Source organism: Pseudomonas saliphila, assembly GCF_008638345.1.
In the GTDB taxonomy this organism is placed as follows: domain Bacteria; phylum Pseudomonadota; class Gammaproteobacteria; order Pseudomonadales; family Pseudomonadaceae; genus Halopseudomonas; species Halopseudomonas saliphila.
The window spans coordinates 1-230,686 of sequence record NZ_VTVA01000004.1 but is presented as its reverse complement, the minus strand read 5'-3'; the positions used below and the strand labels follow the sequence as shown (position 1 = coordinate 230,686).

199 protein-coding genes, 4 tRNA genes, 5 pseudogenes and 2 riboswitches (1 of these 210 cut by a window edge) are annotated in these 230,686 nt (G+C 59.0%); of the genes and pseudogenes, 128 read left to right on the top strand and 80 right to left on the bottom strand.

Annotated features, from left to right (window positions below; genetic code table 11):
* The 3 genes from purF to FHK95_RS06590 all read left to right on the top strand — a co-directional run.
* On the top strand, positions 1–942 hold the 3' portion of the coding sequence (purF, locus tag FHK95_RS06600) for an amidophosphoribosyltransferase (protein ID WP_150303797.1). It extends 570 nt beyond the left edge of the window; only the last 942 of its 1,512 coding nucleotides appear in the window; its start codon lies off the left edge, out of view; it ends in the stop codon at positions 940–942.
* 7 nt (positions 943–949) lie between these two features.
* Positions 950–2,161 (top strand): O-succinylhomoserine sulfhydrylase, encoded by a 1,212-nt coding sequence (locus tag FHK95_RS06595; protein WP_150303796.1) that lies wholly within the window; start codon positions 950–952, stop codon positions 2,159–2,161.
* A gap of 172 nt (positions 2,162–2,333) precedes the next feature.
* The gene (locus FHK95_RS06590; protein WP_150303795.1) at positions 2,334–2,624 is read left to right on the top strand and encodes a ComEA family DNA-binding protein; all 291 of its coding nucleotides are present in this window, start codon (positions 2,334–2,336) and stop codon (positions 2,622–2,624) included.
* Between the two features lie 69 nt (positions 2,625–2,693).
* Here FHK95_RS06590 and FHK95_RS20435 read toward each other — a convergent pair whose 3' ends face one another.
* Together FHK95_RS20435 and FHK95_RS20430 are read right to left on the bottom strand one after the other, a co-directional pair.
* Entirely contained in the window at positions 2,694–3,422 is a 729-nt protein-coding gene (locus FHK95_RS20435) for a methyl-accepting chemotaxis protein (RefSeq protein ID WP_408003591.1), read from the bottom strand.
* A gap of 135 nt (positions 3,423–3,557) precedes the next feature.
* Positions 3,558–3,725 (bottom strand): annotated as a pseudogene (locus FHK95_RS20430) (HAMP domain-containing protein); the annotation flags it as partial.
* A gap of 662 nt (positions 3,726–4,387) precedes the next feature.
* Between FHK95_RS20430 and rnd the strand changes: the two are divergent.
* Positions 4,388–5,512, top strand: a complete 1,125-nt coding sequence (gene rnd / locus FHK95_RS06580) for a ribonuclease D (protein ID WP_178114736.1) — start codon at positions 4,388–4,390, stop codon at positions 5,510–5,512.
* A gap of 2 nt (positions 5,513–5,514) precedes the next feature.
* Positions 5,515–5,808, top strand: coding sequence for a YcgL domain-containing protein (locus FHK95_RS06575; RefSeq protein ID WP_150303793.1), 294 nt, complete (start codon positions 5,515–5,517; stop codon positions 5,806–5,808).
* Positions 5,809–5,828: 20 nt separating this feature from the next.
* Here the strand turns inward: FHK95_RS06575 and FHK95_RS06570 are convergent, their stop codons facing one another.
* Together FHK95_RS06570 and FHK95_RS20025 are read right to left on the bottom strand one after the other, a co-directional pair.
* Complete coding sequence (locus FHK95_RS06570) at positions 5,829–7,052, bottom strand: pyridoxal-dependent decarboxylase, exosortase A system-associated (RefSeq protein ID WP_150303792.1); 1,224 nt, start codon at positions 7,050–7,052, stop codon at positions 5,829–5,831.
* 38 nt (positions 7,053–7,090) lie between these two features.
* Positions 7,091–7,255, bottom strand: a complete 165-nt coding sequence (locus FHK95_RS20025; protein WP_178114729.1) for a hypothetical protein — start codon at positions 7,253–7,255, stop codon at positions 7,091–7,093.
* A 76-nt stretch (positions 7,256–7,331) separates the two neighbouring features.
* Here FHK95_RS20025 and zigA point away from each other — a divergent pair, with 76 nt between their 5' ends.
* Both zigA and FHK95_RS06560 read left to right on the top strand, forming a co-directional pair.
* Positions 7,332–8,543 (top strand): zinc metallochaperone GTPase ZigA, encoded by a 1,212-nt coding sequence (gene zigA / locus FHK95_RS06565; RefSeq protein ID WP_150303791.1) that lies wholly within the window; start codon positions 7,332–7,334, stop codon positions 8,541–8,543.
* Positions 8,540–9,187: a DUF1826 domain-containing protein gene (locus tag FHK95_RS06560; protein ID WP_150303790.1), complete on the top strand. Its 648-nt coding sequence runs from the start codon at positions 8,540–8,542 to the stop codon at positions 9,185–9,187. Before zigA ends, FHK95_RS06560 begins: the two co-directional genes overlap by 4 nt.
* 168 nt (positions 9,188–9,355) lie before the next feature.
* On the opposite strand, the gene FHK95_RS06555 is transcribed toward FHK95_RS06560, so the two are convergent.
* The 3 genes from FHK95_RS06555 to FHK95_RS06545 form a co-directional block, all read right to left on the bottom strand.
* The gene (locus FHK95_RS06555; RefSeq protein WP_150303789.1) at positions 9,356–9,586 is read right to left on the bottom strand and encodes a DUF3820 family protein; all 231 of its coding nucleotides are present in this window, start codon (positions 9,584–9,586) and stop codon (positions 9,356–9,358) included.
* Positions 9,587–9,624: 38 nt separating this feature from the next.
* Entirely contained in the window at positions 9,625–11,178 is a 1,554-nt protein-coding gene (locus FHK95_RS06550) for an acyl-CoA ligase (AMP-forming), exosortase A system-associated (RefSeq protein WP_150303788.1), read from the bottom strand.
* A 63-nt stretch (positions 11,179–11,241) separates the two neighbouring features.
* Positions 11,242–11,643 (bottom strand): NINE protein, encoded by a 402-nt coding sequence (locus FHK95_RS06545; protein WP_150303787.1) that lies wholly within the window; start codon positions 11,641–11,643, stop codon positions 11,242–11,244.
* Between the two features lie 109 nt (positions 11,644–11,752).
* Here FHK95_RS06545 and FHK95_RS06540 point away from each other — a divergent pair, with 109 nt between their 5' ends.
* The 4 genes from FHK95_RS06540 to FHK95_RS06525 all read left to right on the top strand — a co-directional run bounded on the left by FHK95_RS06540 (position 11,753) and on the right by FHK95_RS06525 (position 15,719).
* Complete coding sequence (locus FHK95_RS06540; RefSeq protein WP_178114728.1) at positions 11,753–13,111, top strand: YcjX family protein; 1,359 nt, start codon at positions 11,753–11,755, stop codon at positions 13,109–13,111.
* A complete protein-coding gene (locus FHK95_RS06535; RefSeq protein WP_150303785.1) occupies positions 13,108–14,151 on the top strand; it encodes a TIGR01620 family protein in 1,044 nt (347 codons plus the stop codon). Before FHK95_RS06540 ends, FHK95_RS06535 begins: the two co-directional genes overlap by 4 nt.
* Positions 14,135–14,833, top strand: a complete 699-nt coding sequence (locus FHK95_RS06530) for a hypothetical protein (RefSeq protein ID WP_150303784.1) — start codon at positions 14,135–14,137, stop codon at positions 14,831–14,833. Before FHK95_RS06535 ends, FHK95_RS06530 begins: the two co-directional genes overlap by 17 nt.
* 94 nt (positions 14,834–14,927) lie before the next feature.
* Positions 14,928–15,719: an acyl-CoA thioesterase gene (locus FHK95_RS06525; protein WP_150303783.1), complete on the top strand. Its 792-nt coding sequence runs from the start codon at positions 14,928–14,930 to the stop codon at positions 15,717–15,719.
* 21 nt (positions 15,720–15,740) lie between these two features.
* Here the strand turns inward: FHK95_RS06525 and cmoB are convergent, their stop codons facing one another.
* Both cmoB and cmoA read right to left on the bottom strand, forming a co-directional pair.
* On the bottom strand, positions 15,741–16,712 hold the full coding sequence (gene cmoB / locus FHK95_RS06520; protein WP_150303782.1) for a tRNA 5-methoxyuridine(34)/uridine 5-oxyacetic acid(34) synthase CmoB: 972 nt from the start codon (positions 16,710–16,712) through the stop codon (positions 15,741–15,743).
* Positions 16,709–17,449: a carboxy-S-adenosyl-L-methionine synthase CmoA gene (gene cmoA / locus FHK95_RS06515; RefSeq protein ID WP_150303781.1), complete on the bottom strand. Its 741-nt coding sequence runs from the start codon at positions 17,447–17,449 to the stop codon at positions 16,709–16,711. Before cmoA ends, cmoB begins: the two co-directional genes overlap by 4 nt.
* A 398-nt stretch (positions 17,450–17,847) precedes the next feature.
* Here cmoA and FHK95_RS06510 point away from each other — a divergent pair, with 398 nt between their 5' ends.
* Positions 17,848–19,947, top strand: a complete 2,100-nt coding sequence (locus FHK95_RS06510; protein WP_150303780.1) for a type IV pilus assembly protein FimV — start codon at positions 17,848–17,850, stop codon at positions 19,945–19,947.
* A 65-nt stretch (positions 19,948–20,012) separates the two neighbouring features.
* On the opposite strand, the gene lon is transcribed toward FHK95_RS06510, so the two are convergent.
* Positions 20,013–22,430 carry an endopeptidase La gene (gene lon, locus FHK95_RS06505; protein ID WP_150303779.1) on the bottom strand — a complete coding sequence of 806 codons (2,418 nt, stop codon included), beginning with the start codon at positions 22,428–22,430 and terminating at the stop codon, positions 20,013–20,015.
* Positions 22,431–22,755: 325 nt separating this feature from the next.
* Here lon and putP point away from each other — a divergent pair, with 325 nt between their 5' ends.
* Positions 22,756–24,231: a sodium/proline symporter PutP gene (putP, locus tag FHK95_RS06500; protein ID WP_150303778.1), complete on the top strand. Its 1,476-nt coding sequence runs from the start codon at positions 22,756–22,758 to the stop codon at positions 24,229–24,231.
* Between the two features lie 121 nt (positions 24,232–24,352).
* On the opposite strand, the gene FHK95_RS06495 is transcribed toward putP, so the two are convergent.
* Positions 24,353–26,362 (bottom strand): S9 family peptidase, encoded by a 2,010-nt coding sequence (locus FHK95_RS06495; protein ID WP_150303777.1) that lies wholly within the window; start codon positions 26,360–26,362, stop codon positions 24,353–24,355.
* Between the two features lie 69 nt (positions 26,363–26,431).
* Between FHK95_RS06495 and FHK95_RS06490 the strand changes: the two genes are divergently transcribed.
* The gene (locus FHK95_RS06490; protein ID WP_150303776.1) at positions 26,432–26,806 is read left to right on the top strand and encodes an MFS transporter; all 375 of its coding nucleotides are present in this window, start codon (positions 26,432–26,434) and stop codon (positions 26,804–26,806) included.
* Between the two features lie 43 nt (positions 26,807–26,849).
* Here the strand turns inward: FHK95_RS06490 and FHK95_RS06485 are convergent, their stop codons facing one another.
* The 4 genes from FHK95_RS06485 to cysK all read right to left on the bottom strand — a co-directional run bounded on the left by FHK95_RS06485 (position 26,850) and on the right by cysK (position 30,984).
* Positions 26,850–27,431: a TetR/AcrR family transcriptional regulator gene (locus FHK95_RS06485; RefSeq protein WP_150303775.1), complete on the bottom strand. Its 582-nt coding sequence runs from the start codon at positions 27,429–27,431 to the stop codon at positions 26,850–26,852.
* A gap of 237 nt (positions 27,432–27,668) precedes the next feature.
* A complete protein-coding gene (locus FHK95_RS06480) occupies positions 27,669–27,875 on the bottom strand; it encodes a cold-shock protein (RefSeq protein ID WP_036989629.1) in 207 nt (68 codons plus the stop codon).
* 319 nt (positions 27,876–28,194) lie between these two features.
* Positions 28,195–29,934 carry a bifunctional isocitrate dehydrogenase kinase/phosphatase gene (aceK, locus tag FHK95_RS06475; protein WP_150303774.1) on the bottom strand — a complete coding sequence of 580 codons (1,740 nt, stop codon included), beginning with the start codon at positions 29,932–29,934 and terminating at the stop codon, positions 28,195–28,197.
* A gap of 75 nt (positions 29,935–30,009) precedes the next feature.
* On the bottom strand, positions 30,010–30,984 hold the full coding sequence (gene cysK, locus FHK95_RS06470) for a cysteine synthase A (protein WP_150303773.1): 975 nt from the start codon (positions 30,982–30,984) through the stop codon (positions 30,010–30,012).
* 97 nt (positions 30,985–31,081) lie between these two features.
* On the opposite strand from cysK, the gene FHK95_RS06465 reads away from it, so the two are divergent.
* From FHK95_RS06465 to FHK95_RS06455, 3 genes are all read left to right on the top strand, one after another.
* The gene (locus tag FHK95_RS06465; protein ID WP_150303772.1) at positions 31,082–32,164 is read left to right on the top strand and encodes an AsmA family protein; all 1,083 of its coding nucleotides are present in this window, start codon (positions 31,082–31,084) and stop codon (positions 32,162–32,164) included.
* Between the two features lie 148 nt (positions 32,165–32,312).
* On the top strand, positions 32,313–33,158 hold the full coding sequence (locus FHK95_RS06460; protein WP_150303771.1) for an AAA family ATPase: 846 nt from the start codon (positions 32,313–32,315) through the stop codon (positions 33,156–33,158).
* Positions 33,159–33,306: 148 nt separating this feature from the next.
* Positions 33,307–34,485, top strand: coding sequence for a vWA domain-containing protein (locus FHK95_RS06455; RefSeq protein WP_150303770.1), 1,179 nt, complete (start codon positions 33,307–33,309; stop codon positions 34,483–34,485).
* 58 nt (positions 34,486–34,543) lie between these two features.
* On the opposite strand, the gene FHK95_RS06450 is transcribed toward FHK95_RS06455, so the two are convergent.
* From FHK95_RS06450 to FHK95_RS06410, 8 genes are all read right to left on the bottom strand, one after another.
* A complete protein-coding gene (locus FHK95_RS06450) occupies positions 34,544–35,227 on the bottom strand; it encodes a Fe2+-dependent dioxygenase (protein WP_150303769.1) in 684 nt (227 codons plus the stop codon).
* A complete protein-coding gene (locus tag FHK95_RS06445; RefSeq protein WP_150303768.1) occupies positions 35,227–36,333 on the bottom strand; it encodes an alpha-hydroxy acid oxidase in 1,107 nt (368 codons plus the stop codon). The genes FHK95_RS06450 and FHK95_RS06445 overlap by 1 nt, the downstream gene beginning before the upstream one ends.
* 84 nt (positions 36,334–36,417) lie before the next feature.
* A complete protein-coding gene (locus FHK95_RS06440; RefSeq protein ID WP_150303767.1) occupies positions 36,418–38,712 on the bottom strand; it encodes a TonB-dependent receptor in 2,295 nt (764 codons plus the stop codon).
* Between the two features lie 24 nt (positions 38,713–38,736).
* Entirely contained in the window at positions 38,737–39,594 is an 858-nt protein-coding gene (locus tag FHK95_RS20020) for a TonB family protein (RefSeq protein WP_178114727.1), read from the bottom strand.
* Positions 39,591–40,010 (bottom strand): ExbD/TolR family protein, encoded by a 420-nt coding sequence (locus FHK95_RS06425; protein WP_150303764.1) that lies wholly within the window; start codon positions 40,008–40,010, stop codon positions 39,591–39,593. The genes FHK95_RS20020 and FHK95_RS06425 overlap by 4 nt, the downstream gene beginning before the upstream one ends.
* Positions 40,011–40,014: 4 nt before the next feature.
* On the bottom strand, positions 40,015–40,431 hold the full coding sequence (locus FHK95_RS06420; RefSeq protein ID WP_150303763.1) for an ExbD/TolR family protein: 417 nt from the start codon (positions 40,429–40,431) through the stop codon (positions 40,015–40,017).
* The gene (locus FHK95_RS06415) at positions 40,431–41,099 is read right to left on the bottom strand and encodes a MotA/TolQ/ExbB proton channel family protein (protein ID WP_150303762.1); all 669 of its coding nucleotides are present in this window, start codon (positions 41,097–41,099) and stop codon (positions 40,431–40,433) included. The genes FHK95_RS06420 and FHK95_RS06415 overlap by 1 nt, the downstream gene beginning before the upstream one ends.
* A 117-nt stretch (positions 41,100–41,216) precedes the next feature.
* On the bottom strand, positions 41,217–41,690 hold the full coding sequence (locus tag FHK95_RS06410; protein WP_150303761.1) for a MaoC family dehydratase: 474 nt from the start codon (positions 41,688–41,690) through the stop codon (positions 41,217–41,219).
* Positions 41,691–41,955: 265 nt separating this feature from the next.
* On the opposite strand from FHK95_RS06410, the gene FHK95_RS06405 reads away from it, so the two are divergent.
* From FHK95_RS06405 to FHK95_RS06375, 7 genes are all read left to right on the top strand, one after another.
* On the top strand, positions 41,956–43,641 hold the full coding sequence (locus tag FHK95_RS06405) for a long-chain-fatty-acid--CoA ligase (RefSeq protein ID WP_150303760.1): 1,686 nt from the start codon (positions 41,956–41,958) through the stop codon (positions 43,639–43,641).
* Positions 43,642–43,979: 338 nt separating this feature from the next.
* A complete protein-coding gene (fadD1, locus tag FHK95_RS06400; RefSeq protein WP_150303759.1) occupies positions 43,980–45,668 on the top strand; it encodes a long-chain-fatty-acid--CoA ligase FadD1 in 1,689 nt (562 codons plus the stop codon).
* A 92-nt stretch (positions 45,669–45,760) separates the two neighbouring features.
* Complete coding sequence (hrpA, locus tag FHK95_RS06395; protein ID WP_150303758.1) at positions 45,761–49,654, top strand: ATP-dependent RNA helicase HrpA; 3,894 nt, start codon at positions 45,761–45,763, stop codon at positions 49,652–49,654.
* A gap of 31 nt (positions 49,655–49,685) precedes the next feature.
* Positions 49,686–50,642 carry an alpha/beta fold hydrolase gene (locus FHK95_RS06390; protein ID WP_150303757.1) on the top strand — a complete coding sequence of 319 codons (957 nt, stop codon included), beginning with the start codon at positions 49,686–49,688 and terminating at the stop codon, positions 50,640–50,642.
* A gap of 12 nt (positions 50,643–50,654) precedes the next feature.
* Complete coding sequence (locus FHK95_RS06385) at positions 50,655–51,776, top strand: beta-ketoacyl-ACP synthase III (protein WP_150303756.1); 1,122 nt, start codon at positions 50,655–50,657, stop codon at positions 51,774–51,776.
* A gap of 290 nt (positions 51,777–52,066) precedes the next feature.
* Positions 52,067–53,122 (top strand): porin, encoded by a 1,056-nt coding sequence (locus FHK95_RS06380; protein WP_178114726.1) that lies wholly within the window; start codon positions 52,067–52,069, stop codon positions 53,120–53,122.
* 104 nt (positions 53,123–53,226) lie between these two features.
* Positions 53,227–54,351: a GNAT family N-acetyltransferase gene (locus FHK95_RS06375; protein ID WP_150303754.1), complete on the top strand. Its 1,125-nt coding sequence runs from the start codon at positions 53,227–53,229 to the stop codon at positions 54,349–54,351.
* Between the two features lie 18 nt (positions 54,352–54,369).
* Here the strand turns inward: FHK95_RS06375 and FHK95_RS06370 are convergent, their stop codons facing one another.
* Together FHK95_RS06370 and FHK95_RS06365 are read right to left on the bottom strand one after the other, a co-directional pair.
* The gene (locus tag FHK95_RS06370; protein WP_150303753.1) at positions 54,370–54,936 is read right to left on the bottom strand and encodes a peptidylprolyl isomerase; all 567 of its coding nucleotides are present in this window, start codon (positions 54,934–54,936) and stop codon (positions 54,370–54,372) included.
* A gap of 76 nt (positions 54,937–55,012) precedes the next feature.
* Positions 55,013–55,903: a LysR family transcriptional regulator gene (locus FHK95_RS06365; protein ID WP_150303752.1), complete on the bottom strand. Its 891-nt coding sequence runs from the start codon at positions 55,901–55,903 to the stop codon at positions 55,013–55,015.
* A 53-nt stretch (positions 55,904–55,956) separates the two neighbouring features.
* Between FHK95_RS06365 and FHK95_RS06360 the strand changes: the two genes are divergently transcribed.
* Positions 55,957–56,289 (top strand): 3-phosphoglycerate kinase, encoded by a 333-nt coding sequence (locus FHK95_RS06360; protein ID WP_150303751.1) that lies wholly within the window; start codon positions 55,957–55,959, stop codon positions 56,287–56,289.
* A gap of 90 nt (positions 56,290–56,379) precedes the next feature.
* Here FHK95_RS06360 and FHK95_RS06355 read toward each other — a convergent pair.
* Both FHK95_RS06355 and FHK95_RS06350 read right to left on the bottom strand, forming a co-directional pair.
* Positions 56,380–56,455 (bottom strand) — tRNA-Asn (locus FHK95_RS06355).
* A gap of 81 nt (positions 56,456–56,536) precedes the next feature.
* Positions 56,537–57,742: an amino acid aminotransferase gene (locus FHK95_RS06350; protein WP_150303750.1), complete on the bottom strand. Its 1,206-nt coding sequence runs from the start codon at positions 57,740–57,742 to the stop codon at positions 56,537–56,539.
* 202 nt (positions 57,743–57,944) lie between these two features.
* Here FHK95_RS06350 and uvrB point away from each other — a divergent pair, with 202 nt between their 5' ends.
* From uvrB to FHK95_RS06290, 12 genes are all read left to right on the top strand, one after another.
* A complete protein-coding gene (uvrB, locus tag FHK95_RS06345; protein WP_150303749.1) occupies positions 57,945–59,966 on the top strand; it encodes an excinuclease ABC subunit UvrB in 2,022 nt (673 codons plus the stop codon).
* Between the two features lie 193 nt (positions 59,967–60,159).
* Positions 60,160–60,236, top strand: a tRNA-Val gene (locus tag FHK95_RS06340).
* A 205-nt stretch (positions 60,237–60,441) separates the two neighbouring features.
* Positions 60,442–60,792, top strand: coding sequence for a hypothetical protein (locus FHK95_RS06335; protein WP_150303748.1), 351 nt, complete (start codon positions 60,442–60,444; stop codon positions 60,790–60,792).
* Between the two features lie 428 nt (positions 60,793–61,220).
* Entirely contained in the window at positions 61,221–63,164 is a 1,944-nt protein-coding gene (gene thrS, locus FHK95_RS06330; RefSeq protein WP_150303747.1) for a threonine--tRNA ligase, read from the top strand.
* Positions 63,161–63,694 (top strand): translation initiation factor IF-3, encoded by a 534-nt coding sequence (gene infC / locus FHK95_RS06325; protein ID WP_150303746.1) that lies wholly within the window; start codon positions 63,161–63,163, stop codon positions 63,692–63,694. Before thrS ends, infC begins: the two co-directional genes overlap by 4 nt.
* A 63-nt stretch (positions 63,695–63,757) precedes the next feature.
* Positions 63,758–63,958 carry a 50S ribosomal protein L35 gene (rpmI, locus tag FHK95_RS06320; protein ID WP_178100983.1) on the top strand — a complete coding sequence of 67 codons (201 nt, stop codon included), beginning with the start codon at positions 63,758–63,760 and terminating at the stop codon, positions 63,956–63,958.
* Positions 63,959–63,981: 23 nt separating this feature from the next.
* Positions 63,982–64,338, top strand: a complete 357-nt coding sequence (gene rplT / locus FHK95_RS06315) for a 50S ribosomal protein L20 (protein ID WP_036992253.1) — start codon at positions 63,982–63,984, stop codon at positions 64,336–64,338.
* 104 nt (positions 64,339–64,442) lie between these two features.
* Positions 64,443–65,447, top strand: coding sequence for a phenylalanine--tRNA ligase subunit alpha (pheS, locus tag FHK95_RS06310; protein WP_150303745.1), 1,005 nt, complete (start codon positions 64,443–64,445; stop codon positions 65,445–65,447).
* A 38-nt stretch (positions 65,448–65,485) separates the two neighbouring features.
* On the top strand, positions 65,486–67,867 hold the full coding sequence (gene pheT / locus FHK95_RS06305) for a phenylalanine--tRNA ligase subunit beta (protein WP_150303744.1): 2,382 nt from the start codon (positions 65,486–65,488) through the stop codon (positions 67,865–67,867).
* 3 nt (positions 67,868–67,870) lie between these two features.
* Positions 67,871–68,173, top strand: a complete 303-nt coding sequence (ihfA, locus tag FHK95_RS06300; protein WP_150303743.1) for an integration host factor subunit alpha — start codon at positions 67,871–67,873, stop codon at positions 68,171–68,173.
* Entirely contained in the window at positions 68,154–68,513 is a 360-nt protein-coding gene (locus tag FHK95_RS06295) for a MerR family transcriptional regulator (protein WP_150303742.1), read from the top strand. The genes ihfA and FHK95_RS06295 overlap by 20 nt, the downstream gene beginning before the upstream one ends.
* 94 nt (positions 68,514–68,607) lie before the next feature.
* Positions 68,608–68,684, top strand: a tRNA-Pro gene (locus FHK95_RS06290).
* Between the two features lie 86 nt (positions 68,685–68,770).
* Here the strand turns inward: FHK95_RS06290 and FHK95_RS06285 are convergent.
* The 4 genes and pseudogenes from FHK95_RS06285 to FHK95_RS06270 all read right to left on the bottom strand — a co-directional run bounded on the left by FHK95_RS06285 (position 68,771) and on the right by FHK95_RS06270 (position 72,797).
* A pseudogene (locus tag FHK95_RS06285) lies at positions 68,771–69,462 on the bottom strand (SDR family NAD(P)-dependent oxidoreductase).
* A gap of 286 nt (positions 69,463–69,748) precedes the next feature.
* The gene (locus tag FHK95_RS06280; RefSeq protein ID WP_178114725.1) at positions 69,749–70,609 is read right to left on the bottom strand and encodes a lipopolysaccharide biosynthesis protein; all 861 of its coding nucleotides are present in this window, start codon (positions 70,607–70,609) and stop codon (positions 69,749–69,751) included.
* Complete coding sequence (locus tag FHK95_RS06275; RefSeq protein ID WP_150303740.1) at positions 70,522–71,016, bottom strand: hypothetical protein; 495 nt, start codon at positions 71,014–71,016, stop codon at positions 70,522–70,524. The genes FHK95_RS06280 and FHK95_RS06275 overlap by 88 nt, the downstream gene beginning before the upstream one ends.
* Positions 71,017–71,357: 341 nt before the next feature.
* On the bottom strand, positions 71,358–72,797 hold the full coding sequence (locus FHK95_RS06270) for a sodium:solute symporter family transporter (RefSeq protein ID WP_150303739.1): 1,440 nt from the start codon (positions 72,795–72,797) through the stop codon (positions 71,358–71,360).
* Positions 72,798–72,877: 80 nt separating this feature from the next.
* A riboswitch (TPP riboswitch) is annotated at positions 72,878–72,986 on the bottom strand.
* 90 nt (positions 72,987–73,076) lie between these two features.
* Positions 73,077–73,173, top strand: a riboswitch (TPP riboswitch).
* 47 nt (positions 73,174–73,220) lie between these two features.
* Between FHK95_RS06270 and FHK95_RS06265 the strand changes: the two genes are divergently transcribed.
* The 5 genes from FHK95_RS06265 to FHK95_RS06245 all read left to right on the top strand — a co-directional run bounded on the left by FHK95_RS06265 (position 73,221) and on the right by FHK95_RS06245 (position 78,684).
* Positions 73,221–73,994: a 3-oxoacyl-ACP reductase gene (locus FHK95_RS06265; protein WP_150303738.1), complete on the top strand. Its 774-nt coding sequence runs from the start codon at positions 73,221–73,223 to the stop codon at positions 73,992–73,994.
* Positions 73,994–75,310 carry an LLM class flavin-dependent oxidoreductase gene (locus FHK95_RS06260; protein WP_235906726.1) on the top strand — a complete coding sequence of 439 codons (1,317 nt, stop codon included), beginning with the start codon at positions 73,994–73,996 and terminating at the stop codon, positions 75,308–75,310. The genes FHK95_RS06265 and FHK95_RS06260 overlap by 1 nt, the downstream gene beginning before the upstream one ends.
* Before the next feature lie 325 nt (positions 75,311–75,635).
* Entirely contained in the window at positions 75,636–76,280 is a 645-nt protein-coding gene (locus FHK95_RS06255; protein WP_150303737.1) for an EthD domain-containing protein, read from the top strand.
* A gap of 47 nt (positions 76,281–76,327) precedes the next feature.
* Positions 76,328–77,854 (top strand): amidase, encoded by a 1,527-nt coding sequence (locus FHK95_RS06250; protein ID WP_150303736.1) that lies wholly within the window; start codon positions 76,328–76,330, stop codon positions 77,852–77,854.
* Positions 77,855–77,916: 62 nt separating this feature from the next.
* On the top strand, positions 77,917–78,684 hold the full coding sequence (locus tag FHK95_RS06245; protein ID WP_150303735.1) for an SDR family oxidoreductase: 768 nt from the start codon (positions 77,917–77,919) through the stop codon (positions 78,682–78,684).
* A gap of 83 nt (positions 78,685–78,767) precedes the next feature.
* Here FHK95_RS06245 and FHK95_RS06240 read toward each other — a convergent pair whose 3' ends face one another.
* The 6 genes from FHK95_RS06240 to FHK95_RS06215 are packed head-to-tail and all read right to left on the bottom strand — an operon-like array spanning position 78,768 to position 84,651.
* Positions 78,768–80,090 carry a spinster family MFS transporter gene (locus tag FHK95_RS06240; protein WP_150303734.1) on the bottom strand — a complete coding sequence of 441 codons (1,323 nt, stop codon included), beginning with the start codon at positions 80,088–80,090 and terminating at the stop codon, positions 78,768–78,770.
* Positions 80,091–80,093: 3 nt separating this feature from the next.
* Positions 80,094–81,125 (bottom strand): 4-hydroxy-2-oxovalerate aldolase, encoded by a 1,032-nt coding sequence (dmpG, locus tag FHK95_RS06235; RefSeq protein WP_150303733.1) that lies wholly within the window; start codon positions 81,123–81,125, stop codon positions 80,094–80,096.
* A gap of 10 nt (positions 81,126–81,135) precedes the next feature.
* Positions 81,136–82,032 (bottom strand): acetaldehyde dehydrogenase (acetylating), encoded by an 897-nt coding sequence (locus tag FHK95_RS06230; RefSeq protein WP_150303732.1) that lies wholly within the window; start codon positions 82,030–82,032, stop codon positions 81,136–81,138.
* A gap of 19 nt (positions 82,033–82,051) precedes the next feature.
* Positions 82,052–82,843 carry a fumarylacetoacetate hydrolase family protein gene (locus FHK95_RS06225; protein WP_150303731.1) on the bottom strand — a complete coding sequence of 264 codons (792 nt, stop codon included), beginning with the start codon at positions 82,841–82,843 and terminating at the stop codon, positions 82,052–82,054.
* Between the two features lie 13 nt (positions 82,844–82,856).
* Positions 82,857–83,630: a glucose 1-dehydrogenase gene (locus FHK95_RS06220; RefSeq protein ID WP_150303730.1), complete on the bottom strand. Its 774-nt coding sequence runs from the start codon at positions 83,628–83,630 to the stop codon at positions 82,857–82,859.
* Between the two features lie 25 nt (positions 83,631–83,655).
* Positions 83,656–84,651 carry a flavin reductase gene (locus FHK95_RS06215; protein ID WP_150303729.1) on the bottom strand — a complete coding sequence of 332 codons (996 nt, stop codon included), beginning with the start codon at positions 84,649–84,651 and terminating at the stop codon, positions 83,656–83,658.
* Positions 84,652–84,862: 211 nt separating this feature from the next.
* On the opposite strand from FHK95_RS06215, the pseudogene FHK95_RS06210 reads away from it, so the two are divergent.
* The 9 genes and pseudogenes from FHK95_RS06210 to FHK95_RS06170 all read left to right on the top strand — a co-directional run.
* Positions 84,863–86,323: pseudogene (locus FHK95_RS06210) on the top strand (coniferyl aldehyde dehydrogenase); the annotation flags it as partial.
* Positions 86,324–86,451: 128 nt separating this feature from the next.
* Positions 86,452–88,116: a methyl-accepting chemotaxis protein gene (locus FHK95_RS06205; protein WP_150303727.1), complete on the top strand. Its 1,665-nt coding sequence runs from the start codon at positions 86,452–86,454 to the stop codon at positions 88,114–88,116.
* Positions 88,117–88,319: 203 nt separating this feature from the next.
* Positions 88,320–89,510 (top strand): acyl-CoA dehydrogenase family protein, encoded by a 1,191-nt coding sequence (locus FHK95_RS06200; RefSeq protein ID WP_150303726.1) that lies wholly within the window; start codon positions 88,320–88,322, stop codon positions 89,508–89,510.
* 55 nt (positions 89,511–89,565) lie between these two features.
* Positions 89,566–91,281: an FAD-binding protein gene (locus FHK95_RS06195; RefSeq protein WP_150303725.1), complete on the top strand. Its 1,716-nt coding sequence runs from the start codon at positions 89,566–89,568 to the stop codon at positions 91,279–91,281.
* 14 nt (positions 91,282–91,295) lie between these two features.
* On the top strand, positions 91,296–92,057 hold the full coding sequence (locus FHK95_RS06190) for a glucose 1-dehydrogenase (RefSeq protein ID WP_150303724.1): 762 nt from the start codon (positions 91,296–91,298) through the stop codon (positions 92,055–92,057).
* 2 nt (positions 92,058–92,059) lie between these two features.
* Positions 92,060–93,094 (top strand): ferredoxin--NADP reductase, encoded by a 1,035-nt coding sequence (locus FHK95_RS06185; protein ID WP_150303723.1) that lies wholly within the window; start codon positions 92,060–92,062, stop codon positions 93,092–93,094.
* 19 nt (positions 93,095–93,113) lie between these two features.
* Positions 93,114–94,712, top strand: a complete 1,599-nt coding sequence (locus FHK95_RS06180; protein WP_150303722.1) for a FadD3 family acyl-CoA ligase — start codon at positions 93,114–93,116, stop codon at positions 94,710–94,712.
* A 103-nt stretch (positions 94,713–94,815) separates the two neighbouring features.
* Positions 94,816–96,492 carry a DUF1302 domain-containing protein gene (locus tag FHK95_RS06175; protein WP_328592925.1) on the top strand — a complete coding sequence of 559 codons (1,677 nt, stop codon included), beginning with the start codon at positions 94,816–94,818 and terminating at the stop codon, positions 96,490–96,492.
* 59 nt (positions 96,493–96,551) lie between these two features.
* On the top strand, positions 96,552–97,883 hold the full coding sequence (locus tag FHK95_RS06170) for a DUF1329 domain-containing protein (RefSeq protein ID WP_235906729.1): 1,332 nt from the start codon (positions 96,552–96,554) through the stop codon (positions 97,881–97,883).
* A 99-nt stretch (positions 97,884–97,982) separates the two neighbouring features.
* Here FHK95_RS06170 and FHK95_RS06165 read toward each other — a convergent pair whose 3' ends face one another.
* Positions 97,983–98,768 carry an enoyl-CoA hydratase gene (locus FHK95_RS06165; protein WP_150303720.1) on the bottom strand — a complete coding sequence of 262 codons (786 nt, stop codon included), beginning with the start codon at positions 98,766–98,768 and terminating at the stop codon, positions 97,983–97,985.
* 139 nt (positions 98,769–98,907) lie between these two features.
* Between FHK95_RS06165 and FHK95_RS06160 the strand changes: the two genes are divergently transcribed.
* The 15 genes from FHK95_RS06160 to FHK95_RS06090 all read left to right on the top strand — a co-directional run bounded on the left by FHK95_RS06160 (position 98,908) and on the right by FHK95_RS06090 (position 115,936).
* Complete coding sequence (locus FHK95_RS06160; protein ID WP_150303719.1) at positions 98,908–99,693, top strand: SDR family oxidoreductase; 786 nt, start codon at positions 98,908–98,910, stop codon at positions 99,691–99,693.
* 55 nt (positions 99,694–99,748) lie between these two features.
* Positions 99,749–100,732 (top strand): bifunctional MaoC family dehydratase N-terminal/OB-fold nucleic acid binding domain-containing protein, encoded by a 984-nt coding sequence (locus FHK95_RS06155; protein WP_178114724.1) that lies wholly within the window; start codon positions 99,749–99,751, stop codon positions 100,730–100,732.
* A gap of 9 nt (positions 100,733–100,741) precedes the next feature.
* The gene (locus tag FHK95_RS06150) at positions 100,742–101,878 is read left to right on the top strand and encodes an acyl-CoA dehydrogenase family protein (protein WP_150303718.1); all 1,137 of its coding nucleotides are present in this window, start codon (positions 100,742–100,744) and stop codon (positions 101,876–101,878) included.
* The gene (locus tag FHK95_RS06145; protein WP_150303717.1) at positions 101,847–102,269 is read left to right on the top strand and encodes a MaoC family dehydratase; all 423 of its coding nucleotides are present in this window, start codon (positions 101,847–101,849) and stop codon (positions 102,267–102,269) included. Before FHK95_RS06150 ends, FHK95_RS06145 begins: the two co-directional genes overlap by 32 nt.
* 14 nt (positions 102,270–102,283) lie before the next feature.
* Positions 102,284–103,462: a lipid-transfer protein gene (locus tag FHK95_RS06140; RefSeq protein ID WP_150303716.1), complete on the top strand. Its 1,179-nt coding sequence runs from the start codon at positions 102,284–102,286 to the stop codon at positions 103,460–103,462.
* A gap of 10 nt (positions 103,463–103,472) precedes the next feature.
* Positions 103,473–104,639, top strand: coding sequence for an acyl-CoA dehydrogenase family protein (locus FHK95_RS06135; protein ID WP_150303715.1), 1,167 nt, complete (start codon positions 103,473–103,475; stop codon positions 104,637–104,639).
* 487 nt (positions 104,640–105,126) lie between these two features.
* Positions 105,127–106,008, top strand: coding sequence for an SDR family NAD(P)-dependent oxidoreductase (locus tag FHK95_RS06130; protein ID WP_150303714.1), 882 nt, complete (start codon positions 105,127–105,129; stop codon positions 106,006–106,008).
* Positions 106,009–106,020: 12 nt separating this feature from the next.
* The gene (locus FHK95_RS06125; protein WP_235906725.1) at positions 106,021–106,500 is read left to right on the top strand and encodes a nuclear transport factor 2 family protein; all 480 of its coding nucleotides are present in this window, start codon (positions 106,021–106,023) and stop codon (positions 106,498–106,500) included.
* Positions 106,493–107,734, top strand: coding sequence for an NADH:flavin oxidoreductase (locus tag FHK95_RS06120; protein ID WP_150303713.1), 1,242 nt, complete (start codon positions 106,493–106,495; stop codon positions 107,732–107,734). The genes FHK95_RS06125 and FHK95_RS06120 overlap by 8 nt, the downstream gene beginning before the upstream one ends.
* Positions 107,735–107,781: 47 nt before the next feature.
* Positions 107,782–109,263, top strand: coding sequence for an FAD-dependent oxidoreductase (locus FHK95_RS06115; protein ID WP_150303712.1), 1,482 nt, complete (start codon positions 107,782–107,784; stop codon positions 109,261–109,263).
* Between the two features lie 208 nt (positions 109,264–109,471).
* Positions 109,472–110,662 (top strand): acyl-CoA dehydrogenase family protein, encoded by a 1,191-nt coding sequence (locus tag FHK95_RS06110; protein ID WP_150303711.1) that lies wholly within the window; start codon positions 109,472–109,474, stop codon positions 110,660–110,662.
* A 10-nt stretch (positions 110,663–110,672) separates the two neighbouring features.
* Positions 110,673–111,803, top strand: coding sequence for an acyl-CoA dehydrogenase family protein (locus tag FHK95_RS06105; protein ID WP_150303710.1), 1,131 nt, complete (start codon positions 110,673–110,675; stop codon positions 111,801–111,803).
* Positions 111,804–111,832: 29 nt separating this feature from the next.
* Complete coding sequence (locus FHK95_RS06100) at positions 111,833–113,554, top strand: class I adenylate-forming enzyme family protein (protein WP_150303709.1); 1,722 nt, start codon at positions 111,833–111,835, stop codon at positions 113,552–113,554.
* Positions 113,547–114,338, top strand: a complete 792-nt coding sequence (locus FHK95_RS06095) for an SDR family NAD(P)-dependent oxidoreductase (protein ID WP_150303913.1) — start codon at positions 113,547–113,549, stop codon at positions 114,336–114,338. The genes FHK95_RS06100 and FHK95_RS06095 overlap by 8 nt, the downstream gene beginning before the upstream one ends.
* Before the next feature lie 44 nt (positions 114,339–114,382).
* A complete protein-coding gene (locus FHK95_RS06090; protein WP_150303708.1) occupies positions 114,383–115,936 on the top strand; it encodes an MFS transporter in 1,554 nt (517 codons plus the stop codon).
* A gap of 356 nt (positions 115,937–116,292) precedes the next feature.
* Here FHK95_RS06090 and FHK95_RS06085 read toward each other — a convergent pair whose 3' ends face one another.
* The 3 genes from FHK95_RS06085 to FHK95_RS06075 are packed head-to-tail and all read right to left on the bottom strand — an operon-like array spanning position 116,293 to position 120,650.
* On the bottom strand, positions 116,293–118,416 hold the full coding sequence (locus FHK95_RS06085) for an oxidoreductase (RefSeq protein WP_150303707.1): 2,124 nt from the start codon (positions 118,414–118,416) through the stop codon (positions 116,293–116,295).
* Positions 118,417–118,470: 54 nt separating this feature from the next.
* Positions 118,471–119,310, bottom strand: coding sequence for an alpha/beta fold hydrolase (locus FHK95_RS06080; RefSeq protein ID WP_150303706.1), 840 nt, complete (start codon positions 119,308–119,310; stop codon positions 118,471–118,473).
* Positions 119,311–119,327: 17 nt separating this feature from the next.
* Positions 119,328–120,650 carry a spinster family MFS transporter gene (locus tag FHK95_RS06075; RefSeq protein ID WP_150303705.1) on the bottom strand — a complete coding sequence of 441 codons (1,323 nt, stop codon included), beginning with the start codon at positions 120,648–120,650 and terminating at the stop codon, positions 119,328–119,330.
* A gap of 235 nt (positions 120,651–120,885) precedes the next feature.
* On the opposite strand from FHK95_RS06075, the gene FHK95_RS06070 reads away from it, so the two are divergent.
* From FHK95_RS06070 to FHK95_RS06035, 8 genes are all read left to right on the top strand, one after another.
* Positions 120,886–121,620, top strand: coding sequence for an SDR family NAD(P)-dependent oxidoreductase (locus FHK95_RS06070; protein ID WP_150303704.1), 735 nt, complete (start codon positions 120,886–120,888; stop codon positions 121,618–121,620).
* Positions 121,621–121,632: 12 nt separating this feature from the next.
* On the top strand, positions 121,633–122,406 hold the full coding sequence (locus tag FHK95_RS06065; RefSeq protein ID WP_150303703.1) for an SDR family NAD(P)-dependent oxidoreductase: 774 nt from the start codon (positions 121,633–121,635) through the stop codon (positions 122,404–122,406).
* Between the two features lie 49 nt (positions 122,407–122,455).
* The gene (locus FHK95_RS06060) at positions 122,456–123,085 is read left to right on the top strand and encodes a nuclear transport factor 2 family protein (RefSeq protein WP_150303702.1); all 630 of its coding nucleotides are present in this window, start codon (positions 122,456–122,458) and stop codon (positions 123,083–123,085) included.
* Between the two features lie 9 nt (positions 123,086–123,094).
* A complete protein-coding gene (locus tag FHK95_RS06055) occupies positions 123,095–124,180 on the top strand; it encodes an alkene reductase (RefSeq protein WP_150303701.1) in 1,086 nt (361 codons plus the stop codon).
* 50 nt (positions 124,181–124,230) lie between these two features.
* Positions 124,231–126,042, top strand: coding sequence for a long-chain-acyl-CoA synthetase (locus FHK95_RS06050; RefSeq protein WP_235906724.1), 1,812 nt, complete (start codon positions 124,231–124,233; stop codon positions 126,040–126,042).
* A complete protein-coding gene (locus FHK95_RS06045; protein ID WP_150303699.1) occupies positions 126,039–127,130 on the top strand; it encodes an MBL fold metallo-hydrolase in 1,092 nt (363 codons plus the stop codon). Before FHK95_RS06050 ends, FHK95_RS06045 begins: the two co-directional genes overlap by 4 nt.
* A 42-nt stretch (positions 127,131–127,172) precedes the next feature.
* On the top strand, positions 127,173–128,786 hold the full coding sequence (locus tag FHK95_RS06040; RefSeq protein ID WP_150303698.1) for a DUF1302 domain-containing protein: 1,614 nt from the start codon (positions 127,173–127,175) through the stop codon (positions 128,784–128,786).
* 121 nt (positions 128,787–128,907) lie between these two features.
* Positions 128,908–130,284, top strand: a complete 1,377-nt coding sequence (locus FHK95_RS06035) for a DUF1329 domain-containing protein (RefSeq protein WP_150303697.1) — start codon at positions 128,908–128,910, stop codon at positions 130,282–130,284.
* A gap of 130 nt (positions 130,285–130,414) precedes the next feature.
* Here the strand turns inward: FHK95_RS06035 and FHK95_RS06030 are convergent, their stop codons facing one another.
* From FHK95_RS06030 to FHK95_RS06020, 3 genes are all read right to left on the bottom strand, one after another.
* A complete protein-coding gene (locus FHK95_RS06030; RefSeq protein WP_150303696.1) occupies positions 130,415–131,359 on the bottom strand; it encodes a 2-hydroxyacid dehydrogenase in 945 nt (314 codons plus the stop codon).
* A gap of 80 nt (positions 131,360–131,439) precedes the next feature.
* Positions 131,440–132,210, bottom strand: a complete 771-nt coding sequence (locus tag FHK95_RS06025; RefSeq protein ID WP_150303695.1) for a class II aldolase/adducin family protein — start codon at positions 132,208–132,210, stop codon at positions 131,440–131,442.
* Positions 132,211–132,262: 52 nt separating this feature from the next.
* Positions 132,263–133,102 carry a TauD/TfdA dioxygenase family protein gene (locus FHK95_RS06020; RefSeq protein WP_150303694.1) on the bottom strand — a complete coding sequence of 280 codons (840 nt, stop codon included), beginning with the start codon at positions 133,100–133,102 and terminating at the stop codon, positions 132,263–132,265.
* Between the two features lie 209 nt (positions 133,103–133,311).
* On the opposite strand from FHK95_RS06020, the gene FHK95_RS06015 reads away from it, so the two are divergent.
* The gene (locus FHK95_RS06015) at positions 133,312–133,992 is read left to right on the top strand and encodes a TetR/AcrR family transcriptional regulator (protein WP_150303693.1); all 681 of its coding nucleotides are present in this window, start codon (positions 133,312–133,314) and stop codon (positions 133,990–133,992) included.
* A gap of 224 nt (positions 133,993–134,216) precedes the next feature.
* Here FHK95_RS06015 and FHK95_RS06010 read toward each other — a convergent pair whose 3' ends face one another.
* From FHK95_RS06010 to FHK95_RS05945, 14 genes are all read right to left on the bottom strand, one after another.
* Positions 134,217–135,260 carry a TIGR03617 family F420-dependent LLM class oxidoreductase gene (locus tag FHK95_RS06010; RefSeq protein WP_150303692.1) on the bottom strand — a complete coding sequence of 348 codons (1,044 nt, stop codon included), beginning with the start codon at positions 135,258–135,260 and terminating at the stop codon, positions 134,217–134,219.
* Between the two features lie 15 nt (positions 135,261–135,275).
* On the bottom strand, positions 135,276–136,142 hold the full coding sequence (locus FHK95_RS06005) for an SDR family NAD(P)-dependent oxidoreductase (RefSeq protein ID WP_150303691.1): 867 nt from the start codon (positions 136,140–136,142) through the stop codon (positions 135,276–135,278).
* A gap of 8 nt (positions 136,143–136,150) precedes the next feature.
* Positions 136,151–137,557 carry a DUF1214 domain-containing protein gene (locus tag FHK95_RS06000; protein ID WP_150303690.1) on the bottom strand — a complete coding sequence of 469 codons (1,407 nt, stop codon included), beginning with the start codon at positions 137,555–137,557 and terminating at the stop codon, positions 136,151–136,153.
* Positions 137,550–138,725, bottom strand: coding sequence for a sulfotransferase family protein (locus tag FHK95_RS05995; RefSeq protein WP_150303689.1), 1,176 nt, complete (start codon positions 138,723–138,725; stop codon positions 137,550–137,552). Before FHK95_RS05995 ends, FHK95_RS06000 begins: the two co-directional genes overlap by 8 nt.
* Positions 138,726–138,734: 9 nt before the next feature.
* Positions 138,735–139,403 carry a TetR/AcrR family transcriptional regulator gene (locus FHK95_RS05990; RefSeq protein ID WP_150303688.1) on the bottom strand — a complete coding sequence of 223 codons (669 nt, stop codon included), beginning with the start codon at positions 139,401–139,403 and terminating at the stop codon, positions 138,735–138,737.
* A gap of 71 nt (positions 139,404–139,474) precedes the next feature.
* The gene (gene cysQ / locus FHK95_RS05985) at positions 139,475–140,269 is read right to left on the bottom strand and encodes a 3'(2'),5'-bisphosphate nucleotidase CysQ (protein WP_150303687.1); all 795 of its coding nucleotides are present in this window, start codon (positions 140,267–140,269) and stop codon (positions 139,475–139,477) included.
* Positions 140,270–140,320: 51 nt separating this feature from the next.
* A complete protein-coding gene (gene cysN / locus FHK95_RS05980) occupies positions 140,321–142,228 on the bottom strand; it encodes a sulfate adenylyltransferase subunit CysN (RefSeq protein WP_150303686.1) in 1,908 nt (635 codons plus the stop codon).
* Entirely contained in the window at positions 142,228–143,127 is a 900-nt protein-coding gene (gene cysD, locus FHK95_RS05975) for a sulfate adenylyltransferase subunit CysD (RefSeq protein ID WP_150303685.1), read from the bottom strand. Before cysD ends, cysN begins: the two co-directional genes overlap by 1 nt.
* Positions 143,128–143,130: 3 nt before the next feature.
* Positions 143,131–145,596, bottom strand: coding sequence for a 5-amino-6-(D-ribitylamino)uracil--L-tyrosine 4-hydroxyphenyl transferase CofH (cofH, locus tag FHK95_RS05970; protein ID WP_150303684.1), 2,466 nt, complete (start codon positions 145,594–145,596; stop codon positions 143,131–143,133).
* On the bottom strand, positions 145,589–146,218 hold the full coding sequence (cofC, locus tag FHK95_RS05965) for a 2-phospho-L-lactate guanylyltransferase (protein WP_178114723.1): 630 nt from the start codon (positions 146,216–146,218) through the stop codon (positions 145,589–145,591). The genes cofH and cofC overlap by 8 nt, the downstream gene beginning before the upstream one ends.
* Positions 146,219–146,462: 244 nt before the next feature.
* Positions 146,463–147,407, bottom strand: coding sequence for a 2-phospho-L-lactate transferase (gene cofD / locus FHK95_RS05960; protein ID WP_150303682.1), 945 nt, complete (start codon positions 147,405–147,407; stop codon positions 146,463–146,465).
* Complete coding sequence (gene cofE, locus FHK95_RS05955; RefSeq protein ID WP_150303681.1) at positions 147,404–148,171, bottom strand: coenzyme F420-0:L-glutamate ligase; 768 nt, start codon at positions 148,169–148,171, stop codon at positions 147,404–147,406. Before cofE ends, cofD begins: the two co-directional genes overlap by 4 nt.
* Before the next feature lie 10 nt (positions 148,172–148,181).
* On the bottom strand, positions 148,182–148,862 hold the full coding sequence (npdG, locus tag FHK95_RS05950; RefSeq protein WP_150303680.1) for an NADPH-dependent F420 reductase: 681 nt from the start codon (positions 148,860–148,862) through the stop codon (positions 148,182–148,184).
* An 85-nt stretch (positions 148,863–148,947) separates the two neighbouring features.
* A complete protein-coding gene (locus tag FHK95_RS05945) occupies positions 148,948–151,020 on the bottom strand; it encodes a PQQ-dependent dehydrogenase, methanol/ethanol family (RefSeq protein ID WP_150303679.1) in 2,073 nt (690 codons plus the stop codon).
* Positions 151,021–151,225: 205 nt separating this feature from the next.
* Between FHK95_RS05945 and FHK95_RS05940 the strand changes: the two genes are divergently transcribed.
* The 24 genes from FHK95_RS05940 (at position 151,226) to FHK95_RS05825 (ending at position 178,002) form a co-directional block, all read left to right on the top strand.
* Positions 151,226–152,437, top strand: a complete 1,212-nt coding sequence (locus tag FHK95_RS05940; RefSeq protein ID WP_150303678.1) for a thiolase family protein — start codon at positions 151,226–151,228, stop codon at positions 152,435–152,437.
* A gap of 2 nt (positions 152,438–152,439) precedes the next feature.
* The gene (locus FHK95_RS05935) at positions 152,440–153,381 is read left to right on the top strand and encodes a bifunctional OB-fold nucleic acid binding domain-containing protein/MaoC family dehydratase (protein WP_150303677.1); all 942 of its coding nucleotides are present in this window, start codon (positions 152,440–152,442) and stop codon (positions 153,379–153,381) included.
* A 210-nt stretch (positions 153,382–153,591) separates the two neighbouring features.
* Positions 153,592–154,488, top strand: a complete 897-nt coding sequence (locus tag FHK95_RS05930) for a VOC family protein (protein WP_150303676.1) — start codon at positions 153,592–153,594, stop codon at positions 154,486–154,488.
* Complete coding sequence (locus FHK95_RS05925) at positions 154,485–155,360, top strand: CoA transferase subunit A (RefSeq protein WP_150303675.1); 876 nt, start codon at positions 154,485–154,487, stop codon at positions 155,358–155,360. The genes FHK95_RS05930 and FHK95_RS05925 overlap by 4 nt, the downstream gene beginning before the upstream one ends.
* Before the next feature lie 11 nt (positions 155,361–155,371).
* Positions 155,372–156,181, top strand: a complete 810-nt coding sequence (locus tag FHK95_RS05920) for a CoA-transferase subunit beta (RefSeq protein WP_150303674.1) — start codon at positions 155,372–155,374, stop codon at positions 156,179–156,181.
* A complete protein-coding gene (locus FHK95_RS05915) occupies positions 156,178–157,092 on the top strand; it encodes an enoyl-CoA hydratase (RefSeq protein ID WP_150303673.1) in 915 nt (304 codons plus the stop codon). Before FHK95_RS05920 ends, FHK95_RS05915 begins: the two co-directional genes overlap by 4 nt.
* The gene (locus FHK95_RS05910) at positions 157,089–158,201 is read left to right on the top strand and encodes an NAD(P)H-dependent flavin oxidoreductase (RefSeq protein WP_150303672.1); all 1,113 of its coding nucleotides are present in this window, start codon (positions 157,089–157,091) and stop codon (positions 158,199–158,201) included. Before FHK95_RS05915 ends, FHK95_RS05910 begins: the two co-directional genes overlap by 4 nt.
* On the top strand, positions 158,198–158,950 hold the full coding sequence (locus FHK95_RS05905; protein ID WP_150303671.1) for an enoyl-CoA hydratase family protein: 753 nt from the start codon (positions 158,198–158,200) through the stop codon (positions 158,948–158,950). The genes FHK95_RS05910 and FHK95_RS05905 overlap by 4 nt, the downstream gene beginning before the upstream one ends.
* Positions 158,951–158,960: 10 nt before the next feature.
* On the top strand, positions 158,961–160,127 hold the full coding sequence (locus tag FHK95_RS05900; RefSeq protein WP_150303670.1) for an acyl-CoA dehydrogenase family protein: 1,167 nt from the start codon (positions 158,961–158,963) through the stop codon (positions 160,125–160,127).
* A gap of 11 nt (positions 160,128–160,138) precedes the next feature.
* Positions 160,139–161,197 (top strand): acyl-CoA dehydrogenase family protein, encoded by a 1,059-nt coding sequence (locus FHK95_RS05895; RefSeq protein ID WP_150303669.1) that lies wholly within the window; start codon positions 160,139–160,141, stop codon positions 161,195–161,197.
* A 2-nt stretch (positions 161,198–161,199) separates the two neighbouring features.
* Positions 161,200–162,351: an acetyl-CoA C-acetyltransferase gene (locus FHK95_RS05890; protein WP_150303668.1), complete on the top strand. Its 1,152-nt coding sequence runs from the start codon at positions 161,200–161,202 to the stop codon at positions 162,349–162,351.
* Between the two features lie 65 nt (positions 162,352–162,416).
* Complete coding sequence (locus tag FHK95_RS05885) at positions 162,417–163,301, top strand: SDR family oxidoreductase (protein WP_150303667.1); 885 nt, start codon at positions 162,417–162,419, stop codon at positions 163,299–163,301.
* A gap of 15 nt (positions 163,302–163,316) precedes the next feature.
* Complete coding sequence (locus tag FHK95_RS05880; protein WP_150303666.1) at positions 163,317–164,498, top strand: acyl-CoA dehydrogenase family protein; 1,182 nt, start codon at positions 163,317–163,319, stop codon at positions 164,496–164,498.
* Positions 164,499–164,508: 10 nt separating this feature from the next.
* Positions 164,509–165,693 carry an acyl-CoA dehydrogenase family protein gene (locus FHK95_RS05875; protein ID WP_150303665.1) on the top strand — a complete coding sequence of 395 codons (1,185 nt, stop codon included), beginning with the start codon at positions 164,509–164,511 and terminating at the stop codon, positions 165,691–165,693.
* Between the two features lie 2 nt (positions 165,694–165,695).
* The gene (locus FHK95_RS05870) at positions 165,696–166,490 is read left to right on the top strand and encodes an SDR family oxidoreductase (protein WP_150303664.1); all 795 of its coding nucleotides are present in this window, start codon (positions 165,696–165,698) and stop codon (positions 166,488–166,490) included.
* A 421-nt stretch (positions 166,491–166,911) separates the two neighbouring features.
* Positions 166,912–167,382 (top strand): MaoC family dehydratase, encoded by a 471-nt coding sequence (locus FHK95_RS05865; protein WP_150303663.1) that lies wholly within the window; start codon positions 166,912–166,914, stop codon positions 167,380–167,382.
* Between the two features lie 11 nt (positions 167,383–167,393).
* Entirely contained in the window at positions 167,394–168,596 is a 1,203-nt protein-coding gene (locus tag FHK95_RS05860; protein ID WP_150303662.1) for an acetyl-CoA C-acyltransferase, read from the top strand.
* Positions 168,597–168,794: 198 nt separating this feature from the next.
* A complete protein-coding gene (locus FHK95_RS05855) occupies positions 168,795–169,766 on the top strand; it encodes a WD40/YVTN/BNR-like repeat-containing protein (protein ID WP_150303661.1) in 972 nt (323 codons plus the stop codon).
* Positions 169,767–169,775: 9 nt separating this feature from the next.
* Positions 169,776–172,181 (top strand): efflux RND transporter permease subunit, encoded by a 2,406-nt coding sequence (locus FHK95_RS05850; protein WP_150303660.1) that lies wholly within the window; start codon positions 169,776–169,778, stop codon positions 172,179–172,181.
* Between the two features lie 14 nt (positions 172,182–172,195).
* Entirely contained in the window at positions 172,196–173,383 is a 1,188-nt protein-coding gene (locus FHK95_RS05845) for a helix-turn-helix transcriptional regulator (RefSeq protein ID WP_178114722.1), read from the top strand.
* Between the two features lie 147 nt (positions 173,384–173,530).
* Positions 173,531–174,778, top strand: a complete 1,248-nt coding sequence (locus FHK95_RS05840; protein WP_150303658.1) for a helix-turn-helix transcriptional regulator — start codon at positions 173,531–173,533, stop codon at positions 174,776–174,778.
* 93 nt (positions 174,779–174,871) lie between these two features.
* On the top strand, positions 174,872–175,711 hold the full coding sequence (locus FHK95_RS05835) for an SDR family NAD(P)-dependent oxidoreductase (RefSeq protein WP_150303657.1): 840 nt from the start codon (positions 174,872–174,874) through the stop codon (positions 175,709–175,711).
* 115 nt (positions 175,712–175,826) lie between these two features.
* Entirely contained in the window at positions 175,827–176,864 is a 1,038-nt protein-coding gene (locus tag FHK95_RS05830; protein WP_178114721.1) for a Rieske 2Fe-2S domain-containing protein, read from the top strand.
* Between the two features lie 271 nt (positions 176,865–177,135).
* Positions 177,136–178,002: a cache domain-containing protein gene (locus FHK95_RS05825; protein ID WP_150303656.1), complete on the top strand. Its 867-nt coding sequence runs from the start codon at positions 177,136–177,138 to the stop codon at positions 178,000–178,002.
* A 42-nt stretch (positions 178,003–178,044) separates the two neighbouring features.
* On the opposite strand, the gene FHK95_RS05820 is transcribed toward FHK95_RS05825, so the two are convergent.
* The 4 genes from FHK95_RS05820 to FHK95_RS05805 all read right to left on the bottom strand — a co-directional run bounded on the left by FHK95_RS05820 (position 178,045) and on the right by FHK95_RS05805 (position 181,969).
* A complete protein-coding gene (locus tag FHK95_RS05820) occupies positions 178,045–178,806 on the bottom strand; it encodes a sulfite exporter TauE/SafE family protein (RefSeq protein ID WP_150303655.1) in 762 nt (253 codons plus the stop codon).
* Between the two features lie 40 nt (positions 178,807–178,846).
* A complete protein-coding gene (locus FHK95_RS05815; protein ID WP_150303654.1) occupies positions 178,847–179,539 on the bottom strand; it encodes a FadR/GntR family transcriptional regulator in 693 nt (230 codons plus the stop codon).
* 403 nt (positions 179,540–179,942) lie between these two features.
* A complete protein-coding gene (locus tag FHK95_RS05810; RefSeq protein WP_150303653.1) occupies positions 179,943–181,301 on the bottom strand; it encodes a heavy metal sensor histidine kinase in 1,359 nt (452 codons plus the stop codon).
* Entirely contained in the window at positions 181,298–181,969 is a 672-nt protein-coding gene (locus tag FHK95_RS05805; RefSeq protein WP_150303652.1) for a heavy metal response regulator transcription factor, read from the bottom strand. The genes FHK95_RS05810 and FHK95_RS05805 overlap by 4 nt, the downstream gene beginning before the upstream one ends.
* Positions 181,970–182,133: 164 nt before the next feature.
* Between FHK95_RS05805 and FHK95_RS05800 the strand changes: the two genes are divergently transcribed.
* The 4 genes from FHK95_RS05800 (at position 182,134) to FHK95_RS05785 (ending at position 184,304) form a co-directional block, all read left to right on the top strand.
* Positions 182,134–182,631, top strand: coding sequence for a GlcG/HbpS family heme-binding protein (locus FHK95_RS05800; protein WP_150303651.1), 498 nt, complete (start codon positions 182,134–182,136; stop codon positions 182,629–182,631).
* 14 nt (positions 182,632–182,645) lie between these two features.
* On the top strand, positions 182,646–183,056 hold the full coding sequence (gene uraH / locus FHK95_RS05795) for a hydroxyisourate hydrolase (protein ID WP_150303650.1): 411 nt from the start codon (positions 182,646–182,648) through the stop codon (positions 183,054–183,056).
* Between the two features lie 159 nt (positions 183,057–183,215).
* Complete coding sequence (locus FHK95_RS05790) at positions 183,216–183,761, top strand: chalcone isomerase family protein (protein ID WP_150303649.1); 546 nt, start codon at positions 183,216–183,218, stop codon at positions 183,759–183,761.
* Between the two features lie 18 nt (positions 183,762–183,779).
* Complete coding sequence (locus tag FHK95_RS05785) at positions 183,780–184,304, top strand: DUF3833 domain-containing protein (RefSeq protein WP_150303648.1); 525 nt, start codon at positions 183,780–183,782, stop codon at positions 184,302–184,304.
* On the opposite strand, the gene FHK95_RS05780 is transcribed toward FHK95_RS05785, so the two are convergent.
* Genes FHK95_RS05780 through FHK95_RS05740 form a run of 9 tightly spaced genes read right to left on the bottom strand, consistent with a single transcriptional unit; the run spans position 184,276 to position 192,586 of the window.
* Positions 184,276–184,809, bottom strand: coding sequence for a DUF2878 domain-containing protein (locus FHK95_RS05780; RefSeq protein ID WP_150303647.1), 534 nt, complete (start codon positions 184,807–184,809; stop codon positions 184,276–184,278). The two genes, FHK95_RS05785 and FHK95_RS05780, sit on opposite strands and share 29 nt — an antisense overlap.
* Positions 184,806–186,074 (bottom strand): SAM-dependent methyltransferase, encoded by a 1,269-nt coding sequence (locus tag FHK95_RS05775; protein ID WP_150303646.1) that lies wholly within the window; start codon positions 186,072–186,074, stop codon positions 184,806–184,808. Before FHK95_RS05775 ends, FHK95_RS05780 begins: the two co-directional genes overlap by 4 nt.
* Positions 186,061–186,852: a DUF1365 domain-containing protein gene (locus FHK95_RS05770; RefSeq protein ID WP_150303645.1), complete on the bottom strand. Its 792-nt coding sequence runs from the start codon at positions 186,850–186,852 to the stop codon at positions 186,061–186,063. The genes FHK95_RS05775 and FHK95_RS05770 overlap by 14 nt, the downstream gene beginning before the upstream one ends.
* Positions 186,849–188,096 (bottom strand): NAD(P)/FAD-dependent oxidoreductase, encoded by a 1,248-nt coding sequence (locus FHK95_RS05765; protein WP_150303644.1) that lies wholly within the window; start codon positions 188,094–188,096, stop codon positions 186,849–186,851. Before FHK95_RS05765 ends, FHK95_RS05770 begins: the two co-directional genes overlap by 4 nt.
* The gene (locus FHK95_RS05760; RefSeq protein ID WP_150303643.1) at positions 188,093–188,854 is read right to left on the bottom strand and encodes an SDR family NAD(P)-dependent oxidoreductase; all 762 of its coding nucleotides are present in this window, start codon (positions 188,852–188,854) and stop codon (positions 188,093–188,095) included. The genes FHK95_RS05765 and FHK95_RS05760 overlap by 4 nt, the downstream gene beginning before the upstream one ends.
* A complete protein-coding gene (locus tag FHK95_RS05755; RefSeq protein WP_150303642.1) occupies positions 188,851–189,273 on the bottom strand; it encodes a nuclear transport factor 2 family protein in 423 nt (140 codons plus the stop codon). Before FHK95_RS05755 ends, FHK95_RS05760 begins: the two co-directional genes overlap by 4 nt.
* Positions 189,266–190,705: a deoxyribodipyrimidine photo-lyase gene (phrB, locus tag FHK95_RS05750; protein ID WP_150303641.1), complete on the bottom strand. Its 1,440-nt coding sequence runs from the start codon at positions 190,703–190,705 to the stop codon at positions 189,266–189,268. The genes FHK95_RS05755 and phrB overlap by 8 nt, the downstream gene beginning before the upstream one ends.
* Before the next feature lie 10 nt (positions 190,706–190,715).
* On the bottom strand, positions 190,716–191,627 hold the full coding sequence (locus tag FHK95_RS05745; protein WP_150303640.1) for a MerR family transcriptional regulator: 912 nt from the start codon (positions 191,625–191,627) through the stop codon (positions 190,716–190,718).
* Entirely contained in the window at positions 191,627–192,586 is a 960-nt protein-coding gene (locus FHK95_RS05740) for a YbgA family protein (protein WP_150303639.1), read from the bottom strand. The genes FHK95_RS05745 and FHK95_RS05740 overlap by 1 nt, the downstream gene beginning before the upstream one ends.
* A 168-nt stretch (positions 192,587–192,754) precedes the next feature.
* On the opposite strand from FHK95_RS05740, the gene FHK95_RS05735 reads away from it, so the two are divergent.
* Positions 192,755–193,513: an EAL domain-containing protein gene (locus FHK95_RS05735; RefSeq protein WP_206668544.1), complete on the top strand. Its 759-nt coding sequence runs from the start codon at positions 192,755–192,757 to the stop codon at positions 193,511–193,513.
* Positions 193,514–193,532: 19 nt separating this feature from the next.
* Here the strand turns inward: FHK95_RS05735 and FHK95_RS20425 are convergent.
* The 3 genes and pseudogenes from FHK95_RS20425 to FHK95_RS05725 all read right to left on the bottom strand — a co-directional run.
* A pseudogene (locus tag FHK95_RS20425) lies at positions 193,533–193,976 on the bottom strand (methyl-accepting chemotaxis protein); the annotation flags it as partial.
* A 105-nt stretch (positions 193,977–194,081) separates the two neighbouring features.
* Positions 194,082–194,765: pseudogene (locus FHK95_RS20420) on the bottom strand (PAS domain-containing protein); the annotation flags it as partial.
* 440 nt (positions 194,766–195,205) lie between these two features.
* Complete coding sequence (locus FHK95_RS05725; protein ID WP_150303637.1) at positions 195,206–195,658, bottom strand: PAS domain-containing protein; 453 nt, start codon at positions 195,656–195,658, stop codon at positions 195,206–195,208.
* A 222-nt stretch (positions 195,659–195,880) separates the two neighbouring features.
* Between FHK95_RS05725 and FHK95_RS05720 the strand changes: the two genes are divergently transcribed.
* The gene (locus FHK95_RS05720; protein ID WP_150303636.1) at positions 195,881–196,873 is read left to right on the top strand and encodes a MerR family transcriptional regulator; all 993 of its coding nucleotides are present in this window, start codon (positions 195,881–195,883) and stop codon (positions 196,871–196,873) included.
* A gap of 141 nt (positions 196,874–197,014) precedes the next feature.
* On the opposite strand, the gene FHK95_RS05715 is transcribed toward FHK95_RS05720, so the two are convergent.
* A complete protein-coding gene (locus FHK95_RS05715; protein ID WP_178114720.1) occupies positions 197,015–197,683 on the bottom strand; it encodes a S24 family peptidase in 669 nt (222 codons plus the stop codon).
* A gap of 266 nt (positions 197,684–197,949) precedes the next feature.
* Here FHK95_RS05715 and FHK95_RS05710 point away from each other — a divergent pair, with 266 nt between their 5' ends.
* The 18 genes from FHK95_RS05710 (at position 197,950) to fdhE (ending at position 216,742) form a co-directional block, all read left to right on the top strand.
* Positions 197,950–198,903, top strand: coding sequence for a cation diffusion facilitator family transporter (locus FHK95_RS05710; protein WP_150303634.1), 954 nt, complete (start codon positions 197,950–197,952; stop codon positions 198,901–198,903).
* A gap of 94 nt (positions 198,904–198,997) precedes the next feature.
* Positions 198,998–199,399 carry an antitoxin Xre-like helix-turn-helix domain-containing protein gene (locus tag FHK95_RS05705; protein WP_150303633.1) on the top strand — a complete coding sequence of 134 codons (402 nt, stop codon included), beginning with the start codon at positions 198,998–199,000 and terminating at the stop codon, positions 199,397–199,399.
* Complete coding sequence (locus tag FHK95_RS05700) at positions 199,393–200,094, top strand: RES family NAD+ phosphorylase (RefSeq protein ID WP_235906723.1); 702 nt, start codon at positions 199,393–199,395, stop codon at positions 200,092–200,094. The genes FHK95_RS05705 and FHK95_RS05700 overlap by 7 nt, the downstream gene beginning before the upstream one ends.
* A 63-nt stretch (positions 200,095–200,157) precedes the next feature.
* Positions 200,158–201,423, top strand: a complete 1,266-nt coding sequence (locus tag FHK95_RS05695) for a cation:proton antiporter domain-containing protein (RefSeq protein ID WP_150303632.1) — start codon at positions 200,158–200,160, stop codon at positions 201,421–201,423.
* Between the two features lie 45 nt (positions 201,424–201,468).
* Positions 201,469–202,257, top strand: coding sequence for an exodeoxyribonuclease III (gene xth, locus FHK95_RS05690; RefSeq protein WP_150303631.1), 789 nt, complete (start codon positions 201,469–201,471; stop codon positions 202,255–202,257).
* A gap of 254 nt (positions 202,258–202,511) precedes the next feature.
* On the top strand, positions 202,512–204,050 hold the full coding sequence (locus FHK95_RS05685; protein WP_150303630.1) for an MBOAT family O-acyltransferase: 1,539 nt from the start codon (positions 202,512–202,514) through the stop codon (positions 204,048–204,050).
* Between the two features lie 25 nt (positions 204,051–204,075).
* The gene (locus tag FHK95_RS05680; RefSeq protein WP_150303629.1) at positions 204,076–206,001 is read left to right on the top strand and encodes an HAD-IIIC family phosphatase; all 1,926 of its coding nucleotides are present in this window, start codon (positions 204,076–204,078) and stop codon (positions 205,999–206,001) included.
* A complete protein-coding gene (locus FHK95_RS05675; protein ID WP_150303628.1) occupies positions 205,998–206,243 on the top strand; it encodes an acyl carrier protein in 246 nt (81 codons plus the stop codon). The genes FHK95_RS05680 and FHK95_RS05675 overlap by 4 nt, the downstream gene beginning before the upstream one ends.
* A gap of 7 nt (positions 206,244–206,250) precedes the next feature.
* Entirely contained in the window at positions 206,251–207,222 is a 972-nt protein-coding gene (locus FHK95_RS05670; RefSeq protein ID WP_150303627.1) for a hypothetical protein, read from the top strand.
* 89 nt (positions 207,223–207,311) lie between these two features.
* Complete coding sequence (locus tag FHK95_RS05665; protein ID WP_150303626.1) at positions 207,312–207,773, top strand: HPF/RaiA family ribosome-associated protein; 462 nt, start codon at positions 207,312–207,314, stop codon at positions 207,771–207,773.
* 93 nt (positions 207,774–207,866) lie between these two features.
* The gene (locus FHK95_RS05660; RefSeq protein ID WP_150303625.1) at positions 207,867–208,298 is read left to right on the top strand and encodes a DUF1810 domain-containing protein; all 432 of its coding nucleotides are present in this window, start codon (positions 207,867–207,869) and stop codon (positions 208,296–208,298) included.
* 90 nt (positions 208,299–208,388) lie between these two features.
* Positions 208,389–208,904, top strand: a complete 516-nt coding sequence (locus FHK95_RS05655; protein ID WP_150303624.1) for a hypothetical protein — start codon at positions 208,389–208,391, stop codon at positions 208,902–208,904.
* Positions 208,905–208,943: 39 nt separating this feature from the next.
* Positions 208,944–210,884 (top strand): selenocysteine-specific translation elongation factor, encoded by a 1,941-nt coding sequence (gene selB, locus FHK95_RS05650; RefSeq protein WP_150303623.1) that lies wholly within the window; start codon positions 208,944–208,946, stop codon positions 210,882–210,884.
* A 9-nt stretch (positions 210,885–210,893) separates the two neighbouring features.
* A tRNA-Sec gene (locus tag FHK95_RS05645) sits at positions 210,894–210,989 on the top strand.
* A gap of 115 nt (positions 210,990–211,104) precedes the next feature.
* A complete protein-coding gene (gene fdnG, locus FHK95_RS05640; RefSeq protein ID WP_178114735.1) occupies positions 211,105–214,167 on the top strand; it encodes a formate dehydrogenase-N subunit alpha in 3,063 nt (1,020 codons plus the stop codon).
* A gap of 12 nt (positions 214,168–214,179) precedes the next feature.
* Positions 214,180–215,115, top strand: a complete 936-nt coding sequence (gene fdxH / locus FHK95_RS05635) for a formate dehydrogenase subunit beta (RefSeq protein ID WP_150303621.1) — start codon at positions 214,180–214,182, stop codon at positions 215,113–215,115.
* Positions 215,112–215,816, top strand: a complete 705-nt coding sequence (locus FHK95_RS05630) for a formate dehydrogenase subunit gamma (RefSeq protein ID WP_150303620.1) — start codon at positions 215,112–215,114, stop codon at positions 215,814–215,816. The genes fdxH and FHK95_RS05630 overlap by 4 nt, the downstream gene beginning before the upstream one ends.
* Before the next feature lie 35 nt (positions 215,817–215,851).
* On the top strand, positions 215,852–216,742 hold the full coding sequence (gene fdhE / locus FHK95_RS05625) for a formate dehydrogenase accessory protein FdhE (protein WP_150303909.1): 891 nt from the start codon (positions 215,852–215,854) through the stop codon (positions 216,740–216,742).
* Positions 216,743–216,770: 28 nt separating this feature from the next.
* Here fdhE and FHK95_RS05620 read toward each other — a convergent pair whose 3' ends face one another.
* The 3 genes from FHK95_RS05620 to FHK95_RS05610 are packed head-to-tail and all read right to left on the bottom strand — an operon-like array spanning position 216,771 to position 222,578.
* Entirely contained in the window at positions 216,771–218,234 is a 1,464-nt protein-coding gene (locus FHK95_RS05620; RefSeq protein WP_150303619.1) for an efflux transporter outer membrane subunit, read from the bottom strand.
* Positions 218,227–221,406, bottom strand: a complete 3,180-nt coding sequence (locus tag FHK95_RS05615; protein WP_150303618.1) for a multidrug efflux RND transporter permease subunit — start codon at positions 221,404–221,406, stop codon at positions 218,227–218,229. The genes FHK95_RS05620 and FHK95_RS05615 overlap by 8 nt, the downstream gene beginning before the upstream one ends.
* The gene (locus FHK95_RS05610) at positions 221,403–222,578 is read right to left on the bottom strand and encodes an efflux RND transporter periplasmic adaptor subunit (protein WP_150303617.1); all 1,176 of its coding nucleotides are present in this window, start codon (positions 222,576–222,578) and stop codon (positions 221,403–221,405) included. Before FHK95_RS05610 ends, FHK95_RS05615 begins: the two co-directional genes overlap by 4 nt.
* Positions 222,579–222,777: 199 nt before the next feature.
* Between FHK95_RS05610 and FHK95_RS05605 the strand changes: the two genes are divergently transcribed.
* Entirely contained in the window at positions 222,778–223,857 is a 1,080-nt protein-coding gene (locus FHK95_RS05605; RefSeq protein ID WP_235906722.1) for an Lnb N-terminal periplasmic domain-containing protein, read from the top strand.
* A gap of 21 nt (positions 223,858–223,878) precedes the next feature.
* Here FHK95_RS05605 and FHK95_RS05600 read toward each other — a convergent pair whose 3' ends face one another.
* Entirely contained in the window at positions 223,879–224,934 is a 1,056-nt protein-coding gene (locus tag FHK95_RS05600; protein ID WP_150303616.1) for an AI-2E family transporter, read from the bottom strand.
* A 192-nt stretch (positions 224,935–225,126) separates the two neighbouring features.
* Here FHK95_RS05600 and FHK95_RS05595 point away from each other — a divergent pair, with 192 nt between their 5' ends.
* The 3 genes from FHK95_RS05595 to FHK95_RS05585 all read left to right on the top strand — a co-directional run bounded on the left by FHK95_RS05595 (position 225,127) and on the right by FHK95_RS05585 (position 228,819).
* Entirely contained in the window at positions 225,127–225,570 is a 444-nt protein-coding gene (locus FHK95_RS05595) for a nucleoside deaminase (RefSeq protein ID WP_150303615.1), read from the top strand.
* A 159-nt stretch (positions 225,571–225,729) separates the two neighbouring features.
* The gene (gene katE / locus FHK95_RS05590) at positions 225,730–227,862 is read left to right on the top strand and encodes a catalase HPII (protein ID WP_150303614.1); all 2,133 of its coding nucleotides are present in this window, start codon (positions 225,730–225,732) and stop codon (positions 227,860–227,862) included.
* Between the two features lie 231 nt (positions 227,863–228,093).
* Positions 228,094–228,819 (top strand): glutamine amidotransferase-related protein, encoded by a 726-nt coding sequence (locus FHK95_RS05585; protein ID WP_150303613.1) that lies wholly within the window; start codon positions 228,094–228,096, stop codon positions 228,817–228,819.
* A gap of 4 nt (positions 228,820–228,823) precedes the next feature.
* Here the strand turns inward: FHK95_RS05585 and FHK95_RS05580 are convergent, their stop codons facing one another.
* Complete coding sequence (locus FHK95_RS05580; protein ID WP_178114719.1) at positions 228,824–230,008, bottom strand: hypothetical protein; 1,185 nt, start codon at positions 230,006–230,008, stop codon at positions 228,824–228,826.
* A gap of 73 nt (positions 230,009–230,081) precedes the next feature.
* Between FHK95_RS05580 and arfB the strand changes: the two genes are divergently transcribed.
* A complete protein-coding gene (gene arfB, locus FHK95_RS05575) occupies positions 230,082–230,492 on the top strand; it encodes an alternative ribosome rescue aminoacyl-tRNA hydrolase ArfB (RefSeq protein WP_150303907.1) in 411 nt (136 codons plus the stop codon).
* Positions 230,493–230,686: the final 194 nt, after the last annotated feature.

Below are 230,686 nucleotides of genomic sequence, written 5' to 3'. Positions count from 1 at the left end.
GTGTTCGGCAAACGCGAAACGGAAAACGGCGTGGAGTATATGATCGCCTCGGAAAGTGTTTCGCTTGATGTGCTGGGTTTCGAGCTGATTCGCGATCTGGCGCCGGGGGAGGCGGTCTATATCACCGAGAAGGGTGAGCTGTTTACCCGCCACTGCGCCGACAATGCACAGTATTCGCCGTGCATCTTCGAGCACGTCTATCTGGCGCGGCCGGACTCGATGATTGACGGCATTCTGGTCTACAAGGCTCGCCTGCGTATGGGTGAAAAGCTTGCCGAGAAAATCCTGCGCGAGCGGCCTGAACACGGCATCGACGTGGTGATCCCGATCCCTGACACCAGCCGCACCTCTGCTGTGGAGCTGGCTAACCATCTGGGCGTCAAGTTTCGTGAAGGTTTTGTCAAGAATCGCTATATCGGCCGGACGTTCATCATGCCCGGGCAAGCAGCACGGAAGAAGTCGGTTCGCCAGAAGCTCAATGCAATTGAACTGGAATTCCGCGGCAAGAACGTGATGCTGGTAGACGACTCCATCGTCCGCGGTACTACCTGCAAGCAGATCATCCAGATGGCCCGTGAAGCCGGTGCCAAGAATGTATATTTCTGCTCGGCGGCCCCTGCGGTGCGATTCCCGAACGTCTACGGTATCGATATGCCGAGCGTCCATGAACTGATTGCGCATGACCGCACGACCGAAGAGGTCTGTGAGTTGATCGGTGCCGATTGGTTGGTGTACCAGGATCTTGAAGATCTGGTGGACGCCGTACGCGAGGGCAACCCGGACCTTGGACGCTTCGACTGTTCCGTGTTCGATGGTGAGTATGTCACCGGCGATGTGAATGAAGCGTATCTCGGCAAGATCGAACAGGCGCGTAATGACGCCGCGTTGGCTGGTGGCGAGAGCCACAACGAAATGATCGACCTGCATAAGCATAACGGCTGAGACTGACATGACAACTGAATGGGAACCAGGCCGGCTGGACAGTGATCTGGCCGATGCCGGCTTCGATACGCTGGCAGTGCGAGCGGGCCAGCGCCGCGGCCCGGAGGCGGAACACGGCGAACCCCTGTTCCTGACCTCAAGCTACGTATTTCGCAGTGCCGCGGACGCGGCAGCGTGCTTCGCCGGCGACGCGCCAGGTAACGTCTACTCGCGCTATATGAACCCGACGGTACGTACCTTCGAAGAGCGCATCGCCGCGCTCGAAGGCGCAGAACAGGCCGTTGCCACTGCCTCGGGCATGGCAGCGATCCTGGCTACGGTCATGAGCCTCTGTTCGGCCGGCGACCATATTCTGGTCTCGCGTAGCGTATTCGGTGCCACCGTCAGCCTGTTCGACAAGTACTTCAAGCGCTTCGGGGTCGAGGTTGATTACGTAGGCCTCGCTGATCTGAACGGCTGGCGTGCAGCGTGCAAGCCGAATACCAGAATGTTCTTTGTCGAATCTCCGTCCAATCCATTGGCCGAGCTGGTCGATATCCGTGGCCTGGCTGCGGTCGCGGACGAGCAGGGCGCCTGGCTGGTCGTGGATAATTGTTTCTGCACCCCAGCGCTGCAGAAGCCGCTGGAGCTGGGCGCACATATCGTGGTGCACTCGGCAACCAAATATATCGATGGGCAGGGGCGTTGCCTAGGCGGCGTGGTTGCCGGACGCAGCGAACAAATGAAGGAAGTTGTCGGGTTCCTGCGCACTGCTGGCCCAACCCTTAGTCCGTTCAACGCCTGGGTGTTTCTCAAGGGGCTCGAGACGCTTCGCTTGCGCATGAGGGAACATTGCGCCAATGCTCAGATCCTCGCCGAATGGCTTGAGCAACAACCGGCTATCGCGCGGGTGTACTACGCCGGGCTGCCATCCCATCCGCAGCACGAGCTGGCCAGATCGCAGCAGAGTGGCTTTGGTGCGGTAGTGGGTTTCGAGCTCGACGGCGGTCGCGACGCGGCCTGGCGTTTCATCGATGCCACACGGATGCTGTCGATAACCGCCAACCTGGGAGACAGCAAGACCACGATCACCCATCCTGCCAGTACGACCCACGGCCGCCTGGCGCCTGAAGTGCGCCTGGCGGCCGGGATCAACGAAGGTCTGATCCGTCTGGCGGTGGGGCTGGAAGATGTAGAAGACTTGCGCGCGGATCTGCAGCGCGGGTTGTCTGCAATCTAGACGTACCGCACAGTAGCAGCGGAGGCTTTGGCTAACGGATCACAAACGGCGTGATCCGTTTTGCTTCATGGGGGTTGGTTATTCTACGTTTGGGATGCCGCAGGGATAGTCGGCCAGCTCGCTGGTGCTTTGCCCGGCAGTGCGGCGCACACTCAAATCAAGGAAGAATCCTATGAAAGCTATATATCTTGCTGTACTGCTTGTCCTGTCGTCCTGGTTCGCACTCCCGGTTGTTGCACAAACATCTGCAGCCCCGGCCTCCGTTATTTCGGTGAACATCAATAGCGCCAGCGCTGCAGAAATTGCCGAAACGCTACAGGGCGTCGGTGCCGCCAAGGCGGACGCCATCGTGGCTTACCGCGAGGCCAATGGCAGTTTCGCTTCCGTTGAATCCCTGTCCGATGTATCAGGCATTGGCGCGGCGACTGTCGAAAAGAACCGTGCCCGCATCGCCCTGCAGTAAGCGTTAACCTTTCTGTATCGGAAGTGGACGTCATTGCACCCCGCTTGGCAATGATGTCCACTTCCAGTCTCAGGTTTTGAGTCTACTTACCGAGTCCGTCAACTGATGCGCCAGGGCGGCCAGTTGTTCGCTGGTTGTGGCGCTCTGTCGAGTCTGGTCCACGGTCTGTTCGGTAACATCCCGTATCTGGATAACGCTCTGGGTGATCGCCTCAGCCGCCTGACTTTGCTGTTCGACTGCCGAGGCAATTTCGGAGTTACCTGCACGAATTGCACTGACCGCGGCGGTGATTTCGCCCAGTGAGACCCCTGCCTTTTCTACCTGTTCGACTGATTCGTGGGTCAGTTTTGCGCTGGCCTGCATGTCCTGCACAGCGTCGCCAGTTCCGCGTTGCAGCCCCTCGATCATCCGTTGTATTTCGTTAGTGGAGGCCTGAACCCGCTGGGCCAGCGCTCTCACCTCGTCGGCGACGACCGCGAAGCCGCGCCCGGACTCACCTGCGCGAGCAGCTTCGATGGCGGCGTTCAGTGCCAGCAGATTGGTCTGTTCTGCGATCTCACCGATGACCCTGACTACGCCGCTGATTTCCTTGCTGTGGCCTTCGAGTTTCTGCATGTGTTGAGTGCAGCGTTCGATGCTGGTGGCCAAGCCGGTAATGGTCTGACTGACCTGCATGACCTGATCGCGGCCCTCCAGAGCGAGCACGTCGGCACGGTGGGAGCGTTCGCTGGATCGCGCTGTGTTGCCGGCTATATCCTGTACCGTGGCGCCCATCTCATTGACCGCCGCGGCAACCATATCGGTTTCGCCTTGTTGTGCAGTCATGCCATCGCGCACCCGCACCATCAGGCCCGCCAGCTCGCTCGCGCCTCGATCCAGTTGTTCTGCGGCCTGACGAACCGAGCCAACCACCTCTTGCTGTGCACTCTGCATGGCGTTGAAGGCGCTGGCTATGGAGCCCACTTCATCACGGGTGTCTGCCCTGGCACGCAGCCGCAGATCACCGGTTTCCTGCACGGCCAGCATTACATCCCGTACCGCGATGATGTGTCGGGTGATGAACAGGATCAGCACCTGCGAGACCAGCAGGACGCCGAGCATCAACAAAAACACGCTCGGCGCGTAGGTTGGAATCCTGGCTATCAGCAACGAGAAAAAGTCCTGACGCTGCACGCCGAGGAGGCGCTGCTGTCCGTTTACACGCATGCTCCACAACCCGAACAAATTCTCGCTTGCAGGCGGCTTCAGGTCCGCTCGCGCGACCCACAGGGCCTGGCCCCCGGGGCCGGATGTAAGTTGACCACCCGTTACTGGCGGGGTGAGCCAGGTCAGGCCGGGTACGCTCTGATGCTCCGGCAGGCTGCTGATCAACGAGGCGGCCAGGGCTTTGCGCTCGCTGTGCAAGGTGTTTTGCTCGGCGTACAGGGCGACTAATACCAGTAGCAGCAGACTGACGAAGCTAACGCCGTTCACTGCCCAGAACTTATATTTCAAAGGTACATGCTTGAAAGAAACCATGCTGAATCCGTTGCCAGGGGGTATTGCTCTAGGATCTGTTGCCGTTTCCCCGCGGGCTGCATTGAAGAAAAGGCTTCAGACTCTGGTATCGGCCCCAATGCGGCGTTCTTGATAGCAAATGCAAAACTTTTAGCGTCCGTGGGTGCGGTGCGGCTCGGGGTGGATCAGGTATACTCGCGTCTGGTTTGGGTCTGTTGACGTTTCGTCGCGGCTCGCCGCGAAACGAGGAAAACATGATGGAAGTGATCCAGGCGAAAACAGTATTTATCGACCGCAATGACGTGCTCGCACAGTGGTGCGAACAATGGCTCAAGCTACCCTATGTGGCTGTTGATACCGAGTTTGTGCGGACCGAGACGTTCTATCCGATAGCCGGTTTGATCCAGATCGGCGATGGCGAGCACGCGTATCTGATCGATCCATTGGCCATCACTGATTGGGCACCGCTGGTCGACCTGCTGGCTGCACCCGGCGTGATCAAGGTGTTTCATTCCTGCAGTGAAGATCTGGAAGTCTTTCATCACCTGTGCGGGGTGGTACCGCAGCCGCTATTCGATACCCAACTTGCCGCCGCGTATCTGGGCATGGACTTTTCCATGGGCTATTCCCGGCTGGTGAAGGCGCTGCTGGACCTCGATCTGGCCAAGGATGAAACGCGCTCGGACTGGTTGCAGCGGCCTCTTAGCCCGACGCAGTTGCAATACGCAGCCGACGACGCGCTGCATCTGGCACAGATCTATGAGCTCATGGCGCCACGCATCGAGGCGGCGGGCCTGACCTCCTGGTTGCTGAGCGATACCGCTGATCAGGGCAGCCATGTTGGCGTACTGCAGGACCCCGAGTATGCGTACCAGAACATCAAGCAAGCCTGGCGCTTGAAGCCGGCCGAGCTGGCGATACTCAAGATGCTGGCGGAGTGGCGCGAGCGCGAAGCGAGACAGCGAGATCAGGCGCGTAACCGCATTCTCCGTGAGTCGGCCATGGTTCCGATTGCGCAACGCCAGCCCGATTCGCTGCAGGCTCTGTCACGGATCGAGGATATGCATCCGCGCTCGGTGCGCCATGACGGGGAGATGGTGTTGGAGCTTATTCGGCAGGGCCAGTCGGTTCCTGAACCAGAATGGCCGCAACGGTTGCCTGAGCCCTTACCGCCGGATGCCAACCGGCTGTTGAAGTCCTTGCGCAGGGTAGGGCAACAGCATGCCGCCAAGTTGAATATCGCGCCTGAAGTGATGCTGCGCAAAAAAGTGTTGGAGGCCATAGTACGCACAGGGTATCCAGCAGGACCTTACAGTCTGCCCAATGAATTGAATGGCTGGCGGCGCGAATTGATGGGCGCCGAGTTATTGGACGTGGTTAATGCGGGTTAAGTATGCAAATTGAAGTGTCGATCTACCGTAGCAAGCGCAAACCTGGCATGTATCTGTACGTGCCGAAGGAAACCGACTTGGCAGAACTGCCTGGGCATCTGTCGGTTGTTTTTGGCGTACCCGAGCACGCCATGGATCTGATCCTGACCGAGGAGCGCAAGCTGGCACGGGAGGATGTACGCAAGGTCATGGCTAATTTGCAGACGCAGGGGTATCACCTGCAGATGCCGCCTGAGGCGGAGGACTATCTGATCCATCTGCCGGATGAGTTGTTGTACCGGAACGATCCGATCTAGCTGGCCAGAACCTCGCTAGCTCAGACCAGTAACTCCACCACTGCAGGATGCCCCAGGAAGGATGCAGGACTGGCGCTGGCACCGTAGGCACCCGATTGCAGCACTACCAGCCAGTCGCCCGGCGCGGCTTCGGGCAGGCTGATCTTGTCCGCCAGGATATCCAGTGGCGTGCAGAGCGGACCCTGAGCCGTCACCGTCTCGGTCGGTGGCAGGTCGGCCTTGTTACCGATAAGCACCGGATAGTTCTTGCGCAGTATCTGCCCGAAATTCCCCGAATTGGCGAGATGATGGTGCAACCCGCCATCACACATCAGATAGGTTTGGCCGCGACTTTCCTTGCGCTCAATCACGCGGCACACGTAGTAGCCGGCTTCGCCTACCAGATAACGTCCCAGCTCCATGATCAGGCGGGTCTCGCCAAGCCACTGCGCGTTGGCATCGATAAGCCCCTGTAGGTGGCTGCCTACGGCTGGCAGGTCAAGCGGTTGCTCACCCGGAAAATAGGGGATGCCCAGTCCTCCGCCCAGATTGATCAACTCAAAAGGCTTACCCCAGACCTCGCTGAGGCGCTTGGCCAGGGCAAAGGTCTGCAGTTGAGCTTCTTCGATTGCCGCCTGACGAAGGTTCTGAGAGCCACTGAAGATGTGCAGGCCGCAAAGCTGTAACGGACCGGCGCGCAGGCTGTCCAGCAGAGCGGGTATCTGTTCCGCATCAATCCCGAACGGCTTTGCCCCGCCGCCCATCTTCATGCCGGAGGACTTGAGCTCGAAGTCGGGATTCACCCGCAGGGCGATGCGTGGCTGCAGTCCGAGTTGTTCCGCGAGCCGCCGGATGCGCGTCAGCTCACCGGTTGATTCAACGTTGAGCATGATGCCGCTGACGATCGCCGCGGCCAGTTCATGGTCACCCTTGGCCGGCCCGGCGAAGCTGATCTCCTGGGGGTTCATCCCGGTATCCAGAGCCGTCCGCAGCTCACCTATCGAGGCGACATCCAGCCCGTCGACTTCGCCAGCCATCAATTGCACCACCGCCGGCATGGGGTTGGCCTTGATCGCGTAATGCAGTTCTACACGGTCGGGCAGGGCGCTGCGCAGCTCAGTCACCCGGCGCTGGATCAGTGCGCGGTCATAGGCATAGAACGGCGTCTGGCCGGCACGCAAGGTCAGTTGGTGTAGCGTCTGGCCATTGATCAGCAGCTGGCTGGCGTGGATATGTAGATTGTCGAAAGCGGCGTGGGTTGTCATGGCTGTCCCGGTTGAATAGCGGAAAGGATCTTTGAGCCTCAGCGGTTACGCTTCAGCGTCATCAAGCGCTCCTTCTCGGAGCCAGATTGTATTGCCAGGGTAGAGCGCTTGACCAGCTCGGCGATGCCTTCTTCGGGATCTGGCCAACGGACGGAGAAAGCATGCCCGGCAATATTCAGGCTGCCTGTGAATTGCGCCAGCATAATGAAAGGCGGTCCTATTATTCCCATGATCATATTGTTATGTTATAACAAGTAACTCGTACATGGAGACTATTTGATGAATGCTCACAATACCCCGCTGCCCGTTACAGTTCTTTCGGGGTTTCTTGGCGCCGGCAAAAGCACCTTGCTCAACCAGATTCTGAAGAATCGCGAGAATCTGCGTGTGGCCGTAATCGTTAACGATATGAGCGAAATCAACATCGATGGCGGCGAAGTCCAGCGCGATGTCAGTCTGAATCGGGCGGAAGAGCGCCTTGTGGAAATGAGTAACGGATGCATCTGCTGCACCCTACGCGAGGATCTACTGGAGGAAGTGGCGAAGCTTGCGGGCGAGGGCAGATTTGACTACCTGCTGATAGAGTCGACCGGGATTTCCGAGCCCATGCCTGTGGCCGAAACGTTCACCTTTCGCGATGAAGATGGGCGTAGCCTCTCTGATCTGGCGCGCCTGGACACGATGGTCACAGTGGTGGACGGGCTGAACTTTCTGCAGGACTTTCACGCCGCGGACGCCCTGGCCAGCCGTGGCGAGACCTTAGGTGAAGACGATCAACGTTCCATCACCGATCTGCTGATCGAGCAGGTAGAGTTCGCGGACGTGCTGTTGGTCAGCAAGACCGATCTTATCTCGAGCGACCATCGTGAGGAATTACTGGCCATCCTGCGCAGCCTTAATCCTGAAGCGGACATTGTGCCTGCCGTGATGGGGCAGGTGCCGCTTGACCGGATACTTGATACTCGGCGTTTCAACTTCGAGAAGGCAGCTCAGGCTCCTGGCTGGCTCAAGGAAATGCGCGGCGAGCATGTGCCTGAAACCGAGGAGTACGGCATTGCATCCACCAGCTATCTGGCGCGCAGGCCATTTCATCCGGCGCGCTTCTTTGCCTTTCTCAATCAGCCCTGGACCAATGGCCGGCTGCTGCGCTCAAAGGGGTATTTCTGGCTGGCGTCACGCCCCGAGGAGGCTGGCAACTGGTCTCAGGCTGGTGGCTTGATGCGCTACGGCCAGGCCGGCCATTGGTGGACCGCAGTGCCGGAAGCACAATGGCCACAGGATGAAGAGAGCCGCAACGCCATTATGGAAAAGTGGGATCCGCAGGTTGGCGACTGCCGACAGGAGCTTGTCTTCATTGGGCAGAATATCGATTTCGAGCAGCTGAACGCAGACCTGGATGCCTGTCTGCTGACAGCGGTTGAACTGGAAAGCGGCCCCGCAGCCTGGATTGCCCTGGCTGACCCCTTCCAGCAGTGCACGGAGGTCGCATGATGCTGGCTTATGAACACATGGATGCTCCATGCCAGGTTCTGAGTGCCCAGGCAGATAGCCTGCCGTCCATTCTCGAGCCGACTGTCAATCTTGCGGTATGGCAGCGTGAGTTGCCGTCTCCGCTGCAGAGCTTTATCAGCACGATGCTCGCTGCAGGCACCCATGTTTCCCAGTCCGTGACGCTTGAGCCACGGGAAAACGGACCGCAACATCTGTCCGGTCTGTTGCCAGAGTGTGCAGCCATGCCTGGGTATGACGATTTTATCGATGACCTGACGTTGCTCTTCGAGATGTTTGTGTGCCTTTTCGAGGTGCGACGGGCCGGAATCAGGCTGCGCAGCCTTGACGCTGCCATGTGTCCGCGCTGGCACGTCGATCAGGTGCCAGTGCGTTTGATCACGACGTACTCGGGACCAGGCTCACAGTGGCTGGGTGAAGGCCGGATGCCTCGCGATGCGATCGGCTCACCACGGTCTGATGACTGGTCCGCAGTACAACCGTCGGGCACGCTCAAGGCAGGGGACGTGGCATTATTCAAGGGCGAACGCTGGCACGGCAATGAGGGCAGGGGCATCGTTCACCGCTCGCCGGTACCGGGCCAGGGCGAGCGAAGGATGGTGGTTACGCTGGATTGGTTGCGCTAGCCCGGCAGGCTCAGAATCTGTTGACCAGATCAGCGGGCTGATTGGTCAATGGTTTCGGCAAGCTTCAATCGTGCTTTCGAAAGGTAACTGACGAGCCGCGTATCGGCGGCAGCGCCAGAAACACACGACTGAATCGCTTCGACGGCTACAGTGCCGTGTATACAGCGCTCAAGGTCGGGTGCGGCGAGCGTCGCTACGTAGCGGATCGAGTAAATAGGAGAGCCCGTTGTGGTCAATCTCTTGCATCAGCTCCAGCAGCCGGCCGATCTCTCCAGAGGGAAAACCTTCGCGGGCAAACCAGTTCAGATAATGGCCGGGCAGATCCGCAATCAGTCGCCCCTTGTACTTGCCAAAGGGCATCTCGCGGGTCAGGAGTAGCTGCAGGTCTTCCGGTTTCATTCAACTACCTTAAATCGTCAGGGCGCGTTGATCGTAGCTCAGGCGTTATCGAACAGTCGCGCATAGCGTTGGCGCAGCAGACTTCGATCGTACTTGCCGTTGGCATTGCGCGGAATGCTCTCGCACCAGATCCACGCCTGAGGTTGCATATAGTTGGGTAGACGGGATTTGAGCCAGGCCTGCAGTTGCGCTTCATTGGCCCGGTTACCACGCAGTATGGCAATGGGCGCCTGCCCCAGGGTGACGTGTTCTGCTCCGGTAATCACCGCTTCATCCAGCAGCCCGCTTTCCAGTAGCGTCTGTTCGATCTCGTCGGGACTGATCCGATAGCCCGAGCACTTGATCTGCTCATCCCGGCGACCGACGAAGAACATGAAGCCGTCAGCATCGCGGTAAACCCGGTCGCCGGACCAGACCGCGAGCTCTACGCTCGGCTGTTCCTGTGGCTGGCAGGGCGCGGGACGGAAACGTTCGGCGGTACGTGATGGATCATTCCAGTAGCCCATACCAACCAGTGCGCCGCGATGGACCAGCTCGCCTTCTTCACCGCTCTCACACAGGCTGCCGTCTTCACGCACGACCAGTACTTCCGCATTGGGAATGGCAACGCCGATGGAGCCGGGCTTGTCATCGATTTGTTGCGGCGGCAGCCAGGTCGATCTGAACGCCTCAGTCAGCCCGTACATGAGGTAGGGCAGCGCCTGCGGTTGCGCGGCGCGCAGGGCTTGCAAGGTGGCTGCGGGCAGGCGTCCGCCTGAGTTGGTGAAATAGCGAAGGCAGCGTGCCTCATTCGGCCATTCCAGCTCGGCCAGCTGTTGCCAGAGTGGCGGAACACCGGCCAGACCGGTTATCCGATAACGAGCCACGGCCTTGATGACGTCGCGCGGCAGCAAATAATCAAGCAGGACGACGCTGCCGCCGCAGAGAAAGGCCGTGGTCAGCTGCGACAAGCCGTAATCGAACGATAGCGGCAATACGGCCAGCAAACGGTCTTCGGCGGTATTGCCGAGGTACTCGGCAACGCTCTGCGCGCCTACCAGCAGATTGCGCTGGCTGAGCATGACGCCCTTGGGCTGACCGGTACTGCCCGAGGTGTAGAGCAGCGCGGCCATATCGCAGTCGAGCGCCTTGCTCGGCTGCGGTGGGGCAACTGGAAGCTCAGCCCAGACGATAGTTCGAATCGGTAGCTCGGCAGTTTTGTCGACCAGAATCACCCCGGCAAGCCCAGCACAACCATCCAGTATGTCTGTCAGTTGGCTTGCCCGCTGCGCGCTGGTGACCAGCCAGCGAACACCTGCGTCTCGCAGAATGTGGCCGACCTGAAGGGCTTTCAGCTGGGGATTGACCGGAACAAATACCGCGTCCGCACGATTACTGCCGAACAGCGCGATGACGGTTTCGGGCTGTTTCGGAAGGTAGACCGCGATGCGCTCGTTACGCTGCACGCCGAGCGCCTGCAGGCTGCCAGCGAACGCCTCTACCTGAGTCCACAACTGCGCGTAATCAAGGGTCTGGTCACGCCACATGAGCGCGGGCGCACCTGCGGTACGACTGCAACTGTGCTCTATGAGCTGATAAAGACGCGTAAGCATGGTTCTGCCCGGTTGAAAAACGGCAGCCAGTTTACCTGATTCGCGCCACATTCAGTGCTCGCCTTACCACGAGCGCTGAATGTTCTTCTCGGAAATCTGCTCGTTCAGCGTCCAGTAGTCGTACAGCACGCCGAGCAGAAACAGGCCCCCGGTGAAGAAATAGATTATGGCGGTGATCCACTTGCCCAGATACAGACGGTGTGCGCCAAAAATACCCAGGAAGGTGAGCAGCACCCAACTGAGGTTGAAGTTGACAGGGCCGCTGCGAAAGCGCCGGTCGGCCTTTTCATCCATGGAGGGAATCAGAAACAGGTCGACAATCCAGCCGATGAAAAACAGACCCAGCGTGAAAAACCAGAGCGTGCCGGTCAAAGGCTTACCATAGTAAAACCGGTGAGCGCCCATGAACCCGAAGATCCACAACAGGTAACCGATGGTTTTGCTGTGGGTGTCAGAATATGCCATTAGTGCTACCTCAATTCCTTTTAGTTGTTATGCAATACTTAACAAGCTTTTGAATACGCGGTACAACCGAGTGCGTGCGCTCACCATAAATGATTACTGGAGCAGGTGCATGGTAGTACGGAAAAAAAACGGCCTGATACAGCAGGCGCGGGAGCAGGCCGGCCGTCTTACTACTCAGCGCCTGCGGGTCGGGGTGACCGGTCTGAGCGCGGCCGGTAAGACTACCTTCATTACCAGTCTGATCAATCAGCTGGAAAATCATCAGCGCGGTCTGCTGGCCCGTCGCGCGCCCTTCGACCGTCTGGAGTCGGTGCGCTGGCAGCGCGATTCGGTGGAACAGCCGTTTCCCTATCTCGAGGCCCTGCGCGCATTGTCTCTGGATCCGGCCGCCTGGCCGGAATCCACCCGGGATCTATCCCGTGTCATTGTCGATCTGCGCTTTCGCTCCCGTGGTTTTCTGAAGAAGCTGCAAGGCCCGCGTTCACTGCGCCTGGAGATTCTGGATTATCCCGGCGAGTGGCTGCTGGATCTGCCATTGCTGCGCCTGAGTTATGGCCAATGGTGTGAACAGATGCGCCGTTGGCTGGATGCCGAGCCGCGCCGCAGTCTGGCAGGCCCGTTGCGTGACGAGCTGATGGCTCTGCCGGCGGACCAGCCGCACGCCCCGGAACAACTGGCAAAACTGACCGAGGAATGGACGCTGTTTCTGCGACGCTGCCGCAGCGAAGCGGGCCTGGCACGCAATCAGCCAGGCCGGTTCTTGCTGCCGGGCAGTGGCGTCGCGCCGGAGATGCTGCGCTTCGTACCGCTGCTATCGGCCAATCAGCACAGCAGTGGTGGCAAAGGTAGCTGGTGGGCCGAGTGCGAGGCGCGCTTCAACTATTATCGCGATTACATCGTCAAAGGCTTCTATGACGAACACTTCAGCCGTCTCGATCGGCAGATCCTGCTGGTCGATATGCTTGCGCCGATGGACGCCGGTCAGCCGGCGTTGACCGACCTGAAAGCGGGTCTTGAGTCGGTACTGGAAAGTTTCCGCTACGGCCGTAACAGCTTTTTCGAGCGGCTGTTCAAGCCGCGCATCAACCAACTGGCGGTCTGCGCGACCAAGGTGGATCAAGTGGTGCCCGGGCAGCAGCGCGCGGTGCAGCAATGCCTGGAGGATCTGGTTACCGACAGTCTGTCTGAGGTCAGGCATGGCGGCGTCAAGGTACGCGGCTTCCCCCTGGCGGCGATCCGTTCGACGCGCCAGGAGGGTGATGCATTGGTCGCTGGGCTGGTCGGCAAAACCGGCTGGGTGCGCTATCAGCCTGGCAGCATTCCAGAGCATCTGCCGCTTGATCTCAAGGTCGACGGACCTGAACTGCTCAGACTGCGACCGCCGCCTGGCCTGCACCGTAACGAACCCTTTCCGCATTACCGTATGGATGACCTGATCGGTTGGTTGATCGATGGGAGCCAGGTATGAGTCAGGACGAGATGCGGCGTGAGAAAACCCGAATTCTTGAGAGCTGGGAGCAACCCGCCACCGAGGCAGAGCTCAAACGCACCAGGATTATTGGCGAGGCTACGCTGACGCCACGCGAGCAGGAGATCGCCGAAGAGCTGCCGTTACCCGGCACGATCAACGCCCCCCCCTTAACACCGTGGCCACGCCGATTGTGGCGCACGGCCGTTGCCGTGGCGCTCGGCGGTGCCGTATACGAATGGTCAACCTGGACCCTGGCAGCCTGGCAATGGCATCCGGTTGCCGGTGGCCTGCTGGGCGCGCTAGGCGTGGGGATTGCCGGCACAGGCCTGATGGCCTGGCGTGACCTGCGCCGTCAGCGCGGGCGGCTCACCGAACTGGAACAGCTGCGTCTGGAAATGCAGGCGGCGCTGGCCGACCCGCGGGAACGCCTGGCCGTCGACTGGCTCGATCGACTGCAGCAGCTCTATGCCAATACCCCGCTAGCGGCGCGGATGCGCATCGCCTGCGCCGATCTGGATGGCTCACACGGCGCCGATGAAGTCAGCCGCCGGCTGAATCTGTTGTTCTATCAGCCGCTGGATGTGCAGGCCCGGCAAATGGTCCGCCGGGGCGCCATCGGCACCGGCATGCTGGTCGCGACCAGTCCCTGGGTTGCAGTGGACCTGATGTTGGTAGTCTGGCGCAACCTGCGCATGATGCAGCGGGTGGCCGTCTGTTTCGGCTTGCCGATGGGCCAGCTCGGGCGCTGGCGTCTGGCGCGTCACGTGCTGCGCAATATTGCCCTGGCTGGCGGGACCGAAATGGCGATCGGCGCACTGAGTGACAGCCTGCTGTCCGGAATAATGGAAAAACTCGCGGCCCGCATTGGCCAGGGGATTGGTGTCGGCCTATACAGCGCGCGGCTGGGTCATTTCACCCTGGATTTGTGCAGGGCGGTGCCGCTGCCGGACCGCGAGATGCTGGCGGAGGATAACCGCGGCGTCATCAATGGCATTCGTGAACGATTAGGTAAGGTCAAGGATGAACACACCTCATAAATCACGGTCGCGCTGGTTGATGGAGCGCTGGCTGGCGAAACGTCGACACACCCTGGTGAAACGCTGGGAGGCGCTACAGCACCAGTTGTTACCTGCCGAATGGCCCGCTCGTTGCGCCCGGATGATGGCGATTCCTGATGCGGAAGTGTCCTCCTGGAAGCCCCGGCCGGGTTCCAGCAGTGCCGAGCTCGGGTTGCTGGTTCAAGGGCTGCCGGTTCATCAGCGCCGCTGGCTGGCCAGCCTGCTGGATGCACCCAGTGCCGGTGCCAATACGCTGATAGAGGCGATTGAGCGGCTGCAGCTGGATTGGCGGGTGCGGCTTGATCCGCTGCATAGTCACCGCGAATACGCCGCGCAGCTAGTCGTGTTGGCCCGGCAGCTGGATCTGCAGCCTGTTGCGGAATCGGCCTATCTGGAAAACGAACAGAAGATCTACCCGGCGATCGATGTGTTGTTGTTCGAATCCTTACCCCTCAGGCTGCGCACGGTCATGCTTGAGCGTTACGCGCCTGGCTCCGGTCAATATGTGGGCTGGTGGCAGAATCAATTGCTGGCACGGGCCGGGGAGCCCGGATTTGAATTGGAGGGTCTGGGCGAGCATGATTGGCCGGACGTCCCCGCAGCCTGGCTGGCCCTCGGTTGGTTATGCGGCCTGCGGTTGATTTCAGACGTTGAACGATAAGGCCCCATTCCGCGCATGGATGATGGCTGGGGCGCCTTTCCTGGCCTGGCATGATCCCCTAACATACTGAAAATATTCACGAAGAGAGACACCAATGACTTTCGCTGATTTGCTCGCTGCGCTGGCTGAATCTCCAGACGACACGGTTACCGTTCCTGCCAGCTGGGCGCAGGGCAGGGCTGGCTATGGCGGCTTGATCGCCGCGTTGGTATTCGAAGGCATGCGCGCCAAAGCAAGCGGCCGGCCGGTTCGTTCGCTGGCGATTACCTTTGTTGGCCCGGTTGCGCCGGGGGAGCCCATGCAAGTCGAGAGTGAGGTGCTGCGCGAGGGTAAGGCAGTGACGCAGATGCTTGGCAGGGCAATGCAGAATGGGCAGACCATGTGCATCATTCAGGGCAGCTTCGGCGCATCCCGTGAGTCGGTGGTCGACGTCGCCGCGGAAGACGCGCCGCAGGCAAATGCTCCGCAGGATTGCAAGGAGCTGCCTTTCGTCAAGGGCATCAGCCCCGATTTCATTCAGCATTTCTCGGTGCGTTGGCTCTTCGGCGACCTGCCATTTACCAACAGCCGCAAGCGCGAAATGGGCGGCTGGATGGGCTTCAGCCAGGACGAGGGCGATATCCACGAAGGGCATATTCTGGGATTGATGGATGTGTGGCCACCAGCCGTGCTGCCGCATCTGGCGCAGCGCGCTCCGGCCAGTACGCTGACCTGGACCATCGAGTTCATGCAGCCACAACCGCAGGTGGGCAATACCGAATCACTGCTGTACCGCGCCGAAATCGAGCGCGCCCGCGATGGCTACGGCCATACCGCCGCCAAGGCCTGGAACGAACGCGGCGAGCTGGTCGCCATCAGTCGCCAGACCGTCACGGTGTTCGGCTAAGCCGTTTTCATCAAACAGGGATCAGGGCAGCTCGGCGATCAGCGTGGCACGCAGTGGCGCCGGGTGACCTTCGCAGGTCAAAGCTGGGTTCTCAGGGTCGAGGAAGTCCGGGAGCGACTGGAAACGCATCCAGTCGGTAGTGCGCTGTTCTTCAGTGCTGGTGCGGTTGAGGTCCACGCAGCGGATGTTGATGAACCCCGCGCGACTCAGCATTCGCTCGAGCATGGCCACTGACGGCAGGAACCACACGTTACGCATCTGAGCGTAGCGGTCCTGCGGCATCAGGCAGGTGTCCTCGTCGCCTTCGATCACCAGTGTTTCCAGCACCAGTTCGCCACCCCGTGCCAGGCATGCCTTGAGCTGCAGCAGATGATCGATCGGCGAGCGCCGGTGGTAGAACACACCCATCGAAAACACGGTGTCGAAACCGCCGGTGGGTTCAGGCAGGTCCTCCAGCGTCAGCGGCAATAGCCAGACCGGCGCATCCGGCAGGTAGCGACTCACCGCTTCAAACTGGGTCATGAACAGCAGATTCGGGTCCACCCCTATGACCTGTTGCGCACCGGCCTGCCACATCCGCCACATGTAATAGCCGTTGCCGCAGCCGACATCGAGCACCCGCTTGCCTTCCAGCGAAAGGTGCGGGGCGACGCGCTGCCATTTCCAGTCCGAATGCCACTCGGTATCGATATGGATGCCGAACAGGTCGAAGGGCCCCTTGCGCCAGGGGTGCAGTCCGCGCAGCGCCTGCTCGAGGCGTGCCTGGTCGTCCTCTGTCAGCTCGCCGACGCGACCAACGGTGACGCTATCTTGCAGATCAACGCTTGGCTGCTGGACCGTGGGTAACAGCTCCAGGCAGGCTTGCCAGCGGGGCAGGTCGCCGTGTTTGCGCGCCGTTTCCATGCGCTGTTCGAGTGCCGCTGGCAAGGGATCCAGCCAGTGCTCAAGCGGTGTGCCTTCAAGACTTTGATACAGCGGGGTGTAGTCAATCATTTGTGAGCGATCATCGAGCCGAAGTTAAGACACTGAAACCAGCTATGAGCGTGCTTGAAGCCGGCCTGATGCAGCCGTGCCAGGTGGGTCTCAAGGGTGTCGGGCAGCATCACGTTCTCAATGGCCGAGCGTTTCTGCGCAATTTCCAGCTCGCTGTAGCCGTTGGCGCGCTTGAAGGTGTAGTGCAAGGACTCGAGACTGCGCTGGGTGTCTTCATCGGCAAAGCGTAACTTTTCCGAGAGGATGAGAATCCCGCCGGGTAGCAAGGCCTCCTGGATACGCGTGAGCAGACCCAGACGCTGCTCCGGATTGATGAACTGCAGAGTGAAGTTCAACACCACCACTGAGCAGGGCTCCAGCGCAAGATTCAGAATATCGGCGTGGACGACGTCGATAGGCGTCAGTTCCTCGACCATCGAATCCTGCGCGGTGAGATACTCCTGGCACCGCTCAGCCATCGCTTCGGCATTGTCCACCGCACGAATATGGCAGCCCTCAGCCCGCACATGCCTGCGCATCGACTGGCTGGCGGCACCCAGGGAGCAGCCGAGGTCATAAATCAGGCTGCCCGGCTGGGCATATTGACCGGCGATCAGGCCGATGCTTTCTACGATGGTTGGATAACCGGGTACAGAGCGCTTGATCATGTCGGGGAAAACCTTGGCCACGTCATGATCAAACACGAAATCAGCCACCCGGCTCAGCGGGGCAGCGAATAGTTTGTCTACTTCCGTCATTGTCAGGTCCGGATCGTCTGGAGGACGGGATTTTACCGTAAAACGGCTTCGCGGAGGGCGTCGTCAGTCGATCGCACGCCCCGGCGGTGCTGGAGACGCTTGCCGATGCTTCTCGCAGCTGCCGCGGCCAACTGCTGCGCGGACGTGAGCGCACCAAGGCGGTCCAGGGGAGAAAACGAAGACAAATACGCTATGTCATGAAAATGACCATTACGGTTATGATAGGCGCCGGGAACCATTTTTTGACGACGGGGTCATGGGGCCGCTCGTTTCCGATTGAAGTGATATCATAATGATATTAAATGCAGCCATAACTTTCTCGTTGGCATGAGAAGGTTTTCAGGAAGGCGTCGACAGCGTCGCATAACGTCTGCCGTTCATATAACAGAGGAAAGGGTATGGCAGTAAAGCGCCAGTTGGTGGTCGGCGTCGCCTCGGTGGCGGCTCTTTATGCAGGTTTGAGCAATGCCCTGGGGCTGGGGGAGGTTGAACTCCAATCTGCCCTGAATCAGCCCTTGAACGCGGTGATTCAATTGCAAGGCAGCGCGGGGGTTTCTCCTGACGATATCCGGGTATCCCTGGCTGGTGCGGATGCCTTCGCAAATGCCGGGATGGAACGGCCTTTTTTCCTGTCCGACTTGCGCTTCGTGCCTGTCGTGCAGGGAGGTCAGTTGCATGTTCGTATTGAGTCCAGCAAGCCAGTACTTGAACCCTATCTGAATTTCCTGGTTGAGCTGCGCCAGCCCAACGGGCGCGTGCTGCGAGAATATACGCTGCTGCTTGACCCTCCGATGTATGACGCCGATGCAGGCTCGCCAAGCCAGACGCCTGCGCGCGCGTCGACACCTGCTCTGGCCCGGCGTACAGCAAACACTTCATCCACTACAAGCAATCGGCCGACAACGGCTGAGCGACAACCGCAGCTGCCGGATATCAGTGCTCAGTCTAATGCTGACACCTACAACACAGTGGCGGGTGACACCTTGTGGGATATAGCAGCCAAGACGCGGCCGGCCGATTCGGTGTCCATCCGCGACAATATGCTTGCCATTCGGGCGCTTAATCCCCAAGCCTTCATTGGCGGTGATATTGGCCGCCTGCGCAGCGATGCGCGATTAGCACTGCCCACCGCAGAGCAGTTGGGCGTAGAAGCGCCTGAGACAGCCGTTTCAGCGGCATCGAATGCGCCGGATACACCAGCGCAGGCCGTGCGCCCTGGTCAGGCGGCACCGGAGCGTGTAGCGCAAGCCAGCGACTTGGCGGCGACTTCAGCATCAGAAAGCGGGGCACGTTCAGCCACCCCTGGGGGCGATAACAATGCTCGTCTGCGCATCGAAGAAACGACGCCAGACACCGCCAGCGCAGACAATCAGCTGTTGCTCCAACGGCTGCAGTCGCTGGAGGCGCGGTTCAATGTGCTGCTGAACGAGTTGGATGACCGTGACCGTCAGATTGCCAATCTGCAGGCGGAGCTTGAGGTATTGCGCGCAGCTCAGGCTGCCGAGGCGCCGGGAACACAGGACACCACCGCGCCGGTGGGTACTGTAGGCGAGAACCTCGAGACAACCGGCGCAGCCTCCGCAACCGGCAGCGACGATCCGGAATCCGGTGCGATAGCCGCCGAGGTCACGCTGCCCGAGCCGCAGGCCAGTAATGAAACGCTGTTGTCGCGCTGGTGGCCTGCGCTATTGGGCTTGCTTGCGGCACTGCTCGCGGCCCTGTTATGGAAACGTAGGCACGATGAACAAGCGTCCGATACGACCACAGTGGATGGCCATGAACTCACGGTGCCTGAAGCTGCTGCTGCCACGCTTGCAGCCGAAGCCGCGGTTCAGACCACCATGGTGCGTGAAGCAGTTGCCCCACGTAATACGCGTCCGGTGGATCAGCTGGATGGCGTCGAGCTGTACATTACCTATGGCCGCTTCGCTGAGGCGCGGGTGATGTTGGAGCGTGCGATAGAGGAAAATCCCAAGCGTCTGGATCTGCGCTATCAACAACTGCGGGTTCTGGCTGAACTGGGTGACGTTCGCAAATTCACCGAGCAGGAACAGACAATATTGGCTCTGGGCGGCGATTCATCGCGCATCGGCGAAATAAAGTCGCGTTATCCGCAGGTACTATCCGCGCGTAACGATCAGGTGGAGCAGGTCGACGATATTGAGCCTCTGCTGGATGAGGATCTGGAGGCGATATCTGCGCATGAAGAGTCATCTGAATGGGCTGAGTCCGCCATCAAGGATGAGAGCAGTGAACTGAATCTGAATGACTTCACCCTGGATCCGGATTGGGATCTGATTGAAGGATTGACGCCAGCTCCCGCCGGCTATCGCGATTCAGAGGATCGGGACGCGGTAGACAGCGAAGCGGCTGATGCCGCTGAGGACGAAATGCTGCGCGACGGTCTACGGCAACTCCCTGAGGTGGAAGAGCTGGAACATGACGATAACCTGTTCCCCGACAAACCGGACGCTCGAAAGCTGCCGTACAAAGGCTAATCAACCTATAGACAGAGCGCCGGTTCAGTAGACCCTGAAACTGGCGCACTATCTTTTTCCGACTCTCAGTTGAACAGCCGCTTGGCCACGTCACGGAAATGGCTGGCGAAGTGGATCGTCATTCCTTTGGTCAGGTAATCGGGCAACTCGTCGAAGTCGCCCCGATTGGCCTCTGGAAGAATCAGCTCGAAAATCGATTGCCTACGCGCCGCAATAACCTTTTCCCGGATGCCTCCCACAGGCAGGACCTGACCAGTGAGCGTAATTTCACCGGTCATCGCTATGCCTTCCCGGGGTGCTTCATCCCGGGAGAGGGAGAGCAGGGCGCTGGCAATGGTGACACCGGCACTCGGCCCATCCTTCGGCGTCGCGCCTTCAGGGACGTGCAGGTGAACAAAGGCTTCGTCAAAGAACGTCTTGTCTCCCTTGTACAGTCCTAGATTGGCGCAGACGTAGCTATAGGCAATTTCCGCCGACTCCTTCATTACATCACCGAGCTTGCCGGTCAGCTTGAATCCGCGATTGAGCGTGTGGATACGTGTAGCCTCCACTGGCAGGGTCGCGCCGCCCATCGAAGTCCACGCCAGGCCCGTAATGATGCCGACTCCCTTCAGCGTCTTTTCGGTCCGGAAGGCTGGCGTGCCGAGCAGCGCCTTGAGGTCTGTCGGCTTGATGGTGACCTTGCGATCAGGCTCTTCCAGCAAGCGCATGACTGATTTGCGGATGATCTTGGCCAGCTGTTTTTCCAGATTGCGGACACCGGCTTCCCGTGCATAGCCCTCGATAATCTCGCGTAGCGCCTTATCGGTGATGCGCAGCTGACTCTTGCGGAGACCGGCACGCTGGAGCTGGCGCGGCCAGAGGTGATGCTTGGCAATTGCCAGTTTTTCCTCAGAAATATAGCCCGACAGGCGGATGACATCCATTCGGTCCAGTAGCGGTCCCGGAATGCTGTCCAGGGTATTGGCAGTGCAGACAAAAAGCACCTTGGACAAATCCAGGCGCATATCCAGGTAGTGATCCAGAAACTGGCTGTTCTGCTCCGGATCCAGCGTTTCCAGCAGCGCCGAGGCCGGGTCGCCCTGATGGCTGCTGCCGAGCTTGTCGATCTCGTCGAGCATGATCACCGGGTTCATTACCCCGACATCCTTGAACGCCTGGACGAATTTACCGGGCATCGCGCCTATATAGGTGCGGCGATGGCCCTTGATTTCGGCCTCGTCACGCATGCCGCCGACGCTGAACCGGTAAAACGGCCGCCCAAGACTTTCCGCAATGGAATGCCCGATGCTGGTTTTTCCCACGCCGGGTGGGCCAACCAGCAGGATGATCGACCCCGAGACCGATCCCTTGAACGCACCCACAGCCAGAAACTCGAGTATCCGCTGCTTGACGTCTTCCAGCCCGTCATGATCCCGGTCGAGTACCTTGCGCGCATGCTTGATGTCCAGTTTGTCGGCATGCGTGACACCCCAGGGAATGGAGGTGGCCCAGTCCAGATAATTACGTGTCACGCCGTATTCCGGCGAGCCGGTTTCGAGGATAGACAGCTTGTGCAGCTCTTCCTCGATCTTCTTGCTGGCTGACTCGGGGAGCGTTTTGTCGGCCAAGCGCTCGCGGAACTGTTCGATATCCGCGGTGCGGTCGTCCTTTGATAAGCCGAGTTCGCGCTGAATGACCTTGAGTTGCTCCTTGAGGAAGAACTTGCGCTGATGCTCACTGATGGTGCGGTTGACCTCAGCGCTGATCTCACCCTGGAGCCGCGCGACGTCGATCTCCTTCTTGAGCATGACCAGCACTTTTTCCATGCGCCGCAGGATAGGAATAGTATTCAACGCATCCTGCAGCTCCTCGGCCCGCGCAGAGGTCAGGGCAGCAGCGAAGTCAGCCAATGGCGACGGCTGGTTGGGGCTGAAACGATTCAGGTAGTTTTTCAACTCTTCGCTATACAGTGGATTCAGCGGCAGCAGTTCCTTGATCGCATTGATCAAGGCCATGGCATAGGCGCGTACCTCATCACGCTCATCCGTAGGCGATTCGGGGTATTCCACTTCAACCAGGTAAGGCGGCTTGTGGCTCAGCCAATTGGTAATGCGAACCCGCGTCAAACCCTGTGCAATAAACTGGATCTTGCCATCTTCCTTGACTGCATGATGGATTTTGACCGCACAACCTATGTCTGGCAGGTGAGTAGGATCCAGGTGACCGCTATCGTCCACGGGCGAGTCGACATAGAAAAGCCCGAGCGCATGGTGAGGGGTATTGGCGACCCGCTCGATGGTCTCTGACCAGGGCGTTTCGTTGATCACCACCGGCATGACCTGAGCAGGAAAGAACGGTCGGTTATGAATGGGTAGCAGATAGATTTTATCCGGGAGGCGCTGGTTGGGTATCACCAGGCCTGTGCCCGGCTCGAAACCCTGTTGGTGCTCCTGTTCGTCCCCTTCGACCAAATCCGCTTTCGTTGAAGACTGATCAGCCATTTAAAATTCCTGTCTGTGTGTACGTACCATTGTGAGTCACTCTTATTGAGATGGTGCCTGTCTGGGGGTATTTCAATGGCTGCACGTGAAGTGGAAGAAACAAGCTCAAGTGTCAAGATCGACTCGTCGGATGCCTGACTTTGGTCTACCGTGAGTGCAGGCTGTGGTAGCGCGATGCGGGCCAGTCATGGCCCTTTCTGGGAGCCGCTATGGCAATATTGCAACCTGACAGCTGGACTGAATAGAAACAGGCTCGATGTTCAGGGCCAATTGGGGCAAGCATGAGAACCGGACTCGATGCCCTTATACCAAGGAGCAAAGCACCATGACTGGAAACGCAGGGATTCTGACGGCCACCTTCGCCGTCTATATCGCAATCATGCTTGGCATCGGCTTTGTTGCCTACAAGCGAACCAGCAATCTTTCCGACTACATTCTCGGTGGCCGAACAATCGGGCCGGGCACTGCTGCGTTGTCGGCAGGGGCGTCGGATATGAGCGGCTGGTTGCTGCTCGGGTTACCCGGGTATGCCTTTGTCGCGGGGTATGAAGCGACCTGGATCGCCGCTGGGCTGTTGACCGGAACCTATCTGAACTGGCTGATCGTGGCGCGCCGCTTGCGGGTCTATTCCCACGCGGTGAACGATTCGCTGACGCTGCCGGCGTACTTCGAATTTCGCTTCGAAGATAAATCCCGGCTGCTACGGGTTATCTCGGCGGTGTTCATTCTGCTGTTTTTTCTGTTCTATACCAGCTCCGGTCTGGTGGCAGCGGGCAAGCTGTTTGAAAGCACCTTCGGCCTGAGCTACGAGTTGGCAGTTGTGGTCGGGACTGTGATCATCGTCTCCTACACCTTCTTTGGCGGGTTCCTCGCCGTGTCCTGGACCGATGTGATTCAGGGCCTGCTGATGGCGGCTGCGTTGGTCGTGGTGCCAGTGATGACCTTGAATACCATGGGTGGCTGGGGCGAGGCCCGCGGTGCCATGGAAGCCGCCAATCCCGAACTGCTATCCTTTTTCACTGACGTCGACGGCGAAGCGCTTGGCTTTGTCGCCATCATTTCGCTGCTCGGGTGGGGCCTTGGGTATTTCGGTCAGCCGCATATTCTGGCGCGATTCAAGGCTGTGGGGGACGATGCAGCATTGCCTACAGCGCGCCGGATTGCGGTGCTCTGGAGCGCCGTGTGTCTGTTCGCTGCGCTGATGACGGGCTGGGTAGGCATCGGCTATTTCGGCGAGGCGGGGCTGGATGATGCGGAAACGGTGTTCCTGGCTCTGATTCAGGCGCTGATGCATCCGCTGGTAGGGGGCATTCTGTTAGCCGCCGTGTTGGCGGCCATCATGTCGACCGCCGACTCCCAGTTGCTGGTGTCATCGTCGGCGTTGGCTGAGGATTTCTACAAGGCGCTGTTCCGCCGTGACGCCACCCAAAGCGAACTGGTTTGGGTAGGCCGCTTTGCGGTAGTGGGCATCGCCATCCTGGCGTTGATCTTCGCCTTCAATCCCGAGAGCACGGTACTGGGTCTAGTGTCCTACGCCTGGGCAGGCTTCGGTGCTGCATTTGGTCCGGCGGTCATCCTCTCTCTGTTCTGGCGGCGGATGAACCGCAACGGCGCGCTGGCCGGCATCATCGTCGGCGGCATCACCGTCGTGGTCTACAAGCAGATCGATACCATCGGGCTGTATGAAATCATCCCTGGCTTCATTCTGGCGACGCTCGCCATCGTGATCGCCACGCTACTGACTGCTGAACCCTCCGCAACCATCAAGGAAACCTTCGACGACGTAGCCAATCGCTACTGATCCGGAAACCAAAGGGCCGGGCTGCGCATGCAGTCCGGCCCTTTCTTGTGGCTTGCGCCGCGATCAATCCCGCATTCTTGGCGCTGAATGCCAAGCTAACTGACCAAGTACCGAAGCCTCTTCAGCTCGCGATGACAGCAAGCAGAAAGCTGTATTCCTCCGTTAGTTCACGCATGGCCTGATAGCGTCCGCTGGCGCCGCCGTGCCCTGCACTCATCTGCGTGCGCAACAACAAGGGGTGGTGATCGGTCTTGTGGTAGCGCAACTTGGCAACCCACTTGGCGGCCTCCCAATACTGAACGCGCATGTCGTGATAACCCGCGGTGACAAAGATGGCGGGATAGGCCTGTGCGCGCACCTGCTCATAGGGCGCGTAGCCCTTGATGCGTTCAGCCACCTGGGCCTCCGCCGGGTTGCCCCACTCCTCGTACTCGCCGATGGTCAAGGGGAGGGCGGGATTGTTCATGGTATTCCAGACATCGACAAAGGGGACGTCAGCCACTGCCGCCGCAAACAACTCGGGCCGCTGGTTGATGACATTGCCTATCAGGAGCCCGCCAGCGCTGCCGCCGGCGACCACCAGCCGTTGGCTATCGGTATACCCGGTCTCGATCAGATGTTCGGCGCACGCAATAAAATCCTTGAAGGTGTTTTCCTTGTGCTCAAGCTTGCCGGCCTGATACCAGGCCTCGCCCATATCCGCTCCGCCGCGAACATGGGCAATGGCGAACACCCAGCCGCGATCCAGCAACGAAAGCCGGGCGTGGGAGAACCAGGGGTCCATGCTGGCACCGTAGGAGCCATATCCGTACAGGTAACAGGGCGCAAGTGTATTGAGGTTGCCTGGTCGGCCGACCAGGCTGATCGGTATGCGGGTGCCGTCCGGCGCCGTGGCCCATTCACGTCTGACACTGTAGTCGTCTGCAGAAAACGGGCCTTCTACCGGCGTCTGTTTGAGCACATGCTGCTCTCCGGAGGCAAGCTCAAGGGAACGCACCTCTGCCGGGCGGTTGAGCGATTCGTAACGCAGTCTTATTCGCTCGCTGGAATATTCTTCACCCCCCTGTATGTGCAGACTGTAGACGGCATCCGGCATCTGTACGGTATAGGCGGCAGCGGCTTGCGGTCGAACTTCGAGGATGATCAATCCCTGGTCGCGGTAATGCAGCACCAGGCCGTGCTGTTGAACATCAAAGTCCTCCAGCGTGCGGTTTGGGTCGGTGTCCACCATCAGCTCCCACTGTTCGCGGCGGGGAGCCGTCGCATCGCAACGATAGAGGCAGAAGTTCTCGCCCTGCGCGTTGCTGCGGATGATCAGGCCCTGGGGGCCGTGGTCTGCCTGATATTCATGCCCGTCACTGCGTTCGGCGAGCAATGCCCACTGTCCATCGGGCTCATCGGCGGATAACACCCGGACTTCGCTGGTGTTCTTACTATCACATGCCAGCAGCAGCCACTGTTCTGAGCTACTGCGATAGGCATGCACATAGAAGCGCTGGTCAGCTTCATGGAATATCTGCTGTGGTGGTTGCCCCGGGCGCAACCGCCACAGGGTAGATGGACGCGACGTCTCGTCCATGCTGATGGCGAACAAGGTTGCGCTGTCGTTGGCCCAAGTCAGGCTTCCGTCGGACTGCTCCAGATCCAGTTCGGTTATTTCACCGCTGGTAAGGTTCTTCAGATAGAGCTGATAGGTCTCGTTGCCCTGACGGTCGAGGCTGTAGGCAAGCCAGTGCTGATCGGGACTGATGGTAAAGCCGCCAAGGTGCAGAAAGTCGTCTCCGGCCAGCATATTCAGATCAAGCAATAGCTGCTGGGTCGCCGGATTGGTTTCCAGGCTGCCGTCATCTGGCCGTGGGCAGCGATAGAATCGCGGATACTCCGCACCCGCTTCGGTGCGCTGATAATACAACCAGGGCCCCTTGACGCCGGGCAGCGAAAGGTCCGTCTCGCGAACGCGACCGCGAATCTCCTCGAAAATCTGCTCCCGGCGATCCTGATTCTCCGTCAGCCATGTTTCGGTATGACGGTTTTCCTCTTCCAGATAGGCGAGTACCTCGGGAGCGTCACGCTGCTCCAGCCAGGCATAGGGATCGATTGCATTCTCTTCTCGGCGGGCAACGGGTGGCATCAGTCTGGGACCTCGGATGGTAAAAACGATATTATAGCTGTTCGCACACTCACACCGGTTTCCCCATCCATGTTCAACGAATCCGAATACCAGACTGTCTGGATGATTTACCTTGTCGCAGCGGCCTGTGCCTGGCTGGTCTGGTGGCAAATAACCCGCTGGATCTCATGGTGGTTCGTGCGCGAGCCGCTCCTGGTGATAGCTGCGGTGCTGTTATTCGTCCCCTCGCGAGTCGACCCGGCAGAGCCGTGGCTGGCGCCAGCCTTCTTCATCTGGGTGCTGGATACACTGTTTGATACAGGCGATAACGTGGGGAGGATGCTGGGCAACCTTAGCCTGGCGCTGACCATTGCGGCTGTTGCCTACCTAGGCTTGGTCTTGCTACGAGCCGGGTGGCGGCATTGGCGTGGCCGGAGCACCGAGGCGGGTCCGGCTGGCCGCTAACGAATCATCAAAGCAGCGAGAGTACGCTGCTTTGTGGTGAGTTCTATTCGCCGCTTTTCTGTTCGTACATGGTTCGTGCCAGGAGCATGATCTGTTCCTGAAAATCGGTCCGCTGACTATCGGTCATGGGGCAGATGCCAATCTGCTCGAACAATCGATAGCCGCGGACGGAGAAGAACAGGATGCTGGCCTGAGCCAGCCCTAATGGGGATTTTTCCAGGATATCGAACAGGCCCTGGATATCATCAGACGTCGTCCGCAATAGCGCTGGGTTACTCGCGGCAGCCGCAAAAATCGCGGAATCCAGGTTCTTCTCTTCGGTCGATTCGCTCAGGTTGCTGAGCAGCAGGGCCTTCAGCTCGCGCATGGGTTCATCCGGGAGCACACTCTCATAGGCGCCCCAGCGTACCCGGAAACGTTCCAGGCGGTGCTCGATCATCGCGGACAACAGTGCTTCGCGATCGGGAAATTCCGCGCGTAAGGTTGCTTCATCAACGCCGGTGCGTTCGCTCAGACTGTCGAAAGTAAGCTGGGATGCGCCCAGCTCGCTGACGATCGCTTCGGCGGCGCGGAACAGGCTCAACCGAAGCGAGTCATTAGTCTTTTTTTCATTGCTACTGTCCACTGCGAAAACCTCTTCCGGACAATGGGTGGCGAGCGCTAAATGCTGCTGATGGAATCTTGGCGCCCTCGGATCATTGGGCCATAGGGTACGACTTACCGGCTGGGCAGGCGAGTTTTTTTTAGATCGGTATGGGAAGGGGGCAGAGAGATGTACTGGCAAGCGGGTAAAGCGAGAGGATTGCAAAATTCAGGCGAAAAAAAACCCGGCCGAGGCCGGGTTTTCAGTCAGATATCGGAATTAACCGATGATCTGAATGTTCGCTGCTTGCTTGCCTTTAGGACCAGTAGTGATGTCGAAAGACACCTTCTGGTTCTCGGCGAGGGATTTGAAGCCCTGAACCTTGATTTCGGAGAAGTGGGCGAACAGATCATCACCACCGCCGTCTGGAGTAATGAAGCCAAAGCCTTTAGTGTCGTTGAACCACTTAACTGTACCAGTTGCCATTTCGGATAATTCCTATCTAATTAAAAATACTTGAGAACACTCATGTGAGCAGACTCAATGGTAGCGCGGGGATCGAAGATTACGAGAATGACAAACTTACGTACATAAAGTGCGCTTGTAGCCTACTACTCTATCTTTAAAACCTACGCGCTCACTTTGCGCCTTAAAGCAGATCAAGTCAAGCAATGCTTGTACTGCCGCGTTCAGGCACTCAATGAACGAAATTCAGTATACGACACTTTCAGAAAATAACATCCCTTTCGTCGGTTTATTAATTAATGTCCGATAGGAGGGTCTATTGGCGCGTCCGAGCGAGCGGCTAGCTGACGTTCCCAGCCCCTTCCGCTGTCTCGATGCCCGGCCGCTTGTAGGGGTACACGTCGATTATCTGGCCTGCGCGAATCTTTTCCTGCAGCGTCTTCCAGTAATCGGCGTCGTACAGATCCCCGTGCATGCTCGCGAACAGCTTGCGGTGGTTGATGTCGGCGAACAGAAAGACCGGGAACTCCTCAGGGAATACGTCGTTAGGGCCCACCGAGTACCAGGGCTCCGAGGCCATCTCCTGCTCCGGATACATGGCCTCCGGAATGTGCCGGAAATTCACCTCGGTAAGATAGCTGATCTCATCGTAGTCGTAGAACACCACACGGCCGTGCCGGGTGACGCCGAAATTCTTCAACAGCATGTCGCCTGGAAAGATGTTGGCGGCTGCCAGCTGCTTGATCGATTTCCCGTAATCCATTAGCACTTCCCGGGTCTGGGTCTCGCTAGCCGTCTCCAGATAGATATTCAACGGAATCATGCGCCGCTCGGTCCAGCAATGCCGAATGAGGATGACGTCGCCTTCTTCTATTACCGTCTGGGCCGCCACCTCAAGCAGTTCTGCCAGGCATTCCGGATCGAACCGATCCCGCGGGAAGCGAAAGTCCGAGAATTCCTGGGTATCCGCCATGCGCCCCACGCGGTCATGGCGTTTGACCAGTCGGTACTTCTCGATGACTGTCGCTCGGTCAATATTCTTCGAAGGCGCGAAGCGGTCCTTGATGATCTTGAATACGGTATTGAAGCCGGGGAGGGTGAATACGCTCATCACCATGCCGCGCACACCCGGCGCCATGACGAAGCGGTCTTCCTTGCGCGCCAGGTGTTCAATCAGCGAACGATAAAATTCGGATTTGCCCTGTTTATAGAAGCCGATCGCGGTATACAGCTCGGCAATGTGCTTGCCCGGGATCAATCGCTTGATGAAGCTGATCATTTCGCAGGGCACGGGAGCATTGACCATGAAATACGAGCGGGTGAAGGAGAAGATGATCGACACCTCCGCTTCGTCGGTAATCAGGGTGTCGACGCTGATGCCCTCGTGCTCACGGTGAACCAATGGCAGCACAAAAGGCCACTGCTCTTCCTGGCTGAGCAGTCGGCCGACCAGGTACGCGCCCTTGTTGCGGTAGAACACGTCCTGGATGATTTCGACGGTCAGCCCGCGGTCCAGTTGTGCCCAGTCCGGCAGACCCTGTTTCAGGTAGGCGACGATTTTGGCGCAATCGCTGTCCAGGTCGTGCCAGGGCGTATCGAAGCTGTACTCTTCAAGGATGTGTCGCGCCAGATCTTCCAGCGAGCCTTCCGAGATGAATCCTCTGGTCAGTGGTATACGTGACGGTGGGCGGGTCTTCGGACGGGTCGTGTGAACGAACATGGTGCGGTCACTGATCAGCTCGTGGCGATGGAAGCGGCAGAAGATGGAGTTGTACCAGGTCTCTGCCAGCTCGCCATCGAGCCGGGGGTCGATCAGCTTGATGTATGCATTGCGGATGTGCGGCCAGTTGCCGACGTCCATGATGTCAGTCAGCTCGAACTGCCCGTTCAGGCTACGCGCTGTCTCCTTGACGCATTCCTCATACATATTGATGCGCGCCGTTGAAGCATCCTGAATATCAACCCAGCGCGCCTGTTCGAAACGGCTACGCGCGCCGCGGGTGATTTCCTGGAAGCGGGCTCGGTAGACATCGAACCCGACAAGAATGTGCTGAGCAATACGTGTGTGATTCAACGGCATGTTTGGCAAGTCGCCTGTGAGGTAATGAATGGGCGGCGGGCAAAGCATCCCGCCGGTAGCGAACTGCTCGCCGAATTACTGCACCAGCTCCTGCTCGCTGAACATGTCTTCGAAGAGCATGCTGGACAGGTAGCGCTCACCGGAGTCGGGCAGGATAACGACTATCATCTTGCCCTGCATTTCAGGGAGTTGCGCCATTCGAACCGCAGTGGCCATGGCGGCACCGCAAGATATACCGCAGAGAATGCCTTCCTCGCGCATCAGCCGCAGGGCCATGCTCTTGGATTCCTCGTCGGTCACCAGCTCGACGCGATCGACCATGCTCATATCGAGGTTCTTGGGAACGAAACCGGCTCCAATACCCTGAATCTTGTGCGGACTGGGCTTTACCTCTTCACCAGCCAGCGTCTGGCTGATAACGGGCGATGTCGCTGGCTCCACTGCGACGGACATGATGGGTTTGCCGCACTGGTTCTTTATATAGCGCGATATGCCGGTTAATGTCCCGCCTGTGCCCACCCCTGAAACCAATACGTCTATCGAGCCACCGGTGTCTTTCCAGATTTCCGGGCCGGTGGTTTTTTCATGAATATCGGGGTTGGCCGGGTTCTCGAACTGTTGCAGTAATAGGTGGTGTTCAGGGTCGGACGCGGCGATTTCCTGCGCTTTCTGGATGGCGCCTTTCATGCCCTGGGCTGGCTCAGTCAGTACCAGCTCCGCGCCGAGTGCCTTGAGCACCTTGCGCCGTTCCAGACTCATCGACGCCGGCATGGTCAGGATGAGTTTGTAGCCCCGAGCAGCCGCCACGTAGGCCAGTGCGATACCGGTATTACCAGAGGTAGGCTCGACGATGGTCATTCCCGGCTTCAGGCGACCGCTGCCCTCGGCATCCCAGACCATGCTTGCACCAATCCGGCATTTGACAGAATACGCGGGGTTGCGCCCCTCGATTTTCGCCAGGATATCGACGCCCTTGGGGCCGAGGCGGTTAATTCTGATCAGCGGCGTATTGCCGATAGATTGCGAATTGTCAGCATAAATATGGCTCATGGAATGATCCTCTTGTTAGAACCTGTGCCCTGATGATAAGGCGCTTCGATCAAGCTGGATTCGCTGAACCGACACCCCACCGGGAGGTCAGTTAAGTATGAAAAAGTCTTTAAGCATCCTGCTCATCGTGCTCGTGATTATAGCGCTTTCGCTAGTGGCGCTGCGCGTGGCGTTGCCCGACATTGTTCGCGATACGCTGAACGACAAGATGGCCAACATGGGTGAAGACTACCGAGGAGAAGTCGAGGATGTCGAGCTGGCTATCTGGCGCGGCGCGGCAACGCTGCAAAATGTGAGCGTGCACAAGATCCAGGATAACGAGCAAGTGCCGTTCTTTAAGGTGCCGCAAGCAGATCTGTCCCTACGCTGGGCGCCGCTGATCAAGGAGCAGATACTGGCGATCAGTATTCACCTGATCGAGCCTGAGCTTAATTTCGTCGATGGTCCCGAGGGCCAGGATCAGTACGGCGACGAAGTCGATTGGCGCGATACCGTCAAGGAGTTGCTGCAGGTCGAGATTGACGAGTTCCATTACGACAATGGTCGTGTGCATTTCCGCAATTTCACATCGGATCCGCCGGTCAACGTCTACGCTACCAATGTCAATGTCATGGTTTATAACCTGACCAATGCCGAAGACAAAGATGGCTCGAGAGACGCCCGCCTCGAAGGCACGGCTGACTTTCTTGATCACGCACCGCTCGAAGCTCAGGCAAACTTTGATCCATTGCTGCGCTTTGAAAATTTCGATGCGCGCATGCGGCTGGAAGGACTTGATCTGACCCGGCTGAACGATTTCGCAGCGGCCTACGGCAATTTCGACTTCGAGGCTGGCAATGGCGAAGTTTTGATGGAAATAGAAGCCGAGGAGAGCCAGTTGAGCGGCTACATCAAGCCACTGATGCGTGATGTGGAGATATTCGATTTCGAGCAGGATGTAGCCAACGAAGATAAAGGCTTCTTCCGCGGGATCTGGGAGGCCCTGGTTCACGGCGGCGAAGAAATCCTGTCCAACCCCTCAGCGGACCAGTTCGCCACCCGTATTGAGCTGCAGGGGTCGCTGGATGATCCTGACGTCAGTGCACTCCAGGCCTTCTTCGCTATTCTGCAAAACGCCTTCGTCGAAGCCTTTTCTCCCCAATTCGAGCGCGCCCTGGGCACGGAGGAAGGCGAGTCCTGATCGCTGTCTTATACTGACTGATGACAGTCATTCAGGCGGCGAATGTGTGGCCTTCGTTTACACCCGATCGACCTCCAAGCTATAGTTTCGCCCTTGTTTATCCCTGTATCGCCTGGTTCAGCCGGGCTTTCGTCCGAGGAATTCCCCGATGAAGTTCGAAGGCACTCAGTCTTATGTCGCCACTGACGACCTGAAGCTGGCGGTTAACGCTGCCATTACCCTGGAACGCCCACTGCTGATCAAGGGTGAGCCCGGCACCGGCAAGACCATGCTGGCAGAGGAGTTGGCCGAGTCTCTGGGCGCCAAGTTGATCACCTGGCACATCAAGTCGACTACCAAGGCGCACCAGGGCCTGTATGAATATGATGCGGTCAGCCGCCTGCGCGATTCCCAGCTGGGCGTCGACAAGGTGCATGACGTTCGCAACTATATAAAGAAGGGTAAGTTGTGGGAGGCGTTCGAATCCGAAGAGCGCGCTATCCTGCTGATCGACGAGATCGACAAGGCGGATATCGAGTTCCCGAATGATCTGCTGCAGGAACTCGACAAGATGGAGTTCTATGTCTACGAGACGAACGAAACCATCAAAGCTGACAAACGCCCAATCATTATCATCACCTCGAATAACGAAAAAGAACTGCCGGACGCCTTCCTGCGTCGGTGCTTTTTCCATTACATCGCCTTCCCTGATCGCGACACCATGCAGAAGATCGTCGACGTGCATTACCCGGAGATCAAGAAAGAGCTGGTATCCGAGGCGATGGACATCTTTTTCGATGTGCGCAAGGTCCCCGGGTTGAAGAAAAAACCGTCAACCTCTGAACTGGTCGACTGGCTCAAGCTGCTCATGGCCGATCAGATTCCCGAAGCCGTGCTGCGCGACCGTGATCCGACCAAGGCAATTCCGCCGCTATATGGCGCTTTGATCAAGAACGAGCAGGACGTACAGCTGCTGGAACGCCTGGCATTCATGACACGTCGGCAGAATCGCTGATATGGCGTAAGCCAGGGCTCCGGAAGATCGGCGCAACCCAGCACGGGGTGCGCCCTAGCCGGGGCAGTGTTGTTACAGACGGGGGATTCCAGGTTCGCCCAGCGCGCCTCGAATAGTCCGTCTACCCGAAGATCAAGGGGGGTGCCTGATGTTACTGGGCCTGTTCAACGAAATGCGTGCAGCCAAGGTGCCGGTATCGGTGCGCGAGCTGCTGGATCTGATCAATGCGCTGAAACACCATGTGGTTTTCGCCGACATGGACGAGTTTTATTATCTTGCGCGCACGGTCATGGTCAAGGACGAACGCCATTTCGATAAATTCGATCGGGCGTTCGGTTCCTATTTCAAGGGGCTGGAAAGTCTCGATCAGCTGCTTGAGGCGCTGATTCCCGAGGATTGGCTGCGCAAGGAGTTCGAGCGCATGCTGACCGACGAAGAAAGAGAGAACATCAAGTCGCTTGGTGGTCTGGATAAGTTGATCGAGGAGTTCAAGAAGCGCCTCGAGGAACAGAAGGAACGTCACGCCGGCGGCAATAAATGGATCGGCACCGGTGGCACCAGCCCCTTCGGCTCGGGTGGCTATAACCCGGAAGGCATCCGCGTCGGTGATGCGGGCAAGCGTCAGGGCAAGGCCGCCAAGGTCTGGGACAAGCGCGAATACAAGAACCTCGACGATCAGGTAGAGCTCGGTACGCGGAACATGAAAATCGCGCTGCGCCGGCTGCGCAAGTTTGCCCGGCAGGGCGCGGCCGATGAGCTGGATATCGACGGAACCATCGATCACACCGCCCGCGACGGTGGTCTGCTGAATATTCAGATGCGGCCCGAACGGCGTAACGCTGTGAAGCTATTGCTGTTGTTTGATATCGGCGGCTCCATGGATGCGCACATCAAGGTGTGTGAGGAGCTGTTCTCCGCCTGCCGCACCGAGTTCAAGCACCTCGAGTATTACTACTTTCATAATTGCGTGTATGAGTCGGTGTGGAAAAACAACCTACGCCGGACAGCCGAACGTACATCCACGCAGGATTTGCTGAACAAGTATGGCGCGGACTACAAGGTGATATTCGTCGGTGACGCTGCGATGGCGCCTTATGAAATTACCCAACCAGGCGGCAGCGTCGAGCACTGGAACGAGGAGGCCGGCCACGTTTGGATTCAGCGTTTCACCGAGAAGTACAAGAAGCTTATCTGGATCAACCCCTATCCGAAGGATGCCTGGGACTACACCACCTCAACGCGCATTGTCCGGGATCTCATTGAAGACCGCATGTATCCGTTGACGCTGGAAGGCCTGGAAGAGGGGATGAAGTTCCTGGCCAAATAGCCGGGACAAACTGGCCGGCTCGTCAAGCACCCGCTGCGCTCCAGCGGGTGCCAACGGGCTAGACCTCAGCCCAGCGACGTAACAGGTTATGGTAGACCCCGGTCAGCTGCAGGATGTCCGGGTCAGCCTTCGGCTGGCGCGGCGTCAGCGCCTGAATCGACTGGTCCAGATCAAACAGCAGCGTGCGCTTACCTTCGTCCCGTACCATGCTCTGAATCCAGAAAAACGCGCACACCCGAGTCCCACGGGTAACCGGCTCTACGCGATGCAGGCTGGAAGAGGGATACAACACCAGATCGCCGGCCGCCAGCTTGACCTGCTGCGCGCCAAAGGCCGTCTCGATCGTCAGTTCGCCACCCTCGTATTGCTCCGGCTCACAGAGAAACAGCGTCGCCGACAGATCGCTGCGCAAGGTACCGTGGTTACCTGGCAAGGGCATCACCGCGCCGTCAACGTGGGCACCATAGTGGCCGCCATTACTGTAGCTATTGAACTTCGGCGGATAGATCTTTTCCGGCAAGGCAGCCGAAATAAACAGTGGATGACTGCCCAGCCGGCGCAGGATGTGATTGCCAAGCTCTACCGCTACGGAAGCGTTTTCGTCGATCTGCTGGTTCTGCTTCACCCCGGCGGCAAGGCTGCCCGCCGTTTTCAGTCCATTCTGCCAGTCGGTCTGATCCAGATGCTGACGGAACTGTCGTACTTCATCCTTGTTCAGCACGTTGTCGATGACTATCAGCATCAGCTGTCTCCTGTCAGGCAGCGAGTGGTTATGTCGTCCAGTGTTGGCGTACCGGCGAGCGCCATGCACAGCTCCAACTCATCACGCAGCAGTTTCAGCATATGCGCTACGCCCAGCGCGCCGGCCACTGCCAGGGCGTAACCCTGCAGCCGCCCGATCAGTACCGCATCCGCGCCACAGGCCAATGCCTTGAATATGTCCGTTCCGCTGCGAATGCCGCCGTCCAGCAGCAATGGGTAATCGGCGCCGAGCGCTGCGCGTATTGCGGGGAGGCAGTGCAGGCTGGCGGGCGCGCCATCGAGGGACCGGCCACCGTGGTTGGAGACGATCTGGCCGGCAACGCCCATGGCTTTCAGGCGCAGGGCATCATCCGGATGGCTGACGCCTTTAACGATAATGGGCAGGCGAGTCTGGGTCAGTAACCAGTCCACATCGATCCAGCCCGGTGCTTCGGACATCATGCCGTGCAGCAGAATGCTTTGGCCTGGCTTGAGAGCGACTTGCTGAAGCGGCTCGCAATTGACCAGGTTCGCAGGCGCTAACGCCGGCGGCAGGCGAAAGCCGGCGAGTTGAGCGCGGCGGCTCAACGGCTGAACCGGTGCGTCTAGCGTTAAAACAATTGCCTGGTAACCGGCGCTCTCGGCGCGGTGCAGCAGCCGCAAGGTGTCATCGCGCCGAGGCTGACAATACAGCTGGAACCATTTGGGGCCAGAGGTCGCGGCAGCGACTTCTTCCATGGCCAATGAACTGAGGGTGCTGGCGACCAGGCAGGTAACGGTGGCCTCGGCTGCCCGAGCCACTGCGCGTTCGCCATCGGTGTGCAGTAAACGCTGATGACCAAGCGGCGCCAGAAGCGCCGGGTGCTCGAGAGGGGTGCCGCACAATGTCCGACGTGTGCTGGCCTGGCGGAAGTCATTCAGCAGCCGCGGGAGAATCTGCAGTGAAGCAAACGCCTCACGATTGGCCCGCAATGTCTGCTCGGTGCCGCTGCCGCCGGCAAGCCAGGCCAGCGTCGGTGCAGCAATATAATCGGCCGCGCGAGTTTCATAATCCGCGGCAGAGAGAATGTCGGCTGGAATCTGCTCCAGCGGGGGGTGAATTGTCATCTTGAATCCTGACGTGCCTGAGTACGGGCGGGGCCCAGGGCGAACCCCGGTGAGGATATCACCGGCGTCCGCCTGCGGTACGAATCAGAATTCGTAGGCCAGGGTCAGCCGCGCGTTGCGACGGTCGCCAATATAGGCGAACGAACCGCTACGGTAGGAAGCGAGATAGTAGTCCTCGTTGGTGACGTTGTTCACGTTCAAGCGTGCCGACAGGTTCTTGTTGAACTGGTAGTTGGCGAATGCATCGTAAACGGTGTAGGCGGGCACATGACGGTCGCCGGCGGCGGCGTCAGGTTGGCCGGCAAAGACCTCGCTGCGGTAGGTGCTTGCCGCGCCCACTGCCAGTTCCGGTGTCAGCTGATAGCGCATCTGCACGTAGAGGCTCTTGTCGGCGAACTGTGCCAGCGTTCCCCCTTCGTTTTCCTCGTTGACGCTATCAACAATCTCGGCATTCATCACCGCCGCGCCGACCACTGTGCTCAGCTTGTCGGTGATGTTACCGGCTGCGCTGACTTCGAATCCGTGCACGCGGTTCTTGCCCGTGTTCAGGGTGCCGGTGGTTTCATAATCGGCGCCTTCCATGACGTCATCCTTGGTGATGTGGAACGCTGCAGCGGTCAGCAACAGCTTCTCATTCATCAGATTCCACTTGGTGCCGAGTTCGTAGTTGACCGACTTCTCCGGCTTGCTTTCACCGATCAGGTCGGCGCTGCCACACAGGCCGCCATAACCGCAGTTGCCGCCAACATCCGACTCGCCGCCGTTGATTTCAGCAGAGGTGCTGTAGGTGGCGTAGACATTGCCATGCTGGTTGATCTTATAGGTCAGGCCAAGGTGCCCGTTCCACAAGGTATCGGAGTAATCGTACTTGGTTGTCACGCCATCGCGGCCGGTAACCTTATTGGTGTAATCGAAGCGGTCGGCGCGGATGCCGGCGGCCAGGATCCACTTATCGGTCAGGTCGATGGTGTCCATCAGGGACAGGGAGAGGGTGTCGATGGAGTAGTCGGAGGTTTTGCTGTCCTTCGCGTAGCTGCGCTGGAACAGCTCGTCGATGTCGGCCACTTCGTTGCCGGCTGGATCGATGATGCAGTAACCCGGCGATGAACCCCCGCGGCCGGGCAGCACACAGTTGGGCGCGCCGTTGTTGGAAATGTCATAACGACCGTTCGCTACGTCGTGCTTGCTGTACTCGGTACTGAACACAAACTGGTTACGCTTGCCGCCCAGTTCGGTATCGAAATACAGGTTGGTGATGTTGGCGAAGTAGTCGACTTCCTGCCAGCCGTTATGCGTGCTCAGGCCGATGGTCGGCGTGCCGGTGACCAGATCGGTGTTGCCGCGTGCTCCGGTAACGATATATCCGTTCTCCGTGGTGCCGTAGCGCATGGCATTTTCCAGGCGCAGGTTATCGGTGAAATCGTAGCCGACGCGGAAGGTGATGGTTTCCACGTCCGACTCGAGAAAGTCGTTCTTCTGCGCGTACACCGGGATGTCATCGTTGGGTTCGTTGTCGGCGTCCAGATAGGAGCCCAGGTCAGGTTTGTCCTTGGCATCCAGGTAATAATAGTCAGCCTTGAAATCGAGTCTGTCAGTTGCCTGCCAGGCGCCGGCGAGGGCAATACCGTTACGCTCTCTGTCGGCGGGTTCGCGATCGGGGACGTCTTCGTAGGTATGCAGCAGATTCAGGCGCACGGCGACGTCATCACTGATGGCCAGGTTGCTGTCGAGCGTGGCGCGGCGATGATTATCCGTACCCACACCGCCTTGAAGCGTGTTGAAGCTGTATTCGGAGCTGGCCTGCTTGGTCACACCGTTAATCGCCCCGCCGGTTGAGCCACGGCCTGCGAAGGTAGAGCTTGGCCCTTTGGTAATTTCGACCTGTTCCAGCGCAAAGCTTTCACGGGTGGTCATGCCCGGATCGCGCAAACCGTCGACAAACACATCGCTGCGCGCCTCATGGCCACGAATGACGTAGCGGTCACCGAAGGCGTTGCCGTTCTCGCCCGTGCCCAGGGTAATACCAGGCTGCGCTGCGAGAATTTCCTTGAGATCGTCCTTGCCCGAATCCTGAATCTGCGTCTGGGTGAGGACGGTGATGGTCTGGGGCGTTTCAGCCAGTGGCTTGACCTTGCGCTTGTCCCCGGAATATTTCGCTTTGTAGGGTGCGCCGGGCTCGGCATAGGGGTTGGTGTCGAGAGTGCGCTCTTCAATCTGCAGCGTGTCCAGCTCGAAGGTTTCTTCTTGCTGCGCGAAGGCCGCTGGGCTGCACAAAGCGGCAGAAATGCTGAGCGCCAGTGCGCTGGGCGCGCCAAAAGCAGGCCTGGCGGTATGGCGCAGGCTCATGGGTCGCAAGGTTTTTACATTATTCGCAGACATTCTCATTTCAGTCCTTGTTGGCGTCTATCGGGTGATAAGTGAGTACTCAACGGGAACAGCCAGGGAGATCCGCTCACGGCCCATCGAGTCCGGGATGGGCGGTAACGGATTAGCCTTGGCCAGCATGTCGAGCGCAGCCTGATCCAGCTCGGGATTGCCGGAGCTTTTCTTGATGGATGCGCTCAGAACCTGTCCGTCACGGTCGATGGAAAACTGCAGGACGACGGTGCCCTGGATCTTTTCCTTCTTCAGGTGCGGTGGGTATTCCTTGTGTCGATTCAACCAACCCATCAGCTCGGCGAAGTAGCTCTTGGCATCGCCCTTGCTGCCACCTGCCTGGCGAGTCGACTCGCGACCTGTTGCGCGGGTGGAAGCGGCGGCGCTGGTCTTACGTGGCTTGGTTTGTTGTTGCGGCGCGGGCGCTGAGGATTCATCGCGCTCGGGACGATCCGCTGTGGGCGTGGTTTTTTGCGGCTCGCTCCGGGCGACCTTGATGTCCGCCGCTTTCGGCTCGTGTTTGCTAACCGATTTGACCACAGGCTTGGGCTGCGGCTTTTCGACTGGCTTGGGCTTGGGCTTGGGCTTGGGCTCGGGTTCTGGCTTGGGTTTCGGTTCTGGTTCTGGTTCTGGTTTGGGTTTGGGCTCAGGCTCGGGTTGCGGATCGGCAACCGGCTCAGGCGCTACCACCGGTTCTGGTGCGCTTTGTTCCGCGACATCGGCGTAGCTGCCGGCCATGCCCAGTCCTATCTCCAATCCGAACTCGCCATCGTCCTCGGCCGAGCTAACGTTCTCCATCGGACGGCTGGCCAGGGCGAGGGCGAGACCGACATGCAATATCAGGGCAACGGTGAAGGCGCTGATCCATATGCGTGACGGGATCATTCGGCCTCCGTATACAAGGTGTGCAGCGTGATGGTGTTGACGCCCAGATCGCGGAGCTGGGTGAATACTGTGTCCAGGTCAGCTGCGGTGGCGTCACGGTCCGCGCGCAGCGCTACGCGTATGTCGGTCTCCTCGGCTGCCAGTGAGGTGATGCGCTGGGCAAGCGCGGCGGCATCCACCGGTTGACCATCAAGCGTTAATGCACCGGCCGAATTCATCGCCAATTCGACTTTTGCGGGTTCCAGCGCAAGGCGGCTGGCCGAGCTTGGCGGGCTGATGGCGGGGTCCTGCTGCTGGGCAATCTGCCCGCCGACCATAAAGAAAATGAGCAGCAAGAAGACGATATTGATCAGCGGGATGAGGCTGTCATCAGCGGTGCGGGACCCATGCCTTGGCAATAATGAAGGATTGAACATGAGGTTAACGTGCTCCCTGCTCGTTAACCGCTGGCTGGACCACGCCGCCCATGGTGACTGCTATTCCCAGCTGCTTGAGCTCTTCGAGACGGCTGACGATCACCTGCACCCGTGCATCGGCTTCGGGTATCAGAATCAGCGGCCGAGCGTCAGCGAAGGCGTTAACCGGGACGCTTTGTGCAGCGTCTATTTCAACGGAGCCATCAGCCAGCCGCAGTGAACCATCGCTGCGCAGAATGAGGCCCTGGGGTTCAACGTCTACCGGGTTATCGCTGGCCACCGGCGAGTGAAAATCGACGGCTTTCCACTGACTGAACGTCGAGGTCAGCATGAAGAACATCAGCAGGATGAAGACCACGTCGATCAGCGCAGTGAGGCTGATTTTGCTTGCCTTGCGGCTATACAGTGCGGCCGGCTGCATCAGGCGAGCTTCAACCGGGATTTGGCATCCACCTGGGCGGTGCTCCGGGCGGCTTGAAGGCTGAGCAAATGCTCGAGATCGTTCTGGATCAGTCCGGCCTGAAATTCGACCCGGCGCTCAAGCCAGCTATGCGCCAGTGAGACCGGAATGGCCACGGCAAGACCCACGGCGGTGGTGAGCAGTGCCACCCAGATGCCGCCGGACAACACGGCTGGGTTGACCTGGGTGCCAGCCGCTTCCATCGCTTGAAAGGCTTCGATCATGCCCAGTACGGTGCCCAGCAAACCCAGCAATGGGGCCAGCGTGGCAATAACTTCGAGAATACGCAGATAGCGGGCCAGCCCCGATATGGCTTGCCGCGCCTGGCGCATGACTTCCTTATACAGCGCCTCGCCTTGGAGTCTGCCGCTGTCGATCAGTTGCAGAGTCTGGGCAATCAAGTATGGACGGGGAGCGCGTCGACCTTTTACCAGCACCAGCGCCTGAGAATGGTCGCCATTGGCGACGTGCGCGATCGCTTGCTCTGCGACCGCATCCCCGCCATCGCGCATTGTCCAGAACTGGGCGATCTTGACCAGCGCTACGGTCAAGGCGATGACCGAGAATAACGCCAGAATCCAGACGACCGGGCCGCCAAGTGAGAGTATGTCCAGAACCGAAGCGAGCATGTGCATTAACCCTAATCCCAATGAGAAGGATTCGCATTCTACTTAATGGGTAGGGTTCTGCAACAAATTTTTACTTTTGGCACTCCGTCCAGGGTACGGGGTGCCAAACGCGACACACTAAGGGGCGATGGAGACTGCCGGCAGAGCAGGGCGTGGCAAACTGACCTTCTCGGTTGGCGCCATGACCGTGGCGACACCCTCCACGACTTTTTTGCCGTCCTGATTGAATACAGGCGTAGCAATGCGTACCCGGTTTTTGGGCAGTTTCTCGAGGATTTCGAGTTCAATACGAATTTCGTCACCCAGGCGCACCGGGCGAAGGAAACTCAACTCCTGGCCTATATAGATGGTGCCCGGGCCAGGGAGCTCGCAGGCGATGGTCGCGGATATGAATGCACCCGCTAACATGCCGTGGGCGATGCGGCCTTTAAAGGGAGTAGCCGCCGCGAAATCCTCATCAAGGTGCACGGGGTTCACGTCGCCGGATACCTCGGCAAACAGGATCAGATCACGTTCCGTGACGGTGTGAGTGATGCTGGCTGTATCGCCAACCTTGAGTTCGTCATATGGGCGGTTTTCGAGCAGGGGCATAAAGGAGCTCCGGATTTTGGGTGGTGGACGAATATTGCCGCGGTACAGCGACGGCGGAATAAAGCTGATTCTAGCGCAGTTGCAACTTGTAACATCAGTTCTCAAAAACCTTGGCGAGACCCGGTTACAGATGCCATATTCATGTCACTGATGACGCGTTTCTGTATTTTGCATCAGCCATGGTTACTGGTAGCTTGCTGGGCACAGTTGCGCCCGCTCAGTCGTTGTAGGCCGCGAATCAAACAATCGGGAGAGGACAAAAATAATGGATGCAGCATTTTGGGACGACAAACGGCCCGCCGGCGTTCCTAACGACATAGATCTGAGTCAGTACAGTTCAATAATCGATGTCTTCGAGCGATCCTGCAGCAAGTATGCTGAGCGACCCGCTTTCACTTGCATGGGCACTACGCTGACCTATGGTGAGCTGGAGAAACAGGCAGGTGCCTTTGCCAGCTATCTGCAACATCACACCGACCTGCAACCCGGTGACCGGATTGCTATTCAGATGCCCAACGTCTTGCAGTTTCCGGTCGCCGTATTCGGCGCGATCCGCGCTGGCCTTATTGTGGTCAATACCAACCCGCTGTATACCGCCCGGGAAATGCGTCACCAATTCACCGATTCGGGCGCCAAGGCACTGGTGTATATGAACGTGTTTGGCCATCTGGTTGAACAGGTGTTGCCTGACACTGAAATAAAACATCTCTTTGAAGCGCGCATGGGTGACATGCTGCCTACGCTCAAGGGCGCTCTGACCAACCTTGCAGTCAAGCATGTGCGCAAACTGGTGCCCGAATACAATCTCCCTGGCGCAATCTCCTTCAAGACCGCGCTTGCCCGGAGCAAAGGCAATTCGCCTCGCCAGGTGAGCAAGACGCTCGAGGATATTGCGGTACTTCAGTACACCGGCGGCACTACCGGTCCGTCGAAGGGTGCAATGCTGACGCACAGTAATCTGGTCGCGAACATGTTGCAGGTTTACGCCAACATGCAGCAGCTCGACAAGAATGGTCAGAAGATCATGAGCGACGAGGGGGAGGTCATCATTGCGCCTCTGCCGCTGTACCACATCTTTGCTTTTACGGTGAATCTGATGTGCATGATGGTGGCCGGTCACCACAATATTCTCATCACCAATCCGCGGGATATTCCAGGCTTTGTTCAGGAACTGAAGAAGTGGAAGTTCTCCTCCATGGTCGGCTTGAACACGCTATTTGTGGCGTTGATGGATCATCCGGAGTTTGACCAGATCGATTTCTCCAACCTGAAGGGGACCACCTCCGGCGGTACCGCGCTGGTCAAGGCCACCGCCGAGCGCTGGGAAAAGAAGACCGGCAAGGGCATTGGTGAGGGCTATGGCCTGACTGAAGGCTCGCCAGTGGTTTGCTCCAGCCCCAGTGACGGTTTGCAGCGTCTGGGTTATGTCGGGTTGCCGGTTCCTGGTACCGCATTGAAGACCATTGACGATGACGGCAATGAGACCGCTATCGGCGAGCGTGGCGAACTGTGCGTAAAAGGTCCGCAGGTGATGCTGGGGTATTGGCAGCGGCCAGATGCCACTGAAGAAGCCATAGATCAGGATGGCTGGCTGAAAACCGGTGACATAGCCGTCATTGAGAATGACGGTTTCGTTTGTATCGTGGATCGCAAGAAGGATCTGGTCATCGTGTCGGGCTTCAATGTGTACCCCAACGAAATCGAAGATGTGGTCGCTGCTCACCCCAAGGTGGCGAATGCAGCAGTGATAGGCGTGCCGGACGAGAAGTCCGGCGAAGCGGTCAAACTCTTCGTGGTGCCCAACTCGCCCGACCTGACCGTTGAGGAGCTCAAGTCCTACTGCAAGGAGAACTTCACAGGTTACAAGGTACCTCGGCATTACGAGCTGCGAGATTCTCTGCCCATGACACCCGTCGGTAAGATTCTGCGTCGCGAACTGCGCGATAAGTAACCAGGCCTGCAGTGCTGTGCCCATCGTTCGTCGCTGGCGATGGGCACAGCTTTTTCTGACTTCCCGGTCAGTTTGCGCCATGCACTGGCGTTGAGCGCCTGGCCGCTAACCTACCGATGATGTCTCTCCCCGAGACCTCTCTGCGTCTCCCTTCACAGCGCTGCATGCGTCTTTCCGCGTTGCTAGTCGCGCTATGGAAAAACTGCTAATCTTCGGCCACTTTTCGACTCGAATAGAGCAATCGTTCATATTTGCTGCGAAAGTCACATTTATTGCGGAAACCCAAAAAAGCGAATCGGCGGTAGCATGACCGGTCGAGCTAAGGAGCGGGGCAACTAATGCACGAAAATTTCTGGAAGGACAAGTATCCGGCTGGCATCGTTACGGAAATCGATCCTGACCAATACCCCAGTGTGCTGGCTGTATTAAAAGAATCCTGCGAACGCTTCGGCGACAAGCCCGCGTTCAGCAACCTGGGCAAGACCATCACCTACAGTGAGCTGTATCAATTGTCCGGTGAGTTCGCTGCGTACCTGCAGGCGCACTCCGGGCTGCAGCCAGGTGACCGCATTGCCGTCCAGCTTCCCAACGTGCTGCAGTACCCCATTGTGGTGTTCGGTGCCATGCGTGCCGGTTACATCGTTGTGAACACCAATCCGCTGTATACCACCACTGAAATGGAACACCAGTTCAATGACTCCGGCGCCAAGGCGTTGGTCTGTCTGGCGAATATGGCCCATCTCGCGCAGGAAGTGGTGCCGAAAACCGGCGTGAAGCACGTTGTGGTCACCGAAGTAGCTGACATGTTGCCGATGTTCAAACGGCTGCTGATCAATGCCGTCGTCAAGCATGTGAAGAAGATGGTTCCGGACTTCTCTATCCCCGGCTCCACCTCCTTCGTCAAGGCCATGGCCGCCGGCAAGAATGCGAGCCTTACTGAAGCCAGCCCCAAGGCCGATGACACTGCGGTACTGCAATATACCGGTGGCACCACTGGCGTGGCCAAGGGCGCGATGCTTACGCACCGCAACCTGGTCGCCAACATGCTGCAATGCAAGGCGGTGATGCCGGACAATCTGCGGGACGGCGAAGAAGTGTTCATTTGCCCGCTGCCGCTGTATCACATCTACGCGTTTACCTTTCACTGCATGTCCGTGATGGTCACCGGTAATCACAACATTCTGATTACCAATCCCCGGGATATCCCGGCATTCGTCAAGGAAATCTCCAAGGTCAAGTTCAGCGGCTTTGTGGGTCTGAATACGCTGTTCGCCGCGCTGTGCAACGACGATGCGTTCCGCCAGCTGGATTTCAGCGGCATGAAACTGACCCTGTCAGGCGGGATGGCGTTGCAGAAGGCGACAGCCGAGCGCTGGGAGAAGGTCACTGGTTGCAAGGTCTGCGAAGGTTATGGCATGACCGAGACCAGTCCGGTGGTATCGGTAAACCCCGCCAGTGCCGTGCAACTCGGCACCATCGGTCTGCCGGTACCCTCGACCCTGTGCAAGGTCATCGACGATGAAGGCAATGAGCTGGCTATCGGCGAGCGCGGCGAGCTTTGCGTCAAGGGTCCACAGGTCATGAAAGGCTACTGGAAGCGCAAGGAAGCGACTGAAGAAATGCTCAGCGCTGACGGCTGGCTGCAGACCGGCGATATTGCGGTCATCCAGGAAGACGGCTACATGCGCATTGTCGATCGCAAGAAGGACATGATCGTCGTCTCCGGCTTCAATGTGTATCCCAACGAGCTGGAAGACGTGATGGCTGCGATTCCTGGCGTTGTACAGTGCGCCGCCATCGGTATCCCGGATGAAAAGTCCGGCGAAGCGATCAAGGTGTTCCTGGTCAAGGCGCCCGGAAGCGAATTGACCGCCGACCAGGTCAAGACCTACATGCGCGAGAAGCTGACGGCGTACAAGGTGCCTCGCCAGATTGAATTCCGCGATGAGCTGCCCACCACCAACGTAGGCAAGATCCTGCGCCGCGAACTGCGCGACGAGGAATTGAAGAAGCTCGGCGCGAAATAGCACTCCCGCACGGTTCTTTGCGACAATGAGCCCCGCCCGGTAGCCCGGTCGGGGCTTTTGCTTTTTCCGCCATCTGAAACAGACAGGAACGAATGACCGATTTCCATGCGTTAGCCACCAATCTCGATCAGGCCATGTCCGTTGATGGGCACCGCTTGCTGCGACAGCTGCAGGCGCTGGGCAAACACCCTGAGCCAGCGCGGCTTGAGCAATGGCGTGCGCGGTTTGAGCAATCCCGTGCCCGGGTCGAGTCCCGCAAAGCCAGCATTCCGCCGATGCGCTACGACGATGAGCTGCCCATCGCAGCGAAGCGCGCGCAGATCACCGAGGCCATCGCCAATAACCAGGTGGTGGTGATTGCCGGCGAAACCGGCTCGGGCAAGACCACCCAGATTCCCAAGATTTGTCTCGAGCTTGGACGCGGCACGCATGGCCTGATCGGGCACACCCAGCCACGCCGGCTGGCGGCACGCACGGTGGGTAGCCGGGTTGCGGACGAGGTGGGCACAACGCTTGGCGAGCTGGTGGGGTTTCAGGTGCGGTTCACCGATCAGAGCAATGAACGCACGCTGATCAAGCTGATGACTGACGGCATCCTGTTGGCCGAAACCCAGCACGACCGCTTTTTGAACAAGTACGACACGCTGATCATCGACGAAGCCCACGAACGCAGCCTGAATATCGATTTCCTACTGGGCTACCTGAAAACCATTCTGCCCAAGCGCCCTGATCTGAAGGTCATCATTACCTCGGCAACAATCGATCTCGAGCGGTTCTCGGAACACTTCGACGGTGCGCCCATTATCGAGGTGTCCGGCAGAACGCACCCAGTGGATCTGTGGTATCGCCCTTTGGCGTCGGAAAACGACGAAGAGGGCAACCAGATCGAGGAAGACCTGAGCATTGACCAGGGCATCCTCGCCGCGCTGCAGGAACTGGAAGCCCACGAGCGGGCTAATCGCTTGCCGCCCGGCGATGCGCTGGTATTTCTGACCGGCGAACGTGAAATCCGTGATACCGCAGAATATCTGCGCAAAGCCAATCTCCGACACACCGAGATTCTGCCGCTGTATGCACGGCTGTCAGTCTCCGAGCAGCAGAAAATCTTTGCCTCGCATGCCGGACGACGGGTTGTCTTGGCCACCAATGTGGCGGAAACCTCACTCACCGTGCCGGGCATACTCTATGTCATCGATCCCGGCGAAGCGCGCATCAGCCGCTACAGTCCGCGCTCCAAGGTGCAGCGCCTGCCGGTCGAAGCCGTTTCCCAGGCCAGCGCCAACCAGCGCAAAGGGCGTTGCGGGCGGGTGGCGCCGGGCATTTGTGTGCGCCTGTACTCCGAGCAGGATTTCGACAGCCGGCCGGCCTTCACCGACCCCGAAATTCTGCGGACCAATCTGGCCGCCGTCATCCTGCAGATGCTGCACCTGCGCCTGGGACGTATCGAGGACTTTCCGTTTATCGAGCCGCCGGACGGGCGCGCCATCAGTGATGGCTTTAACCTGTTGCTGGAGCTCGGTGCCGTGGACAAGGCCGGCGCGATCAGCGACCTCGGCCGCCAGCTTGCGCGGTTGCCAGTCGATCCGCGCATCGGCCGGATGCTGATCGAGGCGAACACCAATGGCAGCCTGGATGAAGTATTGATTATCGCCAGCGCCCTGGCGGTGCAGGACCCGCGTGAGCGTCCGCTCGAGCGGCAGCAGGCCGCCGATCAGGCGCACAGCCAATGGAAGGATGAAAGCTCGGACTTCGCTGCCTTCATCAATCTATGGCGCGGTTTTGAGTCGCAGCGCCAGGATCTCACTCAGAGCCAGCTGCGCAGCTGGTGCCGGCGCAATTTTCTGAATTATCTGCGCATGCGTGAATGGCGCGAAACGCACCGCCAGATACTCCTGACCTGCCGTGAGCTGAATCTGTCAGTGAACAAAGAGCCGGCAGCTGACGATGCGGTGCACAAGGCGCTGCTCGCCGGCCTGCTCAGCCAGCTGGGCAACCGGACCGAGGAGGGCGATTACGTCGGCGCGCGGCAGCGACGCTTCATGCTGCATCCATCATCGGCCCTGGCGAAGAAACGGCCGGCGTGGGTCATGGTGGCCGAGTTGACCGAGACGCGCAGGCTCTATGGGCGGCTCGCCGCCAAGATCGATCCGCTGTGGGTCGAGCCACTGGCAGGGCATCTGATCAAGACCAGCCACAGCGAGCCGCACTGGGAGAAGAAGCGTGGGCAGGTCGTCGCCTTCGAGCAGGTGACGCTCTACGGATTAATTATCGTGCCTAAACGCAAGGTGCACTTCGGCCCGATAGATCCGGTCGCATCGCGAGAAATCTTTATCCGGCAGGCCCTGGTGGCCGGCGAGTGGCATGGCCGCTCGGCATTCAACAAGGCCAATCAGGCTCTGCTCGAGGAACTGGAAGCGCTTGAAGCCAAGGCACGCAAGCGTGACATCCTGGTGGATGACGAAACCCTGTACCGTTATTTCGATGCGCGGATTCCGGAAAAAATCTACCAATTGGCGAGTTTCGAGCGTTGGCTGAAAAAGGGAAGCCAGGCCGATCCGACGCTCTTGCATATGACTCGCGAGGAGCTGCTGCAGCGGGACGCCAATGAGGTCAGTGTCGAGCAATATCCGGACACCTGGCGCTGGGAACGCGTCGCGCTGCCGCTGACTTATCACTTCGAACCGGGGCATCCGGAGGATGGCGTCACCCTGCGTGTGCCCGCCGCACTGCTCCGGCAGTTGCCCGAGCATCGGCTGGACTGGCTGGTACCAGGCCTGATTTACGACAAATGCCTCGCGCTGGTCCGGGGGTTGCCAAAGCCGTTGCGCAAGAACTTTGTGCCGGTTCCGGACTTTGTGCGCGCCGCCCTTGAGCGTATGCCCTTTGGTCAGGGCAAGCTGACCGAGGTACTCGGCCGTGAGCTCAGCCGCATGACCGGCGCGCGCCTGCCGGAAGATGTCTGGGATGATATTCAGGTGGAAGACCACCTGCTGATGAGGCTGGAGGTTGTGGACGCCGACGGCACGCCGATCGCAACTGGACGCGATTTCAACGCCCTGTGTCGTCAGCTGTCAGGCCAGACCGTGGCGGCGACGGCGCATAGCCAGACCGCGCCACAGCCCACCAGTGCGGGTACGCCGGGTGAATACGCCTTACCGCAGACGGTTAACCGCAAGCAGGCGGGGATCGCCGTGACCTTCTGGCCCGCCTGGGTAGAGGAGGGCGACGAGGTTGTCGAACAGCTCTTTGATATCGAAGGCCAAGCCGAACAGGCCCACAGACGCGGCGTGCAGCGGCTACTGCTGCAGCGATTGCCCGAACAGGTCAAATTCCTCCGCCAGAAAGTCCCGGCATTAAAGGAAGCGGCCATTTATTTTCGCGAGCTGGGTAGTCAGCAGCAGCTGACTGACGACGTATTGCTGGCGGCCATCGATCGTGTATTTCTACCTGCGGAGCACCCGTTGCCACGCGATGCGCAGACACTGCAACGCGCGCTGGAACAGGGTCGGGGTGATTTTGTACCGGCCGCAGAAAAGCTCGCTGCGCAGGTGCTGGACATTCTCAAGATATGGCACCGTATCCAAAAGCGGCTCAAGGGCAAGATCGATCTGTCCTGGGCGCTGGCGCTGAATGACATCCGCGAGCAGCTGGGCGGTCTCATCTTCAAGGGCTTTGTGCGGGAAGTGCCGGCTGAGTGGCTGGACCAATACCCGCGATATCTCAGCGCGCTTGAGCAGCGACTGGACAAATTGTCGGGGCAGGTGCAGCGTGACCGTGTGTGGACCGATGAAATCCAGCAGCTGGTGCAGCAGCATCGCGCCAGGGCGGAGAAATACCGTCAGGAAGGCCGCTGGGACGACCGTCTGGTCACCTGGCGCTGGCTGCTGGAGGAATATCGGGTATCGTTGTTTGCGCAGCAACTCGGTACCCGCGTGCCGGTTTCGGTCAAGCGGCTGAACAAGCTGTGGCAGGAGATTCCCGCTTGATACGGCGCAGTTCAGATACAAGGATCAATCTGTGACGCAATTGCTCATCACCTCTGAATTTGTTTCTCCCTCGCCGGAGGTCCGGCTGCACGTTCAACACGTGCGCACCGGCGCCGGTGGTCCGGCAATCCTGATGGTCCACGGACTGGCAGAAGATAAACATATCTATCATCAGAATTCCGGCGGTGGGCTCGCGGTGTTTCTCGCAGAAGCGGGATTTGACGTCTACGTCGGTGAGCTTCGTGGCTACGGAAAGAGCAGGCCAGAGCTCAAGCCAGGTATGGAAATAAGCCAGCATCAGATCATTACCGAGGACTTGCCGGCTTTCTTCGATCTGATTCAGCGCAACCACCCGGACGAGCCTTTTTTCGCAGTGGGCCATGGCTGGGGCAGTGTATTGCTGAACAGCGCCTTGATTCGTCGCCCGGATGTACTGGGCAGAGTAGCCGGTCTGGTACATCTTGCCGCCAGCCGCGCACGGCTTGAGGGGCTGCGTCCAAAAAGCCTGCTGTCCGAGTTGCTGTGGCGTTATGCCGCGCCAATGCTTGGTCGCAGCAAGGGCGTTATCCCGGCACGCTCGCTGGGCATCGGCTCGGCCGATCTTTCCCGCACGCTGCATGCAGAACATCTGCAATGGGCCTGGGGCGGCGAATGGCGTGATCAGCAGGACGCTTTCGATTATGCTCTGGCACTGAGAACGCTGGCCTGGCCCGCAGGACTGTATCTGGCGGGCAATGAAGACCATTACCTGGGGCATTTTGCCGACGTCAAGGCGTTTGCCTGTGAGATGGGCGAACATGACGCCCAGATCATACGGCTGAAGAAAGGCACCGGTTGTTCCCGGGATTACGGCCACAATGACCTGCTGACGCATCCACAAGCTGAAGTGGACCATTTCCCGCTGGTGCTGTCCTGGCTTGAACAGCACAGCCCTGAACCATCGTCGCTGCCTCGTGATATAACGATGCGCGACGCCAACACTAATTAACGAGGACCGACCGTGCAAAGAGTCGTGATAAGCGGAACAGGTTTGTACACCCCACCGAACAGCATCAGTAACCAGGAGCTGGTCGAGAGTTTCAATGCCTTTGTAGCGAAGTTCAATGAAGAGAACGCCGATGCAATCAGCCGGGGTGAGGTCGAAGCGCTTTCGCCTTCCAGCACCGAGTTCATCGAGAAGGCCTCCGGCATCAAGAGCCGTTATGTGATGAACAAGAGCGGCATCCTGGACGTGGACCGCATGAAGCCGGATATCCCTGAGCGCAGCAATGACGAATGGTCGATTCTGTGTGAGATGTCGGTCAAGGCGGCGACCCAAGCATTGGAACGCGCGGGTCGTACCGCAGCAGATATCGACGGCGTCATTGTTGCCTGTTCCAACCTGCAACGTGCCTATCCGGCGATCGCCGTGGAAGTTCAGGAAGCACTGGGCATCGAGGGCTTTGGTTTTGACATGAACGTAGCCTGCTCCTCGGCCACCTTCGGTATCCAGACTGCAGCCAACTCGGTGCAATTGGGTCAGGCGCGGGCGATACTGATGGTCAACCCGGAGATCTGTACCGGGCATATGAACTTCCGCGACCGTGACAGCCATTTCATCTTCGGCGACGCCTGCACCGCGGTCATTATCGAGCGTGCCGATGAAGCCGTGTCGAAAAACCAGTTCGAGATCGTCGGCACCAAGCTGCTGACCAAGTTCTCCAATGCTATCCGCAATAACTTCGGCTTCCTCAACCGCGCGGACGAAAGTGGTCAGGACCTGCCTGACAAGCTGTTCATCCAGCAGGGCCGCAAGGTCTTCAAGGATGTCTGCCCGATGGTGGCGGATCTGATCGGCAAGCACCTGAAGGAAACCGGTCTGCCGGTGGCCGACGTCAAGCGCTTCTGGTTGCATCAGGCAAACCTGAACATGAATATGCTCATCGCCCGCAAACTGCTCGGTCGCGATCCCGAAGAGCATGAAGCGCCCGTGGTGCTGGATGAATATGCCAATACCAGTTCTGCAGGTTCTATCATCGCCTTCCACAAACATCAGGACGACCTGCCGACAGGCAGCCACGGCGTTATCTGCTCCTTTGGAGCGGGTTATTCGATTGGTTGTGTGATTGTGCGCAAGCTCTAAGCCCGGCTGGCATACCGAATCCGTATTGTCGGTGCGGTGTGCTCTTAAAACCCCGCGCGCCGGGGTTTTTTATTGCCTGCATAAAATGTCTGGTGCATCAAGACATATTCTAGAGCTCTTGGTTCCACTTTATATTCCATAAAGACGCAAATTAACCTAACTGTAATAACCCCGCCTCGGTTTAGTAACAATATAAATCCATTATCTCTTCAGCCGCCACGGGGAAGGATGGTCCCGGGATGGCAACTTTTTTTCGAGTTTCCAACCGTCATTGTCTGAAGGATAAATTTATGCCAAGCAAATTGCTTACACTGTCCGTTGCTGTTGCCGCTGCAACACTGTTGCCAGCGACTGCCAACGCTTACGAAATTCTCGGCAAGAAGCTAGAGATCTACGGTAAGGCACATGTGTCGGCGGACTTCGTCGATAACGATACTGACAGTGAACTGGCTATTGCGAGCAACTCTTCGCGCCTGGGTTTCAAGGGCACCACTCCGATCAATGACGATCTGAATGCCCTCTACCAGATCGAATCCAAGATTGTATTTGACGAAGGCGGCAGCAACTTTGCTGGCCGTAATACTTTTGTCGGCGTTGGTGGTGGTTTTGGTAAGGTCCTTGTGGGCAATAACGACACCCCGCACAAGAATGTTCGTGGCGACTTCGATATTTTCGGCGATACCGTAGGTGACGCCCGTAATATCATGGACCAGGGTAACAATCGGGCAAAGAACAGCATCATGTATGCTACCCCGAGCCTCAATGGTCTGAAGGCCGCGGCCATGTATTCCACCAGCTATGAAGATACCCAGACTGACGAAGGTATAGAGGACAATGACTTCAAACTGTACAGCCTGGGTCTCGGCTACGAAGTAGGTGGTTTGCTGCTTAGCGCTGGCTATGAAAGCGCTACAACCGGTGAGGAGTTTGCGGAACTCGATACCTCAGCAATGCGCGTCGCTGCCATATATGACTTTGGTGGTTTCTCAATTGGCGGCATCTACGATAACTTCGAAATTGAAGACGAATTTGGCGATGATGTTGACCGGGATGCCTGGGGTGTCAACGCTGCGATGAAATTCGGCGCAAGCAATAAGCTGAAGGTGCAATATGTTATCGCTGACGACTGGAGCGATATCGATGACTCCGGAGCTTCCCAGCTCACTGTCGGCATTGATCATAAGATGGCCGATCAGTTCACCGTATATGGTGCTTACAACCTGATCGACAACGATGACAACGCAAGCTATCGCTTGAAAGGCGGCCACGACACTGATGTCTATGAGGTGGCGAGTGCGGGCGATGAAATCAGCGTTTTCTCCCTTGGTATGATCTACAGCTTCTAAAGTGGATTCGCCTGGCAATTCAGGTTCGAAGCTGCAATAAGTTGTCTGCTCCTTTGCCCCACCTATGGTGGGGCTTTTTCGTTGGCTATGGCATGCTTGTCGCCATGCAAATACGTCAGCTCAATCACATCAATGAAGTGCCCCCGGCTTCCTGGGATGCCCTGGTCCCGTCGGGCTATCCATTTCTCCGCCACGCCTTTCTGGCGGCCCTGGAAAACAGCGGCTCGGTCACCCCGGAGCAGGGCTGGATTGCTTCTCATCTGGTGGTCGAGCACCCGGACGGGCGTGTGCAGGCGCTGTTGCCGATGTATCGCAAGCTGCATTCCTACGGTGAATATGTATTCGACTTCCAGTGGGCCGAGGCGTGGGAGCGGACAGGGCGGCGATACTATCCAAAATGCCTGGCGGCGATACCATTTTCTCCTGTTCAGGGTCCGCGACTGATCTCGGAGTGTGAACAAAGCCGCGGCCTGATTCTCGATTTTCTCGACGCTGTGCTGGATAAGGGTGAAGCGTCCAGCGTGCACCTGCTATTCAATCAGGGTGAGGAAAATCCTGCGCTGGCCGCCGCGGGTTGGGTGCAGCGGCTAGGGTGTCAGTTTCATTGGCATAACCGCGGCTACAATCACTTCGATGACTTTCTCGCCGCCTGCAGCTCGCGTAAACGCAAGAATTTCCGCAAGGAGCGTCAGGCAGTGGCCGCGCAGGGAATCGCGTTCGAGTGGTTGGCCGGGGCGCAGGTAACAGAGACAGATTGGGATCGCTTCTATCCCTTCTATGCAGCGACCTACCTGAAGCGTGGCCAACATCCGTATCTGCAGCGAGAATTTTTCAGCCTGTTATCCGAGGGCATGGCGGATGCGGTGCAACTGGTATTTGCCCGACTGGATGGCAGAGACGTTGCCGGGGCCCTGTTTCTGGCTGGCGAGGATACCCTGTACGGCCGCTACTGGGGCTGTCTCGACGAATTCGATCGGTTGCACTTCGAAACGTGTTTCTACCAGGGGATGGACCGCTGCATTGCCGAAGGGCTCAGCCGATTCGACGCCGGCGCGCAGGGCGAGCACAAGTTGATCCGCGGGTTTGAGCCGGTGCTGACGCAATCGTGGCACAAGTTGCAGCCAGGATTGCATGAGGCGGTGGAAGACTTTCTACGCAAGGAGCGGGCGGGCATGCTCCTCTATCAGAGCGATGCCCGCAGCTACCTGCCGTTTCGGCAGGCGGAATAATAACCGTCGCGACGAGGGTTACTCGGCAGCCTGATCGACGCGCTCAACACTGACAATGGTCACCGGGTTGGTGGGCACGTTCTGATGGCCGCCCTGGGTGCTGGTTTGTACCTTGGCAATGGTTTCAACCACGTGTTCACCGTCAACCACCTTGCCAAAGACTGCGTAACCGAAATCGCGGTCGCCGTGGTTGAGGAAATCGTTGCCGGTCAGGTTGATGAAAAACTGGCTGGTGGCGCTGTCAACAATCTGAGTGCGCGCCATTGCTATGGTATAGCGATCATTGCGCAGACCGTTGTCAGCTTCGTTCTTGATCGGCTTGCCCACTGGACGCTGGCGCATGTCAGGAGTGAATCCGCCGCCCTGGACCATGAAGCCGGGGATAACACGGTGGAAAATGGTGCCGTCATAATGGCCAGCATCGGCGTAACGCAGGAAGTTTTCAACGCTGATCGGCGCCTCTTCTGCATTCAATTCCAATTCAATCTCGCCCAGACTGGTGGTGACCAGCACACGGGGATTCTCGGCAATGGCTGAACCAGCAATCAACATCAGGGCGCAAGCGCCGAACAGGCGTTTCAACATTCGTATGACTCCATTTGAGTGGTATTCCAAGGCCGTTAGCAGACCTGTATTCAGCTGAAAAGTCCAGCCTCCCACATCAAGGTGCTGTGGAGTGCTCGATTATCAGGTCGGCGAGTATCTTCGCTGCCGGCCCGAGGGGCTTTTCCTTGTTCGAATACAGGTACAGCCAGCTGGACCGGTGCGCGCCCTGTTGCAGGGGTAATGTCTTCAAGAGTCCCGTTTCCAGCTGCAGGGTGATTTCATGCATCGGTAGCCAGGCAAATCCTAGGCCACTGCTGACCAGTTTGGCGGCGGTGCTGAGGCTGGCGACGGTCCAGCGTTGCTCGGCACCCAGCCAGCCGGCATCACGTGGCTGACGGCGACCGGAATCACGGATGACGACCTGCAGATGCTGCTCCAGATCCTGATGATTGAGTTGGCGCTGCAGCTGGTGCAGAGGGTGTTCCGGGTGGGCGACCACGACAAATTCAGCGGCATTGAGTTGCTGCGGCAAGTACCCCGGAATACTCAAGCCCGAGATGGCGAGGTCTGCTGTGCCGCTAAGCAGGTACTCCTCAACACCGGAGAGCACTTCCTCACGCACCTGTACGCGACACCCCTGGCTGAGTGGCATGAATGCCTGTAGCGCGCGTGCCAAACGGTCGGTCGGGTAGGCCGCGTCCACTACCAGCTGAACCTCCGCTTCCCAACCCTGGTCCATATTCCATGCGAGCATTTCGAGTTGACTGGCCTGTTCAATCAGGCTGCGAGAGCGCCGTAGCAATGCCTTGCCGGCATCGGTGAGTGCGGATTTTCGACCTTCGATTACCAGCAAGGGAACGCCGAGCTGCTCCTGCATCCGGGCGATGGTGTAGCTGACCGACGATTGTGAGCGGTGCAGAGCCTCTGCTGCCTGCGCAAACCCGCCATGGTCAACCACCGCTTGAAGGGTGCGCCACTGATCGAGGGTTACTCGGGGTGCTTTCATCAGTCCTTCCTCTGGCTTACTGTGCAATATAGACATTGAACGGAGCGACCATTATGCGCAAATTGCGAGTGGGTCTGTTGATTGGTCTGCTATGTCCGCTGGCAGTCTGGGCGTTTCCAGTGGATGTGGAGATAGATTCCAAAGGGGTTTCTATCATCGCCAGCAGCTCGTATCTGAGCAACATAGCCACGGTTACCCTGGCCAACGAAGGGGCGGAGCAGGCGCAGTGCCGGGCGACCTTTGTCAACGGACCTGAGCGACCGCCGGAGCGGCGTATCCGTATCGATCCCGGCGAGCACAGGGTTCTGACGCAGGCGTTTACCCGGCATATCAATCGTGTGCGGGTGGCTATCAGCTGCGAACCAGCATCTGAGTCTGAACAATAGGCAGGAGAGTTTCAGGGCGCGGGATCCAGCTGCGAAAGCCTGAAAGCAGGGCAATAAAAAAACCCGGCATGTGCCGGGTTTTTCGATGCTTGGCTCCGCGACCAGGACTCGAACCTGGGACCCAATGATTAACAGTCATTTGCTCTACCAACTGAGCTATCGCAGAATGAACGCTGCGCACTTTAGCAAAATAACCATTAAAGTCAAGGTCTTGAATGGGTTTCATGAGAAAGTGCGCAACCGTTGATTAGGCCCCGCGCATCACTGTAGCCATCGCGTTGGCAACATAGTCGATATTATTCATGTTCAGTGCGGCAACGCAGATGCGCCCACTGCTCACGGCATAGATACCGAACTCATCAGCCAGACGCTTGACCTGCTCCTTGCTCAGTCCCGAGTAGGAGAACATGCCTCGTTGACGCTGTATGAAGTCGACATCCTGCTCCACGCCTGCCGCTTTGAGCTTCTCAGCCATCGCTTGGCGCATCCCACGAATACGCTCGCGCATTTCAGCCAGCTCGTCTTCCCACAATGCATACAGCTCAGGGTTGCTCAGTACTGCCGCAACGATCTTGGCGCCATGGGTAGGGGGGTTGGAATAGTTGGTGCGAATGACGCGCTTGAGCTGGGACAACACCCGAGCGTTTTCATCTGAATCCTGGGTAACCAGGGTCAGGGCACCGACCCGTTCGCCGTACAGGGAGAACGACTTGGAGAATGAGCTGGCCACCACAAAGGGCATGCCGGTCTCGGCAAACAGGCGAACAGCCAAGGCATCATCCTGCAGATTCTCGCCGAAACCCTGATAGGCGATATCGAGGAAGGGCACGTGATTGCGACGCTGGATAACATCGATGACGCGCGCCCAGTCCGCCAGACCCAGATCAACCCCGGTAGGGTTGTGGCAACAGGCGTGCAGCAATACCACGCTGCCTTCAGGCAGGGCTTCGATGCCCTCAAGCATACCTGCCAGATTCAGCCCGTGGGTTTCAGGGTTGTAGTAGGGGTAGGTCACTACTTCATAGCCGGCCGCTTCAAACAGCGAACGATGGTTTTCCCAGCTCGGATCGCTGATCGCAACCAGGCGCTTGTCGGTCAGGCGATACAAAAAGTCAGCACCCAGCTTGAGCGCGCCGGTGCCGCCCAGAGACTGGGCAGTGATCAGGCGTCCGGATTGCATGATTGGCGAGTCAGCACCGAACAGCAGTTCCTGAACAGCCTTGTCATAGGTGGCCAGGCCATCAATTGGCAGGTAACCGCGGGGCGCGTGCTCGGCTACCCGGGCCTCTTCGGCGGCCTGTACGGCCCTCAGTAACGGCAGTTTGCCTGCCTCGTCATAATATACGCCGACGCCAAGGTTGACCTTTTCCGCGCGGGTATCTGCATTGAACGTTTCGTTCAGGCCCAGGATTGGATCATGCGGGGCCATTTCGACGGGGAAGAACAGACTCATGGTATAGGGGACTCGGGCAGGTGAATGGAAGGTGTCAGGCCATGCCTTTAGGGCCGCTCATTATAGACAGCTAGGCATCCATGTGCGAGTGGCGCAGCATTCTGAAATCATCCGACGCGGTTCGCCGCCAGTACGTCACCAGAATCAGTTGACCTCGGTGCTATGATAACTGCGTATACGTCATCCGGTGGAACCCGAGCATATGAGTCAATTTAACCTGCACACCCGTTTCCAGCCAGCAGGGGATCAGCCCACGGCCATTGCGCAACTGGTCGAAGGCCTGGAGGCAGGCCTGTCGCATCAAACGCTGTTGGGTGTAACCGGGTCGGGGAAGACATTCACTGTCGCCAACGTGATCCAGCAAGTGCAACGTCCGGCCATTATCATGGCGCCCAACAAGACCCTGGCAGCGCAGTTGTACGGAGAGTTTCGAGAGTTCTTTCCGAACAATGCCGTCGAGTACTTCGTTTCCTATTACGACTATTACCAGCCTGAAGCTTATGTACCGTCCTCGGATACCTTTATCGAGAAGGACGCTTCAATCAATGACCACATTGAGCAGATGCGCCTGTCTGCGACCAAGGCGCTGCTGGAGCGGCCGGACGCAATCATCGTGGCGACGGTGTCGGCTATATATGGGCTTGGTGATCCCCAGTCGTATCTGCGCATGGTATTGCACGTGGATCGAGGGGACATTCTTGATCAGCGTTCGCTGCTGCGGCGGCTGGCAGAGCTGCAATACACCCGCAATGACATGGAACTGTCGCGCGCCAATTATCGAGTGCGCGGCGATGTGATTGATATCTTCCCGGCCGAATCGGATTTGGAAGCGGTGCGCATCGAACTGTTTGACGAGACCGTGGAAACCATCAGTTTCTTCGATCCACTCACTGGTGAGGTATTACGTAAGGTTCCGCGCGTAACTATCTATCCTAAATCACATTATGTGACACCCCGCGAGAAGCTTGTCGAGGCTGTCGAGCATATCAAGGTCGAGCTCAAGGAGCGTCTCGAAACGCTCACCAGCCAGAACAAACTGGTCGAAGCCCAGCGTCTGGAGCAGCGCACCCGTTTCGATATGGAGATGATTCTCGAGCTCGGTTACTGCAATGGCATCGAGAACTACTCGCGCTATCTGTCGGGGCGACCGCATGGTGAAGCCCCTCCGACCCTGTTTGATTATCTGCCTGCCAATGCGCTGTTGATAATCGATGAGTCCCACGTTTCGGTGCCCCAGGTCGGAGCCATGTACAAGGGCGACCGTTCCCGTAAGGAAACGTTGGTTGAATACGGCTTCCGATTGCCCTCAGCGCTGGACAACCGGCCGATGCGTTTCGATGAATGGGAGGCCATTTCGCCGCAGGCAATCTTCGTTTCCGCCACGCCAGGCCCATACGAGCAGGAACACGCAGGGCGCGTCGTGGAGCAGGTGGTGCGGCCAACAGGGTTGGTCGATCCGATAATCGAGGTACGCCCAGCGACCAGCCAGGTGGACGATCTGTTGTCAGAGATTGCCCTGCGCGTTGCCGCAGGCGAGCGAGTGCTGGTGACGACCTTGACCAAGCGCATGTCAGAGGACCTGACGGATTACCTGGCCGACCATGGCGTCCGGGTTCGCTATCTGCATTCGGATATCGACACTGTGGAGCGCGTAGAGATTATCCGGGACCTGCGGCTAGGCGGTTTTGACGTTCTAGTCGGCATTAACTTGCTTCGAGAAGGCCTTGATATGCCTGAAGTTTCGCTCGTCGCTATTCTAGATGCCGACAAGGAAGGGTTTCTCCGCTCTGAGCGCTCGCTGATCCAGACGATCGGCAGGGCGGCACGTAACCTCAACGGGAAAGCCATTCTCTATGCTGATCGAATGACCGGCTCCATGGAGCGGGCAATAGGTGAAACCGAGCGTCGCCGCGAGAAGCAGATTACCTTCAACATTGAGCACAACATCACACCCGTCGGGGTAACCAAAAGCGTTAAGGATATTCTCGAAGGTGCCGTGGTGCCGGGAAGTAACAGCCGTTCCAACAAGCGCAAGCAGCTCAAGGCCGCAGAAGATGCTGCTGAATACAAAGCAGGACAGCTTCGTTCGCCCTCGGAGATCGCCAAGCGCATCAAGCAGGCTGAAGAGAAGATGTATCAGCATGCGCGCAACCTCGAGTTCGAAGAGGCCGCTTCGATGCGAGACGAGATCCAGCAGCTTCGCGCGCAGTTGATGAAGGTCTAGAGCAATTCGTTTTCTTTTGTCGAGCTGACTGGCCGGCTGGTTTTGTGCCGCGGTGGCGCGCGCCAAGGCGCCGGACAACCCGGCGCAACAGGGGATGGGCACCGGTCGTTCTGTCTTGCCATTTAATTTCAATTTTTTCAGCGACTTATGCTTGACAGGTTTTAGGGTGCTGCGTAGAATTCGCGGCCATTGCAGGCACGTAGCTCAGTTGGTTAGAGCACCACCTTGACATGGTGGGGGTCAGCGGTTCGAATCCGCTCGTGCCTACCAAACAAACCCGGACTGCACGGGTAAGAAAGGGCGATCCACACGGATCGCCCTTTTTTTTCGTTTATCCATCAATTTTTTGGAATCCTTCCTTTGTATGGCAGTCTGCTGTTATCGGGAGGCGCCTCTGTCTTGCGAGATGTTTGCGCTCCCGACTTCGAGTTAAACGCTACCGCGTTCCCCGAATCAGACAGAGAGGAAGCATTTTATGAAACTCCCGACGCTTGTCGCCGCTACCTGTGTTTTCGCATCAGTAGGTATCTCCGCACTCCATAGCGCCGCCATTGCCGCGCCACCACCTGGAGATCCTGCGACAACCTGCGAGCTGTCGCGCAGTGTGTCGGAAAACTACATGCGTATGCGCCAGCAGGGCGTGGAGAAGGAGGCGCTGATCTCCAATATGGAGGAGCAGCTGGGCGGCGAGATCGACCCGGATTCGCGGGCTATCATCGATAGCGCCTATGAAGAGCCAATCAATGAGGAAGATCCCCAGCAAGCGATTTCAGATTTTGCCCAGGCCCAGCATGACAAGTGCCTGGAGAATACCCCCGGGGCGTGACGGTCCAGCAGCACTTTCAGTCCTTGAGAAGCATTCTCCCCAGCATCCCGCACAAACCATCCCCCTCTTTGTGAAAGAGGGGTGAGGGAGATTCGGGTTTCAATGTCTCAATGCCACAGTTAAAGCGCTACATAAAAAAGCAGACTCCATGCGGCCAGCCAGCACCCCAACGCAGCGATTAAGTTATTGATTCTATTGTGATAGAGTACTGCCTTTCCGGTACTTCGCATTCTCTTGATTCCCTTTAAAATCAAATGGTTGCGATATATAAGTATTGACGGAATCTCTATTGCGTCGCTCGGCGCGCCTATGCAGCGACTTAAAGGTTGCCGGCGATCGTTAGCCGGAGGAACTGCATCAGGCGAAGCCGAATGGCGATTATCATCATGTGGCCTTGCGTAGGGGCCACCACTGAGAAGGAATGGCATATGCCCGTTATTACTCTTCCCGACGGCAGTCAACGCAGTTTTGATCACCCGGTTTCGGTCGCTGAAGTCGCTCAATCCATTGGTTCAGGTCTTGCCAAAGCCACGCTGGCGGGCAAGGTCGGCGGACGTCTGGTCGATGCCTGCGACGTGATCGAGCAGGACGCATCGCTGGAAATCATCACGCCGAAGAACGAAGAGGGGCTGGAGATCATCCGCCACTCCTGCGCGCACCTGGTCGGCCATGCAGTGAAGCAGCTGTATCCCACCGCCAAGATGGTTATTGGGCCAGTCATCGACGAAGGCTTCTATTATGACATTGCCTACGAGCGGTCTTTCACGCCCGAAGACATGGCGGCGATCGAAGCGCGGATGCGCGAGCTGATCAATACCGATTACGACGTGATCAAGAAGATCACACCCCGCGATCAGGTTATTGAAGTATTTGAAGCTCGCGGAGAGGAATACAAGCTGCGTCTGGTCGAGGATATGCCGGACGAGCAGGCGATGGGCCTGTACTACCACGAAGAATATGTCGACATGTGCCGCGGTCCGCACGTGCCGAACACCCGTTTCCTCAAGGCCTTCAAGCTGACCCGGATCTCCGGTGCCTACTGGCGCGGCGATGCCGAGAACGAACAGTTGCAGCGCATTTACGGCACCGCCTGGGCTGACAAGAAGCAGCTGGCTGCCTATATCCTGCGGATGGAGGAAGCCGAAAAGCGCGACCATCGCAAGATCGGCAAGCGACTTGGATTGTTCCATACCCAGGAGGAAGCACCGGGCATGGTCTTCTGGCATCCCGATGGCTGGACCATCTATCAGGTGCTTGAGCAATATATGCGGCAGATCCAGCGTGGCGCCGACTATAAAGAGATCCGCACGCCGCAGGTGGTTGACCGCGTGCTGTGGGAGCGCTCAGGGCACTGGGAGCATTACTCGGCGGCGATGTTTACCACCGAGTCTGAAAGCCGCGATTACGCGATCAAGCCGATGAACTGCCCGTGTCACATCCAGGTGTTCAATCAAGGCTTGAAGAGCTACCGCGAACTGCCTTTGCGTCTGGCCGAGTTCGGCTCCTGCCACCGCAACGAGCCGTCGGGTTCGCTGCACGGCTTGATGCGTGTGCGGGGCTTCACTCAGGATGACGCGCATATCTTCTGCACGGATGAGCAGGTCAAGGCTGAAGCGGCCGACTTTATCGCGCTGACATTGCAGGTATATCGTGATTTCGGCTTCGATGATGTCGAGCTGAAGCTGTCCACTCGTCCGGAAAGCCGTGTCGGTGATGATGCACTCTGGGAGCAGGCCGAAAAAGGTCTGGAAGATGCGCTGAACGAGGCGGGTCTGGATTGGGAATTGCAGCCGGGCGAAGGCGCTTTCTACGGGCCGAAGATCGAGTTCTCGCTACGCGATTGCATCGGTCGGGTCTGGCAGTGCGGAACCTTGCAGCTTGATTTCATGCTGCCGGGGCGCCTGGGTGCGCAGTATGTCGCCGAAGATGGCTCGCGCAAGACGCCAGTGATGCTGCATCGGGCGATTCTTGGTTCGTTCGAGCGATTCATCGGTATTCTCATCGAACATTACGCCGGTGATTTTCCTGCATGGCTGGCCCCGACTCAGGCTGCGGTGTTGAATATTACCGATAATCAGGCGGAATTTTGCTCCGAAGTGGAGAAAAAGCTGAATGAATTGGGATATCGGGCAGTCTCGGACTTGAGAAACGAGAAGATCGGCTTTAAAATCCGGGAGCATACTTTGCACAAGACACCTTACCTCCTGGTTGTAGGGGATAGGGAAGTCGAATCGCACACTGTGGCCGTGCGCACGCGGGAGGGTATAGATCTGGGTTCCATGACTGTTGCCGAGTTCTCCGAGTTCCTGTCCCGTGCCGTCGCACAGCGAGGCCGCCCGAATTCGGAGTTACAAAGATTAAACGCGAGATGAGGCAAGACAAAAGAGCCGCACAACGCCCGCCAATCAACGAGAATATCACGGCGCGTGAAGTGCGCCTGATTGGCGCCGAAGGTGAACAAATCGGTATCGTGTCCATTCAGGAAGCCATGGCCGCCGCAGAGGAGGTCAAGCTCGACCTGGTTGAAATCTCCCCCGATGCAGAGCCGCCGGTTTGCCGACTCATGGATTACGGCAAGCACGTCTTCGAAAAGAAGAAGCAGCAGGCTGTTGCACGGAAGAATCAGAAGCAGATTCAAATCAAGGAAATCAAGTTTCGTCCAGGGACGGAAGATGGAGACTACAAGGTTAAGTTGAAAAACTTGATACGTTTCCTTAGTGAAGGGGATAAAGCCAAGGTTTCATTGCGATTCCGTGGCCGCGAAATGGCCCATCAGGAGCTGGGGATGGAACTGTTGAAACGGGTCGAACAAGACCTGCTTGAATACGGTACCGTCGAACAGTATCCGAAAATGGAAGGTCGTCAGCTGATGATGGTCATCGCTCCCAAGAAGAAAAAGTAATCTCCAGGGCAACGCCAGGCCTTGCGATTATCTTATTAACGCTATAACGCGGAGTATCTGAACATGGCAAAAGTAAAGATGAAGACCAAAAGTGGCGCTGCGAAGCGCTTCAAGGCGACCGGTAACGGTCTCAAGCACAAGCATGCTTTCAAGAGCCACATCCTGACCAAGATGAGCACTAAGCGTAAGCGTCAACTTCGGGGTACTTCCGAGTTGCACCCTGCTGATGTGCAAAAAGTAGAGCGCATGTTGCGCCTCCGTTAAAGTCTAGGTTGAGGAAATAAAGAATGGCTCGTGTTAAGCGTGGTGTAATGGCGCGTAAGCGTCACAAGAAAATTCTGAAACTCGCCAAAGGCTATTACGGTGCGCGTTCACGCGTATTCCGTGTTGCCAAGCAGGCGGTCATCAAGGCTGGTCAGTATGCCTATCGTGACCGCAAGCAGCGCAAGCGTCAGTTTCGTGCTCTGTGGATTGCCCGTATCAACGCCGGCGCCCGTCAGAATGGCATGTCCTATAGCCGTCTGATTGCTGGCCTGAAAAAGGCTTCCGTAGAAATCGACCGCAAGGTTCTGGCCGATCTGGCTGTGAACGAAAAAGCGGCGTTTACCGCGATTGTCGAAAAAGCAAAGGCTAGCCTGGCTTAAGCCCTCGTTACGACAATCACCGGAGCCTGGCTCCGGTTGGCAACGTCATTAATAGGGGAAGAGCCTCATCGCTCTTCCCCTATTTTTGTTTCTGGAGTGTGTTAATGGAAAACCTAGACGCCCTGGTCTCCCAAGCCTTGGAGGCTGTTCAGCAAGCCGCTGACGTCAACACGCTGGAGCAGATCCGCGTGCAGTATCTTGGCAAGAAGGGCGAGCTCACTCAGGTCATGAAGACGCTGGGCAATATCCCCGCAGAAGAGCGCCCGAAGGTTGGCGCCATGGTCAATGACGCCAAAGAGCGGGTGCAGAGCGTACTGAATGCACGCAAGACCGACATGGAAGCGGCGGCGCTGAACGCTCGCCTGGCTGCTGAACGTGTCGACGTCACGCTACCGGGCCGTGGCCAGGTCAGCGGCGGCCTGCATCCGGTTACTCGCACCATGGAACGGATTGAAGAGATTTTTGCCCACGTCGGTTATACCGTCGAGGAAGGCCCCGAAGTGGAAGATGATTACCATAACTTCGAGGCACTCAACATACCCGGCCACCACCCGGCCCGGGCAATGCACGATACCTTCTATTTCAACGCTAATACCCTGTTGCGTACCCATACCTCGCCGGTTCAGATACGCACCATGGAAACCCGCAAGCCGCCGATCCGGATCGTTTGTCCGGGCCGTGTGTATCGCTGCGATTCGGATCAGACGCACTCGCCAATGTTCCACCAGGTAGAAGGGTTGCTGATTGATGAAGGCGTCAGTTTTGCTGACTTGAAAGGCACCATCGTGCAGTTCCTGCGCGAGTTCTTCGAAGCCGATCTCGAGGTGCGTTTCCGCCCGTCATTCTTCCCGTTTACTGAACCCTCCGCCGAGGTGGATATTCGCCGCGTGGTGATGAAGAACGGCGAAGAGAAAGCCGATTGGCTTGAAGTGCTTGGCTGCGGCATGGTGCATCCGAACGTTCTGCGGATGTCCGGCATCGATCCCGAGAAATACCAGGGATTTGCCTTCGGAATGGGCGTGGAGCGTCTGGCAATGCTGCGCTACGGGGTGGGTGATCTGCGGATCTTCTTTGACAACGATCTGCGTTTCCTCGAGCAGTTTCGTTGATAGCCGCCACCCAAACTCTTTGACAGCAGGAATAGATAATGAAATTCAGTGAACAGTGGTTGCGTACCTGGGTTAATCCGCAGGTAACCCGCGACGAACTGGTTGCCCGTCTGTCCATGACCGGGCTCGAAGTCGACAGCGTTACCCCGGCCGCCGGTGAGTTCAGTGGCGTAGTAGTAGGCGAGATTATCAGCGCCGAACAGCATCCCGACGCCGATAAACTGCGCGTATGCAGCGTCAGCAGCGGCAGCGAGCAGTTTCAAGTGGTGTGCGGAGCGCCCAACGCGCGCCCCGGCATCAAGATACCGTTTGCCATGGTCGGTGCTCAGCTCGGTGCTGACTTCAAGATCAAGAAAGCCAAACTGCGTGGTGTCGAATCCCACGGCATGCTCTGTTCCGCGGCTGAACTGCAGCTATCTGATGACCACGATGGTTTGTACGAGCTGCCCGCTGACGCAACGGTCGGCCAGGACGTGCGCGAGTATCTGGGGCTGAATGACGCAATCATTGAAGTCGACCTGACACCAAACCGCGGTGATTGCCTGTCTATTGCAGGCCTGGCCCGTGAAGTTGCCGCCAACTATGGCGAGCAGGTAACCCGCCCGCAGATCGAAACCATTGCGCCGGTAAATGACGAAACGCGCCCCGTAGAGCTGCTCGCAAGCCAGGCTTGCCCGCGCTACCTGGGTCGCGTTGTGCGCAATGTCGATCTGTCGCGCCCGAGCCCGTTATGGATGGTCGAGCGTCTACGTCGCAGCGACATCCGCAGCATCGATGCAGTGGTCGACATCACCAACTACGTCATGCTCGAGCTGGGCCAGCCCCTGCACGCCTTCGACCTCGCAGAAATTCGCGGCGGTATCCGGGTTCGCATGGCCGACGAAGGCGAGAAACTGGTATTGCTCGACGGCCAGGAGGTTGCTCTGCGCGCCGATACGCTGGTCATCGCTGACCACGAGCGCCCGTTGGCCATGGCCGGCATCATGGGCGGGGAGCACAGCGGCGTTAGTGAGACAACCACTGATCTGTTCCTCGAAAGCGCGTTCTTCGACACCATCGCTATCGCCGGCAAAGCACGCGGCTATGGTCTGCATACCGATTCCTCGCACCGCTTCGAGCGCGGTGTTGACTGGCGTTTGCAGCGCGAAGCCATCGAGCGCGCCACTGCGTTGATCCTCGAGATCGTTGGCGGTGAGCCGGGCCCGGTTGTTGAAGCCGTAGATGAAGATGCATTGCCCAAGCTCAGCCAGGTCACGCTGCGCAATGAACGCATCACCCAGATGCTGGGTATGGAATTGCCTGCAGGGGATGTCGAGTCCTACCTCGGTGGTCTCGGTCTTGACGTCAAAGCCAGTGGAGCAGGCGAGTGGCAGGTAGACGTGCCCAGCTTTCGCTTCGATATTTCGATTGAGGTTGATCTGATCGAAGAGCTGGCCCGTCTGTATGGCTATGACCGGTTGCCTGCGACCGCGCCGACCGCCTCGCTGAACCTGGCTGCCAAGTCGGAATCCAAAGGCGAGCTGCCAGCATTGCGTCGTCTTCTGGTTGCACGTGGATATCATGAGGCCATTACTTACAGCTTCATCGAGCCGGGTTTGAACAAGCTGTTCGACCCCGAGATTGAACCCCTAGCGCTGGCCAACCCGATTTCCGCCGACATGGCGGTCATGCGTACATCGCTGTGGCCGGGGCTTTGCAAAGCCCTGGAATACAACCTCAATCGCCAGCAGTCGCGGGTGCGTTTGTTTGAAAGCGGTCAGCGTTTCGTGCCACAAATCGATGGTTCGCTGTTGCAGCAGCCAGTGCTTGCCGGTATCGCCTGCGGCGCTCGGCAGCCAGAAGGCTGGGCCAACGGCAATGACAAACTCGATTTTCACGACGTAAAAGGCGATGTCGAAGCGGTTCTGGGGCAGGGCGGCTGCGGTTCGGCCTATCGTTTCGAGTCAGCCGAGCATCCGGCATTGCACCCGGGTCAGACGGCAAAGATTACCCGTAATGGCCAGACGGTCGGTTGGCTGGGTGCCTTGCATCCTTTGCTGGTCGATAAGCTGGATCTGCACGCGCCGGTCTTCGTATTTGAGCTGGTGCTCGCCGGCATCAGCGAGGGCCGCCTGCCCAAATTTGCCGAGCTCTCGCGCTTCCCAGAGGTACGCCGGGACATCGCTTTGCTGGTAGACAAGGCCGTAGCGGCTGACGATCTGCTTGAGAAAATTCGCGAGGTCGCGGGCGAGCACCTCACCAACCTCAGGCTGTTTGACGTTTACGAAGGTAAGGGCATTGATCCTCATAGCAAAAGCCTGGCCATTGGCTTGACGTTACAGCATTCATCGCGCACTCTTACTGATGATGAGGTGAACGCTGTCATGGACGAAGTGCTCGAGTCCCTGGAGCAAGGATTCAATGCCACACTAAGGAAATAGCCTATGACGGCTCTGACAAAAGCAGAGATGGCAGAACGTCTCCATGATGAGCTTGGCTTCAACAAGCGTGAAGCCAAGGAACTCGTGGAGTTGTTTTTCGAAGAGATACGCAACGCTTTGGAAAGCAACGAGCAGGTCAAATTGTCCGGTTTCGGCAACTTCGATCTGCGGGACAAGCGTCAGAGGCCAGGCCGAAACCCGAAAACAGGTGAAGAGATTCCTATAACTGCCCGTCGTGTGGTGACTTTTCGCCCGGGGCAAAAACTCAAGGCCCGAGTAGAAGCTTATGCTGGAACCCAGCAATAACCAGGAACTGCCAGTCATACCTGGTAAACGCTACTTCACTATTGGTGAAGTGAGCGAGCTTTGCGAAGTCAAACCGCACGTGCTGCGGTATTGGGAACAGGAATTTCCACAGCTATCTCCGGTCAAGCGCCGGGGTAACCGGCGCTATTATCAGCGGCAGGACGTGCTGCTGATCAGGCAGATTCGCGCCCTGCTGTATGATCAGGGATTCACCATCGGCGGCGCTCGTCAGCGGCTGTCCGGTGACGAAGCCAAGGAAGATGTTACCCATTACAAGCAACTGATCCGCCAGACGATTTCGGAGCTGGAAGAAGTGCTGCAGGTGCTCAAAACCTCGTGAGCCAAATAACTACCTGAAGAGAAAAAATCCTTTCTCATTTCAGATAGTTATTGTATGATTCGACCCGCTTTGACAGACAACGTCGAAGCATCGTCGGGGCGTAGCGCAGCCTGGTAGCGCACTTGCATGGGGTGCAAGGGGTCGAGTGTTCGAATCACTCCGTCCCGACCAATATTGAACAGAAAGGCCGATCAGAGATGATCGGCCTTTCTGTTTTTGGAGGGCGCTTAGTCCTCCCGCCACATCTGAGTGCAAGCTCACTGCGAACAAAAACCCCCGTCAACCAGGTAAGTATTGCCGTTGCAGCCAGACGCCGCATCGGAAAACAGGAACACTGCGGTGGCCGCACATTCCTCGTTGGTGACGTAACGCCCCAGCGGGACGCGGGCAGCAAACGCCTTGTGCACGTCTTCGGCGTGCTCTGGATTAGCTTGTTGTTCAATTGATCGCATCATCCGGTTGTCGACTGGCCCCGGGTTAAGCGTGTTTACCCGGATGCACTCCGGCCCCAATTCGACCGCCAGGCAGCGCATCATGCCGACCACGGCATGTTTGCTGCTGACATAGGGCGACAAGCCAGGGGAGCCGCGCAAACCGGCGACGCTGGAGGTGATGACGATACTGCCGCCACCCGCTGAGCGCAGCGCCGGAATAGCCGCCTCCACACCCAGGCGGACCCCATGAACGTTGACCGCAAAGACTTTCTCCCAGCTGGCGTCAGAACGGGTTTCAAACGGTCCCACGTCACCCTCTATACCTGCATTCAAAAATACGCAGTCCAGCCTGCCGAAGTGCTCCAATGCAGCCGCAACCATGCGTTGATTGTCAGCGCGTTGGCTCACGTCCACCGATAGACCGACTGCTCTGTCACCAGGGAGCGGGCAACCGCGTCCACAACGTCCGCATCCATATCGGTTATCAGCACACTGGCGCCCTGAGCATACGCCATGCGCGCCGTCGCCTCGCCAATGCCGCCGGCCCCACCGGTTATCGCAATTACCTTTCCGCTCAATGTGCCCATGATCATTCCTCTGTGCGTTGCTTCGGATGGCCAGCGATTGTTCGCTGATGTTTGGTCAACCCATGTTAGTTCAGATGACCGGCTCAGCTACGGGGCTGGGCTGTGGTCGTCAGCAACCATCAGCGCGCCGCCACCGCCTGCGACCGTGATCTGGATGCTGCGAGCTCTCGCTGGTTCTGACAGTAATGGCGAGCAACTGCCCTGGTAGCGCTGCTCACAGCACCGGGTCGATCAGGTCGGGAGCTTCTGGAACCGGCCCGGCGCGTCGCCAGCGCAGCTCGGATGTCAGGATGAACAGGCCGAGCAGGGCCTCGCAGAGGATGACCACCACCGCCGGGGTCAGCAGGCCGTAGATCGGAATGAGCACTGCGTTGAGCGCGACGCTGACTGCCCCGCAGGTCAGTCGCATGAGCACGAAGCGGTTGTATCGTTCCTTCGCGACCCAGTGCATCTCGAATACCACGTTCACCAGCCGGAAGATGAAAAAGCACGACATCACCGCGACGATCAGGGCGCCGTCGGCGTAGCCGGGTGGGTAGAAGAGTTTGAAGAAGTACCAGGCGAAGACTTGATAAGCCGCGACCATGCTCAGGGAGAGGCCGGCCGCCAGCAACAGAAACCGGCGCTGGCTGAACACCTGATCACCCCGGGAAATTTTCGGCATGTAGAGCGACCAGAACGCCGTCACCAGGATTTGACCCAGAGCGATGAACGAATAGGCAGCGGTATAGACGGCGAGCGGCTCCGCGCCGAGCAGCGCCTCGATAAGAATGCGGTCGGAACCGAAGTAAAGAAAGAACGCGAAAAACGACAGAGTGAAGGGTAGCCAGGCTCGCCACAAGCGCAACATCTGGATCAGCGAGCGCACTAACCGCACCTCTGAGCTGAAAAACCTGCCAGAGCGAACGCAGGCGAGATAGAACCAGACTGAATAGCTCAAAAACGCCAGCGCCGCGCCGCAGGCGACCGCCAGTACGAGATCCTGCGTCAGCCAGAAGATGCCGAGCTTGACCGCGAAAGGAGCAGATTTGTGCAGCGAGTCGAGGCTCGAGAACCGCACCAGGCGGTCGCCCATCTGATAATGAAAGAACAGGCAACGCTGCATACGCCCAGGGCAAAGGCCTCCGGCAGGGCAAAGGCCAGGAGTGGCAAGGCGATGTCGACATCGCCGAGATACTGGGTGTAGCCAAGACTGAGCGAAGCCAGGCAGATGAAGCCCAGGGTGGACGGAAACAGCAGATTTTCGCCCTTGGCCAGCCCACGGCGCGCTGCGCTCTTGCTCAGTAGATAGTCGCGTAGGCCCAGGTCGGCGAATCCAACGATCAGCGACAGGAGCACGAGGCTAAGGGCCAGGCCCCCGTACTTCTCCATCGGAAGCTGTCGGGCTACCAGCAGCAGAAAGCAGAAATTAAGAAAGGGTTGCAGCACCATGGGGACGAGCACAAGACTCATCTTGCCCAATTCCGCATTAAGCTTCTTCATAACACTCCGTCCTTGTGAGCGTTCACTGAACTGAAATAGTCAAACTGGGGATGACGCGGGAGCTTCAGGCAGAGGCGCCACGGGAAGACTGCATCCATGACAGTGCTGGCGAAATGATATTCCCATAAATACCCGCCTTACAGACCTGGAGAAAGTCGATTGGTTCGCTTGCCGGGAATATATTTTTATCAGACTGCTTGGCGCAGCCGTTTTGGAATGCGTATGGATGAGCAGTGGCCGCCTCAAATACTGGGGGGTTACAGCTGTAGCGTGCAACTGCAGAAGCTGATCGACGACGGCCAGCGCGGCCCCTGGCTCGACCAGTGCTACCTGTTCCAGAGTTACCCCTCCAGTTTTCGCACCCGGTGCGCCAGTATGGAAAAGTCAAAGAGCTTTCCTTTCGGTAGCAGCAGCAATAATAGCGACACCGCGACAGGCACCAGCGAGGCCAGCAGGAAAGATTCCAGGAGATAGGTCAGGGGCGCGCCCGGTGCCGGGAATACCATCAGCCCGGTCACCAGGCCAGCGAAGGTGCTGAGTGCGGCGTTGTAGCTTTGGTAGCGGGCGTTGTAAAAGCCGAAAAAGACGGGGAAAGCCGCCGCGCAGCACAGCAGGTCGGCCAGCAGAAACAGGTAGAGCACGCTGTAGCCCTGAGACGCCGCCACTAGCACCGGTACCGACAGCAGCACAATCAGCCAGCGCGATAGCGAAAGAAGGCTGTGGTTGCTGAGCCTCGGCAGCAATCTGCGCAAATCCACCACCATGATGCTGGATAGCCCGCTGATGGTTGAATCGGCGCTACTCATAATCAGCGCCAGGCCGAACGGCAGCAGGCCGATGGCAAACCATACCGGCACCTCGGCCAGCAGTACGCTGAACAGTGCGACCGATCCGTCGCCGGGCAAGCCAAGCCCAACAAACGCCAGGCCAAACAGACCCATGATAAAAATGATGGGAAAGCTCAGCAGGCCGCTGATGATAAAACCGTTGCGGATAACCTTGTTATCGCGGGCAGCGAAAATACGCTGCCAGGTGCCCTGATAAAACAGCCCGGTCAGTACCACTGCGATAAAGAATGTCAGACCGGATTTCAGGCCGTTGATGTCCAGCGGGTTCAGCAGGTGCGGCGCGTTTTCCTGCAGACCCTGCAATGCTGGGGCAAGACCGCCAGCGGCTTGCCAACCGAAACCGATCAGCAACGCCAGAAAGGGCAGGATTACCAGCATCTGCACCCGGTCGGTAAAAATGGTGACGCGCAGACCGCCGTACAAGGTGTACAGCAGGGTGGAGCCCATCACTATGCTGGCCGTCAGCCACAGCGGAACCGGCGCCAGCAGTGAGACCATCATGGCGATTGCGGTCAGGCCAGCGGTGAGGCTGATGAAAAGATAAAAAAGCATGATCACAAGTACAAACGCGTACATCACCCGGCCATAGCGGCCGAGCACAAACTCGGTCAGGGTGTGGCCTTCCGGCATCAGCGAGCGAATGCGCTGGCCCAGGGGAATCATGATCAGCCTGGGCGCTAATGCGCCCAGAGCGTAGCCGGTCACAGCGCCAATACCGCCCCAGGTAGCGGCCTGTGCCGGGCCAAACAGAATCCAGGTGCCCATGGTGGTGGCTAGCAGCGTCAGCAGGGTGGCAGAGCTACTCTGGCTGTTGCGGGCGACCAGAAAATCGTCCAGCTTGTCCTGTCTGCGGCGGGCATAAATCAGGCCGGGTATGGCGAACAGCGCTGAGAACAGAATCAGCCACGCAAGGGCGGTAAAGGGGCTTAACATTGATGGTCTTCCTTGCCGCGGCAGGCGGAGGTGAAATAGCACCGGACAGCGGCAAAAAAGAAGGTGCGCACAGGCACGCGTAGAGCAGGCGTTTCCTTCCCTTCGCCGGCATTATCCGGATCAGGTTCGAAGGGTTACCGCATCGAATGCGGAGTCTCAGCCATCGCAATGGCGCCCCTAGGAGTGGCCGAAGAGTAGGAAGTCTGTGGCTGCTTGTCAAACGCAGCTAATCGAATTAATCAGTACCTGCGTATTCGCGTTTGGGCTGTGCTATGTTTCCGTCTCGACACGGGGTGTCCTGCTTTGCGGGGCTGAGAGTACACCCGTTGAACCTGATCCAGTTCACACTGGCGAAGGGATGTCAGCCGCCGGCCTGATGCCGCATCTGTCTATTCATACCTTCGCCTCAGCCATGAGGTGTCTATGCAACCATCTATCGGTCTTAATCAACAACTGGTGTTGATCACCGGTGCTGCCCGCGGTTTGGGCGAACACCTGGTGCGCGCGTTTCTACGCGAAGGCGCCAACGTAGTGATTAACTACCGCAACAGCACCGAAGCAGCGCGCAGGCTGGCCAGCGAGGAGCCCGAACGTGCCCTGGCGGTGCAGGCCGACGTTGCCGACCGCGCCGCGGTGCAGGCGATGTTCGCCCAGACGCGGGAGCATTTCGGGGTCCCGGTGACCACGGTGATCAACAACGCTCTGCCGGATTTTTCATTCAACGGTGATGCCCGCCCGAATGCGGATCAGCTGACCTGGGAAAATCTGAACCAGCAGTTTGTCGGCGTGGTGGGCGGTGCGTTGAACACCACCCAGGCCGCGCTGGCGGGTATGCGCGAAGTCGGGTTTGGCCGCATTGTGAATGTAGGAACGAACCTGTTTCAGAATCCGGTGGTGCCGTACCACGATTACACCGCGGGCAAAGCGGCTTTGCTGTCGCTCACCCGCACCCTGTCGCAGGATCTGGGCCCGGATAATATCACCGTGAACATGGTGTCCGGTGGCTTGCTGCGCACTACCGATGCGTCTGCCGCCACGCCTGAGGCGGTGTTTGACTTTATCGCAGCGAGTACCCCGTTGCGGCGGGTGACCACGCCGGCGGAATTTGCGGATGCCATCCTGTTTTTTGCCTCGCCGTGGGCGCGTTCAGTGACCGGGCAGAATCTGGTGGTCGACGGCGGACTGGTGAAAAACTGATGGCGGACTCACATTCACCCCCGCGGATGATGCACATCAACCTGTTCTTGATGGGCTGCGGCCACCATCGCGCCGCCTGGCGCCACCCGCAGTCTGCGGTGGAACAGTTGGGCGACATTCGCTATTACGAACGCCTGGCGCAAACCGCCGAACGGGGCAAGTTGGACGCCGTATTTTTCGCCGACAGCAGCTCGGCAGGCAATGTGTCGGACGGTAGCTGGTGGTATCTGGAGCCGCTTACAGCCATCGCAGCCATGAGCAGGGCGACGGAGAAAATTGGTTTTATCAGCACTGTCTCCAGCACCTTTTACACCCCGTTTCATGCCGCACGTCTGGTAGCGTCGCTGGATCACATCTCTGGCGGCCGCATCGGCTGGAATGTAGTCACCTCCATGTTTGATGTGGAAGCCCGCAACCACGGTTATGAATCGATGCCCGGCCACGCCGAGCGCTACCGGCGCGCTGATGAGTTTGTGCAGGCAGTGCTGGGGTTGTGGGATTCATGGGACGATGACGCGCTGTTGTTTGATCGCCAGGGCCATTATGCCGACCCGGCCAAAGTGCAGCCTGTTAACCATCGAGGGGAGTTTTTTCGGGTGGACGGGCCTCTGAACGTACCGCGTCCGGTGCAGGGCCATCCGGTGCTGTTTCAGGCCGGCGCCTCGGAGCCCGGGCGCGAGCTCGCGGCCCGATGCGCCGAGGCCATCTACGCGGTGGCTTACGATTTGCCCGCGGCGCAAAGCTACTACCGCGACATTAAACGGCGGGTAAAAGCCGCTGGCCGTGAGGTTGACGTGCCCATCATGCCCGGGCTGGTCACTTATGTAGCGGCCACCGAAGCGGAGGCCTTGGCTAAACAGCGAGAGTTGGACGAATTGCTGCCCGCTGATGCCTCTTTGCGCCAGTTGGCGACGTTTATTGGCCAGGACTGTTCGAGCTGGGAGCTGGACGCCCCGGTACCTGCGTTACCGCCGCTGGAAGAATTCAGCGGCCCGCAAGGGCGTTACAGCACCATTTTGCGCATCATTGAAACTGAACAGCCGACCCTGCGCCAGTTGCTGGGGCGACTGGCGGCGGGCGGTGGGCACTGCACCATGGTGGGGACGCCGCAGCAAATTGCCGACAGGATGGAGCACTGGTTTACCAACGAAGGCGCTGACGGGTTTAACCTGATGCCGCCGTCGCTGCCCGCGGGTATTGAAGACTTCATCGAACAGGTGATACCAGAGTTGCAGCGTCGCGGGTTATTCCGCACTGCCTACCAGGGCAGCACTCTGCGCGAGCATCTAGGCTTGGCACGCCCTGATAAGTCCTGAACAGGGGGCAGACCGCTGCATCGAAAAAGCCGCACCTGGATGCGGCTTTTTCGTATTTTATGGTCACGTTCCGGCGGTTTCGCCTGCCAGAACGCCGCAATAGCTCAGTGAATCATCAGCATGAACCACAACCTCCCATCTCAAGGTCATCGCCTCAGGAGTTGAGACCTAAGCTCAGCTGGCATTTCTGTGTAAGCATGTGTTCGTCGCCGCCTCGGTGGATAATCGCTGCCAGCGAAGAATTTCACCTATCGTCCGAATCGACGATGTGGACCCCAGGTTCGATGTTTAGCGTAACAAACCAAATCCTGCGTCCGGAGCCCGCATGAAAGCTGTTTCCCTGCTTGTCCGAAAGCCAGAAATCACTCGTGCTGCGTTTCGTGACTATTACGAGCATCAACACTGCACGCTGGCGATGCAGCACTTTCCTTTCCAGCGCTATGTCCGCAACCATCTGGTTGGCGGCGATGACCGGTTCGGGTTCGATTGCATCAGCGAGTTCGGCATGGCAGACGACTTCCGCGGTGTTAATTTGATGGGTTCGCGCTCGCGGCAGATGTTGGAAGCCGATGAGCGTGAGTTTATGCGACCTGAGCTGATTCGCGTTGCAGCGGCAGAGGAGCATGTTCTGTTTGAGGCGGCCAGGCACGGCCCGAGCCTGCGGCGGCACGTTCTGTTGTTTTGTCATGAGGGGCGTGATCAACAGGTGTTGCGCGAAAAAATTGAAAAGCTGGGTGTGGAGTTGGCCCAACACCTGGACAGCGTAAGCCAGATCACGATGGACATTCTTTCCAGTGATCCCGCGCAGCCGTTTCCCTTTGATGCGCTGCTATGGATACAGACCGAGAACCTGGGTGGGTTACCACCACAAGTAAATGCCGTCCCCGGATGGGCTGGCGCTCTGGAAGTTGCCACCTGCGCCTCGTCCGAGGACGAGTTGAGGAAACGGTTTGTCGCATTTCAACCCTGACTGTAAAACCTGATTATAAAAACCGAATATAAAAATAAGGAACAATCATGGACGCATTATCCCGCCGCACCTTTATCGCCGGCAGCGCTGCAATCGCCGGCGGTCTGGCGCTTGCTGCGCGGCCCTCGGCGCTCTTTGCGTCGAGCAAGCTGAGCTTCGAGGAGTATCGACGCCACGATGGCTTGTCCCTTGGGCAACTCGTGCGTGATGGCGAGGTCAGTGCCAGCGAATTGCTCGAGATGGCGATCGCACGCACCGAGCAGATCAACCCCGAGATCAATGCCGTGGTGCTCAAGCACTACGATCAGGCGCGCGAGGCGGTGAGCCAGGGGGTGCCATCAGGCCCGTTCGGCGGCGTACCCTTCTTGCTGAAGGATCTGGGTGTAAGCATGCAGGGCACCGTTACCACGCAGGGTTCACGCCTGTTCCGCGATGCGGTTGCGGACGCCGATGACGCCTATGTCAAGAAAATGCGTAAGGCGGGGCTGGTGATCTTCGGCAAGTCCAACAGTCCCGAATTCGGCAGTAATCCAAGCACGGAAAGTATCCTGCACGGCGCTACTCACAACCCCTGGGCGCTTGATCGCAGCGCGGGTGGCTCCTCCGGGGGCGCCGCTGCGGCTGTGGCAGCGGGCATCATTCCCGTAGCGCACGCCAGCGATGGAGGCGGGTCTATCCGCATTCCCGCCTCCTGCTGCGGCCTGTTTGGACTCAAACCCAGCACCGGTCTGGTGCTCAAGGACGCGGCGGGCGAAGACCTGCGGGGCATCCTGTCTGCCCAGCATGTGATCAGCAGGAGCGTACGCGACAGCGCCGCAATGCTTGATCTGACGGCGCGGACCGGTCTAGGCAAGGCGTACGCGGTGCAGGCCGACCAGGGCAGTTATTTTGAGCAGTTGCAACGCAAGCCGGGGCGCCTGCGCATCGCCCTGATGCGTGACCCGCTGTTGCCGATACCGGTGGATCCGGCCTGCTACGCGGCGGTGGACATGGCAGCCCGCCAATGTGCTGCGTTGGGGCACGAGGTGGTCGAGGCCCGCCCGCCGATCGATATGCAGGCGGCCATGGGCGCAGGTGGCACCATCAGCGTGGTCGGCGTGGCTGAACGCGTCGCCGCACGTGAAGCACAGCTGGGGCGCGCCGCCACGGCTGACGACCTGGAGCAGGTGGACATCGGCATGGTCGGCTGGGGCCGCAAGGTCAGCGCGCTGGATTACCGCAAGGCGCTTGAAGACCTGGCTCGCTTGCGCGAGCAGATGCGCACGTTCATGGCCGACTACGACCTGATCCTCAGCCCAACGATTGCCCGCGAGCCGCCGCCACTGGGCGAGCTGGACATGAGTTTACCCCTTGATGAATTTGGCCCGATCGCGACACGCAGTTCGGTGTTCACCACGCTGTACAACTTTACCGGCCAGCCGGCGATGTCGGTTCCGCTGTTCTGGAGTGAGGCGGGGCTACCGATAGGGGTGATGTTTGCCGGCCGTTTTGCCGAAGAACGCACCTTGCTGCGTCTTGCCGGCCAGCTGGAACAAGCGCACCCATGGTTTCAACGGGTGCCCGCGCTGTCGTGACATTGGCCCAGACAACACAAACGTTTTTCCCTGACAAAACTATAAAACCGCTGGAGTAGAACATGTCAACAATTGCTATAACCGGAGCGGCCTCGGGCATAGGTGCAGCGCTGTGCGCTCAGCTTCGCGAAGCCGGACATACCGTAATAGGTGTCGACCGTGCCAACAGTGATATCAATGCGGACCTCTCGGGCAGCGAAGGTCGCCAAGCCGCGATTGAGGGTGTATTGGCCCAATGTGAAGGCGTGCTGGATGGCCTGGTACTGTGTGCGGGCCTGGGCGTCACGGCGCCAAACTGCGGCCTGATCGTTGCGGTCAATTATTTTGGCGTGAGTGACCTGCTTGAAGGCCTGGCTGGTGCGCTTGCCAAAGGCACGCAGCCCTCGGCCGTAGTAGTGAGTTCCGTTGCCTCCATGCAACCAGGCGCCAACAAGCTACCGATGGTCGCTGCCATGCTCTCGGGTGATGAAGCAGGTGCCGTGGCCAATGCCAATGATATGGCAAATCCGTCCATGGCCTATGCGGGATCCAAGTATGCGGTCGCCAGTCTGGTTCGACGCAAGGTAACTGAGTGGGCCAAGCTGGGCGTACGGATCAATGCCGTTGCGCCGGGTGTGGTTGAAACGCCGCTATACCAAGCGTCGATCGACGATCCGAAATACGGCGAAGCCACCAAGAACTTTGTTGCGCCCCTTGGGCGCGGCAGTCAGCCTGCAGAACTGGCCAACGTGATTCGTTTCCTGCTGTCGGATCAGGCGAGTTTTGTGCACGGGGCAGTGCTCTTTGCAGATGGCGGCATGGACGCAATGGTCCGCCCTGATCGTTTCTGATATTGCAGCTGGACCATATCGCCCCCGCACATAGCGGGGGCGATTTCGTTTTCAGCTGGAGATAACTGCGGGAAAGCGTTCCTTTAGGCCACAGCGGAGGCTGGACTAGCGGCCTGGTATGAGCGACGACCGTAGAGTATGCATAGCAGCGTGAAAGGCACGCAGACGGTGAGGCTGACCAATACCAGGGCATAACGCAGCGATTCGTCGCCGAACCTGGGCAGCAATGCGTCGCTGAGCACACCGGTAACCAGCGGGCCGAGACCCACACCCAGCAAGGTCGAGAAAATGGTCTGCAGGGCGATCGCTGTAGCGCGCTGCCACGCGTTTACCAGTTGGGTTACCAGGTTGAATGACGGCGCCACCCACCAGACAGTGAAGAACCCGGATAAGGCGCACCAGATCATTGCCGCCGGTACGGGGACGCCGGCAAGAGTAAAGGCAATTCCCGCAGGCCAGAGCAGATAGCACAGCAGGCATACCAGGTTGAGCACGTGCCCGATCAACGGGATGCGCAGCAGCCAGCTACGGTCGCTGCGGCTCAATCGGTCGGTCAACCAGCCACTGAACAGACTTCCCACTGCAGCGCTGACACCGGTGACCACGCCGGCGAGAATGCCCGCATGTTGCAACGACAGACCGTGTGAGCGCACCAGAAAGGGTGTGCTCCACATGGCAAAGGCGAACGCGCTGAAAGTGGTCAGAGCGGTGGCACTGGCCAGCAGCACGAACGCCTGGTTGCGTAATAGCGTGGTCGCCGCCTGAAGAATGCCTTCGATCGGTGGCGGGTGAGCTGTGGTGGCGTCCCAGCGGCCCCGTTGTGGCTCGCGAATGAAGAATCCGAATACCAACGACATCAATAACAGTGGTATGGCAATCAGGATGAATCCAGTGCGCCAGCCGTGCACATCGACCAGCCAGGCGCCCACACTCAGGCCCAGCACCGCGGAAAGGGTAGGGGCGCCAGTGAAGCAACTGATCGCCAAAGAGCGATTTTGCGGAGGGTAAAGGTCGGCAATCAATGACAACGACGCGGGCGTAACGGGCGCTTCGGTCGCTGCGACCAGCATGCGCGCGATAACCAGCATGGTAAAACTTACTGCGAGCCCGCATAACAGCGTGGCACCGGCCCAGAGTAGCGCTGCCACGGCGAGCACACGCAGGCGCGAATAACGGTCAGCCAGTCGGCCGGCGGGCAGTCCGAGCAGGGCATAGACAGCGGCAAAGGCCAGGCCCGAGATCAGTCCCATGGCCGCATCGCTGGCGTTGAATTCGAGTTTGATCGGCTCGATCATCACCGACATGATCTGCCGCCCCATGAAGCTGCCAGCGTAGGCAAGAACCAGGACGCCAAGCACGCCATGGGTGCGCCAGCCCAGGGAGCTGGCGCCTGGAATAGCCGCCACCTGTCAGGCCGAAGCCTGGCGTTGCTTGAGCAGGGTGAGGGCAGTGTCTTCGATCATGTCTTCCTGACCACCGACCATCCCGCGCCGGCCCATCTCCACCAGGATTTCCCGGGCGGATACGCCGTACTTCTTCTCGGCGCGCTTGGCGAACAGCAGGAAGGAGCCGTAAACGCCGGCATAGCCCATGGTGAGGGCATCGCGATCGCTGCGAATCGGGAAGTCCATGATCGGCAGCACGCGATCTTCAGCCACATCCTGAATGCCGAACACGCTGACTCCGGTTTCGATGCCCATGCGGTCACAGACTGCAATCAGCACTTCCATCGGCGTGTTGCCGGCCCCGGCGCCCAGCCCGGCGCAGGCCGCATCGATACGCGTGGCGCCGGCTTCAATCGCGGCGATGGAGTTGGAGACACCCATCGACAGGTTATGGTGACCATGGAAGCCGATCTCGGTGTCCGGGCTCAGTGCGGCGCGCAGGGCGGTGATCCGAGCGCTCACGTCATGCGGCAGAAGATAGCCGGCGGAGTCGGTGATATACACACAGTTGGCGCCGTAGCTTTCCATCAGCTTGCCCTGCGCCGCGAGATTCTCCGGGCTGTTCATGTGGGCCATCATCAGGAAGCCGACGGTGTCCATGTCCAGCGAGCGGGCCATGGTGATGTGCTGCTCGGACACGTCGGCCTCGGTGCAATGCGTGGCGACCCGAATGGTGTTGACGCCCAGTTCATGGGCCATCTTCAGGTGGTCCACGGTGCCGATGCCGGGCAGCAGCAGGGCAGAGACCTTGGCCTTCTTCATCAGCGGGATAACCGCAGACAGATATTCTTCATCGGTATGCGCAGGGAAGCCGTAGTTGACTGAGCTGCCGCCCAGGCCATCGCCGTGGGTGACTTCGATCAGCGGTACGCCAGCTTCATCCAGACCCTGGGCAATGGATTTCATCTCGTCCAGGCTGATCTGGTGACGCTTGGGGTGCATGCCATCGCGCAGGCACATATCGTGTACGGTAATTTTCTTGCCACGAAGATCCATGACGCGCTCCTTACAGTGTGGTTTGCTTGAGTAGGTTTTCAGCGAACATTTCGGCCGTGCGTGCTGCAGCGGCGGTCATGATGTCCAGGTTGCCTGCATACTTGGGCAGGTAGTCGCCAAGACCCTCGACCTCCATGAACACCGAGACGCGGTTGCCGTCAAAGACAGGGCCGTTGACCAGCCTGTAGCCGGGCACGTATTTCTGTACCTCGAGGATCATGGCGTGGATCGACTCGGTGATCGCCTGCTGGTCCGGTTCGGTTTCGGTCAGGCAATGCACGGTATCGCGCATGATCAATGGCGGCTCGGCAGGATTGATCACGATGATCGCCTTGCCTTTCTTCGCGCCGCCGACCTGTTCCACGGCGCTGGCGGTGGTGCGGGTAAATTCATCAATGTTCTTGCGGGTACCGGGTCCGACTGATTTGGACGCTGCGGTGGCGATGATCTCGGCGTATTCCACCGGCTGGACGCGGGAGACTGCAGCGACCAGCGGAATGGTGGCCTGACCACCACAGGTGACCATGTTGACGTTCTGCGCGCCTTCGCTGAGCTTGGCTTGCAGGTTCACCGGCGGTACGCAGTAAGGGCCGATAGCGGCGGGGGTGAGGTCAATCATCAGCACGCCCAGCTCGTTGAGCTTGCGACTGTTTTCGGCATGCACGTAGGCAGACGTGGCATCAAAGGCGATGCGGATGTCATCTTCCTTGATGTGCTTGAGCAGCCCGTCGACGCCCTCACTGGTGGTCTTCAGACCCAGCTCTTCAGCGCGCTTGAGCCCGTCAGAGGTGGGGTCGATACCCACCATCCAGACCGGCTCGAGGAATTCACTGCGTTTGAGCTTGTACAGCAGGTCGGTTCCAATATTGCCTGGCCCGATCAGGGCGCAGCGAATTTTCTTGCTCATGATTATCTCCGATGTCGGCTTAAGCAGTGAAACGCAGGCTGGCAGAACCCAGGCCGCTGATGGTCATCTCGATGCGATCGCCGGGCCCGACGGGCACCAGCGGCGCCAGAGCACCCGAAAGAATGATTTCGCCCTTGCGAAACGGAATACCCAGTTTGCCCAGGGTATTGGCCAGCCAGGCGACCGCTTCGCAGGGATGCCCCTGAACTGCTGAGCCGAATCCGCTGCCGGCAGGTTCGCCGTTTTTCCACATGGTCAGTTCAGCGGCAGCCAGATCCAGCGTGCGCGGATCAACCAGTTGCTCGCCCAGCGCAAACACACCGCAGGACGCATTGTCGGCAACGGTGTCCTCGATGCGGATTTTCCAGTCATGAATGCGTGAGTCGACAATCTCGAAGCAGCAGGCAACCGATTCGGTAGCGGCCAGCACATCGCTGGCGGTGATACCCGGGCCATTCAGATCCTGAGCGAGGATAAAGGCGATCTCGCCCTCGGCGCGCGGCTGTATCAACCGGTGCTCTTGGATGCTGACGTCCGTACCGCTGGCCACCTGCATGCGATTGGTCAGAAAACCGAAGTCCGGTTGATGGACGTTGAGCATGTCCTGAACCGCCTTGCTGGTAACGCCGATTTTCTTGCCGATCACGCGCTCGCCGAGCGCTTCGCGGCGCTGCAGAAACTGCAGGGAAATGCGGTAGGCATCGTCGATGCTGATGTCAGCATGCCGCTCGGTGAGCGGTGTCAGGGTGGAGCGCGTGTTCAGTGCGTTGAAGAGCTCATCGCCGAGCGCGGTAATCAATGATGGGTCCATCACGGGTAACTCCTCAGTTGGGGAAAACGCTGCTTTCAGCGCCGCCGTCGACTTCGATGATCTTGCCGGTCACCCACTTGGACGCGGGCGTCGCCAGATACAGGGCGGCGAGGGCTATATCCTCCACGTCGCCGAGGCATTTCATGGGGGTGTTCTGCTCCATGATCTGGCGAATCTCATCGGTCATGACGCCGTTCAGGGCATCTGTCTGGATCGGGCCGGGGGCGATGGCATTCACGCGAATAACCGGTGCAAAATCCTGCGCCAGCATGCGGGTCAACTGGGTCAATGCCGCCTTGGCCGAGGCATAGCGGCTGAATCCACGCTGAATGTAGCGGGCCGCACCGGAGGTGATATTGAGGATATTGCCCTGGTCCGCTTTGAACATATGCGGCGCGCAGAGCTGAGTCAGGTGGTAGGCCGAGGTGACATTGAAGTGCATGGAGCGGTCGAATTCTTCCCAGCTCAACTTCAAGGGGCTGTTCGGCCCGCCGCCGCCAGCGTTGTTTACCAGATGCGTGACCTTGCCGAAGGCTTCCAGCGCCGCAGCGACCAGTGCTTCGCGCTGCGAGGCGTCGGTGACATCGCAGGCAACGCCGATGGCCTCGCCGCCACGCTGTCGGATCTGTTCGGCAACGGCGTCCACGTCCGCCTGGGTCCGTGCGGCGCAGACCACCTTTGCGCCAGCGTCGGCATAGGCGCTGGCAATGGCCGCGCCGATTCCTTTGCTGCCACCAGAGATGATGGCAACACGGTCTTGCAGGGTGAACCGATCGAGCAAACTCATCGTGACTCCTTGGTTGTTCTAGACGCTAGAGGTCGACGGACTGGTCGGATGCGGACCACAGATCAGGAACCCCTGGGTCGGTAGCCTTGATCAGGCGCTTGAGCAGAATTTTCAAAGCCTGGGCATCACCGGGCCCGAGCTTCTCGGTGACTTCTTCCTCGACAGCCTTGGCCAGGGCGATCTGCTCCAGGGATATTTCCCGCCCTTCGGCAGTGAGGATGAAGCGGCGCTGCCCGTTGATCTGTTCCGCGACGATGTAGCCCTGCTTTTCCAGGAATGCCAGGAGCGACAGATTGGCCTCGCGTCCGGTGTAGGAGACGAAGCGGTTAATCTCCTCCAGCGTCAGTTTGTCCTTGATGCTGAGTACCGACAGCACAAAGAACGCGTGCTCGTCCAGCTTGTGGCTTTTCAGCAGGGTGTGCAGCGCAGCCACCAGTTGATAGTGCGCGCGGCCGGCCAGGTAGCCGAGCAGGTCCTCGGTATAACTGCATTCGAGCGGGTCTTCGGCAGACAGGCGCACCCCTTCGCGGGGTTTGCGGGCAGCGAGGGCGTACAATCCGCTCTGGAATGCCAATGGCGGCAGTTCGCTCTTGTCGAAGCCAAGTACTTCTCCGACAAAGATGATGTGATCGCCGCCTTCGTACATGAAGGAGGTGCGGCACTGGAAGCGCGCTGTGCAGGTTGGCAGGAGCGGCACGTCATTGATGCCGTCATCGAGCGCCAGTCCGCTGAACTTGTCCTCGCCGCGCGAAGCAAAGCGCCCTGACAGCGCTTCCTGCTCCACGGAAAGAACATGCACGTTCCAGTGCTTGTTTTCGGTGAAGGCCTCGAGGCTGTAAGCTGACTTGGCCAGGCTCCAGAGTACAAGCGGGGGGTTCAGGGAAACCGAGTTGAAACTGTTGGCGGTGATACCCACAGGCTCGCCATCGGCGTTGCGCGTGGTAATAATAGTCACCCCGGTAGTGAAGGTGCTTAGCGCATCGCGGAACGCCTTGGGATTGAATCCGGCTGGAGCAGTCATATTCTGCCTCGCATTATGTGTGTCTATCGTGTCCGCAGTATTCAGCTCGCAATAGCGCCTGGTCATCGTCTGCATGGACTAACGACGCCCCGTTAATGGTTCTCGTCCAAATGGAGGTGGTTCGCCCCTGGGCGCGGGTTTACCGTGACCGACACTCACAGAATCAGACCCGCAACCAGGGTCCGTTGCCGCCTCGTCGCGGCACTTAAAAGAACAAGACCCCTTAGGGCAAGGAGACCAGATGAGCGCAAATCTTCAGTCAGTGCAGCAATTGAGTGACGTACTCGCGGCGCAGCGCAAGGCATCCAGTGCTGATTTACAGGTATCCGCTGACACGCGCCGAAGCCGCATTCAGGCGGTAATCGATCTGTTGGTGGATAATCATCAGGCTCTTGCAGAAGCGATGGAGGCCGATTTCGGGCAGCGTCATCAGGGCTATGGTCTGATGAATGATGTGCTCGGCTCGCTCGGTTCGCTCAAGCACGCGCGTGATCATCTCGAGAGCTGGATGCCACGCGAGCCACGCGCGGTATTTTCTCCCTATGACCAACTCGGCGCCGAGGCCTGGGTGCAATACCAGCCCAAGGGCAGCGTTGGCATCATGGGTACCTGGAATGCGCCACTGTTTACCTTGTTCAGTCCGCTGGCATCGGTGTTTGCAGCGGGTAACCGCGCCGTTCTGAAACCCTCCGAAGTCACGCCGCACACCGCCGAGGTGCTGGCTGCCAGCATTGGCGAACGTTTCGATCCGCTGGAGCTGGCTGTGATTACCGGCGGAGTGGAGGTCGGACAGGCGTTTGCCAGCCAGCCCTTTGATCATCTGGTGTTCACCGGCAGTACGCCGGTGGGTCGCGACATCATGCGCCGGGCAGCGGAAAATCTGGTGCCGGTGACGCTGGAGCTGGGCGGCAAATCGCCAGCGATCGTCGGCGCCAGTGCCGATATCGCCGAAGCCGCCAGGCGGCTGGCGATTGCCAAGGGGACCAACGGCGGGCAGATCTGCATCTCACCCGATACGCTGTACGTTCCGGTCGCGCAGCGTGACGCTTTCATCGCCGCGTTTACCGCTAGCTACAGCGCGCTGTACCCCACGGCAGCGGGTAATCCCGATCTGGTCGCGGTGGTCAATGACCGGCACATGCGCCGTATCGATGAATATCTCGACGACGCGCAGGAGCAGGGCGCAGAAATCATCCGCTGCCCCGATGTGGAAGTCGTCGCAGGCAGCCGTCAGCGTCCGCTGAGTATCGTGGTCAACCCTCCGCTGAACAGCCGCATCATGCAGGAGGAGCTGTTCGGTCCGGCGCTGATACTGCTCACCTACAGCAAGATCGAGCAGGTGGTGGACGAGATCAATCAGGGGGCTCGGCCATTGGCGCTCTATTACTTCGGCAATGATCAGCGTGAGCAGGATTACGTGCTGAACCATACGTTGTCCGGTGGCGTGACCATCAACGATGCGCTCATGCATGCCGCCATGGAGGACGCGCCCTTCGGCGGTGTCGGCGCCTCGGGTATGGGCCATTACCACGGCCGCGAAGGGTTTGTTGAATTCAGCCACGCACGAACCGTGTTCAAGGGTGCGCCGGTCGATCCGCGCGGTGAGTGGGGCATGCTGCCTCCGTACCATGATCAGTTTCCCGCGGTGATAAAGGCGCAAATCACCCGCTGAAGCCTTTGTAGAAACGGCAACCCTGTCGGCGCTGCCAGACCCTGAAGTGCGGTCTGGTAGTTCAGCTTTCATCTGCCTAAAACAGGCCCTGAGCCGCCTATCCAGGCAATTATCCAGGACGGATTTGCATGTCACGATTCCTACCAGCAATGACCATCGCCCGCCGGTTGATGTTATGGGCGCTACTCTCGAGCTTCCTTTTCTATAGTGCGGTCGGCCTTGGCTGGTACGGGTTGGAGACTGCGCGCAATAGTTTGCGTGAAGTGCATGACGAGCATCTGGCGGCGATGCGCCAGACCAGTGAAATTGAACGGCTGCTGGAAGCGAACAGGCGGCTGGTATTGCTGGCGTTCCAGTTTGATCCCGAAGGCAAACTGCTGTCTGCCCATGATCAGCCACTCACGACCTACGTGAGCCTGATACGTGAAAACGACCAGCACATTGTGAGGCGTTGGGCGAACCTGAAAGGGGCGGATCTGGACCCCCATGAGCAATCGCTGGCAGCGACCTTTGAGGAACATTTCGAGTTCTGGCGGGAAGATCTGGACAGCATGCTGGCGTTGCTGGATATCGAGGACTTCAGCTCTGGTGGGCTGCGGATGTTTCTCAAGGTCGGCGCGGTAGCAGGCGAACTGAGCAGTGCCGCGCTGTCAGAATTGCGCTTGTACCAGGAGCAGAAAACCGCCGATATCTATGCCCAGGCAGAACAGCGCTATGAGCAGACTCTGGTCATTTATATCGGCCTGGCCCTGTTCGGTCTGGTGGCAGGGACTGTCACCGGGTTGTCGGCGCTGACGCGATTGCGGCGAGGGTTTGCTGCGGTATCCGACAGTGCCCGGGCAATCGCCTCGGGTGATCTGACACACGAAGTACCTGCGCGCGGACGTGATGAAATCGCCCAACTGCTTGGCGATATCAATCAGATGCGCGAGAGTCTGCGCCAACTGATCAGTCGGATCGGTGAGCAGGTTGCTGTGCTGGGGCGTTCATCAGTGACACTCGCGGCGCCTGCTCAGGAGTCCTCGGTGCTGGCACAATCTCAGGCATCGGCAATATCGAGCATATCCGCTGCGGTTGAAGAGCTGTCCGTCTCGATCGACGAAGTAGGCAGCCATGCCGGCTCGACCCGGCGTGTCACTGAGGAAGCTGCACTGCGCTCCAATGACAGCGAAGCCTTTATCCATAGCATGACGCGTGAAATGCAGGACATAGCATCGTCGGTGACTGGCACCGCAGAACAAATGCAGCGTCTGGAATCTTTTTCTCGCCAGATCGGCGGCGTCATTCAGGTCATTAACGATGTGGCGGAGCAGACCAATCTGCTGTCGCTCAATGCTGCGATTGAGGCAGCGCGCGCCGGAGAGATGGGCCGCGGCTTCGCGGTCGTGGCGGGCGAGGTACGTCAACTGGCCGAGCGCACCTCGAAGTCAACGTTGGAAATTTCCGACACCATTCTGCAAATCCAGAAGGGCACGCGCGAGGTAGCGCAAGGTATGGAACATGCGGTGGGCAAAGTTCAGAAGGGCGTGGCGCTTGCCGGGCAGGCCAGTGATTCGATCAGCATCATCCGCGAAGGAAGCGCCGAGGTCATACGCGCGGTCAACGAGATCAGTCAGCTACTCGATGCGCAGGCGGGTGCCACCCGAGAGATTGCACGGGAGGTCGAGGGTGTCTCTGGCGGTGTGCAGGACATGTCTGACAACGCCATAAGCGGAGCAACCGCCGCCGCCCAGCTGGAAAAGCTTGCGGCGGAGCTTCATCAGCTGTCGGAGCGCTTCATAGTCCACGGTTAAACTCCCTGCGTTGGATGCGGGTCGGTGACAGAGTTGCTCTGTCTCCGGCCCGCTTTTATATCTGTCCTCCGCGGCCTGGCACCTGCAATGTGCAATGCCTGAGCATTCCTAGTCCGCATTGACGATGAGTCACGGCCCCGGGTCTTCCGATAATCATGGTCACCGCGCGTATTGTCGCAGCGGAGCCTTTGGAGGACTCACACATGGCATCCACTCGCCAGAAGACACAAGTAGAAATCGAGATGATCCAGCGCGCGCGGCAGATGATACCGGCGCTCAAGGAACGGGCTGCGCAGGCAGATCGTGACCAGAAGATCCCTGACGAAACCATCGCCGACATGCAGGAAGCCGGGTTCTTCCGGGTCATGCAACCGAAGAAGTTCGGCGGCTTCGAGATGGACCCCAGAGCGCTGTTTGAAATCCAGATGACCCTTGCCGAAGGGTGCATGTCCACCGCCTGGATCTACGGCGTGATGGGCGTACACCCCTGGCAGTTGGCGCGCTACGACGTGCAGGCGCAGGAAGATGTCTGGGGTGAGGACATCACCACGCTGATCGGCTCTACCTATATGCCGGTGGCCAAGGTAACACCCGTTGAAGGCGGCTATAACATCAGCGGTCGCTGGGGCTTCTCCAGCGGTAGCGAGCACTGCAAATGGTCCCTGCTGGGCGGCATCATCCCGCGGGATGCCAATGGCGAAGGTGTAGAGCATGGGACTTTCCTGGTGCCGCGCAGCGATTATCGTATCGAGCGCAACTGGGATGTGCTGGGCCTGCGCGGTACTGGCAGCCACGATATCGTGGTCGAAAACGCCTTTGTTCCGGCGCACCGGCTGCAGCGCACCAACAACACCAGCATGGAAGCGACCCCCGGCCGACTGGTCAACACCAGCCCCATCTTCGGTATTCCGTTTGCCCAGGTGTTCAGTCGTGCGGTATCCAGCTCCTGCCTGGGTGCGCTGCAAGGCGCGATAACCGAGTTCCGCGATAACGCCGCCCGACATATCGGCAAGCACGGCGCCAAGACCGCCGAGGATCCGCTGGCACAGGAAGTCGTCGCCGACGCCGAACTGACGCTGGATATGCTCAAGCTGGTGCTTGAGCGCAACTTCGAAAACCTGGTGCAGCTGGCCGAGAAGGGTGAATTCCCCGACGTCGAGACCCGTCTGCAGTACCGCTATCAATCGGCCTATGTCACCAACGTGTGCGCCGAGAAGGTCAACCAGTTGCTGCGTTGCATGGCGGCATCAGGTCTGTACAGCAGTAACCATGTCGCTCGCGTGTTCCGCGATATCCATCAGGCACGGGGACATATTTCCAACAACGTTGCTGCGTACAGCCGCGCCCACGGCGTAGTGCTGCTGGGCTTGCCCAACGCTGATCCTTACGTGTGATACGCGGCCGCCGGCTACCGGCGGCCAGTACCTGCTTCACTAAAAGAGTCTGAGCATGAAAAACAATAACGAAACTGCCGGTGAATACGACCTCGTTGTCGTAGGTTCCGGGGCTGGCGCAATGACCGCAGCCGTGACCGCTGCGGATCAGGGCCTGAAGGTCCTGGTAGTGGAGAAAGACGCACAGTACGGCGGGACATCCGCGTTGTCGGGCGGCGGCATCTGGATTCCGAATAATCATCACTTCAAGGCCCTGGGTGGCAAGGACAGCGAAGAGCTGGCCTGGACCTACCTCAAGGCAGCGGTGGGGGACCGGGTCGATGACACGCGCCTGCGTGCTTATCTCGTCAAGGCGCCGGAAATGATCGCCTGGCTGGAAAAACGTACGCGGGTCCGCTATGCGGTGGCCGATAAATACCCGGATTACTACCCACATCTGCCCGGCTCGCTGGCCGGCGGTCGTACGCTGGACCCGGAGCTGTTTGATCTGAGCCTGCTGGGTGACCAGCTGCCGGCCCTGCGCGAAGCCGCGCCTGGCAATATGCTCATGGGGAAAATTGCCTGGACCGCGCGCCATGCGCACAAGGCAATGTCCAAGTCCAGTGGCTGGCGGTTGATGATTCTGTGGCTGATGCTGCGCTACAAACTCGACTTCAATTGGCGCAAGAAAACCAACAGCAAGCGCGATCGTCGCTCGGCGCTGGGCAACGCACTGGTCGCCAGCTTGCGGGCCTCGCTGCTGGATCGGCAAGTGCCTGTGTGGCTGAACACCGAGTTTCGTGAACTGATTGAAGAAGACGGTCGTGTCTGCGGCGTGGTCGTGGATCGCAATGGCGAGAGTCTGCGAATCGGCGCGCGCTGTGGCGTGATTCTGGCCTCTGGCGGTTTTGAGCAGAATCAGGCGCTGCGTGACAAGTATCTGCCGCAGCCAACCCAGGTCGGATGGAGTGCCACGCCGGCTGGTCTCAACACCGGGGCCGGCCTGGAAGCCGGTCTGGCGGTGGGCGCAGCGACCGATTTGCTGGATTGGGGCTGGTGGGCACCCAGTCTGCAGGTACCTGGAGAAGACCGGGCCCGCGGCGTGTTCGCTGAGCGCGCTTTCCCCGGCGCTATCGTGGTCAATGGCGAGGGTCGCCGTTTCGTCAACGAAGCGGCGCCCTATCTCGAGTTTGTCGACGCCATGTATCAGGACAATGAGAAAACCGCTGGCAAGAGCATTCCCTGCTGGACGATTTTCGACAGCAAGTTTCGCTTCAACTACGCCATGGGACCGCTGATGCCCGGCCAGATCATGCCTGACAGTCGGCTGCGCAAGGAGTGGCTGAACAACCTGTACTTCAAGGCCGACACGCTGGACGAACTGGCCAGCCAGATCGGGGTGGATGCTTCCGGGCTGGCGCAGACGGTGCAGCGCATGAACGGCTTTGCTGCCAGCGGCACGGATGAGGATTTCGGACGGGGCGGCAACGTGTTTGATCGCTACTACGGCGACAGCAACGTCACGCCCAATCCGTGCCTGGCGCCTGTCAGCAAAGGGCCGTTCTACGCGATGCGGATGCACGCTGGCGACATCGGTACCAAGGGCGGTCTGCTGACCAATGAGCACGCCCAGGTAGTGAAGGAGCAGGGCGAGGTGATCCCCGGCCTGTATGCCATCGGTAATACCTCGGCCTCGGTGATGGGCACTACCTATCCCGGTGCCGGCGGCACGCTGGGTCCGGCAATGACCTTCGGGTACATCGCGGCGTTGCATGCAGCAGCCAAGGCATAGAAAAGGAGCAGGGCATGACTGAGCGACTATTGAACAAGGTGGCGATTGTCACCGGTGCTGCCAGCGGCATCGGCGAAGCGGCTGCTCGCCGGTTTGTCGCCGAAGGCGCAAGCGTGATCATGACTGACCTGAATGTTGCAGACGGCGAGCGCATCGCTGAAGAGCTGGGCGAGGCTGCACTCTTCGTGCGGCATGACGTCAGCGATCCGGCTGAATGGCAGGCCATCGGCGAGCTGGTGCGCTCGCGTTACCAGCGCTTGGATATTCTGGTCAACAACGCAGGAATCCTGATTCCCGGCAGCATCGAGCAGGCCACATTGGCCGAATGGCACCAGTTACTGCGCGTAAATGCCGACAGCGTGTTCCTGGGTTGTAAAGCCGCCATCGAGCTGATGAAGGAAAGTGGTGGCGGCTCGATCGTGAACATCTCCTCGATAGCGGCCCTGGCCGCACGGGACGACTACCTTGCCTATGGCGCCAGCAAGGGTGCAGTCGCTGCGCTGACGCGCAGCGTGGCGGTGCACTGTCGCCGGCAGAAATACCGCATCCGTTGCAACTCCGTACACCCGGACGGCGTGCTCACGGCCATGACCCAGGGCTCTTATCCAAAAGACATCGATCCGATGCTCTTTACCATCGACAAGGACCCTATGAACCGTGCCTGTCTGCCAACAGATGTTGCGGACGGCATCCTGTATCTCGCCTCCGATGAATCGCGGGCGGTAAACGGCATCGAGCTGCGTATTGATAGCGGCCAGTTTGTGATGAGTATCTGACCATGAGCACATCTGCGTACATTCCTCTCGAAGTGGCGGCCGTTACGGCAGAAACCCATGACAGCTGTTCCTTCGAATTTGCCATACCCACAGCGCTGGCCGAGCAGTTCCAATACCGTCCGGGCCAGTTTCTGACCCTGCGTATTCCTTTCGCCGACGACTGGCTGCCGCGGTGCTATTCGCTTTCGAGCAGCCCCTACGAACGTGAAAACTTGCGTGTGACGGTCAAGCGGGTAGATGACGGTCGCGGTTCCAACTGGCTGTGCGATAACGTCAAACCCGGTGATCGGCTGGAAGTCATGCCGCCTTCGGGCGTATTCGTGCCCAAACAGCTGGACCATGATTTCCTGCTGCTGGCCGGCGGCAGTGGCGTCACGCCGGTGCTTTCCATCCTGCGTTCGGCGCTGAGTCAGGGCAAGGGCCGGGTGCGGCTGATCTACGCCAACCGCGACGAGCGCTCGGTGATCTTTCGCGAGCTGTTGCAGCAACTGGCCACTGAATACCCCGGCCGGCTGCAAATCATTCACTGGCTGGCCAGTGTCCAGGGCCATCCCACGATTCCGCAGCTGGCGGCGCTGGCCGCAGGCTACGAACAGGCCGAGGCCTTTATCTGTGGCCCGGGCCTGTTCATGGACGCCAGCGTCGAAGCGCTCAAGCAGGCCGGGCTGGCGCCACGCTCGATCCACGTCGAACGCTTTGTTTCCTTGCCCGGCGAAAGCGAGCAGACCCACGAAACTATCGTCGAGCATGAAGGTGCATCGGCTACCAGCCTGACTGTCGAGCTGGATGGCGAAACGCGGGAAATCCTCTGTGAGCCGGGCGAGGTCTTGCTGGCGGCGATGCAGCGCGACGGTATGCAGCCACCGCACTCCTGTCTGGTCGGCTCCTGCGCGTCCTGCATGTGCACCCTCGTGTCAGGCGATGTTGACCTGCTGCGCAACGATGCGCTGGATGCCGAGGAGCTGGAAGAGGGCTGGACCCTGGCGTGTCAGGCGGTGGCTACTAGTGATCGCGTACATCTGCGCTTTCCCGACTGAACAACAACGAGAACCCCGTATGCCTTGTGTATTCAATACTCCGGACGATGTGCCACAGTCTATTCCCGAGCTGGTCATGCGTGCAGCCGCCATTCACACCGAGCGCGTGGCGTTGGAAGACGCTGCCCAGCAGATCAGTTATGCCGAGTTACCCGATCGCGTACTGCAGGTCACCCGGGCACTGATGGCTGAAGGCGTGGTGAAGGGCGACCGCGTTGCTATATGGGCACCGAACAGTATCGACTGGGTATTGATCGCGCTTGGATTGCAGAGCGCGGGCGCGGTGTTGGTGCCGCTCAATACCCGCATGAAAGGCGGTGAGGCGGCCGATATTCTCGATCGTAGCGGGGCGAGCTACCTGTTCGTTCAGGGCCGGTTTCTTGGTACTGATTACCCCGCAATGCTGGACGATTGCCGCCCGGCCACGCTGAAGCGCATGGTTGTGCTCGATGGCGAAGCCGCCCAGGCGAATGACCTGCCGCTCGCTGAGTTTTTCCGGCTTGGCGAAGGCGTCAGTATCGATCAGGCGCGGCAACGTGCCTTGTCAATCGGTGCGCAGGATCTGTCGGATCTGTTGTTTACATCCGGGACCACGGGTAAGCCGAAGGGCGTGATGTGCGCGCATGGCCAGAGTCTGCGTGCATTTAATGAATACGTGCGCATCATCGGGCTGGTGCCGGGCGACCGTTACCTGATCGTCAATCCGTTCTTTCATTCCTTTGGCTACAAGGCCGGATGGCTGACCTGCCTGCTGGGCGGCGCGACCATTCTGCCTCAACCGGTATTCGATGCAGAACAGGTGTTCCAGCGCGTCGCCCGCGAAGCGATCACCATATTGCCGGGGCCGCCGACACTGTACCTGTCGATGCTCGATCACCCGCAGCTGGATCAGGCAGATCTTTCCAGCTTGAGGGTCGCAGTGACGGGCGCATCGACCATTCCGCCGGTGTTGATTGAGCGTATCCGCTCCAGGCTGGGCTGCAGCGTTGTCACCACAGCTTACGGTCTGACCGAATGCGGTGGGCTGGCGACCATTTGCGATCCTGATGCGCCGGCAGACGTCATCGCGGGCACTAGCGGTAAGCCGATTCCGGGTACTGAACTGCGCATTATCGACTCCGACAATCAACCTGTGGCCGATGGTGAAAACGGTGAGATCTGCTTGCGTGGGTTTCACGTCATGCAGGGCTATTTCAACAATCCCGAGGCAACCGAAGAAGCGATTGACGCTGACGGCTGGTTGCACACCGGCGACATTGGCAGCCTGGACGAGGATGGCAATCTCCGCATCACCGGCCGCCTGAAGGATATGTTCATTGTTGGAGGGTTCAATTGTTATCCAGCGGAGATCGAAGCGGCGCTGAGCGAGCATCCGGCCATCGCTCTGGTCGCGGTGCTGGGCGTGCCGGATGAACGCATGGGTGAGGTCGGCTGCGCCTGTGTGGTGCTACGCCAGAATCACCAGCTCGATGAAGCCGGATTGATTGCCTGGAGTCGCGAGAACATGGCCAACTACAAAGTGCCTCGCCACGTTCGCTTCTATCCGAGCCTGCCGACGAATGCTTCAAACAAGGTCGACAAGCTAGCCCTCGGCAGAGAGTTGTCCCCAGTCAGCTGATCGCCTCTCACCAGCATCCTCCGTTTGGAGGATGCTGGCCAATTGTCTCGCACTGATACTGGTTAGGCGCCCCAAGGTGCTGATTAACCATCAGGAGCAGACAGTGAAGAATAATAATCCCAGTCTCACAAGCAGACGTATCGCCATTGGTATGACGCCGTTAGCACTGGCCATAGGTACTTTCTTGGCCAGCCCGTCAGCCGTAGCCTTCCAGACCGTCCATTTCGATAACGGTTTGTCTATCAGTTCCCAGGCTACTGCGAACTACACGTATTCCTTTCGAACTCGCAGTCCCGACAGCCACTATCTGGCCAGTCTCAATAACGATGACGGTACACGCAATTTCGACCGATATGCCCCGATCAACAATCGGGTCAGTCTGTTTGGCGAAATCCTGGTAGAGAAGGACAACCTGGGGGCGGTGTTGCGCGCCAGCCATTTCTATGACGACGTTTACAAGAGCGACAATGATAATGACTCGCCAGCTACCGTAAACAGAGTAGTGGCAGGCCCGGGCGACCAGCACCAGTTTGTCAACAAGACGCGCGATGAAAGCGGTAGCCGTTTCCAGCTGTTGGATGCCTATGTCTATGGCAACTTTCCTATTGGCGAACAGCAGTATCTGTCCCTCAATGCGGGCCGGCATCTGGTCGCCTGGGGTGAAAGTCTATTCTGGCCGAACATCAGCCAGGGCCAGGCGCCGGTGGATGCCACCAAGTTCAACGTCCCCGGTACCGAGGCCAAGGACGCTTATCTGCCAGTGGGGCAGATCTCCTTCACCTGGTCGCTCAATCAGCATCTGGCGTTCACTGGCTTTTATCAGTACGAATGGGAGGAAACGCAGCTTAATCCGGTCGGCGACTTCTTCAACGGTACGGATTTCTTCGGCCCCGGCTCGCAGTTCTTCCGGCTTAATCCGGGGGTGATCAGTACACTCCCAGATCGTACCTTTACCGCGGCTACAACTGCCGGGGAAGTGAAGCCGCGCGATTCAGGGCAGTGGGGACTCGGGGTGCGATACAACATCGATTTCAACACTGAGGTCGGTCTGTATCACTACCGTTACCATGATCGGGTTGCCTCGATGTTCCTCGATTTCAGCGGCGCGACGCGTTTTTCCTCGCTTAATAGTATCGACGGGCTCGGGTTCGGCCCTGGTGTTCCCAGTCTGAAGTTCGGTTATTTCGAGGATATCAAGCTGACCGGTGTGAGTCTGACCTCCAAGATAGGGGGTGTACAGATCGGCGCCGACATGAGCCTGCGCCAGAATGCGCCTGTGGTGCTATCCAATGGTGCGCCGACGACCGGCGATCGGTTGATGACCAATCTTAACGCCGTCTACATTCTTGGTCCGTCGGTCCTGGCTTCGCAGACCACCTTCCTGGGTGAGCTGATCAATGAGCGTATTCAGGGCGTGGATACCTTGCATGTCACCGGCGGTGGCCCAGGTTTCGACGGTGCCTTCGATGACTACGAATATGACGGCCAGACCCGCTCCAATACCATGCTTGGTCTCGGTGCAGTCCTGGATTATCCGAGCGTGTTCCGCGGCTGGGACCTCAGCACCAACGCTACCTGGATGCAGAACCTCGACGGCAGTGGCGGTCAGGGTTTCGGTCGTGACGAGCACCGACTGACGCTGGGCGCATCGATGGCTTATATGGGCAACTTCGAGCTGGGCGCGACATGGGTCAACTATCTGTCCTCATCCGATATAGCAAAGGGCCGCACCATGGCTGATCGCGATTATCTGTCACTCAACGCCAAATACACATTCTAATAAGGAGTGGAGTCATGAATTCCATCAAACCTCTATGCCTGGCTATACTGGTCTCCCAGATGGCAGTGACTGGCATGGCGCACGCTGTGGGCACCTCTGATGAAATTGCGCGGTTAGGCAAGGACTTGACCTGTGTCGGCGCAGAGAAGGCTGGTAATGCCGATGGCAGCCTCGCCGAATGGACTGGCAAGTGGCTGGGAGCTCCGGAGCACGTGGACTTCAAGGGTACTGGAAACCATCCGGTTGACCCCTATCCGGAGGACAAGCCGCTGTTCGTGATCACTGCGGCGAACCTGAGCGAACACGCGGATCGACTGTCTGCTGGTCAGAAGGCGCTGTTCGAGGCCTACCCGGATACGTTCGAGATGCCGATTTATCCGTCGCGTCGCAACTTCCGCATGCCTGATTCCGTGTGCGAGGCGACATTGGCAAATGCCAAAAGTGCCGAGCTGGTAGATGACGGCGAGGGCGTAGTGGCCACCACCGGCGGGATTCTGTTTCCGTTCCCCAAGACTGGCCTGGAGCTGTTGTGGTCATCATCCTTCGGCACCTATCGTCCCTGGACCGAAGAGCTGGTATCGGATAATGCCTATGTGGTGGGTCAAGATCGCATCAACTGGGGTCGTGTTGCCTCGCGCAACCTTGCTCCCCCGCTGGAGCCGGGCAAGCAGGGCAAGACTGAAGGTGCCTCGTCCTATTATCTGAATGAAACCTTATTACCGCAGCGTGATCGGGGAGAGGTCAACACAGGCGTCGAGTACTTCAATCACGCGACTGAACCTCGTCAGAGCTGGCGGTACGATCCTGGCACCCGTCGCGTGCGTCAATCGCCAGAATACGGCTTCGATATGCAGTTTCCAGGCAGTGGTGGTTCGATCACTGTGGATGAGGTGCGCATCTTCAATGGCTCAGGAAAGCGTTACAACTGGGAGATAGTCGGTAAGCAGGAAATGTATGTGCCGTCTAACGCTTATCGTCTGCATTCGCCAGACATCAGCTATGCCGAACTGCTGCCAGGTAACCATGCCAATCCGGATCACATGCGTTATGAAATGCGCCGTGTCTGGGTATTGGAAGGCAACCTGAAGGATGGCTACCGTCACCTGTACGGCAAGCGCACCATGTACATCGACGAGGACAGCTGGTTGATGGTCATGGGCGATAACTACGATAGCCGTGGCGGCCTATGGCGCACGTCAATGGTGAATTACTTTTATGCCTATGAAGCCAACACCTGGCAGGCCGGCGTCGGTTTCTATCATGATCTGATGGCCAAGAGTTATCTTGCCTTCAACCTGATCAATGAGCAGCCGAACGGTTACATCCTCAATCGTGGAGACATCTCGGCACGTGACTTCGGCCCGGAGGCAGCTCGTCGCTCCGGCCGTTGATAATCTGCTAGTCGGATAACAAAAATCCCCGCCAGATACCCTGGCGGGGATTTTTTGCATCTGGCCCATAGTCGGTTTGCCGCTGATACCGCTAACGGCTCAATTCCCGGTGAACTGTGGCCGGCGCTTTTCGATAAACGCGTTCATGCCTTCCTTCTGATCCCGGGAGGCGAAGAGCAGTGCATTGGCCTTGCGCTCCAGCGCCAGGCCCGCTTCGAGAGAGGCGTCCATCCCTGCGAGAATGACTTCCTTTATCTGTTCGGCCGCCAGGGGCGGCATGGCTGCGATCAGAGTGGCTTGTTCAAGCGCGACGTTCTGTACCTCTTCGTCTGCAACCACTTCGCTAACCAGTCCGGCAATGCAGGCTTCCTGCGCAGTAATGGGGCGACCGGTCAGTGCCATCTGCATGGCCTTGGCCTTGCCTATGGCGCGCACCAGGCGCTGCGTTCCGCCGATGCCCGGCATGATGCCGATGCGGATTTCAGGCTGGCAGAACCGCGCGCTTTCTCCGGCGATGATGATGTCGGCGTGCATTGCCAACTCACAGCCGCCGCCATAGGCGTAACCGCACACCGCTGCGATGACCGGTTTGGGACAATGCTGGATCGGTGCCCAGACACGCTCGGTATGTCGTTGGTAGATGTCGATCGGACCTACCCCCGCCATGCTCGATATATCACCGCCCGCTGCAAATGCCCGATCGCCGCCGGTCAGCAAGATACAGCGTACCTGCGGATCGAGCGCCAGATCGGAAAAGTGGCTGGACAGCAATGCCTGAAGCTCGAGGCTCAGTGCATTGGTTACGTGCGGCCGATTGAGGGTTAGCCGTGCGACGCCGTCGGCTGGATGATCCAGCAGCACGCTGGGCTGTTCAGTTTCACTCATATGCAGGGTGCCTTCAGGGGTGGGGGAGTCTGCGGGGATTGTTGCGACCCGGGCGGTGCGTCTCATCGTCCGTTCAGACGACGAGCAGGCCAGACGCAGCCAATACAGTGTGGATAGACCATTGGAAGAGGAACGTCGGATGCAGTCCCCAGATCATCTCGATTATAGCGGCAAGGTAGTGCTAATTACCGGTGGTACCAAAGGCATTGGTGCCGGCATTGCCAGAAGTTTCCTTGCCGCCGGGGCGCAGGTTGTCGTCTGTGGCCGGCAAGAGCCTGAACAGTTACCGGAGGCCGATGGCCGCCGGGCGCAGTTCATGGGCGCGGACGTGCGTGACTATGACGCCATGGCTGAAGTGTTCACCGCAATCTGCGACCAATACGGGCGGCTCGATGTGTTGATCAACAATGCTGGCGGCAGCCCGGCGGTGGAGGCGGCAACCGCCTCGCCGCGTTTCAGCGAAAGCATTATCCGGCTCAACCTGGTTGCTCCATTAAACGTAGCCCAGTTGGCCAATCAGATCATGCAACAGCAGGGGCAGGGCGGGGTGATTATTTTTATCGGCTCCGTCAGCGCCTCGCGACCCTCTCCCGGTACGGCCGCCTATGGTGCGGCCAAGGCCGGTATCGTTGCCCTGGCCAGTTCGCTTGCGGTCGAGTGGGCACCCCGGGTGCGGGTGCTGACCATCAGTCCGGGGCTGATCCGAACCGAGCAGTCACATCTGCATTACGGCGACGCCGAAGGGATCGCAGCGGTCGGCGCCACGATTCCCGCCGGGCGTATGGGCGAGCCAGAGGATGTGGCCAATGCCTGCCTGTACGGCGCGTCGCCGTTAGCCAGCTATTTCAGCGGTACCAACCTTTTATTGCACGGTGGCGGTGAAAAACCAGCGTTTCTTCAGGCTTCTACCACGGGTAAAGCGTGACCAATCCGATGGCGTCAACGCTGGCGCCGTCCATGAGAACAATCAGGAGACGAACTTGGCTGATCAAGAATTGATTGAAAAAGTACGGGCCATGGTCGGACGCGAGTATGGCCGCGTCTATGCATGGGACAAGGTGAATGCGCCCATGATCCGTCACTGGTGCGAGGTCATGGGGGTCAGTAATCCGCTGTATACCGACCCTGCCTTTGCCCGTGATGCCGGCTTCGCCGATGTTGTCGCGCCGCCCGCCATGTTGCAGGTGTGGTGCATGGCCGGACTGGATATGGAGAACTATCCGCCGGGCTCGACCGATGAAAACAACTTTGAAGTGCTCAAGGTAATCGAGCCCTACGGCTACCCGGCTGTGGTCGCGGTGAATTCAGACTTGTATTTTGATCGTCATATTCTGGCGGGCGAACGGCTGTACTTCACCAGCAAGGTCGATAGCGTCAGTGACGAGAAGACCACCCCGCTGGGAACCGGTTTCTTTGTCACGGTGCTGATGGCGTACTTCTCCGAGACTGCCGAGGGTAAGCCGGATGAGCCAGTCGGCAAGCAGCTGTTCAGAGTCTTCAAATTCAAGCCGGCGCAGCGCCCCAAAGCTGAGGAAAAGCCAGCGGGCAAGGCCGAGAAGCCGGCCGCCAAGCGGCCACTACCCGGTATCAGCGATGACACCCGTTTCTTCTGGGAAGGGTGCGAGGCGGGCAAGCTGCTGATCCAGCGTTGCACGGGTTGCCAGACGTTGCGCCACCCCCCGGCGCCTGTTTGTGCCAAGTGCCACGCCTTTGACTGGGACACGGTGGAAGCGAGCGGTAAGGCCGAGCTGTATTCCTTTGTCGTGATGCATTACCCGGAAGTGCCTCCCTTTGACTACCCGAACCCGATAGGTCTGATCGAGTTGGACGAGGGCGTGCGCCTGATCGCCGGTCTGGTGGGTATCGAACGGGACGAACTGAAGATCGGTCAGCGCCTGCAGGTTGAGTTCGAGCGTTTCGATGATCAACAGACTTTGCCGCAATTTCGGCCGGTTGCCGAATAAGGAGGCTGTATGGATTTTGCGCTAACAGACGACCAGCGGGCCATTGCCGAGATGGCCGATAGTGTTTTCCGGGATTACTGCACCGACGATCGCATGCGGGCTTTTGATCTCGACCAGCAACCCTTCATGGGTGACCTGTGGGCCACCTGCATAGATACCGGGCTGCATGCCCTGGCCATACCCGAAGAATTCGGCGGTAGCGCCATGGGAATTCTTGATCTGTATTGCGTGCTCAAGGCTCAAGGGTCGGGTTTGGCGCACGTTCCCTTATGGCAGCATCAGCTGGCCGCCGCCTGCCTGGCACGCTACGCCGCCGGGCAGCATCGCGAGCTCATCGAGCAGGCGGCTGCCGGCACCAATCTGCTGAGTGTGTCCCTGGAAGGGCTCACGTCCAGCCGCGGGCCGGGTTTGCAACTGGTTCAGACAGGCGAGCATTTGCAGTTGCAGGGCGAAGCCGGAGCGGTAGTGCTTGCTGCCCAGGCAGATCGCGTGCTGCTCGTTGCCGAGTCGGCTGAAGGTTTGCGGTTGGTGCTGCTGGACCCACGCGCTGAAGGCGTCGAACTGGTTGAGGGGGTCGCTAACCACGGTCAGGCCGTTGCGGATATTCACTGCCACAATGTCCTGCTCGATGCTGCCCAGGTTCTGCCGGCCGAGGCTGTGGCCTGGCTGGATCAGCGCGCAACGGCTGCGTTGGCTGCATTGCAGTTGGGTGTCAGCGATGAGCAGGTGCGGCGCACTGTCGAATATATCAATCAACGTGAGCAGTTCGGACGCGCCATTGGCACCTTCCAGGCCGTGCAAATGACCATGGCCGATACCTATATCGCGCTGGAAGCGCTGCGTAGCTCCCTGTTTCAGCTGTGTTATCGGCTGGATAACGACCTGCCGAGCGATTCAGAGGCATTGGCGACTCGCTATCTGGCATGTGAGGCGGCCCACCTGGTCGGCCATAAAGCGCAGCACGTACATGGCGGTATCGGCGTCGATCTGACGTATCCGATCCACCGTTTTCTCTACTGGAGCCGGCACTTGACCACGGTACTGGGCGGCCCTGCCGCCAACCTTGAGCGTCTGGGTGACTGGTTGGCCAACAATGACAAGCTGGGATGGAAATATGACCTCGATGAAAACCAGAGCATTTGCTGAAACGAACCTGGGTGAGCAGCTCCCCGAGCTGGCTATTCCGGTCACCGTCACCTTGATCAATGGCGGGGCCATCGCCACCCGGGATTACTTCCCTGGTCATCATGATGTTGATGCTGCCCGCGAGCTGGGTTCGCCGCACATCTTCATGAACATTCTGACCACCAGTGCGCTGGTTCAGCGCTTTGTCGAGGACTGGGCCGGCCCACTGGCCACCTTCAGGGATCTGCGCATCAAGCTGGGAGCGCCCAATTATCCGGGCGACACCATGACCTTTTCTGGCGAGGTCAGCGAGCGGGGCGAGTCTGACCGTTCTCTGGTCGTGAGTCTCAAGGGGAAAAATTCCATGGGCAACCATGTGACCGGACAGGTCACCGTGGTTCTTCCCGCATAACGGAGATTGCATATATGAGTGATTCACTGCTTTCCGGCAAGGCGGCCATTGCTGGTCTCGGCGCCACGGAGTTTTCCAAGAATTCAGGGCGCACCGAGCTGCGTCTGGCGATGGAGGCGACGCTGGCTGCGCTGGCCGACGCGGGTATCGATCCCAAGGATGTAGACGGTTTCAGTTCCTACTCGGTGGACAAGGTTCCGGAGTATGAGATTGCCCGTCTGCTGGGCTGTGACAACGTACAGTTCTTCTCCCAGGTGCCACATGGCGGCGGTGCTGCCTGTGGGCCGGTCATGCATGCGGCCATGGCGGTCGCCACCGGCGTCGCCAAGACCGTGGTGGTATATCGCGCAATGAACGAGCGATCCTGGTATCGCTTTGGCACGGGAAGTTATGGCTTTGCTTCGTCACCGATTTTCGACAACGTGAACTATGGCTGGTACATGCCGCACGGTTTTCATACGCCTGCGGCCTGGGTCGGCATGTTTGCCCAGCGCTACATGCATACCTATGGCGCAACGTCCGAGGACTTCGGTCGGGTAGCGGTGGCCGTCCGGGATTTTGCGGCCACCAACCCGGCAGCCTTTTTCTATGAGAAGCCGATTACCCTGGAAGAGCACCAGAACTCGCGCTGGATCTGTGAGCCGCTGCATCTGCTCGATTGCTGCCAGGAGTCCGATGGCGCCGTAGCCATGGTGATTACATCGGTCGAGCGGGCCCGCGACCTGAAGCAGAAGCCAGTCATCATCAAGGGTGCCTCACAGGGTATCGCCGATGGGCAGCAGAGCATGACCTCCTTCTACCGCGACGATATTACCGGTCTTCCGGAAATGGGCGTGGTCGCCAAGGAGATCTATCGACAGTCCGGCCTGGGCCCCGATGCGATCCAGACCGCTGTCATCTATGACCACTTCACGCCCTTCGTTTTGCCGCAGCTGGAAGAGTTCGGTTTTGCCGAGCGCGGCGAAGCCAAGGAATTCATCCGTGCCGGTCATCACGCCCGTGGCGGCAAACTGCCAATCAACACCCATGGTGGTCAGCTCGGTGAAGCCTATATCCACGGCATGAACGGTATCGCCGAGGCCGTCCGCCAGGTGCGGGGCAGCGCAGTGAACCAGGTTGATAATGTTGAGAATGTGCTGGTTACCGCCGGGACGGGTGTGCCCACCAGCGGCCTGATTCTGGGCGAAGCCTGAGGAGGTTAGAATGTTCGTTGATCTGACAGCGGAACAAAGAGCCCTACGTATCAAGGTACGGGACTATTTCAATAACTTGATGACAGACGACTTGCGTCGCGAACTTCGCGGCGCCGAAGGTACAGAAACCTCGAATCGGCTGGTCCGACAGATGGGCAAGGATGGTTGGCTCGCCGTGGGTTGGCCGAAGGAATACGGCGGGCAGGGCTACGGCCCGACCGAGCAGCTGATCTTTTTTGAGGAAGCCAATATCGCTGGCGCGCCCTTGCCGTTCGTGACCATCAGCACCGTAGGGCCGGCGTTGATGAGCTACGGCACTCAGGCGCAGAAGGACAAGTTCCTGCCCGGCATTGCCGCTGGCGAAATTCATTTCGCGATCGGTTATTCCGAGCCGGGCGCCGGCAGCGATCTGGCCACGCTGAAGACATCAGCGCGGGTAGAGGAAGATCATTTTGTCGTCAACGGCAACAAGCTCTGGACCTCGGGTGCGCATTCGGCGGATTACATCTGGCTGGCCGCACGCACCAACCCGGACGAGGCGCGGCACAAGGGTATCTCGATCATGATTGTCGATACCGCGGCTGAGGGTTTCTCCCACACGCTGATTCCGACCTCGAGCAATCCGACAGCGGCGACCTATTACGATAACGTCAAAGTGCCGAAGGACATGCTGGTTGGCGAGCTGAACAAGGGCTGGCAGCTGGTTACCGCTCAGCTGAATCATGAAAGGCTTGGCCTTGGGTCCTGGTCGGATCGGGTGGTAGGCATATACCGCAAGGTGCTGATGTGGGCCAAGGAGCCCGATGAGCGGGGCCGGCGCGCGATGGACAAGGCGTGGGTGCGCAGCCTGCTAGCTGAGTGCTACTCCAGAATCGACGCCATGCGCCTGATCAACTTTCGTATTGCTGCAGACCTTGAGCGCGAACATATGGATGTGGCGCTTGCCTCTACGACCAAGGTGTACGGGTCGGAATCAGTCGTCAGTATTCTCGGAAAATTGACCGAAGTGATGGGCGCCAATGGGCTGGTGCGTGATGGCTCGGCTGCATCGGCGCTGCTTGGGGAGCTCGAATACGACGTCCGGGCGTGTGTCACCCTGACGTTCGGCGGCGGGACCAACGAAATCCAACGCGAGCTGATCGCTCAGTTTGGATTGGGTATGCCGCGCTCTCGCTAGAAACCGTAGCCGTTTGGTCGCGACTCGCGACGAAACGGCTATAGACCCCAAACTCCAAAAAAAACCGGCAGTAATTCTGCCGGTTTTTTTAGTGAGGCTTGTAACTATTCAATAACTGAATAGCTGGTTGATGGAGACTGCCGGAGCGCCGCAAGTAGCAGAATGGGCGCTGCATTGGGACGCGTGACGCTCGGCGTCGGTATAAGTGTACGCCAGTGCACTAAGCCCAATCAGTGAGCTCATAGCCACAGCGGACCAGAACGGCCATTTTCTTGTTTTCATGGTTTGCCCCTTTTGTCAGGTCTTATTTGGCACCATGCCGATGAATCCATTGCCACGAGATTAGGCGATCAAGGCAAGCCTTTCCTCCTCCATTTGGAGTAGTTCCTGGGATCCCGACTGTACCTACTGTGTCGTCTGATCAGACGATGCGGCAATCTTTGTAACCCCATAAAAAGGAACGAGGATTTCGTCATGGGAGCAGTTCATGGGGTCGGCAGAGGGCGGTATTGCGGTAGTCACGGGCGCTAGTCGCGGCGTAGGGCGGGGCATCGCTGTTGCGCTGGGCGCAGCCGGGATGACGGTCTATCTGAGCGGCCGAACGCTGGGCGGGCTCGGGCAGGAAAAGGTCAACGGCCAGCAGTTGGGCGGCAATCTGGAGGAAACCGCCGAGCAGGTCCGCGCCGCCGGAGGTCGTGCGGTTGCGGTTAGCTGTGATCATGCCGACGATGCGCAGGTGTCCGACTTGTTCGAGCGCATACGGGCAGAGCAGGGGCGACTGGATCTACTGGTTAACAACGCGACCTTTCTGCACGAGAGCCTGGTGTCTCCGGGGCCGTTCTGGAACAAGCCGCTGGGTATGGTGGACATGCTTAACGTGGGCTTGCGTTCGGCGTATGTCGCCAGTTATTACGCTGTCCCGCTGTTGCTTCAAGCGCCCCGTGGCCTGATTGCCTTCATTTCATCCTATGGCGCCAACTGCTATATGCATGGCCCGGCCTATGGTGCCCAGAAAGCGGGTTGCGACAAGCTGGCTGCGGACATGGCGGTTGATCTAGAAGGCACTGGCGTCTCTACCTTGTCGTTATGGCTTGGTTTGCAGCACACCGAACGTAGCGCGCTGGTCGGTGCCTCCAGCGGCGTGGACTATGCAGCCTTCATAGCTCAAGCGGAGACGCCCGAATTCAATGGCCGGGTGATTCATGCGTTGCTGAATGATCCGACGCTGGCTCAGCTGAGTGGGCAGACCCTGATCAGTGCCGAGCAGGCAGTGCGCTACGGCATTGCTGATACCGGGGGGCGCCAGCCGGCATCCTTGCGCAACCAGTTGGGTGGGCCTGTATCAGTGCATCCGGCGCGAGTGGGATAAGGAACTTAGTGTATGGACACAGCAAGCATGCTGGCGATGGAGCAGCGACTCCAACAGCTCGAGGCTTTGGAACAGATCCGTCTGCTCAAGCACCGCTATTTCAACGCCTGCGATCTCAAGGCCGTTGATGAGATACGCGAGTGCTTCGCGCCCGGGGCGATCACCATCGATTACGGCCCTCTCGGCATTTTCCATGATCGTGACAGCTTTATCGCGCTTTACACGCGCCTGGCTTGTCAGCCTCAGGTGATCGATTTGCACCACGGCGCTAATCCTGAAATCGTTCTGAACTCGCCCACCGAAGCGCAAGGGCGCTGGGCTTTGTATTACTTCAACCTGGATGCAGAGACCGGCATCACCCGCCAGATCGGCGGGATCTATGAAGACCGTTACCGGCTGACCGAGGCCGGCTGGCGCATGGTCGAGACCCGCTGTCGCATTCATTCGACCGTGGACGGTCATACCCTGCCTGGAGATTCATCCCATGAGTGACACAGTTTCCTCCGTATCCGCCGCCGCCTTAACGCCGCTGGTGATTGGTCCTCTGCTGTTGAAGAATCGTTTTATCAAGGCAGCGACCAACGAAGGAATGGCGCGGGGCGGGGTGCCGTCCAAGCAGCTGGTGAAATTCCATGCTGATATTGCAGCTGGCGGCGCAGCTCTGACTACCGTGGCCTATTGCGCCGTCAGCCGGGACGGTCGCACCTTTCCCGACCAGATCACTCTCGAGCTTCAAACCCTGGCGCATCTGCGCGCATTGACTGATGCAGTACATGAACAGGGTGGGGCGGTCTCCGCACAAATCACCCACGGCGGCTGTTTCACATTCCTCGCCGACCTGAGCACCAAAAGGCCGTTGTCGGCCAGCGGCGGATTTAACAAGATCGGCTTGATGAGCGGTTTGTATTTCAAGCAGCAGATGAATCATAGCGATATGCATCGGATAGCCAATGAGTTTGCCAGCGGCGCAAAACTGGCTCGTGAGGCCGGTTTCGATGCGGTCGAGATCCATATGGGACATGGCTACCTGCTTAGCCAGTTCATTTCTCCTCTGTATAACAAGCGCAAGGACGAATTCGGCGGCAGCATCGAGAACCGTATGCGCTTTCCGGTGATGGTACTGAAGCACGTACTCGATGCAGTCGGCGCCGACCTCGCGGTGATCTGCAAATTCAGCGTGACCGACGGCGTCAGCCAGGGTAACAGCGCGGATGACGGGGCTCAGATTGCCCGGATTCTGGAGCGAGAGGGCGCCCATTTGCTGGTGCTCAGTGCTGGCATGAATGCCGAATCCATCACCACCATGTTCGGCTCATCCTTTCCGGCGGAGAACCGGGCGTCAGTGACTAACCCTATCGTCAAGGCCGCGATGTTTATCCAGCAGTTCACTGAAAAGAAGGTGGATTTTCGCGAACTGTATCTGCTTGAGCACTCACGCAAGGTACGCGCGGCAGTAAAGATGCCCTTGGCGTATCTGGGTGGGATCAAAAGCGCTGCGGGAGTGGATCAGGTTCTGGCCGAAGGCTTCGATACCGTCGCCATGGGACGGGCACTGATCTTTGATCCTTCGCTGGTCAACCAGTTTGCCGAGGGCACCAATAGTGTCTCGGCCTGCACCTCCTGCAATCGCTGCGTTGCGATGATGTACACCGAGGGCGGCACTTCCTGTGTGTTGGGGCAACCAGGCGACCCGGTACTGAACAAGCAGGCGGCCGCTGCGATGTAACGCGTGTCCTAACCGTTGGTGATCCATTACAGAGTCCAGGAAAAGATATGAACAAGACCTATACACCCGCCCGGCCATGCCGGATCGAAGACGTAACCCACTGGGATATTGAAACGGATGTGGCCATTGTTGGCTTTGGCGCGGCTGGCAGTTGCGCTGCGATCGAAGCGCGCATGGCCGGCGCCGAGGTCGATGTGTTTGAAGTGGCTGACGCCCCGGGGGGAAGCGCGAGCCTGTCAGGTGGTGAGGTCTATGTGGGTGGCAGCGGTGGCACGGATGTGCAGCGTGAAGCCGGCTTTGAGGATGCCACGGAGGACTTCAAGACCTATCTGATGATGGCCGGTGGGCCGGCGGCGGACGCCGAGCGGGTCGGGCTCTACGCGGAAAACGGCGCGGCACACTTTACCTGGCTGCGGGAGCAGGGCGTGCCGTTCAAAGGCACCTATCTGCCGGGCAAATGGATCGAACCGACTACCGATGACACGCTGCTGTGGTCCGGTAATGAAAAGGCCTGGCCCTATGTTGAGAACGCCAGGCCCGCCCCCCGTGGCCATACAGTGCAGTTCACCGGCTGGGGCGGCGGCAAGCGCCTGATGAAAAAGTTATGCCAGCGCGCTATTGAGCTGGGCGTTCGCGACCACTACAACAGCAGGGCCGTGACGCTGATCGTCGATGCCGACGGGGCGGCCAGGGGACTGGTGGTGCGCATCGATGGCGTGCTGCGCTTTGTCCGGGCGCGCAAGGGCGTCATCCTGTGTGCGGGCGGTTTCATCTGTAACGAGGACATGGTCAAGCGCTTTGTACCGGCGGCCCAGGCGTGTGAGCTGCAGGTGTCGGCAGGCAATGATGACGGGTCCGGTATCCGCATGGGTGTCGGCGTCGGCGCGGCCACCCTGAACATGCAGGAGTTTTTTGCCACGTTGCCGTTCTTTCCGCCGGAATCGCTGGTCAAGGGCATCTTTATCAATGAACGCGCCCAGCGCTTCGTCAATGAGGACAGCTACCACGGTCGTGTTGCCCACTATGTGCTGCGCCAGCCAAACGGCCGCGTCTGGCTGCTGGTCGACGAAGAGATTTTCGGGCGGCCGGTTATCCAGCCGGACATCCAGATTGCTGCGGTCGGCGAGACCTGGGGCGAGATCGAGCAGGAGCTGGGATTGCCCGAAGGTGCCCTGGTACACACCGTTGACGAATTCAACCGGCATGCGGCGCAGGGCCAGGACCCGTATCTGTATAAGGCCGCGGAATGGCTGCGACCGCTGACCAAGCCCCCGTTTGCCGCCATCAGCTATTGCCAGGGCGACTTCCAGGGGCATGCCTTCACCCTTGGCGGACTGGCGACCCGGCCCAACGGCGAAGTGCTCGACGCCGATGGTAATCCGATTGCAGGGCTCTATGCAGCGGGCCGCACCGCCTGTGGTCTGCCGCGTTGGGGTGAGGGTTACAGCTCTGGGCTGTCGCTCGGCGATTCCACCTTCTTCGGTCGCCAGGCCGGTCTGGCGGCGGCTCGAAACCACAACACGGCATAAGAACCGGCCCTACCGGTCAGCCAGCCAAACCAGGCTGACTACCGACAGATGGCTGTGGGCTATTATCCTGCGCAGTTAATTCATGGTGATGTGTCGTCCATCCGGACGACGCCAACCCTCCACCGGCTAATTAGAGTCGGCAAAGGTTTCCTAAAACCGAACCGACGCATGGTTTCGGGTTTGGTCAACGATGACAGGCGAGCGACTAATGAGCGATATAGAACAATTCCGCCAGGAGGTCCGCAGCTGGCTGGAAGCCAACTGCCCGGCTTCCATGCGAACCGCGATGCCCTCCGATGAGATGGTCTGGGGCGGACGCACCGTCGAATTCAAGAATGAAGACCAGCGTCTGTGGTTCGAGCGCATGCGCGACCGTGGCTGGTTCTGTCCGGACTGGCCAACCGAATACGGCGGTGGTGGCCTGAGCCCGCAGCAGCTGTCGGTGCTTGAAGCCGAAATGCGCCGTCTGCGGTGTCGGCCGCCGCAGATCAACCTGGGTATCTGGATGCTCGGCCCGGTGCTGCTGGAATATGCCAGCGAGGAACAGAAGCAGCAGTTTCTGCCACCCATGGCGCGCGGCGAGATCCGCTGGTGTCAGGGGTTTTCAGAGCCGAATGCCGGCTCGGATCTGGCGAGCCTGCGCACCAGTGCGGTCGAGGACGGCGACGAGTTCGTGATCAACGGCACCAAGATCTGGACCTCCTATGGCAACAAGTCCGACTGGATGTACGCCCTGGTACGCACGGGTCCGATGGTGCCCAAACAGGCCGGTATCAGCCTCGTTGTTCTGGATATGGCGTCTCCTGGCGTGACCGTGGCGCCGATAGATCTGATCAGCGGCAAGTCCAGCTTCTGTCAGGTGTTCTTCGATAATGTGCGCATTCCCAAGACCCAGCTGATCGGCGAACTCAACAAGGGCTGGGCGCTGGGCAAGGCGCTGCTGCAGCACGAGCGGCGCGCCATGTCCAAGTTCAGCGAGTTCGCGCTGCCCACGCATTTCGACATGCTTGAGCACCTGCAGCGCTATTTGCCTGACCCCCAGTCTCCCGCTGAAATCGTCCTGCAACAGCGCGCCGTTGCCTGCCTGATGGAAGAGCAGGCGTTCAGCCTGAGCAATCGCCAAATTGTGGAAGGAATGCGTGCGCGCCAGGACGTATCTGGCCTGGTAGCGATTTCCAAACTGGTGCACAGCGAACAGGAGCGCGAGAAATTCGAGCTGCTGCTCGAACTGATGGGGCATCAGGCAATGGGCTGGGAGGGTGAAGGCTTCAGTCAGCAGGAACTCGACCTGACCGGGTCCTGGTTGATGAGTTATGCCCAAACCATAGCTGGCGGTTCTTCGGAAGTGCAGCTCAATGTTATCGCCAAGCGGGTGCTTGGCCTGCCTGAGTCCAAATGAGGAGAGCGCCGTGAGTCTTATCTATAGCGACGAACAGCAGCAGTTACATGACAGCGCTCGCGATTTTCTTGCCGCTCGGTCACCGGTGGCGGTTCAGCGTCGGGTGCGCGACGAGCAGATTGCTGCGGGTTTTGATCCGCAGGTATGGCAAGGCATGATCGAGCTTGGCTGGAGTGCTGTTGCTTTCGCCGAAGACTATCAGGGTCTGGAATTCGGTTTCGGTGGTTTTGCACCTTTGTTCGAGCAACTCGGCCGGCATCTTGGTGCCTCTCCCTTATTGAGCAGCGTGGTGTTATGCGGCGCGCTAATGGAAGAATTGGCTAGCGAAGCGCAGAAGCAGGAGCTGATCCCGAAACTGATAAGCGGCGAGCTGCGCCTGGCGCTGGCGCTTGAGGAAAACGTCCGGCATGCACCAGATGACATCCGCACCACAGCCCAACTGGCGGGCGACGAACTGGTTTTGAACGGGCACAAAGCCCTGGTTGATGACGCGCTTGAAGCGGACGCCTGGCTGGTGGTGGCGCGTCTGGAGGACGGTTCAATCGGATTGTTCCAGGTGCCGGCCAATAGCGAGGGCGCACGCTGCTCTGCGCGTAGCCTGATTGATTCACGTAACCATGCCGCGCTGGTATTGGAAGATGTCCGCCTGGCCGCTAGCGCGCAACTGGGTTCGGCCGATATTACACAGGCGCTTGAACTGGCACTTGACCGCGGACGGGCCTGCCTGGCGGCCGAATTGCTCGGCATGGCCGAAACCGTCTTCGGGATGACAGTGGAGTATCTCAAGACCCGCGTACAGTTCGGCGCACCTATCGGCACCTTCCAGGCCCTGCAGCACCGCGCTGCCCGCCTATTTACTGATCTGCAATTGGCACGCAGCACGGTCATGGGTGCTTTCGAAGCGCTGGAGCAGCCTGGGTTGGCCGTTCCTGAACGGCGTCGTTTGGTCAGCCTGGCCAAGTGGAAATGTAATCTGGCCGCGCAGCGGGTCAGTAACGAAGGCATACAAATGCACGGCGGGATCGGCGTCACCGACGAATATGATGTGGGACTGTTCCTGAAGCGCATCCGCGTCGCGCAGGCTGCGCTTGGCAATAGTGATTTCCACTGTCAGCGCTACGCCGACAATCTGAACAAATAACGCACTACAACAAGAACAAGAGGTAGCCCATGGATACAGAACTGATCAATCAGTGGCGCATGTGCAGCCAGCAACTGCTGTCCGAGCAATCGCCTTTCGCCCTAGGTGAAGATGCCAATGGCAACAAGATATTCTGCAACGCACCGAGCAGCCTGATCGAAGCGATCCAGGCTGGGCGCCGTCATGGCGACGCGCCTTTTCTGCTATGGCAGGATCAACGGCTGAGCTTCAGCCAGTTTTTTGCCCTTGCCGACACGCTTACTGCTGCGCTGCAGCAGGAGTTGAAAATCCGCTCTGGCGAGCGCGTCGCTATTGCCATGCGCAATCGTCCGGAGTGGATGATCGGCTTCATCGCCTGCGTCCAGGCCGGAGCGATTCCGGTGCCCTTGAACAGCTGGGGATTGCATGACGAACTGCTGTACGCGGTGAAGGATGCGGGCGCCAGCGTAGTGATCTGTGACCAGGATCGTCTCAAGCAACTGGCCGGCAGCCTCGGACATACCCAAGTCATCGTCGTAGACGGCCCTGCGGACCCGGACATGGGTATACATGCATGGCAGGCGTTACTGGATCTGCCGCTTGCGCCGATGCAATTGGCGACTGCGGAGCCGGATCAGCCCGCGCTAATTCTGTACACATCGGGTACGACCAGCCGCGCCAAGGGCGTTGTATCAACGCACCGTGCTCTGGGGCAGGCACTTTTCAGCCTCGATTATCAAGCTGCCTTTGCTGGTATGACGTCGCCCGATCGCGTCAAGCCGATCATGGAGTCCGGGCTGCAGCCGACCGCGCTGCTGTGTGTCCCGTTATTCCACGTCAGCGGCTTGCACGCGCAGTTTCTGACCATGCTGCGCAACGGGCGGCGCATGGTGATCATGTTCAAGTGGGACCTCGAAGAAGCCCTGCGATTGATTGAGCAAGAGCGCTGCACCCAGTTCAATGGCGTCCCGGTCATGATGCATCAGCTGCTCAGCCATCCGCGTTTCAGTAGCGATGCTACGAAGACATTGTTCGGACTGGGTCTCGGTGGCGGTGCGTCGTCAAGGCCACTGCTGGATAAGGTATTGCACATCAAACCCATGGTGATGGCTGGCGCTGGTTATGGCATGACCGAAAGCAACGGCATCGGCGCAGCCCATTCCGGCGAGCAGTTTGTGAACTTTCCCGAAAGCGCAGGCTGGCCGTTGCCGCTGGTAGATATCGTTATCGGCGCATCGCCAGACAAGCCTTTACCCAGCGGCTCGCCTGGTCCGATCTGGCTGCGGTCCTCGGCCATGATGCAGGGCTACTGGAACCGACCAGAGGAGACAGAGCAGGCATTGGTCGACGGCTGGCTGTTCAGCGGCGACATCGGCTACCTCGATGAGCATGGCATGGTGTACATCACCGATCGTATCAAGGACATCATCATCCGCGGTGGTGAGAACATTTCTGCTCTTGAAGTGGAGCAGTGCGCAGCCGAGCACGCTGACGTCATCGAATCGGCCGTGTTCGCGTTACCGGATGTCGAGCTGGGCGAAACCGTTGCCATGGTGGCTCGCGTCAGCGCACCGGTGGAACCCGCCGAGCTACAGGCGTTCATGGCCCGCCATATGGCGGGTTACAAGGTACCAAGTACAATCTGGCTTACTGAACAGCCGCTCCAGCGAAACGCCACAGGGAAGCTGCAAAAGCAACTAATCCGGGATGCTTTCTTCGCAGGTGCCAAGGCAAAGCCACGCAATGACCACGCAGAAACATCACATGGGTAAGCTCGAAAACCGGGTCGCCATTGTCACCGGCGGCGCAGCGGGTATTGGTCGCGGCATAACCGAAGCCTTCGTACGTGAGGGGGCGTCGGTGCTGATGGCGGACGTGAACCAGGCTGCGGCTGCGGAGGCCATGGAGCATTTCGAGTCCCGTTACCCGGGACAGGTGCGCTCAGCCCAGGTGGATGTGACGAACAAGCAGAAAGTGCAGAGCATGGTGGCGGGCGCTATCGAAGCGTTCGGACGCCTGGATATTCTGGTGAATAACGCCTGGCGCGGTTCGGGCTTCGCGCGGCTGGAAGAGCAGAGCGACGAACAGATTCGCGGGGCTTTCGATATGGCGGTGATGGCTGCCTTCTGGGCCATGCAGGCTGCGCTGCCGGAGTTCCGGCGCCTGGGTGCTGGCAGGGTCATCAACCTGTGCTCGCTGAATGGCGTTAACGCCCATATGTACAGCGCCGACTATAACGCTGCCAAGGAGGCGCTGCGCACCCTGACCCGCACTGCGGCCCGAGAATGGGCGGCGGATCAGGTGTGTTGCAACGTCATTTGCCCTGGTGCCGCCAGCGACGCCTATCAGCGTTTCGCTCGTAACAATCCGGATAATGCTGCAGAGATCGCTAAAGCCAATCCCATGGGTCGGGTGGGCGATCCCCTGACCGATATAGCTCCAGTGGCCGTGTTTCTCGCCAGTGACGAGTGTCGCTACCTCACTGGTAACACCTTGTTTGTCGACGGTGGCGCACATATCAACGGCGTGCACTGGGCGCCCCAGCTCCGAAACTGAGCACCCAACGCACTTCAACCTCCAATAAAAGCAAAGAGGCGTTAATGAGCAAGCAAGCCAACCCCTGGGTAAGTTTTATTGCCCTGCTGTTCGCTACCTTTGTCACCATCGAAGCGGCGGCATTTCAGGCCCCGGTCCTGCCCAGTGTGACGGCGTTCTTCGGCATCCCGGTCAACCTGGCCGCACTGATATTGATTTCCTACTTCATTGCTGTGGCCGTGTTTGCACCCATGATGGGGCGTCTCGGAGATCAGCACGGCCGCCGGCGGATGGTAGTCATTGGGCTGGTCATCTTTGGTATTTCCGAGTTCCTGGCAGCCTGGGCGCCCAACTTCTGGATCTTCCTGTTTGCCCGTTTTCTTCAGGGTATGGGTGTCGCCTGTATCTTCCCGGCTGTATTCAGTTATGTGAATCGCCTATTTGCCGAAGAGAAACGTGGCATGGCGCTGGGGGTAATGATGTTTATCTGGACCCTGGGCGCGGCCACGGGTGGTTTGCTTGGTGGTCTGTTGATTGATTCATTTGGCTGGCAGAGTGTGTATATAGTCAGTGGTAGCCTGGCGTTAATTGGTTTGGTGCCGTTGTTGATCTGGGTACCGGAAAGCAAAGGCGAGCCGCCAGCAGGTCGATTTGACAGTCTGGGTGCGATGCTCCTCTTTATTACCATTGCGGCTTTATTGTCGCTGCCCACTTGGGCAGCCAATTTTGGTGGCAGCTCCTGGGTGACCTGGACGGTTGTTGCTGTTGGTGTGCTCAGTCTGACACTGCTGTGGCGCCATAGTGGCCGACAGCAGGCACCCATTCTGGACGTCAGTCTGCTTAAGGACCGTCGGTTCGCCGTACCCAGTGCCATTTACTGGATTCAGATGCTGATGAATAGTGGCATCATTTATTCATTGGCCTTCTTCATCAATGGCCGTCCCGGTGGCTCCGCCTCCCAGTTTGGCATGGTCACACTGGCCCTGTTTGGCTGCACGATGCTGGCCTCGCCCATCGTGGGCAAGTTGATTGATCGCTTCGAGCCCAAGCTGATTTCCATTCTGGCATTGTTGGGCAGCTTGCTGACCATGCTGTTCTTTGTGCAGATGGATACCGACGTGCCTCTGACTACCGTGCTGGTCATGGCGGGTTTTATCGGTGTCATGCTGGCGGCTAACAGCACAGCGCTGATGAAACTGGCACTAGGCGCGGTGCCGCCGCACAAGGCTGGTTCGGGATCCGGGCTTTTCAGCATGCTGCGTGACCTGGGATTGCCGACCGGTTCGTCCTTCGCGTTGGCCATTTTCGGCTTGTCGTCGGCTATGCATACGCGAAGGGTAGTTGAAGATACTGCAGAAGAGATGCAGTTGAGCGAGAGCCTGACAACGGAACTGCTCGCCGTAGCAGGCAGCAAGTCGGCGGAGCTGAGCACGGATTTGACTGCGGCCCTGTTGGCCACCGGCAATGAGATCGAACAGGTGCTGGAGCACATCAATGTCGCTTCCCTGGGTGGCGCGATCACCAATGTGGGCTATCTGATGCTGGTTATGTCAGTGCTAGCTCTGGCACTAACCCCCTGGCTGGCCAAGCGTAGGGATATTCAGGCTGTATCTGGTTAACCGGCAGACCCCGTGTGATTCAGCCAACCTTCGGGTTGGCTTTTTTCTGCACGCACGATGAGACTACCCTATAGCAGGATGGTACCCACCGGGCCAGCATTGCGACCGGCCCACGGGTTCCCTGGGGTTGGCGTGCGGCTCAGGCCGTGTTCGGAGGCGCCGACGGGGTCTGTTGTTACCGCGAATCTGGCATAGCGCAGGCGCGCTACACCCCAGGGCCGGCATCGTGTTGACGCGCAATCATGATGGACGCAAGGAAGCAGACAGGATCGCTGGTACAGGCTGTTGGCTAGAGAAGAGGCGTTACAGGCGGGGCGATCAGCGGGGTATCGGATCCGATACCCCGAACTGGTTGATCAGAGGGAAAGGACTGTTTCGGTAGCCGAGCGGATCGCGCCTTCGATATATCCCAACTCGTCGCAGTCGCCCAGACGGTGTACCGGTTTACCGCAGGCTGCCAGCTGTTCACTCAAGCTGTGATCCGGGCCAGCACCCAGGGCGAGGACCACCGAATCCATCATCACCTCATGGGCCTGACCTTCTGCATCCTGATAGCACACACGGTCACTGTCTATATGGGTGACCTCGGCCTGTTTATGCATGGCAACCTGGTGTTGAGTCAGGTTATCCAGCACACGCCAGCGGCGCACGATGGACAGTTCCCGTCCCAGGCTTTCGCTGGGTTCCAGTACGGTGACCTGGCGGCCGCGCTCTACCAGAAACTCCGCCAGCTCCAAACCCACCAGCCCACCACCAACAATCACTACCTTTTTGCCAAGCGGCATCCACAGTTTCGATAACTGCTTGAGCGCATCGGTGCTGTTGTTGGCGCCGGTCAAGCTGCCCGCTTTCATCAGGGCGCGCTGGCCCAGGGACAGCTTGGCTTTGGCGATTTCATCGGCCCGGTCGCCCGTCATCAGGCGCCGCAACTCATCACCGCTCCATACATGTTTGGCCGTTGCACCGGGGATATCGGGCGCAGCGCGCTTGGCCCCGTTGGCTACCAGAACATGATCGGGATTCAACTGTGCGATCAGTTCGGGCGTGGCAGCGGTACCGAGCTTGATGTCGATGGGCAGCTGCTTGACCTGATGTATCAGGTTGTCCAGCAGGGCGCCATTTTCCGGGTAGGCGAGGGCGGCGAAGAACAACGTGCCGCCGAGGCGACCACTGCGCTCTACCACCGTTACCCTATGTCCGCGCAAACTGCCCAGCCGTGCGGCCTCCAGGCCCGCTGGGCCGGCTCCGACGATCAGAATATGCTGAGGTTTTTCAGCTGGGGTTATCACCCGCTGCGACTCATGACCGGTAAAGGGGTTGACCGCACACTTCACCCGCTCATTGACGAAGATCTGGCTGACGCACACATAGCAGTATATGCAGGGGCGGATGGCGGCGGCATCATCGCGTGCCAGCTTGTTGGGTAATTCCGGATCGGCGAGCAGCTTGCGCGCCATGGCCACGAAGTCACACTGACCTTCGGCAATAGCCTTGTCAGCAGCATCGGGGGAGAGCCGCCCCACTGCGATTACTGGAATGCTCACCGCCTGCTTGACCTCGGCTGCCCAGTCCAGGAAGCCAGCCGGCTTTTGCACCAGTGGCGCTTCGGTGAAGGCCACCCCGTTGGTTGTCGCTGCATAGGCGGAGATGGATACGGCATCGGCACCCGCTGCCTCGGCCATGCTTGCGAACGCCTTGCATTCCTCCAGTGTAATGCCGCCCTCGGTATGCAATTCATAGGCGTCCAACCGAAGCCACACGCCGAAATCCTTGCCGGTGCGCCGCCGCGTTTCGTGCAGCACTTCGAGCATTAGCCGGGCACGGTTTTCCAGACTTCCGCCATACTCATCGTCCCGCTTGTTGTAGTAGGCGGACAGGAAACCAGCAATGATGTAACTGTGAGCTGCATGGATTTCGACGCCATCGAAACCGGCTTTCTGCGCCCGCTCAGCGGCGCTGGCAAACCACTCAATCATTTGCTCGATGTCGGGCTTGGCCATGATTCTGATGCCCGGGCTGGTTTTCGGCTTGCTGGCAGAGATAAAGGACCCTATCTCCTCGGGCGTCAGCGAGGCCATCATGTCGGTTTTGAACCGCGGAGGCATGGATGGCACCCAGAGCTCGCGCCCCTCTGCAAGGTCACGTGTCGCGGTTTTGCCGGCATGCTGTAGCTGCGCCGCTATCTTCGCACCATGCTTGTGAACCCGCTCCGCCAGGCGCGTGAGACCGGGCAAGTATTTATCGTCAGAAATCCCGACCTGGTACGGCTCGGCGGTTCCGGCTGGGTAGGCTATCGAGCACACGCCCATGATCAGCAAGCCAGCGCCGCCAGCAGCGCGGGCTTCGTAATAAGCCTGGATGCGCTCGCCGCAGCTGCCGTCCGACTCGGCGAAATTGGAGCCCATCGGGGCCATGATGATGCGGTTACGTAGTTCCAGACTGCCGAGCCTTGCTGGCCCCAGTAAGTGCGAATAGGTCATGAACGTTGAATCCTTGAGATCAGCACAGCACGCGCTGCGCCGATCAGACTGTTTTTATCCGTTGATCAGGAATTCGATACAGCTGCGATTGAATAACGCCTGATGCTCGACTTGCACCCAATGACCGCACCGGTTGAGCAGAATAAAGCGCGCATTGGGCGCGTTATCTAGAATCTTGAAGGCACCAGACGAGGGATTGAAGGCGTCATTGGTGCCCCAGAAACCCAGGATAGGCACGCTGATCTCATGCAGGCGTTCCGTCATGTTCGGCACCATCATGGTGGAGAACAGGTTGGCCGGCTGCAATGGCGCGACGGCGGCACGTTCCTGTAGCAGGGTTTCGTCCAGCTGGCTGCTGTCGAACAGTTGCAAGGTCATCACGTCGCGCATCTGCTCGACGCCCATGGGGCCTTGACCGAACACTTCTACCATGCGGACGATCCCCGGCATCTGGAAATAGGTCTCGCGTTCTTCGACACCGCCCGGCGCCATCAATACCAGCTTTTCCACGCGCTCGGGATAAGCCAGGGTGGCGCCCAATGCAATTGCACCGCCCAGCGAGTTGCCCAGCAAGGTACAGCGCGCAATACCGACGATATCCAGAAATTGCTTGAGATTGCTGACAAAGAAATCCAGATCATAATTCACGTCGGCTGGCTTATCTGAACGGCCGAAGCCCGGCAGATCCAGCACGATATTGCGGAAACCTGCTTTCTCGAATACGGGATAATTACCCTTGAAATTGCTGAACCCGCTTGCGCCGGGACCGCTGCCATGCAGCCAGAGCACGATCGGCCCGTCGCCGATATCGAGGTAGTGGAGGATGAGCCCGTTATCGAGCTTGGCGTATTTGCCGACAGGTAGGGGTAGATCCTGGTTGGTTGTGTTGGTCACGTTCTGGCTCCTGTGGTTTAAATCGTGGCGACGGCGTCAGGCAGTTCGTCTTGCGTGCCATCTACCTGGTCGCGGTATTTTGGAATGGCGATCGCCAGGCAAATGCACGGGATAAGCAGAATGCCTATGGTACTGGCCAGTGCATATCTCAAAGCCTCGGTGCCGATCGTTAATGCGAAAAGGTCGCTGAGAACGCCGACAACCAGCGGGCCCAGGCCGACGCCCAGCAGGGTTATGCCCATGAAGAAGATGGCCGTGCCTTGGGCCAGCTTGGTCGGCGGAAACAAATGGCTCATCGAGCCGAAGCACGGCACTGTCCACCAGGTAGCAAAGAAGGCAAACCCAAGGTAGAAAAGGAAAGCGGTTGGCACAGCCGTGCCGGCTATATAGAAAGCGGTGCCAGCTGGCCATAAGAAGAACAACAGACCAAAGGGAATGCTGATCGCCGTCCCGAGCAGCGCTGTGCCTAGCTGCCAACCGGTATTCTTCTTAACCATCCGGTCAGCAAACCAGCCGCAGGTCAGGGTGCCAATGACCGACGTCATGCCGCCGCCCAGTCCCATCAACGCACCGGCTTCGGTGATGCTGAGGTCGTGTGAGCGAATCAGAAAACTGGGGTTCCAGGTGCCGATCGCGTAGCCGGCAATGGCCGCCACGCTGCCTGCAACCACTATCAACAGATACGACGGAGTACTGATCAGGCTGTTGAAGGTTGTCAGGAAACTTTCCTGTGGCGCATCTGCAGCTGACTTTATCTGGTTGGGTGCACGTACGGTCAGGGCCAGCAACAGACCGAGCAACACACCAGGCGCACCGATAATGATGAATGCCCAGCGCCAGCCATAGGTGTCGGCAACCCAGCCACCCATACCGAGGCCGAATACGGCACCCAGGGCAGGTCCCATTAAAAACACTGCCAGGGCTCGCGAGCGCTGACTTGGTGGGTAGAGATCGGAAATCATTGCCACCGAAGGCGCGGACCCGCCGGCTTCGCCGACCGCCACGCCAATCCTGAATATCAGCAGCATGGTGAAACTGGTGGCCACGCCGCACAACACGGTCATGAAGCTCCATGCAATACAGGCCAAGGCAATCACCGGCTTGCGTCCAATGCGGTCGGACAGCCGGCCGAGCGGCAAACCGAACACCGTATAGAACAGCGCGAAGGCTACCCCGGTGAGTAATCCTATAAGGGTATCGGATACGCCGAACTCGAGTTTGATGGGCTCAATAAGGATCGAAACCAGCAGTCGATCGATGTAGTTGAAGATGTAAATCACGGCGAGCACGGCCAGTGCGTAATGCGTCCGCCAGGTGGTCCGGGTAGGAGAGGGGCTCAAGGGGCAGACTCCTTTAGTTTTTATTGCCCCGATGCTGTTCGCTTGACGCTAGCGAAGCATCGTCCATTCAGACCAGTGCGAAACCTGTGTCGCGTTTCTTCCGTGTGGACTTTTCACTCCGTCGAACGCTTTAGTCTCAACGGACGATGTTGCTCAGTTTCCAGCCATCAATCATAGCTGCAACCGTAACCAGGCTCTCATGGCCCCAATGGTCGAGTGTCAGTAAGGAGCAGCTATGAAACTTAATAACAAGATCGCTTTTGTCACCGGTGCCGCGCAGGGCATGGGCGCCGCTATTGTGCGCCAGTTCGTGGCCGAGGGTGCCGTGGTCTACGCAGCAGATATCAACGCTGATGCGATCAATGCCAGTGTTGCCGATCTGGGCGAACGTGCCCACGCGGTCGTGTGCAACGTGATGGATGAAGCCTCTGTGCAGGCTGCCATGCAGCGCATTACTGACGAGGCCGGGCGCCTCGACATACTGGTGAACAACGCCGGTACTGGTTCGGTGGACAGCTTCCTGGATACGCCGGTGGAAAACTGGGATCGCGTGCTGGGCGTTAACCTCAGAGGCACCTTCCTGTGCGCCCGCGAAGCCGCCCGACTGATGGTTTCCAAGGAAACCGCCGGCACCATCATCAACTTTTCCAGCACCGGCGCGTTAACCGGCGAAGGTCCCAGCCATTACGTGGCCTCCAAGGCCGGCGTCATGGGCCTGACCCGCAGCCTGGCACGTGAACTGGCGCCCAGCCGTATCCGCGTCAACACCATAGTGCCTGGTCCTACCGACACACCAATGATGGCCGGCATTCCTGACGAGTGGATGCAGGCGATGGTCGCTGCCATCCCGCTAGGCCGCCTCGGCCAGCCAGACGAAATTGCCCGCGCGGTGGTGTTCCTCGCCAGCGATGACGCCAGTTTCATCACGGGTCAGAACATCACCATCAATGGCGGCTCGGCCTTCATCTAAGGGGTAAATATCATGACTTTACGTATGCAGAACAAGATCGTTTTCATTACCGGCGGTGGCTCGGGAATTGGTGCCGCCACGGCGGAGCGTATGGCAGAAGAGGGCGCCACTGTAGTGATCTGTGGTCGCCGCGAAGAGCCCTTGCAGGGCGTGGTCGAAAAGATCAATGCCGCCGGCGGCAAGGCGGCGTATCGCGTCGCTGACGTAAGCAACGAGCAGCAGTTCGTTTCGGCCATCGAGTCGACCGCTGCTGAATATGGCCGTCTGGATGTCATGGTCAACAACGCGATGGCCTTCACCTGGGGCACCGTGGACGCCATGACCACTGAAGACTGGCACGCCAACTTCGCGACCACCGTGGACGGCACCTTCTGGGGCACCCGCACGGCGATGCAGATCATGAAGAAGCAGGGCGGCGGTTCCATCGTCAATCTGGCATCCATTTGCGGCGTATTCGGTACGGCCTGGATGTCCGGTTATTCCGCAGCCAAGGCGGCGGTTATCAACTTCAGCCGGGCTGTCGCTTCCGAAGGCGCGCCACTGAATATCCGCTGCAACGTCGTTGTTCCGGGTGTGGTCGCCACACCTGCTACAGCCGGCATGCTCGGCGATGACAAGGCCCGGACCAATACCGAAAAACTGATTCCCATGAAGCGCGTCGGCGAATCCGTCGAGCTGGCCAACGCGATCCTGTTCCTCGCCTCCGATGAGGCGTCCTACATAACCGGTGCAAGCCTGGCAGTGGACGGCGGTAGAGGTTCGGATCTGTACACCGTTATGGAGTAAGGGCGAGAGCCCGGCAGCTCGCGAGCAATCAGAAAAAAGGCGAAACCCGATGGATCAGAACAATCTTGCGCAACGTGTGGACCGGCTGGAATCGATAGAAGCGATCCGCCAGCTGGTGGGCAAATACTCGCTATCGCTGGATATGCGTGACCTCGATGCGCACGTCAATCTGTTCGCCCCGGACATCCGGGTCGGCAAGGAAACCTCTGGACGTGCGCACCTGAAAGCCTGGGTGGACGACACGCTCAGACACCAGTTCACCGGTACCTCGCACCACGTCGGTCAGCACATCATCGAATTTACCGATGCGGACAATGCCGTCGGCGTCGTCTATTCGAAGAACGAACATGAGACGGGTGCCGAGTGGGTAATCATGCAGATGCTCTACTGGGACGACTATCAGCGCATCGACGGGGAGTGGTTCTTCCGGCGTCGTTTGCCCTGCTACTGGTACGCGACCGATCTGAACAAGCCGCCGATCGGCGACATGAAAATGCGCTGGCCCGGCCGCGAACCCTATCCCGGCACCTTCCATGACCTGTTCCCCTCCTGGAAGGCGTTCTGGGCGCAAGCTCCGGCGCGCGACACCTTGCCTGAAGTTGCTGAGCCGGCACCGCTGGAACAGTTTCTACGCCAGATGCGCGGCAATACCCCTGCACCAAAAATCCGCGTGCGCTGAGGAGCCTCTATGAAACATCTATTCCAACCCGCGCGTTTCGGTGATCTGCAGCTTGCCAATCGCATCGTCATGGCACCGATGACGCGCAGCCGAGCGGACGACAAGGCGGTACCCACCGCGGTCATGGTTGATTATTACGCGCAGCGGGCAACGGCCGGACTGATCATCGCCGAAGGCACCTCGCCTTCGGCAGATGGGCTCGGATATTGCCGCACGCCGGCCCTCTATAACGCCGAACAGATTGCTGCCTGGCGTCAGGTGACGGATGCCGTACACGCCGCCGGTGGCCAGATTGTGGTCCAGCTGATGCACTGCGGTCGGGTTGCTTCCCGGCACAACAAGCCCGCCGGCAGCCGCACGGTGGGGCCGTCGAGCGTAGCAGCCGAAACCCAGTTGTTCACCGATACCGTCGGAATGGCTGATACCGAGCTGCCTGATGAACTGACCCGCGACGACATCGCAGCAGTGATTCAGGACTACCGGCAGGCGGCACTCAATGCTCGTGAAGCCGGGTTTGATGGCGTTGAACTGCACGGCACCAGCGGGTATCTGCCGATGCAATTCATGGCGGAGAACGCGAACCAGCGGACTGATGAATACGGTGGCTCGGTCGAGAATCGGGTGCGCTTCACGCTTGAAGTGCTGGCCGCGATGGCCGACGCCATCGGGCCTGGCCGGGTTGGCCTGAGACTGTGCCCGGGCAATAGCTACAACGATGCCCGTGACAGTGATCCTGCCGCCACTCTGTCCGCGTTGCTCAAAGCCATCGAAGGCATGGGACTGGCGTACCTGCATATGATGCGTGCGCACGTAAAGGGTTTGGATGCGTTTGCCATCGCCCGCGCAGGCTTCAGCGGCGCGCTGATCACCAACGACGGTTTTGAGCCCGACACGGCCGAGGCGATTATCGCTGACGGTGGTGCAGACGCAGTCTCTTTTGCGCGCCATTTCATCGCTAATCCCGATCTGGTCGAGCGCATTCGTCAGTACCAGCCACTTAGCAAATTTGACCGCAAGACGTTGTATTCACCCGGTTCGGCCGGGTATTGCGACTACCTCCCTTTTGATCAGACCCTCATGGAGAAGACCCCATGACTCAGTCCGCCGTTGCCAAACAAAAACAAAAGCTTACGGACATTTATCAGATGCCTACTCGAGAAGAAACCCAGCGCAAGCTTGACCTGCGTTCCGCGGCGGCAAGCCGCATCAAGCCTGCGGATGCGTATACAGTTGCCGACCGATTCGAAGCGCAGGTCGCCGAATATGGCGACAAGGATTTTCTGGTCTACCGCGGCCGTCATTTCAGCTACCGCGAGGTAGACGAGCGCGCCAATCAATACGCCCGCGTCTTCGCTGTACGAGGAATTGGGGTGGGTGATGTATGCGCCATGGCTATGGAAAATCGCCCGGATTTTTTCTTTTGCTGGCTCGGGCTCACCAAACTCGGGGCTATCACTGCGTTTCTCAATTACAACCTCAGCGGCAGGCCTCTGGTGCATGCGCTGCAGAGCACCCGGGCTAAAGCAGTGGTGGTGGGCGAGGAATGTATCTCGGTGTTCGCCGATACCGACGGGGCCGCGGACTTTACCAGCTGGCTGGTTCCAGACGCAGAAAAACCCGCCGAAGCGCCATTACCGGCGCACCTCGATCAGACGTTCTACGCCGAGGTACTGGCTGCGGACACCACTGCTCCTGACGCGAGCGTGCGTGCCGGAGTCAAGGCCGAAGATGACATGTTGTACATCTTCACCTCCGGAACGACGGGGCTACCGAAGGCCGCTAAATACAGCCATATGCGTTGGATGAGTTCGGGCGATGTGATGAACGTCACCCTGGAAGTCACCCCGGCTGACGTCTTTTATTGCTGCCTGCCGCTATACCATGGCGCAGCCGCCACGTCGGTAACCTCCACAGCACTGACATCGGGTTCATCCATCGTCGTCCGGCGCAAATTCAGCGCCAGCGAATTCTGGTCGGACGTGCGCCAGAATCAGGTGAGCATTTTTCAGTACATCGGTGAGATCTGCCGTTATCTGCTCAACAAGCCCGAGCAAGCAAATGATCGCGAGCACAGTTTGCGCTGCATGCTAGGCGCGGGCCTGAGCCCCGAGATCTGGCGTCGTTGGCTGGAGCGCTTCGGTGCTATCGAGGTATTTGAGGGCTGGGGTGCGACGGAGGCAAACGCTGCCGTACTGAATGTCGACAATCACCTGGGTTCCTGTGGTCGCATACCATTTTGGGACAAAACCAATCTTCGCCTGCTGCGCTTTGATCCCGAAACTGGATGCCACGCCCGCGACAAAAATGGCCGCTACGTGCATTGCGAGCCTGGCGAGATAGGTGAGGCGGTTGGCTATATCGTCGACCATCCGGAAATCGGCGCTGGCCGCTTCGAGGGGTATACCTCACCCGAGGCCACGGAAAGCAAGATCCTGCGCAATGTGTTCCAGGACGGTGATGCCTGGTGGGCATCCGGCGACCTGCTGCGTTATGACGAAGATGGCTATTGCTACTTCGTTGATCGCATCGGCGATACCTTCCGCTGGAAAAGCGAGAACGTCTCTACCCAGGAGGTTTCCGACGCGCTCGGTGATTTCCCTGGTATGGAGCTGATCAACGTCTACGGCGTGCTGGTACCTGAGCATGAAGGTCGCGCTGGTATGGCAGCTATTCTGATGCAGCCTGGCCAAGCCTTTGATCCAAAAGCGTTTTATCAGCATGTTGAACAGCGTGTACCGCACTATGCCGTACCGGTATTTGTGCGCGTGTCTTCGCAGGCTGACCTGACGACCACCTTCAAGCTGCGCAAGATCGAGCTGCAGCGTCAGGGCTACGACCCAGCATTGGTGGGAGAGCCGTTATTCATCCGGGATGTCGACCAGCAAACCTACGTGCCATACAGCGTAGAGGCCCTGGAGCGGAACGGCTTGCCGGCCTTTGCCGGAGCGTCGGCATGATCGATCTCGCCCTGGGCGGGCGCGAATCCTACAGCGAGCTGTGCTTCCCCTGGGAAACGCCGCCAGCCCCGGGTCAGGTACAGGAAGTGGCCGATGGGATTCTCTGGCTGCGCATGCCGCTGCCGTTTGGTCTGGATCACATCAACCTTTACCTGCTGAAACATGAGCATGGCTGGGTGGTGGTCGATACCGGCCTGGGTACCGATCAGAGTAAGGATGTATGGGAACGGGTATTTGAGGAAGCGTTGCACGGCGAGCCCGTGCTGGCGGTTATCTGCACGCATTTCCATTATGACCATACCGGCATGCTCGGCTGGCTGGTGGACCGCTTTCAATGCCCTGCCTATATGTCCTTTGGCGAATATCAAGCGATGTTCGTCACGCCGCCCAAGGGCGACAAGCCCAACTGGGCGTTTGATCAGTTCTTCCAGCGGTGTGGGCTGTCGAGTGAAGAAATCGCCGGCTTCCGGCCGGTGCTTACCCAGACTTTTTATTCGATAGAAGCACCGTCCAGCTTCCGGCGGCTTAGTGAAGGCTCCGAACTGCGCATTGGTAACCGGAACTGGCGAGTGGTAATGGGGTCCGGGCATTCCCCCGAACACGCCTGCCTGTACAACGATGAGGACCAGTTGCTCATCTCCGGTGATCAGATTCTTCCGCGTATCACCTCCAGCGTGTGCGTGGGCGTCACTGAACCTGAAGCGAACCCCTTGGGTGATTGGCTGGAAAGCGTCCGGCGGTTTCGCAGTTTGCCCGATTCGGTATTGGTGCTGCCGGCCCACGAGCGCCCGTTTCACGGACTCCATCATCGTTTGCAGCAGTTGCAGAAGCACCACGACGATCATTTTGACCGAATAACCGCAGCCCTTGCTCAACCGATGACCACCAGTGCGTTGCGACCGGTGTTGTTTCCCAGAATCAAGAACAGTTTCGATCTGCTGATGGCTGTGGGCGAGACCCAGGCCCATCTCAATTTCCTCCTGAACCGGGGTTTGCTGGTGAGAGAGCTCCGAGGAGATGCGTACCACTACAGCCTGGCCGGCGCCGCCGATCAGGGACAGTTTTTCGCCGAAGACATTCACGTCTAACTACGACAAAAAAGCAGTTCAGGCTGCTCAAGGAGAAGTGCTATGCAAAACAACAATAACAGGCGTTCACACCCCACCACAGGAGGCTTTGCCGTTGCGGCACTCGCTGCCTCGGTGGCCATGTTTTCCTCTGCGGGAGTGCAGGCGGGAGAGCGGATCAACTTCGACAATGGCGCGACTCTGGATTGGTCGTTGACAACCAGTTACGGGATCGGCATGCGTTTGAGCGGCCAGTCCTCCGAGCTGTTGGGCAACGTCAATGGCGACGACGGCAATCGGAACTTCGACAAGCACGCGCTCACCACCAACCGAGTGGGTGCGCTGGCTGAAATGATTCTGCGCAAGGACAACTACGGAGCGGTACTGCGTGCCAGCACCTTCTATGATCATGTCTATCACCGCGAAAACGATCATAATTCCCCCGGCACACTGAACAAGTTCGGCGCGCCTGACGAATTTACCAGTGATACCGAGCGTTACGCCGGTGGCCGTAGCCGGTTCCTTGATGCCTACGTGTTTGCCGGTTTCTCCTTGCCGAACCAGCAATATCTGGACGTCAAGGCAGGTCGCCATATGGTTGCCTGGGGTGAGGGTTTGTTCTACCCCGGGGTGAATGGTGTCCAGTCGCCGGTTGACGTGGTCAAGTCGTCCCAGCCAGGGGTGGAAACCAAGGAAGTATTGCTACCCATCGGTCAGGTATCGGCCAGCTGGGATGTGAATCCGGATTTCGGTCTGGCTGCCTACTACCAATACGAGTGGTTGCCTAACGAGCTGGTACCTGTGGGAGGCTTCACCTCAACGTCCGACGTGACAGGGCCGGGCAGGGAAATGCTTATCCTCGGTCCTGGGATGAACGCTGCTTACGCGGGAACCAATGATCCACGGGATGACGGTCAGTACGGCTTCAGGGCCATGTACCGTCCGTCTCTCGGTCTTGAGCTGGGCTTATTCCACGTGCGCTATCACGACAAGAATCCAGGCGGCGTATCGCTTGGCGGGTTCGGTCTGAGTCCGATAAGCCCGTTTCTGCCAACAACCTATGAAATCGAGTACTTCGAGGACATCAAACTCACCGGCGTCAGCTTCTCTACGAGCTTAGGTGATACCCAGATTGGCGGTGAATGGTCCTACCGTTCCGGCGCGCCGATTATGGTTGAGACTTCGCCGGGTCAGACATCTCTGACTAAGGGATCGGGGCAGCAGATGCAGTTGAGCTTCATTCGGAGCATGGGTGCAATGCCTTGGGCGAGTTCGACCACCTTGGTGGGCGAGGTTGTTCACGTACGCGCGGACGACGCTGAATCGGTAAATGGCAGCGACGATTTCGTATACGAAACCGACACTGCTAAGCAGACCAAGCACGCCACCGCCTACACGCTGCAAACAGTCCTATCCTATCCAGGCGTGTTCTCCGGTTGGGATCTCAGCGTTCCGATCAACTGGGCCCATGTCGTTGATGGCATGACGCCGCTTAAAGGCACGATTAGCGCGGGCGAGGGCGATAAACGCCTTTCACTGGGAGCCACTTTCAAGCGGCTGGGCAACCTGGAGCTGAATACGACTTATACAGCCTATATGGGCAACGCCAGCGTTAAGTACAACCGCCAACTGGCCGACCGCGACAACATTACGTTCTCGGCCAAGTATTCATTCTGAGCAACTAATAATGCGACTTTCACCCGTGATGATCAGCTGTTTAGTCTGATCAGACGATGAGCCTGCCATGGCAGACGCAATAATGGATGAAAGACGCAATCACCCTGTGGAGATAAGAATAATGAGTAAACACGGTGCAGTATTATCCATTGCAGCGGTTATCAGTATGGCGGCAGCGGGCTTTGCCCATGCTGCGGTATCACCCGAAGAAGCTGAGCGCCTGGGTCAGGATCTGACCTGTGTGGGTGCCGAGCGTGCCGGTAATGCCGATGGAAGCATTCCGGAGTTCAAGGGTATTTATGTCGGGGAAGTCCCAGGTTGGGACGCTGAGCCTGGTACACATCCGATAGACCCATACGCCGATGAAAAGCCGATTCTGGTCATCACTGCGCAGAATGCGCAAGAGCACGCCGATAACCTGACCGAAGGCCAGCTGGGCATGTTCAAGCAGTACCCTGATACCTACAAGATCAATGTCTACGAAGGACATCGTGACTTTGCTTATCCCGAGTTCGTATGCGAGCGGGCAAAGTGGAATGCCGTTAATGCCAAGCTGGAAAATGACGGTTTGGGCGTCAGCGGCTTGGGCCATAACCCCTTCCCGATTCCCCAGTCGGCCAGTGAGGTATTGTGGAATCACCAGCTGCCGTATCGTGCTTATACGCAAGACGAAGTTCGCGATATTGCGTCGGTAACACCTGGGGGCGGCATAGGCTGGGGGCGTTCTCACGGTCGCTGTCTTGCGCCTTCAAACAATCCTGATCCGGCTGAGCGGCCCCATACTGACCAGGGCGTATCGGCCTACTGTACGACCGAGGTCATGTTGCCTTTGCGTGAGCGCGGCAATACCTCCTTGAACCACGAGCCCTATGACTGGGAAGTGGCCGACCGTACTGCCTGGTCGTATAACACCGGAACGCGTCGTGTGCGTCTGGCTCCCGGTTACGGTTATGACCAACCGCTGGGTGGTAGTAACGGCTTGATGACGATTGACGAGGATCGTTTGTTTAATGGTGCCCCGGATCGCTACAACTGGGAACTGATCGGCAAGAAGGAAATCTTCATTCCTGCCAACGCTTACAAGGTGCATAGCGCCGATATAGCCTATTCGGACCTGTTGACACCTAATCATCCGAACCCGGAGCATCTGCGCTACGAGCTGCGCCGCGTATGGGTTGTCGAAGGCACGGTCAAGCCTGATAGCCGCCATTTGTATGGCAAACGCCGCCTGTTCATCGATGAGGATAACTGGCATGCGGTGATGGCGGATAACTACGACAGTCGCGGTGAGCTTTGGAAACACACGATCGTCAACTATTACTATCATCCAGATACGAGCGCCTGGCAGGCCGGCGCCTCTTTCTATCACGATCTGAACAATGGTGGTTATATCGGCTACACGCTGAGCAACGAGCGGGACAAGGGCCCTGTGCTGAATCAAGGCGATATGTCGCCTGATATGTTCACCCCCGATCGCCTGCGAGCCATGGGACGTTGATTCTATCTAGCAATGACTGAAGCCCCTGCCTTGCAGGGGTGACAGACCCATGACAAACCCCGAATCTTTCGGGGTTTGTCATTTGTGGGTGATGGACGCGGTGTGATGATGAACGTCACTGCAAGGTCTGCTAAGGGCAGCAATCGCTCACTTGAGTTAGTACAGCCTCTCCCGCGAAATGCGCGGTTAGATTATCGAACGTCAGATCCATCATTGCCTGCACGGTTGCGTTTGTCGCGCTCGCCATATGCGGTGTCAGCACGACATTTGACAGCGCTAGCAGTGCCTTCGGAACCTGCGGCTCATGGCAAAATACGTCGAGCCCCGCGGCGAGTATCGTGCGGTCGCGTAAGGCCTCCACCAGGGCATGCTCGTCGACGATCGAGCCACGTGCAATATTGACCAGCACACCAGCGGAACCAAGTTCAGCCAGCACGGCTGCGCTGATCAAGCCATGGGTGTCAGGCCCACCGGTCGCGCATATCACCAGATAATCGACACTCGCCGCCAAGGACTGCACATCGTTGCACCAGCGATAGCTCACATCGGCTTTTGGAGTGCGTCCGGTGTAGGCAATACTCATACCGAACGCCTGTGCTCTCAGGGCTACTGCGCGGCCAATACGACCCAAACCGACAATGCCCATGCGTCCGCCGAACACCCGCGGGGTCATCGGATGGCGACTCGCAGTCCATGCGCCTTGTCGGATAAACCGGTCGCCGGATAGCACCTGACGTGCAGTGCACAGCAACAGTGCCATGGTGAAGTCTGCAATGTCTTCGGTAGATAATCCTGGGGTATGAGTGACGCATATATTGTTTTCACGTGCTGCTGCAAGGTCGATCCCGTCGTAACCGACACCCAACACAGAGATAATTTCAAGGGCTGGTAGCCGAGCAATCAGTTCGCGCGTCACGCTTGATTCGGCGGTTGCGACGATGCCACGTACGGATGTGGCCAGCGCCGTGGTCTGGTTCTCGCCGAGCTGTGTATGGTGATGGCAATCGAAATGTTCGCGCAGGCGGTTATTCAAGCTATCGGGGAATTGGGAGAGCAGTAACAGGGTGGGTTTCATCGGGTTATCTCGCGTCGGAGAAATACGAAATAGCAGCGGCTTGGCTGTCTGCCATGCCGCCGCTCAGCAATGCGAAAGGTTTACTCTAGAACGGTTGGATCGCGCCGGATTTCCTCGCGAGCCATGGCTTCCCAGAGAAATGGGAACCCATTCGAGTCAGTGCGCTCTCCGGTCGCGACGGCAACACTGGCGGGCAATGGTGAGCCGCCACCAAGCATCTCCACACGCCAGGCCAGACGGCTGCGCCACTCCAGGGTAATGGCGCGCAAATGGGCCTGGCGAATGCCGTTGGCCACCACCAGTACACCGTGGTTGGCGAGCAACGCCCATTTTTGCGTACCCAGGGCATCGACACAGGCGCGGCCCAGATCGATGTCTTCGACTGTGCCACGATATTCGTCATAGAGTACCGGGTCGGTATCAACCAGAGCGGAGGTTTGGTCATATATTGGCGGAATGCGTCCGACCGCCGACCATACCGATCCCCATTGTGGATGATTGTGAATCACCACGCCGACATCGTGCCGGGCGGCGTGTACATCAATGTGTAGATTGATGGCTGGCGTGATATTCCATTCACCTTCGATCACCTTGCCGGTCTGATCGAGACGAACAATATCCGACGCGGTCACTTCTCCCCAGGTGAGTTCCCAGGGGTTGGCGAGGTAGCTGCCGTCATCCTGGCGAACGGTAATGTGGCCTGCAATGTGGTCGTTATAACCCTCGCGATACAGCACTCGGCACAGCAGTGCCACCGTCTGGTGGGGTGTCAGCTCAGGCAGCAGCGCATGCCGACCTGGCTTGGGAGTGTAGCGAGCCAGCAAATCCTGGTTCAACGAATCCTTCAACATAGATGTTCCTCTTGAGCCACCGCTGTATAAGGGGGCTTGATTGATCAGTGAATTACGCGTGGAAAGCCCCGCGGGCAAATACCGAAGCACGCTGCATCCGCCGCTGGTGTGGTTGATAATCCAGGATGGCGTTGTGGAGTACGCTACGGTTGTCCCAGATCGCCATGTCACCAACGGACCACCGGTGGCGGAATCCAAAGTTGACATGTTGGCAATGGGCGTGCAGGTAGCTGAGGATCGCGTCGCTTTCGGCGATCGCCAGACCGTCGATATGAGTAGTATAGGTGGGGCTCAGATACAACGCTTTGCGCCCCGTATCCGGATGTTGAATAACCAGCGGGTGCAGATGCCGTCGGTTCATGCTGATGACTTCGAGATAGCGTTCATGCGTGACCACGCCCTGGCGCAGCGCTGCGGTCATCGGTCCGTTCATGTCATGCCAGGCGCTGAGACCTTCGAGGTAATGTTTCATTCGTTCGGACAACGCGTCGTAGGCCGTGGTCATGCTGATCCAGCAGGTGTCGCCGCCACACGGCGGAAGAATCTGAGCGTGAGTCATGGTGACGATCGGCGGGCTGCCCAGAAAGCTTTCGTCGTGGTGCCACATATCAGCGCGATCACCCAGCTTGGAGTCGATCACGGTGATCTGTTCAAAGCCTTCGCCCAGGTTGGGATAAAATGTGTGCACTTCGGGTTCACCGAAATGCTTTGCTATCGCCAGGTGCTGTTCGGGCCGTAGATCAGGCGCGCGAAGTATGATGACTTCGTGTTTGTAAAGTGCCGTCTCAAGAGCGGCTAGCGTTTCTGGCAAAAAGACTGAAGCCGAATCCAGATCAAGCACTTCAGCCCCAATATTGGGGCCGAGGGGGCGGATAGTGAAAGATGACGACATGGGTGATCTCCCAGTAGGGGTGGGACATCCGCCTCAATGGCGGATTCACTGTCTGATCAGAGGTTGTCTGATCGACAGAAATGATCATACTGGCGTCACCGATGCTTATATATTCGCATTTTAAAGTCGCTTTTATCGTCAACAACCATCTGATTTAATTGATAATCATATAATATTGGTACGCTATTGAGAGCGGTCCTCGGGTTACCATGAACAAGAAGAACAGTGAAACCACAATCGGCTCTTGGCCAGCATCTGAGCAGCTTCCTGCGCTACGCAAACGTCCAAGTCAGTCCCGCTCTCGCGCACTGGTCGACGCCGTAGAACAGGCGTGCCTTCGGATTCTGGATGAGGCGGGAGAGGACGCACTGACCGTCGCCCGCATCGCCGAGGTATCTGGGGTGGCAGTCGGCTCGATCTATCAATACTTCCCCAACAAGGACGCGATCGTTGCCTTGCTGTATGAGCGTGTTCTCGATGAGGAGTCGGAGAACCTGTTGAGGATGCGCGAAAGGCTGGTTGGTGTGCCATTGAAAGCGGCACTGCGAGATATTCTGGCCAACATCATTCGGGTCGAAACGCGCCTGTTCAAGTTGAACAAGGCCTTTCACTTGCGCTACCACTCCGCCCTTCATCTGGGAATGTGGCGCGGCCCATACCACACGGCAGGCGAGTTCATCGAAGCGACCTGGCTGCCGCTCTTGCACATGTACGAGCATGAGATCACCACCGAGCACCCCGCGTTAGCGGCCTATTTGCTTGGGCAGGGGTTGCGCAGCGTCATCCGCTCGGTACTGGAAGACATTCCGGCGCAGCTCGAATCCCCAGCTTTACTCGATAGCCTGGTGGCCATGGCGGTCGGTTGCCTGCGCCCTCAAACATTCGATTGACTGGCGACCAGAGCCCGAGGGCCGATCACCCTTCGGACCCCGGGAACAAGCTCGTTTCGGAGCTGCTTCATACCCATCAGTCCGCCAGGGTCTCGCTGCTTTTCGGCTGATTGCCAGCTGATGATGACGGCTGGCTGGTTGAGAGTTTCGGCTCGGGCTCCAGCCAGCCGATTCCCTGCGCTGGGGCGCTGCGCCTGGAGCCCAGTGCGCAGCTTTCCTCCGTTTTAGCTGTCGCCTCGTCGGGCCTCATCACGAATGGCGTTAATCGCCTGGGCGCACTCCTGATCATTCGCTGGATCATTTGGTACCGTCAGGGTCACCCTGTCGACCAGGCCGTTGAAGCGCGAGACCATTGCCTGCGGTAAGGAGCCGTACTCTGCGCTGACCAGGAAGGTGTCCAGGATTTCGTCGGTGAAGATGCCAGGCATATCCGCCCATTGTTTGTTGCGGGTCAGTTGTTGCAGAGCGTCACCTACCTCGCCCCAGCCAAACAGCTCCAGGCTGGCGCGATAGGCGGGCGTCGAAAACAGAAAGGCGAGCATGTCACGGAAGCGTTCTCGCTCCTTGGCGACCGTAGCTGCGTCCGGGCCGGTGGCGACAAACTGGCTCGCGCTGATGAGCGGGCGCTTGCGCGCCGGATCACGCTCGGCCAGTCCATTGGCGATCTGCGGATGAATGACTTCCTGGAGGTAGCGTACCGAGGTATTCGTCGGGTGTGTATGGATGCCATCAGCGGTAGAGCCCACCAGCTTGAGCATCATGGGGCCCACGGCACCCAGCATTAGCGGCACGTCCGGGGCCTCGATCGGGCCGGGGTTGAAGAAGGGTTGCAGGCGGGTGAACTGATAATGCTCGCCGACAAAGTTCAGTCGCTCGCCGGTACGGAAGCTGTGAAAGATCGCCTGCAATGCGCCCAGGTATTCGCGCATCCCCGCCGCTGGCGGTAGCCAGCGGGCAGAATAGCGCTCTTCGATGTTCTGCTTGATCTGGGTCCCGAGCCCCAGCTCAAAACGCCCACCGGACATGCCTTGAAGATCCCAGCAAGCCAGCGCCACGTTCATCGGGCTGCGCGGGAAGGCCACCAGTACCGAGGTGCCGACCTTCAGTCTCGTAGTCGAAGCCAGCGCCTGACCTGCCAGCAGTAAACCATCATGAATCGCGTCGGACACGAACAGGCCGTCATAGCCCATGGTTTCGACCCGGCGCGCGAAGGCGCCGATGTCGCGTAGCCCTAAGTTTTCAGGGGTGGAAGCAAAAATTTCCAGCATAAGGTTACTCCGGTATCAGCCTTTGAAGGGCGCGGCGGGAATGTTGTCGAGCTCGGTCAGACCGTCCAGCGAGCGCACGCGCAAGCCCAGTTCTTCCAGCAGGTTCAAACTATAGGAATTGCGGCCGGTCAGACATTGCTGCGGGCCTGAACAGAGGGCCAGAGCCGCTTCCACAACGGCTTCCACGGGTTCGAAGAACGCCTGGTCGTCAATGCTGCCGCTGTCGAGCGCGCCTTCGCTGGCAACGGCCTCTACTGGCGCCAGACTGTTGATGGCAATCGATTGGCTAGCCAGCTCCATCGCCCAGCCCGCGGTCAATCGTTCTAGTGCCGCCTTGGTCGAGCCGTACAAACTGGGGGAGGCGGTGTTGTGAAAACGGTATGTCCGATCATCGGCGGGATAGGGGCCATGCCGGGGCTTGCGCGACGTGTCGCTGGACAGGTTCAGAATCCAGCCACCGCCGCGTTCGACCATGGATGGAATAACCAGCTGGCTCAGGTGCAGCGGGGCAATGAAATTGATCCCCAGTGACAGCTGAACATGCTTGGCTTGCTGTTCACGCGTGGGGCTGAAGCGAGCGAAGGCAGCGTTGTTCACCAGGATATCGACGCCGCCCCAGTGCTCCAGCGTTTGCGCCATGATGCGTTCGCGATCTTCTTCCTTGGCCAGATCACCGATGATGCTCAGGCACTGGCCGCCCCGCGCACGAATGCGCTCGGCGACCTCTTGCAGGGAACCGGGAAGCCTGCCGCCGGGTTCACTGGTCCGTGCGGTAATCACTACGCGGGCACCTTCGGCGGCGAAGCGCTCGGCTATGGCCGCGCCGATGCCTCGGCTAGCGCCGGTAATAATGGCGACCTTATCACTCAAAATATTGGGCATGTAGGTTCCTAGTGGTGCCGGTAGCGGCGTTGGACATGTTCCTGGCGTATCGCGATCTGGTGACGCCGCTCTTCAGGGGTTATGCGTTGGGTGTTCGCAGGCAAGTGTTCCAGCACCTCACCCACTTTTACCTTCTTCGCAGTGGCCCAGGGCAGGTTGTCCATGGGCTTCTCCGGGTAAGCCCAGCGCACCGCCATGTAGCCTTCAAACTGGCCGGTGGTATCGACCCAGTTGGCTACGCCCGGATCGCTGTGGGAAATGACGTAGCGGTAGATGTTATCGGCGTCGCGATGTCCCTGTATGCCATTGAGGCTGGACTGGTGGCTGGCAAACTCCAGCGACTCGCCCCACAGGTTACCCAGGTGGAAGCCCAGGTAGATCGGCTCGACCGGTTGGTGCAGCTCAATGATCAGTGCCTCATCAGGCAGCAGTTCGAACATGCCACCGCAATAGACGTTAGTGGCCATGCCACCGGCGGTCGCCAGCGAGGCGGCGTTGGGCTTGTTGAAATCATTGCGTGGCATGAAGCGCTCGCCATCGCCATTCATGTCTCCATAGGCTTCGCAGACCACGGCATAGAATTCATTCCAGAAGTGCACCTGATTACGGGTGAGCGTGCCGACCTTGCGGATCTGTTCCGCCGCTGTCTCGGCGCTATAGGCCGGGATTGGCATGCCCAGCCGATCGTTGCGGTAGATGAACAGGTCCAGCAGATCTTCCTTTTCCCAGTCGCAGAACAATTCGCGCAGCATGACCTGCTGGGCGACATATTCCTGCTCGAGCACGCTGCCGTCCTCCTGTTTACGCTGGCGGGTGGTACGGGTGTACATGAAGTTGCCCTGGTAGCCTGCGGGCTTCTCGGGTGCCAGCAAAATCTCGAAGCTGCCATCGGCATTCACGTGCAGTGTGGTTGAGTCCAGCATGGCGCAGTTGGTCCGCGAGCCACGCTTCAGTTCCTTGATGCTGCCGGTATCGCCGGCGAACCCGCTGGGCGTTTCAAAAATCACATAATGTGGTGCCTTGCGCACACCGGCGAGAGGCTGCGCGCCACGCCAGATACTGGTGTCGCCCGCACGGCCGCGGATGGTATAGCTGTGATTGCCATCTATAGGCGCAGTCAGATATATGGCGTCTGCATTATCGATGGTCGAGCGGTTCAACGGCTGGATGGCGCGTATGAAATAGGGATTCTCCACGGTTGGCCCGAGACCACGGCCAATGGACCCATACAAATAGCCAAGCACGTAGCGATAGCCTTCGGCCAGCGTACGTGGTGACGCTGGCGGTGCCCAGAGTTGAGGGTCGTCAATTGCATTGCGCGCGTCGCCTATTTGCACCAACAGCTCATTCCAGGCCTCGCGTAGGCTTTCGGCGGCGGCAGCTGTAGCCGGATCCTGATAGGTGATCTCAGACATGGTTTAGCTCCTTTTCTTGTTGTGGGGAGGGCTGCTGTGCGTCCCAGTTGAACCGTTCGAACAGCGGGGCGAGGCGGTCATGGATCTCGCTGTCGGCCAGGCCAAATTCGGCCAGGCTGTAGGTATGGGTGGTCTCATGCTTGCGGGTCTTGTTCTGCTCGGTCGTAAGAAACCGCATGAAGTCGTCAGAAAGCGGTAGGCCCAGATCGACGTAGGCCTGCTCCATGGCTGCCTTGGGCGCGGTGGTCAGGGTGCGATAGTCAATAATCGCGCAGGGGGTTTCCGGGTGCCGGCGGAGTACTTCAAGGGGTTGGAGGTAGCTCTCGTATGACAGGTTGATCATTGCACGGGTGGATTTCTGGATGCTTTCTGCAGACTGGTTGCCTTGGAGTTTCCAGCTGACATGCAATAGCTTCAGCAGACTGGGAATGGTCTCGTAGGGGTTGCGATACAACAGCACTATGCGGGCGTCGGGAAAGGCTTCCAGCAGAGATTCCACACGGCCGCAATAGGTTGGGTTCTTGCTCAGATGAACCCGGTTGTCGCCATTCAGGTACAGCTGACGGCGTACACAACTGCGGTAGAAGTCCATCAGCCGGCGCCGACTTGCGGCTGGACGCTGGTCAATATGGAAGAAATCCAGGGAATCCATATAGGGCAACTTGGTGGCCCAGAAGCCCGACGCGCAGGAGTTGAAATAGATCAGGTCGTCTTCTTCGGGAATCGTCAGGCCCATCTTGTGGATATGTTGGGTCGGGCCGAATTTACGTTTTTCCCAGGCCTGCAAACGGCGCTCCAGGCGTCGGCCCAGGATACTTGAATCAAGTTTGGCAATCAGTCGTACGACTTTTTTCTGCAACAGCGAGGGCAGTATCAACTCGTAGTATTTGAAGGTGGAAAAGCGTTCATCTGCACCCATTAAACGATGGGCCAAGGTGGTGCCGCTGCGGGCATGACCAATAATGAAAACCGGTTCCTTGACTTTGACCAACCACAATTTCGGAAACAGGATGCCGTCCAGGAAAAAACAGATGCTGTGGAACACTGCGCGCACCGGAATGCGCCACAGCAGCAGTTTGTAAAGGCCAGTGCGATGGCGCGATTTGGGCTCCTTGGCAACCAGCCTGATCATGGCGAGCCAGGTCTTGAAGTCGAAGTAAAACAGCATGGGCAATCCTTATAATTGTTGTGAGGGAAAGTTAATGCGGTTGGCAAACTTCAGGTAGCTGAGGATCAGCGCTACCATCTCGCGCTCGAATGCGGGCTCGAAGATTAATGTCGGATTGTGATCCAGGGTCGCATGCAGTGTGCCTTCCAGCGTATTGACGACCATGGTCGCGGCAAGCAGAGGATCACTCACGTTGATCGACTCTCGGTGTTGCTCCAGTGCAGAGGGCAGCCAGTCCACGGTCCTCAGCTTGCGCGGGTGCCGGCGGCGTACGTAATGCTCGAAGTTGTAGTGCCAGTGCATCTCAAGGTAAAAATCCTTGAGTTTGCGATACAACCGTTGGTGGCGTGCGATGTACTCGCGCACGAAGAAGGCGATGGTGTCTTCCAGGGAGTTCTGCACCATCAACAACGTTTGTTGATCGAGGCGATTGACCTCGCCGAGTTCACTCATCAGCAGCTCATTGCAGATATCGGCTGCTATCGCGTGTTTGTCGGCGTAGTACTGATACAGGCTGCCGATGCTGACCCCAGCCACCTCGGCGATGCGGTTGGTCGTCAGACGCTTGAGACCCTCTTCTTCAAGGATTTTCAGGCAAGCTTCGCGAATTGCCCGCAGCGTCACCTCCGCACGGGATTGGCTTGGCTGCCGGCGCAAACTGGTCGAACGTGACGTCATGATCATCCCCGCCTTGTTATTGCTTGTGGAAGGTCAAATTGGCAGTGCATCCTGTTCAGGGCCGTGGCGAATCATCCAGACGGCCTAGATGCGTCAGGCGCGAGCCCCCAGGCTGCAAAATGTGGATTGGCAAAGTCTGTCTTGCCGTACTGCATGGGCTGCGAATCAAGGGTCAGCAGGCGACCTCCAGCCGCGCGCAGCACAGCATCACCGGCTGCGATGTCCCATTCCATCGTGCGCCCAAGGCGCGGATAGACGTCGGCTTCCCCCGCCGCAACCAGGCATAACTTCAGTGAGGATCCAGCATTGGTTTGGGCGGCTACCTTGCGTCCAGCCAGGAATTGCTCCAGCGCGTGGGCATCGCCGTGGGAGCGGCTGGCAACGACCGTCAAGCCGGCCTCGGGAGCGACGCGGCAGCTGATCGGGCGCCGCGTGCCGTTCTCCTCGATGAAGGCTCCGTGGCCACGCACGCCAGCGAACAGCCGACCCAGGGCAGGGGCCAGGACCACGCCCAGCACCGGTTCGCCTGCATCGATCAAAGCGACGTTGACGGTGAATTCACCGTTGCGGTTGATGAATTCCTTGGTTCCGTCCAGCGGGTCGACCAGCCAAAAGCGCTGTCCGGTTTCCGGGAGCAGGCCCACTTCTGCCTGCTCTTCAGAAACGATGGGGATCCATGGATCCAGCGCCTGCAGGCCAGGCAGGATCAGTGATTCAGCGTATTCATCTGCCACAGTTACGGGCGATGAGTCCGACTTGGTACGCACGGCGATATCACCGGCGTAGATGTCCATGATGCCCTGACCAGCGGTGCGGACGATAGGGATCAACGCCTCGAGTAAACCATTGAGGGTGGTGGTGTCCATATTGCTTTCCTTCAAATGGCCGCGCAGCCGACGCCGGCTGCGCGGGAGTCATCACAGTGGCAGAATGCCGCGTTCACGCAGGCACGCCATGATTTGCTGCACGGCCCTATCGACATTGGTCTCGGTCGTGTCGATGCGCAGCTCTGGCGATTCGGGCTGCTCATAGGGCGAGTCGATGCCGGTGAAATTTTTCAGCTGACCGTCACGCGCCTTGCGATAGAGCCCCTTGACGTCGCGTTCCTCGGCGATTGCCAATGGCGTATCAACATGGATCTCAATGAACTCACCGTCACCCACCAGCGAGCGCGCCATATCCCGCTCGGCGCGGAAGGGTGAGATGAAGGCGCTGATGACAATCAGGCCGGCATCCACCATCAGCCTGGATACTTCGGCGATACGGCGAATGTTTTCCACGCGGTCGACATCGGTGAAACCCAGATCCCGGTTCAGACCATGGCGCACGTTGTCGCCATCGAGCAGGTAGGTGTGATGACCGAGTGCGAACAGCTGTTTCTCCAGCTCGTTGGCGATGGTTGATTTGCCGGCGCCAGACAGGCCGGTGAACCAGAGTACGCAGCTCTTCTGACCATTCAGGCGCGAACGGGCGGCCTTGTTGATGTCCACTGCTTGCATATGAATATTCTGCGAACGACGCAGGGCGAAATGCAGCAGGCCCGCACCTACAGTATTGTTGCTGAGCCGATCGATCAGGATGAAGCCGCCGGTGTCGTGGTTTTCACGGTAAGGGTCGAAGGCAATCGGACGGTCAATACTCAGGTTGCAGACACCAATGGCATTCAGTTCCAGAGTCTTGGTTGGCAAGTGCTCCAGCGTGTTGACGTTCACCTGATATTTGATTTCGGTGATCGTTGCGGTGACGGTGCGACTGCCGATTTTGAGTAGGTAAGGCCGGCCTGGCAGCAGCGGTGCCTCGTGCATCCAGGTAAGGGTGCATTCAAACTGGTCAGCGATTTCAGCGGGTGCGAGAGCTTTGGAAATGACATCGCCCCGCGAAATGTCGATCTCATCCGTTAACGTCAGCGTGATGGATTGACCGGCCACGGCTTCAGGCAGGTCGCCGTCCATGGTGACAATGCGGGCCACGGTACTTTCCTGGCCCGAAGGCTGCACGCGGACACGGTCACCCGGGCGGATGCGGCCACTGGCGATACTGCCGGTGAAGCCACGGAAATCCAGATTCGGCCGGTTGACCCATTGCACAGCGAGGCGAAACGGGGTGTCGACGCCCGCATCGGCATCGACCACGGCGTGCTCCAGGAAGTGCATCAGGGGCTGGCCCTGATACCAGGGCATATTGGCGCTTGGCTCGGTAATATTGTCGCCCTTGAAGGCCGACATCGGAATGTAGGTCACACTGCTCAAGCCGAGGTGCTCGGCCAGTTGCCGGTAATCATTGACGATGTTCTGGAAGACTTCTTCGGAATAATCCACCAGGTCCATCTTATTGATCGCCACCACAACATGACGAATGCCCAACAGTGAAACCAGATAGCTGTGACGGCGTGTCTGGGTTAGCAGGCCTTTGCGCGCATCCACCAGCATAACGGCGGCATCGGCGGTGGATGCTCCGGTCACCATGTTGCGGGTGTATTGTTCGTGGCCGGGGGTATCCGCGACGATGAACTTGCGTTTGTCGGTGGAGAAAAACCGGTAAGCTACATCAATGGTGATGCCCTGTTCGCGCTCGGCGGCCAGGCCGTCGACCAGCAAGGCAAAGTCCATGGCTTCGCCCTGGGTGCCGTATTTACGCGAATCAACCTCAATGGCGGCCAGCTGATCCTCGAACAGCATCTTGGACTCGAACAGCAGGCGCCCGATCAGGGTGCTCTTGCCGTCATCCACGCTGCCGCATGTAATAAAACGCAGCAGGCTTTTGTGCTCATGCATTTGAAGGTACTGATCGATATCGTTGGAAATCATTTCTGAGACATGGGACATCAGAAGTACCCCTCTTGTTTTTTCTTTTCCATGGACGCTGAAGCATCGTGATCAATCATTCGGCCTTGGCGCTCGGAGGTCCGGGCCAGCAGCATCTCCTGGATAATGGCTGGCAGGGTTGAGGCTTCAGACTCAACCGCTCCGGTCAGTGGGTAGCACCCCAGGGTGCGAAAGCGCACCTTCTTCATTACTGGCGTTTCGCCCGGCTCAAGTGGCATGCGCTCGTCATCGACCATGATCAGCGTGCCGTCACGCTCGACCACAGGACGCTCGGCGGAGTAGTACAGCGGCACGATCGGAATACTCTCCAGATGGATGTATTGCCAGATATCCAGTTCGGTCCAGTTCGACAGGGGGAAGACCCTGATCGATTCGCCTTTCTGCTTTCGCGTGTTGTATAGCTTCCACAGTTCCGGGCGCTGATTCTTCGGGTCCCAGCGGTGGGCTGTGGAGCGGAATGAGAACACTCGTTCCTTGGCCCGGGATTTCTCCTCGTCGCGGCGCGCGCCACCGAAAGCCGCATCAAAACCGTATTTGTCGAGGGCCTGTTTCAGCCCTTCGGTTTTCATGATGTCGGTATGCACGCTAGAGCCATGATCGAAGGGGTTGATGTTCTGGGCGACGCCATCGGGGTTGATATGGACGATCAGTTTCATGCCGGTTTCTTCTGCCATGCGCTCGCGGAAGCTGTACATCTCGCGGAATTTCCAGCGTGTATCTACGTGCAGTAGCGGAAACGGCGGCACGGCGGGATAGAACGCCTTGCGCGCCAGATGTAGCATGACTGCGCTGTCCTTGCCGATGGAATACATCATCACCGGGTTGTCGGATTCGGCGACCACCTCGCGGATGATCTGGATGCTTTCGGCCTCAAGCCGTTGCAAATGAGTGAGTGACATTGGTTACCTCATATTGTTATTGGATGGTGCGAGTTCGGTCTGAAGCTGCGCGCTCGGGAGTGGGGGGATGAGCTCACGCAAAGAGATCAGATTCGCGACTACCGCGGATCCGGTGCGGTCGTCAGTGCTTGTCTGATAGAGGGTGTTTCGGCGTAGCAGAGGTCGTCCGACCTTGGCAGCAATCGCTTGTAGTTCAGGGTCATCCAGCAGCTGGCCATTGCTGCCGCCAGCGGCACGGGTGATGGATTCGTACATCAGGGTGCCGCCGAGGTCGTTGGCGCCAGCTTGCAAACACAGCGCTGCCCCCTCGCGACCCATCTTTACCCAGGACGTCTGGATATTCGGTATCAATGGATGCAGCGCCAGGCGACTGACCGCATGCATCAGTACCGCCTCACGCAAGGTGGGCCCTGAACGTGCCTGCCCCCTGTGCCATATCGGCGATTCCATATGCACAAAGGGCAGGGGCACGAATTCGGTAAAGCCGCCGGTCTCTGCCTGCAGCTCACGCACGCGCAACAGATGGCGAGCCCAGTGTTTGGGCTCTTCGACATGGCCGAACATCAGTGTGGCGGTACTGCGGATTCCGACCTGATGCGCGGCCCGCATGACCTCAAGCCACTGCTCGGTATTAAGCTTGTCCGGGCAGATGATCGCGCGGACGTCATCATCCAGAATTTCCGCGGCGGTGCCGGGCAGGGAGCGCAACCCGGCCTGATGCAGCCTGGTTAGATACTGCGTCAGGCTCAGCCCCAGGGTCTCGGCCCCGTGCAGCACTTCCAACGGCGAGAATGCGTGTACGTGCATATCCGGTACGGCCTGTTTGACTGCGGCCACCAGCTCCAGATAGGTATTGCCGTCGTAGTGCGGGTGGATGCCGCCCTGCATGCAAACCTCGGTCGCTCCCCGTAACCAGGCTTCCTCGGCACGCAGCGCGACGGCGTCGGCATCGAGTTGGTAGGCTGGGCCACGCAGGTGAGCAGCGCTGCTGCCCTTGGCGAAGGCGCAAAAACCACAGCGGTACTGGCAGATGTTGGTGTAGTTGATATTGCAGTTGCGCACGTAGGTAAGGGTGTCGCCCGCAGTGGAACGGCGCAGTGCATCGGCGGCCTGGATAACGGCCTGCAGATCAGCACCCTCCACCTGAAACAGCTGTACGATCTCGGCCTCGTTGAGCGGATCGCCAGCGCAGGCACGTTCGAGAATACGGGTGATTTCAATGGATGCGCTGACGTGCTCGGCCCTCCGGCTGAGGTAACGCAAGGCTTCAGGCTCGGGGGTATCCCCGCGCCCAGCGAACCAGCCGTCGGTGCGGGCAAAGCCGCGGGCATCGGCCGCATGCCGGATGGCTGTGGCCATGGCTGGGTCAACCCAGCGGTCCAGGTCACGAAGGTACGCCGGAATCAGCGGCAGCCGTTGGACCAGTTGGCGGCCAACGCGCGCCGTGTCGGCAGCCAGTGCATCGAGCTCCGGCCAGGCTGCTTCGGGATTGACATGATCTTGCGTCACCGGGGAAATACCGCCCCAGTCATTGATCCCAGCGCCTATCAGTTGGCCCAGTTCACCCGGACGCAGATTCGGTGGTGCCTGGATCGACATGCCGGGGCCGAAGATCAGCCGGGTAATGGCAATGGTCCAGGCATGATCGGCGATGTCCGGTTCCGGGGCATCGGCCATCAGGGTGCCGGGCTTGGCGCGTAGGTTCTGCACGATGATTTCCTGCAGATGACCGTATTGCTGGTGCAACTCACGCAGCGCCAGCAGGGCGTCGATACGCTCTTCACGGGTTTCGCCTATGCCGATCAGAATGCCCGAGGTAATCGCCACCGACAGCTCGCCGGCATGTCGCAGGGTGTCGAGGCGCGCCTGAGGCAGTTTGTCGGGGCAGCGCCAATGCGCCGCTCCCCGCTGATGCAGGTGCTCCGCGGTGGATTCCAGCATGATGCCCAGAGAGGCAGAGACCGTGCGCAGCGGCGCCATCTCCTCGCGGGTCATGGTGCCCGGATTGATATGCGGTAACAGGCCGGTTTCCTCGAACACGAGTTGGGCCATCGCTGCGACATAGGCGAAGGTGTCCGCATAACCCATGGCATCCAGTGCCTCTCGCGCTTGGGGATAGCGCAGCTCCGGGCGCTCACCCAGGGTGAACAGGGCCTCACGGCAGCCCGCGCGGGCACCAGCGCGGGCAATTTCCAGGACTTGCTCGGGGCTCAGGTAGGGGCTGGGTACTTTTTTCGGGGACGTGGCGAAGATGCAGTAGCCGCAATGGTTCCGGCACAGCCGCGTAAGGGGAATAAACACCTTGCGTGAATACCCGATGCGGCGGCCGTGACCCTCGAGAGTCAGGGCTTCAGCACAGGCCATCAGCTCGCTGGGCGCGGCCTCGGCGGCTAACAGATAAATTTCGTCGGCATTCAACAATATGCCGGAGCGAACCTTATCCAATAGGTAATGACCGTGTTCATGCATGGGCTGGACTCCAATGCGAGATTGACTCGGGGATATAGAAAGGAGGCGCTGCTTCGATCAGCGTTTGCAGGTCCTGCGCGGTATCGACGTCAAACATCAAGCCCGGCGCCTGATTCATGGCAGGCTGCAGATTCCGGGCGGCGGCCAGGGTCAGATGGCGCGTCAGACTGTGAGGTCCGAAGCTGAATGCAAAGTCGTCCGGTTGGCTGAGGAATATGGCATTGGTGCCCAGCGCATGGTGATCGCTGGCCAGCGCCATGCCTTGGCGGCGGCCGGCAAGAATGAATTGGTCAACCTCTTCACTGAGCAGTAAGGGTAGATCGGCATGCAGCACCAGCAATTCCTGGGCCCCTGTCGCTTGCAGCTGTTGACTGGCCGCCGACAGCGCGCCATTCAGCCCTGTGCCGGGATCGGGCAGGTGTCGGATGTCAGCGCGGCAACGGTCTGGCAGCATGCCGACAATGGCGATCCGGTCCACCAGGTAACTGCCAGCCAGCGCGGCGAGTACGCGCATCAGCATGTTTTCAATCAGCTGTGTGCGGCTGCGGCTGTCCAGCGTTTGGCTCAGCCGGGTCTTGCCTTGGCTTGGCGCTTTGAGCGGTATCAATGCCCAGCAGCTCATGGCAGTTCCCGGGCAATGCTGGTGCGTTGAGACGGATGAATAGTCATGTTTGCGCTCCTCACTTGCAGCCATTCAAGCAACCGTGAGCGCGGACCGCTACTCGCTTTCCGAGTTTTTTCAGTTTTTGTTTTTAGGTAAAAAAATGTTATAAAACAAGGGCTTATATTTTATAGAAGACGCAGTTCAGACAGTAATTGAAAAAGCTCGGTTTTTGCTGGGTAGGGAAGGGCTGGGCCTGAGAGAGTCAGGCCCGTAGGGTGGTAGCGAAGGCCAGGGTCTGTTGGGCGACGCGTTGGCGGTCGAGGGGGGAGTGCATGAGCGTGTCGACTATCGCGACGGGCAAATCTATCTGGTCGCGCAGCTGTGCATCACGACTATCGAGCACGAAGCCATCGATCAGCCCGGCATAGTCCTGCACGATCTGCAGCGCGCTCACCGACAGGCCCAGCTCATTCATAATCTTGGTCGTTGGCCCTTTTACCGCCTGTCCGCCAACCAGTGGCGATACCGCGATGACCGGCACGCCAGCTGCACGCAGTAATGCGCGCATGCCGGTAACGGCAAGGATGGGTGCGATGCTCAGATAGGGATTGGACGGGCACAGGATGATGGCGTCGAGATCCCCATTCTGCAGAGCGCGCACAACGCCGGGCGCTGGCCGCGCCGTCTCAGCCCCGCTGAATTCGATCCGGCGAACCTGGGGGCGGCACTGTTCGCGAACGAAATAGTGCTGAAAATCCAACTCGCCCATGTCAGTACTGACCCGGGTACGTACCGGGTCATCGCTCATGGGCAGTATCTGCGCGCTAATGCCCAGGCGCGTGCCGAACTCGGCCGTAATCTCGCTCAGCGAGGCGCCGGCTGCCAGTCGATGCGTGCGCTCCACGTGCAATGCCAGGTCCGCATCGCCGAGACGGAACCAGGTGTCGCCGCCGAGCTGTTCCAGCGCCTGCATAAAGGACCAGGTTTCGTCGCGCCGGCCCCAGCCGGTTTGCGGGTTGGAGAAACCAGACAGGGTATACAGGGCGGTATCGATATCCGGGGAAATGTGCAGGCCCAGATGGTTGAAATCATCTCCGGTATTCACCACCAGGGTTAGTCGACCGCCGGGGCAGGCGTGCATCAGTCCATCGGCTAGTTTGGCGCCGCCGACCCCGCCGCTGAGGGCTAATATGCGACCCCCGTTCATTGGAACAAATCCGCTTCAAGGGGCCTGACTAGCGCCGCGGCATCGTTGTGCGCAGCTGACGGACGCAGGCCGTTGACCAGCGCTACCGGAGTCCCCTCACTGGCTTCGCCCATGACCAGGCCCGCGCCGGCGGTCACCGCATCGGCGAAGGCTACCAGGGTGTTCTGCAAGGTGCGCCCATGGCGGTCACTGCCGTTGCGCTGGTCGATCAGCGCCGGAATGCCAGCGGAGGCCAGGGCGATGTTGACTACGCCGTTGCGCCACGGCCTGCCGAAGCTGTCCGAAATAATAATGCCCGGATGGCCGCCGTTGCGCGTGGTAAGGCCGGCGTGCAGGGCTCGCGCCGACGCGCCGGGATCAAGGGGGAGTAGCAGGGCCTGGGTTCCCTTTGTGTTATCGGGCAAGTTGGATTGATCGATCCCGGCATTGGCCATTACATAGCCGAGCCGATGACGAACTATCATGACGCCGGGTACGGCACGCAATACGCTGCTGGACTCGGCCAGGACCAGCTCGACGAGACGCGCGTCCTTGCCGGTGATGCGCGCATATTCATGGGCTTGAGGTGAGGGCGAGACGCTGGCTAGGTCGACTAGCCGTCCCTCCGCTTTAGACACAATCTTCTGCGCTACGACCAGTATGCTGCTGTCCTCAAGGATCAGCTCGGCCTCCGCCAGCGCCTGTCGGATGATGCGCGACAGATCATCCCCGGCTGTGATTTCGGGGATATTTTCCAAGGCCTGAAACTGGACGCTGTTGAGCATGGCGGGTCGCTCAGTTGTCGGGATTCATGACCAGCTCTCCGCTGATGCGGATGCCGGCACCATCAACTTTGTAGTACTTGTTCATGAAAATCAGAATCGAGGTCAGCGCTTCCGCTGCAGTAGAGTTAGTCAGGGCACCGGCATGCAGTCCGCGCAGGCCTGCGTCATCCGCCAGCTTGACCACAATCGCGCGGGCGTCGGCGTCATCACCAAAGACCAGCACGTCGCAGGCTACTTCCTCGTCAGTGGCCAGCTTGTGCGCCGCCACGTTGTGAAAGGCCGAGACAACACGTACATCGGCGCCAAACAGGTGTTGAGCGCGTACCGCTGCAGAGTCTTCTTCCGGGAGTTGCACGCGCATCACCTTCGGCGGCATCAGCGGCACTGTGGTATCGACCACGATCTTGCCCTGTGCGGCGGCCCGAATGTCGGCAATGACCGCCGCCTGGGTAGCGAAGGGGACGGCCATCACCAGCAGATCAGCCTGTTCCGCCACGCTGCGGTTGTCCCCGGCGCCTACGGCGACCCCCAGTTTTTGGCTCAGCTGTGCGGCACTTTCCTGAGCCTTGGTTGCGTCCCTGGAGCCGATCAGCACCTGGTGTCCGGCCTTGATCCAGCGCTGGGCCAAAGCGGCTCCAAGGTTTCCAGTGCCGCCAATCACGCCAATGGTGCCCATGTTAATTGTTGTCATGTTCATTGCTCCCCGGTATTCCAGTCAGGTTGCTGTCGCAGCCCGCATTCTTGTCACCTGATGGTCGGGGCTCTTTATCACATGGTCATCGTTCATTCGGACCATTTACATTCGCCGCGCTGTGAATGATATAGCTGCGGATCTGTTCCACCGTTGAGTGATCCAGCGTGCCCGCAAAGGAAGGCATCCCGCGTTTCTGCAAAATGCCTTCAAGTAAGGGAAGACTGAACAGCTCCTGGTCCTGGATATAGGGCGAGTACCTCAGGTCCGGGATGGCTGCGCCTGCCACAGCGGCGGCGCCATGACAGACCATGCAGTAGCGCGTGTAAAGCTGCCCGCCGAGCTGGATATCCTCGTTATCCGCATCGATAGAGGGCAAGGCCGGGGCGGGAGGGCGTGACTGGGGGATTGGTAGTGGCTGCTTGCCGTCCAGCTTCCAGACGAAGACACCCCCTGGCACCGGCATCCCTTGTCTGGGCATCAGCACGCTGGCAGACAAATGCATTGAACTGCCGAAGCCGGCTGTGGCGGCGACATATTGCTCGCCATCCAGCGTATAGGAGATCGGACCGCCGAGGACATCCAGCCAAGTATCGCTCTGCCACAAAGGCTTACCGGTTTGGGCATCGTAGGCATGCAATCCGCCGCCGCCCTGGCCCTGGAAGACCAGTTTGCCGCCGGTGGTCAGAACGCCGCCATTCCACGGACCGGGCTGCTCGGTACGCCAGGCCGCTGTTTGTCTGACCGGGTCCCATGCCAGAAGATGGCCACTGAAACTCTCCTTTGCCTGAGCCAGTGCTGCGGCGTCGGTGGGCATCGGATGATCCTGTATGCCGGTATTCCAGCGGCCGGGTTCATGGCGAAAGTCCGCCGCCTTCATCATGAATGCTGTGCTTTCCATGGCCGGGATATAGACCAGACCGGTCAAGGGGTTATAGGCCATAGGTTGCCAATTGTGCCCGCCGATCTGGGACGGCGTGACCAGCGCCGGCTGACCGGCCGGGTATCGCACGCCTGCCAGTTCTACGGGACGACCGGTTTGCTTGTCGATATGCGAGGCCCAGGAGGTGGGCACATAGTTTTTGGCGCTGAGCAGTTCCCCGGTGAGGCGATCCAGTACATAGAAAAATCCATTCTTCGGTGCCTGCAACAATGCCTTGCGGGTTTCGCCGTTAATTTCCAGATCGGTCAGGACAATGTGTTGGGTTGCCGTGTAGTCCCAGCTGTCGCCAGGGGTGGTCTGGTAGTGCCAGACATACTCCCCGGTCTGTGCGCGTACGGCGATGATCGAAGAGAGAAAGAGGTTATCGCCGCCCTCGGGGCTACGAAGGTCCCGGTCATGTGGCGAACCGTTGCCCACGCCGAAATACAGCAGACCGCTTTGCGGGTCCCAGGCCATGGAGTCCCAGACAGTACCGCCGCCGCCCTGAGCCCACCATTCCCCGGTCCAGGTAGACTGCGCAAGCTGTTTGAGGGGCTGATCTGAAATCTGCCCGTCTGCCGGAGCCTTCGGGTTTCCGGGCACGGTATAGAAGCGCCACTTGAGCTCCCCGTTGGAGGGGTCGTAGGCGGAGATATATCCACGCACCCCGAACTCGGCGCCGCCGTTACCGATCATCACCAGTCCCGCAGCGACGCGGGGCGCGCCGGTAATGGTGTAAGGCTGATCCGTATCCACAGTCAGGGTCTCCCACAGGAGCTTACCGGACTCGGCGTCGATCGCTTGCAGGCGGCCGTCGATGGTGCCTACAAAGACCTTGCCGTCTTCGACAGCTACGCCGCGATTTACCACATCGCAACAGCTGATCGCTGCTTTGCGCGGTGGTACCTCGGGATCATGCTGCCAGCGCAGTGAGCCATCTCGGGCATTCAATGCATAGACCACGCCCCAGGGGCCACTGACGTACAGCGTGTCGCCAACCTTGATAGGGGTGGCCTGCACGCCGCGTGGTCTGTCGAACCGGAAATGCCAGGCAAGCCCCAGACGCTGTATGTTGGCGCGATTGATCATGGCCTCAGGCGCGAAACGCGTCTCGCCGGCATTATTGCCATGCATCGGCCAATCGGTATCAGATAGGGCGGGTGCGGTCTGGCTAATGGTGGTGATCACCAGGCCCGCTATTAAGCCGACAAGCCTGATCAGTTTGCTGCGCAGCATCGCGTTCATCCTCGTTATTATTGGTTTTGCGTGTATGAGGATGACGCGAGGCCACTATTCCAGCCTCGTCCATATGGATAGAGAGGGCGGTTACGGTCCAATTTCAGAAAGAATGTGTGAATGTAGGCCTTATGGACGATGGAACGCCCGGCCTGACGTTGAACAATCCTGAGAAGTCATAAAAACCACAAGAGGTTCGCAGCGCATGGGACTAAAAGGACAGGCGGCCATCGTTGGCGCCGCTCAGTACAAGCCGGAAAAATATTCCACCGCTCCGCAGATGTTCCATCTGGAGCAGGTGGCGGATCTGGCGGCGCAGGCGCTCGCCGATGCAGGGCTCAAGGCCAGCGATATCGATGGCCTGTGCATCAACGGTCCACATTTTCATGAAGCGTCCAGCTTCGTACCGGCCATGGCTGCCGAGTATCTCGGCATCGCGCTGAACTTTGCCGAGGTCGTCGATCTTGGTGGGACCACCGCAGTAGGCATGATCTGGCGTGCTGCGGCTGCCATCGAGCTGGGACAATGTCAGGCAGTGCTCTGCGTGATTCCACAGCGCATGGCGCCGTTCGGGCCGGATGAGGATCCGTCGGCTATGGCACGCGCCATGCGCTATGGCGGCCACAGCACCCAATTCGGTGCGCCGGAGGCGGAATTCGATTTGCCCTATGGGCATATGGGCCAGAACACCGGTTACGCCATGATTGCCCAGCGTTATGCGGCGCAGTATGGCTACGATCCGCGCGCCCTGGCGAAGATCGCCGTGGATCAGCGCACCAGTGCGCAGGCCCACCCGGACGCGATCTTCCGTGGTCAGACGTTGACCATTGAAGACGTGCTGAACAGCAAGATGGTGGCCGACCCGCTGCATATTCTGGAAATCGTCATGCCGGTGGCTGGCGGCGCAGCGGTCATCGTTGCCTCCAAGGAGATGGCTGCAAAGGCGCGCAATCGTCCGGCCTATGTCACCGGTTTCGGTGAGCGTCTGGGCTACAAGTCCCCGACCTATTCGCCGGATATGACCGAGACGCCTGTCGGTCCGGCGGCGCGGGGCGCCTTCGCTATGTCCGGGCTCAAGCCGCAGGACATGCACACGGCGCAGATCTATGACTGCTACACCATCACCGTACTGCTGAGCCTTGAAGACGCCGGTTTCTGCGCCAAGGGCGAGGGCATGCGTTTCATTCTGGAAAACGATCTGACCTATAGCGGCAACTTCCCGATGAACACCCACGGCGGTCAGCTGAGCTTCGGCCAGGCCGGTGCAGCGGGCGGGTTCTCACAGGTGATCGAGGGCTACCAACAGATTGCCGGTCGGGCCGGAGATCGTCAGCTCAAGGTCTGTGATCAGGTGTTTGTCTCGGGCACCGGTGGTGTCATGAGCGAGCAGGGCGCATTGATTCTTCAGGGAGCGTGAGTATGTCGAGCAATAAACCGATGCCGGTGGCGACCAGTTTGTCAGCCCCTTTCTGGGATGGCCTGAAGGCCGGAAAAATCATGCTGCAGCAGTGCGGCGACTGCCAACAATGGACTTTCTATCCGCGGCGCCATTGCAGCCATTGCCTGTCTCATAATGTGGCCTGGAAAGAAGTGTCGGGTAAAGGAACTCTGTACACCTTCACCGTGGCCCGGGTACCGACGTTGCCGGAGTTTGCCGGTGCGGAGCTGCAGATTCTGGCGGTGGTTGAGCTGGAGCAGGGCGTGCGCGTGAATACCACGCTGATTGGCCTGGATCCGGAGCAGATAGAAATCGGCATGCCTGTAAAACCAGTGCGCGCCCGCGTCAGCGAGGACGGTACCGTGCTGCTGCGCTATACCGGCGCTAACGTTGATCTGACAGAGCGCGACGAAGTGCCAAAGGCGCCACCGGCGCCGACTGCTGACAGTGGGCCCGCCAAGCAACAGATCGCCGTCACGGATGAGGCTGCGCTCAAGGCGTTGGTCTCGGATGAATACAGCGCATGGAGCAATCAGGTTCTGGTTGATCAGAATCTGATTAATGCCTTTGCTGAACTGTCCGGCGACAACTACTGGATCCACACCGATCCGGAGCGCGCCCGCAAGGAAGGTCCGTTTGGCGGAACCATTGCACATGGCGCGCTGGTACAGGTGTTGATGTCGCGGATGCAAGTGCCGCTGACCTTTGAGATTACCGGCTTTACCAACATGGTCAATTACGGCTCGGAACGGTTGCGCTTCCCCTCGCCAGTGCCTGCCGGCTCATTGGTGCACTCCCGGGCCCGGGTGAAAGCGGTCGAGCGCAACAAGCGTGGCACCCAGCTCACGCTGGAATTCAATGTCCATGTGGTCGGCCAGGAACGGCCTGCGGTGATCAACGATCTGGTGATCCTGTATATGTAATCTGCATTGTCATTGTGCTGTCCTTGGTTGCCGAGTAGCAACGCCATGCCGCCCACGCATAAGCAGGGCGGCTTTTTTTTGTCTCTGATAGAGGGGGCAACGCCGTAACACAGGCAATCCCGCCCTTTAGTCTCAATGGACGATGAGTCCTCGCGTCGTCGGCGCAACAATCATCTGAAGCCTACCAAGCATCGTATGAGGAGCTGCCAGATGAGTGACATTCGCGCATTGAGCTATTACGTCGCGCAGATCGACGACCTGAACAAGTGGCGCGATTACGCCGAAAACGTGCTGGGCATGATGACGTCCCCTGCGCCCGGCGGTGGCCTGTACGTCAAAATGGATGATCGTCCGTTTCGCATGCTGATCGTCGAGGGCGATACCCCCTGCTATCTGGCATCCGGCTGGGAAATGTCGGGTAAGTCCGCGTTTGAAGCGGTGCTGGGTCGGTTGCAGGACCAGGGGGTGGCCTATGAGCTCGGTGATGCGGCGCTGTGTGACCAGCGCGGCGTGCAGGCGATGGCGATCGTCTTTGACCCGTCGGGCAACCGCAACGAGCTGACCTGGGGCTACCGTTCCGACTGCCAGCCGTTCGTCTCGCCGCAGGGCGTACCGTGTTTCCTGACCGGGGACATGGGGCTGGGACACACTGTGTTGCCGGCACCCAACTTCGATGAATGCGCCAGGTTCTATCAGGACGTTCTGGGATTCGAAATTTCCGACATATTTAACTTCCGTCCGGATCCGAGCGTGCCACCGGTGCGTATCCACTTTCTGCATTGCGGTAACTCGCGCCACCACAGCCTGGCAATCGCTGAGTACGACGTGCCCAGCAAGTGCGTGCACGTGATGGTGGAAGTGGATTCGATGACCGAAGTGGGCCGCGCCCATGATCGCCGAGTCGCCCATAAGACGCCGCTCTCAGCCACTCTGGGGCAGCACCTGAACGACAAGATGACTTCCTTTTATATGAAAACGCCATCGGGTTTCGATCTCGAGTATGGCTATGGCGGGTTGCAGGTCGATTGGGACCAGCATTCCGCATTTGAGTTTACCCGGGTGAGCATCTGGGGACATGAATTCGGCCAAGCGGGAGAAGGTCAATGAACAAGCTGATGACGGCAACCGATGCGGTTGGCCAGCTGCGTGACGGCATGACGATCGGTTTCGGTGGCTGGGGTCCCCGCCGCAAGCCCATGGCAATAGTGCGCGAAATACTGCGCAGCGAGGTCAAGGATCTCACAGTGGTGGCTTATGGCGGGCCGGAAGTTGGCATGCTGTGCGCTGCTGGCAAGGTCAAGAAGCTGATCTTCGGCTTCGCCACCATGGATGCCATCCCGCTGGAACCCTATTTTCGCAAGGCCCGGGAAGCCGGCACCCTGGACGTGATGGAGCTGGATGAAGGCTTGTTCCAGTGGGGGCTGAAGGCCGCCGCGATGCGCCTGCCGTTCCTGCCGGCCCGTGCCGGCCTGGCCACCGATGTGCTGACGCACAATCCTGATCTGCAGCTGATTACTTCCCCCTATGCGGACGGCGAAGTGCTGTTGGCGATGCCGGCGTTGAATCTGGACGTGGCGTTCATTCATGTCAACCGTGCCGACCGCTTGGGCAACACCCTGGTTACCGGACATGACGTGTATTTCGATCATCACGTCGCCCGCGCAGCCAAGCAATGTTTTGTGTCGGCCGAGGTGGTTGAAGAGCGGCTCGAACTGGACGCTGCGACCGCGCGCTTCAATACCTTCGAGCGTTCCCTGGTAACCGGGGTGATCGAGGCCCCGCTGGGCGCTCACCCGACCAGTTGCGGCCCGGAATACGGTTGGGACATGCAACACCTGAAGGATTACAGCAACAGCGCCAGCGAAGAAAACGGCTGGGAGCGCTATCTGCAAACCTACGTCGATTGCAGCCAGGACGAATACCGCACCCGTAACGGCGGTGCCGAGCGCATGGCCGCACTGCCACTGCCGACTTTCTGAGGAGCCTGAACATGAGTAACGCAAACTTCAGCCTGGCTGAATTGATGATAGTTGCTGCCTCGGAAGCCTGGCGCAACAACGGTGAATTGCTGGCCTCCGGGTTGGGCATTATCCCGCGTCTGGGTGCCAGCCTGGCCAAGCTCACGCATAGCCCCGAGCTGCTGATGACCGACAGTGAGGCCTATCTGGTTGAAGAGCCCATTCCGGTCGGCCCGCGCGGTGACTATGTGCCGAAGTACTCTGGCTACATGCCGTTCGAGCGGGTGTTCGACTGCGTTTGGCATGGCCGGCGGCATGCGATGGTCGGCCCAACGCAGATTGATCGCTGGGCGCAGAGCAACCTGTCGGTGATCGGTGATTATCACAAACCCAAAGTGGCCATGCTGGGTGTACGGGGTTTGCCGGGCAACAGCATCAACCACGCCAACTCCTTCTTCGTGCCGAACCACAGCAAGCGGGTATTCGTCTCCGGTGAAGTCGATATGGTATCCGGCGTCGGCTTCAATCCTGAACGCTGGAAGCCGGGCATGCGCAATGACCTGATGTTTATCGGCGTTGCGGTAACCGACCTGTGTGTCATGGATTTCAACGGGCCGGATCATGCAGCGCGGGTTGTCTCGCTGCACCCCGGAGTTGATTTTGAGCTGGTTCAGGAGCGCACCGGGTTTCCTTTGTTGAAAGCGGACCATCTGAGCGAGACCGCGCACCCCACAGCAGAGCAGCTGGCGGTCATTGCCAAGCTGGACCCGCACAATCTGCGCGACAAGCAGTTGAAGGGCAACCCGGCTGGTATCCGTACTGCAGAGGAGTTGCGTGCATGAGCGAGCCAAGCGAATTCGTCGAACGCCCGGACACTGCGGTTTACGAAACGGAGGAGCCGGTCAGCTATCAGGTCGAAGCGGGCGTGGCGATTGTCACCATGAGCCGGCCCCAGTACAACAACGTGCAGAACTCGCAGATGACCTACGCGCTGGACGACTGCTTCCGCCGCGCCATCAATGATGATGCGGTCAAGGTCATAGTGCTGCGCTCTACTGGTAAGCATTTCTCCGCCGGACACGACATTGGCACCCCCGGACGGGACGTGACCAAGTCCTTCGAGCACAAACATCTGTGGTGGGACCACACCAACAAGCCCGGTGGCGAGTTTCTCTACGTACGTGAGCAGGAAGTCTATTTGAACATGTGCCGGCGCTGGCGCGAGATGCCCAAGCCGACCATCGCCATGGTCCAGGGAGGCTGCATCGCTGGCGGACTGATGCTGGCCTGGGTCTGCGACCTGATCGTGGCCAGCGATGACGCCTTTTTCCAGGATCCGGTCGTGCGCATGGGCATCCCGGGTGTGGAGTACTTCGCCCACGCCTTTGAGATGCATCCACGCATTGCCAAGGAATTTCTCATGCTCGGCGATCGCATGCCGGCTGCCCGTGCCTATGAACTGGGTATGGTCAATCGCGTCGTGCCGCGGGACGATCTGGAATCCGCCACGCTGGAGATGGCCAGCCGTATTGCCAAGCAACCGCGCATGGGCCTGGCCCTGACCAAGCAGGCGGTCAATCATATTGAGGATCTGCAGGGCAAGCGTACCGGGATGGAAGCGGCGTTCGCCTGGCATCACTTCGCCCACGTGCACAACGAACAGATATCCGGCGACAAGCTGGGCGGCTTCGATGGCAAGGCCATGGCTGCGGCAAACAAGGCGCAGGCGGATGGCCAAAGAGGCAAGTCGTGAGTGCGCTGAACACCCGGCTGACCGAGATGCTCGGTTGCCGCTATCCGATCATCCAGACCGCCATGGGCTGGGTATCGGATGCCAATCTGGTGATCGCAACCACGCGTGCCGGCGGTTTTGGCTTTCTGGCCGGCGCGACCATCCCGGCAGAGCAGCTTGAAGCTGAAATCAGGAAGGTCATTGAGGCCACCGACAGCAGCAGCTTCGGCCTGAATTTTCATATGTTTCAGGAAAACGCGGCGCAGTGCGTTGATCTTGCCATCCAGTACCGTTTGCGTGCGGTCAGTTATGGCCGTGGCCCGGACCGCGAAACGGTCCAGCGCTTCAAGGATGCCGGCGTGCTGTGTATCCCCACGGTGGGCGCAGTCAAGCATGCGGTGAAAGCGGTGGAAATGGGTGCGGACATGATCACCATCCAGGGCGGCGAGGGCGGCGGCCATACCGGCGGCGTGCCAACCACCATCCTGTTGCCGCAGGTGCTGGACGCAGTCGATGTGCCGGTGATTGCGGCCGGTGGGTTCTCGACTGGACGCGGGCTGGCCTCGGCGCTGGCTGCCGGTGCCGAAGGCATCGCCATGGGCACGCGCTTCATGATGAGCAGTGACTCGCCCACTCCCAAAGCCACACTCCAGCGCTATCTGGACACCCGTGATACCCAGCAGATTCGCGTCACGCTAGCGGTCGACGGCATGCGTCACCGCATGGTGGAAAACCCCTTTATCAACAAGCTTGAAGCGGCCGGCCCAGTGGGTCGGTTGTGGATCGCCCTGAACAGTGCGCGCAAATGGAAAGCGCAAACCGGCATGACTACCGGGCACATGATCAAGACCTTCATCCGTGCGATCAAGGACGATCCTGGCGCCACGTCCCAGGTGATCATGGCCGCCAACCAGCCGGTGCTGCTGCAACGCTCGATGGTCGAGGGTTTCCCCGATGAGGGCATTCTGCCGAGTGGCCAGGTAGCCGCAGCGATCGACCGTTTGCAGAGCTGCGAAGAATTGATCCGCGAGATTGCCGACGAGGCAGAGACCTGTCTGCAGCGTCTGTGCCAACGCATGCAGCACCCCCCGGCGGAACAAGCCGACCAACACGAGAGGATTCCAGCATGAACAGTGCATTCAAGGTGGACATCAATCAGGGCATTGCCGAGCTGGTGATCAACAAGCCGCCGGTCAACGCGCTGGACAGTACAGAGTGGCTGGCACTGGCCGCGCAAATTGATGCGCTGGGCGCCGATGAGGCGGTCCGCGTGCTGATCATCCGTTCTGAAGGACGCGGCTTCTGTGCTGGGGTCGACATCAAGGAACTGGACGCCAACCCCGAGCTGATCGTCAAGGTCAATGCCGGTAATTACGCCACCTTCAAGGCCATCCATCGCTGCGCGGTGCCGGTGATCGTTGCCGTGCACGGCTTCGTGCTGGGCGGTGGCATCGGCATGACGGGCGCGGCGGATATTGTCGTTGCGTCGCGCTGCGCCACCTTTGCCCTGCCGGAAGTGGACCGCGGTGCCATGGGCGGCGGCGCCCACCTGCAGCGCCTGTTCCCGGTACAAAAGGTGCGCTACATGTTCTTCACTGGCGAGACGGTCACCGCACCGGATGCCATGCAGTACGGCTTTATCGAGCGGCTGGTCGAGCGCGATGAGTTGGCTGCTACGGCCCGCGAGATTGCCGCCCGCATTGCTGCCAAGAGCCCGGCCATGATCCGTATCGCCAAGGAGGCGCTGAACGGCATCGAGGACGGCAACCTGGAAGACAAGTACCGCTGGGAACAGGGTTTCACCCTGGAAGCCTACACCCTGCCGGACTCCGCCGAGACCCGCCGCGCCTTCGTCGAAAAGCGCGACGCCAGCTTCTGAGAACCATGCCATGCAATTGACCTATACCGCCAAGCAACAAGCCTTTCGCGCCGAAGTGCGCGCCTGGTTGAAGGCCAATGTGCCGAGCCAGCCGCTGGCCAGCTATGACACCCGCGAAGGCTTCGAGGAGCATCGTGCCTGGGAAGGCAAGCTATACGAAAGCCGGCTGTCGATGGTCATGTGGCCCGAGCACCTGGGTGGTCGCGGCTGCGACCTGATCGAGTGGCTGATCTTTGAGGAAGAATACTACGCCGCTGGCGCCCCCATGCGGGTCAATCAGAACGGCCAGCTGCTGCTCGGACCAACGCTCATGGAGTTCGGAACCGAGGAGCAGAAACGCCACTTCCTGCCACGCATTGCCTCCAGTGAGGACATGTGGGCGCAGGGCTGGTCGGAGCCGAACGCCGGTTCCGATATGGCGGCTATTCGCAGCAAGGCGCTGCGTGAAGGCGATGAGTACGTGATCAACGGCCAGAAAACCTGGTCTACCCGCGCGATCTTCGCTGACTGGATCTTCGGTTTGTTCCGCACCGACCCGCAGAGCAGCCGTCACCATGGTTTGAGCTACCTGTTGGTACCGCTGAACAGCCCCGGCGTCACCGTGCGCCCGATCAAGGCCTTGAACGGAAAAGACGCCTTTGCCGAAGTGTTTTTCGATGACGTGCGGGTGCCGGTGGGCAACCGTATCGGTGGAGACGGGCAGGGCTGGCATGTGGCGATGGCTACCGCGGGGTTCGAGCGCGGATTGTTGTTGCGTTCCCCGGCGCGCTTTCAGCAGACCGCCAAACGGCTGGTCGACCTGTACAAGGCACATCCCGAGGTGGCCGAACGCGACCCGGGCCTGCGCGACGCGGTGATCGAGAGCTGGATGGGCGCAGAAGCCTACGCTCATTCCGCGTATCACACAGTGGGTCTGGTCGAGAAGGGCGCGAAGATTGGCGCCGAGGCCAGTATCAACAAGATCGTCTGGTCCGAACTCGACCTGAAGATGCATGAAACCGCTATGCGCATTCTTGGCCCATACGGCGAATTGAATGGCTATGCCCCGGAAGCGGTGGAACACGGCAACTGGCTGGAAGGCTTCCTGTTCGCTCAGGCCGGGCCTATCTATGCGGGCACCAACGAAATCCAGCGCAACATTATTGCCGAGCGCATGCTCGGCCTGCCGAAAGCCTGAGGAAGCCAAACATGGACTTTACCTTTACCGAAGACCAGCTTGCCTTTCGCGAGGCGATCAGCCGCTTCCTGATGACCGAAGCACCGCCGGAAATGCTGCGCGAGATATGGGATACCGACGATGGTCGCTCCCCGGAACTGCGCAGCAAGATGGCCGCACAAGGGCTGACTGCGTTGTCTGTCCCCGAAGCGCTTGGCGGCCTGGGGATGGACGATGTCGCCTGGGCACTGATGACGCAGGAACTGGGCTACTACGCCATCGCTGACTCCATGGCCGACACCGCCTACGTTGCCACCGGTCTGCTCAGTGCACTGCCGGAAGCAACACCGCGCCGGGATGAAATGCTGTCGAAAATTGCCGAGGGCGACGCCCGTTTTGCCGTGGGCCATCCAGTCAACCCGCTGGTCGCCGATGTGCACCTGGCGGACGTAATACTGCTTGAGCACAACGGCGAGATACACAGCGTGCGCCGCGAGAGCATAGGTTTCGAGCGCAACCCGAGCATCGACAGCTCTCGCCGGCTGAGTCGGATCACCTTCAGCCCGAGCGACGAGACTCGCATCGTCGACGCCGCACAGGGTCAGGCCATCTGGAACCAGACGCTCAACCGCGGCGCGCTGGCGGTAGCCGGCCAGAGCATCGGGCTGGCCCAGCGTATGCTGGATCTGTCGATTGATTACGTGGTTCAGCGCAAGCAGTTTGGCAAGCCGATCGGCAGCTTTCAGGCGGTCAAGCATCACCTGGCCCAAGTCGCCGAGAAAATCGAATTTGCCAAGCCGGTTCTCTACCGCGCCGCCCACGCGCTGGCGCAAGGCGAAGCCAATGTCGATCTGCATGTGTCGCACGCCAAACTGGCTTGCTGCGAGGCGGCCTGGCTCGCCGCGCGGCATGGCATTCAGGTGCATGGCGCCATGGGTTACACCTGGGAAGTCGATCTGCAGATGTTCATGAAACGCGCCTGGGCGCTGGACTCCTCCTGGGGTGATCGAGCCTTCCACAAGTCGCGGGTGGCCACGGCCGTGCTCGCCGACGGGGCCCCCATCGGTCCGCAATTCACCTTCGGAGAATAACCATGCCACAAGCCTATATCGTAGACGCGTTGCGCACGCCGACAGGCAGACGCAAGGGCTCGCTGTCGAACGTGCACGCGATTGATCTCGGTGCCCACGTGCTCAAGGCGCTGGTAGAGCGCAACGCGATTCCCGCCGACGAATACGACGATGTGATTTTTGGCTGTGTCGACACCATTGGCTCGCAGGCTGGTGATATCGCCCGCACCAGCTGGCTCGCCGCGGGCCTGCCACTGAATGTACCGGGCACCACTGTCGACCGGCAGTGCGGTTCATCCCAGCAGGCGGTGCATTTTGCCGCGCAGGCTGTGATGAGCGGGACCCAGGACGTGGTCGCCGTCGGCGGCGTACAAACCATGACGCAGATTCCTATTTCTTCCGCCATGCTCGCCGGGCAGCCACTGGGTTTCCCCGATCCATTCTCCGGCAGCCAGGGCTGGCAGGCGCGTTTTGGCGACCAGCCGGTCAACCAGTTCTATTCAGCTCAGCGCATCGCCAGCCACTGGAATATCAGCCGTGCAGACATGGAAGCCTTTGCTCTGGAAAGCCACCGGCGTGCACTCCACGCTATCGCCGAGGGACGCTTTCAGCGCGAGATAGTCGGTTGTAACGGCCTTAGCCATGACGAAACGCCTCGCGAGACGACCCTTGAAAAAATGGCCTCGCTGGAGCCGGTCGATCCGCAGTTTCCGGACATTACCGCCGCCGTGTCCAGTCAGACCTGCGACGCCTCGGCTGCCATGTTGGTGGTCTCGGAAGCCGCGCTCAAACGCTACAACCTCACGCCACGCGCGCGAATTCATAACCTGACCGTGCTCGGCGACGACCCGATCTGGCATCTGACGGCGCCCATTGCCGCCACCCGTAAAGCGCTGCAACGCGCGGGTATGAGCATGGCCGACATCGATCTGGTGGAGATCAACGAAGCCTTCGCCTCGGTAGTTATGGCCTGGCAGAAAGAACTGGATTACGACCCGGCAAAAACCAACGTCAACGGCGGCGCCATTGCTCTTGGCCACCCGCTCGGCGCCACGGGCGCACGCCTGATGACCACCTTGCTGCACGAGTTGGAGCGCAGCGGCGGCCGTTACGCCCTGCAGACCATGTGCGAAGGCGGTGGCCAGGCCAACGTCACCATTATTGAGCGTCTCTGATCAGAGATGCTCCCACTGGACGCGAAAACAAGCGTTCAGTGGTGCCAAGAACAGGAGCGCTAAAGATGGGTATTTTGAACGATAGAGTAGCGATTATCACCGGCGCCGGTGGGGGATTGGGCGCGGCCCATGCGCGGGTGTTCGCCAGCGAAGGTGCCTGCGTCATCGTCAACGACATCAACCGTGACGCCGCACAGAAGGTCGTCGATGAGATCGTCGCCGCCGGTGGCCGCGCCGTGGTCAATACCTCGGACATCACCCATTATTCCGACAGCGAGAATGCCGTCAAACAGGCCATCGATACCTACGGTGATCTGCACGTGGTCGTGAACAACGCCGGCGTCAACCGCGACCGCATGTTTGCGTCGATGACCGAAGCCGAGTGGGACACCATCATGGCCGTGCACCTCAAGGGGCATTTCTGCATCAGCTCCCATGCCGTGCACTATTGGCGTGATCAGGCCAAGGCAGGCAACAAGGTCGATGCACGCATCATCAATACCACTTCAGGTGCAGGTCTGCAGGGCTCTATCGGCCAGTCCAACTATGCCGCCGCCAAGGCGGGTATCGCTGCGCTGACTCTGAACCAGGCGGCCGAACTGCGCCGTTATGGCATCACCGCCAACGCTGTAGCTCCGGCTGCCCGTACCGGCATGACCACGGCGGTAGACGCGATGGCCGAGCGCATGGCCAAGCCAACCGATGGCAGCTTCGATTACTGGGCGCCGGAGAATGTCAGCTCGCTGCTGGCCTGGTTGGCGTCAGCTGAAGCGGCTCAGGTGACCGGGCGCGTCTTCGAGGCAGAAGGCGGAAAGATCTCCATTGCCGATGGCTGGCGCACTACCGAAGGCGTCGACAAGGGCGCCCATTGGCAACCGGCTCAAGTAGGCGAAGCGGTGCAGGCGCTGCTGAGCACGGAAGTACCCGCGCAGAAAGTGTACGGCGCCTAAGCCCGGAGACAATCCATGGAATTTCGCTTCACCGACGAGCAGAACATGATCCGCGATACTGCGGAAGAATTTCTGCGGGATGTATCCACCTCGGCAGCCGTGCGCGAAGCCATGGCTACCGAGGCGGGTTACGATCCGGCGCTCTGGCAACGCATCTGCCAGGAACTGTGTTTCCAGGCGATTACCGTGCCGGAAGAATACGGCGGCATGGGCCTGGGCCACGTCGAGCTGGCGGCGGTGTTGGAGCAAATGGGTCGAGTGCTGCTGTGTTCGCCTTTTTTCGCGACAGTCTGTCTCGGCGCCAATAGCCTGCTGCTCGCGGGGACTGACGAGCACAAGCAGCAATATCTGCCGGCCATGGTCGATGGCAGTCTGACCGCCACGCTGGCCTGGACCGGGCCGCAGGCGGCGCGCACAGGTGGGCAGTGGGGCTGCGAAGCGGTTACCGCGACCTGGCAAGCCACCCACGAGGGTTACCAGCTTGATGGCGAACTGCGCTATGTCGTCGACGGCCACAGTGCTGATTTGCTGATCATTGCTGCTCGTGCACCGGGGAGCCAGGGTATGGACGGCATCTCGCTGTTCGCCGTCCCGGCCGAGACTGCAGGTGTTGCTCGCCAATGGTTGCCGACCATGGATCAGACTCGACACCAGGCACAGATCACTCTTGCTGATGTCCAGCTGCCCGCCACTGCCCTGATGGGCACTGCCGGTCAGGGTGCTGCACAGCTTATGTCCCTTATCGATTTGGCCAAGGTATGTCTGGCCGCCGAACAGATGGGCGCAGCCCAGCAGCTGCTGGACATGAGCGTGGCCTACATGCAGGAGCGGGTGCAGTTCGGTCGTCCCATCGCCAGCTACCAGGCGCTCAAACACAAAGCCGCGGACATGAAGCTGAAGTGCGAAGTGGCGCGCTCGGCGGTGCATTACGCCGCCTGCGTGGCGCAGGAAGTGCTGAGCCCAGACGGCGATCAACGCATCGCCAGCGAACTCCACGAGGCGGCCGCGATGGCCAAGGGTTATTGCTCGGACACGCTGTTCTTCAATGCGGGTAACGCCATCCAGCTGCACGGCGGGGTGGGCTTTACCTGGGAGTATGACGTGCATCTCTATTTCAAACGGGCCAAGGCCAGTGAACTGTATCTGGGCAACGGGGCGGCGCAGCGTGAGCTGATCGCCGGCCTGTTGCTGGACTGAGGAAGCCAAGATGAAATTGACGTTCAGCCCGGAAGACGAAGCCTTCCGCGGAGAAGTGGCTGGCTGGCTGCGGGACAATCTGGTCGGCGAATTCGAGGTGCTACGCTATCGCGGCGGCCCCGGCGACGAACACATGTTCCCGGAAGAACGCAAACGCTGGGAGCAGAAGCTGGCCGAAGGCGGCTGGACCTGCGTCGGCTGGCCGCAACAATACGGCGGCCGAGGGGCGTCGATTGAACAGCAGGTGATCTTCTTTGAAGAATACGCCCGCGCCGGTGCTCCCGGCCGAGTCGGTCATATCGGCGAAGGGCTCGCCGGCCCGACGTTGATTGCGTTCGGCAGCGAAGAACAGAAGCAGAGTTACCTGCCCGGCATAGTCGCCGGCACCGAGCTCTGGTGCCAGGGTTATTCCGAGCCGAGCGCCGGCTCGGATCTCGCCAATGTCAGAACCAAGGCCACGCAAGATACGGCGTCCGGCAAGTGGCTCATCAATGGGCAGAAAGTCTGGACCTCGCTGGCTCATGAGTCCGACTGGTGTTTTGTTATCGCCCGCACCGATCCGGACTCGCAGGCGCACCGGGGCCTGGGCTTCTTCCTGGTTTCCATGCACCAGCCGGGCGTCACGGTGCGGCCGATCGAGCAGCTCACCGGCACCTCGGAATTCAACGAGGTCTTCTTCGATGATGCCGTGGCCGCTGACATTGTTGGTGAACCCGGAGACGGCTGGAAGGTGGCCATGGGGCTGCTGGGATTTGAGCGGGGCGTGTCGACGCTCGGCCAGCAGATGCAGTTCCAGAATGAGCTGGATGAAATTATCCGCATCGCCAAGGCAAATGGCGCAGCCACCGAGCCCAGCATCCGCCAACGTATTGCCGAGGCCCACACCGGCTTGCGGCTGATGCGCTACAACGCCATGCGCATGCTCTCGGATAACGGCTCCAGTGAGCCCGACAGTTCCTCATTGGTCTACAAGCTGCACTGGTCCAGTTGGCACCGCAATCTGGGTGCGCTGGCGATGGATGTGCTGGGTCCGGAGGCGGAAATCATCGAGTCCGCGCCTTACAACCTCACACGCCTGCAGTCGATGTTCCTGTTCACCCGCTCCGACACCATTTACGGCGGCACCAACCAGATTCAGCGCAACATCATCGCGGAGCGCGGACTCGGCATGCCCAAAGAACCCAAAGGCAGATAACCATGATAGATTTGAAGAATCCCCAATATGTAGCAGGCCATGGTCTGCTCAAAGACAAGTCGGTATTGATCACCGCCGCGGCTGGTGCCGGCATTGGTTTCGCCGCAGCAACCAGAGCGGTTGAAGAGGGCTGCCGCGCTATCGTTATCAGTGATGTGCATGAGGGCCGTCTGGCCGCTTCCGTGGACAAGCTCAAGCAGGAAACCGGACTTGCGGCCGTGTGGGGCAAGCTCTGCAACGTTGCCGACGAGACCGAGGTGCGTGCGCTGATCGACTTTGCCGAGGACAGGCTGCAGGGCATCGACATCCTGATCAATAACGCTGGGCTGGGAACAACCAAGGCGCTGATCGAGATGGAAGATGCGGAGTGGAACAAGGTCATCGATGTAACCCTCAATGGCACCATGCGCATGACCCGTTACATGCTGCAAGTCATGAAGGCGCGCGGGCAGGGTGGGGTGATCGTCAATAATGCTTCGGTCCTCGGCTGGCGAGCGCAGAAGGAGCAGGCGCATTACGCGGCGGCCAAGGCCGGTGTGATGGCGCTGACCCGCTGCGCGGCACTGGAAGCTGCAGAACTGAATGTACGCATCAATGCCGTTGCACCCTCGCTGGCAGTACACCCGATGCTACGCAAGTCCGCCCCCGAGGCCCTGCTGAAGGAACTGGAATCCCGCGAAGCCTTCGGCCGTGGCGCCGAGTGCTGGGAAGTGGCCAACGTGATGATGTTCCTCGCAAGCGATTACTCCAGCTACATGACCGGCGAGATAGTGCCGGTGAGCTCGCAGCAGGCTTGATGGTCTGGGTTGGTGTGCTGGTGTGCTGGTGTGCTGGGGTGTTGCGGTGTTGCACGCTTGCCTGCGGGCTACTGCGGACACGCCGTGAATCCATCCATGGAGGCTCGCTGTTGCCATCCCTGGCAACCAACGGTCCACAGTAGCCCGCAGCCAAGCGTGCTGCGGAAGCTGGTGCAGGCTGATGGTACCCAACCCCAAAGTCGTCAAGCTGTTGCGCTTGTTGCGAAACTCACGAAGCCATGCAAGCACGGTTCCGAGCCGCCCACTTCAGACCGTTGGTTGCCATGGATGGCAACAGCCGAGCCTACAGGGACGTACTTGCGGCGTGTCTGAGGTGGGTGGCTCGGGATCGGGCGACACGCCAGATGAACCGTCACCACCAGCCGGAAGCCCCAATCAAGGTTTAATCAGGAGAATCAACATGACCACCGTTTTCAAAAGCGCCGCTGCCCTGGAACAGGCAGTGGGCCAGTCCCTCGGCGTGACCGAGTGGATGACTATCAATCAGCAGCGCGTCGATACCTTTGCCGACGCCACCGGCGACCATCAATGGATTCACGTCGATCCTGAGAAGGCCAAGACCGGCCCGTTCGGCGGCACCATCGCCCACGGCTACCTGACCCTGTCGCTAGTGAATTATTTCCTGCCGCAACTGATGAAGGTTGAAAACCTGCAGATGGGCGTGAACTACGGCTGCGACCGCGTGCGCTTTCCGGCCCCGGTGCGGGTTGGCGCCAGCATTCGCGGTAACGGCGAAATTACCCAGGTCGAAACTCTGGCCAACGGCGCCGTACAGGTAGTGGTACGCGTCACCGTTGAAGTTCAGGGCAGCGACCGTCCCGGCTGTGTGGTGGACACCATCAGCCGTTACACCTTTAACCCAGATTCCTGATGAGGCAACCCATGCAAGAAGCAGTTATTGTCGCCACCGCGCGTACCGCGCTGGCCAAATCCTTCCGCGGTTCATTCAATGACACCGAAGCCCCGGTACTCGGCGGGCATGTGATTCGTGCCGTGGTTGAGCGGGCTGGTATCGATCCGGCGGATGTCGGAGATGTGATCATGGGCGCTGCCGTGCAGCAGGGTACCCAGGGCTACAACATCGGGCGTCTGTGCGCCTACACCGGTGGCCTGCCTGAAACAGTAGCGGGTATGGCGGTTGATCGCATGTGCGCTTCTGGATTGATGGCGATTGGCGAAGCTGCCAAGGCGATCATGACCGGTGAAATGGATGTGGCTATCGGAGGCGGCGTCGAGTCGCTGTCGCTGACCCAGACCAAGCACAAGAACACCCACCGCGCGCGTTCCGAAGCGGTAATGGAAGTGGCGCCGGCCGCGTATATACCCATGATCGAGACGGCAGAAATCGTTGCCGAACGTTATGGGATCAGCCGCGCGGCGCAGGATGAATACGCCCTGCAGAGCCAGCAGCGGACGGCCAACGCACAGGAGGCCGGGCTGTTTGCGGATGAAATTGTACCGCTCACCGCCAGCAAGCGGCTGTTCGACAAGGAAGGCTCGCCCACCGGCCACGAGCAGGTGACTGCTGATCGTGACGAATGTAACCGCACCTCGACCACCCTCGAAGGGCTGCAAGGCCTGAAGCCGGTATGGAAGGACGGTCAGTGGATCAAGCAAGGCCAGCACATCACCGCCGGTAACGCTTCCCAGTTCTCCGATGGCGCTGCGGCCTGTCTGCTGATGAGCCGTACCGAAGCCGACCGCCGTGGTCTGAAACCGCTGGGCATCTACCGTGGTATCGCTGTGGCGGGTTGCAAGCCCGAGGAAATGGGGATTGGTCCGGTGTATGCGATTCCTAAGCTGCTAGAGCGTTTCAAGCTCAAGGTCGAGGATATCGGTCTGTGGGAAATCAACGAGGCCTTCGCCAGTCAGGTGCTGTATTGCCGCGACACGCTGGGCATCCCCAATGATCGCCTGAACGTAAACGGCGGCGCCATTTCCATTGGTCATCCGTTCGGTATGAGTGGTGCGCGTATGGTTGGGCATGCCCTGCTGGAAGGGCGTCGCCGCGGCGTACGCTACGTGGTCGTTTCCATGTGTATCGGTGGCGGAATGGGCGCAGCCGGGCTATTCGAAGTCCTTTAATACTGTCCCTCCGAACCCCCTCCTGCCTATCTGTTTTCTTGTAAGCCGTTTGGACGATGTTCGCAGATCTGATCCGAATCACCATCGGGTCAGACTCTGCGGTCGCGGCTTTGTCTCTGGACAGCGACCCAGTTCATATAAAAACAAAAGGAAACGGCCTCCAGGGCTAGGAATCCGTTTCCGTTGATGGATTGCGCCATGAGCAAACTAATCAGCTATGCCTTCTGTGTGGTCGTTGCTGCCCTGGTGATTTACGCCTTTTCACCTCGAAGTGAGCAGGACCTGGATACCGCGCACCTGGATCTCGGGCGGATCCAGATCAACGATCTGATCCGTGTCGATGACGCCCTGGTAGCTGTCGGCGAAAGGGGCACCATTCTCAAGAGCCGTGACGGCGGCGAAAGCTGGAATGCCACGAGCCGGGAGGTCGATATTCCGGCCACGCTGACCAATGTCAGCCGAGTCAGCGATGGGGTTCTGTTGGCGGCCGGGCATGACAGCCTGATCCTGCGCAGTACCGATAACGGGGATAACTGGGAATCGGTCATGCACGATACGGAACTTGGTGAGCCGCTGCTCGGCACCTGGAGCCCGGACGGACGTCAGGTGTATGCCTACGGCAGTTTCGGAAAGTTTTTCGAGTCCGGTGATGCAGGTCTCACCTGGCAGGCGACGGACCTGCCGATCCAGGGCGAACACTTGAATGACATGGCCGGTGATGGAGCTCTGCGCATCGTCGTCGGCGAGATGGGGCTGGTACTCCGCAGCACCGATGCCGGCCAGACCTGGGAGCCCTTAGAGGCTTTCTATAACGGATCGCTGTTCGGCGTAACCAGTCTGGGCAATGACGCCTGGATTGCCTACGGCATGCGCGGCAATGTCTTTTTCAGCCAGGACGAAGGCCTCAATTGGGCGCAAATAGAGATTCCGCACAAGATGCCCTTATACGGTCATGCCCTGGCTAATGACGGCAGTGGCGTAGTGATTGTCGGCACTGGGGGCTCGTTCGTGAGCATCGATGACCAGGGAAATGTTCTGGACACGGGCTTTCTGAAAGGCCTGGGCACTTTGACCTCTGCGGTCACGCTGCCGGATGGCGAATTGTTCGTGGCCGGGCAGCGCGGTGTGCTGCAGGAGAGCCAGGACCTGCTGGCCGTTACAGGTAAATAGGAGAGCGTCATGAGTAAAGGCAACCGCTTGATAGATCGCACCGTTGAATGGAGTGCTGATCGGCTGCTGGCCTGGCGCAAGCCTCTGCTGGCGCTGTTCATTCTGATTACCATTGCGCTTGGCTACAGCGCTACACAGGTGCGGTTGGACCCTGGTTTCAACAAGCAGATCCCGGTCAATCACCCGTTCATGCAGAACTATCTGCATTACAGCGAGATTTTCTCGGGCGCCAATACCATGATGGTAAGCGTGCGCTGGAAGGGCGAAGGCGACATCTACAACGTCGAGTTCCTGGATACCCTGCGCAAGGTGACTGACGAGGTCTTCTATATTCCCGGCGTGCGGCGGGCCAGTGTGCGCTCGTTGTTTACACCGGACGTGCGCTATATCGAGATTACCGAGTTTGGCTTTATCGGTGATGTCGTCATCCCGCCTCATTTCAGCGGGACCCCGGAAGACCTGGCTCAGGTGCGTAGCAATACGGCGCGCTCTGGTCAGGTGGGCCGACTGGTCGCCAACGACTTCAGTGCTGCGATGGTCACCGCCGACTTGCAGGAGATCAATCCGGAAACCGGGGAACAGGTTTCCTATGTCGACATCGCCAAGCAATTGGAAGAGATCCGCACGCGATTTGATAACGAGAACATCGAGATCAACATAGTTGGCTTCTCCAAGCTGGTCGGCGACGTTGTCGATGGTCTGATAGCCGTGATGGGATTCTTTGTCCTCGCCTTTTTCATCACCGCCGCGTTGTTGTGGCTCTACACGCGTTCGATAAAACTAACTGTGGTGGCGCTGACAGTGGCATTGATGCCGGTCGTGTGGTTGCTCGGCTTATTGCCGCTGCTCGGGCTCGGGATTGATCCCATGTCGATCCTAGTGCCATTCCTGATTTTTTCGATCGGTGTATCCCACGCGGTACAGATGACCAATGCCTGGAAGCAGGATGTGCTTGCCGGGAGCAGCTCCATAGAAGCCGCGCATGGCGCCTTCTGCAAAATATTCATTCCCGGTGCGCTCGCGCTGTTGATGAATGCGCTGGGCTTTGGCGTGATCATGCTGATCGATATCCCTATCGTTCATGAGCTGGGCGTCACGGCCTGTATCGGCGTGTTGTTGATGATCATCACCAACAAGATGATGCTGCCCATCATTATCTCGCACATGCATCTGGAACCAGGCGCTGGCAAGACCAATTACGTTGCGCCAGGTGAGAAGCACAAGCTGTGGTGGCGGTTGTCCGTGCTGGCTACACCCGGTCCGGCGCTGGTCGTTTTTGCCGTGAGTTTAGTGCTCCTGATAGGCGGTGCCTGGAAGAGTCGGGATCTGGTTGTAGGTGACGTGGGAACTGGCGCACCCGAACTGCGTGACGAGTCTCGCTACAACTACGATAACGCCAATATCATCAGCCGTTATTCAATTGGTCTCGATGTGCTGTCGATCTACGTAGAAGCGCAGGGAGCTCAACAATCCGAGGCCTGTCTCGATCCGGACGTCATGCGGGCGGTTGAGGAGATCGATTTCCACGCTCGTAGTATCCCTGGTGTCCAGTCCGTTCAGAGCGTGGCAGGAATGGGTAAGGTCAGTATTTCCGGTAATAACGAGGGCAACCCCCGGTGGGCCGCTATTCCGGGTGCGTCGCGCGGGTTGCAGCCAGGCTCAACGGCCTACTCCAGTTCGCATGGCCTGGTGGTCGATGGTTGCGAAACCATGCAGATTCTGTTGTTTCTAGCCAACCATGAGGGCGGGACGGTCGCGAACGTCGTTGATGAAGTCGAGCAGATCATCGCTAACGTGGATGAGCCGAAGGTTGAGTTCAAGCTTGGTGGCGGCAACGTAGGTGTGATGGCGGCCTCCAACGAGGCGGTGAAAAAAGCCGAAGTGCAGATGCACGGTGCCCTGCTGTTATCCGTCGCCTTGTTCTGCTGGCTGACCTTCCGTTCCTTCCGCGCCGTGTTGTGCATCATCACGCCCTTGGCCATTGTTGCCACGTTGTGTAATGCAGTCATGGCCACCTTTGGTATCGGCCTGAAGGTGGCAACGCTACCCGTTCTGGCACTCGGCGTAGGTGTGGGCGTGGACTACGGTATCTATCTATATGAACGGATGCAGCACGAACTGGCGATGGGCAAGGATTTGCGCACCGCGTTTTACGAGGCTATGTGTCAGCGCGGCACGGCGGCGCTCTTCACAGCATTCACCATGTCGATTGGTGTAGGCACCTGGGCCTTCGCTCCGCTGAAGTTCCAGGCTGATATGGGCATTCTGCTGGCCTTCATGTTCCTGGTGAACGTGTTCGGTGCAATATTCCTGTTGCCCGGTCTGGCTGCATGGTTTCACCGGTCCAAGTCGCTGGTGTCAGTAAAGGTGGCGCCTAATGCGCCCACGTCGCTGACCGGTCTGGAGCAGACCTGAGCATGGGGGCGGGCGTGGCACAGGGACTCGCAACCTTGAGTCTCAATGACTATGACTCGTTGTTGGGGGAGTTCTACAACTCTGCCATCGACGAGCATAGCTGGAGCGACTGCCTTGCCCGGCTTAGAGATATCTATCAAGCGAATTTCGTCACGCTCATTCTTCGAGCACCGCGCCATCGGGATCATGGCGTTATGCTGGTGCTCGGGGCCGAGGATACCGAAGCTGGCCTTAACTTTGACTACCCGGGGTTGCCAACCCCATTGATCAGCTCGGAAGCAAACCAGGTATTCACCGTCACTGACCTGATGAGTGAAGACGCCTGGATTGAATCGCGTTACTACCGCGAATTCTGCAAGCCTCGCTCGATTCATCATGTGCTAGGGGTGGATATCCTGCCCCCAGGTTCGGGAGTATGCCGTTTTCGTATCACGCGACCTTCTTCACAGGCCGACTTCAGCGCTGCCGAGAAAACCTTCTGCACCCGATTGATCTCGCATTTCATGCGTGTATTGCACATACGTAACCTCCTTACCCGCAACGAATCACTCAACACCTTGTATTCCCAGGCAGCAGGTCGGTTGGCAGTGGCAACTCTGGTTCTGGATGAAAGGGGGCGATTGATTGAGACGAACTCCCTGGGTCGAGACTTGCTGGTCGCAGCTGATGGTTTGCGGCTGGTCGAGGGCCGCGTCACAGCGACCTATTCGGGCGACAACAAGCGTTTGTATGAAGCGGTGAACAGCATCCTTTGCGCTATGCGAAGCGGATCTGCCGCGGGCACCGGTGCGCTGTCGATTGCGCGCTCATCGGGGCAGCCGTGTCTTGGATTGGTGCTTGAGTCGGTGGCATCAGAGGAGTGGGCCAATGGTGAGAATCAACCTGCCATTGCGGTGTATGTACGAGACGTCAGCGGGGTTCCGATGATCAATGCCGATCGAGTCCAGCAGATCTTCGGTCTTACCCGAACAGAGGCGAGCGTTGCGATGGAGCTGGCGAACGGCGCTTCGCTGGAAGAGACCGCCAACGCGCTCGGAATGCAACGTAGCACCGCGCGGGCGCATCTTCGAGCCGTCTTTTCAAAGACGGGTACACGTCGACAGACAGAGCTGGTACGGATCATTCTTAACAGTGTGATCGGTCTTGCTGCCAGCGAGCAGAAGTCGGCACGGCTAGACCGACCAGTCCGTATCAATCTGTAATATTCGCGAGACAAATAACTCGCAGTCGAGTGTCTCGGGAAGGTTATAGTTGGCTGTGTCTTTCAGGGATCGAGGGTCAAGGCAGGACGCCACATAATAAAACCTGGTCGTCAAAGTAACGACGCATGAAGTACCTGGAGAGCAACAATGACAACGATAATAGAGGCCGAGACTGCCTTCGCCGCCGGACGGCTCATATCAATGGACGAGTATGACCGCATTGTCGGATGTATTCATGATGGGGCGTTGGAAGACGACCGATTGTCCGCCGCCCTCGAAGAGCTACGCCTGCTTTTTCGCGCCAATTTCGTAACCCTAATCCTGCGTATTCCGGGTGTTGAGGACGTCGGATTGATGATGGTCGCTGGCAATCTCGAAGGGCGCGGAAGGGTCACTTATTACGCCTATTATCACAACGACACGCCGTTCTCAGGCCAGCCTGTCGACAAGGTTTTTACGCTCGATGATGTAATGACCGAAGATGAATGGCGCAACTCGGTGTACTACCAGGGGTACTCCAGAGACAACGATGTTTTCCATGTAATGGGCGCTGACATTTCCACGCCGGAAGCGGGTGTATTGCGCTTCCGTATCACACGCCCGGAATCCGCCCCGCGATTCAATCAGGAGGAGAAGCTCCTTTGCTCGCGGTTGCTGCCACATCTTCGCCGTAGCCTTCACGTCCACAATCTTCTGGGGCGTAGCGAGTTGCTGGGTAATCTCTACTCGCAGGCGATCAACAGACTGTCCGTCGCGACTCTGGTGCTGGACGATACCGGAGCGGTGTTGCAACTGAACGACGTCGCGCGTGAAATGCTCAAGTTGTCGGACGGATTGAAGCTAGTTGGCGGCCGTCTGGAGGCCAATTATCCAAGCGACAATCGCAACCTGCACAAGATGATCCGAGAAGCTGCAGAGTCGCATGACCTCGGAATGGCAACTGAAGCCCGGGAAGCGCTTTCCATTGCCAGACCATCCGGCGAAGTGAGCCTGGGAGTGGTCGTCGAGCCGGTGCCTTCGATGGAATGGGCAGAAGGCAAAGGTCAGCCCGCGGTCATGGTTTACATCCGCGATGCGGTGGGCAGATCACAAGTCGATGCACGTATTGCCAAGGAACTGTTTAACTTCACTCCAGCTGAAACCGCGTTGGCGTTAGAGCTGGCCAATGGTCTGTCGCTGGAAGAGGCTGCCGAGAATCTTGGCATCATGCGTAACACTGCGCGGGCTCATCTCCGTGCGATTTTCTCCAAGACTGGCGTACGGCGGCAGGCTGAGTTGGTGCGCGTCATGCTCAATAGCGTCGTTTCCCTTGGTCAGGGTGGGATCTCGCCCTATCGCGGCACCAGCGCTTCGTTGATCAAACCTGAGGTCAAGCCGCTGCGCACCACGGGCTGATCTGGATGACAATCAAATCGCTGTCTGGTCCGAATTGACCATGCTCTAACCAACCCGTTCAGCAATCATATGGATCCCAGACGGAGGATCCATATGAACAAGGTCGCTTTTATCACCGGTGCCAGTCGCGGCATTGGCCGCGCCACCGCTCTCGCTTTTGCCCAGCAGGGATACGACATTGTCCTCAGCGCGCGAACTCTCGCCGAAGGTGAAAAGCACGAGCACGCCCTGACCACTGGCGATGGGCTGCCGTTGTCTGGCAGCTTGCTGGAGACCGCCGCGCTGGTGGAAAAGCTCGGACGCAGGGCATGGACCATCCGGATGGACCTTCTAGATGCCGACTCGGTGCTTTCAGCTGCTGCGGCTGCCATCGAGCAGGCAGGCCGGGTCGATGTGCTGGTCAACAATGCGGTGTATCAAGGTAACGATCTCAACAGTTCATTCATGGATCTAGGTCCTGACACCCTCGAGCGCGTCTATCAAGGTTACCTGCTTGCGCCTTTTCTATTAAGCCAGCGTATTGCCTCGCATATGGTCGCGCGTGGGGATGGCGTGATTATCAATATCACCTCGGGGGCGGGCGAAACCGATCCGCCAGTAGCCGCAGGAAAGGGCGGCTGGGGCTACGCCTACGGGGCAGGCAAGGCTGCGGTATCGCGTCTCTCCGGGATTATCACGACAGAACTGGGTGACCAGGGCCTGAGAGCCTATACGGTGAACCCTGGCGTGGTGACGACTGAGGCGTTGAAGGTAACCATTGGCGAAAAAGGCGTCATTGCGCTGCGTAACGGTTCAGCTCCGCCAGAAGTGCCAGCCAAGGTTATCTGCTGGCTCGCCTGTGAGGATGTAGAAGGCTTACATCAGAAAAGAACGATCAATGCGCAGCCCTTCGCCCTCAATCAAGAAATCATCGCCGATTGGCGCGTCAAGTGAGCCGGTCGAGCATCTAGTCCGAGTGGAGGATGAAGCAAACTGTTGGCTTGGCGACTATGTCCTACGTTGAATGTGGTTATACACGCCGCACATGAATTGAAGCGAGGACATGGACATGACACAAATGGTAGATATAAAAACAGTCCCAACCACAGCTGAATATCGCTATGGCCGTGGTTGGCATTGTCTTGGCGAAGCCGAGCAGTATCGTGACGGCCAGATCCATACACTGAATATCTTCGGGACGCGTTTGCTGGCCTTTGCGGCTGACGAAGGCAACATCAGCGTGCTTGATGCGCATTGCCCACACATGGGCGCTGACCTGTCTACCGGTGAGCTGGTAAATGGCCGTATCGTCTGCCCATTCCATCACTGGGAGTTCGAAGCCAGCGGTCGTTGCGCGGCGATCCCCTATTGCAAGCGTATACCTCCCAAAGCCAAAACACGGAAATGGCTGACCAAAGAAGTCAATCGTCTGCTGTTTGTCTGGAATAACCCTGAGGGCAAAGCGCCTGAAGAAGGGGTCGAAATCCCACACTTGCCTGAGATTGATAGCGACGAGTGGGATCATGATTGGCACCTCGACCTGATGATCATCGAAACCAACCCGCGCGAGCTGGTCGACAACCTGGCAGATGCGCAGCATTTCGGCCCGGTTCATGGCACGCCGACCAAATACTTTGCGAACGTCTTCGAAGGGCATATTGGCGAGCAGATATTCCACGGTGATTCAGAGCGTTTGGGCGGGGATCTGGTAGCCGAGTCGGCCTATTACGGTCCCGCTACACACTTCACCCGCATGCGCGCCGAATTCGATGGGATGACTGTCGAGAGCATACTGCTGAACTGCCACGTGCCCATTACGCCGGATAGCTTCGAACTGCGCTTCGGCGTGCTGGTGAAGAAAATCCCGGGTTGGAGCGAAGAGCAGAACCGGGAGTTGGCTCTGCAATATGTTCAACAGAACCGTGAGTCCTTCTATCAGGACGTGGATATCTGGAAAACCAAGGTGCGTATCGATAACCCGCTGCTCGCTGAAGGTGACGGCCCGGTGTATCAATTGCGTGAGTGGTATTCGCAGTTCTTCATGGACGAAGCAGACGTGCCTGCCGCACTGAAAGAGCGCCGCGAGATTGTTACGGTCGCCAAGTAAACACGTTATGGAACGTCTGGTCTGATCATTCACTGAACGATCAGCCGGACGTTCCGCTCACCTGGCGATGCTCAATTGCCGGGGCCTCCCATGACATCCTGTTCAGACCAATCCGCCTAGGTGTCTACCTTGCGCGGGCCAGTCCCCAGTTGCGCTCCGAAGCGCTCCACGCATTTGCATCCCGATCCTGCATATATCGTCCTTTTGGACGATGTTGGATGGCTACGATTATGGGCAAGCTGTCTGACAGGTTACCGACCAGGAGAATAAAATGAATAAGTGCTGGATGCTGTTGATCGGCCTATGCATCGTGTTTGGAACGTCAGCATCTGCTGATACTCAGCCTGACGACGCCCGCCGAGCGAAGGCGTTGCTTGAACGCGCGGTAGAGCATTACCGCGAAGAAGGTGATCGCGCGCTGGCAGCCTTCAGTCGACAGGGGGTCTTTCTTGAAGAGGACTTGTATGTTTTCGTGGTGGATGGCGAAGGGGTGATGCTCGCTAGCAGCGGTCCATCTCACGCCTTGATTGGTCGAAACATCAAGCCATTATTGGATGACAGGCTCAAACGCGACTTTGAAACTGTATTGTCGGAGTCCGAAGAAGGGATCCGCGAGGGCGAGTACCGTTGGGTGAATCGGAGCACGGGCAGGGTCGAGCGTAAGAAAGCTTTCTACCAGCGCGTCGGCGACCACATTCTGGCTGTTGGTTATTACCTCGGCAGGCCAGGTGAGGCAGAAGCGAAAGCGCTGTTGGAGCGTGTTACTGAGGACCTGAAAGAAAACCGCCACAAGACCCTTAATGCGATCAACTGGCTGGACCCTCGTTACATCCAGGACGAACTGTATGCTTTCGTTATCGACCTGCAGAGCAACCAATTCCTTGCCCACGGCTACGATCTGAATCTCATCGGCAAGGATTTTGTGTCCCTCAAAGACCGCACCGGCAAGCCCATCGGGCAGGACATGCTTGATCTGGTCGATGACCAGCCCGAAGCGCAATACGCCTATCAATGGCGTAATCCCGTCACCAGGAAGTATGAAACGAAGCAGGCTTACTTGCACCGTGAAGACGACCTGTTAATTGTAGTGGGGCATTATTCCAATCTTGATTCCGCTTCTGCGTCGCAGCCGAAGTAATCGATAAAACAGGCCACAACGGATAGGTTCAGGCTTAGGCGGTTAGCCCATAAAGAACAGGGTCGTCATGATGGCGCCGGTTACAATCACCACCGCGCGCACGACAGTGGGCGAGAGTCGCCGGGCTAACCGGGCCATCACGTAGCCCCCGATGCTCGCCGCTACCATCATCATGGTCGCTTCGTACCAGACAATGGCTCCGCCGAATGTGTAAACGCATACGGCAATGGCCGTTAACACGGAGGAGATCAGGTTTTTGAGCGCCTGCATCTGATTGATGCTGCGATGCCCCAGCATGCCAAACACGGCGAGCAGAAGGATGCCTAACCCGCCGTTAAAATATCCCCCGTAGACGCTTACAGCGGCCAGCGCTGAGCCTTGAGTGATTGAACCTGCCTCACCTGCGTTCTTGTTTTGGCCGAAGGCACGAAGCAGCCAGGGCGCCGCGGCAAACACAACCGTAGCGAGCAACAATAGCCAGGGGACGATGGCGCGGAACACCTCATCGGGCGTTGTAAGCAGCACGAATGCGCCCAAGGCTCCACCGAGAACACTCACTGCAATGACGATGCTCATGGTCAGAGCGGCGGGTGCTTTCAGGTCTTCCCGATAACCCCAGGTACTCGCAATGTAACCTGGTAGCAGGGCGAGTGTACCCGTGGCATTGGCGGCCACGACGGGTATCCCTGCATAGACCAATGCCGGAAACGTGAAAAAACTTCCGCCTCCGGCGATCGCGTTCAAGCCGCCGCCGAGGAATGAAGCGGCGAGCAACAAACACCACGTCAGAATAGTCTCTTCCACAATCCTTTATCCTTGTGAGACCACGACCGCATATCACCGGTCAGATTTTGTTGTGCACGGCGGTTGTTGCCACCAGCGCCGGAGTCAGCAGCTGACTAGCTGCTTCAGCGGCCTCGGCCGGAGACCCACGGCGAATGGCTTCATACACAGCTTCATGCGCCTCGTGGCTGGGTTCCGGTAAATGTTGGTCCCCTTCCGTGCGCGCAATGGTGTTCTGCAAGCCGCCCCAGAAGTACAGGTACATTTCCAGGAGCGTCGCATTGTGACCGGCCCGCACGACACTCAAATGAAACTGGGCATCCCGGTCGACAAAGGCTTCGAGGGAGGCATCGTCTGTCCAGGAGCCGCGCGCCCGCAGCGCGTCGCTAATGGCTTTCAGATCTTCATCGGAGCGCCGAAGCGCAGCCAGGCGTGCAGCTTCGACCTCTAATGCGCGCCGAACCTCCAGCTGGTCACGCAATGTTCCATCGGCCAGGCGGCGCACCAGTTCAGTGGGATCACGATCGGAGCGCACAAAGGTACCTGCCCCTTGACGCAATTCGAGTAGACCTGCGTGGACCAGAGCCCGTACCGCTTCGCGGACGGTATTCCTGCCCACACCCAGGGTTTTACTGAGACTGTCTTCGGTTGGGATACGCGTGCCGCACGGCCATTGGCCTTCCATCAACTGGGCACGCAGCTGGTCGATGACGCGTTCAACCAGCGTAGAGCGAGGAACGGGTTGTAATGACATGCACACCTCAAATTCATCCTATTGGTAAATCATAGGATGAATTACTAGCCGCGGGAAGCAGTAGTTTTGTGCATCGATGTGCGCTGGTTTGAAGTCAACCCAGAATCCCCATGGCGGTTCTGGGTCTGAACGATGATGGCGGGGCAAAAAGGTCTGGCTGCTGATCACTTATCCTGCTGATGAACTTGATGCAGGTCCTGCAGGCGGTGACTGCCGTCCTCGGCTTGGGCCAGAGTGCAGGTAAGAGCGGAAAGGGAAAACAGCATGGCGATTACAAATTTCATGGGTAATATCCTTGTTCAGTTATTAGCCGCGGCATAGGCCGCTGCTTGACCTGTACAGGATATGGGCTTGGCCCCGGCGCCAGCATGACGCGCTGATTACAAAACTGTCATGCATCGAGCTATGTCGGGAAATGCAATTCGAAACGCACGCCCGCGTCGATATTGGAGACCCTGACGGCTCCGCCGTGCAGACGCACGATCGCCTCGACGATAGCCAGGCCGAGGCCACCACTATCGCCCGGCAGGCTTCTTGAAGGGTCTGCCCGATAGAAGCGCTCGAACAATCTGGGCAGGTGTTCGTCTTCAATGCCTGGCCCCAGGTTATGAACGCTGATGATCGTGAGCGCGTTCTCCTGTCGACTCGCTATGCTGATCGTGCTGCCGGCGTCGGCGTAGCGCACTGCGTTGGCGATCAGATTGGCCAGGGCACGGGTGAGCATCTCGGGTTCCACCACAAGTGTGCCGCTGCACTGGTTGGCCAGTTCCAGCTGCTGATCCTCGGCCATCCCTTCGAAGTAATCACAGAGCCTCTCGGCGAGGGCGTGAAGGTCCGTTGGCTGGCGCGCGAGACTGTGCTTTGGCTGTACGCACCGCGCCAGAAACAGCAGGCTGTCGATCATCCGGGCCAGGCGCTCGAACTCCTCCAGGTTAGATTCCAGCAGCTGTTCGTACTGCTCAGCCGAACGGTGCCGGCTAAGCGATTGTTGGGTCTGGCCGATGAGATTGTTGAGCGGTGTGCGCATCTCGTGTGCCAGATCGCCGGAGAACCGTGAAAGTTGGTCGAAGCCTTCCTCCAATCTTTCCAGCGCCTGATTGAAACTCTGCACCAGCGAATCGAGCTCGTTGTAGCGGCTAGCCGTGTGTAATCGCAGGTACAGATGCTCGCTATCGATTGACGCTGCCTGCTGCGCAAGGCGCCGCAGAGGCAGCAAGCCGCGCTGGCTGATCCAGAAACCCAGCAGAAACGCCAGCAGGCTGCCAACACTCAGCACGGCGATCAGGTTCGACCGATACGCTGCGAGCATCAGTTGCCGCTCGGTCAGTAGATGGCCGGCGATCAGGGTCAGGGATCTCTCATTGACCTCAAGTTGCTGGGTGACCAGGCGATAGGTTTCGGCCTGGTCCTGGTGAAAGACAGGTTCTCGAGTGGCTGGCAGCTGTGGCATTACCAGCTCAGCCGGGTTGATGCTGACCAGCGTGCGACCGCTGTCGTCCAGTACCCAGAGAAAATGCTGCGTATTACCAAGCATGTTGGCATACAGCTCTGGCCGGTCGCTCGGAGCATCGAGGTCCGGGCTGTTCTCCAGCAGCAGCTGTACCCGCTCAAGGCGCCCGAGCAATGCCTGATCGTCCCGCCAGGCGATTTCGCGCTGCAACGACTGGTAGAGATAGACACCAATGGTGCCGAGCAGCAACGTACCCACAAGGGCAAAAGCCAGGCCTAGCCGCAAACTCAGCGAATGCATCAGATTGCTCACGCCGAGCCATCCAGTTTGTAGCCCATGCCTCGAACGGTATGCACCAGCTTGTGCTGGAAGGGGTCGTCCACCTTCGCCCGCAACCGCCTGATAGCTACGTCGACGACGTTGGTGTCGCTGTCAAAATTGATATTCCATACCACCGAAGCGATGCGGCTGCGGGACATGACTTCGCCGGGATGGCTGATCAACAGCTGCAACAAGGCGAATTCCTTGTTGGTCAGGGCGATGCGTTGGCCAGTCCGGCTCACCTGTCGCCGCAGGACATCCACTTCCAGGTCGTGCAGCGTGTAATGCTCGCTATCTCGCAGGGGGGCTCGGCGCAGCAGGCTGCGCACACGGGCGAGCAGTTCGGAATAGGAGAAGGGCTTGACCAGATAATCGTCTGCACCCAGTTCCAGACCTTTGACGCGGTCTTCAACGCTGTCGCGTGCGGTGAGGAACAGGACGGGCGTCTGGCCGCGCATGCGGATCAGTTTGAGCAGCTGCCAGCCATCCATGCCGGGCAACATGACGTCGAGGATGATCAGATCAAAGGTTTCTTCCTCGATCAGATGGCGTGCGTCCAGCCCCTCGAAAGCCACCGCCACCTGGTAACCGGATTCCCCCAGGCCTTTCTGCAGGTACTCGGCGGCCTTGCGTTCGTCTTCAACAACCAGAATGCGCATATTTATCTCCAGGGATATCGCGCCAGATTAGAGCTAAACCCGCGAGCTGCCCATTACAAATACGTAATGAAAAGGCAACGCTACTGACGGTTCCGGGGCAGCAGTATGCAGGGGTATCCACATAGACCAATGCAACTACTCATGCATCCCCAGGAGAGACCTCAATGCTGCATCGACTTTCCCTTATAACGCTGTTCATCGGCAGTCTGGCGGCAGGTGCCGCGCAGGCCAGTACTGAAGGCGTAGCGGACAGAAAAGACCTGACCCTGGCGCTCGGTAAGAAACTGGCAGATGCCACCATGAGTGCCTGTCATGCCCAGGATCGAACCGCTGTCGTAGCGGTTGTCGACCGCTCAGGTCACTTAATGGTGCTGCAGCGTGATGACAATGTCGGCCCGCACAATACTCTGGCAGCCCAGCGCAAGGCCTTCACGGCACTGTCAACCAAGACCGCAACCAGTGTGCTCGCCGAGCGCGCCCAGAACGACTCCAGTGCGACCAATCTCACCACCCTTGATGAACTGCTGCTGCTCGGCGGCGGCGTTCCAGTGCTGATCGACGGTCAGGTAGTGGGCGCGCTCGGCGTGGCAGGCGCTGGCGGCTCCAGCATTGACGAGGGTTGCGCTCAAAGCGCAATCGACCAGTTAACCCAACCTGAATGAACGAGAAAAATACCATGACACTTATCTCCCGCTGCAGCCTGGCGCTGCTTTTCAGTAGTGTTGCAGGCGTTACTCTGGCTGCGGACAACCCACTTAGCGTGCACGTGCTCAACCTCGAAAGCGGGTTGCCTTCATCAGAGGTCCGGGTAACGCTGGAGCACCTCGAGCCGAACGGCTGGCAACATCTGAACGAGGCTGTGACCAATCAGCAGGGACGCATCACTGATCTGTTCCCCAAGGGAAAAGACTTGCAGAGCGGAACCTATAAGGTGACCTTCAAGACCGGGGACTGGTTTGCTCAGCAGCAAGCACAAACCTTTTTCCCGGAAGTTCCGGTGATCTTCGAGGTTGACGGCGCGGTGGATCACTACCATATACCGCTATTGCTCAGCCCCTACGGTTACTCAACCTATCGCGGCAACTGACCCGGATAGTTGATTCGTCCACAAGCGACGGGTTCTGTTTGCTCCATTGCCCCAATACGGTTGTTTTGGGGCAGTTTTGTGGCAGGTGTACAAATTACCTGTACAAATATATAAACTCGTATAGATTTATAGGTATACCCCTCACAAATCACAACGCCCATGCACGCATTTCGCCAGCTTCGCTACATTCTCTTTGTTTCCCTGATTCTTCTGAGCGCTGGGGTGCACGCCGGTTGGCGTGAGACTTTGCCAGACGCACAGTTGATTGGCGGCGGAGAGCTGCGTTTCTTCGGTTTCTCGGTTTATAGCGCGCAATTCTGGAGTCAGGGCGAGGCATCCGGCGCGCCACTGGAACAGGCCGAGCCCTTTGCGCTGGAGCTGACCTACCAGCGCTCGATCAGCCGGGAGGATCTGGTGGCCGCCAGCCTGAAGGAAATTCGCCGGTTGGCGGTCAAGCCGCTGTCCGCCGCGCAGCTTGCCGGGTGGGAGAGGGAGATGATGAGGGCATTTGTTGATGTGCGGTCCGGTGACCGGATCACCGGGGTATACCAGCCAGGAGAGGGTGCACGATTCTACGTCGACGATACCTTGCAGCATCGGGTCGCTGACGAGGCCTTCGCTCGAGCGTTCTTCTCCATCTGGCTGGATCCGCGCACGCGTAATCCTGAGCTGCGATCGCGCTTGCTGGGCGCAGCCAAATCCTGACACCTTGAGGAATATCCCATGTTGAGAGCCCTGTTATTAGTGCTGTGCGTCAGTCTGGCCAGTTGCAGCCAGGTGGATGTAAATACCTACAGCGAGGCGTCGCCGAAGCTGGATCTGCGTGAGTTCTTCGAAGGCCGTGTGGAAGCCTGGGGCATGTTCCAGAAGCGCTCGGGTGAAGTGGTCAGGCGCTTTCATGTGGCAATCGAGGGTTATTCCGAGGGCGATGCCTTGATCCTCGATGAATCCTTCACCTACGACGACGGCAGTACCCAGAAGCGGATATGGACCCTGACGCCACAAGGCGCTGACCAATGGAGCGGCACCGCCGACGACGTAGTGGGTGAGGCGCAGGGCGAGGTCTCGGGTAATACCTTTCGCTGGCAGTATGTGCTGAGCTTGCCGGTGGGTGACGATGTCTACGACGTCCACCTGGATGACTGGATGTACCTGATCGACGAGAACACCATGGCCAATCGCTCGTTCATGACCAAGTTTGGCGTCGAGGTGGGGCAGATCACTCTGTTCTTCCGCAAGCAGGAGTGAGGCGGTCGGGTTCGCGGTCCACGAGCCAGTGCAACGCCGGCAACAGTAGCGCCCATATGCCTGCGAGCAGCAGCATACTGGGCCACAGCCCCAACGGTAACCCAACGCCCGCCAGCTTGGCCCCGCCAAGATAGGACAGCGGTCCGCCAATGGCGCCCAACAGGCTGCCCAGCCACCAGGGCCGCTTCGTCCAGCTCAGGCTATGACGCAAGGTGCTGGCGAACAGTAACCAGAGCGTTGCCAGCCACAGGGGTAGCACCACACTGCTGGTAGAAAATTCGAATACCCCGAGGTGCAGCAGGGCGGTGTCCAGTACCCAGCCGCATACCGCAACACGCACCAGCGCGCGCCACTCATCGAAGTCATTGGTGACCCCGAGCAGATGCACGGCCAGGCAGGTAAAGGCGATCAACAGCATCCATGGCTGCTGATCGCTGAGCACGCAGGCGAACCAGCCGAGCTGGAATAACCCGGCATTGAGAAGCAGTCGGCTGCGGCTGCTCACGCTGACAGGCCAAAGGGTTCTGGCCGGGCACCGGGTTTGGCGAGCAACAGATGCGCGGTGCCGATGCTGCGCTCAAGGAAGCCGCCTTCGCAGTAGCACAGATAGAACTCCCATAGCCGGAAGAAATCCTGATCGTACCCAAGCGCTTCCAGGCTGTGCCGCGTGCGGCGCAGATTGTCGTGCCACAGGCGGAGCGTGCGCGCATAGTGCAGGCCGAAATCTTCCATGTGGTGCAAGTTCATGTCGGTGTCGCGATTAACGATCTCCAGCATGGTGCTGACCGAGGGCAGGGCGCCGCCGGGGAAGATATAGCGCTGGATAAAGTCGACGGATTTTTTCGCCTGTTCATAACGCTGGTCTTTGATGGTGATGGCCTGCAATAACATCAGGCCGTCGTCCTTGAGCAGCTGGGCGCATTGTTTGAAGTAGGTCGGCAGGAATCGATGACCTACCGCCTCGATCATCTCGATCGATACCAGCTTGTCGTAGGTGCCGGTCAGGTCGCGGTAGTCTTCCAGCAACAGGGTGATGCGATCCTGCAAACCCTGCTCTTCAATTCGTTTCTGGGTATAGGCGAACTGTTCGCGCGACAGCGTGGTGGTCGTCACCTTGCAGCCATAATGCGTGGCGGCGTACAGCGCCATGCTGCCCCAACCAGTGCCGATCTCCAGCAGATGATCGCTGGGTTTGAGTTCGAGCTTCTGACAGATGCGCTCCAGCTTGTGCAGCTGCCCCTGTTCCAGGCTGTCAGTCTCGGAGCGGAACATCGCGGCGGAATACATCATGCTTGGATCGAGCAGATGCTCGAACAGCGCATTGCCCAGGTCATAGTGCGCAGCGATGTTGCGCCTGGAGCCATCGAGCGTATTGCGGTTGAACCAGTGCAGGCCCTTGACCAGGGGGCGGCGCAGGCGCGCCAGGCCGCCTTCCATACCATCAAGCACGTCAATATTGGCGACAAAGATGCGGATCACGGCGGTAAGATCCGGGCTGGTCCAGTGGCCGTGAATATAGGCCTCCCCTGCGCCAATGGATCCAGTACTCGCCACCATGGACCACATGGCCGCGCTGTGCACTTCGATCTCGCCGTACAGTGCTGCGCCTGCCAACCCGAAACAGAGCCGTTCCCCATCTACGGTGATTGTCAGCTGTCCGTGTTGCAGGTGTTCCAGCTGACGCAGCACCATCTTTTTCAGCAGCCGCGCTGCAACGCCGGGGGAAGTCGAGCCACAGGCGGACGTAGGGTTCAGGCTAGGGTTTGTCATGGCGAGACTCCAGATGTGCGGTGCGGTGTTCACCGTCGGCAGCGTCGTGGGGGAGAATAGGCAGGCGTTTCAGTAGCAGGCGCAGGGCCTGCCAATAGATGCCGACCAGGGTTTTGCCGGTCATCCAGGGAAAGGTCAGCAAGTGGCGGTGCAGGCTGTGGCGTGTCAGCTCGATGCGCTCCAGTGCCAGTCCGGCCTGAAAAAACATCTGCTCGCTCTGCCAGTCCTGCATGGATACCTGCAGCTGGTGGCCCGGCGCGGTGAAACGCATGCGGTACTCCATGTCACGGGGCATGAAGGGTGATACATGAAAACTTTTTGCCACTCGATGACGCGACTCGCCTGAGGGGTTTGTCGGCAGCACATAGTGATAGCGCTCGCGCCAGGGGGTGTTGCTGACTTCGCAGAGGATCGCGGCAAGGGCGCCGCCAGCTTCAAAGCAGTAGAAGATGCTGATCGGGTTGAAGCTCAGGCCCCAGCTGCGAGGTTGAGTCAGCAGGCAAATGCGCCCCGCAGGAGTGTGGCCCAGGGCCTCTACCACGAGCTGGCGGACGGCGTCACTCAGTGGCACGCCCTGACGAGTGGCGTGCGGCAGGTAGTCGGTCTCGCGGAAGGCGAACGCGGCCCAGCGCGAACGTCCGGCCAGCGGCGACAGACTCAATACCTGTGCTTGCTCCGCCAGATCCAGATACAGCATGCCCATGCGGTAGCGAAAGCCATGAACACGCGGCAGCAGACGTTGGTGGCTGACCCAGCCGTGGTACAGGGCGCTGTTCATAGCTGCTCTCCGAACTCTGCCGCCACGCGCAGGGCGCTCAGCACGCCATCTTCGTGGAAACCGTTGGCCCAGTAGGCGCCGCAGTAGTAGCTGTGCTGTTGGCCTTGCAGTTCCGGCCAGCGCGCCTGAGCCGCAATACCCGCAAGGCTGTATTGCGGGTGGGCATAGCGGAAGCGGCCAAGAATCAGGGCCGGGTCTATTGCAGCGGTCTGATTCAGGCTGACGCAGAAGGTCGTGTCGCTCTGGATGCCCTGCAGGATATTCATGTTGTAGGTGACGGCGGCCGGTCGCTCCGCACTGCCGCCAAGGCGGTAGTTCCAGCTGGCCCAGGCCAAGGGGCGGTCGGGTAACAGCCGTGTATCGGTGTGCAGGACCACATCATTTTCGGCATAGCGCAATGCGCGCAGCACTTGCTGTTCGGGCTGGCTGGGCTCTGCCAGCAAGCGCAGCGCCTGGTCGCTGTGACAGGCGAACACGACGCGATCGAAGTGTTCACTGCCTGCACTGCTGTGCAGCGTCACCCCTGCGGCGTCCCGCTCCACGCGCTCGACCGGACAGTTCAAGCGGATTTTGTCTTCGAAACCTGCAATCAGCGGGGCTATATAACGGCGTGAGCCGCCGCTGACCACACGCCATTGCGGACGATTGCTGACCGACAGCAAGCCGTGGTTCCTGCAGAAGCGCACGAAGAACTGCAAGGGGAAGCCCAGCATGTCGGCCAGTGACATTGACCAGATGGCTGAGCCCATCGGCACGATGTAATGATCGATGAAGCGCTGACCGTAGCCGTTGCGCTTGAGGTAGGCACCCAGCGTTGTCTCCGCGGGGATACGTTGTGCATCCATATCGCGCAGCACTTCGTGGTTGAAGCGCATGATATCGCGCAGCATGCCCCAGAACGCCGGCGACAGCAGGTTGCGCCGTTGCGCGAAGAGGGTATTGAGCGTGTTGCCGTTGTATTCGACGCCGCTCAGCGGATCGCGCACGGAAAAGCTCATTTCGGTCGGCTGCGAAGGCACGCCCAGCTGATCGAGCAGTTTGATGAAGTGCGGGTAGGTCCAGTCGTTGAAAACGATAAAGCCCGTGTCGATGGCATGGCGCTCGCCGTTCAATTCCACATCCACGGTGTGGGTATGACCACCGACCCAGTCGCTTGCTTCGAACAGGGTTATATCGTGACGGCGGTTGAGTAGGTAGGCGCAGGTCAGCCCCGAGATACCGCTGCCGATGATGGCGACTTTCATGAGGATTCGTCCTTGTTGGGGCGGGCCATGCGTGCGCCCAGCGCCAGTTGCAGCCGCTGTGGCAATCTGGCCATCAGCCGCAACGCAGCGATAAACGGGCCGGGAAAGGCAATGTCCAGTGGGCGGCGATCAAGCCGCTGGACGATGTGGGCAGCGGCCTTGTCGACCGGCCAGCGCATCGGCATCGGGAAGTCGTTCTGTTGCGTAAGCGGTGTATCCACGAAACCCGGGCTGACCAGGGTGACGTCGATGCCCTCATGCGCCAGATCAATACGCAGCGATTGCATCAGGTAGCGCATGGCAGCCTTCGAGGCGCCGTATGCCTCCGCGCGGGGCAACGGCAGATAGGTCACCGAGCTGCTTACGGCTACCAGATGCGGGTGATCCGCGCGGCGCAGCAGCGGTAGGGCCGCCTCGATGCAGTAGGCCGCGGAGAACAGGTTGGCGCGCATTACCCGTTCGATCATGTCCGCTTCAAAGGACTGGGCGTCGAGGTATTCGCAGGTGCCGGCGTTGAGGATGACCTGGTCCAGTGCGCCCCAGGCCTGCTGAATCTGTGCGCCCATATCGCGGACCTGAGCCGGGTCGGTCAGATCACCGGGCAACAGCAATACCTGGTGCGGATACGCGGCGTGCAGTGTCCCGAGCGCCTGGGCATTACGCGCACTGACCGCCAGGTGATGTCCCTGGGCTAGCAACAGCTGGGCCATAGCAGCGCCGATGCCGCTACTGGCGCCGGTGAGCCATATACGTTTCATGCCAGTCGTCCTTTCAGCCAGCCGATTGCCGGCCCCATCAGCGGCAGATGCTCATAGAGCAGCGCGCCGGCGTCGAAATAGTCCCGGTGCTGGTAAACCTTGTCGCGCCATAACAGGTGCGAGCAGCCCTCGACCTCTATGTGCTTGCCGCGGCGCAGGCGCGGGTGCGAGTAACGCATCGTCCAGCGCAGGTAGCCGGCGCCATCCTCTATCTCGTCGAAGCCATGAAACTGGAAATCAAGCTCGCTGACGTTGGCGTACAGCTCGGAGAAGTACGCCTGCAGCGCTGGCAGACCGTGGATGGCGTGCAGCGGATCGCGAAACTGAATGTCATCGCTGTACAGCTCCCCGAGCCGATGCAGATTGCTGGCGTTGAGCCCTGCGAAATCGTCAGCGAAACGATGAAGGAAATCAGACATGGGGTACCTCCGCGGAAGACAGATTCCTGAATGCGTTCAACGCCCGTTGACGGCTTTCGGCCAGGTCAACCATCGGCTGCGGATAATCAGCCACGCCGAACAAATCTCCGGATGAGCCGGGGTCATGAATGCTGCGGTTGTCCAGTTCGGCCAGTTCCGGCAGCCAGTAACGAATGAAGCGACCGTCTGGATCGAATCGGCGTGATTGGGTCACCGGATTGAACAGGCGGAACCAGGGCACGGCGTCCGTGCCGGTGGAGGCGCTCCATTGCCAGCCGCCGTTGTTGGCAGCCAGATCACCGTCGATCAGATGGCGCATGAAGAAGCGTTCGCCCTCGCGCCAATCGATCAACAGGTTCTTGGTGAGGAACATCGCCACCACCATGCGCAGGCGGTTGTGCATCCAGCCGGTGGCCAGCAGTTGCCGCATGGCGGCGTCGATCAGCGGAAACCCGGTGCGCCCCTGTTGCCAGGCGGCCAGCTCCTGCGGGTCGTGGCGCCAGGGGAGGGCTTCGGTTGCCGCGCGAAATGCCTTATGGCGTGACACCTGCGGATACCCGACCACGATGTGTTTGTAGAATTCGCGCCACAGCAGCTCATTGATCCAGGTGACGGCGCCAGCGCTGCCGGTCTCGAACTCCCCGCGGTTGCTGCGCAGCGCCGCATGCAGACATTGCCGTGGGGACAGCACGCCCGCCGCCAGGTAGGCCGAGATCTGGCTGGTCCCGGGTTTGGCGGGAAGGTCGCGGTCGCGCTTGTAGTCGTCCAGCTGTTCCGTCGCGAAACGCTCCAGACGCTCACAGGCTTCGTCTTCACCGGCTGGCCACAACGCCTGCAAGGCTCCATCCGGTGTTTCGAAACCCTGGACACTGGTCGGAATCGGGTCGCTGGGAAGGCCGAGGTGGCTTTGCGCTGAAGGCAGGCCAACGCTCGCCGGCGGCGCGGTATTCAGGCGTTGGTAGCAGACCTTGCGGAACTGGCTATAGACCTGAAAATAGCTCCCCGTGCGGGTCAGAATGCTGCCCGGCTGAAACAGCAGTTGATCGAGATGGCTGTGGAATGCGACCCCTGAAGCATCCAGTCGGGAGGCTACATCCCGATCACGCTGGGCCTCATTCAGCCCGTATTCGGCATTCACCTGAACGCTGTTAATCGACTGCTCATGGCACAACGCAGCCAGCACGTCGGGCGCATCGGCCCAATACTCGGCATGCCGGATCAGCAGCGGCACGTTCAGCCTATGCAGCTCGCGCTGCAGTGCCGCCAGATTGCGCAGCCAGAAGTCGACCTTGCAGGGGGCATCATCGTGCGTCTGCCACTGGCCGGGGCTTATCAGAAACACCGCGAGCGTTGGGCCCGCCTGCATGGCAGCCGACAGGGCGGTGTTGTCTTGAACCCGCAGGTCGTTGCGAAACCAGATCAATTGGCGCATGTAAATGTCCTTATTCGGCATCAGGCAGGTCGAGCTGCTGCAGACAGTGCAGGGCAGCTAACGGGGTTTCTGCGAGGGGCAGGGCGGGTAGCGTCTCGATTAGGTCCTGATGAATGCTGACCGATCGCCCGCAGAGCAATAGCGGGCACTGGATGGCGTCGAGCGAGCGCGTCAGATGGGCAGGGTCGATGCATTGATCGCTGAATAGCAGCAGGGCGCGGGGGCTGATGTGTTCCATTGTCAGCGCCAGATCCTCCGCCGGAATGGGCCACTCAAGCACCCGCACCGGATAGCCTGCATTGCTGGCCAGCCAGGCACATAGCCAGAGACCGGGTTCCATGGGGCGATCCGAGAGGTTCAGCATCAGCAGGGGAGTGCCAGTTAACAGCCGGTTGCCGTGGTAAATACGCACACTGAGCTTGTTGCGTAACCAGGACAGGAAAAACACCTGCTCAACCCGGGCGCTGGCCTGCGCGCTCCAGCGCGATTGCAGGTGGGTCAACAGCGGCGACAGCAGGTGCTCACACAGGGTCTCGGATGGATAGAGAGCCAACGCCTGGTTGAACACCTCGTCCAGTTGGCGTTCGGCGAGCCGTTCAATGCAGGCAAGCCATTCAAGCAGTTGCTCATCCCATAATGAATTGACAGGCTCCGCCTGCGCCGGTGAGCCCTGCAGCAGGCGCTTGACCTGACCAACCGCTACGCCGCGTTGCAGCCAGCCGAGCACTTCGCGAATCTGGGCAATGTGCTCGGCGCTGTAGAGACGATGGCCCTTGAGTGTACGTTGGGGCTGAATCAGCCCATAACGACGCTCCCAGGCGCGCAAGGTCACCGGATTAACCCCGGTTTGCCGAGCGACCTCGCGGATCGGCAGCAGCTCCTCGGTCGACTCCGGTTCGCTGCCTGGCGTGCTGTGTGTCATCACAGTGCATTCCGCAGGCTGAGGTCTTCGGGGTGCGGCTGCAGGTATGCCTGGTGATCAATGTATCTGTCTGGATGTCGGCGGAAATGGTGTTTGATCATGGTGATCGGCACGACCAAGGGCACGATGCCCGTACGGTACTGTTCGATCAGGTGCTGCAGCTCCTGCTTTTCGGGCGAGCTCAAGGCGCGCTTGAGATAGCCGGACAGGTGCTGCAGTACATTGCTGTGGCTACCGCGGCTGGCCGGCTGTTTCAGAGCGGCCATCAGCTGGCTGAAGTATCGCGGTGCAAATTCCTCTAGCGGTATGCCCGCGCTTTGCGCGACCTCGCGCCCGAGTTGCCGGTATTGCTCGCGGCAGGTGGCCATGAGCTGATACTTGTACCGCTCGTGGAAGGTGATCAGTGCCCCGCGTGTCAGGCCTGCGCGCTGCAATCGCTGCCATTCGGCGTAGGCGAATACGCGGGTAATAAAATTCTCGCGAAGTACCGGGTCATTCAGCCGCCCGTCTTCTTCCACTGGCAGATCAGGACGGGCGCGCATCAATGCTGCGGCAAACAGTCCACGACCGCCGCCTGCAGCAGGTTGGCCGTTATCCTGATAAACCTTGACCCGCCCCATGCCGCAGGAGGGTGACTTCTGCATCAGTATGTAACCGCAGATATCGTCCAGTTGTTCGGCAGTCTGTTCGCCGAAGGCAGTCAGCGCGTCGGTCACGTTCAGCTCAGGATGTACACTGCCTACCGCCTGCGGATTGCTGGGGTCGCCGATCAGGCGAATTGGCTCGCGTGGGGTGGGCAGGCCTATTGCCTGTTCCGGGCAGAGGGCAACGAACTCGAAATGACGAGCCAGTACCTCGCTACACAGCCGGGATTCCTTGTGGCCGCCGTTGTAGCGCACGGATTGTCCTAACAGGCAGGCGCTGATGCCAATCTTGATGGTGTCGAGGGTAACGGCCATGGGGTATGCTCCTTGTACGGGCTGCGTATCTTGTACAGCTTTATCAAAGAGTACGGTTTATATTGTACAAGTCAAGTATGTTGTATAAGGATACGTACAGGTTTTGACGCGTATGTATCGGCGTCCGACCCCATGTCTAATTCCTACTTATATGGATATTTCCTACTGATGAGCGAGCAGTCCTCAAACCCCACCTGCAAATCCTGCCGCGATGGCAAGGCCCTTGAATTCGACTTCAGCATGGCCTTCCAGCCGATTGTTGATCTGCGTGACAACAGCCTGTACGCCTACGAAGCGCTAGTGCGCGGCACCGACGGCAGCGGTGCCGCGGCTATTCTTGGGCGAGTAAACGAACAGAACCGCTATGCCTTCGACCAGGCATGCAGGGTCAAGGCGGTGGAGCTGGCGGCGCGGCTCGAGATGCCCTGCCTGTTGAGCATCAACTTTCTACCCAACGCGGTATATCAGGCCGCTACCTGCATCCGTGCCACGCTGGCCGCCGCACAACGCTTCAACTTTCCTACCGAGCGGATCATTTTCGAGATCACCGAGAGTGAAGAGCTGGTGGACAAGGAGCACCTGAAGGGCATCATCACCGAGTATCAGCGGCAGAATTTCAAGACGGCGATTGATGATTTCGGCGCCGGGTATGCCGGGCTCAATCTGCTTGCAGAATTCCAGCCGGACATCATCAAGCTGGACATGGCGCTGGTGCGCAACATCGATACCGATCCGGTGCGCAAGGCCATCGTTCAGGGAATACTCGGCGTCTGCCGTGTGCTGAATATTGAAGTGATTGCCGAAGGGATAGAAACACTGGGCGAGCTGCGCGAACTACAGGGCCTTGGGGTCTATCTGTTCCAGGGCTACCTGTTCGCCCGTCCGGCCTTTGAAGCCTTGCCTGAGGTAGCCTGGCCGGCGTCCTGACGTCGGCTGACAGCACCGCTTAGCGGTGCTGATCGAGTGTCTGGGCAAACTGGCCGATGACCTCTACCACCTGTTGTGCGCCCCGATGAATATCCAGGATCACCGAGCCGGCCTGATTGGCCAGGCTCACGCCCTGTTCCGCCTTCAGCGTACCGGACTGCATGCTGCTTTCTGCTCGCTTGGCCAGGTCGCGGTTCTTGCCGACCACCTCGGTAATGGCGACGGTGGCCTCGCTGGTGCGCCGCGCAAGGTTGCGGACCTCTTCGGCTACCACGGCGAAGCCGCGGCCCTGTTCGCCGGCGCGCGCGGCCTCGATCGCAGCATTCAGGGCAAGCAGGTTGGTCTGTTCGGCGATACCGCGGATCGCGTCAACAATATTGCCAATCTCCTCTGACTGGGCACTCAATGCGCTGATGCCGAGGGCTACCTGGCGGAGCTCGTCGGCGATGCTTTGCACCACGGTGACGGTTTGTTGAACCACTGCGGTTCCATGTTCTGCGTGGGCGTCAGTCTTCATGGACGTGTCGAAGGCCAGCTGGGCGGCCTGCGTCTCGGTTTCGCGCTGCTCGACCTGCCGGGTAATATCGGTGGCGAATTTTACGACGCCATAGAGCTTTCCCTGGGCGTCGAACAGCGGATTATAGGTGGCTTGCAACCAGATGATGGCGCCGTGCTTGCCAACGCGAGCGAATAAGCCGGAGCTGTATTCGCCCCGGTTGAGTCGGGCCCAGAATTGCCGGTACTCGTCACTCTCTACTTCGTGGGGCTGGCAGAAGATCCGATGGTGTTTGCCGCGAACGTCCTCCAGGCGGTAACCCATTACCTTGAGGAAATTGGCGTTGGCGTCCACCACATGCCCCTCAAGGTCGAACTCGATGACCGCCATGGAGCGATCGACCGCCTGTACAAAGCTGGACTCGGTTTGTGAGCGCTGTGTGCGGCTGGTCACGTCGGTGGCAATTTTGATAACCCGTTGCACGGTGCCGCTTGCACCACATACCGGGATATAGCTGGCGTCCAGCCAGAGCTTGCGTCCGTCACTCGCCTGGCGCAGTACCTGCTGGCTGAAACCCTTGCCTAGTCGCAGCCGCTGCCATAGATCGGCAAACTCGCGACTGTGCGCATAGGACGGCTCGCACAGCATCGCGTGATGCTGACCGCGAACTTGCTCCAGCGAATAACCCATCATCGACAGGAACAGCGGGCTGGCATCGAGCACTATGCCTGCTGGGGTAAACTCAATCATGGCCATCGAACTGCGCAGGGCTGCGTGCTCATCTTCGAGCACCGCCCGCTGCGACTGGCTATCCCGTAGTGCGGCGTTGAATGTGCGAGTGCGCATGAACATGGGTGATGCTCCGTGAGACGTTCCGTGTAAGTAAGCGGTCGATGCCGAAATCGGCGTGAGCGGCATCCGCTAAGTTGTACAAATAATCACACATGTACAATAATACGTAAAGCTTTCACGGAGATACTTTGTGTACACCTTTTCAGGCGCGGCAGCGACGCAGCCGCGACGTCAGTCACCCGTCGCGATGCGTAAAGAGAGAGGGGAATACACCGGGGTCAATCAGAAGACGTCGACCGCGATCGCGAGTCGAGCCTTAGGGGAGGCGCCAGTGACTGCGCCGAACGGGTAAGAGGAGTGGCGTGGCTATCGGGCCGCCGGACCGCTCGGCGGGGGATCTGAACTCAGGCTTTACCTTGCAGCTGCGCCAGCTGGTTCTTCAGTTCAGCGACCTCGGCCTCCAGTTGACGCACCCGCTCTTGCGCCTCGACTTCGACGCTCACATCCTTCTGTATTCCGATGAAATAGGTGAGCTGGTCAGCCTCATTGAATACCGGCGTGATCGACAGCTCGTTCCAGAAGGCACTGCCGTCCTGGCGATAGTTGCGAATGATCTGGCGGCATGGGCGTAGATTCCGGACCGCCTCGCGGATCGCGTCCAGGCCGGGTTGATCACGGTCATCGCCCTGCAGGAAACGGCAATCCTGATACAGAATGTCGTCGACCTTGTAACCGGTCAGTCTCTGGAAAGCCGGGTTGGCATAAATCAGGATGTTGTCGTCGCCTTCCTGCTCGGCCACTACGATGCCATCGTTGGATGCTTCGACCACCAATTGCAGCAGTTTTGCGTTGATCATTGTTTTTACCCCGGTGCGTGTCGCGCCATTCTAGAACAATTCAACCTGAGTGCCGCCTCCTCGCGTGAGATTCGGGGCCACTTTTTTCAGCAATCGGCTGATGTCAGTAGCAAAGTGCCCTTACACTCTGTGTTCCACGCCCCCCGCCGCGCTTGTATGGGCTGGCGGCTCAGAGTTGCCGCTGTACAATGCCGACATCCACTCATAACGGTTGCCCTTTACATGACCGAACGAACTGAGCCTTTACCTGACCTTTCTTCGCGCGAAGCCAGCGCTGAGCTGTTACCGATTCGTGAGGTGGTGCGGCTGACAGGGGTCAACCCGGTGACATTGCGCGCCTGGGAGCGCCGTTATGGACTGATCCAGCCCGTACGGACCGAAGGCGGACATCGTCTCTATTCGCAAAGCGATGTAGAGACCATTCGTAGCATCATGTCCTGGACCGAGCGCGGCGTCGCGGTGAGCAAGGTGGGCAGTCTGCTTGCGCGAAGCAAACCGACTCACACCAGCAACCAGCCTGTCGACGCTGATAGTCGACGCGGGTCGCCAGGCGGAGATCTGTCATCCGGCGTTTCGACACCGGGCGAGTGGGGTGAATGGCAGGCTAGCATTGGTGAAGCACTGTCGACATTTGACGAACCTCGTCTCGAGCAATTGTACGGTCAGATATTTTCGACGTACCCGATGTCACAGGTGTTCGAAGAGGTTTTGCTGCCGGTCTGGCGCGAGCACATGCATCAGTCCGGCTTCGGACAGCTCAGTCAGTGGCTGTTCTACGATGCGTTTCTTCGCGCTCGCGTGCTGCAGCGTCTGCAGCTCACCCGGCATAAGGCAGATGGCTGCGTGCTGTTCGCGGCAGTGCCTGAAGACTGTCCCGAGTTGGAGCTGTTGGTCGCCGGGTTATTGCTTGGCGCAGAGAACGGGGCGGTGCGGGTGCTGGCAGCGGGTCAACCGCTCAATGAATTGCCGCTGCTGTGCCAATCAATCCAACCCCAGGCGCTGGTGCTATTCGCGCCCGTACCACCGACCTCAGCCGTACTGCGCCAACTAAGCAAACTGGCCCTCGCCATCGACTGTCCGCTGGCGCTGGCAGGGGTCGGCGCCGAACTGGCCGAAGAACAGCTCAAAGGCACACCCATTGCCAACCTGGGCAGCGAAAGCCGGCTCATGCGCAGTCGCCTGACGCAATTTGTAGAAGGGCGCCTGGATACCTGATGCGTGCGAAGTAGGGAAGTCGATTAACCTCGATGATCAAGATACGTGGTTGGACCCAGTCCCTATATGTTTTTTAATTTCCGTGATCTGTCCGCTCATTGAACGTGATCAGGTATAGCGTAAAGCGTCAGCGCCTGGTGGTCAGCGCTTAACCCAAGAGCCTGTACATACGCCACATATCGCATAATCATCTGACGCTTTGATGATCCGGTCCGGAAAATCAGGGTTCACGGCGAGGAAATAATGTTCTGCGGTCTCAGCGATCTGGAGTCGTCTAAACATAGCCCTGCCATCAGCTGTGCTGACAAGGATGTCACTACCATGTCCAGCTGGGATAGTCGGGTCGATCAGTATGATTTCTCCGTCTCGGTAATCCGGAGCCATGCCAAGCCCTACCAGGTTCAAGCAGAAGGAACCCGCCCCAGCTTGGAAAGGGGGATCAATCCAGAGATCAATATTCTCGGGCGCTAAAGCATTGGCTGCTCCACGCATCATGCCTACAGCTGTCCATGAAATAAGTGGAACGGCATTCGTTTTCGCTTTGCGTTCTGGAAATGAACAGCATGACTCTACTCGGTCGTAGGTGAGATGCGCGTTCAGCATTTCGCCAAGACTCAAGTTGAACCACTTCGCGAGCTCCCACCCTGTATCGACTCCGGCATCTGTTTCGCACCGAAGAATGCGACCGATTGTAGTCTGTCCTACCCGACCTGATGTGGCTGCCGCGAGCTTCTGCTGAGTAGCAAGTTCCGGTCGGCTGGACATTAGAAATTTTAGATTGCTGGCTAAAAGTGCTCTACCTGACGTCATTCGTTTCCTCATTAACATAGTGTCGAGTGCTCGATAGACGACCCGACTGAATCATGAACTTACGGGTATCACAGATTTACGAGAGTAGGGTAATTATCGCGGAGCGAACGTAATCCTTGAGCAGGGCTGCAGCGCTGTCGCGCCAGTTTACTTGAGTAAGGAAAGTGAGAGTCGGTACATGTGTTCCGGCGTTCAGGGTGTGTTCTGCTTCTTGCGCTTTGATACGCGGATGGTTTCAATGAACTGAAGCCACGCGGAGTCTGTTCATGCCCGGTCACGCCCACAGTCATACCGACGATCACCACCATAGCCATAGCCACGGCAGTGGCAGAACCTTGCTGTTCGCCTTGATCTTCACTACAGGCTTCGCCGTCGTGGAAGCAATCGGCGGTCTGATGGCCAACTCCTTGGCGCTGCTGTCCGACGCGGGCCATATGTTTACCGATTCGTTGTCACTGGCCGTCGGCGCTTTTTGTGCCTGGCTGGCGAGCAAGCCCGCGTCCCGCGCGCACTCCTTTGGCCTGCAGCGGGCCGAGGTATTAGGGGCACTGTTCAATGTGCTCTTTATGTTCGCGGTAATCGCCGTCATTGGCATTGAAGCGATTGAACGGATGCAGAACACCCCGACGGTGGACGGTGGCACGGTAGTGCTGATCGGTGGGCTGGGGTTACTGGTAAACGTTATCGTCGCCTGGGTGTTGATGCGTGGCGAGCAGACGATGAATGTGCGCGGCGCGCTGCTGCATGTGATGGGTGATCTGCTCGGCTCGGTGGCAGCCATTGCCGCGGGCGCAATTATCTGGTTCGGCGGGCCCAGCATCATGGATCCGATCCTTTCGCTGGTCGTGTGTCTGCTGATTCTGGTATCGGCTATACGTCTGCTCGGCGCGGTCACCCGAGTGCTTATGGAGGGTGTACCCCAGGGCATCAGCTCCCGTGAGGTGGGGCTTGCGCTCGCGGAAATCGATGGCGTCATTGCGGTTCATGATCTGCATATATGGAGCCTGTCATCGACCAGTCACGCCCTGGCGGCGCATGTCGATCTGGAGGCTATGGCGCAGTGGCAGGGTGTATTGCCGCAGATGCAAGCGCTGCTGCGTGAGCGCTTCGGTATAGAACACAGTACCTTGCAGCCAGAGGATGCCGAGATTCGACTCGGCTGCGTCATTGGCGCCATGTGTGATGGAGGGGAGCTCGGAGGGCCGAGTCATTTCCGTTAGGTGGTTATGCAGTGATGGAACACGCCCATGTGTTTGCAGATACAATATTTTGAGTGTAGTGTTTAAGGACACACTCTGATCCGGGTCTGATTTCATGCTCACCACCGCCGCTGTTTCCGCCGATAAAACCGCCGCTGCTACCGGTCTGCGCGCTGCCGTCACCATTCTGGACAGGTGGGGCGCCACTGGCGAGCAGGGGGAGGCTATTCTGCGTGTCTCGCACAGCACCTATGCGCGGGCCAAGCGCAAGGATGGTCTGCAAGCGATCAATCTGGATCGGGATCAGCTCACCCGCGTCAGCCTGGTGCTGAATATCCACGCGGCGCTGCGGATGGTGTTTGATAACCCGGATAACCTCTACGGCTTCATGCGCATGCCCAACGACAATGAGTTTTTCTTTGGTCGTTCCCCGCTTGAAGTGATGGGCAGTGGGGACATGGTGGCGGTATACGAAACCTTCAAGCGGATTGATGTGCTGCGGGGCAGCCAGTGGTAGCGATCGACACTCTGCAGGTATTGCCGGCGCAGTCGGTCCGTGCGTATCGGCTGGTCAATTCCAAATTTCCGCCCATCGCGATCTTCGATGATGTGGCCAGCGCCGATGAATTCGAAGATCTGTACGCCCTGCAGGCACTGACCAATCCGCGCATCCAGAACCAGACCGGCAATCTGGAGCTCATCCCCCGCAGCGAGATTCCCTTCGGCATACCCGGATGCTCCTATGCGGCCGCGCCCTTTACCCACGTCAATCCGGAAGGGTCGCGCTTCAGTGATGGAAGCTTCGGTGTGCTGTATCTGGCCGACTGCGTGGAAACCGCCATCGCCGAGGTCAGGCATCATCAGCAAGCCTACTGGTCACGTGTTCCGGATCTGCGCTATGAACGCTTTGTGTTTCGCGCGCTCACCGCTCGCTTCAACGAGGCAGGTGCGGTGGATGCGCTTAACGTACCGCGCACTGATCCGATCTATTCCTCCAGCGATTACTCAGCGTCGCGCCTGCTCGGGCGCAGCGCGCGGAAGGCCGGCGCCACGGCAATCCGTTACCACTCCGTTCGCCGGGCAGACGCCATCTGCTGGGGCCTGCTCACGCCCAAGCCGGTCACTTCAATCGTGCAGACCGGTCACTATGAAATGATCTGGAGCGGGGAGATCGCTGCGGTTCATAAGCTGTCGACGTATATGGGGCGTTAACGCTTCTGCAGGAACTTCCCTCCCACTCCGGCCTCGCAAGGACATAGCGTTCAGGAGTCGGCCATGCAGCAACTCAATCTTGCTCTCGCGGTAATGGGAGCAACCGCAGTAGGTATTGCCTTGATGTCGTCGGCGCTCAAACGAAGCCCGGTGACCGAGTCAATCTTGGCGGTGGCGGTGGGGATTGCTGTTGGACCCTACGGGCTGGCTTTGCTTGATCTGGCGGAGTGGGGCGAGGAGACGGCGATACTCGAGCAGGCGTCGCGCCTGACATTGGCAATCGGCCTGATGGGCGTCGCGCTGCGGATCAAGCGGGACAGTTTGAAAGTCTTGTGGCGCCCGATGATGGTGTTGCTGACGATCGCCATGCTGGCGATGTGGCTGGCTTCGTCTCTGCTTGCGGGCTGGTTGCTGGGCCTGCCGCTCTGGGCTGCGCTGCTGTTCGGCGCGGTGGTTACGCCCACTGACCCGGTGGTGGCGAGCACTATCGTGACCGGGACATTCGCCAAAAAGCACTTGCCGCTGCGTATCCGTGATGGACTCTCGCTGGAGTCCGGTGCCAACGACGGTCTGGCCTATCTGTTCGTGATGCTGCCGATTTTCATGCTGACGGTGGCGCCAGGGGAGGCGTGGTCCAAGTGGTTGCTAGAGTCGGTATTGGTCGGCGTGGTGTTCGCGAGTGCGCTGGGGTGCGTGATTGGTTTCTGTGCTGCCAGATTGCTCTCATTGGCTGAGCGTCATCGGCTGGTCGATAACACCTCCCTGCTGGGATATTCCGTGGCGTTTTCGCTGTTTACGCTGGGTTTCGCCGAGCTGCTCGGTGCCGATGCGATCATTTCCGTCTTTCTGGCGGGGCTGACATTCAATCTTGTCAGCGACAAGAATGACGAACACGAAGAAGAAAAAATTCAGGAGGGCGTGGCGAAGTTGTTCACGCTGCCGATGTTCGTCATTTTTGGCATCGCATTACCTTTTGCCGAGTGGATCGAGCTGGGCTGGCCATTGCTGGTCCTGACGCTGCTGATACTGATACTGCGCAGGCCGCCGATATTGCTGATGTTGTATCCCGCATTGAGGCACTACTGGGCCACGCCGGATGTCAGATTTATTGGCTGGTTTGGTCCCATCGGTATTGCCGCTATCTATTACGCGAATCTGGCGCACAAACACATGGACCAGCCAGTGTTCTGGCACGCCGGCAGCGCTATTGTTTTCGCATCTATCCTCGTGCACGGCATAACCGCTGCGCCTTTGACTCGCTTGTATGCTCGCCATGCCGGCGTACCACCAGAAGGCGCCCGTGTACTGAGTAGGAGCGATGACGAATAACCGATCGACCAGCGGTCCTAACGTCCAATCAAGGGGGATAAGATCGTGCCAAAGCTGAAGATTGCGACCTTCAACATCAACGGCATTCGCTCACGAGAGGCCGCTCTGCTGGAATGGCTGGAAAAGGAGTCACCTGATGTTGTGTGCCTGCAGGAGTTGAAATCTCCGGACGAGGCTTTTCCGATCGAGGCGATCAACAATGCGGGATACGGGGCGATCTGGCATGGGCAAAAATCCTGGAACGGTGTGGCTATCCTGGCTAAGGGCGCGGACCCCCTCGAAACCCGTCGCGGGCTGCCGGATGATCCCGATCTAACCCAGAGCCGTTATATCGAAGCGGCTGCGCACGGTGTCATTGTCGGCTGCATCTATCTGCCTAACGGTAACCCGCAACCGGGTCCCAAATTCGATTACAAGCTGGAATGGTTCGAACACCTGATCCGGCATGCGCAGGGGCTGTTCGACTCCGGACACCCGGTCGTGCTGGCGGGTGATTACAACGTTATCCCGACCGACTTCGATATCTACAACACGCGCTCCTGGAAGAAGGACGCGCTGCTGCAGCCAGAATCGCGTGAGTGTTATCAGCGTTTACTCGACCAGGGCTGGACCGATGCCCTGCGCACGCTCTACCCGGAGGAGCGCATTTATACCTTCTGGGATTATTTTCGGCAGCACTGGCAAACCAATTCCGGTCTGCGCATTGATCATTTGCTGTTGAGTGCAGATCTGGCGCCGGCCTTGGTCGGTGCTGGCGTGGACCGTTGGGTGCGGGATTTACCCAAGGCCAGCGATCATGCGCCCACCTGGATTGAACTGGACCTGAAGCACTAAGCGCTGCCGGGCAACTGACATTGTTTTGCCAGCCACTCTAGTGATCCTCGCAAACTCCTGCTGCCGCGTTGCGGATGAGTTTGTCGCCATTATGGTGACATCGCCTTACAGTTTTGTTTTGAAACTTTTTGTAACCCACTCAGTCGGACCTATAACGGAACGCTTCAAGGCCAAAAATGGAATGCCTGGTCGCTGTGCCGATTGTTAATGGTCGGTGTTTTGGTGGATGTTGGCGTTATTGAGGGAGCTGGGCAGTGCTTTTCAATTCTGCAGTTTTCATCCTTGGTTTTTTGCCTTTAGTGCTGATCGGTTTTTTTCTCTTCGCGGGATCAGGCCGTCAACGCCTGGCTGTGATCTGGCTCAGCGTTGCGTCACTGGTTTTCTACGGCTGGTGGAATCCGGCCTATGTGCCGCTGTTGGCCGGCAGCATGGTGGTCAACTATCTGCTGGGGGGGTATCTGCTTCGCAGTTCATCACGTCTGCTGCTGGTATTGGGCGTTGCGGCGAACGTGTTACTGCTTGGCTATTACAAATACACCGGATTTTTATTCGCCACGATTGATACGGCCGTTGGTCTTGACTGGTCGATAGATAGCATCATCCTGCCGCTAGCTATTTCATTCTTCACCTTCCAGCAAATTGCCTATCTGGTGGATGCGCATGATGGACAGGTAGAGGAGCATGACTTCTTCAATTATTGCCTGTTTATTTCCTTTTTTCCGCAGTTGATAGCCGGCCCCATCACGCACCACGGTGAGATGCTGCCGCAGTTCCGCGATAAGGCATTTTTCCGCCCACGTGCGGACAACCTGGCCATCGGCACCACAATCTTCCTGCTGGGTTTGTTCAAGAAGGTAGTGCTGGCCGATCCGCTCGGCACCATGGCCACGCCGGTCTTTGCCGGTGCGGCGACCGGCGTCATTCCGCCGTTCTTTGAGGCCTGGACGGGCGCGCTGAGCTATACGCTGCAGATCTATTTCGATTTTTCCGGCTACAGCGACATGGCCATCGGGCTGGGCCTGTTGTTCGGTATCCGCTTGCCGGCGAACTTCAACAGCCCCTTCAAGGCGCGCAACGTGATCGAATACTGGTCACGCTGGCACATGACGCTCACCCGCTTTCTGACCGCCTATATCTATAATCCGATCGTCATGCGCAGCGCCCGTGCCCGCATGAAAGCCGGCAAACCGCAGCCCAGGCGCGGCAAGATGACCTTTGGCACATTCGTGGCGTTGGTGGCGTATCCCACCTTGTTCACCATGTTTGTCTCCGGTGTCTGGCATGGGGCCGGGTGGCAGTTTGTCGCCTTTGGCGTGCTGCACGGTGTGTATCTGGTCATCGCACATGGCTGGCGCGCGTACAAGACGCGCCAGGGCTGGGAAGTGGACAGCGACAATCCACTGCGTCGTGGCGCCGCAGTCTTGTTGACCTTCGGCTGTGTGGTGGTGGCGATGGTGTTCTTCCGTGCTCCGGATCTGACTACAGCGCTGACGATGCTGGCGGGGATGGTTGGTTTAAGTCCCCAGGAGAGCACTTTCTACCGCGCCGACGTGCTTTATATCGCAGTGCACTTGCTGATCGTCTGGGGGCTCCCCAACGTCGAGCAGTGGATGAGCAAGGTCCGCACCGCCCTGGATTTTCATGTGTACGAGCACTGGATGCAGCGCTGGATACCCGTTGCCCTGTGGCAGCCAACGCCCGCCATGGGCGTCGCGATCGGAGTGGCCGGATTCTTCGCGTTGGCTATCGCGTTCTCGGTAGCCCCAACAGAATTCCTGTACTTCCAGTTCTGACCACCCCATTCAGGAGCACCGCACCATGCCAGAGCTTCACTGGTTACCTCGCCATGCAGACCTCGGCGCGGCTATTGCTGCCGTCAAAGCTGAGTCTGATCCGACCCGTCGGCTGGTGCAGGTGATGCAGCTCGCGGGCTACCAGCGTGACTTTACCCACACAACCCGGCTCGACCGTGTAGCGAACAAGGTACTGGAAGGCCCTGACGCAGTGGATGTCATGCGCAATGCCGGGCTCACGCCGCAGCGTATCGCCGTGTTGTCCTCGCATACAGTGGATCAACTGGTGCCGGCGATTCGGGTAGCGGGGCTGCATCGTCGCCTGGCACTGTCGGTGCATGTTGTGCCCTACGGCATGTATCGGCAGGTGTTGCTGGGCCATGACCAGCAACTCAACGATTTTGCCCCGCAGCTGGTACTGCTGGCGCTGGATGCGCGGGATGCACCGCTACAGTTGTCGCTGCAGGCAACCGAACAGCAAGTGAATGAAGCGGTGGAAACACGGGTCAATGAGCTGCGTCAGCTGTGGCGCAGTGCGCGGGAACGCTTTGCCGCTCAGGTTGTGCAGCAGACGCTGGTGCCAGTTGATCCCCCCGTGTTCGGTTCATACGAGGGACTGGTGCCGGCCTCGCCTTACGCCATTATCGATCGACTCAATAGCGCCATCCGCAGTGCGGCGCGGGAGGAGGGCGTGCTGCTGATGGACCTGGCCTGGCAGGCCGCGCAGGGTCAATACGGCCCGGGGCTGGGCGATGCAACACGCTGGCATCAAGCCAAGCAACTGGTGAGTCCTGAATTGGCCCCGCTGTATGGCGACCATCTGGCACGCATTGCGGCCGCGAGCGCAGGGCTGTCGCGTAAGTGTCTGGTGCTGGATCTGGACAACACTTTGTGGGGTGGGGTGATTGGCGATGACGGTATCGACGGCATTCAACTCGGCCAGGGCTCGCCCACCGGTGAAGCCTTCGTTGCATTTCAGCGTTATGCCAATCTGTTGGCGCAGCTTGGGGTGATTCTCGCCGTATGCAGCAAGAACGATACGGCCGTTGCCGAGGCGGCATTCAACCACCCGGAAATGGTGCTCCAGCGTTCCAATATCGCGGCCTTTGTTGCGAACTGGGAGGACAAAGCCGGCAATCTCCGGCGTATCGCTTCGATGCTGGATATCGGCCTGGATAGCCTGGTATTCGTCGACGACAATCCGGCCGAACGCGACATAGTGCGACGTGAATTGCCTGAAGTAGCAGTGCCGGAATTGCCCGAGGATATCGCCGATTATCCGGCCTGCGTCGCCGCTGGCGGGTACTTTGACGCGGTGTCATTTACCTCGGACGATGCCGCGCGCGGGCGCAGTTACGCGCTGAATGCCGAGCGCAAGGTTGCCATGACCCAGGCAACCGACATCGACGGCTACCTGCGCGGTCTTGAGATGCAGCTGAGTGCCACCCGGATCGGGGCAGCAGAGCTGCCGCGCTCCACCCAGCTGGTCAACAAGACCAATCAATTCAATCTGACCACGCGTCGCTACAGCGAAGCTGAAGTGGAACGCATAGCGAATGACCCGCGAGCTATTGCGCTGGCTGTGCGCCTGAAAGACAAATTTGGTGACAATGGCTTGATCAGTGTGGTGTTGGCCCGCCCGGATCCCGGCGTCGGCGCCAGTGAGCTGCTGATCGATAGCTGGTTGATGAGCTGCCGGGTGCTAGGCCGGCAGGTAGAGCAGGCCGTTCTTGAGGTGCTGGCCGGGCTCGCAGTAGAAAGCGGTTGCACTGCCCTGATTGGTGAGTACCGTCCGACTCAGCGCAACGGCATGGTTGCCGAGCACTTCCCGCGCCTGGGATTCGAACCTATTGATACGCCGGACGGCGCCGAGCGGGCAGCCAGCTTCTGGCGCCTCGATCTTCACACTAACCCCGACACTCAACATTTTATCGAGATATTAATTTCATGACTGAAGCAGAGATTTTGAGCGCACTTCACCCGATTTTTCAGGACGTATTCGATGACGACGATATTGTTATTGATGCTGATACCACAGCCGAAGACGTTGAAGGCTGGGATAGTCTCGCGCACGTTAATCTGGTGGTAGCTGCGGAACAGCGTTTCGGGGTCAAGTTCCGAACCGCGGAGCTGGAATCCATGCGCAACGTCGGGCATTTCGTCGCGTTGATCAACAAGAAGCTCAACGGATAAGAACGCCATGGACCATGCTTCACCCAACTTTCCGGGTTATCTGCTGGGCATACTGGGAGGCTTGCTCGGAACTGCGGCTGCCTTCGCTCTGCTGCTGGTATTTCTGCAACAGACCGAAAATCTGCCGCCTCCGGCATTCTCAAATAATCTGTGCGCCGATGAGAAGCTGGAATTTCTGCGCGCTCATCCCACGCAAGATCCCAATCTGCTGGTAATGGGCTCATCCGTAGCATGGCGTCATGTCGACAGCAGCATACTGGTCGACAGCCGGCCAGGGCTTCGACCGCTCAATGGTGGGTTCTGCGGCATGCATGCCAACCAATCGATTTTTATCGCCGAATGGCTGCTGGAACGGGAGCCTAGTATCGAGCAGGTAGTGATGCTGGTTGATCCGATTGATTTTGCGGGTTGCAAGGCCCTGCCCGATGAGTCCTTTGACCGCGCGGACATCGACGCCTTCGTTTATGGTGACGCGTGGCGCTGGCAGTATTACATGCGCTATTTTTCGCCTCGTTCGCTACTGAGTAACGCGCAAACGGTGAAAGTCCAGCGGTCCAACCTGGATGAAATGAACCCTCTGGTGTTCAATCGCTACGGTGACGGTCCATTGGATACCGCCAACTCGCGGGAGCTCTTCTATGGCGCGCCAGAACCGCTCGACCCCGTGTGTTTTTCCGCCCTGGGCTCGATGGCGCAACGCTTGAAGACGGAGGGCAGGCCCTTCACCGTCGTCATATCGCCACTTAACCCCGACTGGAAAGCCATCTTTGATCCGCGGGGAGCGCTGAGCACCAGGTTCAGTCAGGCCCTTACTGATACCTTGCGTGGAACAGGCGCCCGGTTATGGGATGGCGATAGTGCCTGGAGGCCGGGTGCCGCTGCCTTCATCGATGCAATCCATATGCGCTGGTCCGCAGCACAAGATTTCACTGAAGTGCTGGTGAAAAAACTGCCGGAACCCCATGATAAGGGTGTCTAGGATGGCTGGTAAGGTATTCGACCAGCGAGCTGAACCTTGCGGTCCAGTCCAGCCTCCAACAAACATGCACGTCATATCAGGAGCCGTATATGCAAGTTCAGGTCAACAGCAATCACATCGAAGGCAGTGTGCAACTGCAGGAATGGGTTGGTTCGGCAGTAGTCGAGCAGCTGGAGCGGTTTGAGGACCTGCTCACGCGGATTGAAATACATGTGAGCGATGAGAACGCACACAAGGGAGGAGGGCAGGACAAGCGCTGCCAGATCGAGTTTCGCCCCAAGGGTCACCAGTCCATGTCGGTGTCGCACAAGGCGGAATCGCTGCACCTGGCAGTTGAAGGGGCAGCCACCAAGGCGCGCCATGCGCTCGAGCATCTGACCGGCAAGCTGGACGCACGACCAACAGGCTCCCGCGAGATCAATGATCCGTTAACTGAACAAGGCGGCGAGGGTTCGCGAGATGCGCTGTTGCAGGCGGAATTTCTGGCCAAGCAGGGCGAGAACGTCGCAGAGCTGGATGACGATGCCGTAGAGCAGACAGCAAAAAGCTGAGTCGCCGAGCGCAGCCTGCGGGCTGCGCTCCTCTCCCCCCCTTATTACCCCTGTTCAGTTCATCCCTCGCCGATAAAAAACGAAGGTTGACCCATGAACGATCCTTTCAGATTGCAACGCTTTGTCGACGCCCAGGAGCCGCTGTACGAACGTGCCCTGGCCGAGTTGCGTGCAGGCCGCAAGCGCAGCCACTGGATGTGGTTCATATTTCCACAGATTTCCGGGTTGGGTCGCAGCGACATGGCGCAGCGTTATGCCGTATCCGGCCTCGAAGAAGCACAGGCGTATCTGAAACATCCGCTGCTGGGTCCCCGGCTGCTCGAATGCACCCAGGCGCTGCTACAGCATACCGGCACCCCCGCGTGCACCATCCTGGGATCGCCGGATGACATGAAGTTACGCTCAAGCATGACGCTGTTCAGTGCCGCCGCACCGCAGCAGGATGCGTTCCGACTGGTATTGGACGGGTATTTTGATGGTAACGCCGACGACCACACCCTGGAGTTGCTCGGGAGGCCCGATTGAATGGCTGAGCCGAGGCGTTCGTCTGTGCAGTGGAACTTGCTATGAGCCGTAGCTTCTAACCGGGTTCACAGTAACCACAAAGTCAGTCCCATGATCGTTACCCCCGGTAGTCCCAAGCCGTCCGAGACCGAACAGGTGCACGCTATCTTTGTTTCGCCGAAGGACAGGCTGGATTTTTATCGAAGCGAGATTCACAACGAGGCAAGCAATCTCTCCGCACGCACCAACTCCTATCTCTCGGCACAGTCCTTTCTGGTGATTGCCTATGCCTCGTCCATGGCTAACATGAATCCTGATTGGGGCCCGATCTTTACCCTCGTTGTGCCGCCGGTTCTGGCTCTGCTAGGGTTGCTTAGCTCGCTGAGTGCCTGGCCCGGGATCAAGGCTGCCTGCGACATCATCGATCACTGGTACGTAAAGCAGAATAGCTTGCTGAGTAGCGATCCGGTCATTGGCCATATCTACGACGAGACTCCGCTCTTTTCAAGCTGGGAATCGGATTTCAGGGGACAGCGCAAATCACTGCTTTTTTCCATGCGCTCGCCGTGGCTGTTCGCGGCGTTCTGGTCGTTTTTCGGGGTGTTTTCGATCTGGCTCCATCTCTGAAGTGCGTTTGTCTGATGTGGAAAAATCAAGGAGCCGCCTGTGATCGTGGGTACCGCTGGGCATATCGACCACGGCAAGACCGCCTTGCTGCAGGCGTTGACCGGCGCCCAGGGTGATCGTCGCCGGGAAGAGCGCGAGCGCGGCATCACTATTGATCTGGGTTACGCCTATGCCGATCTGGGCGCCGAACAGCCCAGTGGTTTCATCGATGTCCCGGGGCATGAGCGCTTCGTACACAACATGCTTGCGGGTGCGAGCGGCATAGACTTGCTGCTACTGGTCGTGGCGGCTGACGACGGGGTGATGCCACAAACCCGCGAGCACCTGTCTATTGCCGAACTGCTCGGCATTCCCCGTGCGCTGGTAGCAATCACCAAGATCGATCGGGTCGAGCCCGCGCGCGTGCATGCAGTGCAGCAACAGGTTGCTGCGCTTCTCGCCACCGGCCCCTTTGCCGGGGCCCGGCAGTTTCCACTATCGGCAGTGCAGCATCAGGGCGTAGAGGCGCTGCGCAAGGCACTGGCCGCCGAAGCTCAGCAGGCACTGACACGCAGTCAGGCCGGGCATTTCCGTCTGGCCATTGACCGCGCCTTCAGTGTTGCCGGAGCCGGTGTGGTAGTCACGGGCACGGCTTTCGCCGGTCAGGTCGCAGTCGGTGATGGGTTGCTGCTCAGTCCGTCGGGCAGGTCAGTCCGGGTGCGCAGCCTGCACGCGCAGAATCAGACCGTGGATAGAGCCCATGCGGGCCAGCGTGTAGCGCTGAATATCGTCGGCGACCGGGTCAGTGTGCAACAGATTCATCGAGGTGAGTGGCTGGTTGCGCCAGCGTTGCATGCACCGGTTACCCGGCTGGATATTCAGCTTGATCTCCTTGCCAGCGAGCCCCGCGCATTACGGCATTGGTCGCCGGTTCATATTCACCTGGGTGCTCAGGATCTGACCGGCCGGGTGGCCCTGTTGCAGGACCAGACGCTGGAGCCAGGTGGTCGGGCATTGGCCCAACTGGTCCTGAATGCGCCCACCCATGCGGTGCACGGCGATCGTCTGGTGCTGCGTGATCAATCAGCGCAACGCACCCTGGGCGGCGGCACAGTACTGGATCCCTTCGCGCCGGCGCGCCACCGTCGTACAGCCGAGCGTATCGCTCAGCTGCAGGCACTCACGAGCGAGTCGCTTGAGACGGCGTTCCCGGAGCTTGTGCGCCAGACGCTACAGGGCCTTGAGCCCTGGCGGCTCGAGCGTCAGTTCAACCGTCCGGCGGGTAGCTGGGCAGTACCCGCCGGTGTGATGGAAATTGCCACGCGGGTGGGGCCTCGGCTGTTCAGCACGACAGCCTGGCATGCCATGCAGAACGAACTTACGGCCCGGCTCGCACAATTTCATCAGGAACAGCCTGACGAATTAGGGCCTGACCGTGACCGCCTGCGCCGTTACGCCATGCCGCAGCTGGAACGTCCAATCTTTGTGGCGCTGCTGGAATCGTTACTGCAGAACGGTCGCATCGCAGCCAGCCGTCCCTGGTTGCATCTTCCGGATCACAAGGTGCAGCTGAGTGAGGCAGAGGAGCGCTTGCAGGCGCATCTTTGGCCCTTGCTGGAGGAGGGCGGATTTGACCCGCCCTGGGTGCGCGAACTGGCGCGAGCGCTTGAAATCGAGGAAAGTGATGTGCGCCAGTTGCTGCGCAAGCTGGCGCGCCTCGGACAATTACAGCAGGTGGTAAAGGATCTGTTCTATCCCGAAGGCGCGATACGCTGTCTGGCAGCTGAAGCAGTGGAACTCGCCGCGCGCAGCGGCGTCATAGCCACGGCTGATTTCCGTGACCGCATCGGTATTGGTCGCAAGCGCAGCATCCAGCTACTGGAATATTTCGACAGGATGGGTCTGACCAGGCGCGTCGGCGATCTTCGGGTGATCAGAACGGATCACGCGCTGGCCAGTTCTCAGGTTTCCACTACACTCACGGCTAAGCCGTTGAGCTGACAGTCACTTGGAAGGCATTCGTGTCCGGTGGCGCGGCCGGGCTTCAAACCCGGTTGGGGGCGGCAGCCGTTCCCGGGTGAGTTCGACTCTCACTGCCTTCCGCCATTTCCTGCAGCGGAACCAAGCCTAGGCGGCGAAGTCAACAATTTGAGCGGATTCGGTCAATCGAGAACGCTCGATGGATGGCTATTTCACAGGTATTAAGGAGATATCCGTGTCCGTGAACGTATCCAGACGATCCTTTCTGAAGCTAGGGGCAGCGGGGCTGGGCGCATCGAGTATGGCGATGATGGGGTTTGCCCCGGATGAAGCCGTCGCGTCTGTCCGCCATTTCAAACTTTCCGGTTCCAAGGTCTCACGTAATATCTGTACCTACTGTTCGGTGGGTTGCGGCATGTTGCTGTATGCCCGCGGTGACGGAGCTATCAACGTAATCGACCACATCTACCACGTCGAAGGCGACCCGGATCATCCGGTCAGTCGCGGTTCGCTGTGTCCGCGGGGCGCAGGGGTGCTCGATTTCATCAACAGTGAATCCCGGGTCAAGTATCCCGAGGTGCGCGATCCCTTCACCAACGAGTGGAAGCGCATCAGCTGGGACGAGGCATTGGACCGCATCGCTCGACTTATGAAGGATGATCGGGACGCGAATTTCGAGACCCATGACGAGCAGGGTCGGCTGGTCAATCGCTGGATGACGACGTCCATGGTGGCCGCTTCGGCGACGACCAACGAAACCGCCTACATCACGCAGAAGATCACCCGGGCACTCGGCATTCTCAAGCTGGATAACCAGGCGCGCGTTTGACACGGACCAACGGTGGCAGGTCTTGCCCCAACATTTGGTCGCGGTGCCATGACGAACCACTGGGTCGATATCCGCAATGCTGATGTCATCCTGTCCATGGGCGGTAATTCTGCCGAAGCGCATCCGGTGGGCTTCCGCTGGGTCATGCAGGCCAAGACGCAAAACAACGCGATACTGATCTCGATTGATCCGCGCTATAACCGCACCACGGCGGTGGCGGATTACCATGCGTACATTCGAACCGGGACGGACATCGTCTTCCTCGGTGGCTTCATCAGTTACCTGATTGAAAACAACCTGTATGCGCAGGAGTATGTGCGCGAATACACCGATGCCAGTCTGATCGTCCAGGAAGGTTTCGGCTTTGAGGAAGGCCTGTTCACCGGCTACAACGAGCAGCGTCGTGTGTACGACCGGGGAACCTGGAACTTTGAGATGGACGAGCAGGGTTTCGCTCGAACCGATCCGACGTTGCAGCATCCACGCTGCGTGTTCCAGCTGATGCGTCAGCATTACAGTCGCTACACCATTGCCCAGGTGGAAAACATCTGTGGCATGAACAGCAAGCTGGTGCTCCAGTTGTGGGAGCTGATGGCGCAGACCGCCGCCCCGGATAAAACCCTGACGATCCTCTATGCGCTGGGCTGGACGCAGCACACTGTCGGCTCGCAGATGATCCGTTGTGGGGCCATGGTGCAATTGCTGTTGGGCAACATGGGCATGCCCGGTGGCGGGGTGAACGCACTGCGCGGACATTCCAATATCCAGGGCCTGACCGATATTGGACTGTTGTCGAATCTGCTGCCGGGCTATATGAACCTGCCGTCGGCCGATCTGCAGGACTATGGGGCCTACCTGGAGACGCGGATCAAGCAGCCGTTGATTGAAGGTGAGGTGTCGTACTGGAAGAACTACGAGGCGTTTTTTGTCAGCCTGATGAAGGACTGGTACGGCGATGTCGCCACAGCCGAGAACAGCTGGTGCTATGACTGGCTGCCGAAACTGTCCGAACCAACCTACGACATCCTCTACGCGATCAATGACATGACACTGGGCAAGGGCACCGGCGCCTTCTGCCAGGGCTTCAATATCCTTGCGGCCTTCCCTGACAAGCGCAAGGTGGTCGAGGGGCTGTCCAAGCTCAAGTACTTCGTGATCATGGATCCGTTGACGGTCGAGACCGGTGAGTTCTGGAAGAACTTCGGTGAATACCACGATGTAGACCCTTCGCAGATCGGCACCGAAGTGTTCCGTCTGCCGACCACCTGTTTCGCCGAAGACGATGGCTCGATCACCAACAGCTCGCGCTGGCTGCAATGGCACTTCAAATCCGCACCGGGGCCGGGCGAATCCATGACCGACACCACGATCATGGGTGCACTGATGTTGCGGTTGAAGAAGCTGTATCTGGAGGAGGGTGGCGCTTTCCCGGATCCGATCCTCAACATGAGCTGGGATTACAAGAATCCGGCCGCACCGACAGCCGAGGAGCTGGCACGGGAGTACAACGGCAGATCCCTGGAGGACGTTCGCGATCAGCAGGGCAATGTGATTCGTCCCAAGGGCCAACAGTTGAAGGACTTCAGCGAGTTGCGTGCGGACGGCACTACCGCCTGCGGCTGCTGGATCTACTCCGGCGCCTGGCCGCAGGAAGGCAACATGATGGCGCGTCGGGATAATTCCGATCCCTATGACACCGGCAATACCCTGGGTTGGGCATGGGCCTGGCCGATGAACCGGCGGCTGCTGTACAACCGCGCCTCAGCGCGACCAGACGGTACGCCGTGGGCGGCGAACAAGGCCTTCATCTGGTGGAATGGCGAGCGTTGGGTGGGTGCGGATGTACCAGACTTTCCGCTTGCATCGCCGCCCTCAGCGGGCGTAGGCCCCTTCATCATGACGCAATCGGGAGGTGGGCATTTCTTTGCTGGGGAATGGCTGAACGAAGGGCCGTTCCCCGAGCATTACGAGCCCATGGAATCGCCGATCAACCGCAACCCGATGAGTCCGAACAATGCCCGGGCGATGAGCAATCCGATTGCCCGGGTGTTTGATCAGGATTGGGAGAGTTTCGGCAATAACGTGGATTTCCCCTATGCGGCGACTACTTATCGTCTGACCGAGCATTTCCACTACTGGACCATGCATTCGCGCCTGAACGCTATCTCTCAGCCCGAGAAGTTTGTCGAGATCAGCGAGGAGCTTGCCGAGGAGTTGGGCATCGGGATTGGTGAAAAGGTGCGGGTCAGCTCCAAGCGCGGCTATATCCATGCGGTGGCGGTGGTGACCAAGCGGATGAAGCCCATGCAGGTGGACGGCAAAACGGTGCACCACATTGGCATCCCGATTCACTGGGGCTTCAAGGGTGTTACCAAACGGGCGCATCTGACCAATACCTTGACGCCCTTCGTCGGTGACGGCAATACACAAACGCCGGAATTCAAGTCGTTCCTGGTGAACGTCGAGAAGCTATAGAGGAGTTGCCGCATGCGAGGTGATCAAATAAACCTGCAGAACGTCATCGCGCGCTCGGCGACGACAGTGCCTTCTCCGCAAGTGCGCCAGGGTGGCGTGGAGAAGGTCACCAAGCTGATCGACGTGTCGGTGTGTATCGGCTGCAAGGCCTGCCAGGTAGCCTGCTCGGAGTGGAATGATCTGCGCGACGAGGTAGGCGAGTGCGACGGGACTTACAACAACCCGCAGGATCTGTCCCCTGAATCCTTTGAGGTGATGCGCTTTTCGGAGTACGAGAACGAGCAGGGCACGCTGGAATGGCTGATCCGCAAGGATAACTGCATGCATTGCGCTGAGCCGGGCTGTCTCAAGGCCTGCCCAGCGCCCGGTGCCATCGTGCAGTACGCCAACGGTATTGTGGATTTCAATTCCGAGCACTGCATCGGTTGTGGGTACTGCGTCGCTGGCTGTCCCTTCGATATTCCCCGAATCTCCAAGAAGGACAACAAGGCGTACAAGTGCACGCTGTGTTCGGATCGGGTGTTCAACGGACTGGAGCCCGCCTGCGTGAAGAGCTGCCCAACCTCGGCGATCATGTTCGGCACCAAGGAAGACATGCTCGACTATGGCGCTGGGCGGGTTGAGCATCTGCAGGGGCGTGGCTACCCGAATGCCGGCATCTATGATCCGCCCGGGGTCGGCGGCACCCATGTGGTGTATGTGCTGCAGCATGCCGACAAGCCAGAGATATACAGCGGCCTGCCCAATGATCCGCATATCAGCCCCACGGTTGAAGTCTGGAAAGGCGTAACCAAGCCGATCATGTCAGCCCTGCTGGGGGCTTCGGTGCTGGCAGGCTTCTTCCATTACATGATCAAGGGACCCAAGGAAGAGCCCGAGGATGATCCGCATCTGGATCCAGATGCAGCAGATGAAGAACTGGATCGTCGTGAGGAGGATCGGCCATGAGCCATTCCAACGTCAAGAGAGGCATTCTGCGCTACGGTTGGTGGTCACGCACCAACCACTGGCTCGTCGCGATCTGCTTTGTGTTGCTCACCCTGAGCGGGTTGGCGCTGTTCTATCCGGCGTTTTTCGGGTTCACAGCGCTGTTCGGTGGTCCCGAGCCGACGCGAATTGTGCATCCCTACATCGGCGTGTTCATGACCCTGTTCTTTCTGATTCAGGCGGTGCGATTCTTCACCTCGAACCTGTTTCGACGGCATGATCGGCAGTGGATCAAACAGATGCCCGATATGCTCAACAATCGAGATGACCGCTTGCCCCCGGTGGGCAAGAACAACGCCGGGCAGAAACTGGTGTACTGGATCTTTCTGCTGACGGTGCCGATTCTGCTGATCTCGGGTGTGGTGCTCTGGCGTCCGTGGATTGCCGACGGCATGCCGATCTGGGCCCTGCGCTGGGCGGCAATGATTCATGCCCTGGCAGCCTTTGTGGCCATTCTCACGCTGGTGATTCACGTGTACTCGGCTATCTGGGTCAAGGGCTCGGTCCGCGCCATGACCCGGGGGCGCGTCAGCCATGCCTGGGCTCGGCATCACCATAAACTGTGGTATGACGAGGTGGTGAATGACCGGGATCATGTTGATCGGGAAGACCGTCTGCGCACCCGAACCGTTACCCCGACCGACCGACCGAAGGAGCTGTAGTGAATCACACATACGGAAATGCACCCTCCGGCATCATGGACCCGCCCAAGGTCACGCTACCCGGCGCGGACCTGTTCCAGAAGCGCGCCACGCGGCTGCGTGAGCTGGTGGTCCAGGTGCCGGCACTGGATGAGTTTCTGGCATTCATGGCCCGCCTTGTCCAGGCCCAGCATCAGGTACTGTCCGAACAGGAGCCGGGCTGGCGCCCGGCGCCCGGCGCCTTTGATGAGGCCTTGGCGCATGGTATGCCGCCACTCGGTTATCAGGCGCTGCTGCGTGACGTCTGTTGGCAAAGCGACTTGAGCGCGTTGCTTGAGAACGTTGAATTTCATGTAGGCCAGCGTCAACGGCCGCTGCTCGAAGCGCTGCGGCGCAAAACCTCTGAAGAGCTCGATGCGATAGCGGTAGACGTGCTCGAAGCGCGTTCCGGTTCGCGTGAGAATCGGCCGCTAATGCCTCTGGTGGCGGCCGCGCTGCAGGTGACCTGGGTGCGTCTGGCACAGGCGTTACCGCGTGCACCCGATAAACCCGCCGTTGAATCTGAAGCGCTGTGCCCGACCTGCGGTTGCCCACCGGTAGCCAGTGTCATCCATGGCGAACAGTACCGCAGCGGTGTGCGCTACCTGCACTGCAGTCTGTGCGCGACCGAATGGCATCTTGAACGGGTGAAATGCAGCGTATGCGGGGAGGGCGGCAAACTCACCTATCTCGGGCTGGACGATGAAAAAGGCAAGCCGTTTTTGCCGATTCAGGCCGAAGCCTGCAGCCGGTGCGATCATTACCTGAAAGTGGCGCTGCGCGAGTCACATGGCCGCGCTGACCCCGTCGCAGACAACCTGGCCAGTCTGGCGCTGGACGTTATGCTGGCAGAGGAAGGCAGATATTCGCCCAGCGGTTATAACCCGCTGCTAATCATCGGAGATTAAAGATCCCTGGGAGTGTTGCGCGCCTGCGCTAAGGCTGTGGCTTGGTGTATTCCGGCAGGCGTCTCGGCATCGTCGATCCACCCCCCAGCGCGACGTAGAGCTCGATCAGGTTCTGCACCTGCGCGCGCTGGATCTGCACATAAGCCTGTTCAGCCTGGAACAGGTTGCGTGACGCATCCAGGACCTGCAAATAATTCACCACCCCCTCCGCATAGCGATCCTCTGCCAGGGTGGCAATGCGCCGAAGCACCTCCACGTTCTCCTCCTGCGCGATCAACTGCTCTGCGAGAAACCGGCGTCCGGCGAGTGCGTTGGCCACTTCGCGAAAGGCGGTCTGGATGCTGTCTTCGTATTCCGCGACGGCGATGTTCTCCCGCGCCTGGGCGACAGTGAGGTTGCCGCGGTTTCGGCCGAAATCAAACAGTGGCAGGCTGATGGTCGGCCCGATGCTCCAGGTTTCGTTGGAGCTGTCGACCAGCCCATCCAGCTCGTTGGAGGCGTAGCCGAAGGTGCCGGTCAGCGATATCTGCGGGAAGAACGCGGCGCGTGCCACGCCGATATTCGCGCGTGCGGCGCGCAGTGATTCCTCGGCGGCAATGATGTCCGGCCGAACATATAGCAGGTCGGAGGGCAGGCCGGCGCGCAGTGTGGTGGCGCTGACCTGTTGGGCCAGCGGTAGCGGTGCGGGCAAGGTGTGATCTATTTCAGTACCGACCAATTGCGTGAGGAAGTTGCGCTGCTGCGCCTGGGTGAGGCGCAGCCCCGCCAGTTCTGTTTCAGCCTGGGTGAGCAGGGCGCGGGCCTGGTTCCAGTCCAGGGCAGAGGTAATGCCCGCATCGAGACGTACTCTGGCAATACGCAGCCCGTCCTGGCGACTGTCTACCGTAGCCTCGGCAAGTCTGATGCGTTCCTCGGCTTCCAGCAACGTCAGATAGGTCGAGGCCACGTCGGCAATCAACGACAGCCGGAATGCTCGCTGCGCCTCGATGGTACCCAGATACTGCGCCCGGGCGGCTTCGGTCAGGTTGCGCACTCGCCCCCAGAAATCCAGCTCGAATGCCGAAACCCCCAGCCCCAGCGAGTAGCGTTCGACGACTCCATCGCCGGCCCCGGCTGTTGCACCGGGCGATACTGGCATTCCCCCGGTACCCGCGCCTGTAGGGAAGCGACCTCGGCTCGCTTCAGCATTGACGCCCAGGGTGGGATAACGGCTCGCGCCCTGCACCCGATATAACCCGCGCGCTTCCTCGATACGCTCAATGGCCACGCGCAAGTTGCGGTTGTGTTGCAGCGCGGTGCTGACCAGATGTTGCAGCCGAGGGTCTCTGAAAAACGCCTGCCAGGCGATATCGCTGGCAGTGGCTTCGCCACGTTCCGGCGCATACAGCTTGGGATAAAGCGCTGCGGTAGGCTGCTCGGGTCGTTCGTGCTCGGGCGCCAGCTGACAACCGGCGGTAAGCGCAATCAGCAGAAAAGAGCAGGTTTTATTCATGCGCTGGCTGCCCCCTGTCACTGCCATCGCTGTCCTGATTGTCGGCGTGGTCCTTCGGGCCGGGTGGACCCTTGCGGCTCAACCAGCGCCGAACCGCCATGTAAAACAGCGGGATATAGAACAGGCCGAGCAGTGTGGCAACAATCATCCCGCCCATCACGCCCGTGCCCACGGCGATGCGCGATGCGGCGCCGGCGCCAGTGGATAGCACCAGCGGCAGCATGCCAAGGATGAAGGTCAGTGAGGTCATCAGTACTGGACGGAAGCGTAAACGTACGGCATTTCGCACGGCATCGAGGAGTGATTTGCCGCGACCTTCCTCGTCGATGGCGAACTCGACAATCAGAATGGCATTTTTTGCCGACAGGCCGATGATGGTCACCAGGCCGACGTTGAAGTACACGTTGGCGGGCAGGTCCCTGAGCATGGCGAACAGGACCGCGCCCAGTCCGCCAAAGGGCACCACCAGCAGCACAGCAATAGGAATGGTCCAGCTCTCATACAGCGCCGCCAGCACCATCAACACGACCAGCAGCGAGAGCCCAAGCAGCATGCCGACCTGACCCGACGCCTGCTGTTCTTCGTAGGACGCGCCAGACCATTCATGAATAAAGCCGGCCGGCAACTGCTCCATCAGCCGGGCCATCTCATCCATGGCCTCGCCGGTGGTATGACCGTCTGCGGCGTCGCCTGATATCGACACGGCTGGATAGCCGTTATAGCGCTGCAACTGAATCGGTCCGAGGGTCCAGCTGGCATTGGAAAAGGCGCCGAAGGGTACGTTTTCGCCTTCGTTGTTCAACACCTGGAGATCGAGCACGTCTTCAGGCGTCATGCGAAAGCGCGAATCCGCCTGCAGCAGTACCTGCAATACCCGGCCATCGAGATTGAAATCGTTGGCATAGGCGCTGCCGAATGCCGTGCCGAGTGCGGTATTGACGTCATTGATCGACAGCCCCAGTGCGCGGGCCTTGATCCGGTCGATATCCAGCCGCAACTTGGGCGCCTCATCGGCGCCTTCCGGACGAACGCCTTCCAGGATCTGACTGCCGTTGGCCAGGCCCAATAGCTGATCGCGGGCTTCGAGCAGCGCCTTGGAGCCATTGCCAGCACGGTCTTCAAGTTTCAGGGAAAAGCCACCCGAAACGCCCAGCGCCGGGATGGATGGCGGATTCAGGGCGAATACCTGGGCCTGCTGGATTTGTGAGAAGGCGCCCATGGCCTTGCGCACCAGAGCGAGCGAGCTTTGCTCCTCATCCGGTCTGTCTGACCAGGGGCTGAGCCGCACGAAGGCCATGGCATGCGCCTGACCCTGGCCGAAGAAGCTGAAACCGAACACGCTGACCACGTCTTCCACGGTCGGCTGGTCGTCGTAAAATGCCTGAACCTGTTTGACCGCTGTGGTCGTGCGCTCAATCGTCGCGCCCGGCGGTGCCTGGATGACGGTCATCACCGAGCCTTGATCCTCATCGGGCAGGAAGGCGGTCGGCATGCGCACAAACAGCAGGGCAGTCACCGCCAGCAGCGCGACAAAACCCAGCAGAAATATCATTGGGTGAACCAGTACAAAACCGACACCGCGGTTATAGCGCTCGGTCATGTATGACATCCCGCGATTGAACGGAGCGAAGACGCGTTTGCTCCAGCCTGGCTTGTCTTTTTCCTCGTCAGCGGGCTTGAGGAATGCGGCGCAGAGTGCCGGGGTCAGGGTCAAGGCCAGCAGCGTGGATATGGCTACCGCGATCGACAGTGTAACGGCGAACTGCCGATAGATGCCGCCGGTTGAGCCGGGGAAGAAAGCCAGCGGCACGAACACCGCAATCAGCGCCAGCGTGGTGCCGATAATTGCCGCCGATACCTGGCCCATGGCTTTGACTGCGGCCTCGTAGGGGGGCAAGCCTTCTTCATCCATCAAACGCTTGACGTTTTCCACCACGACGATGGTGTCGTCCACCAGGGTGCCGATTGCCAGCACCAGTCCGAACAGGCTTAGCAGATTGATGGAAAATCCCAGCAACCACAGTCCCAGACAGGTGCCAATGAGCGTGATCGGAATGACGATGGTCGGGATCAGCGTGGTGCGCCAGCTCTGCAGGAACAGCAGCATCACCAGCACCACTAGTACCATGGCTTGCAATAGGGTCTTCAATACCTGGCGTATTGAAGCAGAAATGAACGGCGTTGAATCGAAGGGCACGGTCCAGGCGATGTCCTCCGGGAAGCCGGTTTCCAGCTCTCGCATGCGCTGCTTGACGCCTTCAGCCGTATCCAGTGCGTTGGCGCCGGGTGCAAGCTGCACCGCCAGACCAGCAGCCGGTTGCCCGTTGAGCTCGCTGCGCGCAGTAAAGTTTTGCGCGCCCAGTTCGACCCGGGCGACGTCCCCGAGACGAATCACCGATCCGTCACGGTCAGCACGCAGGATAATCTCGGCGAACTCATCGGGATTACTGAAGCGTCCCTGGGTCTCGATGGGCGCATTGATCTCGATGTTTTCGCTAAGCGGCGGCTCGCCAAGGGAGCCGCCGGCGGCCTGGCTGTTCTGTTCACGCACGGCGGCCATCACCTCAGCGGCCGAGATGCCGAAGTTCGCCAGGCGGTCGGGGTTCAGCCAGATGCGCATCGCATAGGGTGTATAGAACTCGCGAATATCTCCGACGCCCTGAACCCGGCGCAGTTCGCTGATGATATTGGTGGTGGCGAAATGGCCCAGCTCCAGACTGCCCAGGGTGCCAGTCTTGGACACTAACGCCACGATCAGCGCAAAGCTCGACGAGGCCTGATAAACGCGGATACCCTGGCGACGCACTTCTTCGGGCAACCGCGGTTCCACACGGCTGAGCATGTTCTGCACTTCCATCTGCGCGACGTCGATGTCGGTCCCGGCCTGCAACGTGAGTGAAATGGACGCCGTGCCATTCGAGCGACTGGTCGAGTCCATATAGAGATAGCCCTCGACCCCGTTCAGCTCCTCCTCAATGACCTGGGTGACGTTGGTTTCCAATACCCCGGCATCCGCACCGGGATAGGTCACGTTGATGTTCAGCTGGGGCGGGGCAATGGAAGGATACTGTTCAACCGGCAACGCACGCAGCGCGAGGATGCCGCCGAGTAAAATACCCAGCGCGATGACCCAGGCGAATACCGGACGGCGGATGAAGAATGTCGGCGTCATTGCGCAGCGGCCTCGTCCTCGGCCGGCGCATCGGCACCTGGTTGCTGCGCAGGGTCATAGGACTCTGGCGTCACCGGCGCGCCGGGCCGCGCTTTTTGCCAGCCTTCGATGATGACCCGCTCGCCAGGCTCAAGGCCTTCGCGTATCACCCAGCTGCCATCGAGCATGCTGCCGGTTTTCACTTCCCGTGATTGCGCGACGTCCTCCTGATCCACGAGCATGACACTGGCTCCGCGCTCACTCATGATCACCGCACGCTGAGGCAGCAGAATACTTTGGGGGCGGGTCCCGACCTCAACTTGAGCTTCTACAAACTGGCCGGGCAACAGCAGACGATCCGGATTGGGGATCTGCGCGCGCGCCGCAACGGTACCGGTGGCACGGTCAATCGACATGGCGAGAAAATCCACAAAACCTGAATGCGAATAGGGCTCGCCGTTTTCCAGCTCCAACTGTACCGCGACCTTGCCTTTTTCCGGCATCTCCAGCGCACCGGACGCGATCTGGGCACGCAGCGATAGCAGGTCTGAGCTGGATTGCGAGAAGTTCACGTAGACCGGGTCGAACTGTTCGACCCGGGTTAACAGTGTGCCATTGGCTGCGCTGACCAGCGCGCCGACGGTCACCTCGGCGCGTCCCGCCACACCGTCGATGGGCGACTCGACCCGGGTATAGCCACGATTGAGTTCGGCTGTTTCCACGGCGGCTTCGGCCTGGGAAACATCGGCGCGTGCTGTTCGCAGACGGGCCAGCGCCGTGTCGTATTCCTGCTGACTGATGGCCTGTTTGGCGACCAGGCCCTCGTAGCGCTTTACATCCTGGGCGGCATTGGCGGCCGTGGCCTTGGCCCGGTCCAGTGCTGCCTTGGCTGAATTGAGGTTGGCCTGCATCTCCCGCGGGTCGATCTGGAACAACTGCTGGCCAGCTTCGACATCTGTGCCTTCTTCATAGAGGCGCTTTTGAATGATTCCATCCACCCTGGCGCGCACCTCCGCGACAGCTATGGCTTCAACCCGCCCCGGTATTTCAACGACATTTGCGACCGGTTGGGTTTCGACTGTTACAACCGATACCGTAGGTGGTGGTGGCTCGGGGCTGGTTTGTTCTTCATCGCAGGCGACAAGGAAAAGCGGGGCCAAACAAAGAATCAGGCGCTGGGGCAGTGACTGCATTGACGTCTCTCTTGTGTTTACTCCGCGACGGAAGTCTTATCGAGGTATCTAATCTCGACATCGCGGCGCGGGTGCAGGTTCCTGTGTGGCATACGACCGATGCAAGGCGGTGGTATCATCCGCGGCCAGTATTTATTGGCCATTTCGGTCTTTTAGCCGGTGCTGTTGGATGGTCAGGTATCGCCTGCGGCATTCATTCATGTCCGGGGACGCCGATACACGCCTGGATGTCTGGGCGACTAAACTGACGCAGACCACAGCCACCACACAGGCCCGTTTGATGCTCCGCACCTTGCTACTTTCCCTCGGCACCCTGATTGTCATATTGAGCTGCGTATGGGCAGGCATGGCGCTGTGGTTCCAGCTGCCCTGGCCCGCGTCGGGTCGTATAGCGCTAATCAGTTTCTGGGTCGGTGCGGTCGCGGCCATACTCTGGCTTATCTGGGCTGGCAATCCCGGCCTGGGGCTGGCTGGTTACGCTGTGCTGTTCGGCCTGCTGCTGGTCTGGTGGGGCAGCCTGGAGCCGAGCCATGACCGCGACTGGGCGGATGATCTGGCGCGGATCACCCAGGGCGAGATCAATGGCCAGCAGGTTACGCTGCATAACGTGCGCAACTTTGACTGGCGCTCAAACGAAGACTACGACGTTCGCTGGGAAACCCGGCACTACGATCTCGACCGGCTGATTTCGGTCGACCTGATCACCTCGGAATGGGGGATGCGCGGGATCGCTCATATTCTGGTGTCGTTCGGCTTCGATGACGGGGAATTCATCACCTTCACTGTGGAGATTCGCCGCGAGCGCGACGAGAGCTTTTCGGCCATTGGCGGGTTTTTCAAGCAGTTCGAGTTGGATGTGCTGGCTTCCGATGAACGTGACGCCGTACGGGTGAGAACCAATGTGCGCGGTGAAGAGGCCCACCTGTACCGCGTCGATATGCCCGATCACGCGATGCGTGACCTGTTTGTGGCTTACGTTGAAGAGGCCAATCGGCTCGCTGCGCAGCCGCGTTTCTACCATACCGTTACAGCCAATTGCACGATCATCGTTTACAACATGATGGAGCAGATCGTGGATGGCCTGGCGATTGATCCGCGGCTGTTGCTGTCCGCCTACCTGCCGTCCTACGTCAAGGACGTAGGCGGGCTGGTGGATGTACCGCTGGAGGAGCTGAAAGCCCGTGGCAACTTTACCGAGCGGGCCAAACAGGCCGGGGATGACGAGGACTTTTCTCGCGTGATTCGCCAGGGCGTGCCGGGCTGGGAATCGACGCCGTAAGCAACTGAAACGCCGGACGCTCTAGCCTGATCGTCTGGCTTCATCGCTCATCAGAATGCCGGCCCAGCGTGTCTGAGGCGATGCATCAAGTGCCAGCTTGGCGACCATGGTCAGGGGTATCGACAACAGCATCCCGACCGGGCCGAACACATAGCCCCAGATCAGTAACGACATCAGTACCACCAGCGGCGATAGACCCAGGCTGCGGCCCATGAAACGTGGCTCGAGAATGTTGCCGATCAGCGTATTCACCGCGACATACAACCCGAGCACGCCAAGGCCTTCGCCGATGCCCAGACCGAGAAAGGCGATCAGCACTGCCGGTACCGCCGCGATGATCGAGCCGATGGTCGGAATAAAGTTCAATAACCCTGCCACGATCCCCCAGAGAATTGGAAAGTCCACGCCGATGGCCAGCAAGCCGATGCCGACGATCAGGCCGGTAGCTGCACTGGCTGCTGTCTTGATCAACAGATAACGGTACACCGATCGCAGAAAACGTCTGGCGCGCACGCGTGCCCGCCGCCGGTTCGGGAAGGCGGCGTCGAGCTTGTCCGACAGGGTGCGTTCTTCCAACAGTAGGAACATGAACGCCAGCAATACCAACAGAGAGGTCGCCGTGAACTGGCCCAAGCCACCGGCTATATCCCGCGCCGCGCCGGTAATCGTCGGGCTGGCAGGCAATGACAGTTCTCGCGGTAGCAGGTCTGGCGGCAGACCCCGTTGAGCGATGAATTCCCGCAGATCGAGCATCCAGCCGGTAAAACGCGCCTGATAAAGCGGCGCCTGGGTGGCCATGCTCTCGGCAGCGCCTTTCAACGCCAGAAACAACAGGAAAAAGGTAAAGCCTACGACGGAAAACAGCACCAGGATCGATACCGGTCCGGGTACGCCCCGACGTTGCATCGACGACAGAGGCGGAGCGCTGATAATCGCGAGGAACACGGCTAGCAGAATGGGCGTGACGATATGGCTGATGGCTTTCAGGCCACCGAGTACGATGACCAGTGCGGCCGCGCCGAGCAGCCAGTGCAAAAGGGAAAAGGATGTCGTTTGAGAGGGGAACTGCGGTTGCATCGAGAGTCCTTGCAAGTGAGTGCTGAGTGCTGAGTGCTGAGTGCTGAGTGCCGAGTGCCGAGTGCGAGGCGCCATCATAAAGCGGAATCCTTGCCAGCTACAGTGATGGTGGCGGTAATTGCGATCTTCTTAACCTGGGCGCTGGATGCATAATGGTTCAACTCCTCCATTCACCACAAAACAGGACTTTTCATGGATTCATTCATGCAATGCGCAATTGACGAAGCCCGGACCGGTGCCACGGAAGGCGGCATCCCCATCGGCTCGGTTATTGTTCATGAGGGCAGGATTATCGGCCGCGGACACAATCGCCGCGTTCAGCAGGGCAGTGCCATTCTGCATGGGGAAATGGACGCCTTCGAGAATGCCGGTCGCCAGCCTGCGTCGGTCTACGCCAACTCGGTGCTATACACCACGCTTTCGCCGTGTCCGATGTGTACCGGCGCGATCCTGCTTTACGGTATTCCGAAGGTGATCATTGGCGAGAACCAGACGTTCCAGGGTGAAGAGGATCTGCTGCGTTCGCGTGGAGTGGACGTCGAAGTATTGCAGGACGCCACCTGTATCGCGCTGATGAAGACCTTCATCGATAACAATCCGGCGCTCTGGCACGAAGACATTGGCGAGGACGCGTAAACATCATCGATTGACCATGCCAATAGCCGCTATTGAAAAAGCCTATTCTCAGGGGGGCGAACCATTCCCCCGCAATAGGCTCCGATACTGAGACACTTTTGCGGATGGCACCCTGCTGCCCCTGCAAAGCCTTTCCTCTGATTCAGTACGGAGAAATACATGTCCAGCGATAATAAAACGAGTGGCCTGGCGGGTACCGATACGACAGATCGCAGCAATACCAGCACCAAGATTGATCAGCTCGACGCCTACCGTGAAGACGCCACCGACCGATCACTGACCACCAACACCGGCACCAAAATTGCGGATAACCAGAACACACTCAAGGCGGGGGACCGAGGTCCATCGCTGCTTGAAGATTTCATCATGCGTGAAAAAATCACGCACTTTGACCATGAGCGCATCCCCGAGCGCGTGGTGCATGCGCGTGGTTCGGCAGCGCATGGTTTCTTCCAGGTGTACGAACCACTGTCGGACCTGACCAAGGCCGACTTTTTGAATGATCCGGCAAAAAAGACGCCGGTATTCGTGCGCTTCTCGACTGTACAGGGCCCCCGTGGCTCGGCGGATACAGTGCGTGACGTGCGCGGCTTCGCCACCAAGTTTTATACCGATGAAGGCAACTTCGATCTGGTCGGCAACAACATGCCGGTATTCTTCATCCAGGATGCAATCAAGTTCCCTGATTTTGTGCATGCGGTGAAACCGGAGCCACATAACGAGATTCCCACAGGCCAGTCCGCCCACGACACCTTCTGGGACTTCGTCTCGTTGACGCCCGAGTCCGCGCATATGGTGATATGGACGATGTCTGATCGCGCCATCCCGGTCCATTTCCGCGCGATGCAGGGCTTTGGCGTGCACACCTTCCGCATGATCAATGCGCAGGGCAAGAGCGTCTTCGTCAAGTTTCACTGGCGCCCGGTATCCGGTGTGTATTCGCTGGTGTGGGACGAAGCGCAGAAGCTGGCCGGCAAGGATCCCGACTTCAACCGTCGCATGCTCTGGGAAGATATCGAGAAGGGCGACTATCCGGAGTACGAGCTGGGCCTGCAGGTCGTGCCCGAGGAAGACGAGCACAAGTTCGACTTCGATCTGCTGGATGCAACGAAGATCATTCCCGAAGAGCTGGTGCCGGTGCGCATCGTCGGCAAGATGACGCTCAATCGCAATCCGGACAATTTCTTTGCCGAAACCGAACAGGCAGCCTTTCATCTGGGCCATGTGGTCCCCGGGATCGATTTCACCAATGATCCGTTACTGCAGGGCAGACTGTTTTCCTACACGGATACGCAGTTGCTGCGCCTCGGCGGTCCGAACTTCAACGAGATTCCGATTAACCGGCCAGTATGTCCTTTCCACAACAACCAGCGGGACGCCCCACATCGCCAGACCATCAACAAGGGCCGCGCATCCTACGAGCCGAATTCGATTGATGGCGGATGGCCGAAGGAGGCGCCGCCGGCTCCGTCCGGCGGAGGGTTTGAGTCATACCCGGAGCAGGTCTCGGGTACCAAGATCCGCAATCGCAGCGAATCCTTTGGTGATCACTTTTCCCAGGCCACGCTGTTCTGGAACAGCATGAGCGAGCCGGAGAAGGAACATATCATCGGCGCCTACAGTTTCGAATTGTCCAAGGTCGAGCGGATGTTCATTCGTGAGCGCCAGGTAAACGAGATTCTGGCCAATATCGATATGACGCTGGCGACCCGCGTAGCAGCGAATGTCGGTGTCGCAGCGCCATCCGGACCTACGGTCACGCCGCGCAAGATAAGCGTGACGGAGTCCCCTGCGCTGAGCCAACTGGGCCTGCTGGCCGGGAATATCAAATCGCGAAAGGTGGCCATTCTGATCGCCGACGGCGTGGAAGAGGGCGATATCAGCTTCATACTTGATCTGCTGAAGCAGGAAGGTGCGATGGCCAAGCTTATCGGCCCCTCTGCCGCGCCAGTGAAGACCGCGCAGGGCCAGAGCCTGGTGCCAGATGCCTCGATGGAGGGGCTGCCATCGATTGCCTTCGACGCGGTATTTGTGCCCGGTGGCGCTGCTGCTGCCCAGGCAATGAAGATGGATGGTACCGCACAGCACTACCTGCTGGAGGCGTACAAACACCTCAAGGCTATCGCGCTGTGTGGTGATGCCGGCAGTCTGGCAACCCATCTGCGGCTGGATGCCGACGAAGGCTTGATCAGCGCACCCGCTGCCAAGGATCTCGGTGACAAGCTGGTGTTAGCGATGTCCAAGCATCGTGTCTGGGCGCGTGAGCCGAAGGCAAAGAGCATTCCGGCCTAAGCACTTCAGCCTGATGTAAGGCGCCGGCCTCGCGTGAACGGCGAGGCTGGTCCCACCATTCATCTGGACGCTGAGTGATCGTTTGCGCGCCAGCTTGGGCGGTGCGCATACTCGGAGCTGTTATATCGACAACGAGTGACTCAACAGTTTGGCTGTTGGCCGATCCGGGCGCCGCTCAGGATCGGCGTCCCAGCCGTCTGCTGCTGGGCAATACTTTGACCAGGAGAATACGTGAAGATTGGGATTTTGCAGTGCGACGATGTGCCTGAGAACCTCCAGCCGGACCATGGCAACTATCCGGAGATGCTGTTGCAGCAGTTACAGAACCACGTTTCGACGTCAGATGTGAGTGTCTACCGTGCCCACCATGGCGAGCTCCCTGCGTCGATCGATGAATGCGACGGCTATATCACCACAGGCAGTCGTTTCAGCGTCTACGATGCCTTGCCATGGATCGAAGCGCTGGACGCTTTTATGGTGAGTTTGTGGGAGGCGAAAAAACCGCTGGTGGGCATATGTTTCGGCCACCAATTGATAGCCAGAGCGCTTGACGGTGAAGTGGAGAGATCCGAAAAGGGCTGGGGTGTGGGTGTGTCCTTCAATCAGGTGGTCCAGCGCAAAACCTGGATGGATCCCTGGCAGGACAAACTGGATCTGGTCGTCAGCCATCAGGACCAGGTAGTTGAGTTGCCCGTCGAAGCCGAGGTATTGGTCAAGAGCGACTTTTGCGAATACTACGTGCTGCAATATGCCGATCATTTCCTGAGCATTCAGGGTCACCCGGAATATTCCAAGGCCTACTCGCGCGATCTTATGGAGTCGCGCCGCGGCATTATTCCAGACGCCCGTTTGCGCGCAGGGAATGCCTCGCTCAGCGCTGAAGTCGACGGCGAGCTGATGACCAAATGGATGGTCAATTTCATGCACGAGGCATTGGTGCTGCGCCGTAATGCCTGACCGTCTACAACTGACCGAAGCGGTTTGCGCTGACCAGCGTGTCGGCCTGAGGTTCTGGATACCGCTGCATCGGCCCGTACCTGTTGGTGTTAACCGGAGAGCTGACCGGCTGCGCCTGAAGCGCAGGCGTTTGCTGCCTGCCTAGTGCCGTATCAAAGGCGTGAGCGATCCGCTCAGGGGAGTAACCCCGCGTCGCCGCTCGTGTTTCAGGGCGATTACGGTCCACTACCTCGCCCCGGAAGTACATCTCCACACGTAGAACCAGACCCCAGCGCGGCGCGAAGTTGGCTTCGCGCGGGAAGCGTAGCTCAGGCACGATATCGGCGAACAGTATGTCGCGATGCAAATTGCGCCGGTACTGGGCGAGGAATACATAGTCCTCGATCCGGGTGTGCGACAGGCTGCTGCCAATCACCACGCCGGCATACCGGATAGCACTTCGCTTGCCGAGAATCTGGTTCAGCTCAACCGATTCGGAAAATTCCAGGGTGTCTTCGTCTTCCTGCCACTGCACATGCGTAATGAAACGCAGATGCTGCGTGTCATTCAGCGGGCGACCCAGATCCCAACGGGTTCTGACCCGATAACCGTCGCTGTTGAACCATGAGGCGCGGTTATAGGATTCCAGCTGCCAACCGCCTTGACCAACATCCCACAGGCGCTCGGCCGTGAGCCGCACGTACGGATCAAGCGGAAAGCGGAACCGGATACCGGCGCCAGTGCTGGTCTCCCAGCCGACGCGCTTGTCATCACCGCCCAGCTGGCTCAGCCCGAGAATGGTATTGCCGCTACCGGGCTGTTGCACGCCAAGACGGTTTGCCTGCTGCTCGGATAACGTGCCCTGGGTCTCCTCTGGGTCACTTTCGATGATCAGCCGCAGTCGTTCCTTGGTGGTAGGTAAATCGAGCTTGAAGCGAATGCTGGTGTCGTTATCGATGCCTTCGCTTTCCTCCCATTCCAATTCCTGACTGAGCCGCAGATAGGAGCGGTTGCGTACGGCGAGGTGTTCGTCGGTGCCGAAGAATCCATCGATGCTGCGCGAGGAACTGTTTACCCAGCGCGACAAGCGATCGTGAAGCGGGTCGATACGTTCGACTGTCCAATCGGGAAGGTCGCTGTCATCAGACGGCTCGGCGACAACGGTGAAGGTCAATATCATCAACATGCCGGGCAGCAGGCTTTTGTGCATATTGCTGTACTCCTTTAACCTATGGCCAGTATAGCCATCCTGTATGCCCTGACGGAGAAAAAAATCCTTGACGATCAAACTGCTCTACGGTGTTGAGCTCGACGAGGCGGAGGTGGACGTGACTGCCATCCGCTCTCAGGGTGCGGGCGGGCAGAACGTCAACAAAGTGTCGAGCGCGATCCATCTGCGGTTTGATATCGCCAAATCGAGCCTCCCCGACTTTTTCAAGGAACGTTTGCAGGAGTTGTCTGACTCGCGCATTACCAAGGACAAGGTAATCGTGCTCAAGGCACAGCAATACCGCACCCAGGAACAGAATCGTGAGGATGCCTTCGCCAGGCTTGCCGAACTGATCAACAGCGCCGTTGAGATCAAGAAACAGCGCCGGCCCACCAAGGCGACCAAGGCTTCAAAAAAGCGGCGGGTGGATAGCAAGACGGCCAGGGGGCGAGCCAAAGTATTGCGGGGGAGGGTGGATATCTGATTACTGTGGGGGCAGGTAAACCCTGGGCTGGCCTGGCGGCCAGCATCGCCCGGAGTCCGGCCTCCCACAAATTAGTTTCTCTGTGGTGATCAAGGGCGTCGCTTGGACTTGGCCTCTACCACAAAGCTGGTTTGTGCTTTTCGTAGGAAATGGGATGGACCCGTCCCACTCGTGCCATGATTGAGTTTGTCCAC

Coding starts and splice junctions, on each gene's coding strand:
- FHK95_RS06595 (WP_150303796.1), top strand. CDS start 950: ATGACAACTGAATGGGAACCAGGCCGGCTGGACAGTGATCTGGCCGAT.
- FHK95_RS06590 (WP_150303795.1), top strand. CDS start 2,334: ATGAAAGCTATATATCTTGCTGTACTGCTTGTCCTGTCGTCCTGGTTC.
- FHK95_RS20435 (WP_408003591.1), bottom strand. CDS start 3,422: ATGGTTGCCGCGGCGGTCAATGAGATGGGCGCCACGGTACAGGATATA.
- FHK95_RS06575 (WP_150303793.1), top strand. CDS start 5,515: ATGCAAATTGAAGTGTCGATCTACCGTAGCAAGCGCAAACCTGGCATG.
- FHK95_RS06570 (WP_150303792.1), bottom strand. CDS start 7,052: ATGACAACCCACGCCGCTTTCGACAATCTACATATCCACGCCAGCCAG.
- FHK95_RS20025 (WP_178114729.1), bottom strand. CDS start 7,255: ATGCTGGCGCAATTCACAGGCAGCCTGAATATTGCCGGGCATGCTTTC.
- zigA (WP_150303791.1), top strand. CDS start 7,332: ATGAATGCTCACAATACCCCGCTGCCCGTTACAGTTCTTTCGGGGTTT.
- FHK95_RS06560 (WP_150303790.1), top strand. CDS start 8,540: ATGATGCTGGCTTATGAACACATGGATGCTCCATGCCAGGTTCTGAGT.
- FHK95_RS06555 (WP_150303789.1), bottom strand. CDS start 9,586: ATGAAACCGGAAGACCTGCAGCTACTCCTGACCCGCGAGATGCCCTTT.
- FHK95_RS06550 (WP_150303788.1), bottom strand. CDS start 11,178: ATGCTTACGCGTCTTTATCAGCTCATAGAGCACAGTTGCAGTCGTACC.
- FHK95_RS06545 (WP_150303787.1), bottom strand. CDS start 11,643: ATGGCATATTCTGACACCCACAGCAAAACCATCGGTTACCTGTTGTGG.
- FHK95_RS06540 (WP_178114728.1), top strand. CDS start 11,753: ATGGTAGTACGGAAAAAAAACGGCCTGATACAGCAGGCGCGGGAGCAG.
- FHK95_RS06535 (WP_150303785.1), top strand. CDS start 13,108: ATGAGTCAGGACGAGATGCGGCGTGAGAAAACCCGAATTCTTGAGAGC.
- FHK95_RS06530 (WP_150303784.1), top strand. CDS start 14,135: ATGAACACACCTCATAAATCACGGTCGCGCTGGTTGATGGAGCGCTGG.
- FHK95_RS06525 (WP_150303783.1), top strand. CDS start 14,928: ATGACTTTCGCTGATTTGCTCGCTGCGCTGGCTGAATCTCCAGACGAC.
- cmoB (WP_150303782.1), bottom strand. CDS start 16,712: ATGATTGACTACACCCCGCTGTATCAAAGTCTTGAAGGCACACCGCTT.
- cmoA (WP_150303781.1), bottom strand. CDS start 17,449: ATGACGGAAGTAGACAAACTATTCGCTGCCCCGCTGAGCCGGGTGGCT.
- FHK95_RS06510 (WP_150303780.1), top strand. CDS start 17,848: ATGGCAGTAAAGCGCCAGTTGGTGGTCGGCGTCGCCTCGGTGGCGGCT.
- lon (WP_150303779.1), bottom strand. CDS start 22,430: ATGGCTGATCAGTCTTCAACGAAAGCGGATTTGGTCGAAGGGGACGAA.
- putP (WP_150303778.1), top strand. CDS start 22,756: ATGACTGGAAACGCAGGGATTCTGACGGCCACCTTCGCCGTCTATATC.
- FHK95_RS06495 (WP_150303777.1), bottom strand. CDS start 26,362: ATGCCACCCGTTGCCCGCCGAGAAGAGAATGCAATCGATCCCTATGCC.
- FHK95_RS06490 (WP_150303776.1), top strand. CDS start 26,432: ATGTTCAACGAATCCGAATACCAGACTGTCTGGATGATTTACCTTGTC.
- FHK95_RS06480 (WP_036989629.1), bottom strand. CDS start 27,875: ATGGCAACTGGTACAGTTAAGTGGTTCAACGACACTAAAGGCTTTGGC.
- aceK (WP_150303774.1), bottom strand. CDS start 29,934: ATGCCGTTGAATCACACACGTATTGCTCAGCACATTCTTGTCGGGTTC.
- cysK (WP_150303773.1), bottom strand. CDS start 30,984: ATGAGCCATATTTATGCTGACAATTCGCAATCTATCGGCAATACGCCG.
- FHK95_RS06465 (WP_150303772.1), top strand. CDS start 31,082: ATGAAAAAGTCTTTAAGCATCCTGCTCATCGTGCTCGTGATTATAGCG.
- FHK95_RS06460 (WP_150303771.1), top strand. CDS start 32,313: ATGAAGTTCGAAGGCACTCAGTCTTATGTCGCCACTGACGACCTGAAG.
- FHK95_RS06455 (WP_150303770.1), top strand. CDS start 33,307: ATGTTACTGGGCCTGTTCAACGAAATGCGTGCAGCCAAGGTGCCGGTA.
- FHK95_RS06450 (WP_150303769.1), bottom strand. CDS start 35,227: ATGCTGATAGTCATCGACAACGTGCTGAACAAGGATGAAGTACGACAG.
- FHK95_RS06445 (WP_150303768.1), bottom strand. CDS start 36,333: ATGACAATTCACCCCCCGCTGGAGCAGATTCCAGCCGACATTCTCTCT.
- FHK95_RS06440 (WP_150303767.1), bottom strand. CDS start 38,712: ATGTCTGCGAATAATGTAAAAACCTTGCGACCCATGAGCCTGCGCCAT.
- FHK95_RS20020 (WP_178114727.1), bottom strand. CDS start 39,594: ATGATCCCGTCACGCATATGGATCAGCGCCTTCACCGTTGCCCTGATA.
- FHK95_RS06425 (WP_150303764.1), bottom strand. CDS start 40,010: ATGTTCAATCCTTCATTATTGCCAAGGCATGGGTCCCGCACCGCTGAT.
- FHK95_RS06420 (WP_150303763.1), bottom strand. CDS start 40,431: ATGCAGCCGGCCGCACTGTATAGCCGCAAGGCAAGCAAAATCAGCCTC.
- FHK95_RS06415 (WP_150303762.1), bottom strand. CDS start 41,099: ATGCTCGCTTCGGTTCTGGACATACTCTCACTTGGCGGCCCGGTCGTC.
- FHK95_RS06410 (WP_150303761.1), bottom strand. CDS start 41,690: ATGCCCCTGCTCGAAAACCGCCCATATGACGAACTCAAGGTTGGCGAT.
- FHK95_RS06405 (WP_150303760.1), top strand. CDS start 41,956: ATGGATGCAGCATTTTGGGACGACAAACGGCCCGCCGGCGTTCCTAAC.
- fadD1 (WP_150303759.1), top strand. CDS start 43,980: ATGCACGAAAATTTCTGGAAGGACAAGTATCCGGCTGGCATCGTTACG.
- hrpA (WP_150303758.1), top strand. CDS start 45,761: ATGACCGATTTCCATGCGTTAGCCACCAATCTCGATCAGGCCATGTCC.
- FHK95_RS06380 (WP_178114726.1), top strand. CDS start 52,067: ATGCCAAGCAAATTGCTTACACTGTCCGTTGCTGTTGCCGCTGCAACA.
- FHK95_RS06375 (WP_150303754.1), top strand. CDS start 53,227: ATGCAAATACGTCAGCTCAATCACATCAATGAAGTGCCCCCGGCTTCC.
- FHK95_RS06370 (WP_150303753.1), bottom strand. CDS start 54,936: ATGTTGAAACGCCTGTTCGGCGCTTGCGCCCTGATGTTGATTGCTGGT.
- FHK95_RS06365 (WP_150303752.1), bottom strand. CDS start 55,903: ATGAAAGCACCCCGAGTAACCCTCGATCAGTGGCGCACCCTTCAAGCG.
- FHK95_RS06360 (WP_150303751.1), top strand. CDS start 55,957: ATGCGCAAATTGCGAGTGGGTCTGTTGATTGGTCTGCTATGTCCGCTG.
- FHK95_RS06350 (WP_150303750.1), bottom strand. CDS start 57,742: ATGAGTCTGTTCTTCCCCGTCGAAATGGCCCCGCATGATCCAATCCTG.
- uvrB (WP_150303749.1), top strand. CDS start 57,945: ATGAGTCAATTTAACCTGCACACCCGTTTCCAGCCAGCAGGGGATCAG.
- FHK95_RS06335 (WP_150303748.1), top strand. CDS start 60,442: ATGAAACTCCCGACGCTTGTCGCCGCTACCTGTGTTTTCGCATCAGTA.
- thrS (WP_150303747.1), top strand. CDS start 61,221: ATGCCCGTTATTACTCTTCCCGACGGCAGTCAACGCAGTTTTGATCAC.
- infC (WP_150303746.1), top strand. CDS start 63,161: ATGAGGCAAGACAAAAGAGCCGCACAACGCCCGCCAATCAACGAGAAT.
- rpmI (WP_178100983.1), top strand. CDS start 63,758: ATGGCAAAAGTAAAGATGAAGACCAAAAGTGGCGCTGCGAAGCGCTTC.
- rplT (WP_036992253.1), top strand. CDS start 63,982: ATGGCTCGTGTTAAGCGTGGTGTAATGGCGCGTAAGCGTCACAAGAAA.
- pheS (WP_150303745.1), top strand. CDS start 64,443: ATGGAAAACCTAGACGCCCTGGTCTCCCAAGCCTTGGAGGCTGTTCAG.
- pheT (WP_150303744.1), top strand. CDS start 65,486: ATGAAATTCAGTGAACAGTGGTTGCGTACCTGGGTTAATCCGCAGGTA.
- ihfA (WP_150303743.1), top strand. CDS start 67,871: ATGACGGCTCTGACAAAAGCAGAGATGGCAGAACGTCTCCATGATGAG.
- FHK95_RS06295 (WP_150303742.1), top strand. CDS start 68,154: ATGCTGGAACCCAGCAATAACCAGGAACTGCCAGTCATACCTGGTAAA.
- FHK95_RS06280 (WP_178114725.1), bottom strand. CDS start 70,609: ATGGGCGACCGCCTGGTGCGGTTCTCGAGCCTCGACTCGCTGCACAAA.
- FHK95_RS06275 (WP_150303740.1), bottom strand. CDS start 71,016: ATGAAGAAGCTTAATGCGGAATTGGGCAAGATGAGTCTTGTGCTCGTC.
- FHK95_RS06270 (WP_150303739.1), bottom strand. CDS start 72,797: ATGTTAAGCCCCTTTACCGCCCTTGCGTGGCTGATTCTGTTCTCAGCG.
- FHK95_RS06265 (WP_150303738.1), top strand. CDS start 73,221: ATGCAACCATCTATCGGTCTTAATCAACAACTGGTGTTGATCACCGGT.
- FHK95_RS06260 (WP_235906726.1), top strand. CDS start 73,994: ATGGCGGACTCACATTCACCCCCGCGGATGATGCACATCAACCTGTTC.
- FHK95_RS06255 (WP_150303737.1), top strand. CDS start 75,636: ATGAAAGCTGTTTCCCTGCTTGTCCGAAAGCCAGAAATCACTCGTGCT.
- FHK95_RS06250 (WP_150303736.1), top strand. CDS start 76,328: ATGGACGCATTATCCCGCCGCACCTTTATCGCCGGCAGCGCTGCAATC.
- FHK95_RS06245 (WP_150303735.1), top strand. CDS start 77,917: ATGTCAACAATTGCTATAACCGGAGCGGCCTCGGGCATAGGTGCAGCG.
- dmpG (WP_150303733.1), bottom strand. CDS start 81,125: ATGGATCTTCGTGGCAAGAAAATTACCGTACACGATATGTGCCTGCGC.
- FHK95_RS06230 (WP_150303732.1), bottom strand. CDS start 82,032: ATGAGCAAGAAAATTCGCTGCGCCCTGATCGGGCCAGGCAATATTGGA.
- FHK95_RS06225 (WP_150303731.1), bottom strand. CDS start 82,843: ATGGACCCATCATTGATTACCGCGCTCGGCGATGAGCTCTTCAACGCA.
- FHK95_RS06220 (WP_150303730.1), bottom strand. CDS start 83,630: ATGAGTTTGCTCGATCGGTTCACCCTGCAAGACCGTGTTGCCATCATC.
- FHK95_RS06215 (WP_150303729.1), bottom strand. CDS start 84,651: ATGACTGCTCCAGCCGGATTCAATCCCAAGGCGTTCCGCGATGCGCTA.
- FHK95_RS06205 (WP_150303727.1), top strand. CDS start 86,452: ATGTCACGATTCCTACCAGCAATGACCATCGCCCGCCGGTTGATGTTA.
- FHK95_RS06200 (WP_150303726.1), top strand. CDS start 88,320: ATGGCATCCACTCGCCAGAAGACACAAGTAGAAATCGAGATGATCCAG.
- FHK95_RS06195 (WP_150303725.1), top strand. CDS start 89,566: ATGAAAAACAATAACGAAACTGCCGGTGAATACGACCTCGTTGTCGTA.
- FHK95_RS06190 (WP_150303724.1), top strand. CDS start 91,296: ATGACTGAGCGACTATTGAACAAGGTGGCGATTGTCACCGGTGCTGCC.
- FHK95_RS06185 (WP_150303723.1), top strand. CDS start 92,060: ATGAGCACATCTGCGTACATTCCTCTCGAAGTGGCGGCCGTTACGGCA.
- FHK95_RS06180 (WP_150303722.1), top strand. CDS start 93,114: ATGCCTTGTGTATTCAATACTCCGGACGATGTGCCACAGTCTATTCCC.
- FHK95_RS06170 (WP_235906729.1), top strand. CDS start 96,552: ATGGCAGTGACTGGCATGGCGCACGCTGTGGGCACCTCTGATGAAATT.
- FHK95_RS06165 (WP_150303720.1), bottom strand. CDS start 98,768: ATGAGTGAAACTGAACAGCCCAGCGTGCTGCTGGATCATCCAGCCGAC.
- FHK95_RS06160 (WP_150303719.1), top strand. CDS start 98,908: ATGCAGTCCCCAGATCATCTCGATTATAGCGGCAAGGTAGTGCTAATT.
- FHK95_RS06150 (WP_150303718.1), top strand. CDS start 100,742: ATGGATTTTGCGCTAACAGACGACCAGCGGGCCATTGCCGAGATGGCC.
- FHK95_RS06145 (WP_150303717.1), top strand. CDS start 101,847: ATGACCTCGATGAAAACCAGAGCATTTGCTGAAACGAACCTGGGTGAG.
- FHK95_RS06140 (WP_150303716.1), top strand. CDS start 102,284: ATGAGTGATTCACTGCTTTCCGGCAAGGCGGCCATTGCTGGTCTCGGC.
- FHK95_RS06135 (WP_150303715.1), top strand. CDS start 103,473: ATGTTCGTTGATCTGACAGCGGAACAAAGAGCCCTACGTATCAAGGTA.
- FHK95_RS06130 (WP_150303714.1), top strand. CDS start 105,127: ATGGGGTCGGCAGAGGGCGGTATTGCGGTAGTCACGGGCGCTAGTCGC.
- FHK95_RS06125 (WP_235906725.1), top strand. CDS start 106,021: ATGGACACAGCAAGCATGCTGGCGATGGAGCAGCGACTCCAACAGCTC.
- FHK95_RS06120 (WP_150303713.1), top strand. CDS start 106,493: ATGAGTGACACAGTTTCCTCCGTATCCGCCGCCGCCTTAACGCCGCTG.
- FHK95_RS06115 (WP_150303712.1), top strand. CDS start 107,782: ATGAACAAGACCTATACACCCGCCCGGCCATGCCGGATCGAAGACGTA.
- FHK95_RS06110 (WP_150303711.1), top strand. CDS start 109,472: ATGAGCGATATAGAACAATTCCGCCAGGAGGTCCGCAGCTGGCTGGAA.
- FHK95_RS06100 (WP_150303709.1), top strand. CDS start 111,833: ATGGATACAGAACTGATCAATCAGTGGCGCATGTGCAGCCAGCAACTG.
- FHK95_RS06095 (WP_150303913.1), top strand. CDS start 113,547: ATGGGTAAGCTCGAAAACCGGGTCGCCATTGTCACCGGCGGCGCAGCG.
- FHK95_RS06090 (WP_150303708.1), top strand. CDS start 114,383: ATGAGCAAGCAAGCCAACCCCTGGGTAAGTTTTATTGCCCTGCTGTTC.
- FHK95_RS06085 (WP_150303707.1), bottom strand. CDS start 118,416: ATGACCTATTCGCACTTACTGGGGCCAGCAAGGCTCGGCAGTCTGGAA.
- FHK95_RS06070 (WP_150303704.1), top strand. CDS start 120,886: ATGAAACTTAATAACAAGATCGCTTTTGTCACCGGTGCCGCGCAGGGC.
- FHK95_RS06065 (WP_150303703.1), top strand. CDS start 121,633: ATGACTTTACGTATGCAGAACAAGATCGTTTTCATTACCGGCGGTGGC.
- FHK95_RS06060 (WP_150303702.1), top strand. CDS start 122,456: ATGGATCAGAACAATCTTGCGCAACGTGTGGACCGGCTGGAATCGATA.
- FHK95_RS06055 (WP_150303701.1), top strand. CDS start 123,095: ATGAAACATCTATTCCAACCCGCGCGTTTCGGTGATCTGCAGCTTGCC.
- FHK95_RS06050 (WP_235906724.1), top strand. CDS start 124,231: ATGCCTACTCGAGAAGAAACCCAGCGCAAGCTTGACCTGCGTTCCGCG.
- FHK95_RS06045 (WP_150303699.1), top strand. CDS start 126,039: ATGATCGATCTCGCCCTGGGCGGGCGCGAATCCTACAGCGAGCTGTGC.
- FHK95_RS06040 (WP_150303698.1), top strand. CDS start 127,173: ATGCAAAACAACAATAACAGGCGTTCACACCCCACCACAGGAGGCTTT.
- FHK95_RS06035 (WP_150303697.1), top strand. CDS start 128,908: ATGAGTAAACACGGTGCAGTATTATCCATTGCAGCGGTTATCAGTATG.
- FHK95_RS06030 (WP_150303696.1), bottom strand. CDS start 131,359: ATGAAACCCACCCTGTTACTGCTCTCCCAATTCCCCGATAGCTTGAAT.
- FHK95_RS06025 (WP_150303695.1), bottom strand. CDS start 132,210: ATGTTGAAGGATTCGTTGAACCAGGATTTGCTGGCTCGCTACACTCCC.
- FHK95_RS06020 (WP_150303694.1), bottom strand. CDS start 133,102: ATGTCGTCATCTTTCACTATCCGCCCCCTCGGCCCCAATATTGGGGCT.
- FHK95_RS06015 (WP_150303693.1), top strand. CDS start 133,312: ATGAACAAGAAGAACAGTGAAACCACAATCGGCTCTTGGCCAGCATCT.
- FHK95_RS06010 (WP_150303692.1), bottom strand. CDS start 135,260: ATGCTGGAAATTTTTGCTTCCACCCCTGAAAACTTAGGGCTACGCGAC.
- FHK95_RS06005 (WP_150303691.1), bottom strand. CDS start 136,142: ATGCCCAATATTTTGAGTGATAAGGTCGCCATTATTACCGGCGCTAGC.
- FHK95_RS06000 (WP_150303690.1), bottom strand. CDS start 137,557: ATGTCTGAGATCACCTATCAGGATCCGGCTACAGCTGCCGCCGCCGAA.
- FHK95_RS05995 (WP_150303689.1), bottom strand. CDS start 138,725: ATGCTGTTTTACTTCGACTTCAAGACCTGGCTCGCCATGATCAGGCTG.
- FHK95_RS05990 (WP_150303688.1), bottom strand. CDS start 139,403: ATGACGTCACGTTCGACCAGTTTGCGCCGGCAGCCAAGCCAATCCCGT.
- cysQ (WP_150303687.1), bottom strand. CDS start 140,269: ATGGACACCACCACCCTCAATGGTTTACTCGAGGCGTTGATCCCTATC.
- cysN (WP_150303686.1), bottom strand. CDS start 142,228: ATGTCCCATGTCTCAGAAATGATTTCCAACGATATCGATCAGTACCTT.
- cysD (WP_150303685.1), bottom strand. CDS start 143,127: ATGTCACTCACTCATTTGCAACGGCTTGAGGCCGAAAGCATCCAGATC.
- cofH (WP_150303684.1), bottom strand. CDS start 145,596: ATGCATGAACACGGTCATTACCTATTGGATAAGGTTCGCTCCGGCATA.
- cofC (WP_178114723.1), bottom strand. CDS start 146,218: ATGAGCTGCTGGGCATTGATACCGCTCAAAGCGCCAAGCCAAGGCAAG.
- cofD (WP_150303682.1), bottom strand. CDS start 147,407: ATGAACGGGGGTCGCATATTAGCCCTCAGCGGCGGGGTCGGCGGCGCC.
- cofE (WP_150303681.1), bottom strand. CDS start 148,171: ATGCTCAACAGCGTCCAGTTTCAGGCCTTGGAAAATATCCCCGAAATC.
- npdG (WP_150303680.1), bottom strand. CDS start 148,862: ATGACAACAATTAACATGGGCACCATTGGCGTGATTGGCGGCACTGGA.
- FHK95_RS05945 (WP_150303679.1), bottom strand. CDS start 151,020: ATGCTGCGCAGCAAACTGATCAGGCTTGTCGGCTTAATAGCGGGCCTG.
- FHK95_RS05940 (WP_150303678.1), top strand. CDS start 151,226: ATGGGACTAAAAGGACAGGCGGCCATCGTTGGCGCCGCTCAGTACAAG.
- FHK95_RS05935 (WP_150303677.1), top strand. CDS start 152,440: ATGTCGAGCAATAAACCGATGCCGGTGGCGACCAGTTTGTCAGCCCCT.
- FHK95_RS05930 (WP_150303676.1), top strand. CDS start 153,592: ATGAGTGACATTCGCGCATTGAGCTATTACGTCGCGCAGATCGACGAC.
- FHK95_RS05925 (WP_150303675.1), top strand. CDS start 154,485: ATGAACAAGCTGATGACGGCAACCGATGCGGTTGGCCAGCTGCGTGAC.
- FHK95_RS05920 (WP_150303674.1), top strand. CDS start 155,372: ATGAGTAACGCAAACTTCAGCCTGGCTGAATTGATGATAGTTGCTGCC.
- FHK95_RS05915 (WP_150303673.1), top strand. CDS start 156,178: ATGAGCGAGCCAAGCGAATTCGTCGAACGCCCGGACACTGCGGTTTAC.
- FHK95_RS05905 (WP_150303671.1), top strand. CDS start 158,198: ATGAACAGTGCATTCAAGGTGGACATCAATCAGGGCATTGCCGAGCTG.
- FHK95_RS05900 (WP_150303670.1), top strand. CDS start 158,961: ATGCAATTGACCTATACCGCCAAGCAACAAGCCTTTCGCGCCGAAGTG.
- FHK95_RS05895 (WP_150303669.1), top strand. CDS start 160,139: ATGGACTTTACCTTTACCGAAGACCAGCTTGCCTTTCGCGAGGCGATC.
- FHK95_RS05890 (WP_150303668.1), top strand. CDS start 161,200: ATGCCACAAGCCTATATCGTAGACGCGTTGCGCACGCCGACAGGCAGA.
- FHK95_RS05885 (WP_150303667.1), top strand. CDS start 162,417: ATGGGTATTTTGAACGATAGAGTAGCGATTATCACCGGCGCCGGTGGG.
- FHK95_RS05880 (WP_150303666.1), top strand. CDS start 163,317: ATGGAATTTCGCTTCACCGACGAGCAGAACATGATCCGCGATACTGCG.
- FHK95_RS05875 (WP_150303665.1), top strand. CDS start 164,509: ATGAAATTGACGTTCAGCCCGGAAGACGAAGCCTTCCGCGGAGAAGTG.
- FHK95_RS05870 (WP_150303664.1), top strand. CDS start 165,696: ATGATAGATTTGAAGAATCCCCAATATGTAGCAGGCCATGGTCTGCTC.
- FHK95_RS05865 (WP_150303663.1), top strand. CDS start 166,912: ATGACCACCGTTTTCAAAAGCGCCGCTGCCCTGGAACAGGCAGTGGGC.
- FHK95_RS05860 (WP_150303662.1), top strand. CDS start 167,394: ATGCAAGAAGCAGTTATTGTCGCCACCGCGCGTACCGCGCTGGCCAAA.
- FHK95_RS05855 (WP_150303661.1), top strand. CDS start 168,795: ATGAGCAAACTAATCAGCTATGCCTTCTGTGTGGTCGTTGCTGCCCTG.
- FHK95_RS05850 (WP_150303660.1), top strand. CDS start 169,776: ATGAGTAAAGGCAACCGCTTGATAGATCGCACCGTTGAATGGAGTGCT.
- FHK95_RS05840 (WP_150303658.1), top strand. CDS start 173,531: ATGACAACGATAATAGAGGCCGAGACTGCCTTCGCCGCCGGACGGCTC.
- FHK95_RS05835 (WP_150303657.1), top strand. CDS start 174,872: ATGAACAAGGTCGCTTTTATCACCGGTGCCAGTCGCGGCATTGGCCGC.
- FHK95_RS05830 (WP_178114721.1), top strand. CDS start 175,827: ATGACACAAATGGTAGATATAAAAACAGTCCCAACCACAGCTGAATAT.
- FHK95_RS05825 (WP_150303656.1), top strand. CDS start 177,136: ATGAATAAGTGCTGGATGCTGTTGATCGGCCTATGCATCGTGTTTGGA.
- FHK95_RS05815 (WP_150303654.1), bottom strand. CDS start 179,539: ATGTCATTACAACCCGTTCCTCGCTCTACGCTGGTTGAACGCGTCATC.
- FHK95_RS05805 (WP_150303652.1), bottom strand. CDS start 181,969: ATGCGCATTCTGGTTGTTGAAGACGAACGCAAGGCCGCCGAGTACCTG.
- FHK95_RS05800 (WP_150303651.1), top strand. CDS start 182,134: ATGCTGCATCGACTTTCCCTTATAACGCTGTTCATCGGCAGTCTGGCG.
- uraH (WP_150303650.1), top strand. CDS start 182,646: ATGACACTTATCTCCCGCTGCAGCCTGGCGCTGCTTTTCAGTAGTGTT.
- FHK95_RS05790 (WP_150303649.1), top strand. CDS start 183,216: ATGCACGCATTTCGCCAGCTTCGCTACATTCTCTTTGTTTCCCTGATT.
- FHK95_RS05785 (WP_150303648.1), top strand. CDS start 183,780: ATGTTGAGAGCCCTGTTATTAGTGCTGTGCGTCAGTCTGGCCAGTTGC.
- FHK95_RS05775 (WP_150303646.1), bottom strand. CDS start 186,074: ATGACAAACCCTAGCCTGAACCCTACGTCCGCCTGTGGCTCGACTTCC.
- FHK95_RS05770 (WP_150303645.1), bottom strand. CDS start 186,852: ATGAACAGCGCCCTGTACCACGGCTGGGTCAGCCACCAACGTCTGCTG.
- FHK95_RS05765 (WP_150303644.1), bottom strand. CDS start 188,096: ATGAAAGTCGCCATCATCGGCAGCGGTATCTCGGGGCTGACCTGCGCC.
- FHK95_RS05760 (WP_150303643.1), bottom strand. CDS start 188,854: ATGAAACGTATATGGCTCACCGGCGCCAGTAGCGGCATCGGCGCTGCT.
- FHK95_RS05755 (WP_150303642.1), bottom strand. CDS start 189,273: ATGTCTGATTTCCTTCATCGTTTCGCTGACGATTTCGCAGGGCTCAAC.
- phrB (WP_150303641.1), bottom strand. CDS start 190,705: ATGCGCCAATTGATCTGGTTTCGCAACGACCTGCGGGTTCAAGACAAC.
- FHK95_RS05745 (WP_150303640.1), bottom strand. CDS start 191,627: ATGACACACAGCACGCCAGGCAGCGAACCGGAGTCGACCGAGGAGCTG.
- FHK95_RS05740 (WP_150303639.1), bottom strand. CDS start 192,586: ATGGCCGTTACCCTCGACACCATCAAGATTGGCATCAGCGCCTGCCTG.
- FHK95_RS05735 (WP_206668544.1), top strand. CDS start 192,755: ATGAGCGAGCAGTCCTCAAACCCCACCTGCAAATCCTGCCGCGATGGC.
- FHK95_RS05725 (WP_150303637.1), bottom strand. CDS start 195,658: ATGATCAACGCAAAACTGCTGCAATTGGTGGTCGAAGCATCCAACGAT.
- FHK95_RS05720 (WP_150303636.1), top strand. CDS start 195,881: ATGACCGAACGAACTGAGCCTTTACCTGACCTTTCTTCGCGCGAAGCC.
- FHK95_RS05715 (WP_178114720.1), bottom strand. CDS start 197,683: ATGACGTCAGGTAGAGCACTTTTAGCCAGCAATCTAAAATTTCTAATG.
- FHK95_RS05710 (WP_150303634.1), top strand. CDS start 197,950: ATGCCCGGTCACGCCCACAGTCATACCGACGATCACCACCATAGCCAT.
- FHK95_RS05705 (WP_150303633.1), top strand. CDS start 198,998: ATGCTCACCACCGCCGCTGTTTCCGCCGATAAAACCGCCGCTGCTACC.
- FHK95_RS05695 (WP_150303632.1), top strand. CDS start 200,158: ATGCAGCAACTCAATCTTGCTCTCGCGGTAATGGGAGCAACCGCAGTA.
- FHK95_RS05680 (WP_150303629.1), top strand. CDS start 204,076: ATGCCAGAGCTTCACTGGTTACCTCGCCATGCAGACCTCGGCGCGGCT.
- FHK95_RS05675 (WP_150303628.1), top strand. CDS start 205,998: ATGACTGAAGCAGAGATTTTGAGCGCACTTCACCCGATTTTTCAGGAC.
- FHK95_RS05670 (WP_150303627.1), top strand. CDS start 206,251: ATGGACCATGCTTCACCCAACTTTCCGGGTTATCTGCTGGGCATACTG.
- FHK95_RS05665 (WP_150303626.1), top strand. CDS start 207,312: ATGCAAGTTCAGGTCAACAGCAATCACATCGAAGGCAGTGTGCAACTG.
- FHK95_RS05660 (WP_150303625.1), top strand. CDS start 207,867: ATGAACGATCCTTTCAGATTGCAACGCTTTGTCGACGCCCAGGAGCCG.
- FHK95_RS05655 (WP_150303624.1), top strand. CDS start 208,389: ATGATCGTTACCCCCGGTAGTCCCAAGCCGTCCGAGACCGAACAGGTG.
- fdxH (WP_150303621.1), top strand. CDS start 214,180: ATGCGAGGTGATCAAATAAACCTGCAGAACGTCATCGCGCGCTCGGCG.
- FHK95_RS05630 (WP_150303620.1), top strand. CDS start 215,112: ATGAGCCATTCCAACGTCAAGAGAGGCATTCTGCGCTACGGTTGGTGG.
- fdhE (WP_150303909.1), top strand. CDS start 215,852: ATGGACCCGCCCAAGGTCACGCTACCCGGCGCGGACCTGTTCCAGAAG.
- FHK95_RS05620 (WP_150303619.1), bottom strand. CDS start 218,234: ATGAATAAAACCTGCTCTTTTCTGCTGATTGCGCTTACCGCCGGTTGT.
- FHK95_RS05615 (WP_150303618.1), bottom strand. CDS start 221,406: ATGACGCCGACATTCTTCATCCGCCGTCCGGTATTCGCCTGGGTCATC.
- FHK95_RS05610 (WP_150303617.1), bottom strand. CDS start 222,578: ATGCAGTCACTGCCCCAGCGCCTGATTCTTTGTTTGGCCCCGCTTTTC.
- FHK95_RS05605 (WP_235906722.1), top strand. CDS start 222,778: ATGTCCGGGGACGCCGATACACGCCTGGATGTCTGGGCGACTAAACTG.
- FHK95_RS05600 (WP_150303616.1), bottom strand. CDS start 224,934: ATGCAACCGCAGTTCCCCTCTCAAACGACATCCTTTTCCCTTTTGCAC.
- FHK95_RS05595 (WP_150303615.1), top strand. CDS start 225,127: ATGGATTCATTCATGCAATGCGCAATTGACGAAGCCCGGACCGGTGCC.
- katE (WP_150303614.1), top strand. CDS start 225,730: ATGTCCAGCGATAATAAAACGAGTGGCCTGGCGGGTACCGATACGACA.
- FHK95_RS05580 (WP_178114719.1), bottom strand. CDS start 230,008: ATGCACAAAAGCCTGCTGCCCGGCATGTTGATGATATTGACCTTCACC.